The sequence below is a fragment of the Agrobacterium sp. MCAB5 genome, assembly GCF_052114365.1.
Classification (GTDB): domain Bacteria; phylum Pseudomonadota; class Alphaproteobacteria; order Rhizobiales; family Rhizobiaceae; genus Agrobacterium; species Agrobacterium tumefaciens.
The window spans coordinates 115,344-278,032 of record NZ_JBFREP010000009.1 but is presented as its reverse complement, the minus strand read 5'-3'; the positions used below and the strand labels follow the sequence as shown (position 1 = coordinate 278,032).

147 protein-coding genes and 1 pseudogene (1 of these 148 only partly in view) are annotated in these 162,689 nt (G+C 58.9%); 94 read left to right on the top strand and 54 right to left on the bottom strand.

Translation table 11 applies throughout. From position 1 onward, the window contains the following. A partial coding sequence (locus AB4Z23_RS20145; protein ID WP_441360676.1) for an ABC transporter ATP-binding protein occupies positions 1 to 816 on the bottom strand: 816 nt, incomplete at its 3' end. A gap of 272 nt (positions 817 to 1,088) precedes the next feature. On the opposite strand from AB4Z23_RS20145, the gene AB4Z23_RS20140 reads away from it, so the two are divergent. Continuing rightward, complete coding sequence (locus AB4Z23_RS20140; RefSeq protein ID WP_441360675.1) at positions 1,089 to 3,260, top strand: TonB-dependent siderophore receptor; 2,172 nt, start codon at positions 1,089 to 1,091, stop codon at positions 3,258 to 3,260. A gap of 298 nt (positions 3,261 to 3,558) precedes the next feature. Here AB4Z23_RS20140 and dinB read toward each other — a convergent pair whose 3' ends face one another. Both dinB and AB4Z23_RS20130 read right to left on the bottom strand, forming a co-directional pair. After that, the gene (gene dinB, locus AB4Z23_RS20135; RefSeq protein WP_004431141.1) at positions 3,559 to 4,638 is read right to left on the bottom strand and encodes a DNA polymerase IV; all 1,080 of its coding nucleotides are present in this window, start codon (positions 4,636 to 4,638) and stop codon (positions 3,559 to 3,561) included. 23 nt (positions 4,639 to 4,661) lie between these two features. Next, the gene (locus tag AB4Z23_RS20130) at positions 4,662 to 6,728 is read right to left on the bottom strand and encodes an ATP-dependent helicase (protein ID WP_441360674.1); all 2,067 of its coding nucleotides are present in this window, start codon (positions 6,726 to 6,728) and stop codon (positions 4,662 to 4,664) included. Between the two features lie 287 nt (positions 6,729 to 7,015). On the opposite strand from AB4Z23_RS20130, the gene AB4Z23_RS20125 reads away from it, so the two are divergent. From AB4Z23_RS20125 to AB4Z23_RS20095, 7 genes are all read left to right on the top strand, one after another. Continuing rightward, entirely contained in the window at positions 7,016 to 7,753 is a 738-nt protein-coding gene (locus AB4Z23_RS20125; protein WP_025594974.1) for a prolyl oligopeptidase family serine peptidase, read from the top strand. A gap of 211 nt (positions 7,754 to 7,964) precedes the next feature. Next, on the top strand, positions 7,965 to 9,035 hold the full coding sequence (locus tag AB4Z23_RS20120) for a substrate-binding domain-containing protein (RefSeq protein ID WP_111809819.1): 1,071 nt from the start codon (positions 7,965 to 7,967) through the stop codon (positions 9,033 to 9,035). 5 nt (positions 9,036 to 9,040) lie between these two features. Continuing rightward, a complete protein-coding gene (locus tag AB4Z23_RS20115) occupies positions 9,041 to 10,642 on the top strand; it encodes an FAD-dependent oxidoreductase (RefSeq protein WP_111809820.1) in 1,602 nt (533 codons plus the stop codon). A gap of 49 nt (positions 10,643 to 10,691) precedes the next feature. Next, positions 10,692 to 11,963 carry an ABC transporter substrate-binding protein gene (locus tag AB4Z23_RS20110; RefSeq protein WP_111809821.1) on the top strand — a complete coding sequence of 424 codons (1,272 nt, stop codon included), beginning with the start codon at positions 10,692 to 10,694 and terminating at the stop codon, positions 11,961 to 11,963. A gap of 10 nt (positions 11,964 to 11,973) precedes the next feature. Further along, entirely contained in the window at positions 11,974 to 12,906 is a 933-nt protein-coding gene (locus AB4Z23_RS20105; protein WP_004431155.1) for a carbohydrate ABC transporter permease, read from the top strand. After that, positions 12,896 to 13,738, top strand: a complete 843-nt coding sequence (locus AB4Z23_RS20100; protein ID WP_060642606.1) for a carbohydrate ABC transporter permease — start codon at positions 12,896 to 12,898, stop codon at positions 13,736 to 13,738. The genes AB4Z23_RS20105 and AB4Z23_RS20100 overlap by 11 nt, the downstream gene beginning before the upstream one ends. Before the next feature lie 18 nt (positions 13,739 to 13,756). Continuing rightward, positions 13,757 to 14,809 carry an ABC transporter ATP-binding protein gene (locus AB4Z23_RS20095; protein WP_111801930.1) on the top strand — a complete coding sequence of 351 codons (1,053 nt, stop codon included), beginning with the start codon at positions 13,757 to 13,759 and terminating at the stop codon, positions 14,807 to 14,809. 108 nt (positions 14,810 to 14,917) lie between these two features. Here the strand turns inward: AB4Z23_RS20095 and AB4Z23_RS20090 are convergent, their stop codons facing one another. The 4 genes from AB4Z23_RS20090 to AB4Z23_RS20075 are packed head-to-tail and all read right to left on the bottom strand — an operon-like array spanning position 14,918 to position 18,408. Further along, positions 14,918 to 15,655, bottom strand: coding sequence for an ABC transporter ATP-binding protein (locus AB4Z23_RS20090; protein ID WP_111800783.1), 738 nt, complete (start codon positions 15,653 to 15,655; stop codon positions 14,918 to 14,920). Next, positions 15,652 to 16,497: an ABC transporter ATP-binding protein gene (locus AB4Z23_RS20085; RefSeq protein ID WP_111801929.1), complete on the bottom strand. Its 846-nt coding sequence runs from the start codon at positions 16,495 to 16,497 to the stop codon at positions 15,652 to 15,654. The genes AB4Z23_RS20090 and AB4Z23_RS20085 overlap by 4 nt, the downstream gene beginning before the upstream one ends. Next, positions 16,484 to 17,383: an ABC transporter permease gene (locus AB4Z23_RS20080; protein WP_013761140.1), complete on the bottom strand. Its 900-nt coding sequence runs from the start codon at positions 17,381 to 17,383 to the stop codon at positions 16,484 to 16,486. Before AB4Z23_RS20080 ends, AB4Z23_RS20085 begins: the two co-directional genes overlap by 14 nt. After that, complete coding sequence (locus tag AB4Z23_RS20075) at positions 17,380 to 18,408, bottom strand: ABC transporter permease (protein WP_004431168.1); 1,029 nt, start codon at positions 18,406 to 18,408, stop codon at positions 17,380 to 17,382. Before AB4Z23_RS20075 ends, AB4Z23_RS20080 begins: the two co-directional genes overlap by 4 nt. 205 nt (positions 18,409 to 18,613) lie before the next feature. Here AB4Z23_RS20075 and AB4Z23_RS20070 point away from each other — a divergent pair, with 205 nt between their 5' ends. From AB4Z23_RS20070 to ligD, 9 genes are all read left to right on the top strand, one after another. Beyond that, the gene (locus AB4Z23_RS20070; protein WP_004431172.1) at positions 18,614 to 19,327 is read left to right on the top strand and encodes a FadR/GntR family transcriptional regulator; all 714 of its coding nucleotides are present in this window, start codon (positions 18,614 to 18,616) and stop codon (positions 19,325 to 19,327) included. Positions 19,328 to 19,394: 67 nt separating this feature from the next. Next, the gene (locus AB4Z23_RS20065; protein ID WP_441360673.1) at positions 19,395 to 20,375 is read left to right on the top strand and encodes a mannonate dehydratase; all 981 of its coding nucleotides are present in this window, start codon (positions 19,395 to 19,397) and stop codon (positions 20,373 to 20,375) included. A 114-nt stretch (positions 20,376 to 20,489) separates the two neighbouring features. Further along, a complete protein-coding gene (locus AB4Z23_RS20060) occupies positions 20,490 to 22,028 on the top strand; it encodes an ABC transporter substrate-binding protein (protein WP_370953851.1) in 1,539 nt (512 codons plus the stop codon). A gap of 245 nt (positions 22,029 to 22,273) precedes the next feature. Continuing rightward, positions 22,274 to 23,377: a hypothetical protein gene (locus tag AB4Z23_RS20055; RefSeq protein ID WP_441360672.1), complete on the top strand. Its 1,104-nt coding sequence runs from the start codon at positions 22,274 to 22,276 to the stop codon at positions 23,375 to 23,377. Between the two features lie 185 nt (positions 23,378 to 23,562). Next, positions 23,563 to 25,902, top strand: coding sequence for a bifunctional diguanylate cyclase/phosphodiesterase (locus tag AB4Z23_RS20050; RefSeq protein ID WP_441360671.1), 2,340 nt, complete (start codon positions 23,563 to 23,565; stop codon positions 25,900 to 25,902). A 207-nt stretch (positions 25,903 to 26,109) separates the two neighbouring features. Continuing rightward, complete coding sequence (locus AB4Z23_RS20045; RefSeq protein WP_013761134.1) at positions 26,110 to 27,003, top strand: SDR family oxidoreductase; 894 nt, start codon at positions 26,110 to 26,112, stop codon at positions 27,001 to 27,003. Positions 27,004 to 27,022: 19 nt separating this feature from the next. After that, on the top strand, positions 27,023 to 27,307 hold the full coding sequence (locus AB4Z23_RS20040; protein ID WP_112161252.1) for a hypothetical protein: 285 nt from the start codon (positions 27,023 to 27,025) through the stop codon (positions 27,305 to 27,307). Further along, positions 27,304 to 28,134: a non-homologous end joining protein Ku gene (gene ku / locus AB4Z23_RS20035; protein WP_112161251.1), complete on the top strand. Its 831-nt coding sequence runs from the start codon at positions 27,304 to 27,306 to the stop codon at positions 28,132 to 28,134. Before AB4Z23_RS20040 ends, ku (AB4Z23_RS20035) begins: the two co-directional genes overlap by 4 nt. Before the next feature lie 3 nt (positions 28,135 to 28,137). Further along, positions 28,138 to 30,630 carry a DNA ligase D gene (ligD, locus tag AB4Z23_RS20030; RefSeq protein WP_111796670.1) on the top strand — a complete coding sequence of 831 codons (2,493 nt, stop codon included), beginning with the start codon at positions 28,138 to 28,140 and terminating at the stop codon, positions 30,628 to 30,630. Positions 30,631 to 30,633: 3 nt separating this feature from the next. Here ligD and ku (AB4Z23_RS20025) read toward each other — a convergent pair whose 3' ends face one another. From ku (AB4Z23_RS20025) to AB4Z23_RS20015, 3 genes are all read right to left on the bottom strand, one after another. After that, the gene (gene ku, locus AB4Z23_RS20025) at positions 30,634 to 31,425 is read right to left on the bottom strand and encodes a non-homologous end joining protein Ku (protein WP_441360670.1); all 792 of its coding nucleotides are present in this window, start codon (positions 31,423 to 31,425) and stop codon (positions 30,634 to 30,636) included. 97 nt (positions 31,426 to 31,522) lie between these two features. Beyond that, on the bottom strand, positions 31,523 to 32,527 hold the full coding sequence (locus tag AB4Z23_RS20020) for an anion permease (RefSeq protein ID WP_441360669.1): 1,005 nt from the start codon (positions 32,525 to 32,527) through the stop codon (positions 31,523 to 31,525). Beyond that, positions 32,527 to 33,171 carry a DUF47 domain-containing protein gene (locus AB4Z23_RS20015; protein WP_111799961.1) on the bottom strand — a complete coding sequence of 215 codons (645 nt, stop codon included), beginning with the start codon at positions 33,169 to 33,171 and terminating at the stop codon, positions 32,527 to 32,529. Before AB4Z23_RS20015 ends, AB4Z23_RS20020 begins: the two co-directional genes overlap by 1 nt. 113 nt (positions 33,172 to 33,284) lie before the next feature. Between AB4Z23_RS20015 and AB4Z23_RS20010 the strand changes: the two genes are divergently transcribed. Continuing rightward, positions 33,285 to 33,827 carry an NUDIX hydrolase gene (locus AB4Z23_RS20010; protein WP_038495316.1) on the top strand — a complete coding sequence of 181 codons (543 nt, stop codon included), beginning with the start codon at positions 33,285 to 33,287 and terminating at the stop codon, positions 33,825 to 33,827. A 21-nt stretch (positions 33,828 to 33,848) separates the two neighbouring features. Here AB4Z23_RS20010 and AB4Z23_RS20005 read toward each other — a convergent pair whose 3' ends face one another. Together AB4Z23_RS20005 and AB4Z23_RS20000 are read right to left on the bottom strand one after the other, a co-directional pair. Continuing rightward, positions 33,849 to 36,995, bottom strand: coding sequence for an efflux RND transporter permease subunit (locus AB4Z23_RS20005; protein WP_441360668.1), 3,147 nt, complete (start codon positions 36,993 to 36,995; stop codon positions 33,849 to 33,851). 1 nt (position 36,996) lies between these two features. Beyond that, entirely contained in the window at positions 36,997 to 38,145 is a 1,149-nt protein-coding gene (locus tag AB4Z23_RS20000) for an efflux RND transporter periplasmic adaptor subunit (protein WP_111800068.1), read from the bottom strand. 189 nt (positions 38,146 to 38,334) lie between these two features. Between AB4Z23_RS20000 and AB4Z23_RS19995 the strand changes: the two genes are divergently transcribed. From AB4Z23_RS19995 to AB4Z23_RS19985, 3 genes are all read left to right on the top strand, one after another. Continuing rightward, positions 38,335 to 39,009, top strand: a complete 675-nt coding sequence (locus AB4Z23_RS19995; protein ID WP_004431205.1) for a response regulator transcription factor — start codon at positions 38,335 to 38,337, stop codon at positions 39,007 to 39,009. Beyond that, positions 39,006 to 40,340: a sensor histidine kinase gene (locus tag AB4Z23_RS19990; protein WP_441360667.1), complete on the top strand. Its 1,335-nt coding sequence runs from the start codon at positions 39,006 to 39,008 to the stop codon at positions 40,338 to 40,340. Before AB4Z23_RS19995 ends, AB4Z23_RS19990 begins: the two co-directional genes overlap by 4 nt. Before the next feature lie 326 nt (positions 40,341 to 40,666). After that, positions 40,667 to 41,647, top strand: coding sequence for a DUF535 family protein (locus tag AB4Z23_RS19985; RefSeq protein WP_112391509.1), 981 nt, complete (start codon positions 40,667 to 40,669; stop codon positions 41,645 to 41,647). Positions 41,648 to 41,678: 31 nt separating this feature from the next. Here the strand turns inward: AB4Z23_RS19985 and AB4Z23_RS19980 are convergent, their stop codons facing one another. Then, positions 41,679 to 42,599 (bottom strand): hydrogen peroxide-inducible genes activator, encoded by a 921-nt coding sequence (locus AB4Z23_RS19980; protein ID WP_025594953.1) that lies wholly within the window; start codon positions 42,597 to 42,599, stop codon positions 41,679 to 41,681. Between the two features lie 216 nt (positions 42,600 to 42,815). On the opposite strand from AB4Z23_RS19980, the gene katG reads away from it, so the two are divergent. Beyond that, positions 42,816 to 44,987 carry a catalase/peroxidase HPI gene (gene katG, locus AB4Z23_RS19975; RefSeq protein WP_004431213.1) on the top strand — a complete coding sequence of 724 codons (2,172 nt, stop codon included), beginning with the start codon at positions 42,816 to 42,818 and terminating at the stop codon, positions 44,985 to 44,987. A 57-nt stretch (positions 44,988 to 45,044) separates the two neighbouring features. Here katG and AB4Z23_RS19970 read toward each other — a convergent pair whose 3' ends face one another. Further along, positions 45,045 to 45,221, bottom strand: coding sequence for a hypothetical protein (locus AB4Z23_RS19970; RefSeq protein WP_019566673.1), 177 nt, complete (start codon positions 45,219 to 45,221; stop codon positions 45,045 to 45,047). Positions 45,222 to 45,465: 244 nt separating this feature from the next. On the opposite strand from AB4Z23_RS19970, the gene AB4Z23_RS19965 reads away from it, so the two are divergent. Next, entirely contained in the window at positions 45,466 to 46,359 is an 894-nt protein-coding gene (locus AB4Z23_RS19965) for a helix-turn-helix domain-containing protein (protein ID WP_198927936.1), read from the top strand. Positions 46,360 to 46,490: 131 nt separating this feature from the next. Here AB4Z23_RS19965 and AB4Z23_RS19960 read toward each other — a convergent pair whose 3' ends face one another. Beyond that, positions 46,491 to 48,611, bottom strand: a complete 2,121-nt coding sequence (locus AB4Z23_RS19960) for a TonB-dependent siderophore receptor (protein WP_441360666.1) — start codon at positions 48,609 to 48,611, stop codon at positions 46,491 to 46,493. Between the two features lie 222 nt (positions 48,612 to 48,833). Here AB4Z23_RS19960 and AB4Z23_RS19955 point away from each other — a divergent pair, with 222 nt between their 5' ends. Genes AB4Z23_RS19955 through AB4Z23_RS19940 form a run of 4 tightly spaced genes read left to right on the top strand, consistent with a single transcriptional unit; the run spans position 48,834 to position 52,730 of the window. After that, the gene (locus tag AB4Z23_RS19955) at positions 48,834 to 49,844 is read left to right on the top strand and encodes an iron-siderophore ABC transporter substrate-binding protein (RefSeq protein WP_441360665.1); all 1,011 of its coding nucleotides are present in this window, start codon (positions 48,834 to 48,836) and stop codon (positions 49,842 to 49,844) included. Continuing rightward, on the top strand, positions 49,841 to 50,884 hold the full coding sequence (locus AB4Z23_RS19950; RefSeq protein ID WP_441360664.1) for a FecCD family ABC transporter permease: 1,044 nt from the start codon (positions 49,841 to 49,843) through the stop codon (positions 50,882 to 50,884). Before AB4Z23_RS19955 ends, AB4Z23_RS19950 begins: the two co-directional genes overlap by 4 nt. 2 nt (positions 50,885 to 50,886) lie before the next feature. After that, a complete protein-coding gene (locus AB4Z23_RS19945; protein WP_441360663.1) occupies positions 50,887 to 51,921 on the top strand; it encodes a FecCD family ABC transporter permease in 1,035 nt (344 codons plus the stop codon). Continuing rightward, on the top strand, positions 51,918 to 52,730 hold the full coding sequence (locus AB4Z23_RS19940) for an ABC transporter ATP-binding protein (protein ID WP_112179400.1): 813 nt from the start codon (positions 51,918 to 51,920) through the stop codon (positions 52,728 to 52,730). The genes AB4Z23_RS19945 and AB4Z23_RS19940 overlap by 4 nt, the downstream gene beginning before the upstream one ends. Before the next feature lie 5 nt (positions 52,731 to 52,735). On the opposite strand, the gene AB4Z23_RS19935 is transcribed toward AB4Z23_RS19940, so the two are convergent. Next, positions 52,736 to 53,119, bottom strand: coding sequence for a winged helix-turn-helix transcriptional regulator (locus AB4Z23_RS19935; protein ID WP_026331004.1), 384 nt, complete (start codon positions 53,117 to 53,119; stop codon positions 52,736 to 52,738). Between the two features lie 153 nt (positions 53,120 to 53,272). Between AB4Z23_RS19935 and AB4Z23_RS19930 the strand changes: the two genes are divergently transcribed. Both AB4Z23_RS19930 and AB4Z23_RS19925 read left to right on the top strand, forming a co-directional pair. Continuing rightward, positions 53,273 to 53,662: a DoxX family protein gene (locus tag AB4Z23_RS19930; RefSeq protein ID WP_025594944.1), complete on the top strand. Its 390-nt coding sequence runs from the start codon at positions 53,273 to 53,275 to the stop codon at positions 53,660 to 53,662. Positions 53,663 to 53,688: 26 nt separating this feature from the next. Beyond that, positions 53,689 to 54,432: an SDR family NAD(P)-dependent oxidoreductase gene (locus AB4Z23_RS19925; protein WP_004431234.1), complete on the top strand. Its 744-nt coding sequence runs from the start codon at positions 53,689 to 53,691 to the stop codon at positions 54,430 to 54,432. 87 nt (positions 54,433 to 54,519) lie between these two features. Here the strand turns inward: AB4Z23_RS19925 and AB4Z23_RS19920 are convergent, their stop codons facing one another. Next, the gene (locus AB4Z23_RS19920; RefSeq protein WP_441360662.1) at positions 54,520 to 55,395 is read right to left on the bottom strand and encodes a helix-turn-helix transcriptional regulator; all 876 of its coding nucleotides are present in this window, start codon (positions 55,393 to 55,395) and stop codon (positions 54,520 to 54,522) included. A gap of 132 nt (positions 55,396 to 55,527) precedes the next feature. Between AB4Z23_RS19920 and AB4Z23_RS19915 the strand changes: the two genes are divergently transcribed. Beyond that, positions 55,528 to 55,725 (top strand): hypothetical protein, encoded by a 198-nt coding sequence (locus AB4Z23_RS19915; protein WP_112236124.1) that lies wholly within the window; start codon positions 55,528 to 55,530, stop codon positions 55,723 to 55,725. Between the two features lie 16 nt (positions 55,726 to 55,741). Next, positions 55,742 to 57,193 (top strand): aldehyde dehydrogenase, encoded by a 1,452-nt coding sequence (locus AB4Z23_RS19910; protein ID WP_038495366.1) that lies wholly within the window; start codon positions 55,742 to 55,744, stop codon positions 57,191 to 57,193. A 30-nt stretch (positions 57,194 to 57,223) separates the two neighbouring features. Here AB4Z23_RS19910 and AB4Z23_RS19905 read toward each other — a convergent pair whose 3' ends face one another. Continuing rightward, the gene (locus AB4Z23_RS19905; RefSeq protein ID WP_004431240.1) at positions 57,224 to 58,120 is read right to left on the bottom strand and encodes a choline sulfate utilization transcriptional regulator; all 897 of its coding nucleotides are present in this window, start codon (positions 58,118 to 58,120) and stop codon (positions 57,224 to 57,226) included. 94 nt (positions 58,121 to 58,214) lie between these two features. Here AB4Z23_RS19905 and choX point away from each other — a divergent pair, with 94 nt between their 5' ends. Both choX and betC read left to right on the top strand, forming a co-directional pair. Next, positions 58,215 to 59,168, top strand: coding sequence for a choline ABC transporter substrate-binding protein (choX, locus tag AB4Z23_RS19900; RefSeq protein WP_111809831.1), 954 nt, complete (start codon positions 58,215 to 58,217; stop codon positions 59,166 to 59,168). 14 nt (positions 59,169 to 59,182) lie between these two features. Then, positions 59,183 to 60,697, top strand: coding sequence for a choline-sulfatase (betC, locus tag AB4Z23_RS19895; RefSeq protein ID WP_112391501.1), 1,515 nt, complete (start codon positions 59,183 to 59,185; stop codon positions 60,695 to 60,697). Between the two features lie 12 nt (positions 60,698 to 60,709). Here betC and AB4Z23_RS19890 read toward each other — a convergent pair whose 3' ends face one another. From AB4Z23_RS19890 to AB4Z23_RS19865, 6 genes are read right to left on the bottom strand one after another with little or no spacing between them, the layout of a single operon-like run. After that, positions 60,710 to 61,609 carry a carbohydrate kinase family protein gene (locus AB4Z23_RS19890; protein WP_419459978.1) on the bottom strand — a complete coding sequence of 300 codons (900 nt, stop codon included), beginning with the start codon at positions 61,607 to 61,609 and terminating at the stop codon, positions 60,710 to 60,712. Next, complete coding sequence (locus AB4Z23_RS19885; protein WP_038495377.1) at positions 61,606 to 62,646, bottom strand: ABC transporter ATP-binding protein; 1,041 nt, start codon at positions 62,644 to 62,646, stop codon at positions 61,606 to 61,608. The genes AB4Z23_RS19890 and AB4Z23_RS19885 overlap by 4 nt, the downstream gene beginning before the upstream one ends. Then, positions 62,646 to 64,160, bottom strand: a complete 1,515-nt coding sequence (gene argH / locus AB4Z23_RS19880) for an argininosuccinate lyase (protein WP_013761104.1) — start codon at positions 64,158 to 64,160, stop codon at positions 62,646 to 62,648. Before argH ends, AB4Z23_RS19885 begins: the two co-directional genes overlap by 1 nt. 4 nt (positions 64,161 to 64,164) lie before the next feature. Further along, a complete protein-coding gene (locus AB4Z23_RS19875) occupies positions 64,165 to 65,007 on the bottom strand; it encodes a carbohydrate ABC transporter permease (RefSeq protein ID WP_013761103.1) in 843 nt (280 codons plus the stop codon). Further along, a complete protein-coding gene (locus AB4Z23_RS19870; RefSeq protein ID WP_004431252.1) occupies positions 65,004 to 65,945 on the bottom strand; it encodes a carbohydrate ABC transporter permease in 942 nt (313 codons plus the stop codon). Before AB4Z23_RS19870 ends, AB4Z23_RS19875 begins: the two co-directional genes overlap by 4 nt. Before the next feature lie 16 nt (positions 65,946 to 65,961). Beyond that, positions 65,962 to 67,227 (bottom strand): extracellular solute-binding protein, encoded by a 1,266-nt coding sequence (locus AB4Z23_RS19865; protein ID WP_112222447.1) that lies wholly within the window; start codon positions 67,225 to 67,227, stop codon positions 65,962 to 65,964. A gap of 244 nt (positions 67,228 to 67,471) precedes the next feature. Here AB4Z23_RS19865 and AB4Z23_RS19860 point away from each other — a divergent pair, with 244 nt between their 5' ends. From AB4Z23_RS19860 to AB4Z23_RS19850, 3 genes are read left to right on the top strand one after another with little or no spacing between them, the layout of a single operon-like run. After that, on the top strand, positions 67,472 to 68,698 hold the full coding sequence (locus AB4Z23_RS19860; RefSeq protein WP_111809836.1) for an ROK family transcriptional regulator: 1,227 nt from the start codon (positions 67,472 to 67,474) through the stop codon (positions 68,696 to 68,698). A 19-nt stretch (positions 68,699 to 68,717) separates the two neighbouring features. After that, entirely contained in the window at positions 68,718 to 71,120 is a 2,403-nt protein-coding gene (locus tag AB4Z23_RS19855; protein ID WP_441360661.1) for a PIG-L family deacetylase, read from the top strand. Continuing rightward, positions 71,117 to 72,028: a DMT family transporter gene (locus AB4Z23_RS19850; protein ID WP_111799977.1), complete on the top strand. Its 912-nt coding sequence runs from the start codon at positions 71,117 to 71,119 to the stop codon at positions 72,026 to 72,028. Before AB4Z23_RS19855 ends, AB4Z23_RS19850 begins: the two co-directional genes overlap by 4 nt. A gap of 12 nt (positions 72,029 to 72,040) precedes the next feature. Here the strand turns inward: AB4Z23_RS19850 and AB4Z23_RS19845 are convergent, their stop codons facing one another. Both AB4Z23_RS19845 and AB4Z23_RS19840 read right to left on the bottom strand, forming a co-directional pair. Next, positions 72,041 to 72,508, bottom strand: coding sequence for a hypothetical protein (locus AB4Z23_RS19845; protein WP_035200397.1), 468 nt, complete (start codon positions 72,506 to 72,508; stop codon positions 72,041 to 72,043). A gap of 73 nt (positions 72,509 to 72,581) precedes the next feature. Further along, positions 72,582 to 73,475 (bottom strand): AraC family transcriptional regulator, encoded by an 894-nt coding sequence (locus AB4Z23_RS19840; RefSeq protein WP_013761096.1) that lies wholly within the window; start codon positions 73,473 to 73,475, stop codon positions 72,582 to 72,584. A gap of 197 nt (positions 73,476 to 73,672) precedes the next feature. On the opposite strand from AB4Z23_RS19840, the gene AB4Z23_RS19835 reads away from it, so the two are divergent. The 8 genes from AB4Z23_RS19835 (at position 73,673) to AB4Z23_RS19800 (ending at position 83,817) form a co-directional block, all read left to right on the top strand. Then, a complete protein-coding gene (locus tag AB4Z23_RS19835) occupies positions 73,673 to 75,139 on the top strand; it encodes an alpha-glucosidase/alpha-galactosidase (RefSeq protein WP_013761095.1) in 1,467 nt (488 codons plus the stop codon). A gap of 108 nt (positions 75,140 to 75,247) precedes the next feature. Further along, complete coding sequence (locus AB4Z23_RS19830) at positions 75,248 to 77,335, top strand: ABC transporter substrate-binding protein (protein WP_441360660.1); 2,088 nt, start codon at positions 75,248 to 75,250, stop codon at positions 77,333 to 77,335. Between the two features lie 87 nt (positions 77,336 to 77,422). After that, positions 77,423 to 78,430 carry an ABC transporter permease gene (locus AB4Z23_RS19825; protein ID WP_004431273.1) on the top strand — a complete coding sequence of 336 codons (1,008 nt, stop codon included), beginning with the start codon at positions 77,423 to 77,425 and terminating at the stop codon, positions 78,428 to 78,430. Between the two features lies 1 nt (position 78,431). Next, complete coding sequence (locus AB4Z23_RS19820) at positions 78,432 to 79,568, top strand: ABC transporter permease (RefSeq protein ID WP_174066304.1); 1,137 nt, start codon at positions 78,432 to 78,434, stop codon at positions 79,566 to 79,568. A 12-nt stretch (positions 79,569 to 79,580) separates the two neighbouring features. Next, positions 79,581 to 81,245: an ABC transporter ATP-binding protein gene (locus AB4Z23_RS19815; protein ID WP_174066306.1), complete on the top strand. Its 1,665-nt coding sequence runs from the start codon at positions 79,581 to 79,583 to the stop codon at positions 81,243 to 81,245. A gap of 21 nt (positions 81,246 to 81,266) precedes the next feature. Continuing rightward, positions 81,267 to 82,640 (top strand): alpha-glucosidase/alpha-galactosidase, encoded by a 1,374-nt coding sequence (locus AB4Z23_RS19810; protein WP_441360659.1) that lies wholly within the window; start codon positions 81,267 to 81,269, stop codon positions 82,638 to 82,640. A gap of 213 nt (positions 82,641 to 82,853) precedes the next feature. Continuing rightward, positions 82,854 to 83,456 carry a hypothetical protein gene (locus AB4Z23_RS19805; protein ID WP_161986935.1) on the top strand — a complete coding sequence of 201 codons (603 nt, stop codon included), beginning with the start codon at positions 82,854 to 82,856 and terminating at the stop codon, positions 83,454 to 83,456. Positions 83,457 to 83,670: 214 nt separating this feature from the next. Continuing rightward, entirely contained in the window at positions 83,671 to 83,817 is a 147-nt protein-coding gene (locus AB4Z23_RS19800; protein WP_004431290.1) for a DUF1127 domain-containing protein, read from the top strand. A 442-nt stretch (positions 83,818 to 84,259) separates the two neighbouring features. Here AB4Z23_RS19800 and AB4Z23_RS19795 read toward each other — a convergent pair whose 3' ends face one another. After that, positions 84,260 to 84,703, bottom strand: coding sequence for a response regulator (locus AB4Z23_RS19795; protein WP_004431292.1), 444 nt, complete (start codon positions 84,701 to 84,703; stop codon positions 84,260 to 84,262). A 378-nt stretch (positions 84,704 to 85,081) separates the two neighbouring features. On the opposite strand from AB4Z23_RS19795, the gene ftsZ reads away from it, so the two are divergent. The 3 genes from ftsZ to AB4Z23_RS19780 all read left to right on the top strand — a co-directional run bounded on the left by ftsZ (position 85,082) and on the right by AB4Z23_RS19780 (position 88,019). Then, complete coding sequence (gene ftsZ / locus AB4Z23_RS19790) at positions 85,082 to 86,044, top strand: cell division protein FtsZ (protein ID WP_019566702.1); 963 nt, start codon at positions 85,082 to 85,084, stop codon at positions 86,042 to 86,044. 202 nt (positions 86,045 to 86,246) lie between these two features. Beyond that, a complete protein-coding gene (locus AB4Z23_RS19785; protein ID WP_004431295.1) occupies positions 86,247 to 86,945 on the top strand; it encodes a GntR family transcriptional regulator in 699 nt (232 codons plus the stop codon). Between the two features lie 108 nt (positions 86,946 to 87,053). Beyond that, entirely contained in the window at positions 87,054 to 88,019 is a 966-nt protein-coding gene (locus tag AB4Z23_RS19780) for a dihydrodipicolinate synthase family protein (protein ID WP_174066311.1), read from the top strand. A gap of 112 nt (positions 88,020 to 88,131) precedes the next feature. Here AB4Z23_RS19780 and AB4Z23_RS19775 read toward each other — a convergent pair whose 3' ends face one another. Further along, positions 88,132 to 89,169, bottom strand: a complete 1,038-nt coding sequence (locus AB4Z23_RS19775) for an Ldh family oxidoreductase (protein WP_111788460.1) — start codon at positions 89,167 to 89,169, stop codon at positions 88,132 to 88,134. Between the two features lie 326 nt (positions 89,170 to 89,495). On the opposite strand from AB4Z23_RS19775, the gene AB4Z23_RS19770 reads away from it, so the two are divergent. The 7 genes from AB4Z23_RS19770 to AB4Z23_RS19740 all read left to right on the top strand — a co-directional run bounded on the left by AB4Z23_RS19770 (position 89,496) and on the right by AB4Z23_RS19740 (position 96,521). Then, positions 89,496 to 90,302, top strand: a complete 807-nt coding sequence (locus AB4Z23_RS19770) for an ABC transporter substrate-binding protein (protein WP_013761084.1) — start codon at positions 89,496 to 89,498, stop codon at positions 90,300 to 90,302. Between the two features lie 71 nt (positions 90,303 to 90,373). Next, on the top strand, positions 90,374 to 91,039 hold the full coding sequence (locus AB4Z23_RS19765) for an amino acid ABC transporter permease (protein WP_019566704.1): 666 nt from the start codon (positions 90,374 to 90,376) through the stop codon (positions 91,037 to 91,039). Positions 91,040 to 91,051: 12 nt separating this feature from the next. Further along, on the top strand, positions 91,052 to 91,705 hold the full coding sequence (locus AB4Z23_RS19760; RefSeq protein WP_004431304.1) for an amino acid ABC transporter permease: 654 nt from the start codon (positions 91,052 to 91,054) through the stop codon (positions 91,703 to 91,705). Further along, positions 91,698 to 92,420, top strand: a complete 723-nt coding sequence (locus AB4Z23_RS19755; RefSeq protein WP_004431309.1) for an amino acid ABC transporter ATP-binding protein — start codon at positions 91,698 to 91,700, stop codon at positions 92,418 to 92,420. The genes AB4Z23_RS19760 and AB4Z23_RS19755 overlap by 8 nt, the downstream gene beginning before the upstream one ends. Then, positions 92,420 to 93,661, top strand: coding sequence for an FAD-dependent oxidoreductase (locus tag AB4Z23_RS19750; RefSeq protein ID WP_112152723.1), 1,242 nt, complete (start codon positions 92,420 to 92,422; stop codon positions 93,659 to 93,661). Before AB4Z23_RS19755 ends, AB4Z23_RS19750 begins: the two co-directional genes overlap by 1 nt. A 111-nt stretch (positions 93,662 to 93,772) precedes the next feature. Continuing rightward, the gene (gene lhpI / locus AB4Z23_RS19745) at positions 93,773 to 95,482 is read left to right on the top strand and encodes a cis-3-hydroxy-L-proline dehydratase (RefSeq protein WP_112152722.1); all 1,710 of its coding nucleotides are present in this window, start codon (positions 93,773 to 93,775) and stop codon (positions 95,480 to 95,482) included. 10 nt (positions 95,483 to 95,492) lie between these two features. Continuing rightward, a complete protein-coding gene (locus AB4Z23_RS19740) occupies positions 95,493 to 96,521 on the top strand; it encodes a trans-3-hydroxy-L-proline dehydratase (RefSeq protein ID WP_025594919.1) in 1,029 nt (342 codons plus the stop codon). Positions 96,522 to 96,582: 61 nt separating this feature from the next. On the opposite strand, the gene AB4Z23_RS19735 is transcribed toward AB4Z23_RS19740, so the two are convergent. Next, positions 96,583 to 97,605: a LacI family DNA-binding transcriptional regulator gene (locus AB4Z23_RS19735; RefSeq protein ID WP_025594918.1), complete on the bottom strand. Its 1,023-nt coding sequence runs from the start codon at positions 97,603 to 97,605 to the stop codon at positions 96,583 to 96,585. A gap of 157 nt (positions 97,606 to 97,762) precedes the next feature. Continuing rightward, a complete protein-coding gene (locus AB4Z23_RS19730; protein ID WP_004431319.1) occupies positions 97,763 to 98,083 on the bottom strand; it encodes a hypothetical protein in 321 nt (106 codons plus the stop codon). A 296-nt stretch (positions 98,084 to 98,379) separates the two neighbouring features. On the opposite strand from AB4Z23_RS19730, the gene AB4Z23_RS19725 reads away from it, so the two are divergent. The 7 genes from AB4Z23_RS19725 (at position 98,380) to AB4Z23_RS19695 (ending at position 106,349) form a co-directional block, all read left to right on the top strand. Beyond that, positions 98,380 to 99,183 (top strand): transporter substrate-binding domain-containing protein, encoded by an 804-nt coding sequence (locus tag AB4Z23_RS19725; protein ID WP_004431321.1) that lies wholly within the window; start codon positions 98,380 to 98,382, stop codon positions 99,181 to 99,183. A gap of 66 nt (positions 99,184 to 99,249) precedes the next feature. Beyond that, complete coding sequence (locus AB4Z23_RS19720) at positions 99,250 to 99,954, top strand: amino acid ABC transporter permease (protein WP_004431329.1); 705 nt, start codon at positions 99,250 to 99,252, stop codon at positions 99,952 to 99,954. After that, positions 99,951 to 100,610, top strand: a complete 660-nt coding sequence (locus AB4Z23_RS19715; protein ID WP_003505666.1) for an amino acid ABC transporter permease — start codon at positions 99,951 to 99,953, stop codon at positions 100,608 to 100,610. The genes AB4Z23_RS19720 and AB4Z23_RS19715 overlap by 4 nt, the downstream gene beginning before the upstream one ends. Beyond that, positions 100,591 to 101,322: an amino acid ABC transporter ATP-binding protein gene (locus AB4Z23_RS19710; protein ID WP_111801915.1), complete on the top strand. Its 732-nt coding sequence runs from the start codon at positions 100,591 to 100,593 to the stop codon at positions 101,320 to 101,322. Before AB4Z23_RS19715 ends, AB4Z23_RS19710 begins: the two co-directional genes overlap by 20 nt. A 24-nt stretch (positions 101,323 to 101,346) precedes the next feature. After that, positions 101,347 to 102,282, top strand: coding sequence for a 2-hydroxyacid dehydrogenase (locus tag AB4Z23_RS19705; RefSeq protein ID WP_174066317.1), 936 nt, complete (start codon positions 101,347 to 101,349; stop codon positions 102,280 to 102,282). 341 nt (positions 102,283 to 102,623) lie between these two features. Beyond that, a complete protein-coding gene (locus AB4Z23_RS19700; protein WP_174066405.1) occupies positions 102,624 to 104,774 on the top strand; it encodes a putative bifunctional diguanylate cyclase/phosphodiesterase in 2,151 nt (716 codons plus the stop codon). Between the two features lie 510 nt (positions 104,775 to 105,284). After that, on the top strand, positions 105,285 to 106,349 hold the full coding sequence (locus AB4Z23_RS19695) for a porin (RefSeq protein ID WP_441360658.1): 1,065 nt from the start codon (positions 105,285 to 105,287) through the stop codon (positions 106,347 to 106,349). Positions 106,350 to 106,593: 244 nt separating this feature from the next. On the opposite strand, the gene AB4Z23_RS19690 is transcribed toward AB4Z23_RS19695, so the two are convergent. Then, positions 106,594 to 108,084 (bottom strand): amidohydrolase family protein, encoded by a 1,491-nt coding sequence (locus tag AB4Z23_RS19690; RefSeq protein WP_112152719.1) that lies wholly within the window; start codon positions 108,082 to 108,084, stop codon positions 106,594 to 106,596. A 168-nt stretch (positions 108,085 to 108,252) separates the two neighbouring features. Here AB4Z23_RS19690 and AB4Z23_RS19685 point away from each other — a divergent pair, with 168 nt between their 5' ends. The 7 genes from AB4Z23_RS19685 to AB4Z23_RS19655 all read left to right on the top strand — a co-directional run bounded on the left by AB4Z23_RS19685 (position 108,253) and on the right by AB4Z23_RS19655 (position 116,602). Beyond that, the gene (locus tag AB4Z23_RS19685) at positions 108,253 to 109,818 is read left to right on the top strand and encodes an ABC transporter substrate-binding protein (RefSeq protein ID WP_112152718.1); all 1,566 of its coding nucleotides are present in this window, start codon (positions 108,253 to 108,255) and stop codon (positions 109,816 to 109,818) included. A gap of 171 nt (positions 109,819 to 109,989) precedes the next feature. Continuing rightward, positions 109,990 to 110,958, top strand: coding sequence for an ABC transporter permease (locus tag AB4Z23_RS19680; RefSeq protein WP_004431345.1), 969 nt, complete (start codon positions 109,990 to 109,992; stop codon positions 110,956 to 110,958). An 18-nt stretch (positions 110,959 to 110,976) separates the two neighbouring features. Beyond that, on the top strand, positions 110,977 to 111,927 hold the full coding sequence (locus AB4Z23_RS19675; protein ID WP_025594911.1) for an ABC transporter permease: 951 nt from the start codon (positions 110,977 to 110,979) through the stop codon (positions 111,925 to 111,927). A gap of 5 nt (positions 111,928 to 111,932) precedes the next feature. Beyond that, complete coding sequence (locus AB4Z23_RS19670; RefSeq protein ID WP_019566720.1) at positions 111,933 to 113,126, top strand: amidohydrolase family protein; 1,194 nt, start codon at positions 111,933 to 111,935, stop codon at positions 113,124 to 113,126. Continuing rightward, the gene (locus AB4Z23_RS19665) at positions 113,126 to 114,619 is read left to right on the top strand and encodes an amidohydrolase family protein (RefSeq protein WP_441360657.1); all 1,494 of its coding nucleotides are present in this window, start codon (positions 113,126 to 113,128) and stop codon (positions 114,617 to 114,619) included. Before AB4Z23_RS19670 ends, AB4Z23_RS19665 begins: the two co-directional genes overlap by 1 nt. Further along, on the top strand, positions 114,612 to 115,595 hold the full coding sequence (locus tag AB4Z23_RS19660; RefSeq protein ID WP_004431353.1) for an ABC transporter ATP-binding protein: 984 nt from the start codon (positions 114,612 to 114,614) through the stop codon (positions 115,593 to 115,595). The genes AB4Z23_RS19665 and AB4Z23_RS19660 overlap by 8 nt, the downstream gene beginning before the upstream one ends. Beyond that, positions 115,592 to 116,602: an ABC transporter ATP-binding protein gene (locus tag AB4Z23_RS19655; RefSeq protein ID WP_013761068.1), complete on the top strand. Its 1,011-nt coding sequence runs from the start codon at positions 115,592 to 115,594 to the stop codon at positions 116,600 to 116,602. The genes AB4Z23_RS19660 and AB4Z23_RS19655 overlap by 4 nt, the downstream gene beginning before the upstream one ends. An 8-nt stretch (positions 116,603 to 116,610) precedes the next feature. On the opposite strand, the gene AB4Z23_RS19650 is transcribed toward AB4Z23_RS19655, so the two are convergent. Beyond that, entirely contained in the window at positions 116,611 to 117,288 is a 678-nt protein-coding gene (locus AB4Z23_RS19650) for a GntR family transcriptional regulator (RefSeq protein ID WP_004431355.1), read from the bottom strand. A 129-nt stretch (positions 117,289 to 117,417) separates the two neighbouring features. Between AB4Z23_RS19650 and AB4Z23_RS19645 the strand changes: the two genes are divergently transcribed. The 8 genes from AB4Z23_RS19645 (at position 117,418) to AB4Z23_RS19610 (ending at position 127,062) form a co-directional block, all read left to right on the top strand. Further along, complete coding sequence (locus AB4Z23_RS19645) at positions 117,418 to 118,047, top strand: flavin reductase family protein (protein WP_441360656.1); 630 nt, start codon at positions 117,418 to 117,420, stop codon at positions 118,045 to 118,047. Between the two features lie 22 nt (positions 118,048 to 118,069). Next, complete coding sequence (locus AB4Z23_RS19640; protein WP_013761066.1) at positions 118,070 to 118,786, top strand: aspartate/glutamate racemase family protein; 717 nt, start codon at positions 118,070 to 118,072, stop codon at positions 118,784 to 118,786. A 115-nt stretch (positions 118,787 to 118,901) separates the two neighbouring features. Continuing rightward, a complete protein-coding gene (locus AB4Z23_RS19635; RefSeq protein WP_004431358.1) occupies positions 118,902 to 119,837 on the top strand; it encodes a LysR family transcriptional regulator in 936 nt (311 codons plus the stop codon). Between the two features lie 112 nt (positions 119,838 to 119,949). Beyond that, the gene (locus tag AB4Z23_RS19630) at positions 119,950 to 120,429 is read left to right on the top strand and encodes a formate dehydrogenase subunit gamma (protein WP_004431359.1); all 480 of its coding nucleotides are present in this window, start codon (positions 119,950 to 119,952) and stop codon (positions 120,427 to 120,429) included. Next, positions 120,426 to 121,982: a formate dehydrogenase beta subunit gene (locus AB4Z23_RS19625; RefSeq protein WP_441360655.1), complete on the top strand. Its 1,557-nt coding sequence runs from the start codon at positions 120,426 to 120,428 to the stop codon at positions 121,980 to 121,982. The genes AB4Z23_RS19630 and AB4Z23_RS19625 overlap by 4 nt, the downstream gene beginning before the upstream one ends. Before the next feature lie 4 nt (positions 121,983 to 121,986). Next, positions 121,987 to 124,869 (top strand): formate dehydrogenase subunit alpha, encoded by a 2,883-nt coding sequence (fdhF, locus tag AB4Z23_RS19620; protein WP_441360654.1) that lies wholly within the window; start codon positions 121,987 to 121,989, stop codon positions 124,867 to 124,869. Between the two features lie 70 nt (positions 124,870 to 124,939). Then, positions 124,940 to 125,278 carry a formate dehydrogenase subunit delta gene (locus tag AB4Z23_RS19615; protein WP_113291338.1) on the top strand — a complete coding sequence of 113 codons (339 nt, stop codon included), beginning with the start codon at positions 124,940 to 124,942 and terminating at the stop codon, positions 125,276 to 125,278. 131 nt (positions 125,279 to 125,409) lie between these two features. Next, on the top strand, positions 125,410 to 127,062 hold the full coding sequence (locus AB4Z23_RS19610) for an OFA family MFS transporter (RefSeq protein WP_441360653.1): 1,653 nt from the start codon (positions 125,410 to 125,412) through the stop codon (positions 127,060 to 127,062). Between the two features lie 53 nt (positions 127,063 to 127,115). Here the strand turns inward: AB4Z23_RS19610 and AB4Z23_RS19605 are convergent, their stop codons facing one another. From AB4Z23_RS19605 to AB4Z23_RS19595, 3 genes are all read right to left on the bottom strand, one after another. Next, positions 127,116 to 127,568, bottom strand: coding sequence for a GNAT family N-acetyltransferase (locus AB4Z23_RS19605; protein ID WP_441360652.1), 453 nt, complete (start codon positions 127,566 to 127,568; stop codon positions 127,116 to 127,118). 170 nt (positions 127,569 to 127,738) lie between these two features. After that, positions 127,739 to 129,097 carry a sensor histidine kinase gene (locus AB4Z23_RS19600; RefSeq protein WP_441360651.1) on the bottom strand — a complete coding sequence of 453 codons (1,359 nt, stop codon included), beginning with the start codon at positions 129,095 to 129,097 and terminating at the stop codon, positions 127,739 to 127,741. Further along, positions 129,094 to 129,756 carry a response regulator transcription factor gene (locus AB4Z23_RS19595; RefSeq protein WP_441360650.1) on the bottom strand — a complete coding sequence of 221 codons (663 nt, stop codon included), beginning with the start codon at positions 129,754 to 129,756 and terminating at the stop codon, positions 129,094 to 129,096. The genes AB4Z23_RS19600 and AB4Z23_RS19595 overlap by 4 nt, the downstream gene beginning before the upstream one ends. Before the next feature lie 135 nt (positions 129,757 to 129,891). Here AB4Z23_RS19595 and AB4Z23_RS19590 point away from each other — a divergent pair, with 135 nt between their 5' ends. Then, positions 129,892 to 130,440, top strand: coding sequence for a hypothetical protein (locus tag AB4Z23_RS19590; protein ID WP_441360649.1), 549 nt, complete (start codon positions 129,892 to 129,894; stop codon positions 130,438 to 130,440). A gap of 81 nt (positions 130,441 to 130,521) precedes the next feature. On the opposite strand, the gene AB4Z23_RS19585 is transcribed toward AB4Z23_RS19590, so the two are convergent. From AB4Z23_RS19585 to AB4Z23_RS19570, 4 genes are all read right to left on the bottom strand, one after another. Continuing rightward, complete coding sequence (locus AB4Z23_RS19585; RefSeq protein WP_004431368.1) at positions 130,522 to 131,028, bottom strand: DUF992 domain-containing protein; 507 nt, start codon at positions 131,026 to 131,028, stop codon at positions 130,522 to 130,524. Continuing rightward, positions 131,025 to 131,348, bottom strand: a complete 324-nt coding sequence (locus AB4Z23_RS19580) for a BON domain-containing protein (RefSeq protein ID WP_065661967.1) — start codon at positions 131,346 to 131,348, stop codon at positions 131,025 to 131,027. The genes AB4Z23_RS19585 and AB4Z23_RS19580 overlap by 4 nt, the downstream gene beginning before the upstream one ends. Before the next feature lie 31 nt (positions 131,349 to 131,379). Beyond that, positions 131,380 to 131,559 (bottom strand): CsbD family protein, encoded by a 180-nt coding sequence (locus AB4Z23_RS19575; RefSeq protein WP_004431371.1) that lies wholly within the window; start codon positions 131,557 to 131,559, stop codon positions 131,380 to 131,382. Positions 131,560 to 131,699: 140 nt separating this feature from the next. Further along, positions 131,700 to 133,178, bottom strand: a complete 1,479-nt coding sequence (locus AB4Z23_RS19570) for a PAS domain S-box protein (RefSeq protein WP_441360648.1) — start codon at positions 133,176 to 133,178, stop codon at positions 131,700 to 131,702. A gap of 176 nt (positions 133,179 to 133,354) precedes the next feature. On the opposite strand from AB4Z23_RS19570, the gene AB4Z23_RS19565 reads away from it, so the two are divergent. The 5 genes from AB4Z23_RS19565 (at position 133,355) to AB4Z23_RS19545 (ending at position 139,781) form a co-directional block, all read left to right on the top strand. Continuing rightward, positions 133,355 to 134,344 carry a Bug family tripartite tricarboxylate transporter substrate binding protein gene (locus AB4Z23_RS19565; RefSeq protein ID WP_025594897.1) on the top strand — a complete coding sequence of 330 codons (990 nt, stop codon included), beginning with the start codon at positions 133,355 to 133,357 and terminating at the stop codon, positions 134,342 to 134,344. Between the two features lie 448 nt (positions 134,345 to 134,792). Beyond that, complete coding sequence (locus AB4Z23_RS19560) at positions 134,793 to 136,583, top strand: ABC transporter ATP-binding protein (RefSeq protein ID WP_441360647.1); 1,791 nt, start codon at positions 134,793 to 134,795, stop codon at positions 136,581 to 136,583. Positions 136,584 to 136,715: 132 nt separating this feature from the next. Then, positions 136,716 to 137,057, top strand: coding sequence for an ArsR/SmtB family transcription factor (locus tag AB4Z23_RS19555; protein ID WP_025594895.1), 342 nt, complete (start codon positions 136,716 to 136,718; stop codon positions 137,055 to 137,057). Next, a complete protein-coding gene (locus tag AB4Z23_RS19550; RefSeq protein ID WP_441360646.1) occupies positions 137,054 to 137,977 on the top strand; it encodes an SRPBCC family protein in 924 nt (307 codons plus the stop codon). Before AB4Z23_RS19555 ends, AB4Z23_RS19550 begins: the two co-directional genes overlap by 4 nt. Positions 137,978 to 138,185: 208 nt before the next feature. After that, positions 138,186 to 139,781, top strand: coding sequence for an EAL domain-containing protein (locus AB4Z23_RS19545; protein WP_441360645.1), 1,596 nt, complete (start codon positions 138,186 to 138,188; stop codon positions 139,779 to 139,781). A gap of 37 nt (positions 139,782 to 139,818) precedes the next feature. Here the strand turns inward: AB4Z23_RS19545 and AB4Z23_RS19540 are convergent, their stop codons facing one another. The 3 genes and pseudogenes from AB4Z23_RS19540 to AB4Z23_RS19530 form a co-directional block, all read right to left on the bottom strand. Further along, on the bottom strand, positions 139,819 to 140,628 hold the full coding sequence (locus tag AB4Z23_RS19540; protein WP_441360644.1) for a transglutaminase-like domain-containing protein: 810 nt from the start codon (positions 140,626 to 140,628) through the stop codon (positions 139,819 to 139,821). 117 nt (positions 140,629 to 140,745) lie between these two features. Next, complete coding sequence (gene catE, locus AB4Z23_RS19535; RefSeq protein WP_441360643.1) at positions 140,746 to 142,890, bottom strand: catalase C; 2,145 nt, start codon at positions 142,888 to 142,890, stop codon at positions 140,746 to 140,748. Between the two features lie 85 nt (positions 142,891 to 142,975). Then, positions 142,976 to 143,077: pseudogene (locus AB4Z23_RS19530) on the bottom strand (DUF892 family protein); the annotation flags it as partial. Between the two features lie 289 nt (positions 143,078 to 143,366). Between AB4Z23_RS19530 and AB4Z23_RS19525 the strand changes: the two are divergent. From AB4Z23_RS19525 to AB4Z23_RS19515, 3 genes are all read left to right on the top strand, one after another. After that, positions 143,367 to 143,684, top strand: a complete 318-nt coding sequence (locus tag AB4Z23_RS19525; protein ID WP_111796632.1) for a PepSY domain-containing protein — start codon at positions 143,367 to 143,369, stop codon at positions 143,682 to 143,684. A gap of 21 nt (positions 143,685 to 143,705) precedes the next feature. After that, positions 143,706 to 144,299 carry a general stress protein gene (locus tag AB4Z23_RS19520; protein ID WP_019566741.1) on the top strand — a complete coding sequence of 198 codons (594 nt, stop codon included), beginning with the start codon at positions 143,706 to 143,708 and terminating at the stop codon, positions 144,297 to 144,299. 65 nt (positions 144,300 to 144,364) lie between these two features. Further along, positions 144,365 to 145,081: a DUF72 domain-containing protein gene (locus AB4Z23_RS19515; RefSeq protein WP_441360642.1), complete on the top strand. Its 717-nt coding sequence runs from the start codon at positions 144,365 to 144,367 to the stop codon at positions 145,079 to 145,081. Positions 145,082 to 145,126: 45 nt separating this feature from the next. Here the strand turns inward: AB4Z23_RS19515 and AB4Z23_RS19510 are convergent, their stop codons facing one another. The 7 genes from AB4Z23_RS19510 to AB4Z23_RS19480 form a co-directional block, all read right to left on the bottom strand. Then, positions 145,127 to 145,840, bottom strand: a complete 714-nt coding sequence (locus AB4Z23_RS19510) for an anti-sigma factor (protein ID WP_441360641.1) — start codon at positions 145,838 to 145,840, stop codon at positions 145,127 to 145,129. Further along, positions 145,837 to 146,379, bottom strand: coding sequence for a sigma-70 family RNA polymerase sigma factor (locus tag AB4Z23_RS19505; protein WP_004431393.1), 543 nt, complete (start codon positions 146,377 to 146,379; stop codon positions 145,837 to 145,839). Before AB4Z23_RS19505 ends, AB4Z23_RS19510 begins: the two co-directional genes overlap by 4 nt. Before the next feature lie 131 nt (positions 146,380 to 146,510). Then, the gene (locus tag AB4Z23_RS19500; RefSeq protein WP_004431395.1) at positions 146,511 to 146,942 is read right to left on the bottom strand and encodes a DUF2177 family protein; all 432 of its coding nucleotides are present in this window, start codon (positions 146,940 to 146,942) and stop codon (positions 146,511 to 146,513) included. 20 nt (positions 146,943 to 146,962) lie between these two features. Continuing rightward, complete coding sequence (locus AB4Z23_RS19495; protein ID WP_004431397.1) at positions 146,963 to 147,340, bottom strand: DUF2147 domain-containing protein; 378 nt, start codon at positions 147,338 to 147,340, stop codon at positions 146,963 to 146,965. A 30-nt stretch (positions 147,341 to 147,370) separates the two neighbouring features. Continuing rightward, positions 147,371 to 148,603 carry an SAM-dependent methyltransferase gene (locus AB4Z23_RS19490; protein WP_004431399.1) on the bottom strand — a complete coding sequence of 411 codons (1,233 nt, stop codon included), beginning with the start codon at positions 148,601 to 148,603 and terminating at the stop codon, positions 147,371 to 147,373. Continuing rightward, positions 148,590 to 149,408 carry a DUF1365 domain-containing protein gene (locus tag AB4Z23_RS19485; protein ID WP_004431400.1) on the bottom strand — a complete coding sequence of 273 codons (819 nt, stop codon included), beginning with the start codon at positions 149,406 to 149,408 and terminating at the stop codon, positions 148,590 to 148,592. Before AB4Z23_RS19485 ends, AB4Z23_RS19490 begins: the two co-directional genes overlap by 14 nt. Next, entirely contained in the window at positions 149,405 to 150,778 is a 1,374-nt protein-coding gene (locus AB4Z23_RS19480; RefSeq protein ID WP_111788438.1) for an NAD(P)/FAD-dependent oxidoreductase, read from the bottom strand. Before AB4Z23_RS19480 ends, AB4Z23_RS19485 begins: the two co-directional genes overlap by 4 nt. A gap of 192 nt (positions 150,779 to 150,970) precedes the next feature. Here AB4Z23_RS19480 and AB4Z23_RS19475 point away from each other — a divergent pair, with 192 nt between their 5' ends. Continuing rightward, complete coding sequence (locus AB4Z23_RS19475) at positions 150,971 to 151,759, top strand: DUF1295 domain-containing protein (protein WP_112391569.1); 789 nt, start codon at positions 150,971 to 150,973, stop codon at positions 151,757 to 151,759. Beyond that, the gene (locus AB4Z23_RS19470) at positions 151,756 to 152,781 is read left to right on the top strand and encodes an SAM-dependent methyltransferase (RefSeq protein WP_112391482.1); all 1,026 of its coding nucleotides are present in this window, start codon (positions 151,756 to 151,758) and stop codon (positions 152,779 to 152,781) included. Before AB4Z23_RS19475 ends, AB4Z23_RS19470 begins: the two co-directional genes overlap by 4 nt. On the opposite strand, the gene AB4Z23_RS19465 is transcribed toward AB4Z23_RS19470, so the two are convergent. Next, positions 152,778 to 152,921, bottom strand: a complete 144-nt coding sequence (locus AB4Z23_RS19465) for a hypothetical protein (protein ID WP_441360640.1) — start codon at positions 152,919 to 152,921, stop codon at positions 152,778 to 152,780. The genes AB4Z23_RS19470 and AB4Z23_RS19465 overlap by 4 nt on opposite strands. A 148-nt stretch (positions 152,922 to 153,069) precedes the next feature. On the opposite strand from AB4Z23_RS19465, the gene AB4Z23_RS19460 reads away from it, so the two are divergent. The 4 genes from AB4Z23_RS19460 to phrB all read left to right on the top strand — a co-directional run bounded on the left by AB4Z23_RS19460 (position 153,070) and on the right by phrB (position 157,772). After that, the gene (locus AB4Z23_RS19460) at positions 153,070 to 154,395 is read left to right on the top strand and encodes a putative bifunctional diguanylate cyclase/phosphodiesterase (protein ID WP_441360639.1); all 1,326 of its coding nucleotides are present in this window, start codon (positions 153,070 to 153,072) and stop codon (positions 154,393 to 154,395) included. Between the two features lie 150 nt (positions 154,396 to 154,545). Further along, a complete protein-coding gene (locus tag AB4Z23_RS19455; RefSeq protein WP_441360638.1) occupies positions 154,546 to 155,541 on the top strand; it encodes a hypothetical protein in 996 nt (331 codons plus the stop codon). Between the two features lie 102 nt (positions 155,542 to 155,643). Continuing rightward, positions 155,644 to 156,204 carry a GNAT family N-acetyltransferase gene (locus AB4Z23_RS19450; protein ID WP_441360637.1) on the top strand — a complete coding sequence of 187 codons (561 nt, stop codon included), beginning with the start codon at positions 155,644 to 155,646 and terminating at the stop codon, positions 156,202 to 156,204. A 44-nt stretch (positions 156,205 to 156,248) separates the two neighbouring features. Further along, positions 156,249 to 157,772, top strand: coding sequence for a (6-4)DNA photolyase (phrB, locus tag AB4Z23_RS19445; protein ID WP_441360636.1), 1,524 nt, complete (start codon positions 156,249 to 156,251; stop codon positions 157,770 to 157,772). A gap of 218 nt (positions 157,773 to 157,990) precedes the next feature. Here the strand turns inward: phrB and AB4Z23_RS19440 are convergent, their stop codons facing one another. From AB4Z23_RS19440 to AB4Z23_RS19430, 3 genes are all read right to left on the bottom strand, one after another. Next, positions 157,991 to 158,404: a curlin gene (locus AB4Z23_RS19440; protein ID WP_441360635.1), complete on the bottom strand. Its 414-nt coding sequence runs from the start codon at positions 158,402 to 158,404 to the stop codon at positions 157,991 to 157,993. Positions 158,405 to 158,572: 168 nt separating this feature from the next. Beyond that, positions 158,573 to 158,971 carry a curli-like amyloid fiber formation chaperone CsgH gene (gene csgH / locus AB4Z23_RS19435; protein ID WP_441360634.1) on the bottom strand — a complete coding sequence of 133 codons (399 nt, stop codon included), beginning with the start codon at positions 158,969 to 158,971 and terminating at the stop codon, positions 158,573 to 158,575. 65 nt (positions 158,972 to 159,036) lie between these two features. After that, a complete protein-coding gene (locus AB4Z23_RS19430) occupies positions 159,037 to 159,474 on the bottom strand; it encodes a curlin (protein WP_111804058.1) in 438 nt (145 codons plus the stop codon). Between the two features lie 245 nt (positions 159,475 to 159,719). Here AB4Z23_RS19430 and AB4Z23_RS19425 point away from each other — a divergent pair, with 245 nt between their 5' ends. The 3 genes from AB4Z23_RS19425 to AB4Z23_RS19415 are packed head-to-tail and all read left to right on the top strand — an operon-like array spanning position 159,720 to position 161,566. Further along, positions 159,720 to 160,283, top strand: a complete 564-nt coding sequence (locus AB4Z23_RS19425; protein ID WP_441360633.1) for a hypothetical protein — start codon at positions 159,720 to 159,722, stop codon at positions 160,281 to 160,283. A gap of 31 nt (positions 160,284 to 160,314) precedes the next feature. Beyond that, on the top strand, positions 160,315 to 160,845 hold the full coding sequence (locus AB4Z23_RS19420) for a lipocalin family protein (protein ID WP_441360679.1): 531 nt from the start codon (positions 160,315 to 160,317) through the stop codon (positions 160,843 to 160,845). A gap of 19 nt (positions 160,846 to 160,864) precedes the next feature. Next, positions 160,865 to 161,566, top strand: a complete 702-nt coding sequence (locus tag AB4Z23_RS19415) for an SDR family NAD(P)-dependent oxidoreductase (RefSeq protein WP_441360632.1) — start codon at positions 160,865 to 160,867, stop codon at positions 161,564 to 161,566. A 313-nt stretch (positions 161,567 to 161,879) separates the two neighbouring features. Here the strand turns inward: AB4Z23_RS19415 and AB4Z23_RS19410 are convergent, their stop codons facing one another. Next, a protein-coding gene (locus AB4Z23_RS19410) for a citrate/2-methylcitrate synthase (RefSeq protein WP_441360678.1) crosses the window boundary here: on the bottom strand, positions 161,880 to 162,689 show its 3' portion. Its footprint extends 429 nt past the window's final position; the window shows 810 of its 1,239 coding nt (coding positions 430–1,239); its start codon lies off the right edge, out of view — the gene reads right to left on this strand; the stop codon is at positions 161,880 to 161,882.

The following is a 162,689-nucleotide window of genomic DNA, read 5'->3' as shown; positions in this document are numbered from 1 at the left end:
GCCAGTCCGTCCGGGCAGGGGAAGAAATACCGGCCTCGCCGTGACCGGATGCGTGAGCTGGGCGACAGGCATGTCGAAAACGTCCGAGATGATTTGGGCATCGCACAGCGTCGCTGTTTCCAGCCGGTGCCGCAGCCGTCCATCCTTCAGAAAAATCAGGTGATCGGCATATTGCAGGGCGAGATTGATATCATGCAGCACGGCAACTATCGTGCGGTTGTGATGGGTGACGAGGCCAGCCAGCATATCCAGCACCTCTATCTGGTGATGCAGATCCAGAAATGTCGTCGGTTCGTCCAGCAGGATGATATCTGTCTGCTGCGCGAGCGCCATGGCGATCCACGCGCGCTGGCGCTGGCCGCCGGAGAGGCTGTCGATTGCTCTTTCAGCAAGGCCTGACATTCCGGTCACAGAAAGTGCCTCGTCCACTGCGTCCGCGTCTTCCTCGCTCCACTGCTTCAAAAATCCCTGATGCGGGTAGCGGCCACGGGAGACGAGATCGAAGACCGAAAGCCCTTCCGGCGTGTGGTTCTGCTGTGCCAGCATGCCCAGCCGCTTTGCCACCTCCCGTGTGGGATGATGAAATATGTCGCGGCCGTCGAGAAGGATATAGCCGCTTGCCGGGCGGTGCAGGCGGGCAAGTGCGGAGAGAAGCGTCGATTTTCCCGACCCGTTCGGACCGAGCAGAACGGTGAATCGGTTCGGGGCAACGTCTATGGACACGTCGGCAAGCACGGGCGTGTCGCCATAGGCAAACTCAATTGCCTTGGCCGCAAGACGTATGTCCGCGCGTCTATTGTTGCCACCGTCGTCCAAGATCTTCCCCGTTTGAATGAGCCGCCACCAGAATTATTGATGACTGTAGTAGTCAAGTATACAGCTTTCGAAAAGCCGGTTTTTACGCGGTGATTTGCACAAAAAGCGACGATCTGTGCCTCGAATCAGAACTGTGGAGGCATGAGGGAGCGCGCATTCGCCAGATGTTTCGCCGGTGACAAGCCGAATTAAAGTTGACTACTACATTCATCAATTGAAAGAGCGGTGCATCATCGTCGCGATGACGTAAGGGGCAGCCGGGGACAAGACAGATGCATGACGGTTCGATGATCATTCAGGTAGGCTCGCGAGCGCTGTTGGCGTTGCTTCTGGCCGGAGTTGCCCTGCCTGCTTTTGCGCAGGAGAATACGGCACCGAAGAAAAATGCCGACGAGACGACCGTGCTTGAGACGATAACCGTTAATGCCGACGTCAAAAAAGGCGCGCGCGGTTATCAGCCGATAACCACGGGCACTGCGACGCGCACCGAGACGCCGATCCTCGATATTCCGCAATCGGTTAACGTCGTGACCGATGAAGTGCTTCGCGACCAGCAGGCGCGCTCGCTGGATGATGCTCTCGCCAATGTCAGTGGCGTTACCCAGTCAAACACGCTGGGCGGCACGCAGGATGCCGTTATCCGCCGTGGTTTTGGTGACAACCGCGACGGCTCGATCCTCATCAACGGGCTAAAGACCGCATTGCCGCATTCCTTCAACGATATGGCGGAGCGAGTGGAAGTGCTGAAAGGGCCAGCCTCCACGCTCTACGGCATTCTCGATCCGGGCGGCATGGTGAATGTCGTGACGAAGGAGCCTGAAGATACTTTCTCCGCCGAAGCCTATTCGCGCTTCTCAGCCTTTGGGGCGGGCAAGTATGGTACATCCGGCGGTTTCGATGTGACCGGACCTATTGCGGGAACGGATTTTTCCTATCGCCTGATCGGTCAGGGGGAGAACAGCGACTACTGGCGCAATTTTGGTGAGAAAAAGAACTGGCTGATCGCACCCTCGCTAAAATGGAGCGGCGAGGATACCGACATTACGGTTTCCTATATGCATGAGGATTACAGCGTGCCCTTCGATCGCGGCACGATCTTCGATCCGGCGACAGGAAAGGCAATCAATGTCAGCCGACGTCTCAGGCTGGACGAGGCCTATAACATCACCGATGGCAAATCCGATCTGGCGAGTATCTCAATAGACCGCCAATTGTCCGAAGACTGGAAACTGTCGCTGAACTACGCCTATAGCCAAAACGAATATTCCGACAACCAGGCCCGCGTGATGGGTTACAATTCCCGCACGGGGCAGGTGACGCGGCGCGCTGACGCCACGCAATATTCCACCATCTACAACCACGCGGCCCGCGCTGACCTGACCGGTGAGGCTGATATTGGTGGCCTGCGCAACGATCTGCTGTTCGGCATGTCCTACGATTACAGCGACACGCTGCGCACCAACATGTTGCGATGCGCAAATTCCTCGAATTTCAACATTAACAATCCCGTTTACGGCAGGTTGCCGGCGTGCACGACGGTCAGGGCCGTCGACAGCGACCAGACGGAGGAGCTTTCCACTGCTTCGATCTATATGCAGGACGCCGTGCATCTGGGCGATCAATGGATCGCTGTCGGCGGTTTGCGCTACCAGTATTACGACATCTATGCCGGCAAAGGCCGCCCCTTCGTGGTCAACACCCAGAACAATGGCGGCGAACTCATCCCCAATGCCGGTCTCGTCTACAAGATCACGCCGGATGCATCCCTTTATGCCAATGTGGCGAAAACCTTCCGCCCGCAATCCTCGATCGGAGCCTATTATGGCGGGCTTGATCCGGAGGAGGGCATTTCCTATGAGGTGGGCGCCAAGTTCGACCTGTTCACCGGTTTGAATGCCAATATTGCTTTGTTTAATGCCCGCAAGCGCAATGTCGCCTATTCGGAGGATGTAGGCGGTGTGTCGACGGTGAAGGCCGCCGGTCTCGTTCGCTCGCGCGGGGTGGAGGTGGATATTGCCGGCAACCTTACCGATAGTCTCGATCTAATCGCAAGTTATGCCTATACGGACGCTCTCGTTCTCGAAGATTCCACCTATGCCGGCAAGCGACTGCCGAATGTCGCGCGTCACACCGGCTCGCTGTTTCTTGCCTATGATGTCGGTGAGGTCGGGCCGAACGGCAACACGCTGCGGATCGGCGGAGGAGTGCGGGCCGTCGGCCAGCGTGCCGGCATCAACGACAATTCCTATGACCTGCCGGGTTATGCCGTCTTCGACGCCTTTGCGACCTATACGCTTCAGCTGGAGAAACCGGTGACCCTACAGCTCAATCTGAAGAACATCTTCGACAAAAGCTATTATACCTCATCCATTGGCTCCACCAGCTACGCCAATGCTGTCGGCGAGCCCTTCAACGTCAGCCTCACGGCCAGCGTGAAATTCTAAGGGTACAGGCGGAGCAATCCATCTGGGTCTTGCCGCTGCTGATGAAAGCAGACTCGTGCGTTTCTTGCATGGCTGCGCTGCATTAAAGCCTATTTAATATGCGGCAAAACCGGGTATCTTGTTTTCATCGAAGCGATGCACCTCCTCCCGCAAAGCTTCGGATTGAGATGACCCTATCCTCCTCCCAAGGGTTGTCTTGTGAACAATGGCACTCCTCCTCCCAGCCGTTGTTCGAAATTTCGGAAAGCCTGCCGCACCTCCTCCCGCGGCGGGCTTTTTCGTTTTCGGGACAGGGGCATCACAAGCCAAGCGCGAGCTGCGCTTCCTCTTCACTCTCTTCGGTGCTCAGCGAGGAAAGGGTAATCCCCAACAGCCTTACCGGACGTTTGAATGGAAAGACGGAGGCAAGCAGGCTCTCTGACATCTCTTGGATCGTTGCGAGGTCAGACACGGCTCCCGACACTGTTTTGCTGCGTGTCGCCTGGCTGAAATCCGAATATTTGATTTTCACGGTCACCGTCTTTCCCGTGATGTCGTGGGCCTCGCAATAACGCCAGACTTTCTGAGCCAGAGGGCCAAGCTCTGCCTTCGCCAAGTCGAGATCGTCGATATCCTCGACGAATGTGTCTTCTGCGCCAACAGACTTACGGATGCGATCGGGCTTGACCTGCCGTTCATCGATACCGCGGGCGATGTTGTAGAAGTAAGGGCCGGACTTCCCGAAATGCTGTTGCAGAAAACCGAGTGATTTCGACTTGAGATCGAGCCCTGTTTCGATGCCGTGCCGTTTCATCCGCTCGGCCGTGGCGGGTCCCACGCCATGGAATTTCTTGACGGCCAGGGCTTCAACAAAGCCAGGCCCATTCTTCGGCGTAATGACGGCCTGGCCATTCGGTTTGTTCAGGTCGCTTGCCATCTTGGCTAGAAACTTGTTGTAGGAGATGCCGGCAGATGCATTGAGGCTGGTGACCGCCTTGATTTTTGCGCGGATCTCCAGCGCAATTTCGGTGGCGATCTCCATGCCTTTCAGGTTTTCGGTGACATCGAGATAGGCTTCGTCGAGCGATAGCGGCTCGATCAGAGGGGTATATTCGGCAAATATCTCGCGTATCTGTTGCGACACCTGCCGGTATACCTCGAAGCGTGGCGGTACGAAGATCAGATCCGGGCATTTCCGTTTGGCAGTGACGGACGGCATGGCGGAATGCACGCCGAAGGTTCTCGCCTCATAACTTGCCGCAGCCACCACGCCTCGTGCGGCCGATCCGCCGACGGCGACCGGCAGGCCGCGAAGTGCGGGGTTGTCGCGTTGCTCCACCGATGCATAAAAGGCATCCATGTCGATATGGATGATCTTTCGAACAGCCGTGTTATCCATCGTTCCAGCCTGTACGATCTTCCCTATTTCCACATCGCCCGCATCCGCGCGCCTACATCGATGCGGATCTGCTGCGCGCTGCGCTCGGAGGCTGCGGCCGAAACCAGGGGCCAGGTGGCGGTTTCAAAGAACTGCAGCAAAGTTGCCGGTATGAAGCGGGTTCTAGCGGCATAGACATGCCGGTCGCCCTGCGCGTTCTGGCCATGGGTGAAGAACCGTTGCGGGGTTATCAGTGACAGACTGTCCTTGGCGCGCGTCATGGCGACATAGAGCAGCCGACGTTCCTCCTCTACTTCATGCGTGGAGCCGACGCCCAGATCGGAGGGTATGCAGCCATCGACCACGTTCAGGATAAAGACGGAACGCCACTCCTGGCCTTTTGCCGAATGAATGGTTGAAAGCGTCAGATAATCCTCATCGAGCAGCGGCACGCCTGCCTGATCGCTGGTGGCATCCGGCGGATCGAGCGTCAGTTCGGTGAGGAAGCGTTCGCGGGAAGGATAGCCGCCGGCAATCTGCTCGAGTTGCAGCAAATCGGCCTTCCGCGTCTCGGCATCCTCATGGATGCGTTCGAGGTGGGGCTCGTACCAGAGCCGCGCCTGCTCGATATCTGATGGCCAGCCGCCGTGCAATTTTCGCATGTTCGCCAGCAACTGCACGAAGGATACCCAGTCATCACCGGTTTTGGGTGGCGGCGGAATTTCGGCTAGGGCGAGCAGAGGTTCAGGATCTGCCGCAATCGTATCGAGAATATTGCCGGCTTTCTTCGGCCCGATACCCGGCAGCATCTGAAGTAGCCTGAAACCGGCGACGCGGTCACGCGGGTTTTGCGCGAACCGCAATACCGCCAGCATGTCCTTTACATGGGCACTGTCGAGAAACTTCAGGCCGCCAAATTTGACGAAGGGAATATTGCGGCGTGTAAGTTCAACTTCAAGCGGCCCGCTGTGACTGGAGGTGCGAAACAGCACGGCCTGTTGCTTCAGCGTCATGCCGGTCTCACGATTGGCCAGCACCTGGTCAATAATGAAGTTCGCCTGCTCGGTTTCGCTTTTTACTGTCACGAGCTTTGGCCGCTCGAGCGACTGTCGTTCGGTCCAGAGGTTTTTGGTGAATCGCTCACGGGCAAGGTCGATGACACCATTGGCGGCAGCCAGTATCGGCTGTGTCGAGCGATAGTTGCGATCAAGGGTGATAATATCGGCAGCCGGGCTGAAAGATGCCGGAAAATCAAGGATATTGCGCACCGTTGCTGCCCGGAACGAATAGATCGACTGGGCATCGTCACCCACCACGGTCAACCCGCGACCGCCCGGCTTCAGTGCCATCAGCACCGCGGCCTGCAGCCGGTTGGTATCCTGATATTCGTCGACCATCACGTGGTCGAAACGATTGCCGATATCGCCTGCAAGGTCGGGATCGCTGACCATCTGGGCCCAGTAGAGCAGAAGATCGTCGTAATCGAGAACGTTCTGGGCCTGCTTGGCCTCGACATAGGCGGCGAATAGTTGCTTGAGCTCTTCTTCCCAGCTGGACACCCATGGATAGTGCTGGCGCAGGATTTCTTTCAGTGGCGTTTGTGAATTGACGGCGCGCGAATAGATCGCAAGGCAGGTGCCCTTTGTCGGAAAACGGCTCTCGGTCTTGGAGAAACCCAGTTCGTGTCGGGCAAGGTTCATCAGATCAGCGCTGTCTTCGCGGTCGTGGATCGTGAAATCCACGTCCAGTCCAATCTGTTCCGCATAGATTCGCAAGAGGCGCGCGCCGATCCCGTGAAACGTGCCGGACCAGGCCATCGCATCCGTGAGGGCTCCGGCGTTAGCGCCGATGACCTGCTTGCAGATACGCTCGACACGACGCGCCATTTCGGAAGCGGCACGCCGTGAAAACGTCATCAGCAGGATGCGGCGAGGATCGGCGCCATTGACGATCAGATGCGCCACCCGGTGCGCCAGCGTATTGGTCTTGCCGGAACCGGCACCGGCGATAATCAGCAACGGTCCAGCCGTGTATCCGCCTGAAGGCCCAACGCCATGTTCCACGGCCTTGCGTTGCTGCTCGTTCAGTTTGTCCAGATAGGCAACCGCCATGCCTGCATCCTTGATATTTGCCTATCCGCACGACGACGGCATTTTTCAAAAGCACTCTTGTTGCAATGATTAGCAAAAACTCAAACAGCAGGCCAGAACAAATAATGAACGCATGTCTCTGTCCTCCACACTGCGGTGGACAAACCTGGTTGATCGATATTCGCAGCCTCAATCGGGTTCCGCATGGCGTGTCGAGCGGCATGCTTTTCAAACCACTGAACCAACCCGGCGGCTGATGAGTTCACCAGTCGCGTCTTGGAAGACGTGTTTGTTGGGAGGACAAAAGCATGAAGCATCTGAAACTATGCCTGATCGCTGTTGCAGCACTGGCCACATCGACATTTGCGTTTGCCGAGCAGAAGGCCATGAGGTCTGACGCCACGATCGCGTCGGATATCAATTATCTGCTTTATACGCCCAAAGACTATGCCGGTTCGGACAAGACCTATCCTCTCGTGGTCTGGCTGCATGGCGGCGATCAGGGCGGGAGCGACGTCGAAAAGCTGCGCCGCAGCGGTCTGCCAAAATTGATCGAAGGGGGCCGTGATTTTCCTTTCATGGTGTTTTCGCCACAAAATCCGAGCGAGGAACTGCTTTATCCGATCGAACGTGTCGCAAGCGTCCTGGCTTCCGTTGTGGCGGATCATCGAGTGGACCGCAGCCGTATCTATCTGATCGGATATAGCCGGGGAGGGTTCGGCGCCTGGTCAATGGCCGAGCAGTTTCCGCAAACTTTTGCTGCGGTCGTCCCAATTGCCGGTGGCGGCATCCGCCATTACCTCAACCGCACCAATGAAAAGACAGCATTCTGGGCCTTTCACGGCTCAAGGGACGAGGTGATTCCTTTGTCCGATACTGTTGTCCTCGTTCAGCGTCTCCAGGAACTGAAACGTAATGTGCGGCTGACGGTTTTTGAAGATACGAACCATGAAGAGGTGGAGGCAAAAGTGCTCGGCGATGAGGCGATGTGGACCTGGCTTCTCCAGCAAAAGCTTGCAGACGCAAAGACGCCTTCGGTACCCTGAACCCGCAGCGGGCACCGTTTTACCGCTGGTATGGAAGCCCATAACCCAGCGCGGCCGTCATAAGGCCGGGCTGGCCGCCTCATAAGCTTTCGTCAAAACATCTCTCCGCAAGCGTGTCTTTCGCCTCTTGACACAGAGTAGAGAAGTCGTGCTAATACGCATTAACAGCTAATACGTATTAGCAGTCAACGACTGTCGGGGAGGGCATTGCGTGACCAGCCATAAACGCCTTACTCAGAACGATATTGCGAAGCTTGCCGGCGTCAGTCAGGCAACAGTATCGCTTGTTCTGAACGGCGCGCCGACCGCGATTGCGCGTATCCCGGCTGAAACACGCGAACGCGTACAGGCGGTCATTCGCAAGACGGGTTATGTCGCGGACCCGATCGCGCGCCGCATGGCCAAGGGGCTTAATCGCATCCTCGGCGTCTTCACCTACGAGCCTGCTTTTCCAAGCGCACAGGCGGACTTCTTCACGCCGTTCCTGTTGGGCATCGAGGAAGAGGCGCAACAGCAGGCGTACGATCTTCTGCTGCTGACCAGTGCCGGCGTCGGCAACAACCGCAAGATTTTTTCCGAGGGCAACAGGCTCCGGATCGCCGATGGCTGCCTGGTACTGGGCCGTGAATTCGACCGCAAGGAGCTTACCCGGCTGGTCTCGGAAGATTATCCATTCGTGGCGATCGGCCGACGCGACGATGCTGGCGGGCCCGTGCCCTATGTTGGCGGCGACTATGGCGCGGGCACACGGCAGCTTGTTGAAGATGCCATGATGCTCGGGCATTCCAAGCTCGCCTATATCGGCCCTGCGGGTCCGGCGGAATCGATTGCCGACCGCTGGCGAGGTTTCAGTGATGCGCTCGGCACGGCGGCGACGCTTGCCTTGCACATAAAGGCGGTAAACCGGCCTGCCGAAAAGATCCTCGACGCGATCATCGAAAGCGGCGCGACGGTGGCATTTTTCATAGAATTGGCGGATGCGGTGCGCGTCGAGACTTTGGCACGGGAGCGCGGAATTGGGGTGCCCGACGTGTTTTCGATGGTCGTGCTTGGCAGCCATATTCGTGCCGGCCGCAGCCCGGTGCGTTTCACATCCTATGAAATTCCCCGTGAAGAGATGGGCCGGCAGGCGACTGCAATGCTGGTGAACCGCATCGAGACCGGCAGCCCGGGAAGTCAAATTCTACTCAAGTGCCAACCCGTCAAGGGTGAAACATTGGGGCCGGCTCCAGTGGCCTCCCCAGATAAGTCCCCAGTCAACAAAACGGATGAGACGACGTGAAAGAGATGCAAGCAGACATTCTTGTGGTCGGTGGTGGCCTTGGCGGCGTGGCGGCGGCCCTCGGTGCCGCACGCGCCGGAAAGCGCGTGATCATGACCGAGGAATATGACTGGATCGGCGGTCAGTTGACCAGCCAGGCCGTGCCATCGGACGAACATAGCTGGGTCGAGCAGTTCGGCATCACCCGCTCTTATCGCGCACTACGCAACGGCGTGCGCCAATATTACCGCGACCATTATCCTTTGACGGAAGGCGCCCGCTCCTGGAGTGACCTCAATCCGGGTGGCGGCTGGGTCAGCCGCATCTGCGCCGAGCCGCGCGTCAGCCTTGCGGTGATGGAAAGCATGCTTATGCCCCATATCGGTGCCGACCGGCTGACGGTGCTCAAGCCCTATCGGCCGGTTGCTGCCGATGTGGACGGCGACCGGGTCCGCGCGGTCACCGTGCGCCATCGCGACAGCGGAGCGGAGATCGTCATTTCCGCCGACTACATTCTTGATGCCACCGAGCTTGGCGATCTGTTGCCGATGACGGGCACGGAATATGCCAAGGGGTTCGAGGCGCAATCGGACACGGGGGAGCCCAGCGCGCCGGCCAGCGCCCAGCCTGATAATGTGCAGGCCGTATCGATCTGCTTTGCCATCGACCATGTCGACGGCGATCAGACGATCGACAAGCCTGACAATTACGACTACTGGCGCAAGTACCAGCCGCATTTCTGGGGTGGGCCGATGCTCGGTTTCACCGCGCCGCATCCGCGCACGCTGGAACACACGACCCGCTCCTTCACGCCCAATCCGGACGACGATCCGTTGCTGGTTGATGCCGACCAGCGCAAGGGCGGTGGCGATGAAAACCTCTGGATTTTCCGTCGCATCGCGGCACGCAAGAACTTTGCGCCAGGTTTTTATAAATCCGACATCTGCCTCGTGAACTGGCCGATGATCGACTACATGGACGGCACCATCATCGATGTGTCGGAAGAAGAAAAGGCGCGGCATCTGAAGGCGGCGGCCGAACTTTCCTATTCGGTGTTTTACTGGTTGCAGACCGAAGCGCCGCGCCTTGATGGCGGACAGGGCTTTCGCGGCCTGCGTCTCAGAGGCGATATTACCGGCACCGAACACGGCCTTGCCATGGCGCCCTATATCCGGGAAAGCCGCCGCATCAAGCCGGTCACGCGCATCGTCGAACAGGATCTTTCCTACACGGTTCGCGGTGACAGGGGGGCTGTCCGCTATCGCGACAGCATCGGCATCGGCATGTACCGCATCGATCTGCACCCATCGACCGGTGGCGACAACTATATCGATGTGCCTTCCTGCCCGTTCGAGATCCCGCTTGGCGCACTCATACCCGAGCGCGTGAAGAACCTTATTCCGGCGGGCAAGAACATCGGCACGACGCATATCACCAATGGCTGCTACCGCCTGCATCCAGTCGAATGGAATATCGGCGAAGTGGCTGGAATGCTGGCGGCCTATTGCCTGGAAAAAGGTCTCACACCGCATCAGGTGCAGGAAGACGATGACCATCTTCATGTCTTCCAGACGGCGCTGACCCGCGAGGGCATCGAAATACGCTGGCCGGATATCGCGGCCTATTAGGACGGCGGACTGCCGTTCGATCTAACCCATCTTTGGAGGAGGACTGGGAATGAATAGTCATTGGAAAATGCAAACCACGGCCTGCGCGCTAGCCCTTATCGGCTCGGTTGCGCTGGCAGGGGCAGCGGCGGCGCAGGATGCGGTCAAGCTGCGCATGACGATCTGGAGTGCCAACGAGGCGCATCTAAAGCTGTTCAACGACATTGCAGCCGGCTTCAAAAAGGACCATCCAAATGTCAGCGTGACCTATGAGTCCCTGCCTTTCGACACCTATACCACTGCGTTGACGACCCAGATCGCCGGTGGCAACGCCCCTGACATGGCCTGGATTTTCGAGACCTCGGCCTATGATTTCGTCAAATCAGGCGCGCTCTATCCGCTCACCGACACGCTGAAGGCCGCGCAGGGTTACAATCTCGACGAAGTCAGCGCCGGGGCCACGGAACGCTGGTCGCAGGACGGAAAGCTCTTCGCCTATCCGTTCTCGACCTCGCCCTTTGCGGTCTTCGTCAACAATGATCTCATCAAGGCCGCAGGTGCAAAGACGCCGGCGGAGATGATCGCTGCCGGCGAATGGACCTGGGAAAACGCCATCGCGACCGCCTCGGCGGTCGCAAAATCCGGCAAGGGCGGGCTTGTCGTCCGCGACTTCAATTACCAGAGCTGGCAATATCTGACCTCCGTGTGGAACGGCTGGGGCGCATCGCCCTGGAGCGCGGATGGCGCAACGTGCACCATGGCGGAAAAGCCGATGGCGGATGCTCTATCGTTCATCCATGATGCCATCTTCAGCAAGAAGGCCATGCCCGGCCCCGGCGAGACGGTCGATTTCTTCGCCGGTAATGCCGCGATGACCATTACCCAGATCAGCCGGGCCTCGCTTTTGCCGAAGGACAAGCCTTTCGGCTGGGACCTCGTGCCGCTGCCGAAAGGACCGGCCGGTGAATACGCACTGATCGGGCAGGCCGGCATCGGCGTCATGCAGTCCGGAAAGAATGCGCAGACGGCGGCCGAATTCGTTGCTTACATGACCAATCCGGACAATTCGGCAAAGCTCAGCCAGTTCTTCCCCTCGGCACGCAAGTCGCTGTTGAATGCGGAGGTTTTGAAAAAAACCAATCCGCTGCTCAGCCAGGAACAGATCGAAAAGGTCGTCATATCAGGCATCGCCACGGGCAAGGTCATGCCCGGCCACACCGGCTTTGCGCAGATACAGCAGATCGTGCGCTCAAACCTCGATGCGGTCTGGCGGCCGGAGGCCGATGTCGCGGGAGCGCTTCAAAAAATCTGCGGCCAGATCGCGCCGCTCCTGAAGCGCTGAGGAGAAAGCCATGGCTGTCGCGCAGGAGATTACCCGTCCCCGGCATCGCCCTGCATCGGCGTTCTGGACCATCGCGCGGCGCGACAGTCTTGCTGGCTTTCTGTTCATCGCCCCGCAACTGATCGGGATCATCATCTTCGTGCTGATCCCGCTCGGGCTGGTGTTCTGGTATTCGCTGCATGAGTGGAACGTGCTCGCCAATACCTTCACCTATACCGGTGCGCAGAACTACCGGATGCTCATCGAAGACGGCAATCTTCTGGAGGTGCTGGGCGCGACCGGGATATTCTCCGCCGGCCTCGTCGTGTTCAACCTGTCGCTGGCGCTGCTGCTTGCCGTGCTGCTCAACCAGAAGCTTGCCGGCATAGCGATATTCAGAACGCTGTTCTTCTCGCCCGTCGTCGTGTCTCTGGTTGCCTGGACGATCGTCTGGGGTTTCCTGCTGCAGAAGAACGGCGGCATCAACGGCATGTTGCTGATGGTCGGCATCGAAGGCCCCAACTGGTTGCGCGAGGAGACGACAGCGATGATTTCGGTCATCGTCGTGCAGGTCTTCAAGAATGTCGGGCTCAACATGATCCTGTTTCTGGCGGCACTTCAGGGCGTGCCGAAGGAACTCTACGAGGCCGCCCGCATCGACGGCGCGCCAGCCTTCAAACAGTTCCGTCGCATCACCCTGCCGCTGATCAGCCCGACGATCCTGTTGACCTCGATCATCACCATTGTCGGCTCGTTACAGGTTTTTGCTCAGATTGCGGTTTTGACCCAGGGCGGGCCGGGTCTGTCGACCACGGTGCTGGTCTACTACCTCTATCAGCAGGCCTTCCAGTTCCATTTCTTCGGTTACGGCTCGACCCTGTCCATCCTGCTGTTTCTGATCGTTGCCGTGCTGACCTTTGCCCAGTGGCAGATGCGCAAGAGGATCGTCTTTTATGAAAGCTGACCTTTCCCCCCGCATGCAGGTGGCGCTCTACGGGTTGCTGTGCGTGCTGCTTATCCCCTTCGTCTTTCCGACCTGGTGGATGGTTACCTCCTCCATCAAGCCCATAAGCGACATCTTCGCCTTCCCACCGCAGCTCATCCCGCAGAGCCACGACTGGACGACCTATGCGAAGGTGTTCGAGTTGCAGCCCTTCGTGCGGCAATATTGGAACTCCGCCTACATTGCCGCTGTGGTGACGATCGGCACGATGATCATCTCCTCAATGGCAGGCTATGCCTTCGCACGGATCCGGTTTCCGGGCGCCAATGTGATCTTCATGATCGTGCTGCTTGGCCTGCTGATCCCGTCCGAAGTGACGATCGTGCCGCTCTTCCAGATGTTCCTGAAGGCAGGCATGGTCAACACCCACTGGCCGCTGATCCTCGTGCCGATTTTCGGGGCGCCAAGCGTGTTTGCCACCTTCGTCATGCGGCAGTTTTTTGTGACACTGCCGGGGGAGCTGGAGGAGGCCGCACGCGTCGACGGTCTTGGACGTTTCAAGATATTTCGCAAGATTGCCTTGCCCCTGGCAAAGCCGGCGCTTGCTTCGGTCGCGATCTTTACGTTCCTGCATTCCTGGAACCTGTTCCTCGAACCCATCGTCTTTCTCTCCAGCGCCGAGATGTTCACGCTGCCGCAGGCGCTGACGCAATATACCGACGCCTATGGCGGGCCGATGTGGAACATCCAGCTTGCCGCAGCGACGCTGACTGCGCTGCCCGTGCTCATCGTCTTCGTGATTGCCCAGAAGCAGTTTGTCGAAGGCCTCGCCCATACCGGCCTCAAGGGCTGAAGAACCGGAAACCGATTGATGGCTCACGTTACTCTCTCCGACATCCGCAAAAGCTATGGCGCGGTGAAAACCATTCACGGCATCGATCTCGCCATTAAGGACGGCGAGTTTGTTGTGCTTGTCGGGCCTTCCGGCTGCGGCAAGTCGACCCTGCTGCGGATGATAGCGGGGCTCGAAACGATTACCGGCGGAGAGCTCAGGATCGGCGAACGGGTCGTCAACGATCTCGATCCCAAGGATCGCGATATTGCCATGGTGTTCCAGTCTTATGCCCTATATCCGCATATGACGGTGGCCAGCAATATGGGCTTTTCGCTGGAGCATCGGGGCTCGAGCAAGCAGGAAATTGCTGAAAAGGTGAACTGGGCAGCGGATATTCTTGGCCTTGCGCAGCTGCTCGACCGTTATCCCCGCCAGCTCTCCGGCGGCCAGCGCCAGCGCGTCGCGATGGGCCGCGCCATTGTTCGCAATCCGCAGGTGTTCCTGTTCGATGAGCCCCTGTCAAACCTTGATGCGAAGTTGCGCGTCGTCATGCGCGGCGAGATCAAGGCACTGCACCAGAAGCTGAAGACCACCACGATCTATGTGACGCACGACCAGGTCGAGGCGATGACGATGGCCGACAGGGTCGTGGTTCTCAATGGCGGCAGGGTCGAGCAGATCGGCACGCCGCTCGAACTTTACGACCGCCCGGCAAATCAGTTCGTTGCAGGCTTCATCGGTTCGCCATCGATGAACTTCCTGAGCGGCGCGATAACTGAAAGAGGTTTTGAAACCGCAGGTATCGTGTTGCCCTTGCCAGTTTCCGCGGCCGGCTTTGCCGGCAAACAGGCCGTTTACGGCATCCGCCCGGAACACTTCCTGCTTGATGCCGGCGGCGTACCTGCCGAGATAATGCTGGTTGAACCATTAGGATCGGAAACGCAGGTCACCATGAAACTCGGCGATACCAAGGTACTCGGCGTCTTTCGGGAACGTATAGGGCAGGCAGTCGGCGACAGCATCATGGTCTCGCCGACGCTTAACTGCGTCCATCTGTTTTCGAGTGAAGACGGAGCAGGGCTGAACTGATCACGAGGCCATCTGCCTCTTGCGCCGGCCGAAGGCCTGATCAGATACTGGACTGCCAGGGAAAACCTCGCAGTCCAGCTGTTCCAATGGCTCACCCCATGACTGCTTTCAGAGGAAGCTGCTCTCGAATAGTTCGCCTGAATAGGCGGCGTGGGTGATGCCCGCTTCAAGATCGGCCTTGGTCAACTCATCGACAAAAACACCATTCTGCATGACCAGAACGCGGTCGCACATATGGGCTATAACCGACAGGTCGTGGCTGACGAGAACGAAGGTGAGGTTCTGCTCGTCGCGCTGATCGGCCAGCAGGTTCAGGATTTCCGCCTGAATGGAGACGTCGAGAGCGGATGTCGGCTCATCGAGAAGCAGGATCGGCGGCTCGAGGATAAGCGCGCGGGCGATCGCAACACGCTGACGCTGGCCTCCGGACAGTTCGTGCGGGAAGCGCTCGGCAAAATGCGCGGGCAGGCCAACCTGCTGCAGCGCGGCCGGAACCTTCGACCAGCCGTCACCAAGCCCCATGGAGCGGATCGGTTCGGCAAGAGCCCGGCCGATGCGGTGGCGTGGGTGCAGGGAACCATAGGGGTCCTGGAACACCATCTGCGCCAGCTTTAGCTCGTCGCGGCTACGCACTTTACCCACAGGCTTGCCTTCGAAAGAGATCGATCCGGTCCAGCCGGATTCCAGGCCGGCAAGCGACCGCAGCAATGTCGACTTGCCGCAACCGCTTTCGCCAACGATGCCGAGTGTCTCGCCTCGGTTGACCCGAAAGCTGACGTCGCGCACGACGTGATTGCGGGTTTCCTTCGTGCCGTAGACGACATCCAGCTTGTCTACCGTGATCATCGCGTCACCTCCGCATCGATTGCCTGGCGATCCAGCACCTTGAGGCGCCGGACCGGATTGCGGGGATCGGGCATGGCCGCGATCAGGCCCCGCGTATAGGGGTGTTGCGCATCTTCGAGCTTGGAAAGCGTCTCCACGACGCGTCCGCCATACATGACCAGCACGCGTTCGCAAAAGGCCGCAACCATGCGGATATCGTGACTGATGAGGATGAGGCCCGAATTGTTTTCGCGCACCATCTCGTCCAGAAGCAGAAGGACATCCTTGCGGACGCTGACATCGAGTGCTGAGGTCGGTTCGTCGGCGATGACCAGCTTGGGTTTGGCAAGCAGCATCATGGCGATCATCACGCGCTGTCCCATGCCGCCTGAAATCTGGTGGGGATAAAGCCCCATAACGCGGTCAGGATCGTTGATGCGCACGCGCAGCAGCATGTCGCGCGCGGCATTTCTGGCGGCCTTGCCCTTGAGGGCCAGATGCAGCTCGGCCGCTTCCGCCACCTGCTTTCCGATCGGCAGGACCGGATTGAGGGAATAACGCGGATCCTGCATGATGAGCGCCATCTCGCTGCCGCGGATCGCACCCATCTGGCGCTCGGATTTTTCAAGCAGGGGTTCGGAGAGGAAATCCATCCGTTCTGCCGTCACCGTGGCACTCTTGGGCAGAAGGCGCATGGCGGCACGGCCGGTCGTGGACTTTCCGGACCCGGATTCGCCGACGATACCGACACGCTCGCGTCCGACGTCGAAGTTGACATTGGAGACGGCGGGGATGGCGTTGCGGCCAAAGCGAACGTTAAGATCGCGGACCGAAAGAATGGGGGAGCTATCAGGAACGGGCATGACGCGGATCCAGTAGGTCGCGCAGCGTATCGCCAGCGATGTTGAAGGCAAGGCTCGTCAAAAGGATCGCGATGCCGGGCATGACGGCGACCCACCAGTAATCGAGCATGAATTTACGGCCGCTGGAAATCATCGCCCCCCATTCGGGAAGCGGCGGCTGCGCGCCAAGACCGAGGAAGCCAAGCGAGGCGGCCGTCAGGATGATGCCGGCCATATTCAATGTCAGCCTGACGATGACCGAAGGAATGCACATCGGCGCGATATAAAGAAACAGGATGCGCATCGGCGAGGCCCCATAGAGGCGTGCGGCCGCAACATAGTCGGTGTTGCGCACGACCAGCGCTTCGGCCCGCGCCAGACGCGCGATGGGCGGCCAGGCGGTCAGCGAGATCGCGATGATTGCGGTGCCGAGACCGGCTCCCATTGCAGCAGCAAAGGCAAGTGCCAGAACGAGCGAAGGGAAGGAAAGGACAATATCGGTCGCGCGCATCAGAATGGCGTCGGTTCTGCCGCCGAAGAAACCGGCCATGACACCGATTGCAAGGCCGATAGGGCCGACGATGACCGAGACCGACAAGACGGTCTGGATCGTGATGCGGGTGCCATAGACGAGGCGGCTGAAAATGTCTCGGCCAAATTCGTCGGTTCCCGCCAGATGCGCCCAGCTGGGAGGCTGGAGCGCATTGTCGAGCACCTGGCGCACCGGATCATATGGCGCAATCAGGGGAGCGAAAATGGCAACCACGACCAGAATGGCGAGAATGGCAAAACCGAACATTCCAAGCGGTTCGTCGCCAAGCTTCCGCAGCGTCCGCGCCGTCGTTGTGGATATCCGAGACAACGCGCTGCGGCTCCGCACGGGAGTGTTCTGAGTTATATCGGTCATCGAGCGACCTCCCGTGTCCGCGGGTCAAGCGTGGTGTAGGCCACGTCTGCGAGGAAGTTGAGCATCATGAAGATGAAGCCGATGACGATCGTGGCTGCGAGGATCGCATTCATGTCACCGATAAGCAGTGCGTTCGTCATGTATTGTCCGATGCCGGGCCAGGAAAAGACGATTTCGGTCACAACGGCGCCTTCCAGCAGATTGCCATAGGAGATGGCGAGAACAGTGATCAGCTGCACCGCGATATTCGGCAGTACATGGCGGGTTACGGTGCGCGCCGGGCTGACGCCTTTCGCACGCGCCGCAATCACGTAATCCTGGCTGAGCTGTTCGAGCGTGAAGGCGCGGGTCATGCGGGTAATGTAGGCCATTGCCATATAGGCAAGGATGATCGCCGGCAGCATGATATGCGCGAGCGCATTCCAGAAAATCTCTGTCTCACCTGCGAGAAGAGTGTCGACCAGCATCAGCCCTGTTCTCGGCTCCACGAGGCCTTCGTAAAAGACGTCCACGCGACCGGGCCCGGCGACAAGGTTGAGATTCGCATAAAAAATCACGAGCCCGACGATACCGAACCAGAATACGGGTATCGAATGCCCCACCAGCGCAAAGACACGTGCGAACTTGTCGATGAACGTGTCGCGAAACAGGGCCGCGGCGAGACCGAGCGGGACGCCGATGACGGTGGAGATGATGATGGCCAGCGTTGCAAGCTCAAGCGTCGCCGGGAAGGCTTGCGCCAGGTCCCGCGTTACCGGGTTTCCGGTCAGAATAGCTATACCGAAATCGCCGTGCAGCAGGCCGCGGAGATAGATGAAAAACTGCTGGTAGAGAGGGAGATCAAGCCCAAGCCGAGCCCGCATGGCTTCATAGGCCTTGGGATCTGCAAGCTCACCGACGATTGCCCCGACCGGATCGGTCGGCATCACCCGGCCAATGATGAAGGTGATGCAGAGCAGGATGAAGAGGCTAACGACAAGTTGCAGGAAGCGATGTCCAAGCCCGCGCAATGAAATTTCAGTCATCGCAAATCGCACTTCCACGAGAAAACGCTGTCAGCGATGCCACTTTTTGAACGGCTCGCCGCAGACGAGCAATTCTACCCTGCAAAAACTTTTGATGGTACTTCATCCCAACTCCTCCCTGAGCTAACATGAAAACATATGACGTAACGCCACGTCATCATATGAGTAACGAAGGGATTCGTTTTCTGCAAGAGGGAAGAGTGGCATGATGGGCGATAGGGAAAAGCCGCGGGAGCGGCGGGCACAACAGATCATCGATAATCTCAGTGCAGAAATTCGCAGTGGAAAACTGAAGAACGGCGATCAGCTTCCCACGGAACCGCAGCTTGAGCGCACCTACGGCGTGAGCCGCACAGTGGTTCGCGAGGCGATCGCGGATCTGCGCTCTTCCGGCTATGTCATTCCCATCCATGGCAAGGGCGTGTTCGTCAGCAATGTCAGCGAGTGGGCGGGTGTGAAGCTGACGCAATCCGAAGTTGGCACAATTGCAGAAACGCTGGAAATGCTTGAGTTTCGGCTCGCAACCGAAGGCGAAGCAGCGGCAATTGCCGCCTATCGCCGCACAGCCCAGCAGGAAGCGGCGATTTCCGCAGCCCATCGGAAAATGGGCCGGGCCATCGATGCGGGCGAAAGCACCGTCAGTGCCGATTACGAGTTTCACACGGCCATTGCGATAGCGACCAACAACCGGTTCTATCTCGAGGCACTGCGCCAGTTCGGGTCACGTTCGATACCGCGCGGTCAGTTTCCAACCCTGCCGGAGACGGGCGACGCGGATTATCTGCGCAAAGTGCAGGCCGAACATGAGGCAATCCTGCGCGCCATCGTAGAGCAGGATCCGGATGCCGCGCGGAAAGCCATGCGCGATCATATGCTTGCGAGCCAGCGTCGATACAGGTTGCTTTCCGAGGCGCAATAGCATCTCGACACTCATCTTATTTCGTGCGATGTCATATGATGACTAGCATGGAGTGAGGAGAGAATCGATGTATGTCGGCACCCAGGTGACAGCGCGCGATGACGAGGATTTCAAGGTTTGGGCGCAGCTTGGCGTCAAGAATATCAACGCAGATCCGCCTGGTGCACCCGCAAGCTGGACCTTTGAGGATTTTGAGCGCCACCGTGACAAGGTCGAGAGCTTTGGCCTCGTGCTCGACATGGTGCAATTGCCGTTGCCATCAAGGCCGATCGAACAGGCATCGTTTCCCGATATCCTGCTTGCCGGGCCAGGACGCGACCGGCAGATCGATGCCGTCTGCAGAATGATTGAGGATATCGCCAGGGCCGGCATCCCGGCGGCGAAATACAACCTCAATCTCATCGGCATCCCGCGCACTGAAATGGAGCGTGGGCGTGGTGGTTCGCTCAATGAAGCCTGGCGATGGGACAAGGCGGACCATGACGCGGCTCCGGGCCTTGCCGGTGTTCTATCCGAGGACGAAAATTGGGAACGCATCGACTATTTCCTCGAACGCGTGGTGCCGGTTGCCGAAAGCAACAAGGTGCGGCTTGCCTGCCATCCGCATGACCCCTACACCCCGCCCGGCTACAAGGGTGTCACCCGGGTGCTCGGTACCGTCGAGGGCCTGAAGAAATTCGTGCAAATGCGGGAAAGCCCCTATCACGGCCTGAACTTCTGCCAGGGATCGATCGGCGAGATGCTCGACAATCCGCGCGAGGAGATCGACGAGATCATCCGCTGGTTTGGCAGCCGCGACAAGATATTCAATGTCCATTTCCGCAACATCAGCGGCGGCAAGCTGTCGTTCATGGAAACGTTCCCCGACGAGGGTGACATGGACATGGTCCGTTCGCTGAAGCTCTACCATGAACTCGGCTACCGCTACATGATCATGCCCGATCATGTGCCGACGATTGCGGGCCGCGATCCCGTCGGTGTCGCCTTTGCGTTTTGCTACGGCTACATCGCCGCGCTCATCGAGGCGCTTAATAACAACCATCTTTGACTGTTTCAGGCCGGTTGGCGCGTGGTGCTGCCGGCTTGCAATTACCGATCTGTAGGAGGAGCAGGTATGAAAAAATCAATGATCCGTCTCGCATTCACCACCGTTCTGGGAGCCATGTTGGTGCAGGCGTCGCCGGTGGCGGCCAAGACCCCCAACGACCAGCTCGTCGTCGGGACATCGCTTGCCCAGGTGCTGTCGCTAGACCCGCATCAGGCCACCGAAGCGAAAGCCAACGAAATCATGGCCAATCTTTACGATCGGCTGATCTCGGTCGATGGCTCGGGGAAGGTTTCGCCGCAGCTGGCAGAGCGCTGGGAGACAGATGACAAGGGCATCACGTTTCATCTTCGCGCCGCCAACTTTGCGTCGGGCAATCCCGTTACCTCCGCAGATGTGGTTTATTCGTTCAGCCGCCTTTTGAAGATGAATCAGGCGGCGGCCGCCAACCTCAAGCGCGTCGGTTACAACGCGGAAAATGTCGACAAGCTGGTGAGCGCCCCGGACGAGAAGACGGTCCGTATCGAACTGTCAGGGCAAACGACCTCCGAGCTGCTGCTCTATCGTCTGGCGATGGTCATTGCCAGTGTCGTCGACAGCAAGGAGCTCAAGTCCCATGAAGTTGATGGCGACTGGGGCAATGCGTGGCTGAGAACAAATTCCGCCGGTTCAGGACCCTTCACCCTCAATCGCTGGTCGCCGAACGAAATCATCATTCTTGAGGCCAACAAGGACTATGTGGCTGGCAGCCCGAAAATGCGTCGCGTGATCGTCCGGCATGTACCGGAAAGCCAGGTGGAGCGCCTGATGCTGGAGCGAGGCGACATCGATATTGCCAGCGCGCTGACGGCATCCGACCTTGCGACCTTCAACAACAAGGAAGGTTTTCAGATCCAGCGCGTGCCGACGGGTGGTTTCTACGTCCTGTCCATGAATGCCGGCAAGGAGCCTCTTTCCAACCCCAAGGTTCGCGAAGCGATTGCTTACGGCATCGACTACAAGGGAATGGAAAAGACCATCATGGGCCCCTATGGCAGGGCGCGCACGGTGCCGGTTCCGGAGAATTTCGAATATGCCATTCCAAGCCCCGACTGGAAGCTTGATGTCGAGAAAGCGAAATCTCTTCTGAAGGAAGCCGGTTATGAGAATGGCTTCACGCTTAATCTGAAGACAATTGCCCAAACGCCGCGCATCGATCTTGCTACGGCCATCCAGGCATCGCTCAGCCAGGTCGGTATCAAGGTGAACATTCAGCAGGGTAACGGTTCGGACGTGATTGCCGCTCACCGTGCGCGGGACTTCGATCTGCTTATTCCGCAGACGGGCGCCTATATGCCCAACGTCCTCGGCTCGATGGAGCAGTTCTCCAGTAACCCCGACAACTCGCTTGCTGCCAACAATGCCGGCAATTTCGTCTGGCGCTCTGCCTGGGACATTCCGGAACTGACGGCTCTGACCGCAAAGGCTTCCCTTGAGCCCGATGCCAAGAAACGTGGGGAAATCTACACCCAGATGCAGGAAATGTTCGTCGCGCAGAAGCCAGCGGTTCTGCCTCTCTTCGAGAGATACGAGCCGATCGTTTTGACGTCGCGCGTCAAGGATTATGTCGGTCACCCAAGCCAGACGACGCGACTGGAAAACGTGACGAAGCAGTGACTGCAAACCACTAGACGGAAAACATGTGACGGGCGGTGACTTTACCGCCCGTTTTTTTGTGGGTCCCTCGACTGCTTGCTGGCCAATTAAGACAGGGCCGCCGTGCGAACTATTACGCCCGCATCCTTGAATTCTTGGGGTTTTCGCGATGGCTCTAGCGGGTTAGACCGTGCAGCGATCGACTCTTTCCCAGAGCGGGATTCCCAAACCCCGCTCGCTCACATTCCATTAAATGCGTTGGCACCATGAGCTTCCCACAGATAAAACTTCCCGCAAGGCCGCTCAGTTTGAAGCGCGGTGTCATTTCGGTACCGGCGGCCTATTATTTCTCCATTCCCGTGCTGCTGGTGATTACAGTCGTCCTGCTCGTGGCCGAAGGCCCGGGTGTGTTGCGCGACTATCAGATCAGCCGCGACCCGCTGGAGATCGAAAGCGGCGATATCAACGGCAGTTGCAAGACCCGCAAGGCGATCTTCACGAATTGCGAAGCTGAGCTTTCCTACGAGCATGGCGGTGTGAGCTACAAGAAGGATGTCGAGGTCATGTTCGTCGATTTCCATTCCGGCGACTATGAAACCGGTCTGGTCATTTCGGCGAAGAATCCAGAACTTGCAACGATTTCACTTGGCCTCGATATGCTCTGGAACCGGATCATAACCCTGGGCGTGTTCGTTGCCCTGCTCGGTTTCGGCTGTTTCGCACTGCTGCTTGCACTTATCCGCACCTTGCGGGCTCGTCTGCGTCTGCGGCACCCGGCGCCATTGACTGTTATTTCGGTGGCGCTGACGGCGGTCGCCGAAAAACGCAGCCGTCTTTTCGTGACCTATGCCGATACGGTTAGGGAAGGGAAGACGAAGAGGCAATCCTTTACCTACCTGGAGAGAGGGCGAATCCCGGTCGTCGTCGGCCACACCGGCAAACACGATGTCGCACTGGCGGTCTGGCACGATGAAACCCCGCTGCCTGTTCTGCTTGACGATCAGCTGGAGCGAATTGACCTATCGGAACAGGAAAGAGCGGAAGCACTTGCTTCGCTCGAACCGGTGCTTGCGAACCGTGGGCAGGAGGGTGTACCCGCCCCCGGCGCGGCGGTGACAAAAGCCCCGAGCCTTGCGCGACGGCTGGCAACGTTCGTTGCAATTGTCGCCTTTATCGTCGTTGCAACCTTGGGGTACTGGCTGTGGTACGTCACCAGCGCGCCTTCGCAATTCAACTCTCCGGGCATGGATCTCAACAACATGATGCCCGCGGCGCTCAACGAGTGGGGCTGCGCGCGTCTGCAGGAGCGTTTTGCTGATGGTCCGGCACCTTTCGGTTGTGCCGGGGACGATTTTCGAAGCTGGAAATAAAGGCTTTCTCTCTTGGCGTTTATTGGGCCGGTCGCAAGAGCTTTATGCCCTGGCGCGTCGGCCCGGCGTCTCCTGGCTCTTTGTCGATGAGATCGATCAATTATCCAAAGTTGCATTAGAGATTTATAAATAAACCAACTCCATAGTGCGATCGTGGGCGGTTCTCGAGGCTGGGAGAGTGCATCATGTTCACGGTTCTGGAATGCGTTGCGGTACAACACGATCATGCGATCGTACTGCTTGCAGCGGTTATTTGCCTGCTTGGCATGCATGCTTTTTTCCATTTGTTGTTGCGTGCGGAAGAAAGCCCGGCTGGCCGCAAGCCCTATTGGGTGCTGGTTGCCGCCTTTGCAGCGGGGCTCAGCGTCTGGGCCACGCATTTCGTTGCCATGCTTGCTTATAAGGGTTCAGTCCCGATCGGCTTTGATTTCCAGTTCACGGCGCTGTCGGCGGTTCTGGCCGTTCTGGGGTTCTGGCTGGCGCTCAGGGCGCGCTCGAAGGCGAGCTACAGTCCCGTTATCGTCGGAACGCTGGTTACCCTTTCGGTTGCCGTCATGCATTTCGTCGGCATGGCGGGCATGGATGTGGCCGCCACGATCAGCTATCGCTGGGCCCCCGTTTTGGGTGGCTTTGCCGTTGCCTGGGTATTTTTTCTGCTGGCCTTTTTCCTGTTCCTTCGCTCCGCCGCATGGAAACGCATCGTCATTCCGGCCGGATGTTCGATCTTGGCAATCTGCGCTTTGCATTTCACCGCCATGTCGGCCACGATCCTGTCGCCGGATCCGTCCGTTGCTGGCCCGGATCCCGACAATCTCGCCAGAGTGATCATGATTGCTGCCGTTTCGGGCGTGACTTTCCTGGTCCTCGCAGCCACTGCCACCGCCGCTCTCGTTGACCGTTACCTTGTCGATCTCAAGGGGCTTGTGGATGCGACGCTGGATGGTCTTGCCGTGGTCCGTGATGGCCGCATTGTTGAGCTGAATACCCGTTTTGCCGGGCTTGTCGGCAGCGATGAGGCATCGCTGATGGGTAAAAATCCAGATGATCTCTTCAAGGCCATGGACGGACAGCCCACCTATCTGCCGCGCCTCGCGCCGGTTGAGGCAATCCGCGAACGCACCGACCGGCCGCAGGTGTTCGAGCTTGCCGTGCGCACCATCGAGTATCGCGGCCATCCTTGCGAAGTGCTGGCCATCCGCGACCTGACGGAAAAGCGGGAGGCGCAAAGGGAGATCGAATATCTGGCCCGCCACGATGTGCTGACCGGCCTTTCGAACCGCACCATGTTCCAGACGCGGCTGCACCAGCAGATCGAACATTGCGACGCGGAGGATGAGTTTGCCTTGCTGGCGCTCGATCTCGACCGGTTCAAGGCGGTCAACGACATTTTCGGCCATGCCGAGGGCGACCGGGTGCTGAAAAAAGTTGCGACCATCCTCGATGAATGCGCAAGGCCGGGAGATATCGTCGCCCGTCTCGGCGGCGACGAATTCGTTATCCTGACTGCCCGGCACACCAAATCGGAGGAGGCACGTCTTCTTGCCGAGACAATCCTTGCCATGTTCGGGTTGAAAATGAATGCGGCCAACGACCCGACCGCTGTCGGCGTCAGCATCGGCATCGCCGTCTTTCCGCGGGACGGGAACAGCAACGAAAGCATCTTGCACGCCGCTGATCTGGCGCTTTACCGCGCCAAGATGGGTGGGCGCGGAATATTGTCCTTTTATGATCCCCTGATGGATCAGGAGGCCCGCGAGCGCCGCCAGCTCGAAACGGATCTGCGGCTCGCCATCAACCGCAACGAATTGGTGTTGAACTATCAACCTGTCCTTTCCGTCGAATGTGGTCAGGTCGTCGGTTATGAGGCGCTGGTACGCTGGCAGCATCCGACAAGGGGTGTCGTACCTCCGGATGTCTTCATTCCGATTGCAGAGGAAAGCGGGATCATCATCTCGCTCGGCGAATGGGTGCTGCGCGAGGCCTGCCGCCAGGCGAGCACCTGGGCGCCGCACCTGAAAATCGCTGTCAATGTTTCACCCTTGCAGTTTTCGCTCGCAAATCTCGGCCATGTCGTCTGCACGGTTCTCATGCAGTCCGGCCTTTCGCCGAACCGGCTGGAACTCGAGATCACCGAAGCCGCGTTGCTGAAGGACCGCAAGGCGACGCTGATCATCCTCAACCAGTTGAAGGCGCTGGGTGTGGCCATCGTCATGGATGATTTCGGCACCGGTTACTCATCGCTTAGCAACTTGCAGAGCTTCCCCTTCGACAAGATCAAGATCGACCGCAGCTTCATCGCCGCCATGAGCGAGGATGATAATGCCCGCGCCATCGTGCGCGCGGTGATCGGCCTCGGTCGCAGCCTCGATCTGCCAGTGACGGCGGAGGGTATCGAAACCGACGCGCAATATCGCATGGTTGTCGATGAAGGTTGCGCGCAGGCGCAGGGTTATCTCTTCGGCAGGCCGGATGTGGCTCCTGCCGCGGCGGCAAGCACTGGCAAGCGGAAGAAACATTCCGTCTGAAAGAGGAGTGCGGCGGCGTGATGCCGTCGTAATTCCATTCTCCTACGCCGATGGAACGAGAGCGAACGCAGATCGTTAGGATTGTGTGTGGTGCGTCCGTGTCGCCACCGCCGCAGCCGGCGGCATACGACAGCCCTGACCTTCCGATGATGAATTCGCTGGTCATGAGACGCACCAAGGATGGAATTCTATCTCTGGGAGAAACCAATGACAGACCGCCTTGAGCCGCAGGACCCGCGCAACCAGTATCCGCGCCCGCCCTTTTCAACGCCGACTCAGGAAATGCCGGGGCTGGTCACGAACATGATGCCTTTCCCTGATCATGGTGAAAAGACCTATCGCGGGAGCGGCAAGCTTGCCGGGCGCAAGGCGCTTATAACCGGCGGTGATTCCGGCATCGGTCGCGCCGTGGCAATCGCCTTTGCGCGAGAGGGTGCAGATATCGCGATATCCTATCTGCCGGAGGAAGAATCGGACGCCGAAGAGGTGGTAGCACTTATCGAAGCGGAAGGCCGCGTGGCGGTCGCCTTACCCGGAGATATTACCGACGAGGCATGGTGCCGCGAACTGGTTGAAAAAGCGGTAGGTGATCTCAACGGCCTCGATATTCTGGTGATCAATGCCGCAAGACAACAATATCGCGAGGGTATCGCCGAGCTGTCGACTGAAGATTTCGACCGCACGATGAAGACCAATCTCTACGCGCTGCACTGGATTGCGCAGGCCGCCGTTCCTTATCTAGAGCCCGGATCGTCGGTGATTACCACCGCATCTATACAGGCCTATGAGCCGTCTCCCATTCTTCTTGATTATGCAACTACGAAAGCCGGCATCGTTGCCTATACGAAAGCGCTCGCCAAACAGCTTATCGAAAAGGGCGTTCGGGCAAATGTCGTCGCGCCTGGTCCCTTCTGGACGGTTTTGCAGCCAAGCGGCGGGCAGCCGGACGAAAAGGTCAGGAATTTCGGTAAGGACAGCGATTTTGGCCGTCCAGGCCAGCCTGTGGAACTGGCGCCGGTCTATGTGCTGCTGGCTTCGCAGGATGGCAGCTTCATCAATGGCGAGGTCTATGGTGTGACCGGAGGCCGGGGCGTTGCCTGATCGGCTTTGAGGACTTGACATGAAACGACAGACAGAACGTTCAGACAGAGATGTGAAGCCCTTCGATGTCCGCGACCGGCTGATACTGGCGCTTTATGCGCAGCTGAAGGCCGAGCGACAAACGCGCGAGGCCATGGAATGGGTCATCCGCAATGGCGGGCTTTCGCCAGAGGTCCTGGAGGCAATGGCATCCGACCCTGTGCCGGTGTTGGCGGAGGCAGACGTTCCCGCTATCGAGCGCATCCTTGCTGCGGACCGGGGCAGAGGCCAATCCTCTCAAGACGACCGTGGGCGGCGATCATGAACCGGAGAGCGAGCTGGAAGGGTCATCTGACATTCGGCGATTTCACCTGTGAAATCGGTCTCTATTCCGCGCTCACTTCATCGGAAAAGATCTCCTTCAACATCGTCAACCGAAAGACCGGCCATCGCGTCGAAAGGCAATATGTCGATAGCGATACCGGCGACGCTGTCGACCGCGAGGATCAGGTCAAGGGATATGAACTCGACAATGGCGACCATATCGTCATCGAGGGAGATGAGATCGCAACGCTGATGCCGGAAAACGACAAGGTCATCCGCATCAGGCATTTTCTGAGCCACGACGAGATCGACAAGCTCTATTTCGATAAATCCTATTATCTGGCGCCGACGCAGGAAGGTGGCGAAGAGGCTTTGACGCTGCTGGCAAAAGCCATGGACGACGAAAAGGTTTCGGCACTTGGCGAAGCGGTACTCTTTCGCCGAAACCGCGTGCTGTTGATCCGTCCAAGCGGCAAGGCGCTCGTGGCGACGACCTTGAATTTCGGCTACGAGGTTCGCTCGCAAACCACCGTTTTCAAGTCCATTCCAGATATTCAGTTCGATGAAGAGATGCTTGAACTCGCCGGTCACATCATCGGGAAACGGGCAGGCACATTCGATCCGGCGGAATATACCGATCGTTACAATGATGCGCTGGCGGAACTGGTGAAGGCGAAGATCGAGGGCAGGGAAATCAGTAAACAGCCGCCGCGCAAGCAAGATAACATCATCGACTTGAAGGAGGCTTTGCGCCGCAGCGCCGGTGACGGCGAAAGCGGAAAATCTACCGCTGGTGCGGGGCGCAAATCCTCCCGGAAAGCGAGCTGATCCATGGGTTTGCAGAGCTATAACGCCAAGCGCAGTTTCGACAAGACGCCGGAGCCGAAGGGCGACAAGGTCGATGCGCAGGGATCCAGTTTCGTCATACAGAAGCACGATGCCCGCCGGCTGCATTACGATTTCCGGCTGGAGATGGACGGCGTCCTTAAAAGCTGGGCTGTAACCCGCGGGCCGAGCCTTGACCCTGAGGACAAGCGCCTTGCGGTCCACGTCGAGGACCACCCTCTAAGCTACGGCGACTTCGAAGGCGTAATCCCGAAAGGTCAATATGGCGGCGGCACTGTCATTCTTTGGGATCGTGGTGTCTGGCGCCCGATTGGCGACGCCAAGAAAGGCTACCGCAAAGGCCATCTCGAATTCGAACTGGAGGGCGAAAAGCTTAAAGGCCGCTGGCATCTTGTACGTATGCATGGAAAGCCCGGTGAAAGCCGTGAAAACTGGCTGCTGATCAAGGGCGACGACGAAGAGGCAAGGCATGATGGCGGCGCCGATATTCTGGAGGAGCGGCCGGAATCCGTGAAGACTGGCCGAAGTGTTGAAGAAGTTGCCGCCAAGCCGAAGGACACCTGGAATTCGAAGCCCGTGTCGAAAAAGACCGTTAGTTCTTCCTCGGGCAAAAAACAGGCGCATGCCCTGCCGAAAGGTGCCCGCAAACAGGCGCTGCCATCCTTCGTGCCGCCGGCACTTGCAACGTTGAAACCCAAGCCACCGGAAGGCTCCCGCTGGCTGCATGAGATCAAGTTCGACGGCTATCGCCTGCAGGTCCGTATCGACCACGGCAAACTCCAGCTTCTGACCCGTAGCGGACTGGACTGGACCGAAAAGTTCGGCGATGCCGTGGCGGGAGCGCTCAAGTCGCTGCCGGCCGAAACGCTGATGATCGACGGCGAAATCGTGGTGGAACGGGACAGCGGCGCCTCGGATTTCTCAGCCTTGCAACAGGACCTGAGCGAAGGGCGCAGCGACCGCTTCGTTTTTTATGCCTTCGATCTCCTGTATCTGGATGGCACGGATTTGCGCGGGGCGGCGCTGACGGACCGGAAGGCGCTACTGGAAAAGCTGCTGCCCGCCAGCAACCCGCATCTTCGCTACAGCGAACATTTCGAGGAAAGCGGCGGGCTTGTTCTCGATCATGCCTGCCGCCTCAGCCTCGAGGGCGTTATCTCCAAGGTCAAGGACAGCAAATACGTCTCTGGCCGCAAGGGTAACTGGGTGAAATCCAAGTGCTCGATGCGGCAGGAATTCGTCATCGGCGGCTATACGCTTTCCTCCGCGTCGGACAATGCCATTGGCTCGCTGGCGCTCGGCGTTTATGAGGAAGGCAAGCTGCGTCATGTCGGCCGCGTCGGCACCGGCTATACCGCTGACATTGCCGAAATGCTGCTTGGCCGCCTGAAGCCGCTGGGCATCGATGACAGCCCTTTCGGCGAAAAGCTCACGGCACTTGCGCGCCGCGACCTCTATTTCGTCAAGCCGGAACTGGTTGCAGAAGTGGAGTTTCGTGCCTGGTCCGGAGATGGCAATCTGCGCCATGCGTCATTCCGCGGCTTGCGGGAAGACAAGCCGGCGGGCGAAATCGAACGCGAGGATAAAGCCGTGTCGGAACAAGGGACGCCGCAGTCAAAGATCAAGTTCACCCATCCGGAACGACTTTATTGGCCGGACGATGGCGTGACCAAGGAAGGGCTTGCCGATTATTACGTCCAGGTCTGGCGCTATATGGCCCCCTTTGTCGTTAACCGGCCTCTGGCGCTGCTGCGTTGTCCGGAAGGGATCGATGGTCAGCGTTTCTTCCAGAAACACGCCTGGCGCGGTGTGAACAAGGCGATAGAACAGATCAAGGATCCGAAGGACAAGGGCGGCGAACCGCTTATCAGGATTACGGATTTCGATGGCATGATGGCCCTGGTCCAGTCCGCTGCGCTTGAAATTCACCCATGGGGGGCGACAACCGCGAACTGGGAAAAGCCTGACATGATCACCATGGATATAGACCCCGGCGAGGACGTGTCATGGCAGGAGGTAATCGATGCGGCACTGGAACTGAAGCGGCGTTTCGAAGATGCCGGTCTGGCCGCTTTCGTGAAAACCTCCGGCGGCAAGGGGTTGCATGTCGTGGCACCTTTGAAACCGGAAGCGGGATGGCCGGCCTTGAAGGCCTTTGCAAAGACCATGGCGGATGACATGGCCAAGGCGGAGCCGGAGAAATATCTTGCGGTGGCAACCAAAGCGAAACGCCAGGGCCGCATCTTCCTCGACTATCTGCGTAATGGCAGGGGCAATACGGCTGTTGCGCCCTATTCGACACGTGCCCGACCGGGAGCCGCCATTTCAGCGCCAATCGAATGGGCGGAACTCTCAGATGAGATAGGTCCGGCACACTTCACGGTCAGCAATATCGGCGCGCGCCTTTCTGCCCTGAAGAAGGATCCATGGGACGGCTTTTTCGCTGCCGCGCGACCCCTGCCGAAAAAGGCCCGATGAGCGTCAGCCTTTCTTGTCCGAGGCAAGGCTTTTCTTCAAGGCATCCATGATGTTGATGACGTTGCCGCCGGTCCGGGTTTTCGTGCCGGTCTTCTTTTCCGGGGAAGAGACGGTCTTGCTCTTGGTTTTCAGCAAAGCGCTGATCTTTTTCTGGATCGGATCCTGAACCAGCGCCGGTTTCCATCCCGTCATCTGTTTGCCGATGCGTTTTTCCATCGCGTCCAGCAGCGGCTTTTCGAATTTCATCTTCGGATCCAGCGCGTCGATGCTCTCGCGCACTTCCTCGCCATAGTGCAGGGTCCACAGAATGATGCCCTTGCCTGACGGTTCCAGCAGAACCGCTCTTTCGCGGCGATAGAGAACAAGCCGCGCAATGCCGACAACGCCGTTTGCCCGCATGGCTTCCCGGATCACGCTGAAGGCTTCCGTGCCAATCTTGTCTTCCGGGCGCAGGAAGTGCGGCCGGTCGTACCATATCCAGTCGATAGAGCCTGTGGGCACGAAGGTCTGGATGTCGATGGTGCGGGTGCTTTCGAGCGCGACCGCATCGATCTCGTCATCCTCCAGCAACACATAATTGTCTTCGGCGCGGGGAAACCCCTTCACCTGGTTCTTTGCGGCCACCGGCTTGTGGGTAACGCTGTCGACATAGCGGCTTTCGACGCGATTGCCGGTTTTGCGGTTGAGAACGTGGAAGCGGTATTTGTTGCTTTCGGTTGTGGCAGGCGTCAGCGAAACTGCGGCCGTCACCAGCGACAGCTTCAGATAGCCCTTCCAGAAAACCTGCCGTGCCATGATCCGCGATCCGCCTTGTCGCCTGTTGTCTCCCGGATCAACAACCACAGGGTGGCTTTTGTTCCGGGAGCTTTGGCAGAGAGGGCGGGACTCTGTCTCAGCCGAACAACGATGTAAGACCATAGACAGATGCGGATATCAGGGCAGCGGCCGGCATGGTCACGACCCAGGCAATGACGATATTGCCCGCAAGGCCCCAACGCACCGCCGAGACGCGACGCGCGGCACCGACGCCGATGATGGCGCCGGTGATCGTATGGGTGGTGGACACCGGAATGCCGAGCCACGTCGCGCCGAAAAGTGTCAGCGCACCGCCGGTTTCGGCGCAGAACCCCTGCATCGGGCTCAGCCTGGTGATTTTCGACCCCATGGTGTGCACGATGCGCCAGCCGCCGAACAGTGTGCCGAGCGCCATGGCCGACTGGCACGAGATCACCACCCAGAACGGCACGTAGAAGCTCTCTCCAAGATGCCCCTGGCTGAACAGCAGCACAGCGATGATGCCCATGGTCTTCTGTGCGTCATTGCCGCCGTGGCCGAGCGAATAGAGCGAGGCGGAAATGAACTGCATGATGCGGAAGGTACGATCCACGGCGAAGGGCGTCTGGCGGACGAACAGCCAGGAGACGGCAAGCACCAGCAGCAGTGCCAGGAAAAAGCCGATGGCCGGCGACATGAAGATCGCGCCCACGGTTTTCAGAAGACCCGACCAGACGATGGAATTGAAACCGACCTTCGCAAAGCCCGCGCCGACGAGACCGCCGATCAAGGCATGTGACGAGCTGGAGGGAATGCCGAAAATCCAGGTGACGATATTCCAGACGATGGCGCCCATCAATGCCGCGAAGACGACCTGCGGGGAGACGATGACAGGATCGATGATGCCGGTGCCGAGCGTTTCGGCCACATGCAGGCCGAAGAACAGGAAGGCGATGAAATTGAAGAAGGCCGCCCATGCCACCGCATATTGCGGGCGCAATACACGGGTGGAGACGATGGTGGCGATGGAATTTGCGGCGTCGTGGAGACCGTTCAGAAAATCGAAGAACAGCGCGATGGCGATAAGGCCGACAAGCAGCGGCAGTGCAAGCGCGACATCCATCAGACGTTCTCGATAACGATGCCGCTGATCTCGTTCGCCACGTCCTCGAAGCGGTCGACGACCTTTTCGAGTTCGCCGTAGATCTCGCTGCCGATCATATAGGCCATGGCATTGCCGGTCGCACCATGGCGCCGGAAGAGGTCCTTCAGGCCCTGGTCATGAAGCTCGTCGGAGCGCCCTTCGACGCGGGTAACCTCTTCGGCAATCACCGACAGGCGCTGGGCATTGGTGCCGACCTTTTCCAGAAGCGGGATGGCTTCGGCGATGAGGCTTGCCGCACGCACGATCTCGTGGCCCATCTCGCGCATCAGCGGGTCGAATTCGGTTTGCTCGAACAGCCGGATCGTCTTGACGGTCTTGTGCATCATGTCGATGGCGTCATCCATGGACTGGATGAGGTCCTTGATATCGCCACGATCAAAGGGCGTTATGAAGCTGCGGCGCACCGCAAGCAGAACGTCGCGGGTAATATCATCCGCCTGGTCTTCGAGGGCGACGATAAGGTCGCAGTTTTTCTCGACGTCGACGCCGCTGAGAAGTTGGTCCAGAGCTGCGGCGGCTTTGACGACCGTTTCCGAATGTTTGCTAAACATGTCGAAGAAACGGTCCTCGCGCGGCATCAGCTTGCGAAAAATGCTCATCATGCGAATTGGCCCTCAATGGCGCTTTATTAGTTGTGGGGGGTGATTGTCATAAAACTGTCATAAATGCACGCGGGGCATTGATGCAACCCGGAAAATCGGCAGTATCAACGGATATGAAATCCACGAAGAAAAGCCGGAAAGCCCGTCCGGCGCGTTCCCTGACATTGCTCCAGCAACTTGCTGCTGTTCCTGAAAAGCTGTTCACCGGCTCTTTCCGGCAGCAATATGCCGCCTTATGCTTCCGTTATACCGGAAGCGGCGAAGAGATCGAAATCCTCGTCGTCACCTCCCGCACCAGCGCACGCTGGATCATTCCGCGCGGCTGGCCGATGAAACGCAAGAAGCCGCATGAGGCTGCCGCGATCGAGGCGTGGGAGGAAGCGGGCGTTCGTGGCCGCGTGAGGAAGGACGCCGTTGGCCGCTACACCTATCTCAAGATGCTCGACAATGGCGATGTCGTTCCCTGCGTTGTCGATGTCTTCCAGATCGAGATCACAGGGGAGGAAACGAGTTTCAAGGAGCGCGGCGAACGCCTTCTGGAATGGGTTCGCCCGGACGAGGCAGCAAGGCGCGTCCGGGAAATCGAACTGAAATCGCTTCTGGTCGACTTCCGCCCGAGGGGGAAGAGGAAACGCCTGACCGAAGAAAAGTCCTGACGGCAGACGTCACCAGCGAACCTAGGATGGTGATGCTGTTCGTTCGACCGATCCGGTCTCCCCCATCTCGTCCGGTGCCTTCGGTAGCAGGCGGGCGAAACGCCGGGTGATGCTGTCGATGTAAGACAGGATTGTCGGCACGACGATCAGGGTGAGCAGGGTGGAGCTGATGAGGCCGCCGATTACTGCGTGCGCCATCGGCGCGCGCTGCGCCCCGCCACCGCCAACAGCCAGACCGAGCGGAATCATGCCGAAGATCATTGCAAGCGTCGTCATGATGATCGGGCGGAAGCGGATGATGCCGGCGCTCGCCAGCGCTTCGTTGAGCGAAAGTCCACGCTTCCTTTCGCGGTTGGCGAAATCGACAAGCAGGATGCCGTTCTTTGTAACGAGGCCCATCAGCATGATGAAGCCGATCAGCGAGAACATGTTGATCGTGCTGCCGGCAACCAAGAGCCCGACGAGGACGCCGATGAGAGATAGCGGCAGCGACGCCATGATGGCGAGCGGTTGCAGGAAACTGCCGAATTGCGAGGCGAGCACGATGTAGTTGAAGATGACCGCCATTGCGAGCGCGGTTACCATGTGGCCAACCGTCTCCTCCATGGTTTCGGCGTCGCCGCCGAAGCGGATACGGTAGCCGTCCGGCAGGTCGCGGGCGGCGGTAAGTGTTTTCAACACATCTGTCACTTCGCCAAGCGCTCGTCCGGATATGTTGGCCGAAACCAGCACCTCGCGGCGATTGTCGATGCGGCGGATTTCGGCGGGTGCTTCCACGGTGGTGATATCGGCGACCTGATCCAGACGTACCATCAGGGGCGAGCCGTTGGATGCCGTGCGGCTGGTGGCGATCATCAACTCGCTGATCCTCGTCGTGTCGGCACGCCGCTCGCCGGGCAGGCGCACGACGATGTCGTAGCTGTTACCACCCGCATCCGTCCATTTCGACACGTCCTCACCGGCGATGAGCGGCGAGAGCGCTGCGGCAAGATCGGATCGGGAAATGCCGAGATCGCTTGCCGCCTCGCGTTTCAGGCGTACCGAAAGGATGGAGGTCACGTCGCGGGTGCTTGAGGTCACATCCACGAGGCCGGGGATCTTTTTCATGTCTTCCATCAGGCCGTCGGCGATCTTTTCGAGGACCGCCCGGTCGTCGCCAAGAATGCTGAGCTGGACGGGGCTTTCGCCACCGCCGAGGCCGTTTTGCAGGATCGCGACCTCTATGCCCGATATGGCCGACAGGCGTTTGCGGATCGGATCGGCCAGCGTGACAGGAGTTCGGGTGCGCATCTCCAGCGGCACCAGTCCCACCAGAACGGCGGCGCGATGTTTACCGACGGTGCCGCCGGTATTGACGGTGGAATAGAGCATCTCGACTTCCGGGAATTCCTGGAGTGCCTTCTCGACCTGCCGAACCTTCGCCGTGGTGTAATCCAGCGAGGAGCCGACCGGTGCCGTGACGTTGATCTGGAAGCGGCCTTCATCCGTATTCGGGACGAATTCCGCACCGACCAACGGCACCATGAGCAGGCTGCCGACAAAAATGCCTGATGTGACGAGCAGGGTGACGAGCCGGTGGTGCAATGTCCAGCCGATCACGTGCCGATATTGATCGGCGAGCCATTCGAAGCCGTGATCGAAACGGGCGATCAGCCGGCCCACCGGCCCACGCCGGGCGTTGGGTTGCGCATCCGGATCGTACCAGACGCTCGACAGCATCGGATCGAGCGTGAACGCGACGAAAAGCGAGATCAGCACGGTAGCTGAAACGGTGATGCCGAATTCATAGAAGAACCGACCGACGATGCCGTCCATGAAAGCGACGGGCAGGAAAACCGCCACGATTGTCGCCGTTGTCGCGATAACCGCAAGTCCTATTTCGTTCGTGCCGTCGAGTGCTGCGCGGATATGGGATTTCCCCATGTGAAGGTGACGGGTGATGTTTTCGCGCACGACGATGGCGTCATCCACCAGAATGCCGATGGAAAGCGTCAGCGCCAGGAGGCTCAGTGTATTGAGCGTGAAGCCCATAACATCAATGACCGCCAGCGTGCCGATGATCGCAATCGGCAGTGTCAGTCCGGTGATGACGGTGCTGCGCCAGGAATTGAGGAACAGGAAGACGATGGCCACGGCAAGTGCCGCCCCTTCTATCAACGTCGTCTGCACTTGGGTGACGGATTCCCGGATGGGAATGGATGTGTCCGTAATGACTCGCAATTGCACGTTTTGCGGAACAAGGTCGGCATTGAGGGCGTCCAGGCGCTTTCTCACATCCGCGACAACCTGAACCGTGTTGGCATCCTGAACCTTGACGATGTCGATCGCCAGCGCAGTCTGGCCATTATAGAGGGCACGGTTTTCGGCGTCGGCAGCCCCTTCGGAGAGTGCGGCGATGTCGCGAAGATAAATGGCTGCGCCACCGCGTCGGGCGACGACCATGTCCAGCAGCGCCTGCGGTTCGGCGATGCGGCCCTGCACCTGGATCGTGCGTTCGGAAACGGTATCGACAAGGCTTCCAGCCGGGCTGTTGCTGTTGCCGGTGCGTAGCGCGCTTACCACCTCGTTGATGCCGATCCCAAGCGCGCGCATGCGGGTGTCGTCGATCGTGATGTCGATCTGCCGCTTGCGGGCGCCGACCAGCGTTGCCTGCCCCACGCCGGGAACAGTCGTCAGTTGCCGCAGCACCTTCTGGTCGGCAAGGGCGGTGAGTGCGGGTATGTCGAGCGACGTCGAGCTTATCGCCACCGACAGGATAGGCTCGGCGGCGGGATCGAACCGGGATATGACCGGCTTTTTGGCCTCTTGCGGGAAATTCGCGTCGATGGCGGCGATCTTGTCGCGCACGTCCTGTGCCGCGGTCGCGCTCTTAACCTCGAGCTTGAATTTTGCGACGACGACAGAGCGTCCCTCGTAGGAGGTTGACGTGATCTCGTCCAGACCGCCGATGGCGTTCAGCGCATCCTCGACCGGGCGCGTCAATTCTGTCTCCACCGTTTCCGGCGTGGCGCCCGGATAAGCTGTGGACACCACAACGACCGGAACGTCGACATTGGGGTAGAGGTCGAGCCCCAGCCGCTGCAACGAGAAAAGACCCATGACCAGAAGCGCCACCATCATCATGGTGGCGAAAACAGGGTGGGAGACGGATATGCGGGTCAGAAACATCTCAGCCTGCCTTGTCGACGGTAACGGCCATGTCGGGCTGCAATTCGGGAAGCGGTACGGTCAGGATCGTCTCACCGCCCTGTAGACCGGCGCCGATCTCGATCAGGCTGCCATCGTTCCAGCGCGATCCCACCGCCACCGTCTGGCGGCGAAGATGGCCGTTCAGGACTTTAAGGACATGGTAGCCGGTTTCGTCTTTGCGAAGCGCGATTGCAGGAACGACAAGCGCATCGTTTTTTTCGCGCACGAGGATGGACCCGCTGGCGAACATTCCTCCCCACAGCCGGCCGTCGCGGTTGGCAAGCCGCAGATAGACGGCGACAAAGCGCGTCCCGTCTTCGGCAACCGGGCTGATGCGCTCAACGGTGCTTCTGAGAGGCTGGCCGCCGATGCCGTCAATATCGAGTTCGGCGGTCTGGCCAACGGCGACACGTGGGATGTCGCGCGTGGCAACGAGAACCTTCGCCTCAAGCATACTTGTATCGACCAGCGTCATGAGTTCACCATCGGCACTGACGCGGGAGCCGGTTTCTGCCTGCCGGCGAGTAATGGTGCCATCAAAAGGCGCGCGGATTTCGGCATTGCGAAGGGCAAGGCGGGCGATATCCACCTGCGCCGAAAGGCTCTGAAGCCTTGCCGTTTTCACAACGACATCGCTCTTCGCCTTGTCGAGCTGTTCAGCCGATGCGATGTTTTTTGACGCTAGCTGTTCGGTTCGGGTGAGGGCCTGCATCGCCAGTGTCAGTTCGGCCTCGGCCGCATCCCGGTCGCTCTGCCGCAGCAGGAGAGTCGATTGCAGTTCCTCGGTTTCGAACCGTACCAGCAGGTCGCCCGCCCGCACCGCCTGTCCGTCCCGGACATTCATATCCAGAATTTTTCCAGCCTCGCGGGCGCGGATCACGACTCGGCTGACCGGCTGAAGTTCGCCACTGACGCTGAGCCGCTCCGCCATCGCTCGTGTGCCGATCCTTGCGATTTCCGCAGCCGTCAGTTCGAACGGGATACCGGCCGGGCTCATCGAGGTTGACGCCACGATCCCCTTCACGCGCTCGTTCGCATCGACGCTTCCGCGCGCCGGATCAAGAGCCGTGACGACGAGAGCGCAGCCCGCAAGCGCGATCCCCGCCTTGATCGTTCTTTTCACCCACATAACATAATCCTTCCAGGCAAAACTCATCCTGTGACCGCCGATCGAGCGGTCATGTCGCCTGTCTTCCAGGCTGATGGCTTCTGGATAAGTGTTGATAATTGCAGCAGCATTACCCGCCCGCATCTTCTGCGCCGCAATACTGCCGCAACCTTTCTGGCAGACAAGGAGGGGGCGAAGGGACGGTGGCAAATGAGACTTCTGTTGATTGAGGACGAAAAGGAAATGGCGGATGCGCTGTCGACGACGCTCGGCAAGCAGGGGATCGTCATCGATCATACGATGCGGCTCGGCGATGCGATGGAGCTGGCGCGCCAGCATGTCTATGATGCCATTCTGCTCGACCGTCGTCTGCCGGACGGGGAGGGACTTACCTTCATTCCAAAGCTGCGCCGCGCCGGTATCGATACGCCGATCATTTTATTGACGGCGATGAACGAACCGGAGGAGCGGATCGAGGGGCTGAATGGCGGCGCCGACGACTATCTCGGCAAGCCGTTTCTCGTCGGCGAACTGCTGGCGCGGCTGCGCGCGGTTTTGAGAAGGCCGGCAAGCATCGCTCCGTCGCAGATCGCTGCAGGCCGCATCGTGATCGATCCGCTTCATCTCAGCGTCACGATCAACTCGCTTCCCTTTGATCTGCCAAGGCGCGAGCTGATGGTCCTCATCACGCTGGCGAAACGAAAGGGCAAATCCGTGCTGCGCTCGACGCTTGAGGCCGCCGTCTACAATTACGAGGAGGAAATCCAGTCCAATGCGCTCGATGCGCATATATCGCGACTGCGCAAACGCCTGCTCGACGCTTCCGCCGGGGTCAGCGTGCATAATATTCGCGGCATCGGTTATCTGCTCAGGGAAGACACATGAAGGCGCAGGGCAAGTCCAATCCGTCCTTGTGGTGGCAATTGAGCTGGCAGCTCAGCATTGTCGTCTCCTCCATGATCGCTGTCGTCATCGTCGGGCTCTGCGTTTACGGGGTGATGAAGCTCTCGCCCAATATCGGGCTCTGGAACGATTTGTCGGCGACGCTTGACGAGTCGCTTTCGCTTGATCCGCAAAAGGGTCTGGTCGTTACCGAGGGGCCGGCATTACGCGCCTTGAAAGCGAAGAATGAGACGTTGTGGTTCGTGGTCTCGACGCCTGACGGTCACGCGGCGACCTTCGGAACCGTCCCGGCTGTCTACGCCGAACTGGCACGCTACGTTCATCTGATGACGGACGCCGATATTCGCGGCGGCAGCGGCATATCCGAGGTTGCTTCGGCTGAGAGTATCGAGACGACGTCGGGACCCGTCAGGATCATGTTCGGCGGAACCTCTAATGCACGAGCGTCGTTTCTGACGCTTCTTGCCGGCACCTATCCGATTTATGTCCCCCTGCTGGCGGTTCTTTTGCCTGCGGTATTTTTCTCCGTGCCACACATCGTGCGCCGGGCGCTTGCTGGCCTGAGTTCCGTCGTCAAAAAAGCACCGGAGATCGACCCGCGACGACCGGGTTCGAAGCTTCCCGTCGAAGATGTGCCGCGCGAAGTCGTTCCGTTGATCGTTTCCTTCAACAGCGTTCTCGAGCGGCTCGAAGAGCAGTTCCAGGCGCGGCAACGTTTTCTGATCGATGCCGCGCACGAATTGAGGACGCCGATTGCAATCATGCAGACCCGGATAGAGGGCCTGCCCGGACCGGACCAACAGCGCCTGATGGGGGATGTCGCGCGGCTCGGTGAAACCGCCGAACAGCTTCTGGCCTTTGAGCGAAACGATCAGGTAAACGACCGGCGCGAGGTGGTGGACCTGGTCGATATCGCCCGCACGGTGGTGGCAGAGCTAGCGCCGCTTGCGCTTTCGGCAGGTTACGACATCTCCTTCGAAACGCAGATCGAAAAATACGACATGCAAGGCAACCCCTTCGCCCTGCCGCGCGCCATCAGCAATATCGTGCGCAACGCCATCGACCATGGTGGAAACAAGGGGCTGATCCATGTCTCGGTTCTCGCAAACGGCGAAATCGCGATTTCCGACGAGGGGCAGGGCATACCCGAAGAGCAGCAGGAGCGGATATTTGAACCTTTCTATCGGGTCACGCCGAAAAGCACGGGTGCCGGACTTGGCCTCAGCCTCGTCAAGAAGATCGTCGCCAATCATAACGGCCGTATCGTGCTGGAAAGCAACCCCTCTGGAAGCACGTTCCGGGTTCGATTCTGATTGCGCTTTGCGCGCTGTAGACCGGTCGCGGCGATTGTAATGCTGCCGCAACGTTCGCGGTCATAATGTGTGGGCACGGGATCAACCGTGCCAACCGGAGTACACACAGTGACACACCCACCGGATCGTTTTCTTCCGGATTGCCGGCGAGAAGACGGCACGTAGAAAGCGCGTCGCCGGCCCGGAACCTCGGGCAATGCCGTAGCGCCAATGATCGCAGCAGAGCACCAATCCGATTTCATATTCGGTTCATCCTGGGCGCGCACAGTCCCGGCCAAATCACTCCACGCCCCAGTCCAAACAGTCATACTCCCCGGAATTTTACGATGTCGCATACTGAAATTGCCGCATTCGCTGCGGAAAAAAACTCGGCGAAACCCGAGCCGGTCATCGCTGCGCAAACCATGACTGGCGATGGGATGGAACTCCTCCGTTTTCCCCTGGCCTGGAGCGTTGTGACCTTCGTTATGCGCGCCCACTGGAAACGGGGTTTCCTTTTCTGGATGCGTTTTTTGGCTCATCCGCTTGTAACCCTGCGGTGGTGGCGGTTTCTGTCCCGATTCTCGGCGACGCAAAAACTGCCACCGCCGCATGACGAGCTTCTTCAGAAACCCCTGTCGAAATTCCTCGTCGGCAAAATCTCCTATGGAAGACGGCTGGATTTTCTCATGAAGAATTTCGTCATCGCCAGCGGTTGTTTTTCCAGAGAGGTTATGGCTGCGCTCTGGAGTGGAAAAACGATCGAAATCGGCACCATAGGCGGCCGTGCTGACGAATATCGCTGCACGCTTGCTCTTGCGGATTTATGTGGCGGCCGCCACGAAGGCGCTCTCGCGGTTCGGCTGATCAGAACCCGTGACGACGTCACCTTGTGGACGACGAAGTTTATCTTCGTGACGCAGGATGGGGGCGGGTACAGGACGATTGCCGTTGGCGGCATGCAGGGGCCACGCGCCGCGAAGCAGGAGATGGTGGCAGTAACGCGCGACCTTGCGGGTCTTCGCCCGAAGGATGCCGTTTTGATGCTGCTGCAAGGCCTAATCGAGACGGAAGCGGGTTCCTATTTCGCAGTCTCCCACGCCAGACATCCGATCAATTACCGGCGCGCGCGGCGGCAGAAAATGTTGCTTTCCGACATAGATGCATTCTGGCGGGAACGTTCCGCCGAGCCGGACGACGTGTTCGGTTTTCAGGTGCCGGTTTCAAGCCTCGAGGGCGCGGACAAACGCAGCAAGATGAAGCTTGCCTTCTTTGCCATGGCAGCCCGGCTTTGCGAGGGTAAAGCTGGGAGTGCTGCGAAGAGTTGAGGCCGCAGATCCGAGTTGGCCCTCGACACCGTCATGCCGCTGCATCAGCAACGCGGCCGAGTTTTTGCAGGCCGCATTCGCGGACGATCTCGGCAATGTGGGTAAACTGCGCCGAGAGCGGATTGCTCTTGCGCCACACCATGCCGATGGTGCGGGATGGTCTTGGCTCTGCCAGCCGAAATACTGAGACGGTGGATTGCCGCGTTTCCATATCGACAGCCATCTGCGGAATGAGCGTGACGCCGATGCCGGCGCCGACCATCTGGACCAGCGTCGAGAGCGAACTGCCCTCCATAAGCACGCGCGGCGGCGCGTTCGTTGTACTGCAGAAAGACAGTGCCTGATTGCGGAAACAATGGCCTTCCTCGAGCAGCAGCAGGCGCATTTCACCGAGCTTGCCAGCGCTCGGCACCGGCATCCCCGCATCCTCCATCGGCCGGACCAGAATGAATTCCTCGGAAAACAGCGGAACCTCTTCCAGCGACGCTTCAGACACCGGAAGCGCCACGATTGCCATGTCCAGCCGGGCTTCCAGGAGGTCCTCGATCAGTTTCTGTGTCACCGCTTCGCGCGGACGCGTTTCCAGTCCCGGATAATGCCGGGTGAGCGTCTTGATGACCTGCGGTAAAAGATAGGGCGCGACCGTTGGAATGACGCCGATGCGCAGGCGGCCGCTGAGCGGGCCGTGCCTTGCCCTCGCCAAATCCTGCAATTCATCCACTGAACGCAGGATCAGGCGGGTGCGTTCGGCGAATTCATCGCCGAGAGCGGTCAGCCTGATCTGGCGGCTGCCCCGTTCGACGAGCGGCGCGCCGATCAGCTCTTCCAGTTCCCTGATCTGTAGCGAAAGTGCTGGCTGGGAAATGGAGCACGCCTCCGCTGCCCGCCCGAAATGGCCGATCTTCGCCAAGGCGTCGAAATAACGCAGGTGTTTCATCGATAGTCCAATCATAAGCTGAGCATATCGCAGCCTTTAGAATATACAATTGGAAATTATGGAACCCGGCTGTTAGTCATCGTCATGACAGAAAGAGGATGTAGCTGTTCGGTATCACCAGCGTCACTGCGCGGTTTCCGTAAGAATGACCTGCTGTGGGCTGTGGTTCCAACATGCTGCGCATGTCGAATTGACTATGTCGTTTAATTACTAAACCCATCGGAGGGCGAAATGGACGCAACTTCAAAACCGGCTGGCAAGTGTCCCGTCATGCATGGAGGCAATACGGCCTCCGGTAAATCGGTTACCGAATGGTGGCCGAACGCGCTGAACCTCGATATCCTGCATCAGCACGACACCAAGACCAATCCGCTCGGCACCTCCTTCAATTACCGCGAAGCGCTAAAGACGCTCGACGTGGAAGCCCTGAAGGCCGATCTGCGCGCCCTGATGACGGAAAGCCAGGACTGGTGGCCGGCCGACTGGGGCAGCTATGTCGGCATGATGGCCCGCGTGACCTGGCATGCAGCCGGTTCCTACCGCGTAACGGACGGACGCGGCGGTGCCAACACCGGCAACCAGCGCTTTGCACCGCTCAATTCCTGGCCTGATAATGTGAACACCGACAAGGGCCGCCGCCTGCTGTGGCCGATCAAGAAGAAATACGGCAACAAGATTTCCTGGGCCGATCTCATCGCGCTTGCCGGAACGATCGCTTATGATGTCGCGGGTCTGAAGACGTTCGGTTTCGCCTTCGGCCGCGAGGATATCTGGGCTCCCGAAAAAGACACCTATTGGGGTGACGAAAAGGAATGGCTGGCACCGAGCGATGGTCGTTACGGTGACGTAACCAAGCCCGAGACGCTGGAAAATCCGCTTGCCGCCGTGCAGATGGGTCTCATCTACGTCAATCCAGAAGGCGTCAACGGCAAGTCCGATCCGCTTGCGACAGCCGCGCAGATGCGCGAAACCTTTGCCCGCATGGGCATGGATGACGAAGAAACCGTCGCGCTCACCGCAGGCGGCCACACCATCGGCAAGTCGCACGGCAATGGCAGCGCCGCCAACCTCAGCCCCGATCCGGAAGCAGCAGGCCCCGAATATCAGGGTCTCGGCTGGATCAACACCAAGGGTCGCGGCATCGGCCGTGACACCGTGGTGTCCGGTATTGAAGGTGCCTGGACAAGCGAACCGACCAAGTGGGACAACGGCTTCTTCGACATGCTGTTCAAGCATGAGTGGACATTGACGCACAGCCCGGCTGGCGCGTCCCAGTGGGCGCCGATCACCATTGCCGAAGAGGACAAGCCTGTTGACGTCGAGGATCCCTCGATCCGCACCATCCCGATGATGACCGATGCCGACATGGCCCTGAAGGTCGATCCGATCTACCGCGAGATTTCGCTGAAGTTCAAGGATGACCAGGACCACTTCTCCGAGGTCTTTGCCCGCGCATGGTTCAAGCTGACCCACCGCGACATGGGCCCGAAGTCCCGCTACTTCGGCCCGGATGTTCCCGCAGAAGACCTGATCTGGCAGGATCCCATCCCGGCAGGTTCCACGAGCTACGATGTCGCTGCCGTAAAGGCAAAGATCGCCGCTTCCGGTCTGGCGGTCGCCGATCTGGTCTCGACCGCATGGGACAGCGCCCGTACCTTCCGTGGTTCGGACAAGCGCGGCGGCGCCAATGGTGCGCGCATCCGCCTTGCGCCGCAGAAGGACTGGGAAGGCAACGAGCCCGCCCGTTTGGCCCATGTGCTTTCGGTGCTGGAGCCGATTGCCCGTGAGACTGGCGCCAGCATCGCTGATGTCATAGTTCTCGCCGGCAACTACGGTGTTGAGCAGGCGGCGAAATCAGCCGGCTTCGATGTCGCCGTGCCTTTTGCACCCGGTCGTGGCGATGCCTCAGCCGAGCAGACTGATGCAGACAGCTTTGCCCCACTCGAGCCGCTGGCGGATGGTTTCCGCAACTGGGTGAAGAAGGACTATGTCGTCAGCCCTGAAGAACTGCTGCTGGACCGCGCTCAGCTTCTGGGCCTCACGGCGCCGGAACTGACCGTTCTCATCGGTGGCCTGCGCGTCATTGGCGCCAATTACGGCGGCGCAGCGCATGGTGTGTTCACGCAGACTCCAGGTGCTCTGACCACAGATTTCTTCACAACGCTGACGGATATGGCCTATTCCTGGGTTCCGACCGGCGGCAATCTCTATGAGATTCGCGATCGCAAGTCCGGAGCAACCCGATATACGGCGACCCGCGTGGACCTCGTTATCGGCTCCAACTCCATCCTGCGTGCCTACGCGGAAGTTTATGCGCAGGACGACAACAAGGAAAAGTTCGTGCGTGATTTCGTCGCCGCCTGGACGAAGGTCATGAACGCCGACCGTTTCGACCTTGTCTGATAAGGCTGACTAGTCCAAAAAAAGCCACTCCCTGAGCGATCAGGGAGGGGCAATTTTCTATCTGCGGTCGGACGATGGAACCGGTTTTCCGGGCGATGGCTTTTCGCCACTATCCGCCGGCGCCTTGCCGCCCTTTTCATTCTCATGCGCATCCGGCCCAGCGACGATGACGCCGCGGCCCTGCTCTTCGCGCTTCTTGTCGGCGAAATCGCCGGGTTCCTTTTTGTCGTTCATAGTGATCTCCCTTCGTGATTTCATTTGTCTGGAGATCAAACGGCTGGTCGGGGCAGAGGTTCCAAGGCTCACATTGGAGCGGGATCGACTGGCAGCACAGCAATGTTTTGCATTACAACCATCTTTGCTATTAACATGAATTGATAAGTCATGTTATTGCGGCCTCATATGGTGGAGCGTGCGGCGCCGTTATCGTGACGCGCATGTCTTACAACCTCGGCTCGACAACTGAACGGTACCCGCATTGAGTTTCTGGCACTCCATGACCTGGCACACGGAAGGGATCAGCGTCACTGCGCCGGTCAAATGGCGCCAGCTGGACGGGCTCGTCAGCGCTTTCTGGGAGGCAGAGAGCCAGATGGGCGCGAAGGGTTATTACCTGGCCGCCGATCCGCGTATCATGATATTTTTCAACGATGTCTCGTCGCGCATCAGCATTTCCAACCGCGACGGCGAGTTCACGCAGCATTCCCGCCCCATGACGCGGGCGGTCTATGTGCCGGCCGGTGTTCCGATGTGGACGAGCAGCAATGCTACGCACAGGTTTTCGCATCTCAATCTGCATATCCACAAGGACCGCCTGCTGCGTTTCCTGTCGCCATCGGTCGGCAGTTCGGCGGCGATGACTGCCTTGCGCCGCCCGGTCGAGATACAGGATATCGGCTCTGTCGAAACACTGGCTGGACTGCTCGTCGATGAACTCGCCGAGCCTTCGAAACATGCGGTCTATGCGGAAAGCCTTGTTGGCAGCATCGTTGCCGGTCTTCTCGATATTCCCGGATCTTCGCCGGAACAGGTAAATGGCAGGCTGACGCAGGCGCAGATGAACAAGTTGCTTGCCCGTGTGGAAAGCCGCGGTGACGACCGCATGACGGTTGCAGAAATGGCCGACATCGTCGGGCTTTCGGAAAGCTGGTTCGCAACCGTGTTCCGCCAGACAACGGGCAAGACGCCGCTGCAATGGCAACTGGAGCGGCGGATAAGCCTTGCCCAGAAACTGTTGCTCGAAGGCGATCTGACGGTGGCCGATATTGCCGCCCAGCTAGGCTTTTCCGATCAGGCCCATTTGACCAAAGCCTTCCGCCAGTCCGTGGGCAATACGCCAGCCGCCTGGCGGCGCATGCACAGGCTGCTTTGAATGGTCGCCTTGCCGTGCGCGCGGAGCGGGTTCGGCGCATGCCTTGAGCTTCGTTCCACGTCACCCCAGGGGATGACGTGGAACGTTAGGATGGTTACGTAGTATGTTGAAAAGTATGGATATACTTATCCTCACCACGTCTTGCGCAGCGTAGCCGAGAACGCTAGGCCGGGGTTGTAGAAGTCTGCGCCGAAACCGCCGTAAGAGACGTGCTTCTCGTTGAAGAGGTTGGAAACATTCACCTCCAGCGAGGTGGTTTCCTGGATTTTGTAGCTGAACGCTGCGTCCATGGTCACGCTGCTGCCGGTCGAAACCTTGTTCGCATCATCAAAATAATACGCACCGGTGAAGCGTCCGCCGAGCCCGAAGGTCATGTCGCCGCGTTTGTCGTTGCCGGCCAGCGTGTAGTTTACCCAAAGCGAGGCCTGATGTTCAGGCACGAATTGCGGGCGGTTGCCGACATTGCCAGCGATGCCGTTTTCGGTGATTTCCGCGTTGAGATAGGAATAGGCCGCCGTCAGGCTCAGCTCGTCGGTAACCTCCGCCTTGGCCTCGAGGTCGAGACCACGCACGCGCACCTCGCCGATGGTGGTGGGCAGGCTGGTGATCGGGCTGGTGACGGTAATATTGTTTTTCTTGAGGTCGTAGATCGATGCCGTGAACAGGGCAGGGAAGGCATCCGGGCGATACTTCACGCCAAGCTCGATCTGCTCGCCGCGTTCGGGCTCGACGGTCAGGCCCGAGGCCGGCACTACGGATTCGGCGTAGCTGATATAGGGCGCGATCTCGTTCGTGACCTTGTAAGACACGCCGATGCGCTTTGTCAGTTCGCTGATATCGCCGCTTGCCGTCGTGCCGTTCAGCCTGTTGGTCTGGTCGGTGTCGATCCAGTCATTGCGCAGACCGGCGCTGACGGTAAGCCTGTCGAAGAAGGTCAGGTCCTGCTGGAGGTAGAGTGCCCTTGTCTTTTGATCGGTCAGCGAGCTGGCGTAGAGCGGCACTGAGGCTGGTGCACCGGTATAGACCGGGTTCAGCCAGTTGATGCCTGGCGCAGAACCGAAGTAGCTTTTGCTGCCGGACGAGTAGTCGTTATAAAAAACGCCGACAAGGCTGCGGCTTTCGACGCTTTCGAACGTCGTGTCATATTGCAGCCGTGTGTCGATCAGGAAATTCTCGGTTTCGGTCTCGTTGCCGAAATAGGAACGGTTGGCGATGGTCGAGCCATTGGTCGGTGTGGACGAGATATACGCGTAACCGAAATCGGTATTTGCCTTGCTGTAGCGCGCGTTCGAACTCAACGTCAGGCCAGAGCCGAAATCATGGTCGAACATCACGCTCAGCGAATTGCGGTTGGTGCCGCGGTAATTATAGTCCGGTTCACCGAAGAAACGGCTTCTGTCGAAATGCGAGCCGACCGGATGGCCGCCGCCGCCGGGAACGCCGTCCTTGTTGAGATGATCGTATACGACGGTGAGGCTGGTGGCATCGGTGGGCCGCCATGTCAGGCCGCCCATGAAGAATTTTTCATCGTCGCGGGAATAGTCATATTCCGCGTCGGCATTTCTGAGCTTGCCGGTCAGTCGGTATGACAGGGTGTCGTCGCTGGTGATGTTGTCGCCGAAATCGAAGCCGGTTTCAGCGCGGCTATAGGAACCGCCCGTCACATAGGCCTCACCAAAGCGGCTGCTTTTGGGAACCTTGGTCGAGTAGTTCACCGAACCGCCGGGATCGGATACGCCAAAGGTCGTGGAATTGCCGCCCTTCAGGACTTCCACGCGTTCATAGGCATAGGTCTCTTCGCGCAGCGCGCCGAAGGGACGGCCGAGCGTCAGCCCGTCGCGATAGGTGTAGGCGTCGAAACCGCGAATCTTGAAATAGTCGAAACGGTCGTCCGAGCCGTAGAAATCCGTGGTCACACCTGCCGTGTATTGCAAGGCTTCTTCCACGGTCTGCACGCCACGCTGCTGCATTTCCTTGGCGGTGATGACCGAAACGGCGGCCGGCGTATCGAGAATGTCGGTTGCCATCTTGCTTCCGATTGTGGTGCGGGTGGCGACGATCGACTTCTGGTCATTGTCACCGCTGTCGATGGTGATGCGCTCGAGAACCGTGCTACCGCCCGTATTGGCTGCCTCCTGCGCCAGCGAACGAGCGGGCAGTACCGTCACGAGCGCCGTGCAGGCAAGAAGGGCTGCCTGCCCGTAGCGCAGTCGCGCGGTCCTGCCGTTGACGCCAATTATTTCAGTGTTCATTGCTAAATTCCAGAAGTTGATGCCCCAATCGCCGCTTCCACGGCCCGCTCTCGAAGCGCCCAATAACTTGAGAAAGTTTGTCCGGTATTGTAACTTTTTGCGGTTTTGTACAAAACCCCGGAAATTTCACCCCTGTTGTGGCGGCATTTCCTCACCGGGGTTGACGGGGACATGTGAAGCTGAGAGTTCAAGTCCACTTTTGAACCGTTGAGAGCTTCGCCCATGCTTTTCCTGTTTCGCTGCCTCACGCCGGCATTCGTGTTTTTCCTGTCGATGATCGCGCCGACCATTGCCTCGGCGGAAGAGGCGACGCGCTATCCCGTCGTCATCAAACACGCCTTCGGTACGACCACGATTGCGAGGAAGCCTCAGCGTGTCGCGACCGTCGCCTGGGCAAACCACGAGGTGCCGCTGGCGCTCGGCATCGTGCCCGTCGGTTTTGCCGCTGCCAATTTCGGCGATGATGACGGTGATGGATTGCTGCCGTGGGTGGCGAAGCAGCTTTCTGAAATGGGTGCTGCAAAGCCTGTTCTGTTCGACGAGGGTGATGGTATCGATTTCGAGGCCGTGGCGGCAACGCAGCCGGATGTCATCCTCGCCGCCTATTCCGGCCTCAGCCAGTCCGACTACGATACGCTAAGCCAGATCGCACCGGTCGTTGCCTATCCCGTGTCACCGTGGGCAACCGACTGGCGCGAGATGATCCGGCTGAACAGTGCCGGGCTTGGCATGGCGGCGGAAGGTGAGGCGCTGATCAAACGCATCGAGGGTGAGATCGCGCAGGTGGTTGCCGGCCATCCGCAGCTGAAAGGCAAGTCTGCGATGTTCGTCACCCATCTCGACGCCACCAATCTCAGTGTCGTCAATTTTTATACCGCCAATGACAGCCGGGTGAAATTTTTCACCGATCTTGGGCTTACCTCGCCGAAGAGCGTGGCGGAGGCGACGAAACCGGGGCAATTTGCCGCCGGCGTCAGCGCCGAGCGAGTCGATGCCTTCGACGATGTCGATATCGTCGTGACCTATGGCAGCCAGCCATTGCTCAAGGCGATGCGGGCCGATCCGCTTCTTGCCCGCATGCCCGCCGTTGCCCATGACGCCATCGTCATGCTGGGGCGTGATCCGCTCGGCACCGCATCCAATCCCACACCGCTGTCGATTTCCTGGGTTTTGAAGGATTACGCCGATCTTCTGGCGAAAGCAGCGGATAAGTCCTCTGGTAAAGCGAAATGACAATGGAAGGGCCTGCCAAAGGTCCGGCCGTACTGCAAGGTGGCCGCTCCAACCGCATGCGGACCGCATGGCTCAGCGCCGTGCTGGCGCTTCTGGCGCTGCTATGTGCGCTTTCCGTGGCGATTGGCACCCGTGACGTCACGTTCGCTGACATCACGGCAGCGCTTGCCGGTCGCGTGGAGACGGTGGCGGAAGCGGCTGTGGCGGTTCGCCTGCCGCGAACGCTGCTTGCCCTGCTGTCCGGGGCAGCGCTCGGGCTCGCTGGCGCCATCATGCAGGGCGTTACGCGCAATCCGCTTGCCGATCCCGGTATTCTTGGCGTCAATATGGGCGCATCACTTGCCGTCGTTATCGCCATCGTCTGGTTCGGCATTGCCTCGGCGCAGGCCTTTATCATCACGGCGATTGTCGGGGCAGGTGCGGCTGCAGTTTTCGTTTATGTCGTCGGCTCGCTCGGACGGGGTGGGGCAACGCCGCTGAAACTCGCTCTGGCCGGTGCCGCCACCTCTGTCGCCTTCTCCTCACTCGTCATTGCCGTCGTGCTGCCGCGCAGCGATATTGCCGGCGGCATCCGTTCCTGGCAGATCGGCGGTGTCGGTGGTGCGACCTTTGACCGGATTGAGACCGTGCTGCCGTTTCTCGCCGCCGGTTTTGCCATCAGCCTTCTTTCGGCACGCAAGCTGAATTCTCTGGCGCTTGGTGATGAGTTGGCTGCCGGTCTTGGCGAGAATGTCGTGGTCGCGAGAGCCATCGCATCCTTTGGAGCTATCCTCCTCTGCGGTGCGGCGACTGCCATCTGCGGGCCAATCGGTTTCGTTGGGCTGGTCGTTCCGCACCTCTGCCGCCTGCTCGTTGGCGTCGACAATCGCTGGCTTCTGCCATTTTCCGCGCTCGGCGGCGCCTGTCTGCTGCTTGCGGCCGATATTGTCGGGCGCATCGTGGCGCGGCCGTCTGAACTCGATGTCGGTATCGTCACCGCCCTTGTCGGCGCACCTTTCTTCATCTGGATCGTCAGACGTCAGCGGGTACGCGAACTGTGAACATGCACACGTCCGTCATGGAAACATTGGTTTCCAACCGTCACGCCCGCCAGCGCCGGCGTCGCCTTGTCATTGCAGCCCTTTCAGCTCTTTTGATCGCGGTTTTCGCATTGACGCTGATGCTGGGACAATCCTTCACGCCGCCCGGTGACGTCCTGCGGGTGCTGCTCGGAGAGGACATTGCCGGGGTCACTTTCACGGTCGGGCAGTTGCGCCTGCCACGCGCGTTGCTCTCCGTTCTCGCGGGTCTGAGCTTCGGGCTGGGTGGTGTCGCCTTCCAGATCATGCTGCGCAACCCGCTTGCGAGCCCTGACATTATCGGCATCAGTTCCGGCGCAAGCGTGGCAGCGGTGTTTGCCATCGTCGTCCTGAATCTGAGTGGACCGCTTGTTTCTGTTTTCGCCGTCGTCGCCGGGCTTGGCGTCGCATTGCTGGTCTATCTGCTGTCCTTCCGCAACGGGGTTGCCGGAACGCGGCTGATCCTTGTCGGCATCGGCGTTTCGGCCATGCTCGAAAGTTTCATCGCCTATATCCTGTCCGTTGCACCGGCCTGGACGCTGCAGGAGGCGATGCGCTGGCTGACGGGCAGCGTCAACGGCGCAAAACTTGCCCAGACGCTGCCGCTCTTCGTCGCGCTCATCCTCTTTGGCGGCCTGCTGCTCAGTCGCGCGCGCGATCTCGAGGCATTGAGGCTTGGCGATGATACGGCCGCGGCGCTTGGGGTCCAGGTGGGGAGAACGCGCATCATCGTGATTATCGCCGCCGTCGGCATGATCTCCTTTGCCACGGCAGTGTCGGGGCCAATTGCTTTCGTCGCCTTTCTGTCCGGGCCGATTGCCGCGCGCATCGTTGGCAGCAATGGGTCGCTGCTCATTCCGGCTGCGCTCGTTGGGGCAGCCTTGGTGCTGGTGGGCGATTATTGCGGCCAGTTCCTGCTGCCGGGCCGTTACCCGGTCGGCGTCGTCACCGGCGCGCTCGGCGCGCCCTATCTGATCTACCTTATCGTGCGGGTAAACCGCAGCGGAGGCTCGTTATGACCAGCCACTCCCTTTCCGTGAACCGTCTTTCGGCCGGATACGGTGATAGCCTCATCATCGAAGGGCTGGATCTTGTCGTTCCGCGCGGCCAGATAACCGTCATCGTCGGCGCCAATGCCTGCGGCAAGTCCACGCTTCTTCGCAGCATGTCGCGGCTTATCTCTCCCCGCGCCGGTCAGGTCCTGCTCGACGGAAAGTCGATCCACCGTCTTCCCTCGCGCGAACTTGCAAGACGGATGGGTCTTTTGCCGCAGTCACCGATTGCGCCCGAGGGCATCGTCGTTGCCGATCTGGTCAGCCGCGGCCGGCATCCCCATCACGGCCTTTTCGCGCGGTGGTCGCGCCAGGATGATGAGGCCGTGGCCGCAGCCCTCGTCGCCACCGATACGGTCGAACTTGCCGAGCGGCCGGTGGACGAACTCTCTGGCGGGCAACGGCAACGCGTATGGATCGCCATGGCGCTCGCCCAGGAGACCGAGATATTGCTGCTCGACGAACCCACCACCTTCCTCGACATCAGCCATCAGGTGGAAGTGCTGGATCTTCTGACGGACCTCAACCATGCCCGTCAGACCACCATCGTCATGGTGCTGCACGATCTCAATCTCGCGGCGCGCTACGCTGATCATCTGGTCGCCATGACCGGTGGAAAGCTACATATCTGCGGCACGCCGGAGGAGGTGCTGACGGAAGAAAACGTGCGGCACGTCTTCGGCATAGAAAGCCGTGTCATCGAAGACCCGACGTCTGGCAAACCAATGATGCTGCCGATCGGGCGGCACAGGACGGCGGCGCAACGGCCGCAATAATCCATCTATTTTTGCGGTGACCGTCTGCGTCCACGGGTGGTGGTTTTAACCGGAACGCTCGCGCCGTACTCGTTCCACCATGCCATCAATGCCTCCATGGTCGGGCCAAGTCCTTTCGCCTTTGCCGTAATTTCATATTCCACGCGTGGCGGAACCTCTGCAAAGACGGTGCGAGAGACCAGTCCATCAGCCTCGAGCTCACGCAATTGAGAGGTCAACATGTGCTGTGTGATGCCGGGAATGGCTTTGCGCAGCTCGTTGAAACGATAGATCCGCTGGTTGAGAAGCCACATGATTTCGAGCTTCCACTTGCCGGAAAGCAGCGCGAAAGCGCGACGCATTTCCTCGTGCATGTTAATGGCTCCACCGCCATTAGTCTGGTTTTCCATACTTACCACGCCAAATTCATCCTACTTGCGCATATTCATTCAATATCACATTTTCCATGTGAACGCCGGATCATGAGCCCCAAGCTGTTCCGGAACAACGAAAATATTGAACAAATCAAGCTGCCGAAGACATTCGGCGGCAATGGATATCCCATGTCTTCATTCTACATCTACTGGGTCGCAACAACCCTTCTCGTCCTGCTCTATCTGGCGTCGGCAGTCACCTACGTCGTCAAATCCGACTGGGTGAGGGAGACGATAACCGGCTTCGGTTACCCTGCATACCTTGTGCCTCTTCTGACGGCGGTGAAGATCGCCGCCGTCATCGCCATCCTTGCGCGGTTCAACGTCGCCATCAGCGATCTGGCGTATGCGGGGGTACTGTTTCACCTGCTGCTGTCCGGCCTTGCACATATCGGCGTCCGCAAACCTGCCGGCGCACTGCCTGCCGCCATCGGGCTCGGGCTGCTCGTCGTTTCCTTCGCCATGCAGAACGCTGCACGCGAAGTCCCATCCCCCTATGCCCTTGCACGGCAGCTCTGACGCATTCATCACGAAAGGAAATCAAAATGGGAAAACTGACCGGAAAAGTAGCCATCGTGGCGGGCGCAGGCAGAGGGATTGGCCGTGCGACGGCAGAACTCTTTGCAAGGGAGGGCGCCAAGGTCGTGGTATTGTCCTTGACGCCTGCAAATGTGAACGCGGTCGTCAGTCAGATACAATCCAGTGGTGGCACCGCGCTCGGCATCGTCTGTGATCTTGGCGATGGCCAACAGATCACCCGGGCTGTGGCTGAGGCAGCGGAGGTATTTGGCGGCATCGACATTCTCGTGAATGTCGCGTTCGACCCGACTGTCGTCCACTCCCCGATCCTCGAGCTGACAGTCGAGCAACTGCAACGAAACCTCGACATGGGGCCGATCGCCTATCTTCGCATGATGCAGGCTTGTTATCCGTACTTGAAGGCCAGTGGCGAGGGCCGGATCATTAATTTCGCGTCGCTGGCCGGTATTCTCGGCATGTCGCCGTATGGACCTTACAACCTTGCAAAGGAGGCCGTGCGCGCCCTGACGAGATCTGCTGCGCGCGAATGGGGTCCTGACAATATCACCGTGAACAACCTGCTTCCCGTTGCCGACACCTGGGGTGCGGGCGTCGACGCTCCTGCTCCCACGAATGCCCTTGGTCGTTACGGTTCCCCTGAAGAGGATGTCGCTCCGGTCGCTCTTTTCCTCGCAAGCAGCGATTCGAGGTTCATTACAGGCTCGAGCCTGACCCCCGACGGCGGCCAGATTATCGACAGCGCCCGCTAACGCCCAGTTGGAGTGCCGGGCAAACAGGCCGGCACTTCGCTCCGTTGTCTCTTCTGCCGCTCCTGATTTGCACCTGCCGGGCAGAACTCAAGGCCATGCGGCATAGGACGGCGGTGCTACGTTCTGTATGCGCACCGCCATTCGCCGGAAACGGCCGGGAGACGTGCCTTCATTGCGGGTGAAGAAGCGGTTGAAATACCCAGGATCCTGAAATCCCAATCGAAACGCAATTTCAGCGACTTGCAGTGAAGAGTTAAGAAGAAGGTCACGCGCTTCGGAAAGCAGTTCGCGGTGAATATAGGCCTGTGGTGAAAGCCCCGTTGCCTTGCGCACCACAAATCCAAGACGTTCACGGTTGACGCCGAGTTGACCCGCATAGTCTTCCACGCCCCATTGGTCGCGTTTGTGCTGACTGACCAGTAGCACAAACCGCTCGGTAAGGCTGCCTGCGGTGGAAGCCGCGCCCGCGACGTCGGCCATGGCATGCTGGCAGATGCGGATAAGGGTGACGGATAACAGGCTGGCGATGATCGTATCCGATCCTGTCGATGACCGGAAATTCTCATCCGCGATGGTGTCGAGATAACCCGCCAGTTCCTGGCTGTCCTTTTCAGCCAGCGTCCGCGTCAGAACGCGCTGCAATGTGCTGCGCACCATGATTGCGCTCGTTCCGGTTGGCATGGCATGCGCAAGGCCGATTTCAGTCGTTTTCAGCAGTGATCCGCGGCTTCCGGCATTCAGCCGCAGGCGGCCGACGGGGCCGGAGGCAGGCAGCCAGGCCAGCCCCGGCGCGGTAACCACAAGTGTCTTTTCGCCCTGAATGATCTCCGCTTCACCGGCTGAGACGAGGACAAAATGGGCTGCGCCCTGTTCCAGCTTGAACTCCGACATGCGCAGGGACGACGTCAGCATGCGCGCCGTCGTTTCGATCCTGTTAGCAGCTATCTGGCCGTGATGCGGCATTCACCCTCCAAAAGTACAATAATGCACTACATTAGTGCATTTTATATGCGCCTGTCGTTGCTAAACTTCCATCAGCGCAGGGAAGCCTTGAGGAGAACGGCAATCCCGCTACTGCGCCGTTGGAGGAAAATCATGAATGGTATGAAACGCAGAACGCTGTTCTGCCTTGCGCTGGCGCAACAGGTTGTTCGCGGAAGCTCTGCCCTTGTCGATCGCGATTATCTGCTGGAAGCCGGAAGGATCGCAGGGGCGGGGACGGCAGCAGCCCTTTCCTCCCGTCCCACCGTGCAACGGGCGTTTTTCGGCGGTGCCGCCGCCACTATTTTCTGAATTCAGGAGGAAGACCATGCAGACTGTCAATCTTTTCATCGGTGGCGACCATTGCCCAGCCGCAAACGGCAAGCGTTTCGAGCGCAACAATCCAATTACCGGGGACCTGGCAACCAGTGCGGCGGCGGCAACGCCTGAGGATGCCACACGTGCGGCCGATGCCGCAGCCGCAGCCTTTCCCGTCTGGTCGGCAACGCCGCCCGGCGAACGCCGTCGCCTGCTTCTTGCCGCGGCGCAGGCGCTCCGCGATGCCGGGCCGCAGATTACGCTGGCGATGAAAGAGGAGATTGGCGCGACGGATGCCTGGGCCGGTTTCAACGTGATGCTGGCCAGCGACATGCTGGTCGAGGCGGCCAGCCTGACGACCCAGATAAAGGGCGAAATCATTCCCTCCAACCGCCCGGGAACCACGGCGATGGCACTTCGCCAGCCGGCAGGCGTGGTTCTGTCCATCGCGCCGTGGAATGCACCGGTCATTCTCGGCGTACGCTCCATCGCCACGCCACTTGCCTGTGGCAACACCGTGGTGATGAAGACCTCGGAGCTTTGCCCGCGCACCCATGCGCTGATCATCGAGGCCGTCGCTTCGGCAGGTCTGCCGAAAGGGGTGCTGAATGCCGTCTCCAATGCGCCGGAAGATGCGGCGAAAATCGTTGAAACACTGATCGCCCATCCGGCTGTCAGAAGGGTGAATTTCACCGGTTCGACCCGCGTCGGTCGTGTCATTGCGGAAACGGCGGGCCGTTACCTGAAGCCAGCGCTTCTGGAGCTTGGCGGCAAGGCACCCTTCATTGTGCTTGATGATGCCGATATCGATGCGGCAGTGGCTGCGGCCGCCTTTGGCGCTTACATGAACCAGGGCCAGATCTGCATGTCGACGGAACGCATCATCGTACTCGACAGCGTTGCCGACACCTTTGTCGAGGCCTTTGCCAAAAAAGCGGCGAGCCTGAAGGCTGGAGACCCTCGCGAGGGAAAAATGCCGCTTGGCTCCTTGGTCAGCGCCGAGGCCGCGTCCCGCATCCGGGCGCTGGTGGATGACGCCGTTGCCAAAGGCGCACGCCTCGTGGCCGGCGGAGGCGGCAATGGTACCATGCTGGATGCGCTTGCCGTCGATGGCGTGACCTCTGCGATGCGGCTCTATTCCGAAGAAAGCTTCGGCCCAGTCGTTTCCATCATTCGCGCCGGCAGCGTCGATGAGGCGGTCAGTATCGCCAACGAAACCGAGTTTGGTCTTTCCGCTGCTGTTTTCGGCAGGGATCAGGCAAAAGCACTCGCGGTAGCCGGACGCATCGAAAGCGGCATTTGCCACATCAACGGACCCACCGTTCACGACGAGGCGCAGATGCCGTTCGGTGGGGTGAAGGCCTCCGGTTACGGCCGTTTCGGCGGCACGGCGGGCATTGCGGAATTCACCGAACTGCGATGGGTTACGCTGCAGGACGGACCGTTGCATTACCCGATTTAAGCCGGAAGCATCACCGGCTGGCTGGTCACGTCAACGCTTCTCGTCGATCAGCCAGCCGGTGAGTTTTCTGACCGCACTGTCGCTGCTTTTCGGCCTCAGCAACCAGTAGCCGCGACCCGGCGCATCCAGACTCGGGCCTGCGGTCACCAGCACGCCTGCCTCGACCAGCGGATCGACCAGTCCCGCCCAACCGAGGGCAAAACCCTGTTCGCCGATCGTTGCCTGAACCACCATGGTGTAATTGTTGAAACTGATGTCTCCGCTTTCGTTTTCCGCGCCTCTCAGCACGCCGAAATGCTTGAAATAGGACGCCCAGTCGAACCAGTGCGCCTGTGAGGTATTTTCGAGGTGGATGAGTTTCAGCCGCGAAAAATCAGCCACGGTTTCTGGCGCCGACTGCTCCGCCAAAAGCGCCGGCGAGCAGACGGGCGTGACCTTCTCCGAAAGCAGCAGCACCGCGCCGTCGCCGGCATCCTGCCGCGTGCCGAAGATGATCATCACGTCGCTGTCGTGTTTGCCCTGTCCGAGCGGATCCTGCGTGGCGACGATCTGGATGTTGATGTCAGGATTGAGCGCGCGAAAACCATGCATGCGTGGGATGAGCCAGAGAGAGGAGAAGGCATAATCCGTGTGCAGGCGGATTGTCTGCCGCTCCTCCGTTCTGCGAAGTTGCTGGGCCAGAAGGTCGATGGCATCGACATTGCGCGAGACGATCTCGAACAGCTTTAGCCCCTCGGCCGTCAACTCGATGCCGCGATGTTTACGCCGCACCAGTGCAACGCCCAGATCGTCTTCCAGCCGGCGGATCTGATAGCTGACGGCTGGCTGGGTCAGCCGCAGGGACGCCGCCGCTGCCGTCAGGCTGCCGCGACGGGCGACCTCGGTAAAAATGCGCATCCATCCAAGATCGAGCGGCCGCTCTGTCATAGAAATTCCTTATATCAGTCATCGAAAAATACCCGCTTCACAGGCAAAAACAATGTGGTGTTCAATAAACTGGACTAATAAAAGGGGAGCCGCAATGAAAACCGTTTCTCGCATGCACCGCATCGCCGCCGGTCTGTTTTTGTCCGTGGCGGCCTTCTCCACCCCGCTTTATGCCGCCGATGATGCGGCCTGCAAGACCATTCGCCTCAGCGATCCCGGCTGGACCGACATCACCGCCACCAATGGCGTCGCCTCGGTTCTGCTCGACGCTTTAGGGTATGAGGCCGACGTCAAGACGTTGTCGGTGCCGATCGGTTATCAGGCCATGAAAAACGGCGAGATCGACGTCTTTCTCGGCAACTGGATGCCCGCCCAGAAATCCTTCGTTGACGACCTCAATGCCGCCAAGGCGGCCGACGTGATGACGAAAAACCTCGAAGGCGCCAAGTTCACCCTGGCAGTGCCTTCCTATATGGCCGAAAAGGGCGTGAAGGATTTTTCGGATCTTGCCAAACACGCTGACGAATTTGAAAGCAAGATTTACGGCATCGAGCCGGGCGCACCCGCCAACCAGAACATTCAGAAGATTATCGATGCCAATGATTTCGGCCTGAAGGGCTGGCAGCTTGTCGAATCCGGCGAGCAGGCGATGCTGGCGCAGGTGGAACGGGCCGGAAAAGACAAAAAGGCGGTCGTCTTCCTAGCATGGGCGCCGCACCCGATGAACGAGAAGATCGATATCGCCTATCTCTCCGGCGGTGACGCCTATTTCGGCCCGAATTTCGGTGGCGCCGAGGTCTATACGCTTGCCCGTACCGGCTGGCCGCAGCAATGCCCGAATGCGGCGACGCTTTTCAAGAACCTCAAATTCGATATCGGCATGGAAAATGCCCTGATGGGTTCCATTCTCGGTGGCGAGGATTCCAAGGCGGCGGCAGCGACGTGGCTGAAGGCCAATCCGACATCGCTGGATGGCTGGCTGCAGGGCGTTACCACGCTGGATGGCAAGCCGGGTGCGGATGCCGTCAAAGGCAAGCTTGGCCTCTGAGACTGTAGGGTGAAATGCCGCGTCCCAATATCCTTATCCTGATGGCCGACCAGTTCAACGGGACGTTTTTTCCCGATGGCCCGGCCGATTTTCTCCACGCGCCACATCTGAAAGCGTTGGCGGAGCGGTCTGTCCGTTTCGCTAATACCTATACGGCAAGCCCGCTTTGCGCGCCGGCCCGGGCTTCGTTCATGTCCGGTCAATTGCCCAGCCGGACGCGGGTTTACGATAATGCCGCCGAATTCGCGTCGGATATTCCGACCTATGCGCATCACCTGCGGGCAGCTGGTTATTACACCGGCCTTTCCGGAAAGATGCATTTTGTCGGACCGGACCAGCTGCACGGCTTCGAAGAGCGTCTGACGACGGATATTTATCCAGCGGATTTTGGCTGGACGCCTGATTATACCAAGCCGGGCGAGCGGATCGACTGGTGGTATCACAATCTCGGTTCGGTCACCGGCGCGGGCGTTGCCGAAATCACCAATCAGATGGAATATGACGATGAGGTTGCCTATCACGCAACCCGCAAGCTCTACGATCTGTCGCGCCGGCTCGATGACCGCCCATGGTGCCTGACCGTCAGCTTCACCCATCCGCATGACCCGTATGTGGCACGGCGGAAATTCTGGGATCTCTATGAGGATTGCCCGGCGCTCGATCCGCAGATAGGGGCGCTTCCCTTCCAGCAGCAGGATCCGCATTCAAAACGGTTGCTGGAAGCCTGTGATCATCAGGCCTTCGATATTTCACCCGACGAGATACGCCGGGCGCGGCGCGGTTATTTCGCCAATATCTCCTATATCGATGAGAAGGTCGGCGAAATTCTCGACGTATTGAAGGCGACGCGGATGGAGGAGGACACGATCATCCTGTTCCTCTCCGATCATGGCGACATGCTGGGCGAGCGCGGCCTGTGGTTCAAGATGTGCTTTTTCGAGGGCTCGGCCCGTGTGCCCTTGATGATCGCGGCACCCGGCTGGCGACCGGCGCTTATCGACGCGCCGGTTTCGACGCTGGATGTCACACCGACGCTATGCGGTCTGGCAGGCCTCGATATTACCTCACTGAAACGCTGGACGGATGGCGAAGACCTTGCGGCTTTGGCTGCGGGAACAGGCGAGCGCGGGCCGGTGCCGATGGAATATGCCGCCGAAGGTTCGATTGCGCCACTCGTCGCCATCAGGGATGGCCGTTACAAGCTCTCAGTCTGCGAAGCGGATCCGCCGTTGCTCTACGACCTCGAGACGGATCCTGAAGAGCAGATAAACCTTGCCGGCAATCCTGAATTCGCTGATGTGCTATCATCGCTTTCGGCTGAAATCGGCCGACGCTGGCAGCTGCCCGTTTTCGACGCATCGGTGCGGGAAAGTCAGGCGCGGCGCTGGGTGGTCTACAAGGCGCTGCGAAACGGCGCCTATTTCCCGTGGGATTATCAGCCGTTGCAGAAAGCCTCGGAACGCTACATGCGCAACCACATGGACTTGAACGTGCTGGAGGAAAACCAGCGTTTTCCACGCGGGGAATAACGCTGGCAGGGATTATGCGGCGGCGGTCGTTCTCGGCGCGCCGCCCGTGGCCTGCACGGCAAGGCTACCCGCCGCGACGCCTGCCTCAAGGCATAGCTTCTCGTCCGCCCGCCGAAGCCACGCATCGATGAAACCGGCATTGAAGGCATCACCCGCGCCTGTCGTGTCGACGACGGGTACCTTCTTCGCCGCCGCATGGTGTAGGCCTGTTTGCGAGGACACCCAGGCGCCCTCTGCGCCGCCTTTCAGGGCGACGACAGGAAACGACCCCGACAAGGCCCTGGCCGCCGCCTCAGGGTCAGAATGGCCTGTGATCGCCTCGGCTTCTTCGAGGTTGGGCAAAAACACGTCGACGCCATCACACGCCTTGAGCAGGCCCTTGTCGTAAATCAGCGAGGCATCCCAGCTGGGATCGAGCGAGACGGACAGTCCGCTGTCCCTGGCGCGGGCGACGAGATCGGGGATTTCGTGCAGCGTGGCGAATTCCGCGATGTGCAGATGGCAGGCCCCGTTCCACGAAAAGGCGGCATCAAGGGTCGATGGCCGGGCGATACCGGCGCGCCGCGTCAAAAACGCCCTGTCATGGCCAACCACCGTCGCGACGGTGACCTGCGGGCCCGCATCTGCCGAGTGTTCCAGAAATTGCAGGTCTACACCGCTTTGCTGCATTTTCTCGCCGATGGCACGTGAGAAGGTGTCGGTGCCGAGCCTTGCCAGCAGTGTGGCCGTGCGGCCGATATGGGCGAAATGCGCAGCCGCAATGAAAGCCCCGCCACCGGCGGCGATTTCCATGTCGCTGGCAAACAGCTCCCGTCCGAGCACCGGCAATTCGTCAAGCCCGGTGAAAATGAGGTCGCAATAGATTCGGCCGATACTGATGACCGCTGACTTTTCCGTGTCTGTCCTCATCATGCGCGGCCCAGAAGCTCTTCCGTCTTGGCATCGAAAAGATAGAGCGCGCCTGCCTGCGTCTCGCATTGCAAGCGGCTACCCACCTGGGGAATGGCCTTGCCCCTTGCTGTCGCGATGACCGAGGTCGTGGGCGTGTCCAGATGAACCAGCGTTTCCGGGCCGAGCGGCTCCACGGCTGTCACTGTTCCCTCCAGCGAGAAAGACCCTTGAGTTGCCTCGCCTTCTCCAACCAGCAGATCATGGGGGCGAATGCCAATCAGCAGATCGCCATCGGCAGACTGTGTAACGCTGTTCGTCGTTCTTTTGCCCCGCAGCAGGTTCATCGATGGGCTGCCGATGAAACGCGCAGTGAAGACGTCCACCGGCGTCTCGTAAAGTTCCGAGGGCGTGCCGACCTGGAGGATATGGCCGTCCTTCATCACGACAATCCGGTCGGCCATCGTCATGGCTTCCACCTGATCGTGAGTGACGTAGACGGTGGTTGTCTTAAGACGTTGGTGCAAGCGCTTGATTTCAATGCGCATCTGCGATCTCAACTGGGCGTCGAGATTGGACAGCGGCTCATCGAAAAGGAAGGCTGAGGGATCGCGCACCATGGCGCGGCCGATGGCGACGCGCTGCCTCTGTCCGCCTGACAGAGCCGCGGGCCGACGGTCGAGCAATGCCTCAAGTCCGAGCACCCGACCGGCCTCTTCGATACGCCGGTTCTTTTCCGCCTTGTCGAGCTTTGAGGTATAGAGCCCGAAGCCGATGTTCTGGCGAACCGTCATATGCGGGTAGATCGCATAGTTCTGGAAGACCATGGCGATGTTGCGCTGTTTCGGTTCTTTCTCGTTGACGACGTTTCCGGCAATTTTCAGCGTTCCGCCCGAAATCTCTTCCAGACCCGCGATCATTCTGAGTGTCGTGGATTTGCCGCAGCCGGAAGGGCCGACGAATACGACGAATTCGCCGTCTTCAATGGCAAGGTCGATGCCTTTGACTGCCTCCACCTTGCCGTAGCGCTTTACGAGTTGATTGAGTTCGATTGTCGCCATTATCGCGCTCCCGTCAGGGCGGTAAATTTCTCTGCAAGCTCAGCAGCTTTTGCCGCTTCGTAGTCGGTGGATCGCTGTGCTTCTGCTTCAAACGCAGCAAGTTTGTCGCGATAGGCCGCAATCGCCTCGCGCATCGGCTCCGGGGCAGGGCCGCCGAAGCGGCTGCGCACGGCGACAAAGTGCTCAGGCGAGACGATCTGCCTAAACTTTTCCTCATCGACACTGGTCTCGCGTCCTGCCAGTTCCTCGAACGCCCTGCGGAACGGCTGGTAACCGTCGTTCGGCAGGTCGCCCTTCAGCGCGACAACGCTTTTGGCGACGGTTGCGGCAATTTCATGGGCCTGGCGGAATGACAGGTCTTCGATGCGGACAAGAGAATCTGCCAGTTCCGTGATGGTGATGCAGGAACGGCGAATATTCTGGTCGACCCTTTCCGGATCGATACTGATCTTGCCGACGAGGCTGGCAAGGAGATCGAGCACCCGGCCGGCAGAGGCGAAGGCTTCGTAACCCATGCCCTGGGTTTCGCCCTCGCTGTCGTTCATGTCGGTGAAGGGCGTGTTGTGCATCACGTCGAGCATGGTCCGTGCCCGCCCGAATGTCTGGCTAGCGAGGTGGCGCAGATGTTCGATCGGGACCGGGTTTCGTTTCTGCGGCATGATCGACGAAATCTGCACCAGCGAATTCGGTACGTAGATCTGCCCGACTTCGAAGCTCGTCCAGAACTGGAAGTCCTGAATGAGCCTGCCGAGATGCAGGAACATCAATTCGATGGCGCCATAGGTCGCTGTTGTATAGTCGACGGCGGCGATGCAGGAATAGGAATTGCGCAAGGGTGCCGCAAAGCCGAGAAGTTCGGCGACACGTGCCCGGTCGATGGGAAAGCCAGACGTGGTGATGGCCGCAGCGCCCATGGGTGAGAGATCGACGATGCGCCGGGCCTCAGTGAAGCGGTCAATATCCCGGATCAGCACTTCGATGGCGGCGGAAAGATAGTGGCCGAAGGTGGTGGGCTGGGCCGGTTGTCCGTGCGTATAGGCGACGATCAACGTCTTCTCATTGCGCTCGGCGGCGTCGATCAGGGCGGCCAGCAGAAGCCGCGCCTTGGCAGTGAGCGTGTCGATCTTGTCTTTCAGGCCGATTTTGAAAAGCGTGTGATCGATGTCGTTGCGCGAGCGTGCCGTGTGCAGGCGGCCTGCCACATCGACACCGATGCGGGCTTTCAGCTCCTTTTCGATCAGGAAGAAGAAATCCTCGACCTCGCCGGTATAGACCAGCTCCGACGGATTGATGGTCCTGTCGATGTCATCAAGCGCTCCGGCGATTTTTGCTGCCGTGTCCGCATCGAGAATGCCGGTCTCGCGCAGCATGACCAGATGGGCGCGGTCGATGCGGCGGAAACCGTCGACATGGTGGTTCTTGGCGCCATCGAAAAGCGGACGCAGCACGGTTTCCTTGTAAACTGGGTCGGGAAACTTGCTGGTATCCGACAGGCGCGGGTTCATATCGGCCATGGTGTTATCCTTTCAGGCCTGCCAGCATCACACCGCGAACGATGTAGCGTTGCAGGACGATGAAGACGATAAGGGTTGGGATGGTCGCAATGGCAGCGCCGGTCATGATCATTTCCCACTGGATCTGCTGTTCCACCGCAAAGCTCGATAGGCCGACGGGCAGCGTGTACAGCTCCTTGCTGGTAGTCACGATCAGGGGCCAGAAGAATGCTGTCCAGTTGCCGAGGAAGGTGAAGATTGCAAGCGCCGAAAGGGCAGGCGTCACCAGCGGCAGGGCTACCTTCCACCAGATCTGGAATTCGTTCAGCCCGTCGACACGCGCTGCCTCCAGGAAGTCGTTCGGAACCGTCTCGAAGAACTGCTTCATCAGGAAGGTGCCGAAGGCCGTCATCATTCCCGGGAACATGATGCCCCAGTAGCTGTCGAGCCAGCCAAGCTGGCTGGACATCAGATACCAGGGGATAACAAGCATTTCGGTCGGAATCATCAGCGTGGAAAGGATCGCGAGGAAGATGAAGTAGCGACCGCGAAACTCGAATTTGGCCAGCGTATAACCGACCAGACTGTCGAAGAAGCAGTTGGAGACGGTGACGATGACCGCAACGAACATCGAGTTGAAGAACCAGCGGAGGAAACGGCCGTCGGCCAAGACAGTCATGTAATTCGCAAGCGTCGGTGCTGCGGGAATGAGCCTGAGATCATAGACCTGATCCGCGGTCTTGAACGAGGTCGAAAACATGAAGAGCAGTGGCGAAATCATGATCAGGCCGCCGATGAACAGCAGCGTCCAGGCAAGGATGCGGCCGGGGCGGACGCGGGCGTGGGAGAGTGGCAACGCTTCGCTCATTTCTTTTCCCTCAGAACCCAGAGCTGGACCAGCGACACGACAAGAAGAATGGTGAACAGGACAACGGTCTGCGCGGCGGCATAACCCATCGCATAGGAGTTGAACGCGGTCTGGTAGATCATCAGCACCAGCGGTTTGGTTGAGCCGAGCGGTCCGCCCGGATCGTTGGTGGTCATGTTGTAGACCTGATCGAAAATGCGCAGGAAGCCGATTGAGGAGAAGACGACCAGGAAAACGGTGGTTGGTTTCAGGAGCGGCAGCGTGATCTTTCGAAGGATCGCCCATTCGCCAAGTCCGTCGATGCGCGCGGCCTCATAAAATGTCGTCGGAATGGAGCGCAGGCCCGCCATGAAGATGATGATCTGGAAACCAAGCCCGGCCCAGATGGACGTCACCATGACCGAATAAAGCGCCTGATCGGTGGAACGGATGAATGGCTGCTGCGGAATTCCGATCATGCCAAGCACGTCGTTGATGATGCCGATCGGCGGCGGCTGATAGAACCAGCGCCAGACCCATGCCATTGCCGCTGCCGTTGTCAGATAGGGCAGGAAATAAAGCGCGCGGATGAAACCGTGCAGGATGCGCACCCGATCCAGATAAAAGGCGATGACGAAAGCCAGAACCAGACTGATGGGCGTGCCGACGATGAGATAGGTGAAGGTGTTCTTGAAAACCTTCCAGAATTGCGGATCCTTGAACAGCTTGACGTAATTGGCAACGCCGATGAACTTTGCCGGGCGCAGCAGGTCCCAGTTGGTGAAGGACAACCAGAAGGCCTGCAACGTCGGGTAAAAACGGATGATGCTGTAAAACAGGATCGGGATAGCCAGAAAGCTCCAGATCCACACAAGCCGCTTCGTGCGCATGGAAAAGCGATCCCCGAAGGAGCCGCCGGGGCGGCCGGATGCCGCCCCCTGTTGATCGATCGCTGTCATGATTGGACCTGCGGTTTTACGGTTTGGCCGCGTCGATGATTTCCTGCTCGGCGCTGGCGGCCTGCTTGATGGACTCCTCGACGGATTGACCCTCGAGCAAAATCCGGTTCGTCATGTCGATGGCGTTCTGCCGCTGGGCTGCCTCATCCATGAACCGTGTCGTATGGGCGTATTCGAGACCCTTCAGGAACGGTGCATAGATCGGGTCTTTCAGGTTCTCCTCGGTCAACGCCGCAGATCGCCGCGCCGGCAACTCGCCAACCGTCTTCAGCCAGATCGCCATGGCTTCCGGTGAGGAGATGTAGGCGAGGAATTTCTTCGAGGCTTCCAGTTCTTCACCGGTTGTCTTGGCGCTGATGCCATTGGCGAAATAGCTGGCATAGTTGGAGCGGATATTCTTGTCGTTGGTGGGAAGCTCGGTCACGCCCCACTCGAAGTCCTTGATGGTTCTGAAAGATCCAAGCCTGAACGTGCCGTCGATGGTCATGCCTGCCTTGCCCGCACGGAAGGCAGCCTGGCCTTCGTCCATGAAGCCCACCTGACCGATCTTCTTTTCAAGCTGCAGGCTCGTATAGAACTTCAGCGCCTGGATGCCCGCCTCGCTGTCATAGGTGACTTTCTGGTCGTTGTCGGTGTAGGGCTCGCCGCCATATTGGCGGATAAGAACTTCGCGCCACCATTGGTGGTCCTGACCGCCCATATCGAGCGTGGAGCCTGCAACGGTCAGGTTTCCAGCGGCATCGTGCTTGGCGATCTTTTCCGCCGCGGCAACAAATTCGTCCAGCGTCTTCGGCGGATTGGCGGCGTCAAGACCGGCTTCCGTGAAGAGCTTCTTGTTGTAGAAAAGTGCGAGCGAGCGAACCGCCGTCGGCAAGCCGTAATAATCGTCGCCTCGCTTCATGGCGCCGACGATGGGGAAAAATTCGCTTTCGATCTTGTCATGCGGGAAAGCGTCGGTCGGCAGCGGCTGCAAGATACCGCCGGCTGCAAACTTGTCGAGCCAGCCGTAGAAGAGCTGCATCACGTCAGGGCCTTTACCGGACATGTTGGCGGCAATCACTCGCGTCTGGTAGTCGGCATAAGGGAAGGTCACCTGTTTGATGGTGATATCCGGATTGGCCTTCTGAAACTCGGCGATAAGCTCGTCCATCGCTTTGACGCGTGTGTCGAAGACATATTGCCAATATTCGATTTCAACCGCCTGCGCGGCGTTGAATGCAAATGTGCTGAAACCGGCGACCAAGCCGGCGAACAAAGTTGCCCTGCGCATGTAAGCCTCCATTTTCTCCGCCCGGTCTTCCGGATGCGGAGTGATCGTTCCCTTTATCCGCGCTTTCGCGCGCGCTCATCGATTTGCCGGCAGCGGGATTTTACGCGTTCCGCCCCTTGCAATTCTGACCCCCGGTCGCTCTCTACGGTTCTCTGAAGGCGAGCATTTGTCAATAACATAATTTACTTGAATTATTATATTGCGCTTATCCTCGCTTCGACGCTATGAATTTTCTAACGGACGGGAAGTTGAAGAGATGACGGTGCACACGGTGGATACCTATCCCGTAGCAATCGGAAAAAATCCTGAGCGCAGCCGCGAACACAACAGGCGAGTCGTACTCGACATCGTCAGGCGGCACGGCTCGCTCGGTCGCGCCCAGTTAGCCAAGATCACGCATCTCACACCCCAGGCGGTCGCCAATATCGTCGATGAACTGGTGGGCGAGGGACTCCTGAAAGAGCTTGGTCGCCGGCGCACCGGCAGGGGGCAGCCGCCGATACAGTTTGCTGTCAACCCGGATGGTGGCGCAACGATCGGGGTTGAGATTGCCGCAGACCATATGGTCACCGTCGGTCTTGATCTGGCCGGCGTGTTGCGCACGCAGCGCGTTACCCCGCTCAAGGACACCACGCCGGACGCCATACTCAAAACCTTTGCGGCGGAACATGCAGCGATTGCGAAGAATGTCGGGTGCAGGCTGCTTGGCACCGGCGTCGTCATGCCCGGACCTTTCGAGATTGACGGCATGACCTCTGTCGGTCCGACGACGCTTTCCGGCTGGGTGGGTGTCGATGCCCGCCAGATGCTGAGCGATGCCTGCGGCCAACAGGTCGTGGTGGAAAACGATGCGACGGCCGCTGCTGTCGGCGAGCGCCTGTTCGGCGCAGGGCTGGCTATCCCGAATTTTTGCATGATCTATTTCGGCGTCGGCATCGGTCTCGGCATCATCCAGGATGGTTCGCCCTATCGCGGCGCTTTCGGCAACGCCGGCGAAATCGGCCATGTGACGGTCTCGCCCAAGGGAAGGCCTTGCCCGTCTTGCGGGCAAAGAGGTTGCCTGGAGGCCTATGCTTCCGTCTATGTGCTCAAGGAAAAGCTCGTCTGCGCCGGTGTTGCGGACACGGAGCTTGATGATCTTGAAGCCCTGTTCAGCGCGGGCAATCCGGTCGTGATGGAATGGATCGACGAGGCAGCCGTCCATCTGGCGCCCATGGTGGCGATGCTCGAGAACATTCTCGATCCGCAGACGGTCATTCTCGGCGGTGCGCTGCCTGAAAACATCATCAGCGAGATCATTGCGCGGATGGGGCATCTGCCGACTTCGGTTGCAAGCCGGCGGCAAAGAGAGTTGCCGCGCGTCATCCACGGCAAGTCCGGACAGTTGACGGCGGCGCTTGGTGCTGCCGCCTTGCCGCTGTTCGACATTGTCACACCAAAACTTGAGACGTCCCTGGGCGCCGCAGCGCAGGTGCCCGGCTGAATATTGGAGGAGACCGCCCATGCTTAACCCCCGGGAGCGCATCGAACGGCAGATGGCCGATCCATGGCTCGTGCGTCTGCACCGTAAACTGAGCGCACTGAAATCCACTGTCACCGTCATGCACACCGGTGCACATCCGGACGACGAGCAGAACGGTCTTCTTGCCTATTTCCGGATGGAACTGGGCATGCGGATCATCATCGCCTGCTCGACGCGCGGTGAAGGCGGGCAGAATGCGCTTGGGCCGGAGCGGCTGGGCGCGCTTGGTGTCATCCGGTCGCGGGAGCTGGAGGAGGCGGCCCGCATCATCGATGCGGACATAAGCTGGCTCGGCCATGGCCCGGCGGATATCATCCACGACTTCGGCTTCTCCAAGGATGGCGACCAGACCTTTGGTCGATGGGGGCAGCAGCGCATCGTCGAGCGGCTGGTGCGCGCCTATCGCAAGGAACGGCCCGATATCGTCATTCCGACATTTCTCGACGTGCCGGGACAACACGGGCACCACCGCGCCATGACGCGCGCGGCGAAAAGCGCAATCGCGCTGGCGGCTGATCCTGCCGCCTATCCCGAGCATTTCTCCGAGGGGCTGAAACCGTGGAAGGTGGCCAAATATTATCTTCCTGCATGGTCTGGTGGTGGTGACACCTATGATGACGAGGTGCCTCCGCCGGAAACGACGCTGACAGTCAATGCGGTGGGCAAGGAGCGGGCAACCGGCGCGCAATATGACCGCATCGGCGAATGGTCGCGTTATTATCATGCCTCACAGGGAATGGGACATTGGCCGAAGCGGGCGCAGGAAGCATGGCCACTGCATCTCGAGCTCTCCAACGTCGCGGGCGGTGAGGAAAGCTCGATCCTCGACAGCCTGCCGTCATCGCTGGCTGATCTCTCGGCTTTTCCGGGTCTTACCGCCGATTTGGCAAAGGCGCTGGTTGCAGCCGAACAGGCAATCACTGACGCAATCGATGCCTTTCCCGACACGCAGCGGATCACGGCCTCACTTCTGACGGCGGCAGCCCTTTTGCAAGAGGTCGACGAGGCCGCAGCGCCGGACTTCAGGGAGTTGCATGGGCACCGGATCGCGCGCAAACGGGCGCAGGTCGATGCCGCTATCCTGACGGCGCTCGATCTTTTCGAGCGGGCCTATGCCGAGCCGGCCGAGATCGTTCCGGGCGGGACGTCATCTTTCCATGTGGAACTCGCGGGAAAGGCGGCTGAATTTGACGTCGAGGTTACCCCGGTCCTTCCGGCTGGCGTATCGTCTTCGGTTCAGTCGCGTGGTCAGACAATGGTCTTCTCACTTGCCGCCGATCAGGACGCGGCCGTTTCCGGGCTTTACCAGCCCGACTGGAAAGCCTCAGGCGGTAATGGTCATGCCTCGGTGCGCCTGTCCGTAAGGATTGGAGGCAGGGAGGTTTCGGCCGCTTTCGATCTGGAGGAGCCGTTTTTCGTGACGCCGGCGCAGTCGCTGACGATTTCGCCCGATGCGCTTCTGGTTCCACTTGGACAGGGGCAGGATTCCCATGTTTTTCAGGCACACATAAAGGGTGCCGATGCACCGCTGTCGTTCAGGAGTACGGGTGGCTGGAACCTGCGCAAGACCGGCAATGACTGGATTGCCGAGCGTACCGGTGAGGCGGCGGTCGGCCTTGCCCAGATCGAAGCGCTTGTCGATTCGCAACCTGCCTTCCAGATCACGCCCATCGCATATCCGCATATAGGCCGGGCGCGGTTTCTGGCACCCTCCGCTCTGAAAATCCTCTCGCTCGATCTCAAGCTGCCCGAGGGCGCGAGCGTCGGTTATGTCGGCGGCGGTGCCGACCGGGTCGGGTCATGGCTTTCGCGCATGGGTCTTGATGTCACCGAACTCGATGCGCAGGCGCTTGGCGGTGATCTCTCGTCCTTCACGACGATTGTTGTCGGCATCTTTGCCTTCGGCATTCGCAAGGATCTAGCTGCGGCAACCGAAAGGCTTCACCGCTTCGTCGAAGAAGGCGGCCATCTTGTCACGCTCTATCACCGTCCAACCGACGGATGGAATCCCGAGACGACGCCCGTCAGGCGGCTTGAGATCGGTAAGCCTTCCCTGCGTTGGCGGGTGACGGACCCAAATGCGGAGGTGACGGTGCTATTGCCCGATCACCCATTGCTTGTCGGGCCCAACACGATCGGTGCTGCCGACTGGACGGGCTGGGACAAGGAGAGAGGGCTCTATTTCGCTGCGCGCTGGGATGATGCTTATGAACCCCTGCTCGCCATGCACGATGTCGATGAACAGCCTCTGAAAGGGGCGCTGGTCTCGGCAGCCATTGGCAAGGGCCGGCATACGCATACAAGCCTCGTGCTGCACCACCAGATGGACAAGCTGGTGCCGGGGGCATTCCGCCTCATGGCAAACCTTGTGCAACCCGCGTGAATGGCCAGGACCAGAGTGAAAAACAGGAAAACCCGCGCGAAAACGATGCTCGCGCGGGCATCGGCTGGCTGCTCATGGATATGGCCCTGGTTTCGGGTGGAATGACAGCCCTCGTCAAGGCGCAGGGTGTGACCTATCCGGCATTCCAGCTCGTCTTCATAAGGGCGATGATCGGCCTGATCTTCATCCTGCCGCTTATCTGGCGACACCGGGGGGAAATGGCGCGCGTCAAATATCCCTGGCGCAACCTTTTCCGAATCTGCTGCAACGCCATTGCACTCACCAGCAACTTCGTCGCCATCACCCTCTTGCCGCTCGCCACCGTCAATGCTGTCGGCTTCTCACGCCCGCTGGTGACGATGGCCATGGCGGTTGTCTTTCTCGGTGAAAAGGTGAGCCGATATCGCTGGGTCGGCGCTTGCCTCGCATTTGTTGGCGTTCTTGTAGTCATCGGGCCGGGCGACGCGGAGATTAACGCAGGCGTGCTCGTCGTCCTCGTTTCGGTGGTGTTCGGCGCGCTTGCGGTGATCCAGACCCGGGCGCTGCGGCAGGAAAACACCACTGTCATGATGGTGTTCTACACGGTGGGTCTTGCCGTCATTACCGCCGTTCCGGCGATCTGGACGTGGAAACCGGTCATGCCGCTCGACTGGGGGGCGCTGCTCGCCATCGGCCTGCTTGCGCAAATGGGGCAATATTGCTTCCTGCGGGCCTATCGCATCGCTGACGCCAGTGTTCTGGCGCCCGTCGGATATCTGTCGATATTGTTCGTGACCGCTGTGGGATACTTCCTGTTTGACGAGGTGCCCGAAGCCCGTGTTGTTCTTGGCATTGCCATCATTCTCGTCTCCTTGCAGGCAACCGCCTTTGCGGAATATCTTTTGAAGAAGTTGCGCGGCCGGCGGTGAAAGGTGCCGCTTTTATCTTTGACGCGCCAGAACGCTCAGCCGGATCCAGCCCAGTGTCGCGCGCTTGAAGCGATCGTAAAACGAACGGGCAAACCGCACATATCGCATGATCCATGCGAACCAGGCGTAGGTGAGGAGCTTCTCCCTACCGGCGTGGTAAATGCGCTCGACAATCAGGAATGTGGCGAGGTGAGCGAGGATCGTCAGCGCAATTCCCGTTTTGACGGTGCCGTGCGCGATGAGGAGCAGGCCGATGATTTTCATCGGTTCGGCGATGGCAAATGGCACAGCCAGCAAAAGAAGAATGGCAAGACGCGGTAATCCGCCAATCCGGCTTTCCAGTTTCCTGATGAATGTCAGTCTGGATATCGCCTTGATGATCGGCCGATAAAGCGGGCGAAAAATGCCGTCGAGGATCAGGGCAAACACGATGATTGCCCGAAGCGGAAAGATGAGGATCTTCCTGATTTTGTTGTTCACCTCATTCGGTCTCCAAAAGGGGCTGTATGGCCAATTCTTAATCGCCTGAAACGTGGCAAAACGAAGTTGTTTTTTACGATCTGCTCTGCTGAACGCTCGCATACATGCCGGTGGTGCGGAATTCGCTTGGATTGATGCCATATAGCCTGCGGAAGACCTTCGAGAAATAGTTCGGGTCTTCGAAGCCGCATAGCACGGATACCTCCTTGATGGGGATGTTTTCGGCTGTGGTGAGAAGCTTGGCTGCCCGCCTCAACCGTCGCTGCAATACAAATTCGGCCGGTGGCAGGCCTTCGCTTGCCGTGAAGATGCGGGAAAAATGCGCACGGCTGAGGCCGGCGACGGCGGCAAGATCGCTGACGGAAAGACGCTCTCCGAGATGCCCGTCTATATAGCTCAGCACCTGCTGCATGGTGCGATATTCACCGCCAAAGGAGGGATGCGAGCCGAACACGTCGTCATAAAGCGTCATCGCCGCTTCATAGGCGACGGCGGAGGCCGCCCCTGGTGTTTCCGCGCCGTTGACGAGGCGCGAGCAACAATGGGCGAGATGATCGACGGTTTCCTGTTGCAGCTTGAGGATAGGCCCGGTGACGGCAAGAATATTGCGGTGAATGCGCAAGGCCTCCTCGCCATTCATGGAGATCCAGAAGAACTCCCATTGCTTTCCCGCTTCCAGCCAGTAGCGATGATTGTGCGGGATGAGCAGCAGAAGGGTTTCGCCCGGCTTCACCACGTAATGACGGTTTTCGTAACGAAGGTTTCCCTGTCCGCCAATGCAATATTGCAGCACAGTGAATGGTGTCTGTCCGCGCTTTCGTCCGTCCCAGTCATAATTGCCACTGCTGCGGATTTCATAGCCGCTGCTGGTGGGCATTGTGTGCAGGGTCTGGCGGCCGCGGGGCAGCGAGACGGTCCGCATCCCCGGCCCCTGATCGATCAAATCGCGCAGCACAAAATTACCCATGAAAGCATAATCCTTCTCTGGTTCCGCTCGTCATTATACGCATAATCCCGAACCGAGGAGACAGCCAGCGCGATATTGTTGCGGAGAATTTTTCAGGAGTGCCGGTTTTCCGGGGTTCTTACAGGTATATTCTCGCATCGCCTTATTATGATCGTTTGGCCCGTTTCACCCGTTCGATTTGCAACAGAGGTGGCGTTATGAGTTTCAAAATCGCTATAATCGGCGCCGGAAGCGTCGGATTCACGAAAAAACTGTTCACCGATCTTTTGTGCGTGCCGGAGTTTCGCGACATCGAGGTCGCGCTGACGGATATCAGCCAGCACAATCTGGATATGATCAGGGCGATCCTCGACAAGGTCGTGGAGGCCAACGGTTTTCCGGTGAAAGTGACAGCGCATACCGATCGCCGTCGCGCGCTCGAGGGTGCGAAATACATCATAAGCTGTGTGCGGGTCGGCGGTCTGGAAGCCTATGCGGACGACATCCGTATTCCGCTGAAATACGGGATCGACCAGTGCGTCGGTGACACCATCTGCGCCGGCGGCATTCTCTATGGCCAGCGTAACATTCCGGTCATTCTGGATTTCTGCAAGGATATCCGCGAGGTCGCCGCACCCGGTGCCAAGTTCCTGAATTACGCCAACCCCATGGCCATGAATACATGGGCAGCCATCGAATACGGCAAGGTGGATACGGTTGGTCTTTGCCACGGTGTGCAGCACGGTGCGGAGCAGATCGCTGAAATTCTCGGCGCAAAATCCCCGTCCGAACTTGATTACATCTGCTCGGGCATCAACCACCAGACATGGTTCATCGATCTAAGGCTGAATGGCCGCAAGATCGGCAAAGAAGAGCTGGTCGCCGCTTTCGAGGCGCATCCGGTTTTCTCACAGCAGGAAAAGCTGCGCATCGACGTGCTTAAGCGCTTCGGTGTCTATTCGACGGAGAGCAACGGCCATCTGTCCGAATATCTGCCGTGGTACCGCAAGCGCCCGGATGAAATCGCCCGCTGGATCGATATGTCGGACTGGATTCACGGCGAAACCGGCGGTTATCTGCGCCACTCCACCGAGACGCGGAACTGGTTCGAAACGGAATTCCCGCAGTTCCTGGCGTCCGCCGCCAAGCCCATCGAACCGGAGAAGCGCTCCAACGAACATGCGAGCCACATTCTGGAAGCGCTTGAAACCGGGCGTGTCTATCGCGGCCACTTCAACGTCAAGAACAATGGCGTCATAACCAACCTTCCTTCTGATGCGATCATTGAGTCACCCGGTTTCGTGGATCGTTTCGGCATCAACATGGTCTCGGGTATCACGCTGCCGGAAGCCTGCGCGGCGACCTGCATGGCGTCTATCAACGTGCAGCGCATGTCGGTACATGCGGCGGTCAGCGGCGATATCGATCTTCTGAAGCTTGCCGTGCTGCATGACCCGCTAGTCGGCGCCGTCGCCACTCCGGAGGAGGTCTGGCAGATGGTGGACGAGATGGTTGTCGCACAGGCGCGCTGGCTGCCGCAATATGCGGATGCCGTGCCTGATGCCAAGGAGCGGCTTGCGAAATCCACCGTCAAGACCCGCGACTGGGCGGGTGCGGCGCGCCGCAATGTGCGCTCAATCGAGGAACTACGGGCCGAGAAATCGGCGCTGAAAAAGGCCGTTTGAAGGAAAAGGCATGGGAACAGGCCGGTGGTGAAAAGGGAGTTCGCCGCCGTGGCTATCGCGACAACAGAGGGTGGGCGGTCGAAGAGCTGCCATTTGGGAGGAATGACGATGCAACTTCAACGCAAGATCGGTATCATCTCGGCATTGGGTCTTGGTGTTTCGATGATCGCACTCAGTGCGAACGCCTTCGAAACCACCACGCCGCCGGAGCCGCCGCAGTTTCCGGCGGAAGGCAAGATCAATTATGTGGCGCGCGACTCGATCCTCGAATTCAAGGCCCTGCCTGATTACAGCGAGCCGGACTGGATCACCGAAAAATTCGAGAAGACAGGCAAGCTGCCGCCCTTGAAGGAACGCTTGCCTGAGGAGCCGCTGGTCTACAAGACCGGCAACATGGTGGATGGCATCGGCGTTTATGGCGATACGATGCGCCATGTGATCGGCGGACGGCCCGAGGGCTGGAACTACATTGCCGGCCAGAGCCAGGGCTGGGGCGGCATCGATATTGCGCTTTCCGAATGCCTGACGCGCACAGCGCCGCTGTTTCAGGTGAATGCCAAGGACACCGAACCGCTGCCCAATCTCGCCAAAGGCTGGGAATGGTCGCAGGATGGCCACAAGCTGACGATGCATCTGGTCGAGGGTGCCAAATGGTCTGACGGTGTGCCGTTCAACGCCGATGACGTCATGTTCTACTGGGAAGACGCGGTTCTCGATCCCAACGTGTCGCCGCTCGGCGGCGGCGCGTCGCCTGAAGCCTTCGGCGAAGGCACCACGCTCAAAAAGATCGATGACTATACGGTGGAGTGGACTTTCAAGACCGCTTTCCCGAAGCAATATCTCTATACCATGGCTTATCCGAGCTTCTGCCCCGGACCGGCGCATATTCTGAAACCACAGCACCCGAAATATTCCAAGAACACCTATAACCAGTTCAAGAACGCCTTTCCGCCGGAATATATGAACATGCCTGTCATGGGTGGTTGGGTGCCGGTGGAATATCGCCCCGACGACATCATCGTGCTCAGGCGCAATCCATACTACTGGAAGGTCGACGAGAAGGGCCAGCAGCTGCCTTATCTCAACGAGCTTCATTACAAGCTCTCCACCTGGGCCGATCGCGATGTGCAGGCTGTGGCGGGATCGGGCGATTTCTCCAATCTCGAACAGCCGGAAAATTTCGTCGCTTCGCTGAAACGCGCAGCTGACCCGAATGCGCCGGCTCGCCTTGCCTTCGGACCACGCCTGATCGGCTATAATCTGCAGATGAACTTTTCCGCCAATGGCTGGGGCAATCCGGACGAGCGCGGGCAGGCCATTCGCGAGCTGAACCGCAACGAGGTGTTCCGTCAGGCGGTGACCTCGGCCCTCGATCGCAAGGCAATCGGCGACTCGCTCGTCAAGGGCCCATTCACGGCGATCTATCCGGGTGGCATTTCCTCGGGCACCGGTTTTTACGATCGCAATTCCACGGTCTATTACCCCTTCAACCTTAAGGAAGCGAAAGCCGCCCTTGCATCAATCGGCCTGAAGGACACCGATGGCGACGGCTTCTTGAACTTCCCGAATGAGACACTGGGCGGACGAAACGTCGAGATCATTCTTCTGGTCAATAACGGCTACACAACGGACAAGAGCATCGCGGAAGGCCTTGTCGGGCAAATGGCGAAACTTGGCCTTCGCCTCGTCATCAACAGCCTTGATTCCAACCAGCGCGATGCGGCCCATTATGGCGGTCAGTTCGACTGGCTGGTGCGCCGCAACTCCACCGAGCTTTCGTCCGTGGTGCAGAATACCGAGCAGTTGGCACCCGTTGGCCCGCGCACCAGCTGGAACCATCGCGCACCTGAAGGCAAGGAACTGGATCTGATGCCGTTCGAAAAGGAGATGGCCGATATCGTGCGCAAATTCATCTCCTCGCAGGACAATGCCGAGCGGGCGGAACTGATGAAGCAATATCAGAAGGTCTACACGCAGAACCTCTACACGATAGGGCTTACCGAATATCCCGGCGCGCTCATCGTCAACAAGCGGTTCTCGAATGTGCCGCAGGGCACGCCGATCTTCATGTTCAACTGGGCTGAAGACGCCATCATCCGCGAACGCGTTTGGGTCGCGGCCGACAAGCAGGGCAAATACGAGCTTTTCCCCGAGCAGCTTCCCGGCAAGCCGGGTGAGGGCGGCCCGATCAACTAGAACTCCTCCCGGAGAAAACCCGGTACCGGTCGCGCGTGAAGCGCGGCCGGAGACACACGGACTAGCCAAGCGGAGGATACCCGTTCGATGCTGAGATTCCTGACAATACGCATAGGCTCCGCCATTCCGGTGCTGCTTATCCTGAGCGTGGTGACATTCGCCATCATTCAGGCGCCACCCGGCGACTATGCTGACTACATCCGCTCGCAATTGATGAACCAGGGCGGTGCGTCCTTCGAGCAGGCGGAAGCGCAGGCGCAGGCCTACCGCATCGAACACGGTCTCGATAAGCCGATCGTCGTGCAATATTTCAACTGGATCGGCGGTATCATCACACGCGGCGATTTCGGCTACAGCTTCTATTACAACAAGCCGGTTGCCGATGTGGTCGGCGAACGCCTGCCGCGCACCATCGCACTCGCCCTTGTCTGCCACATTCTTTCATCGCTTCTCGGCATCGGTTTCGGCATCTGGGCTGCCACCAGACAATATTCCTGGATCGATAATCTGCTTTCGACCGTCGCCTTCCTCGGCATGACCATTCCGCGCTTCCTGATGGCGCTGATCCTCGTCTACCTGATGGTGTTTCATTTCGACGTGTCGGAAATCGGCAGCTTCTTTTCGCCGCAATATGGCGGTGCGCCATGGTCATGGGGGAAGTTCGTCGATCTCGTCAGCCATGTCTGGCCGGTGGTTGCCATCGCCGTTTTCGGTGGACTTGCCTATAATATGCGGGTGATGCGCGGCAATCTGCTGGATACGCTGAACGCCCAATATGTGGAGACGGCGCGCGCCAAGGGCCTTTCGGAAGGCGCGGTCATCATGCGCCACGCCGTGCCGAACGCCGTGCATCCGCTCATTATGTATCAGGGCGTCGTGCTGCCCTATATGCTGAGCGGCGAAATCGAAACTGCGATCATCTTTGCGCTGCCGACCGTCGGTCCCGCCATCGTCGGGTCCATGGCGGTCGGCGATGTCTACGTTACCGCAACCTTCATGATGGTGCTGGCCGCCACGCTCATCATCGGCAACATCATCGCCGACATGCTGCTCGCCATGCTCGACCCGCGTGTGCGCGAATTCGGGAGGGCTTGAGATGGTGGCCGTTGACGAACTCAAGAATGAATCGGCTGCCGCAGCGAAGCCCGAGCGGGTTGTTCAGGGTAACGAGACCTATCTCGCTCTGGTGTGGCGGCGCCTCAGACGCTCTTTCACCGGCATGGTGGGGCTGGTGCTGGTGGTGCTGTTGATCACGATCTCAGTCTTCGCCGATTTCTTCGCGCCGATGAACCCGCTTGAAACCAATGACAGTTTCTCCCCGCCGCAGGTGGTGCGGTTCTCCGACAAGGACGGCAATATCAGCCTGTTCCCTCGGGTCTATGCTACCGCTGAAACGGATGAGCTCGATCCGGTGACCTTCCAGCCTATCGTCGGCCCGGATTACGACAATCCGCTTTATCTCGGCTTTTTCGTGAAAGGCGCGGAATATCGGCTGTTCGGCCTCATCCCGGCAAACCGGCACTTCTTCGGCACCACGGACGGGCAGCCGGTGCATTTTCTCGGAACCGACAAGTTCGGACGCGATGTGCTGTCACGCGCCATTTATGGCTCGCGCATCTCGCTTGCCATCGCGCTCAGTGTCGTCACCATCGTTACCGTCATCGGCACCAGCGTCGGGTTGATCTCAGGATATTTCGGCGGGCCGCTGGATGCCTGGGTGCAGCGTTTCGTGGAAGTGGTTCTGGCCTTTCCACAATTGCCGCTCTATCTCGCCTTGACGTCGCTTATCCCGGTCACTGCCCCGACGACTGTTTTCCTCCTCTTCGTGGTCGGCGTCATGTCAGCGCTCGGCTGGGCGCAGATGTCTCGCGAGGTGCGCGGCAAGACGCTGGCGCTGGCGCGTATCGATTATGTCCGCGCCGCGATTGCCGTCGGCGCCACCGACCGGCGCATTATCTTCCAGCACATCCTGCCGAATGTGATGAGCCATGTGATCGTTGCCGTCACGCTGCATATTCCAAGCGTCGTGCTGCTCGAATCCTTCCTTGGCTTTCTCGGTTTCGCGGTCAAGCCGCCGCTGATCTCCTGGGGGCTGATGCTTCAGGATACGGCCACCTATTCCGTCATTGGTTCCTATCCATGGATCCTTGCGCCGGTCGGCTTTGTGCTGGTCACCGTTTTTGCCTTCAACGCGCTGGGCGATGGCCTTCGCGATGCTGTCGATCCCTATTGAGAGGAGCGTAACATGGTTGCTGCACAGAACACCTACGCCCCTGCCATCCGCTTCGATGCTGATAATCGAAACGACCAGGCCATCATCGATGCACGCAATATTGCCGTGACTTTCAAGGTTGAGCACGGCACGGTGGAGGCAGTGAAGGACATTTCCTTCCAGCTTTACCGGGGGGAGACGATCGCCATCGTTGGCGAATCCGGATCGGGAAAATCGGTGACCGCCCGCACCATCATGGGGCTTTTGACGAAGCGGGCCTCGGTTTCGAAAACCGCGACCGTGCGCTTCAACGGCGACGACATCCTGAAATTTTCAAGCCGCCAGCGGCGGGCGTTGCGCGGCAATCGTATCTCGATGATCTTTCAGGAGCCGATGAGTTCGCTGAACCCGATCTATACGATCGGCAGTCAGATCGTCGAGGCGATCCGCGTCCACTCGAAGCTGAGCAGGAAGCAGGCCGAGGCAAGGGCGCTCGATCTTTTGCGGCAGGTGCAGATTCCGGAACCCGAGGCGCGGCTGAAGCAATATCCGCACCAGCTTTCCGGCGGTCAACGACAGCGTGTCATGATCGCCATGGCGCTCTCCAACGATCCGGATGTGCTGATCGCCGACGAACCCACCACTGCACTGGATGTGACAGTACAGGCGCAGATCCTCAACCTCATACGCGATCTGCAGAAGAAGCGCGGCATGGCCGTGGTGCTCATCACCCATGACCTGACGATCGTGAAGCAGTTTTCCGATTATGTCTACGTCATGCAGCATGGCGAGATGCGTGAGCACAACACCACTGAGCGGCTGTTTGCAGCGCCGAACCACCCCTATACCCGAAAGCTGCTTGCTTCCGAGCCGCATGGCACCGCCAAACCACTACCGGAAAATTCCGGCGTGCTGCTGACGGCGAATGGCGTGCGGGTGTCTTTCATGATGCGCTACGGTGGCCTGTTCAAGCCGGAATTGAAGGAACTGATTGCCGTCGACGATCTTGGTCTTACCCTCAAGCGCCATGAAACGCTGGGAATTGTCGGAGAATCCGGGTCCGGCAAGACGACCTTTGGCCAATCCCTGTTGCGGCTGAACGAGCCGGTGGCCGGAGAGGTGATTTTCGATGGCGAGAGGGTCGACGGCCGCTCCCGGTCTCAAATGCGGCCTCTGCGCTCTCGCATGCAGGTCGTCTTTCAGGACCCTTTCGCCTCGCTCAATCCACGCATGACCATCGGCCAGATCATCGAGGAAGGGCTGGTCATCAACGGGCTTGGTAAAACCAAGGCCGAAAGGCTGGAGCGGGTGCGCGACGCGCTGGAGGCGGCGGGCATGCCCGGCAACATCCTCTCGCGTTTCCCGCACGAGTTTTCCGGCGGCCAGCGCCAGCGCATCGCCATCGCGCGTGCAGTCGCGCTGGAGCCAGAATTCATCCTGCTCGATGAGCCAACCTCGGCGCTCGACCTTTCCGTTCAGGCGCAGATCATAGACCTGCTGCGCAAACTGCAGGACGAGCGGGGCTTGAGCTACCTGTTCATCTCGCACGACCTGAAGGTCGTTCGGGCTCTCTGCCACCGCGTCATCGTCATGCAGCGTGGCAGGATCGTGGAGGAAGGCCCCGTCGAGGAGGTGCTGAACCGTCCGAAAACCGAATACACCCAGCGGCTCGTCCGGGCCGCCTTTGAAATCGCATAGTTCAAGATGCCGGAGGCAAATATGGCACGAGATCCCAAGATCACATTTATCGGCGCAGGTTCCACGGTGTTCATGAAGAACATCATCGGCGACGTGCTGCAACGTCCAGCCCTTTCAGGCGCAACGATCGCGCTGATGGACATCAACCGGGAAAGGCTGGAAGAAAGCGCCATCGTCGTCAACAAGCTGATTTCGACGCTGGGGGCAAAGGCTAGAGCCGAGACTTTTACAGACCAGAAAAAGGCGCTCGCCGGTGCCGATTTCGTCGTCGTCGCCTTCCAGATCGGCGGATACGAGCCCTGCACAGTCACCGACTTCGAGGTCCCGCGTAAATATGGTCTGCGCCAGACCATTGCCGATACGCTTGGTGTCGGCGGCATCATGCGGGGCCTGCGCACCGTGCCGCATCTGTGGAAGATCTGCGAGGATATGCTCGCCGTCTGCCCCAATGCGATCATGCTGCAATATGTCAACCCGATGGCGATCAACACCTGGGCGATTGCGGAAAAATACCCGACCATCCGGCAGGTCGGCCTTTGCCATTCGGTGCAGGGCACGGCCATGGAGCTCGCCCATGACCTCGATATTCCCTATGAGGAAATCCGCTATCGTTCGGCCGGCATCAACCACATGGCGTTTTTCCTGGAATTCGAGCACCGCCAGCCTGATGGCAACTACAAGAACCTCTATCCCGATCTCGTGCGCGGCTATCGCGAAGGCCGTGCGCCGAAGCCCGGCTGGAACCCGCGCTGCCCCAACAAGGTGCGGTACGAGATGCTGACGCGTCTCGGCTACTTCGTCACCGAAAGCTCCGAGCATTTCGCCGAATACACACCCTATTTCATCAAGGAGGGGCGCGAGGATCTGATCGAGAAATTCGGTATTCCGCTCGATGAATATCCCAAGCGCTGCATCGAGCAGATCGAGCGCTGGAAGGGGCAGGCGGCGGCCTATCGCTCAGCCGAAAAGATCGAGGTCAAGCAATCCAAAGAATATGCCTCCTCCATCATCAACTCGGTCTGGACCGGCGAACCGTCTGTCATCTACGGCAACCAGCGCAACAATGGCTGCATCACCTCGCTGCCATCAGATTGCGCTGCGGAAGTGCCCTGCCTTGTCGATCATAACGGCGTGCAACCAACCTTCATCGGGGAATTGCCGCCGCAGCTGACCGCGCTGATGCGCACAAACATCAATGTGCAGGAGCTGACGGTGCGGGCGCTGATGAGCGAAAACCGCGAGCATATCTTCCACGCGGCGATGATGGACCCGCATACGGCAGCGGAACTCGATCTCGACCAGATCTGGTCGCTGGTGGACGATCTTCTTGTCGCGCACCGGGACTGGTTGCCGGAATGGACGCAGGTGGAGGTGAAGCGCGCTCGCGCGGTGTAAGCTCGCTTCGCCGAACCGCTGAATGCAAAAGGCCGTGGGTTTCATCCACGGCCTTTTTCTGTTTCACCTATGCCCCCACGACGGCAACGGTGGACGGCTTTTCTCGCCCATTTCCGAATGTGTTAAATTAATTGTGTTCGGTAAGGGTATGTTCGCCTTACGTGAATACCCTTATGAGGGCGGATAAAAGCGGCCATGTTCAGGAGTAGCAAAATGAATATCGCACCAAGTCTGTCACTGGCAGCCATGATTGCCCTGGTCGCGACACCGTCTCTTTCTTCGGAGGACATGGGCTCGGAGACAAGCGAAGCGATATTCGGTTTTGGCGGCGCCCTCACCACGGAAGACATGCTGAAAAGCGCAGCACTCATTCCGGTCGACTATGAGAAGAACGCCATTCTGGGTGGCGGTTATCAGTTCTATCCCTATCGCATCGGCAATGTGAAGCTGGGCGGTGAAATCGGCGTTGCCGTCAGGTTTGGCAAGGGTTTCACCGGTGAAGTCTGGGCGGGGCCGGTCGCGCGATATGACAAGATCAGGCTCGGGGAACGGTTGTTCGTTTCGCCGAGTTTCACGGCGGGTCTGAGCCTCGTCTCGGATGCGCAGCCGGGGCGGGAGCGGCAAGAAGAAATCAAGGACAACGGCAACGCCAATGTCCTGTTTTACCTCGGCCCGGAAATCAACGTTTCCTTCAGCGAAGAATCCTCGACGGAGTTCTTCTGGCGGCTTCACCACCGTTCCGGCGGCGGCAAGACGCTGGGCAATATGAAGGGCGCGACGAATGCCAATGTGTTTGGCGTTCGCTACAAGTTTTGACGACGTGGTGCCGGTAGCGGCCCCGGATATGACTGAATTTACGCCATACTTCTGTTTTTCCGCGCCCCTCGGAGGATAACCCTTGCATTCAGCGCATGGGTGGCCTGCCTTATTCTGTCTGTTCTTCGGTCCCGACAAGGCGCATATAAGGGACATCAAAGGACGCCGGAACGAAACGTTACTGACGTCGCCAACACCTTGAAAGGGTAATGTCATGAACGTAGCACGCAGCTTTAATAACTGGCGCAAGTATCGTCAGACCGTCAACGAACTGGGCCGCATGAGCAGCCGCGAACTGCACGACCTCGGTATCGACCGTAGCCAGATCAACAGCGTCGCCCGCGCCGCCGTCGGCAAGTAATCAGGCAGCTATTGCCGCTTTTGAATGACTAAACGCCCGCTTCGCGGGCGTTTTTGTTTTTGGCGAACCGTCGACGCTTGTGTCTCCCACGGGGCATGCCGTGCAAAGGCGAAAATCAGCCTGTTGCATTGATGTTTCGGGTTGGAAAAATCGCCATGCGTTTGATGCATGTCTGAGGTGCAAGCTTGTGTCTGTGAAATGCAGAAAAAAATGATATCTTCAAATCATCGAAACGGATGTACCTCCTCCCACATCCTTTCGGTAATGCGGGTGATCCTACTCCTCCTCCCAAGGATTGCCCCGGGGACAGCGGTTTCCTCCTCCCATATCGCTGTTCAATCTTTTAAAAAGCCTGCCGCACCTCCTCCCGCGGCAGGCTTTTTAGTTTTCAGCGCCGGGCGCCGTTTTCAGGCAACCCGCTTTTTATCTCCACAAGAATGGTTCAGTCGAAAGCCATCATGCCGATGGGCGTAACGGCACGCGTGCCCGCGCGCTTGGCAAGTGCGTAGGAAAGGCACTGTTCCACGGCGTCCTGCGGCACAGGTTTTACGATAACGCCTGCGCCGATACCGAGATTGACCACCACTTCCGGATTTGCCGTCATGAAGATCACCACGACGCCGTGGTCCTGCGAAAGCCGCCTCCCGATCTCCGGGCCGGTCTGGCCGTCGGCGAGATTGACGTCGACAAAGGCAATATCTGCGCGGCTGCCGAGTGCCACGGCCTGATCCAGCCGGTTGGCGATGCCGATGACGTCAGCTTCCTCTTCCGCCTGCATAATGGAATCTTCGATATCCATGGCGATGAGAAATTCGTCCTCCACGATCAGCACACGCGGTTGTTCCGTGCGGAAACCCGGTTCGTTTTGCAGGATGTATGCGGACATATGACTGCCTCCATTCCATGCGCTTTAGCGCGGTCGGAAGGCAAACACCTGCCGAAGCAACTCGTTCCAAAGTGAGATAAACATGGTGAATACAGTGTAAACGGACCGGCTTTTCGGCTATCACCTCTAGATAGCGAAGCAGTTGATTCGGTTTGGTTTTCATCCGGGGAAGGGGTCGGAGACAGTCGCCGTAGCGCATCTTTCGCCCCTGGAGCACAAGCCTTTAGCCGCAAGCGGGGCAAAGGCTTGCATGCAAATTCAAAGCGTTACAGCGTCCTTCACGCGCCAGGAAGGACATGCAGGAACGTTGCCGATCATTCGCGTGCCGCGGTTAAAAAACGGCGCGAGACCCTATGAGTTTAGAAAGAGAATAAGACGATGACCCAGTCTCCGCGCGCTCCAATCGCCCGCAATACGCCCAATATCGCTGTTATCGGCGTCGGTGGCGGTGGCGGAAACGCGATCAACAACATGATCGACGAGGGCATCGGCGGCGTTGATTTCATCGCCGCCAATACGGATGCGCAGGCGCTGAAGAAAACCAACGCGCCAAGGCTCGTGCAACTCAGCTCCGAACTTACAGGCGGGCTGGGTGCAGGGGCTGATCCGGAGGTTGGCCGGCAGGCGGCAATCGATTCGCTTGACGAGATCATGGATCACCTCAACGGTTACGACATGTGCTTCATCACCGCCGGTATGGGCGGCGGTACCGGCACCGGTGCTGCGCCCGTCATCGCGGAAGCGTGCCGTGCGAAGAATATCTTGACCGTCGGTGTCGTCACCCTGCCGTTCAGCTTCGAGGGCGCGCGCCGCATGCGTGCTGCCGAATATGGTTTCGCCAATCTGCTTAATACCGCCGATACCGTCATCGTCATTCCCAACCAGAACCTGCTGCGTATTGCGGATGCCGGCACGACCTTTGAAAGTGCCCTGAAGACGGCGGACAAGGTCCTGTCCCTCGGCGTGCGCTGCATTACCGATCTCATCCTGCGCGAAGGCCTGGTCAATCTCGACTTCGCCGATGTGCGTTACGTCATGAAGAATGGCGGACGCGCGCTTATGGGCACGGCGCAGGCCAAGGGTCCAAAACGCGCTTCGGAAGCGGCAGCAGCCGCCATCGCCAACCCGCTGCTCGGCGAACCGTCGCTGAAGGAGGCACGCGGCGCACTTGTGTCGATTTCCGGCGGCAACGACCTGACGCTTTACGAGATCGACGAGGCGATGACGCTTGTGCGCGAGGCAGTCAGCGAAGAGACCGATGTGGTGATGGGCGCGTCCTTCGATCCGACGCTGGACGGCGCTTTCAAGATTTCCGTCGTGGCCACCGGCCTGCGTAACTGAGGTCCCTACCTCGAAGCGGTGCTTTGTAAAAAAGCAGCGATGTCACAAATTGAATTATTGAAGCCGTCGCGGGTAATTTTCGTGACGGCTTTTTGTTGTTTTTGAACAATTATTCCGCCATTCGAAGGGCAGGTGCTGCAACGCGGCGTTGATATGGAAAAAATATAATAGTACTCTTTATGTCGACAAGAGGGATTTGGTTATGACGGATATAATTGCTTCTGCCGAGCGTAAGCGTGGCTCCGGCGTGAAGATGGTCTACGATCTGCTGCGCGACGAGATTCTCGATCTGGTTCTGCCGCCGGGTAGTCCAATCGATGAGGTGCAGCTTGCCGAGCGGTTCAAGATGTCGCGCACGCCCATTCGCGAAGCGCTGGTGCGGCTCTCGGGCGAGGGGCTGATCGATACGCTGCCGAACCGTTCGACCATGGTGTCGAACATCGATTTCCTCAATATGCATACCTATTTCGATGCGCTGGTGCTGATGTACCGGGTGACGACCCAGCTTGCTGCCCAATATCACCGTCCGGAAGATCTGGCCGGCATCCGCGCCCATAATGCGGAATTTGCCATTGCGGTGGAAGAGCAGGACGCGCTGGCGATGATTTCCACCAATGCCGCCCTGCACCTTTCCATCGCCGAAGCCGGGCGCAACCCCTATTTCACCAGTCTGTTCAAGCGTCTGCTGGATGAGGGACGGCGCATCTTGCGGCTGTATTACCAGTCCTATGATGATCGCCTGCCGAAACGTTTCGTCGACGATCACGATGCGATCATAGCGGCGATCGCCGCGCGCGACACCGTTCTGTCCGAGAAACTGGCCCGCGAGCATGCCGAACAGATCGTGCAGCAGGTGCAGAAACTACTGGTGCGCAATGAGCGGCTGGAAATAAATCTGTAGCTTGTCGATTTCTTGTCGACAAATAAAATACAAGATTGTAATGTCCTTGTTGAAAGGGTGGCGCGGAGGTGCGTCCATTCCCGAAAAACTGTCCCTTAGGAGCTAGTAATGACGGCCAGCATTTTTTCCGGCGTGATTCCCGCCTTGATGACCCCCTGCAAAGATGATCGCACCCCCGATTTCGACGCGCTTGTCCGCAAGGGCAAAGAGCTGATCGCCGATGGCATGTCTGCCGTCGTGTATTGCGGTTCCATGGGCGACTGGCCGCTTCTTTCCGATGAGCAGCGCATGGAAGGCGTGGAACGTCTGGTGAAAGCCGGCATTCCGGTCATCGTCGGCACCGGCGCGGTCAACACGGCATCTGCCGTTGCGCACGCCGCCCATGCCCAGAAGGTTGGCGCAAAGGGCCTGATGGTCATTCCGCGTGTTCTTTCGCGCGGCTCGGTCATCGCTGCCCAGAAGGCGCATTTCAAGGCCATCCTTGCGGCCGCTCCCGAAACGCCCGCTGTCATCTACAACAGCCCCTATTACGGTTTCGCCACCCGCGCCGATCTCTTCTTCGCGCTGCGTGCGGAACACAAGAACCTCGTGGGCTTCAAAGAATTCGGTGGTCCGGCGGATATGCGTTACGCTGCTGAAAACATCACCAGCCGCGATGATGAAGTCACCCTGATGATCGGCGTCGATACTGCCGTTGTCCACGGCTTCGTCAATTGCGGCGCAACCGGCGCGATCACGGGCATCGGCAATGTCCTGCCGAAGGAAGTCCTCCATCTCTGCAAGCTGTCGCAGGCCGCCGCCAAGGGCGATGCGGATGCCCGCGCCCGCGCGCTGGAACTGGAGCAGGCGCTCGCCGTCCTCTCCTCCTTCGATGAAGGCCCGGATCTGGTTCTCTACTTCAAGCACATGATGGTGCTGAAGGGCGACAAGGAATATACGCTGCACTTCAACGAGACCGATGCCCTCAGCGACAGCCAGCGCGGTTATGTCGAGGCGCAGTTCAAGCTGTTCAACAGCTGGTACGCCGACTGGAGCAAGCTTCCGGGTGCGGTGCAGGCCTGCAAGGCTGCCTGATTACTTTCTGCAGTGAAAAAGGCCCGCATTTGCGGGCCTTTTTTCGTTTTATGAGGTTCGATAGATATCCTTCGTCATGCCTGATTGGGTTCGGCATGACGAAGGACTGATGTCAGGAGACGGCGTCCATCCCCTGTTCCAGCAGCCGGTCGAGACCGGCGATTTCGGCGGCGGTCAAGGTGATGCCTTCGCTTTCCGATTTGGCGCGTGCAGTGAAGCGGCGGCCGGAGGGCAGGCGGGCACCCTGGCCGATAATGGCGTCGAACAGGATTTCCGCCCGCTGGAAAGGATCGCCCGGACGGCCCTTGGCGAAGGCTTCCGGGGAAAAGGCGACGATAAGCTCGCCATGGAAGGGCGCAAGCGTTGTGGTGCCGAGATACTCCAGTACTTCAGGACTGGTCAGGTCACCGATCATGATACCCGCGAGAAGCTCGATCATGGTGCCGATCGCCGAGCCCTTGTGGCCGCCGAACGGAAGCATGGCGCCGGCAAGCGCAGCCTCCGGGTCGGTCGTCGGGTTTCCGTCGGCATCCACGGCCCAGCCTTCAGGCAAAGATTTGCCCGCGCGACGGTGCAGTTCTATCTCGCCGCGCGCCGCAACAGATGTCGCGAAATCAAAGACATAGGGTGAAGTGTTCTTACGGGGCCAGCCGAAGGCGAAGGGGTTGGTGCCGAGCAGCGGCTTGGTTCCGCCAGTGGGGGCGACGGTGGAATAGCTCGGGCACATGACCAGACCCGCTAGACCGTTCGCTGTCAGCCCCTCGACTTCCGGCCAGAGCGCCGAGAAATGCGTACAATCATTGATGACGAGCGCGGCGATGCCGGTGCGTTTCGCCCGCTCCACCAGAACAGGCAGGCCAAGCTCGAAAGCGGGGTTGGCAAAACCGCCATTGGCGTTGACTTTCACGATCGCTGTGCCGTCGTCTTCGGCCACCTCCGGCATCGCATCGGGCTTAACCTTGCCTGCCTTGACGGTGCGCAGGGCGCCTTCGATGCGGTAGATACCGTGCGATTTGCAGGCGTCACGCTCACCGGCAACAATAACCCGCGCAAGCGCTCCCGCCTGCACGGCATTGAGCCCCGCCTTGCGGAAAATCGCTTCGACCCGCTGAAAAAGCCCGTCGATGGTCAATGTGGTGTTGTCGCTCATCATAATCCTCCGATATTGGGCTCGCACATTTTGAATACATAAAGTATACAACGGTCATTCTATTGCAACTTGTCTTTTCGGCATTCTGCGTCCGGTGCCGATTCCTGCCACAAGCGCCGGGATGAGAGTAGGGCGGAACTGCCCAACCAGGGCGTCATTTTCACGTGCTCTTCGGTCCCGAATTGCAAGCTCGCTGCCGTAGCACTGTTCGCTGCTGCAAAAATTCTTTTTGTATACTCATTGTATTTTTATGTTGATTTATCGCCTCCATGGGGAAATAGTGACCTCGCCTTCAATGGCAGAGCAATTCTGGGAGCAAATCAACAATGAAAAAATCGGTCATCGTCGCCGGCCTGCTGGCCGCCACTTTCGCTATTACTCCGGCCAAGGCCGACAAGCTTGACGACATCATTTCGTCCGGTACGCTGCGCTGCGCGGTCGTGCTCGACTTCCCGCCCATGGGCGCACGTGATGACGCCAACAACCCGATCGGCTTCGATGTCGATTATTGCAACGATCTCGCCAAGGCGCTCGGCGTCACGGCTGAAATCGTCGAGACGCCTTTCCCGGAACGTATTCCGGCGCTGATGTCCGGCCGCGTCGATGTTGGCGTTGCCTCCACGTCCGATACGCTTGAGCGCGCCAAGACGGTTGGCATGACCGTGCCTTACTTCGCCTTCGAAATGGCTGTCACCGCCAACGACAAGTCCGGCGTCAAATCCTTTGAGGACATGAAGGGCAAGACCGTCGGCGCGACTGCCGGTACGTTCGAAGCCATTGCGCTCGAAAAGACCGTCAAGGAATGGGGCGTAGGCGAGTTCCGTCCTTACCAGACGCAGGCCGATGTGTTCCTCGCGCTCAGCCAGGGCCAGATCGACGCCACCGTTTCGACCTCGACCGTTGCACAGGCCAACGTCAAGACCGGCAAATTTGCCGGCATCTCGGTGGTCGGCAAGGCACCCTATGACATCGATTATGTCGCTCTCTTCACCAACCGCGATGAATATGGCTTCATCAATTACCTGAACCTGTTCATCAACCAGCAGGTTCGCACCGGCCGTTACGCCGAACTCTACGGAAAATGGGTTGGCGGCGAAGTTCCTTCGCTCACCGTCAACGGCGTCTATCGCTGATCGGAACTTTTCCCAAACGGCGCGGTCGGATCGATCGCGCCGTTGATCGTTTCTGAAAAGGTGAGACGGTTATGTTCAATTATACATTCCACTGGAATCAGGCGCTGAAGGCTTTGCCGCAGCTGCTGGACGGTGCGGTGGTGACGCTGCAGATCGCGATCCTGTCGATGGTGATCGGTCTTTCCTGCGCCATCGTGCTGACCCTGTTCCGGCTTTCCGGTAACCGGATATTGGGTGCCATTGCCGCCGTCTGGGTGGAAATCGCCCGCAACACGCCGGCGCTGTTCCAGATTTACATGGCCCATTTCGGCCTTGGCAATTTCGGCATTCATCTCAGCCCCTATACGGCGCTTCTGGCCGGCATCGCCTTCAACAATGCGGGCTATCTTGCGGAGAACTTCCGTGGAGCGCTGAAGGCGATACCGGATACGCAAACGCGCTCCGGCCGTTCGCTCGGCATGACGTCGATGCAGACCTTCCGCCTCATCATCATGCCGCAGATGCTGCGCGTCGCCTTCCTGCCCGCCACCAACCAGATGGTCTGGGCAATCCTGATGACCTCGCTCGGTGTCACCGTCGGCATGAATACGGATCTTGCCGGTGTCACGCAGGCCTTGAACGCCCGTTCGTTCCGCACCTTCGAATTCTTCGCGCTTGCCGCGGTCATCTATTACGTGATCGCCAAGATCGTCACTCTTGCCGCCAGATTGCTGGCCGCTCGTCTGTTTCGTTACTGAGAGAGGTGCGCCATGTTTGAAACCGCTCTCACCTGGAGTGATCTCGCCTTCCTTGCCAAGGGCGCGGGGATGACGCTTGCCGTCACCGCCGTTGCCGTGACGGCTGGCACCCTCATGGGGATCATCTTCGGTGTCATCCGCTTCCAGCTCGGGGCCTATTGGTCGCTGCCGCTGACCTTCGTGCTGGATGTTTTCCGCTCCGTGCCGCTCCTCATCCAGCTGGTCCTTGGCAATGCCTTCCAGTCGATCGCCAAGCTCGGCTGGCCGCCATTTACCACCTCATGCGTGGTTCTGTCGCTTTATACGGCGGCCTACTGCACCGAGATCGTGCGTGGCGGCATCGAAGCGGTGCCGTCGAACACGCGCCGCGCCTGCCGTTCACTCGGCATGACCTGGTCGCAGGACATGCGCTACATCGTGCTGCCGCTTGCAACTCGCGTGTCGTTGCCCGCCTGGATCGGCCTGACACTCGGCGTCATGAAGGATTCGGCGCTCGTGCTGTGGCTCGGACTTATCGAGCTTCTGCGTGCCTCGCAGATCCTCGTCACCCGCCTGCAGGAACCGCTGACCATTCTCATGATCTGCGGCGCCATCTATTTCCTTATCAGCTTCCCCATCGCCCGTTTCGGCGGGTATCTCGAAAGACGGTGGTCCCCCAATGATTGAGATCGAAAACGTCCGCAAATCCTTCGGCCCGCTGGAGGTTCTGAAAGGGATCAACCTGACCGTCAACAACGGCGAGGTCGTCACTATCATCGGTGGTTCCGGCTCCGGCAAGTCGACACTGCTGACCTGCATCAACGGCCTGGAGCCGATCGATAGCGGCAAGATCGTCATCGACGGCACCGAGGTGCATGCCAAATCGACCGACCTCAACAAGCTGCGTCGCAAGGTCGGCATCGTCTTCCAGCAATGGAACGCCTTTCCGCATCTGACGGTGCTCGAAAACGTCATGCTGGCGCCGCGCAAGGTGCTTGGAATTTCGAAAGAGCAGGCCGAGGAAATCGCGGTCAAGCAACTGACCCATGTCGGTCTTGCCGAAAAGCTGAAGGTCTATCCGAACCGCATGTCTGGCGGTCAGCAGCAGCGTATGGCTATTGCCCGCGCTCTTGCCATGTCGCCGGAATATATGCTGTTCGACGAAGTCACCTCAGCGCTCGATCCGATGCTGGTGGGCGAAGTGCTCGATACGCTGAAAATGCTGGCCGACGAGGGCATGACGATGATCTGCGTCACCCATGAAATGGCCTTCGCCCGCGATGTGTCGAACCGTGTCGCCTTTTTCCACCAGGGCGTGATGGCGGAAATCGGCACGCCGGATCAGCTTTTCGGCGCGCCGCAGCACCCCGAGACGCAGAAATTCCTGTCGAGCGTGCGGTAATGTCTGCAAACAATGTCATCGTCATAGGGGCCGGCGTTGTCGGCCTCTCGGCAGCTATTGCCGCGCAGGGACGCGGCCTTTCGGTCACGGTTATCGATCGCGAAGGCCCGGCGGCCGGCGCTTCCGCCGGTAACGCCGGTGCCTTCGCCTTCACCGATATCCTGCCGCTCGCATCCCCCGGCATTCTCTGGAAAGCGCCGAAGTGGCTTCTCGACCCGCTCGGGCCGCTCAGCGTCCCGCCTGCCTATGCGCTGAAGATTGCACCATGGATGTTTCGGTTCTGGCGCGCCTGTGCCGCCTCGAAGGTTGAACATTCCACCGCCGCCCAGACGGCGCTGATGGACCTGTCGAAATCTGAACTTGAGCCGTTTCTCAGGAGAACCGACACGATTGCCATGCTGCGCAAGGAGGGCAATCTCCAGGTCTATGAAAGCGAAGCCGAATTCGAAGGCTCGCTTGCCGGCTGGAAGGCGCGCGAGCGTCATGGCATCGAGTTCCGGCACCTCAATGCCGAGCAGATGGCCGAGATACAGCCGGGCATCGCACCGCGTTTCACCTGCGGCACCTTCACGCCCGGCTGGCATTCCATTGCCGACCCGAAGCTCTATACGCTGGCTCTTGCCGAGCATTTCCGCAGCATCGGCGGTCGTATCGAACGTCTCGACATCGCAGCGCTCAGGCCGCTGGAAGACGGTGTGGAAGTGGTGAGCCATGATGGGCGCACCCGCAAGGCCGGCAAGGTGGTATTGGCGGCGGGCGCGTTTTCGCATCGCATTGCCCGTTCGCTTGGGGAAAAAATTCCGCTGGAAACGGAACGGGGGTATAATACCACCCTGCCTTCAGGCGCCTTCGATCTGCGCACGCAGGTGACCTTCGGTGGCCATGGTTTCGTCGTCACGCGGCTTTCGACCGGCATTCGCGTCGGCGGTGCAGTGGAGCTGGGCGGGCTCGAGCTTTCGGCCAATTTCGCCCGCTCCGAGGCGCTTCTCGCCAAGGCGGCAAGTTTTCTGCCAGGCCTGAAAACCGAAGGCGGCAAACAATGGATGGGTTTTCGCCCCTCGCTGCCCGACAGCCTGCCCGCGATTGGTGCGGCGCGCCACACGGCGCGGGTGGTCTATGCCTTCGGCCACGGCCATCTGGGGCTGACGCAATCGGCCGGCACGGCCCGCATCGTCGCCGATCTACTGACGGGGCAAAAAACCGCCATCGATACAAGGGCATTTTCGCCACAACGTTTCTAGAGGATTTTGGCTTTTCTCCGAAACGCAAAAATTCTCTAGTTTTTTTTACGCATTTTCCAGACGTAAAACCGCTACGCACTTTTACTGGAAATGCTTTTGGGGAGATTTTCGATGTCTTCTTCCGGTTCGACAACAGCCGTTCCTCAGGCGCGCAGCATCCTGCCGGGCGCGGCTGAAGGCGTGGTGATTGCCACGACTGAGGCGCTGAGTTTCTGGGGCGGTGTCGATCCCGCCACCGGCAAGGTGATTGACGTGCACCACCCGCTGCACGGCGTCTGTCTCACCGGCGGTGTGCTGTTCATGCCGTCAAGCCGTGGCTCCTGCACCGGTTCTGGCGTTTTGCTCGATCTCATCCTGACGGGCCGCGCACCCTCAGCGCTTGTCTTCTGCGAGGCCGAAGACGTGCTGACGCTCGGCGCGCTGATCGCTGCGGAAATGTTCGGCAAGCGTTTGCCGGTGCTGCGCCTGGACGCGGAGAATTTCGCGCGGTTCTCCCAAGCCTCTCATGTGCGTATCGATGAAAATACCATTGAGGCTGATGGCGTTTCCCTCGCGATCGCGCCGCCTGCGACGACGCATCTCGATCTCAAGAATGACGACAGGGCAATGGTCGAGGGCCGCGACGGCATTGCCGTGCAGCAGGCCATGCGCATCATTGTCGCCATGGCCGCCCAGCAGGGGGCGTCAGCGCTCGTCGATGTCACGCAGGGTCATATTGACGGCTGCATCTATGCCAGCCCCGCCAATCTCACCTTTGCAGAGAAGATGGCGGAGATGGGCGCAAGCGTGCGCGTGCCGACGACCATGAACGCCATCTCGGTGGACAAGGCGCATTGGCGCGCGCAGGGCGTGCCGGAGGATTTCGGCGATCCCGCTGCAAGGCTGGCAGATGCCTATGTACGCATGGGCTGTCGCCCCACCTTCACCTGTTCGCCATATCTGCTCGACAGCGCGCCGCAGGCCGGCGACATGATCGCCTGGGCCGAATCGAATGCCGTGATTTTCGCAAATACGGTTCTCGGCGCACGCACGGCTAAACATCCGGATTTTCTCGATCTCTGCATTGCCTTGACGGGCAGGGCGCCATTGTCCGGCGTCTATCTTGAGGAAAACCGCCGACCGCAACGCATTGTCGATGTCGCTTTGCCTGAGGATATCAATGACGCCTTCTGGCCGCTCATCGGTTATCTCGCTGGCAAGGCAGCCCCCGATTGCATTCCGCTTCTGCGCGGTCTTGGCGTAGCAAAGCCTTCGCGGGATGATCTGAAGGCGCTCTGCGCCGCTTTCGGCACCACGTCTGCGGCTCCCATGCTGCATATCGAGGGCGTCACCCCGGAAGCGGGACTGGAGCCGCTCGAGACGGCGGAAACCGTCACAGTTTCGCTTGCTGATATGGCCGCAGGCTGGTCGCTTCTGAATGAGGGACCAGAGGATGTGCAACTGGTTGCCATCGGCAGCCCGCATGCCTCGCTGGAGGAATGCCGCGCGCTGGCGTCCGCCTTCAACGGACGCAGGCGTCATGCAAATGTTGCCGTCATCGTCACTGCCGGACAGCAGGTCATCGACGCAGCAGAACGGGACGGCACCCTGCAAAGCCTGCAGGACAGTGGCGTCCAGGTACTGCCTGATCTGTGCTGGTGCTCGATTTCCGAACCGGTCTTTCCGACCAGGACGCGCGCGCTGATGACCAATTCGGGCAAGTACGCCCACTACGGTCCTGGCCTCAGCGGCCGCGCGGTGCGTTTCGGCAGCCTTGCCGACTGTGTTGAAAGCGCACTGACCGGCCGTGCTATTTCCCGTCTTCCATCCTGGCTTTCCTGAGGAGCACTAAATGCGCAGTATCAAGACAGTTCACGTCATCTCCGCCCATGCGGAAGGCGAGGTGGGTGATGTGATCGTGGGCGGCGTCAGGCCGCCGCCGGGCGAGACGATCTGGGAACAGAGCCGTTTCATCGCCCGCGATGAGACCCTGCGCAATTTCGTGCTCAACGAGCCGCGCGGTGGCGTGTTCCGCCACGTCAATCTTCTGGTGCCGCCAAAACATCCTGACGCGGATGCTGCCTTCATCATCATGGAGCCGGAAGATACCCCGCCCATGTCGGGCTCCAACTCCATCTGTGTTTCCACCGTGCTTCTGGATGGCGGTATCGTGCCAATGCAGGAGCCGGAAACCCATATGCTGCTTGAAGCGCCGGGCGGGCTTGTGAAGGTGCGTGCCGAATGCCGCAATGGCAAGGCCGAACGCATTTTTGTGCAGAACCTGCCGAGCTTTGCCGCGAAGCTCGATGTAGAACTCGAGGTCGAGGGTCTCGGTACGTTGAAGGTGGATACGGCCTATGGCGGCGACAGTTTCGTCATCGTCGACGCCGAGGCGATGGGCTTCAGCCTGAAGCCGGATGAAGCGCACGAGATTGCCCGTCTCGGCGTGCGCATCACCAATGCGGCCAACAAGGCTCTGGGTTTCGAGCATCCCGAAAACCCGGATTGGCGTCATTTTTCCTTCTGCCTGTTTGCGGGCAAGGTGGAGCGCACCGCTGAGGGCCTGCGGGCGGGTGCCGCCGTCGCCATCCAGCCTGGCAAGGTGGATCGCTCACCGACCGGTACGGCGCTTTCGGCGCGCATGGCGGTGCTGCATGCACGCGGTGAGATGAAAGAAGGCCAGACGCTGACGGCCGTGTCGCTCATCGGCTCCACCTTTACCGGTCGCATTCTGGGAACGACAACGGTGGGCGACCGCCCGGCCATCCTGCCGGAAATATCCGGCCGCGGCTGGATCACCGGCATTCACCAGCACATGCTTGATCCTTCCGATCCATGGCCGGAAGGATATCGTCTGACGGACACTTGGGGCGCTCGATAAGGACGATACACCGTACTTCCCTCATCCCTGTGACCAGCACAGGGATGAGGGAGGGAACGCCTCACCCTCCCACCCGCTTCGTCGTCTCGCGCACGATCAACTCGAACCCGACATCCACCCGCGCGCCTTCGGGAACGGCAGCGCCTTTTTCCGCTTCCAATATGGAAAGCAGCAATTCGCCCGCTTTGCGGCCGATCATCTGGGCGTCTACACGGATCGTTGAAATCGCTGGATAACATTGCCGGCCGATGTCGAAATCGCCGAAGCCGAGGATGGAAATCTGTTCGGGCACATGAATGCCGCGACGATGACACTCCATCAGTGCGCCGACGGCGGAAATATCGGAGACCGCGAAAATACCTTCGACATCCGGCGCCTTCGCCAGCAATGAGCCGAGCGTTTTGGCCCCATGGTCGTAGGAGACTGGGGCGCTGCCCTCGCGGATGATGAGGTCGTCGGCAATGCCGGCTTCGCGAAGTGCAGCACCAAAACCGAGCAGACGGCTTTCGCCGCGCCAGTCCTTCACATCGCCATCCGCACGCGATCCCAGTGCGCCAATTCTCTTAAATCCAAGCGATATTAAATATTTGGCGGCGTTTCTTCCCACTTCATAGTTGGAAAAGCCGACCGCGTGGTCGATGGGATGTTCGGGAACGTCCCAGATTTCCACAATTGGGATGCCGGCGCGCATCAAAACTTCGCTCGCCATCTTGGTATGCACCGTTCCGGCAACGACTATGGCGTCTGGCCGGCGCTCCATCATGGTGCGGATGACGCGCTCCTCCTCCTGGAGATCGTACATGGTATAGCCGATCAGCAGTTGATAGTCGGCGGCGCGCAGAGCATTGGCGAGCCCCTGTGCGCTGTCGGCGAAGTTGGAGTTGGTGAGCGTCGGCAGGATGGCTGTGATGAAATTGGTGCGCCGGGAAGACAGCGAACCGGCGATTCTATCTGGAACATAGCCCAGCTTCTCGATGGCCTTCATCACCTTCTGGCGCGTGTCCTCAGACACCAGCGCCGGATCGGCCAGCACCCGCGAAACGGTCATCTTGGAGACGCCCGCGAGTTTCGAGACGTCGCTCATGGTTGCTTTTTTTGACGTGACTAACGCTGCGGCCAAGGGCGTGCGCTCCACCAAAGCATGTCTCCCTGAATTAGAACCGGTTCAGGACAAGACATACACGAAGATATCAAGGGAAAGCACGCCGCATGATTGCAGATCGGTGCGGCGTGCACCGGATTTATGCGATGCGACGGTAGACGAGGTGATAGAAACGCCCGTCGCACATGCTCATCATCTCGTCCGTCAGCACCCGGCCTTCCAGTCTAACAGGCGAAACCAGCGCTTCTTCCACAGCCTCAATCGACGGATAGTCGATTTCCTGCACCATAATGATGGCCGCCGCGTCCGGGTCCGTACGCTCGGTGCGCATGACGCGCACGGCCTGCGCGTTCGGCATGCGTTTCCAGACCGGCAGAAGCTTTTCCTCGACAATGCGGAAAAACTCCTCCTCCCGACCGGCGTGGATCTTGCCTTCAAAAATTGCCGAGCGTGTATACATGGTTCCCTCCCGAATGAATGCCCGATGCAACAGTTCTGTAGATCGGACTTGCAATGATACCGATAACATGCATTATTGATCCTGCCAAGAACGCGAAATGGTGTCGACCAGAGGAAAATCGATAGCCAGCCAAAATCATTGAATTTCATAGGGAATTCTAACAGTTTTGGATCTTCGCGTATTCTTGGGAGGAGTTTTTTGCAAATCGGGTTGAAATGTTATCGAGAACATTTTTTGGTTTGCGCAAAGGCCGCTGTTCCCGTGCGGACGGCAAATAAAGGGTTGGAGGAGAAACCATGAGCATTTCCAGATTTTTGAAGAACATGACCGTCGCAGTCGGTGTTGCCGCAGCAACGCTAGCCGCCACCACCTCGGCCCATGCCGTCTCGCTCAGCGAGATCACCGCGCGCGGCAAGGTCAAAATCGGCGTTCTCACCGGCGCGCCGCCGATGGGTATGGTGGACGAGAAGGGCAATCCTTCCGGATACGACGTTGATGTCGCCAATCTGATCGGCTCTTACCTGTCGCTGCCGGTCGAGCTGGTGCCGCTGACGCCGCCGGCCCGCATTCCGGCGCTCCAGACCGGCAAGGTCGATTTCCTTGTCGCGACGCTCGCCCCGACCGGTGAACGCGCCAAGACCGTCATGTTCACGCAGCCCTACAGCGCCTTCAACATGGACATCATCTCCGGCAAGGACCAGAAATTCGAAAATCTCGACAGCCTCAAGGGCAAGCGCGTTTCGGTCAATCGCGGTTCCTCGCAGGAAACCGCGCTGCGCAAGGCCAATGTCGAAGGTCTCGAAATCGTCGTCTACGAAGACGATTCCACCAGCGCCCAGGCTCTGCTTGCCGGTCAGGTGGATGCCGTCGCCCTGCCGTCTACTGTTGGTGAGGCGATCATCAAACAGCGTCCGGAAGCCGGTCTGCAGGTCGGTTTCACCTTCTTCCAGCAGGGCAATTCCATGGCGACGAAGATTGAGGATTTCGAGCTGCGTCAGTGGCTGAACACCTCCATCTATCTCATGAAGATGTCGGGCGATCTCGACCGCATCTCGGTGAAGTGGACCGGCCGTCCGCTGCCGCAACTGCCTAGCTTCTGATTGAGCCATTCAACGCGCCCGCCGGGAGAAATTCCGGCGGGCCGGGAAATGTCCACGGAGTGACGCATGTCCTATACATTTCAATTCGGCGCGCTTGCCCAATATCAGAACGAATTGTTGAGCGGCATATGGCTGACGATCAAGCTATCGGTCCTCTCCATCGTGCTCGGTTGCGCTTTCGGCATTCTTTTAGCCTCGCTGCGTTCCATCAATGGCGGTATCGTCCGCATCATCGTGGACGGCTATGTTGAGGTGATCCGCAACACGCCATTTCTTGTGCAGCTTTTCATCGTCTATTTCGGTCTGCCGGGGCTCGGCTTTCGCGTTGGAGCCGATACGGCAGCTCTGATCGGCATGACGATCAATCTTGCCGCCTATTCCACGGAAATCATCCGCGCCGGCATCGAGGCGGTTCACAAGTCGCAGATCGAGGCGGGCGAGGCTCTGGGCTTCACCAAATATCAGATCTATCGTCACGTCATCATCGTGCCTGCCATCGCCAAGGTCTATCCTTCGCTGTGCAGCCAGTTCGTGCTGATGATGCTGGCATCGAGCATATGTTCGGCCATCTCCACCCATGAGCTTGCGGCCGCCGCTGCCTTCGTGGAATCGCAGACCTATCGCTCCTTCGAGGTCTATATCGTCGTCACGCTCATCTATCTTGCGCTGGCGCTCAGCCTGCGGCTCATCCTTGCCCTTGTCGGCATGTGGCTGTTCGGCCGCCGCGTGGCGCGCAAGACGATGACCGCCTTGCCGGAGGTGCAGTCATGACACTCAGAACTTTCGGCTGGAACGAATTCGGCTTCCTGCTCACCGCCCTGCAATGGACCGTGCTTCTGACGATCATTGCGCTCATCGGCGGCGGCCTCGTCGGTTTCTTCGTGGCGCTTGCCCGCACCTCGGATCTGAAGGCGCTGCGTATCGCTGCCGGCACCTATATCCAGGTCATCCAGGGCATTCCGGTGCTGATGATCCTGTTCCTGTCCTATTACGGCCTAAGCCTTGCCGGACTTGAACTGCCGCCACTGATTGCTGCCGGCGCATCGATGACGATCTATACGTCGGGTTATCTCGCCGAAATCTGGCGCGGCTGCATCCAGGCGGTGCCGAAGCAGCAATGGGAGGCGTCGGAGTCGCTGGCTCTCACCCGCGCCCAGCAATATCGCTACGTCATCCTGCCGCAGGCGATCCGCATTTCCCTGCCGCCGACCGTCGGTTTTGCCGTTCAGGTCGTCAAGAATACGTCCATCGCATCGATCATCGGTTTCGTCGAACTGGCGAGAGCGGGGCAGCTTATCAACAATGCCACGTTCCAGCCGTTCCGCGTCTTCGTCGCGGTGGCCGTGCTTTATTTCATCGTCTGCTACCCGTTGTCCCAGCTGTCTCGTTGGCTGGAAAGGAGGCTTCATGCCGGAAGTAATCGTTGAAAACGTTCACAAGAGCTTTGGCGCTCTGGAAGTCCTCAAAGGCGTGTCGCTGACGGTCGGCCGTGGTGAAGTTTTCGCCCTCATCGGCCGCTCCGGCTCGGGCAAGAGCACGCTGCTGCGCTGCATGAACGGGTTGGAGAAGATCAATTCGGGCCGCATCGAAATTGCCGGCCATGCGCTGGGCGGAGATGCCACAGCGCTGCGCAAGCTGCGCACCGATGTCGGCATCGTGTTCCAGAGCTACAATCTTTTCCCGCATCTGACGGTGGGCGAAAACATCATGCTCGCTCCGCGCATCGTAAAGGACGTGGCAAAGTCGGAAACGAAGGAAATTGCCCGCGAGGTTCTGCAACTCGTCGGCCTGTCGGAGAAATTCGATTCCTATCCCGACCAGCTTTCCGGCGGCCAGCAGCAGCGCGTGGCGATTGCCCGTTCGCTTGCCATGCGGCCGAAGGTGATGCTGTTCGACGAGGTTACCTCTGCACTCGATCCCGAACTGACGGAGGAAGTGCTGACGGTCATGGAAAACCTCGCCAAGGGTGGCATGACCATGATCCTTGTTACCCATGAAATGGCCTTTGCACGCCGTGTGGCGACCGAAACCATCTTCATGCACAAGGGTAAGATCTGGGAACAGGGCCGCTCGGCAGAACTCTTCGCCAATCCGCAAACACCGGAACTCCGGCAATTCGTCAAGGCCGATGTGAAATAGCGCCTGATCCACAAGGACATATCCATGACTACTGAAATCGTACAACTGTGCCCGCTGATCCCGGCACTGGAACAAGAACTCGCGCAGCGCTTCACTGTTCATCGCCTGTTTGAGGCGGCAGACAAGGCGGCGTTCCTTTCTGAAAAGGGTGCTGCAATCCGCGGCGTCGTCACCGGTGGCCATATCGGCCTGCCGGCGGATATTGGTGCCGCACTCCCCAATCTCGAGATCGTCGCCATCAACGGCGTCGGTTTCGACAAGGTGGATTTGGCGGAAGCCAAGCGACGCGGTTTCCGCGTTTCCAACACACCGGATGTTCTGACGGCGGATGTCGCTGACCTCGCGCTCGGTCTTGTTCTGGCGCAGGCGCGCAAGCTGCCGCAGGCTGACCAGCATGTGCGCACGGGGCAGTGGCTGAAGGGTGATATGGGTCTTTCCACCCGTGTGGCCGGCCGCCGCTACGGCATTTTTGGCCTTGGCCGCATCGGTCAGGCGATCGCCAAAAGGCTGGAAGGCTTTGATGCGCGTATTTCCTACACCGCCAGAAACCGTCGCGATGTTCCCTATGATTATCACGACAGCATCGAGGCGCTGGCCGCCAATTGCGACGTGCTGATCATCGCCGCCGCCGCCACCGCCGAAACGCGCCATATCGTCAATGCGGATGTGCTGAAGGCTCTCGGTCCCCAGGGTGTGCTCGTCAACGTGGCGCGTGGTTCGCTTGTGGATGAAAAGGCACTGGTCGAGGCGCTTTCGAGTGGCACGATCGGTGGCGCAGCGCTTGACGTCTTTGAGGATGAGCCACGTGTGCCGGAGGCGCTTTTCGCCTTCGAAAACGTCACGCTCGCGCCGCATATCGGCAGCGGCACGCACCAGACCCGGCGCGCCATGGCCGATCTGGTTCTCGCCAATCTCGACGCGCATTTTGCCGGTAAAGAGCTCCCCACACCTGTCGTGTGATGGATAAGCAATTGACGGTTGCAGTCAAGCGCTGCAGCCGTTGCAGTTGCATGAGATTGACTACGAAGTCCTGCAGCTCACGGTTCAGTGCTATGAAGTATTGAATGGGAAAAGCTTGTTTCACGGCGCAGATGCGCCGTGGCTCAATGCCGGCTCAAGGCCGGTATGTTGCAGGAGAGGTTTTGCCTTTGCCGACAATCTGATCGCGCGGTATTTGTCGCGCCATTTCGCTTCAATCCCCCGCCGCCGTTCATATTTATATAATATGTATAATCCTACTATTCTGCTTCCTTATACAGTAACGAGGCGGATAGTTGCGTTCCAAAGGCCCGAAGTCACGCTTGCAGAACCGGCCGCCGCGGACGAAGTCCGATGCGCCGCCATCCGACCGGCATGCGCTGCTTGAAGCGATGATCGATCATGTGCCGGATTTCATCTATGCCAAGGACCTGGAAGGCCGCTTTCTCTTCGCCAACCGTGCCATCGTCACCGAAAACGGCTTCGACACAGTCGAGGAACTGATCGGTCTCACCGATTACGATATTAACGGCGATGCGGCGCAGCGTGCCGGCATTCCAGAGACCGAGGCGCGGGTGATGCGCACGGGAGAGCCGGATCTCGGTTTTGAGGAACGCGCAATGCGCGGCGATATCGACCGCTGGCTGATGATGTCGCGCGTGCCGCTTAAGGACAAGAACGGCGCGATCATCGGTGTGGTCGGTGCATCCAGAGATATTACCCAGAAGAAGGCCTCGGAGCGACTGCTTCAGGCGCAGGCGCATATTCTCGAAATGATTGTTGGGGCGGCGCGTATCGAGGATTTTCTCGAAGAATTCGTGAAAGCCATCGAAAACCTCGCTACGGGTCTTGCCTGCGCTGTTCGCGTATTCGATGCCGCGGCCGGCGAACCCTCGGTCTATGCCTCACCGGCGCTTTCACAGCATGCGGGGGTGACAGCACTCATCTCCAGCGTCAGCGATCCCGAAAGCCTGACCTATCCCGCCGGTAATGTGGCCTTCAGTTTCGATATTCCCGCCAGCGAAGGCAATGCGCACGGTTTCGTCTGGTGCATGTTGGCGGGCCGGACACCGGATGCGGGGCTTTTGGAGTTCATCGCCGCCGCCGCGCGCATGGCGGGTCTTGCGATCGATCGCAAACGGGCGGCGGAACATATCGCGTTTCTTGCCGATCACGACATGCTGACACGACTGCCCAATCGCCGCTTTCTGGATACGAGATTGCCGGAGATACTGGCAGCATCGGCAAAAGCGAAGCGGCATGTCGGCATCGGCTTTCTCGATCTCGATAATTTCAAGCAGATCAACGATACGCTCGGCCACAGCGTTGGCGATGCTTTGTTGTCCAAAACGGCTGAGCGCATCTCGCGCAGTCTCGGTCGAAACGATCTGGTGCTGCGGGTGGGCGGGGATGAGTTCGTCATCATTCTGCATAAGCACAAGGACGATTTCGAAAGCCGCCTGCAACATATCCGGGCTGCGGTCTCGCAGCCGCTGCGCCTCGGCAACTACGATATCAAGGTCACATGCAGCATTGGCATGGCATTTTTCCCGGAGCACGGGGAAACCACGGCGGAAATTGTCGCTGCGGCCGATCTTGCGATGTATGAGGCCAAGCATAGCGGGCGAGATGGCATTGCAACCTTCACGCCGCGCATGGCGGATGATCTGAGGAAGAAGTTCACCCGCATCGAGGAATTGCGCAAGGCGGTGGAAAGGGACGAGTTCGTTCTACACTATCAGCCGCAGGTCGACCTTCTGACCGGTCGCATCAGCGGCGTGGAGGCGCTGGTGCGCTGGCAGCACCCGGTGGAAGGTCTGCTCGGCCCCGCGGAATTCATCGGCCTTGCGGAAGAAACCGGCCTCATCGTGGAACTTGGGGAAAGCGTTCTGAAGAAAGCCTGCCTTCAGGCGCAGGCATGGTGCAATGCCGGGCTGCCGCCCGTCAAAATGGCGGTCAATATTTCACCCAGGCAATTTCAGGGCGGCCTTGTGGAGCAGATCAGGTCTGCGCTCACGCAATCCGGCCTTGCACCGTCTCTCTTGGAAATTGAGATCACCGAAACCCTCATCATTCAGGATGTGGAAACATCCGTGCGGATCATGCGCGTCATCAAGGAGATGGGCGTCAGCCTGGCACTGGATGATTTCGGCATCGGTTATTCCTGTCTCGGCATGCTCAAGACCTTCCCCCTGTCGTGCATGAAGATAGATCGGTCGTTCCTCACCCATCTGCCGGAAAAAACCAAGGACAGCGCCATCGTCTCCATCATGATCCAGCTTGCGGGGTCTCTGGGCATCGATGTCATTGCCGAGGGCGTCGAGACCGGCGAGCAGGCAGCGTTTCTGCGCGCTGCCGGCTGCCCCTATGGGCAGGGTTATTACTTCAGCCGCCCGGTGCAGGCGGATGCGATCGAGGCAATGTTGGGGAATATGATGACTTTCCCCGCTGGTCTATCGAACGACATGCAATAATTCCCACCTCGGTGGCCGGCCTCTAACCGGATTCGCCGGGCGCGAATTGGCGGAAGGCACGTTGCGCTGTCTTTGCCGCATAGTGGCGTCGGGAGGGAGTGCGGCTATATCACCCTTCTTGCGACCCCACGCGGCATCAAAAGCCCGCATCCCCTCATCTTCATTCATGAAACTTGATGCCTTTCCCAAGCGATTGCGGGATTGGGCGCAAGTTTGTTCTAGTATTATAATTCAAAAATATTAGAACTAATTTGTGCTATAACTAAGTAATAAATATCGAAATCATCAAATAAAACATTCATATATTATATATTAAGCTATTAATTTGTTGTAATTTTACTACGTGATTTGAATGTATGCTCTAAGTGTATTTGTATTCTTTAGATTTGAATTGCGAGTCTCCCGTAATTTCTGCCATTTGCTGAATCAGCGCAGAGAAGCGGGCGGCAGGGAAAAGACCAGCCCTCAGTTTTGCGCATTTGTTGAAAAATTTTTGACTGGAGATTAAAAATGAACATCAAGAGCCTCCTCATCGGCTCCGCTGCCGCTCTCGCAGCAGTATCCGGCGCACAGGCCGCTGACGCTATCGTCGCTGCCGAGCCCGAGCCCATGGAATATATTCGCGTCTGCGACGCCTTCGGCACCGGCTTCTTCTACATCCCCGGCACCGAAACTTGCCTGAAGTTCGACGGTTACGTTCGTTTCCAGACCGACTTCGGTCGTAACCAGTCCGGCACTTCCGACTGGGATTCGTTCACGCGCGCCCAGTTTAACGTCGACACCCGCACCGACACCGAGCTCGGCGCTCTGCGCGGCTACATCGGTCTGCGCGGCCAGGCCGACAACGACACTGACCGTAACGTCGTTCTCGATCAGGCTTTCATCGAACTCAGCGGCCTGAAGGTCGGTTTCTACTACAACTGGTGGGATGACGGTCTCTCTGGTGAGTATGACCTGCTCAGCTCCAACCGCACCCGTCTGAACGCCATCCGTTACACCTACGACGCCGGCTCCTTCTACGTTGGTGCCGCGGCTGAAGAGCTGGAAGGCTCGCGCAAGGGCACGTCTGAGCTTGGCGTTTCAAAGGGCGGCAAGTTCAAGACCAACACGAACGATGTCGGCGTCAGCGCCATCATCGGCGGGAAGTTCGGCGGCGTTAAGGCCAACCTGCTCGGCGCTTACGACACCAACCAGGAAAACGGTGCAGTCCGTGCAATCGTCACGGCTGACATCGGTCCGGGCACCCTTGGCCTCTCCGGCGTATGGGCTTCCGGCGCCAACTACTACTACGAAGAATCCGAATGGTCCGTTGCCGCTGAATACGCAATCAAGGCAACTGACAAGCTGACCATCACCCCCGGCTTCCAGTACTTCGGTACGATCGATATCGGTGCTAACAACGACTTCGTTGGCAATCGTGACGCATGGCGCGCTGGCGTTGCTGCTGGCTACAAGATCACCTCCGGTCTTTCCACGCTGGCATCGGTTACCTATCAGGACGTCGACGGCACCAAGGGTGTTAATGGCGGCGGCGACAGCTGGACCGGTTTCGTTCGCCTGCAGCGCGCGTTCTAATAGCCATAAGAAAAAAGCCTAAACCGGGTTAGATGACTCAGATCCACCCCGCTCTTGAGCGGGTGAGTGCTAGCTCCAGTCAAAGTTCCTGACATGACGTCAGGTTTGCTCCCCGGACCCCTCCAGGCCGGGGAGATTTTGTTTTGAGAAAGGTTCCGGCAGATTTTTGTCAACAATGTCGTTGCGGGCATTTGCGGGCGGGTCGCTGGGTTGGCGGGTTGCCGGTCCTGGAGATCAGGTTGCGCTATCGCTCGCCAGACATTGGTACCGGCGGCTGGGGAGGGTGCACTGGCTCTTCGAAGGTTCGCAGCAAACGGCCCCAGCCCGGATCATGCATATGCGCTTCAAGACCCGCGCGGGCGGCAAGCGCCAGTGCCTCTTCCTGTCCAAAGGAGAGAGCCGCATCGACGTCGGTCGTCAGAACCCGGCTGTTTTCCATCAGCATCTTGCCATCAACGAAAACGGTATCGACGTCGCTTCCCAGAACCTGATGCACAAGACGGTGCACCGGCATCCACATTGGCATCAGATGCGGTTTACGCATATCGATGATGACGACATCCGCCTTTTTGCCAATTTCGAGCGAACCGATTTCATTTTCCATGCCGATGGCATGGGCGGCGTCGATGGTGATCATTTCGAATATCTTGCCCGGCGGCAAAAGGTAGCGATCGTGATTGTGCAGCAGGTGCTGCGTGAATTGCGCCAGACGGGCGGTCTGGAGCATATCGAAGTGACGGCTGGGTGCTGCGCCATCGGTGGTGATGGCGACTCGAATCCCCTTGGACATCATTTCCATGATCGGCGTTGAGCGGCCCGGCGGGGCGTGGGTCACGCGCGTGCCGGTTTCCGCCAGAATGTCGATCTCTTCGTGCGAGATGCCCCAGCAGTGCTGGAGGTGGATATCCGGGCCGAGAAGCGCATTTTCCTTATCCTGAAACGCCATGCGAATTTGTCCCGCAAATGCATCCGAATGCAGCCTGACGCCCATTTTCCGGGCCGTCTCGCGTATTCGGCGCGCCTGCATGCGGTCGTTTTCCGTCAGTTTCACCGCCTGGTCGGGGCTTGAAGCGTTGGAGGGTTCCACCGAGGGAACGATGGTAAAGGGTGTCAGAAAAACACTGATGCGTCCGTCTGCCGTTCCGTTCAGGGCGTCGATCGTGGCTTCGCTGCCTTCGATCATTTCCTCGAAGCTTACATTTCGGCGCTCCGGAGAGCCGCTTTCCCATCGGGTCACCGGGTGCGGCCAGGGCAGGCCGGAAGGTCCAACGCAGATGATTTCACGAAGCCCGATCTCGTCATAAGCGCGGGCGTGGTTGATGGCAAAGACGGGGTCGTCGGCGCGTGGCATCGAGGTGATGATGCTGGCACCTGTCGTCACGCCGGCGCGAAGCCGCTCGATGCCGGAGACCAGGCCGTCCGCATACCAGTAATCGCGTGTGACGTAGTGATAGTAGGTCGGCGTCACGACCTTCATCCACATGGCGTTGGTGTCGGCCGCAATGCTGCGGATCAGCGCGTGCCCAGCATGGCCATGGGCGTCAATGAGGCCGGGAATGATGAGTTTTCCCCGGCAATCTATGATCTGCTTGTCGGTGTGACGTGGCGCCAGTTCCGCTGCTGTACCGATGTCGACAATACGGTCGCCCTGAATGGCAAGGCCACAATCCTCGATGATGTGTCTTTCACGATCCACCGTCACCATCGTGCCGTGCAGCAGCAGAAAATTCCCCATTTCGTCCTCTCCCTCATTGAAGTGCAGCTTGTATCCAGAACCTCGCGATTTTGGATACGATAATTGTCAACAATATTATTGACAATACGGCTGTGCGAAACAATACTCCGCCTTGTCCGGCCGGTAGGTCTGCCGGCTATCCAATGATTTATAAAAAGGGGGGATCAAATGTCCCGAATTAGAAGTTTCGTTCTGGCCGCCATGGCCGCCGCCGCCATTGCCGTTCCCGCACACGCAGAAACCTTGCGTTGGGGCGGCCGCGCGGATCTTTACTCGCTTGATCCGTATTCGGTGCCTTCCACCTCCAACCTTGCCTTCCTAAATCATATCTATGAAGGGTTGGTGCGTTACGGGCCGGACTTCAAGATTGAGCCGGCGCTTGCGACGGAGTGGAAACTTGTTGATGAAAAAACATGGCGTTTTACCCTGCGCAAAGGTGTGAAGTTCCACGACGGTGCTGAGTTTACCGCTGACGATGTCGTTGCATCTTTCACGCGCGCTTCGGATGCCACCTCACCATTGCGCGGCAATATTCCGGTTTTCGCCGGTGTGAAGAAGGTCGATGATTACACCGTCGATCTGAACGTCACCGCGCCCACCTCGCTTTTCCTCAACGACATTACCAATATCTTCATCTTCAATGCCAAGTGGTTGAAAGATAACAACAGCGAAAAGCCGACCGACTTCGCTTCCAAGGTCGATGGCTACACGACGATGCACACCAACGGCACCGGCCCGTTCAAGCTTGAGAGCCGCGTTCCCGATAGCAAAACGGTTCTTGTCGCCAACGATTCCTGGTGGGATCAGAAAAAACACAACCTCGATCGCATCGAATTCGTGCCGATTGCCTCGGCCGCAACCCGCGTTGCAGCTTTGCTCTCCGGCGAAATCGACCTGATCGATTCCGCGCCGATCCAGGATCTGCCGCGTCTGGAATCCTCGCCGAACATCACGGTGAAGAAGCGCACCGAGCTGCGCACGCTGTTCATCGGCTTCAATCGCCGCGAAAAGCTGGAAGACGGCAAGCCCAACCCGTTCAACGATCTTCGCGTTCGCCAGGCATTCGAGGCGTCGATCGATCGTGATCTCATCAACAAGAAGGTCATGCGCGATCTTGCAAGACCGTCCGGCTCGCTTATTGCGCCTGAGATTGCGGGTTACGCCAAGTCGCTTGATACCTACCAGCCTGCCGATCCGGCAAAGGCGCAGAAGCTGCTTGCCGATGCGGGGATGAAGAACCTTGCATTCACCTATACCTGCATGAATGACGAAAGCATCAACGAGGAAGACATCTGCTCAGGCGTTGCCAACATGCTCAAACGCGGCGGTTTCCAGCCGACAATCGACATCGCCCCGCGTTCGGTGCAGTCTCCCAAGCGCAATGGTGGCAAGGCCGATGTCTTCAACCTTAGCTGGGCGAACGAGCCCACGCTCGATGCCTTCTCGTTCCTGTCGCAGATCCTGTCGACCCGCAAGGGCGCGATGGGCGTATCCAACTATGGCGGCTGGTCTAACCCCGAGATCGACAAGCTGGTGGATCAGGCAGCACACGAGCAGGACAATACCAAGCGTCTCGCGCTTGAAGAAGCTGCATTGAAAATCGCCAAGGACGAGACGATGCTTGTTCCGCTGCACCAGCAGCCCATCGCCTGGGCCATGCTCGGAAAGGTCAAGAGCGTTGATTTCCGCGCCGACAACAAGCCGCGCCACTGGCTGACGCAGGTCGGCAAGTAATCCGGACTATCAGGGAGGCATTGGGCATTTCGCTGAACGCCTCCCTGAATGCTCCGCTGCCGGTGCAATTGTTGACAATGTTACGGGCGCATGCGGCCCGTACCCCGTCTCTTGCAAAAATGGGCAAACCTGCCTGCCTTTTGGCCACGGGTTTGCATCCGAGAGGTTACAATGCTGGTTTTCATCATCAAGCGTATGGGAAATGCCATTCTGGTCATGCTTTCCGTCGCGCTTATTGCATTTCTCATTTTCAGGCTTGCCGGAGACCCCGTCGAGCTGATGGTGGGGGAGCAGACATCGCAGGAAGATCGCGCCGCCTTGCGTGAGCGTCTTGGTCTTAATGACAGTCTGCCAACGCAATATCTGCGGTTTGTCAAAGATGCCGCCCAGGGCAATTTCGGCGTTTCCTATCGCAACGGCCAGCAGGTGCTGCCGCTGATCGCGGAGCGGTTTCCTGCCACGCTGGAACTGGTTCTGGTGGCCACGATCATATCACTTGTCGTCGGCCTGCCGCTCGGGGTGCTGACGGCGATCAGGCGCGGAAAGTGGTATACGGAGGGCCTGCAATTCCTGTCGATTGTCGGCGTCTCGCTGCCAAGCTTCGTTGTCGGTATTCTGCTTATTCTTGTCTTTTCGGTCAGCCTCGGCTGGGCGCCGGCCTTTGGTCGCGGTGATGTCGTGCAGCTCGGCTGGTGGTCCACCGGCCTGCTCACCTCATCGGGGCGTGCCGCACTCATTCTGCCTGCCATCGCGCTCTCGCTTTACCAGATCACGCTCGTCATGCGTCTGGTCCGCGCTGAGATGCTGGAGGTGCTGCGGTCCGATTTCGTGAAGTTCGCCCGTGCACGCGGCATTCCCCGCTGGCGCATTTATTTCCGCCATGCGCTGCGCAACTGTCTTATGCCTGTTGTGACGCTGACGACGATGAATGTCGGTTCGCTCATCGCTTTTGCGCTCATCACCGAGACGGTGTTTCAGTGGCCGGGCATGGGCATGCTGTTCATACAGGCGGTGACGTTTCTCGATATCCCCGTCATGGCGGCCTATCTCTGCATCATTTCCTTCATCTTCGTTGTCCTCAACACGTTCGTCGACATTGCCTATGCGGTGATCGATCCGCGTCTGCGCACTGCGCGCTAACCGAAGGGAGCCGGTTTCATGGCCACAGACCTTCCGCAAACGGCAAAACCTGCCCGCCCGTCGCTCATCAAGCGCATACGCAACAGCGATCTCTACTGGTCGTTCAGCCACAGCAGATCGGCCAAGATCAGCGCGCTGATCCTTGCAGTCCTCATCCTCGCCGCCGTTTTCGCGCCCCTGATCGCACCGCAGAACCCTTATGACGGCGCTTCGCTCGACATGTGGAAGGCCGAACTGCCGCCGGTGTGGCAGGAGGGCGGCGAATGGCCCTTTCTGCTCGGCACGGATACGCAAGGGCGCGATATGCTCTCCGCTATCCTCTACGGCACGCGCATATCGATCGTCATCGGTGTCGCCTCGGTGGCGCTTTCCCTGGTCATCGGCATGACTGCCGGGCTTGTGGCCGGTTATTTTGGCGGTTTTGCCGATAATCTCCTGATGCGCATCGGCGATATCACGCTCTCCATTCCGACAATTCTGGTGGCAATTCTCGTCTCCACGGTCGTCAGACAGATGCTTCCGGACAATCTTCGCGAGGTCGGCGCGTCTGCCGTGCTCATTCTCGCCATCGCGCTTTCCGCCTGGGTGCAATATGCGCGCACCGTGCGTGCCCAGGCGATTGTCGAAACCGGCAAGGACTATGTGCAGGCGGCGAAGCTGATCGGCGTTCCCGCGCGCCGCATCATGGCAAACCATATTCTGCCCAATACGCTGACGCCGATCATGGTTGCCGCCACGCTCAACTTCGGCATGGCGATCCTGACTGAAGCGACGTTGTCGTTCCTCGGCATCGGCATGCCACCCAGCCAGCCGTCGCTCGGAACGCTGATCCGCATCGGCAACCAGTTCCTGTTTTCCGGTTCCTGGTGGATCGTGTTGTTTCCCGTTTTCCAGCTCTGCCTGCTCGTCGTCACCGTCAACCTTCTGGGTGACTGGCTGCGCGATGCGCTCAATCCGAAACTGAGGTGAGTTCCATGTACGATCTTCTGCTCCGCAACGTCAGGCCCATGGCGGGCGACACCTGCGATATTCTGGTAAGACAGGGAAAGATTGCCGGTTTTGGAAAATTCGAAGCCGAACCCGGCATGGCGGTCGAGGATGGCAACGGTGCAATCGTCGCGCCCGGTCTCATCGATGCACACACCCATCTCGACAAGACGACATGGGGCATGCCCTGGCATGAGAACAACCGTGCCGCCATCCTGCGCGGACGGATCGATTTCGAGCGCGAGAACCGCAGCCAGATCGGTATCGATCCGCACCGCCAGTCCATGCGCCACGCCATCGGCCTTGCTGCAAACGGCGGCACGCATATCCGCAGCCATGTGGATATCGATCCGACCCACGGCCTGAAGCTTGTCGAAGGCATATGGGAAACACGTGAGAAGCTGAAAGGTATCATCGACATCGAGGTTGTCGCCTTTCCGCAGTCCGGCGTCATGGTCATGCCCGGCACGGTGGAGTTGCTGGACGAGGCCCTGAAACAGGGTTGCGAAGTCCTTGGCGGCATCGATCCCTGCGGCATCGATCGCGATCCCAAAGGCCAGCTCGATATTCTCTTTCAACTCGCGGTCAGGCACGGCGTGCCGATCGACATTCATCTGCATGAGGCTGCCGATCTCGGCGCCTTCACGATGGAGCTGATCTTCGAGCGTATTCGTGCCAATGGCATGGAAGGCAAGGTCGCAATCAGCCACGCCTTTGCGCTGGGCATGAATGATTACATCAGGGTCGGCAAGCTGATCGATGAAATCGCCCGGCTCGATGTGGCGATCCTGACGACAGGCGCGCCCTCGGCAACCGTGCCGTCGGTCATGCGGCTGAAGGAAGCCGGCGTTCGCGTTGGCGGCGGTTGTGACGGCATTCGCGATACCTGGGGACCTTGGGGCCAGCCGGATATGCTCGACCGGGCCAAGATCATCGGCATGAAGAACGGCTTGCGCTCGGATATCGAGCTTGCGCATGTCCTCCATGTCGTCTCGCAGGGCGGTGCCGATGTCATGGGCCTCAAGGATTACGGTCTTGAGGTTGGCTGTGCCGCAGACTTCACGCTGCTGACGGGCGAAACATTGGCCCATGCCGTTGTCGATGTCGCGCCGCGGCCGCTGGTCGTAAAGGGCGGACGCGTGACCGCCAGAGGCGGCAAGGCGGTGGTGGAGGCGCCATGATGAACAATCCGCTACAGTCTATCGCTCTCGGTGAACGCCCCTCCGGTCGCACGCTGCTCACCGCGAGCTGGGTGGTCGGTCATAAGGACGGGTCTCACCGGCTGTTGAAAAACGGCGAAGTGGTTTTCGAGAACGGCGAAATCCTTTTTGTCGGCCATGGCTTTCCGGGCGAGGTCGCGCGCCGCGTCGATTTCGGCAATGCCCTGATCAGCCCCGGCCTGATCGACCTCGATGCGCTTTCCGATTTCGATACGACTATTTTGGGGATCGACAATCACCCCGGCTGGGCGAAGGGCCGTGTCTGGCCGCGCTCCTATGTCGAGGCCGGTCCTTACGAGATGTATTCCGAGGATGAGCTTGCCTTCCAGAAACATTTCGCCTTTGGCCAGCTTCTCCTCAACGGCATCACCACGGCGGCACCCATTGCCTCGCTGTTTTATCGTGAATGGGGAGAAACGGTCGCTGAATTCGAAGCTGCGGCCGATGCTGCCGGCGAACTTGGTCTCCGGGTCTATCTCAGCCCCGCCTTCCGCTCCGGCGGCATGGTGCTGGAAGAGCCGGGACGCATGGTGCCCGTGTTCGATGAGGAACGAGGTCTTCAGGGGCTGAAGGAAGCAGTGTCGTTCATCGAACGGCAGACCGGAAGACACGGCGACCTCGTCCGCGGCCTTCTCGCACCTGATAGGGTTGAAACATCGACGCTCACCCTGCTCGAAAGAACCGATGCGGCCGCCCGTGATCTCGGCTGCAAATTCCGGCTGCATATGGCGCAGGGCACCATGGAAGTTGACACGGTTCGCAAGCTGCATGGCTCAACCGCGCCGGTATGGCTCGCCAAGGCAGGCCTGCTAAGCGACCGCCTTATCGCGCCGCACGCCACCAATGCGACGCAGGAAGATCTGGCGCTCTATGCGGAAAACGGCGTGTCCATCGTCCACTGTCCGCTGGTGTCGGCCAGAAGCGGCAGTACGCTGTCGTCCTTCTCCGCGTGCCGGCAGCTTGGAATAAGCATTGCGATGGGCACCGATACGGCGCCCGCCGACATGCTGATGAACCTGCTTGTCGGTCTCATCACCTGCCGCATCAATGACGGTGCTCCAGATAAGATCCGCTCGGCCGATCTGTTCGACGCCGCCACACTCGGCGGCGCACGGGCGCTGGGTCGCTCCGATCTCGGGCATCTTTCCAGGGGTGCGCGCGCCGATATCGCGGTCTTCGGTCTGGATGACACGGTCATGGCACCGAGCCTCGATCCGATCACGACGATTGTCACCGGCGGTTCGGGCAAAATCACGCGCGCCGTGTTTGTCGATGGCCGTCTCTCCATGCGGGAAAGACAGGTCGCGAACATCGACATGGCGAGCGCCCGCATTCAGGCGCAGGCACAGTTCGATGGGCTGATCGCGAAATATCCCGAGCGAAGCTGGGCCAATCCGCCCGTTTCGGAAATCTTCCCCCCGAGCTACCCGGTGGAGGTGAATACCAATGGATGACATGAACCAGTCGGTTATCGATGTCCGCAATTTGAAAGTCGAGTTCCCTGGCCGCCGGGGAACGGTGACGGCACTTTCGGATATCAGCCTTTCCATCCGCCCCGGCGAAATCCTCGGTGTGGTCGGGGAGTCCGGTGCCGGAAAATCCATGACCGGCCTTGCGATACAGGGCCTGCTCGAAAAACCGGGCCGCATCGCGGATGGCGAAATATGGCTTGGGTCGCGTCGTATCGATCAACTCGATGACAGGGCTATGGAAAGCATCCGTGGCCGAGAAATCGGCGCGATCTTTCAGGATCCGCTCACCTCACTCAATCCGCTGTTCACGGTTGGCGCGCAGCTTGTGGAGACAATCCGCCAACATCTGCCGCTTTCGAAAAGGGATGCAAAGGCACGCGCAGTCCAGCTTTTGCGTGATGTCGGTATTCCATCTCCGGAAGAGCGCGTCGATCACCATCCGCATCAATTCTCCGGTGGTATGCGCCAGCGCGTCGTCATAGCGCTCGCACTTGCTGCGTCGCCGAAACTGATCATCGCCGATGAACCGACGACGGCGCTTGACGTGTCGATCCAGGCGCAGATCATCTCGCTGCTGCGCAAGCTCTGCAAGGAAAAGCAGACGGCTGTCATGCTGGTTACGCATGATATGGGCGTCATTGCCGAGGCAGCCGACCGCGTTGCCGTGCTTTATGCCGGCAGGTTGATAGAGGTGGGGCCGGTTGAGCAGGTTCTCCATGCGCCTAGGCACCCCTATACGCAGGGCCTGATGGCCTCCATTCCTTCGCTCGGCGCGCGAGTGGAACGGCTCAACCAGATCGACGGGGCCATGCCGCGTCTCGACGCCATCCCGCCCGGATGCGCCTTCAATCCGCGCTGCGGGTTCTCAGGACCGCGCTGTCTTCGCGAGCGGCCGGAACTGGAAGCGGTGGGTGATGGCGCCAGCGCTTGCTGGATGAATGCAGGAGGTACAGCATGAACACGCCCGTTCAAAGAACACCCGCATTGACGGTCAAGGGCCTCACCAAGACCTTCGATGTCTCTGCCCCATGGCTCAACCGGATCATTGAGCGCAAGCCCCGGCAATTCGTCCAGGCCGTAAACGACATCGATTTTACGGTTCCGGCGGGCGGCTGTCTCAGCATCGTAGGGGAAAGCGGCTGCGGCAAGTCCACGGTTGCCCGTCTGGTGACCGGGCTGTTCCGGCCAAGCGCGGGTGATTTCCACTTCGCCAAGGGTCGCAAGGATACACCGCTTTCGGCGCAGATGATCTTTCAGGATCCCTATGCCTCGCTCAATCCGCGCTGGCGGGTGAAGAATATAATTGCCGAACCCATCCGCGAACTGAAACTTCGTGCGACCCGGGCCGAGACCATGGAACGGGTGGAGGAACTGTTGCTGACGGTTGGTCTGTCTGCTTCGGACGGCGAAAAGTTTCCGCATGAATTTTCAGGCGGCCAGCGTCAGCGCATCTCCATTGCTCGCGCTTTGGCAAGTGAGCCCGAGTTTCTGGTCTGTGACGAGCCGACATCGGCACTCGATGTATCGGTGCAGGCGCAGGTGCTGAACCTGATGCGACGCCTCCAGGACGAGTTGGGGCTGACCTACCTGTTCATCAGCCATGACATGAGCGTGGTTCGCCACATGTCGGATCGCATCGCGGTCATGTATCTTGGCCGCATCGTGGAGGAGGGCGACACGGAGGAGCTGTTCGCCCGCCCGCGTCACCCCTATACCCAGCTTCTGCTGCAGACCATTCCCAATATCGACGCGCCGCGCCGTGACCGGGAACTGGTTGCCGGTGAAGTTCCAAGCCCGCTCAAACCGCCATCGGGATGCACGTTTCATCCGCGTTGCCCGCTTGCAACGGCGCGCTGTTCGGCGGAGGTGCCAAAGGTGCGCACGCTTGTCGGCGGCACACGTGTCGCCTGCCATCTGGTGGCGGACGAAGAAGAGCGGGTTGTGAAGGAAAGAGAACTCGTCTGACCGTCGGGTCAGGCGAGTGCGGCGCGCAGATCGTGGGAAAGGTCGCGGATTTCGCTAAGATCGAGTTCCGCTTCCACATGTTCCAGATGGTGGGTCATCAGATGCGTGGCTTTCGCCGGGTCGTTATTGGCAATCGCATCGACGATTTCCGCATGCTCGTCCGGTCCGCAATTGAAGCGGTCGGTGTTGCGGTAAACGGCGGTGATGAGGGAGGAACGCGAAATGAGGTCGCGCATGGTGGTGAACAGGAAATCGGAACCGGCCGTTTCCGCAAGCAGCAGATGGAACCCGCCGGAGAGCTTGATGATATCGGTGGTGATGTTGTGAGCATTGGCCACACGCTCCTTGGCGACATGGTCGCGAAGCCGTTTCAGATCGGCCTTGGTGGCCGATTTGCACAGACGTTCAACGACACATTGCTCCACGGTGCGACGCACGAAAAACACGTCTCTGGCTTCTTCGACCGATGGTTTCGAAACGAAGGCGCCGCGATTGGGAACGATGGTGACGAGACCGTCGCGCTCCAGAACGGACAGGGCCTGACGGATACGTGCACGGCTGACACTGAAAATTGTCGCCAGTTGTTCTTCCTTCAGCTGCACGCCGGGACGCAGCCGCCGCTCAGCGATGGACAGCCAGACTTTCTCGACAATTTGCTGTGTGGACTGGCCGTTCTGCTCGGTCATTTTGTTCGCTCTCCATTAGGGTTAGAAAAGCGTGATGCCGCCGAAAAAGTCAACTGTTTCAACAGGGTTTTGGTTGCATAATTGTCAACAATATGAAACAATATTGTATACTATAAACGGGGCAACGTCATGGAATTCGACTTCACCGCGCTTGAGCCACAGAGCCGCTATCGGTTGCTGACGAATTTTATTGGTCCACGGCCGATAGCGCTTGTCACGACCCGCTCGGAAGCGGGCCATAACAATGCAGCGCCGATGAGCTTTTTCAACGTCTTTTCCCATGATCCGCCTATCGTTGTTCTCGGAATCCAGCCGCGTCTGAATGGCGAGGAGAAGGACACGATGGCCAATATTCGCCGCACCGGCGAGTTCGTCGTCAATATGGTCGATATGACTATTTCCGAACATATGCTTGTCTGCGGCCTCGGTTTCGACAGCGAGGTCGACGAACTTTCCATGGCGCAGCTGACGCCGACGCCCTGCAACAAGATCGATGCAAGCTTTGCAGCGGAATCGCCCTGCGCCTTCGAGTGCCGGGTGGAGCGTCTGATCGATTATCCGCGCCGGACGCTGGTGCTGGGGGAGGTCGTGCACATGCATGTCCACAGGGACTGCCTCGACAAGGAGGGGCATTATGTCGATCCGGACCGATACCAACCGATCGCACGCCTCCATGCCGACAACTACATTACCTCGGATCGCCAGTTCGTCTTGAAGGCGCCCCCGATTACCGACTTCATCAAGCCAGATGGCAAGTGACAGTCCCGAAAGGCTGACCTGAATGCATATTCGTCTGATCAACCCGAACTCAACCGCCTCGATGACGGCGCAGGCGCTCGAGAGCGCCTTGCGCGTCAGGCAGGCGGATACGAAGATTTCCGCTGCAAATCCTGTCGATACGCCGGTCAGTATCGAAGGCGGGGCCGATGAGGCGCTGGCTGTTCCCGGCATGCTGGAGGAAATCCGCAAGGGCGAGCGGCTGGGCGTCGATGCCTATGTCATTGCCTGCTTTGATGATCCGGGCCTGCATGCGGCGCGTGAAGTCGCGCGTGGTCCCGTGATCGGCATCTGCCAGGCCGGTATTCAGGTGGCGATGACGATCAGCCGCCGCTTTTCCATCATCACAACGCTGCCGCGCTCCATCCCCATTATCGAAGATCTCGTCGATAGCTACGGTGCACAGCGGCATTGCCGCAGGGTTCGTGCCATTAATCTGCCGGTGCTGGGTCTTGAAGAGGATCCGCTTGCAGCCGAGGCGATGTTGATCCGCGAAATCGAAGCGGCCAAGAAGGAAGATGCGGCAGAAGCCATCATCCTCGGTTGCGCCGGCATGTCCGCACTGTGCGACAGGCTGCGCGAGGCAACCGGCGTCCCTGTCATCGATGGTGTCACTGCCGCCGTCAAGCTGGCCGAAGCCCTGGTGGGCGCGGGTTACGTGACATCCAAGGTCAATGCCTATGATTATCCGCGGGTGAAGGAAACCAAGCTCGTCGCCTGACCGGGAAACGCGGGTGCGGCAAAGCGCCTCCACGGCGTTTGCGACAAAGCTCGCCTCGCTCTAGTGTCTGCTTTCGCGCCGGTCCGCAGAATGGCCGCGCGGGATGGGAGGCAGGATGATCGACAAGCTGGAGTTTTTCATTGCACTTGCGCGCGCGGAGCATTTCGGGCGGGCCGCGGAGGAGTGCGGCATCTCGCAGCCGACGCTGTCTGCGGCCATCCGGCAACTGGAAGATCAGCTCGGTGTCGTGCTCGTCGTGCGCGCGGCCCGATATCAGGGCCTGACGCCGGAGGGGCAGCGGGTGCTCGAATGGGCAAGGCGCATCGTTGCCGATACACGCACGATGCGGGAGGAAATGCGGGCTGCGCGTAAAGGTCTCGCCGGCCATATCCGGCTGGCCGTCATCCCCACCGCTCTTGCCATGGTGCCCAGGCTCACCGAACCCTTTCAGGCGCGTCACCCGGCAGTCACGTTTTCCGTCACCTCCCGCACGTCGTTGCAGGTTCTCAGCCAGATCGAAAATCTCGAAATCGACGCGGGAATCACCTATCTCGACAACGAACCTCTGGGCCGGGTGACGACGGTTCCGCTTTACTCGGAGCGATATCACCTGATTGCGGCTGCAGGCACGCCCCTTGCCGATCAAGAGAGCGTGACCTGGAAGCAGGTTTCGGGTCTTCGGCTTTGCCTATTGACTTCCGACATGCAAAACCGCCGCATTATCAACAAGCACATGGCCGAAGCGGGTGTTGAAGCGAAACCCACGCTCGAATCTAATTCGATGATTGTACTGTTTTCCCATATCCGAACCGGACAATGGGCTTCAATTATGCCGCGTAACATCGCGGAATCGTTTGGTTTTCCAAAACAGATTCGAATGATTCCCATTGTCGAGCCCGATGCCGAGCATCTTGTCGGCCTCATCGCCACCTATCGTGAACCGCATACGCCACTCGTTTCCGCACTGCTGCATGAGGCCCGATTGCGCGTCGCGGCCTCCGCTTTTGATAGAAATTTCCTATCGACTGACGGAAAGACGATATTGACCTGATCTTGCTCCGCTCGCCATTCTTTCGCCATCAGGCAGCGCGGCGCGCCGGACAAGGATGTGGAGGTCCTCCGGTTCAAATGCCCGCCACCTGTCGGTTTGGGAGGACTGGCTCATGAATATTCGTGCTGTCGCCGCAGATGAGGCGACGCGTGTGCAGGCTATCATTGACGACTGTCTGCATATGGAAGGGCCAATGCTGCCCATCCTGCACAGGGTGCAGGAAGAATTCGGCTATGTGCCTGATAGCGTCAAACAGGTGATCGCCCTGGCCCTCAACGTATCGCGTGCCGAAGTGCATGGTGTTGTGAGCTTCTATCCCGATTTTCGCGACCATCCCGGCGGGCGCCATGTGCTGAAGCTCTGTCGGGCCGAGGCTTGCCAGTCGATGGGCTGCGAGTCTCTTGCCGACACCATCAAGGGGAAACTTGGTCTCGACTGGCACCAGACGGCAAAGGATGGCTCGGTCACACTCGAGCCGGTCTTCTGTCTCGGGCTCTGCGCCCAGGCACCCGCGCTGATGCTGGATGGCGAGGTTCATGCCAGAGTGGATGAGCACTGTCTTGGCGACATTCTGGCGGAGGTGCGTCGATGAGCGTGACCGTTTTCGTGCCTTGCGATTCCGCAGCACTCGCCGTTGGTGCCGACCGCGTTGCCGATGCAATCCAGGGTGAGGCCGCGGCCCGCAATCTTGATATTCGCCTTGTCCGCAACGGTTCGCGCGGCCTGCTCTGGCTTGAAGTGCTGGTAGAGGTCGACACCCATCATGGCCGTGTTGCTTATGGTCCGGTCAAAGCTTCTGATGTTTCCGGGCTGTTCGATGCGGATTTTCTTGGTGGCGGCGATCATGCGCTCTGTCTTGGGCTGACCGAAGAAATTCCTTTCCTGAAGAATCAGACGCGCCTGACGTTTGCGCGCTGCGGCGTGACCGATCCGCTTTCGCTGGAAGACTACCGTGCCAACAAGGGCATGAAGGGGCTGGAGAGAGCCGTTGCACTCACCCCCTCGGAGATCGTCAAACAGGTCACCGACAGCGGCCTTCGCGGGCGGGGTGGCGCCGGTTTTCCGACCGGTATCAAGTGGAAAACCGTGGCGGATGCCACCGCCGATCAGAAATACATTGTCTGCAATGCGGATGAGGGCGACAGCGGCACCTTTGCCGACCGCATGATCATGGAAGGCGATCCCTTTGTCCTTATCGAGGGCATGGCCATTGCCGGCCTCGCGGTTGGTGCAACGAAGGGCTACATCTACACCCGCTCCGAATATCCCCATGCCGTTAGGACGATGGAAAAAGCCATCGACATTGCCCGGCGAGAAGGGGTGATCGGCGCGTCTGTGCTGGGTTCGGGTCGCGCGTTCGATCTCGAGGTGCGCATGGGCGCCGGAGCCTATGTATGCGGTGAGGAAACCTCGCTGCTCAACAGTCTCGAAGGCAAGCGCGGCACGGTGCGCGCCAAGCCGCCGCTTCCCGCCCTGCAGGGGCTGTTCGGCAAGCCGACGGTAGTCAACAATGTCATTTCTCTCGCTTCGATCCCTGTGATCATGGATCGCGGCGCGGCGTTCTACCGGGATTTCGGCATTGGTCGTTCGCACGGCACAATCCCGATCCAGCTTGCCGGAAACATCAGACATGGCGGGCTTTACGAGACCGCTTTCGGTCTGCCGCTCGGGCAATTGGTCAACGAAATCGGTGGCGGCACGATTACGGGCCGTCCCGTCAAAGCGGTTCAGGTTGGCGGCCCATTGGGCGCTTATTTCCCGGTGTCGCTGTTTGATACGCTGTTCGACTACGAGGCATTTACCGCCGCAGGCGGCCTGATCGGTCACGCCGGCATTGTCGTCTTTGACGACACCGCCGATATGCTGCGCCAGGCGCGTTTTGCCCTGGAATTCTGTGCCGTCGAAAGTTGCGGAAAGTGTACGCCATGCCGGATCGGTTCGACACGCGGTGTCGAGACGGTCGACAAGATTTCCCTTGGAATAGAAGCAGAGCGAAATACGGCGCTGCTTGAGGATCTCTGCGAAACCATGAAGTTCGGTTCGCTCTGCGCGCTAGGCGGTTTCACGCCTTATCCCGTGATGAGCGCGCTCAGGCACTTCCCGCAGGATTTTGCACCCATCCCACGTGTCGAAGCGGCGGAGTAAGACCATGGCCCTTATATCTGAAATCGACTACGGAACACCAAAATCCACCTCGACAGAGATGGTCACGCTAACGATAGACGGCCGCGAGATCACCGTGCCGGCGGGAACGTCCATCATGCGTGCTTCGAGAGAAGCGGGCATCGATGTTCCCAAACTCTGCGCCACCGATATGGTCGATGCCTTCGGTTCCTGTCGCCTCTGTCTCATCGAGGTGGAGGGCCGCAATGGCACCCCCGCCTCCTGCACCACGCCAGTGGCGGCCGGTCTTGTCGTCCACACCCAGACGGAACGCCTGAAGCAGATCCGCAAGGGCGTGATGGAGCTTTATATCTCCGACCACCCGCTCGACTGTCTCACCTGCGCCGCAAATGGCGACTGTGAATTGCAGGATATGGCCGGCGCCGTCGGCCTGCGTGACGTGCGTTACGGCTATGATGGCGACAACCATGTGAAAGCCCGTGCCGGCGATGGCGACCTCAACGCCAACTGGATGCCCAAGGACGAGAGCAACCCGTATTTCACCTACGATCCGTCGAAGTGCATCGTCTGTTCCCGCTGCGTGCGCGCCTGTGAGGAAGTGCAGGGAACGTTCGCGTTGACGATCGAAGGGCGCGGCTTTGAAAGCCGTGTTTCGCCCGGCGCGCACGAGGCATTTCTTGATTCCGAATGCGTTTCCTGCGGCGCCTGCGTGCAGGCCTGTCCGACGGCGACGCTGACTGAAAAATCGGTGATCGACATCGGCCAGCCCGAACATTCGCTGGTCACCACCTGCGCTTATTGCGGTGTCGGCTGTTCGTTCAAGGCGGAAATGCGTGGCGAAGAGCTGGTTCGCATGGTGCCGTGGAAGGACGGTCAGGCAAACCGTGGCCATTCCTGCGTCAAGGGTCGCTTTGCTTATGGTTATGCCAGCCACCGCGACCGTATTCTCAACCCGATGGTCCGTGAAAAGATCAGCGACCCGTGGCGCGAAGTGACGTGGGACGAGGCATTTGCCCATGTCGCCGCCGAATTCCAGCGCATTCAGGGCAAGTATGGCCGCGAATCCATCGGCGGCATCACTTCTTCCCGCTGCACCAATGAAGAGACCTTTCTGGTCCAGAAGCTCATCCGCGCCGGTTTCGGCAACAACAATGTCGATACCTGCGCCCGCGTCTGTCATTCGCCGACGGGGTACGGGTTGGGGCAGGCGTTCGGCACCTCTGCCGGAACGCAGAATTTCGATTCCGTCGAACATTCGGATGTTGTCCTCGTCATCGGCGCCAACCCGACGGACGGGCACCCGGTGTTCGGCTCACGCTTGAAGAAGCGGCTGCGCCAGGGCGCAAAGCTGATCGTCATCGATCCCCGCCGCATCGATCTCGTTCGCACGCCGCATGTGGAGGCGTCGTTCCATTTGCCGCTGAAGCCTGGAACGAATGTTGCGGTGCTGACAGCCCTTGCCCATGTCATCGTCACCGAAGGATTGTTCGACGAGGCCTTCATCCGCGAGCGTTGCGACTGGTCGGAATTCGAGGACTGGGCCGCGTTCGTGGCCGAACCTCAGCATGGTCCGGAGGAAACCGAAAGCTTTACCGGCGTTCCCGCCGAGGAGCTGCGCGGTGCCGCCAGGCTCTTCGCCAAGGGCGGCAATGGCGCAATCTATTACGGGCTTGGCGTTACCGAACACAGCCAGGGCTCCACGACCGTCATGGCGATTGCCAATCTGGCCATGGCGACCGGCAACATTGGTCGCCCCGGTGTCGGCGTCAATCCGTTGCGCGGCCAGAACAATGTGCAGGGGTCCTGCGACATGGGGTCTTTCCCGCATGAGCTTCCCGGTTATCGTCATATATCCGACGATGCCACCCGGGAAATATTCGAAAAGCTCTGGGGCGTTACCCTCAACAACGAGCCGGGGCTGCGCATCCCCAACATGCTGGATGCAGCCGTCGATGGTAGTTTCAAGGGCATCTACATTCAGGGCGAAGACATCCTCCAGTCGGACCCGGACACCAAGCATGTTTCAGCCGGTCTTGCCGCGATGGAATGTGTTGTCGTGCACGACCTGTTCCTGAACGAGACGGCGAACTACGCGCATGTCTTCCTGCCGGGTTCCACCTTCCTCGAAAAGGATGGCACGTTCACCAATGCCGAACGGCGCATCAATCGTGTGCGCAAGGTCATGTCGCCGAAAAACGGCTATTCGGATTGGGAGGTCACCCAGAAGCTGGCTCAGGCCATGGGGCTGAACTGGAGCTATACGCACCCGTCGCAGATCATGGATGAAATCGCGGCGACGACGCCTAGCTTTGCCGGCGTTTCCTATGACTATCTGGAGAGCAGAGGCTCGGTGCAGTGGCCGTGTAACGAAAAATTCCCGGAAGGCTCGCCGATCATGCATGTGGACGGGTTCGTGCGCGGCAAGGGCAAGTTCATCCGCACCGAATATGTGGCGACGGACGAGCGTACCGGCCCGCGCTTTCCGCTGCTGCTCACCACCGGCCGCATTCTGTCGCAGTACAATGTCGGCGCGCAGACACGGCGCACCGAAAACGTCGTCTGGCATGAGGAGGATCGTCTCGAAATCCATCCGCATGATGCCGAACAGCGTGGCGTCAAGGATGGTGACTGGATCAAGCTCGCCAGCCGCTCGGGCGATACGACGCTACGGGCGCTAATCACCGATCGCGTTGCGCCGGGGGTGGTCTATACCACCTTCCACCATCCGGGCACGCAGGCAAACGTCATCACCACCGACTACTCCGACTGGGCGACGAACTGTCCGGAATACAAGGTCACTGCAGTTCAGGTCTCGCCCTCGAACGGGCCGACCGAATGGCAGGAAGGATATGACGCGCTCAGCCGCCGTTCGCGGCGGATCGCAGGCAAGCTCGAGGCGGCCGAATAGTCGGGGCCGGGGCAATCCCGGCCTTTTGAAAACGTGAACGTCGTCCGTCAGGCGGCGCGGGGAAACAGCCATGTTGCTTAATCACACCGACGAAAAACTGGTGAGAATGGCGAACCAGATCGCGACTTTTTTCCTTTCCCAGCCGGAGGATATCCGCGTTGAGGGGGTCGCCACCCACATTAACAAATTCTGGGAACCCCGTATGCGCAAACGGTTTTTCGAGATGGTTGATGCCGGTGCCGGGGAGTTTTTGCCGCTGGTGCTCGCAGCAGCGCTCAAGATCAAGAGGCCCGGGGTGTCCGCCGCCGATGCGGTCGGGCTTGGCAAGGATGCCACGGGAACGCCGGAGGGCAAGGGCGTTGCTGCGGGCGAGTCCTTGTCCGAACCGAGCATTCCCGAAACCACGTAAAGCCAGGCGGTAACACGCCGCAAACAGGTATTGCCGGATGGGGGACATCCGGCGATCTCGGTAACGCCCGGTCAATGCGGCCATTGGGGCGTATTATTGTTGTCCAGACATTCACGAGGGAGGTAGTGTCGATGGCAGTAGCAGGCGTATCTGCGGGAGGGCCGGCGCAAGCCGGGCTTCTGGACCGCGAACGGATCATAGCAAAACCGGGCTTCAACCGCTGGCTGGTGCCGCCGGCGGCTTTGGCCATTCACTTGTGTATCGGCATGGCCTACGGCTTCAGCGTCTTCTGGCTGCCGCTGTCCAAGGCATTGCCGGCAACGGACCCCAGTTGCTCCAGCCTCACCCTTGTCGGGGCGCTGTTCACCACCGAGTGCAACTGGCGTGTGGCCGATCTTGGCTGGATCTATACGCTCTTCTTCGTACTGCTCGGATGCTCGGCGGCGATCTGGGGCGGTTGGTTGGAAAGGGTCGGGCCGCGCAAGGCCGGCTTCGTTTCCGCCTGCTGCTGGTGCGGCGGCATTCTGGTTGCAGCGCTTGGCGTGATGACGCACCAGCTCTGGCTGATGTGGGTCGGGGCAGGTGTCATCGGCGGCGTTGGTCTTGGTCTCGGTTACATCTCGCCGGTCTCGACATTGATCAAATGGTTTCCGGACCGGCGCGGCATGGCAACCGGCATGGCCATCATGGGCTTCGGCGGCGGTGCAATGATCGGCGCACCGCTTGCCAATCTGCTCATGAACACCTTCAAGACGGATACTTCAGTCGGTGTCTGGCAAACGTTCGTCGTCATGGCATTGATCTATTTCGTCTTCATGATGGCGGGTGCCTTCGGTTACCGCATTCCACCGGCGGGCTGGCGTCCGGAAGGCTGGACGGCCCCGGCGGCCAAAAGTGCCATGATCACCAATCGTCACGTTCATCTGCGTGATGCGCACAAGACGAAGCAGTTCTGGCTCATCTGGGCGGTTCTGTGCCTCAACGTGTCGGCGGGTATCGGCGTGATCGGCATGGCATCGCCAATGTTGCAGGAGATTTTCGCGGGTTCGTTGATCGGTCTGCCCGGCGTTGGTTTTGCGGACCTCAACATCGAGCAGAAAGCATCGATCGCCGCCATCGCGGCCGGGTTCACGGGCCTGCTGTCGCTGTTTAACATCGGTGGCCGCTTCTTCTGGGCTTCCATGTCCGACAAAATCGGCCGCAAGAACACTTACTTCTGCTTCTTCGTGCTTGGCATCATTCTTTATGCGCTGGCCCCGACGCTGGCAACGATGGGTTCCAAGGCGTTCTTCGTTCTTGCCCTCGGCATCATCCTGTCGATGTATGGCGGCGGCTTTGCAACCATTCCCGCCTATCTTGCCGACATCTTCGGCACGCAGTTCGTCGGCGCGATCCATGGCCGCCTGCTGACGGCATGGGCAACGGCGGGTATCGCCGGGCCTGTTGTCGTCAACTATATCCGCGAAGCACAGATTGCGGCCGGTGTCGCGCCGGGTCCCGCACTCTATACCAGCACCATGTACATCCTGGCGGGGATGCTCGCGATCGGCCTCATCGCCAACGCGTTTGTCCGGCCGTTGCCGGAGAAATGGTTCATGTCCGATGCGGAGGTCGCAGCACTTCAGGCCAAGACCGCCGCCGCCAATGCAGGGCCCACCGGTTCCTTCGGTATCGGCAGGGGTGGCTTGGACGCCAAGGCCGCACTGGCCTGGGCAGCCGTCGGCATACCGCTTCTCTGGGGCGTGTGGGTCACGGTCAAAAGCAGCCTTGTGCTGTTTGGCTGATTGCAACAAACATCAGATGGTCCGGGCAGCCCTGTGGCTGCCCGGATTTGTTTTCAGGCCTTGAGTGACAGGCGGGCATTCTCGAAGGGCAGGCCGTCATCGTCAGTCGACCTGCGCGAGAGTTCAAGGAAGCCGAGCGAACGGTAAAACCGCATCGCCTGCTCATTGGCGGTATAGACCTCAAGCGACAATTCACCCTTGAGATCAAGCGCGTGGGCGATGAGCCTGCGCCCGATACCCTTGCCCTGTTGTGCCGGTGCGACGAACAGGCCTCCGATGAAACTGTCGAGCAGGCTGATGAAGCCGACAGGGTCACCGGCCTGCGTTGCGACGAAAGTCTCCGATAGCGGCAGATAGGTATCTTCGATCAGTCTTTGCTGCTCGCGCAAACGCTGCGTGCCGATAAAGGGATGTGCCAGCAGCGAGGCATCGAGCCAGATGCGTGACAGGATTTGCGTATCCGCTGCCGCGTCAAACGGCCGGATGTCGATAGATTTGATATTCATGGAAATTCCGCAGAATTAGACATGCCAAAGGGTCAGCTCCGTTTTCAGAGCCGGCTGAAACCGCGATGGGCGGTCAGATTTTCAACCTCTGCGCATAAATCTCCCTGCTTCGAAACCTGTATTTAACGCTGCTGCGCATCAGGGTCAACAAAGGGAAAGGCGGGCTTTCCTCAAGCTCCTGCCGGCAGGGCCAGCGAACAGGTAAGCCCGCCATTTTCGCCGCGCTCCAGCCTGATGCTGCCGCCATGAAGCTCCACAAGTTCCTTGACGATGGTAAGACCGAAGCCGTCACCCGGAACGGTCTCGTCCATGCGTCTGCCCGGCTGGAAAGCCTCCGAAATCCGGTTGTCCTCGATGCCCTGTCCATCGTCCGAGATCACGATCCAGACGTCGCGTCCGGTCTTTTTCGCGGAAATACAAACCGCGCTTTTGGCCCATTTGAATGCGTTGTCGATGATATTGCCAACGATCTCGTCCAGATCCTCAGGCGTGACATGCAATAGCAACTCGGGGTCCACATCGACTGTTGCGACAATCCCCCGGTCGGCATGAATACGCGACATGATATCAACGATATCGTCTATTCTCGGTTTGAGCGCGGTCACCGTGGCCGTGCCGCCTGCTGCGGTCTTGCGGGCTCTTGCCAGATGGTGGCGGATGCGCTGGTCGATCCTGTCCACAAGCGCACGCATTTCGCGATCCGGGTCGTTGGTTTCGTTGAGCGCAAGGTAGAGGCTTGTCACGGGAGTTTTCAGACCATGGGCGAGATTTGCAAAGTGCAGACGTGTTTCCGCAAGCCTCTCGATATTCTGCTCCACGAGACGGTTGATTTCGCCCGAGGCTGGACGCAGTTCCTCGACATCCGCCTCCGGCAACCTGTCGAGTGTGCCTGCCGAAATCGAGGAAATATCGGCGGTGAGTTGCCGCAGTGGTCGCAGACCATATCTGACCTGCAGGAAAATACCGCCGACGAGGCTCGCGCCCAAGAGGGTCATGGCAGGTATCAACCACAGAAGCGCGCTGCGGGCGGGTGCAACCAGCGCGAATTGCGGCGCAGTGGCAGTGATTTCGACGAGGTGCTGTCCAACCATGGTTTGAATGGATCTGAGATAGAGCTTCTCGCCGTGAAAATCGGTATTCGCGCCGGGACGAGGGCCGTGGCCCATCATTTTGCGCCATTCGAACGGGGAGGGCGGGTTGGTTATGGTTTGCCCCGCGAGCGACCGAGAGACGATCGCTACACCCTCGCCGGTGATCTGCCAGTACCAGCCGGAGCCGCGCCTGTCGAATGGCGGGCCGTCCAGCGCGGCGTTGAGTGTCACGCCGCCGCTTGCGCTGCCGGAGAGCGCGCTCCGCAATCCCTCTATCTGCGTGTCGAGCCGTTGGTCGATCTGCTCACGCACCACGCCGGCAACAATGAGATAGAGTATGATGGAGGCGACGATCACGGTCGCGGTGACGAAAACCACGGAAAAAACCGTGAGTCGGCGCGAGATCGACGAACCCGGAATGGCCGAAAACTCCCTCATGGCTCTGCCTTCAGCATGTAACCGCGCCCGCGAACGGTCTCTATATGCCCGGCACCGATCTTGCGCCGCAGGCGGGCAAGGATCACTTCGATGGAATTGGAATCCACTTCCGCATCGCCCTCATAGACCCGTTCGATGAGTTCGCGGCGGTCGACCACCACTTCCTTGCGCAGGATGAGGCAGGAGAGGACCCGCCACTCCAGCGCGGTCAGCTTCAACGGCAAGCCGTCCTGTTCGAAGGTTCCGAGCTGCGCATCGAAGATGAGCGAACCGCAGGTGATGGCGGAGGCGGCGTGGCCGGTGGCGCGGCGAACGAGTGCACGCAGCCGCAGCACCAGTTCTTCTACCTTGAACGGCTTGGTGAGAAAATCGTCTGCTCCCGCTTTGAAACTCGCCACCTTGTCCGGCCATCCGTCACGCGCGGTCAAAACGAGCACGGGCAGGTTCCGCTGCGCCGACCGCCATGATTTCAGAACCGATACGCCATCGATTTTCGGTAATCCCAGATCGAGAACGGCCACGTCGTAAAGTTCGGTAAGCCCGGCATGTTCGGCATCCTCGCCATTCTGCGCGATGTCGACGACAAAATTTTCCGCCCGCAGGCTGGTTGCGATGCGCCGGGAAAGATCGGTATCGTCTTCAACGAGAAGTATGCGCATGGTCCTGCCGTTTCGGTTTCGTGGGCGGTGTTTTAACTAGGCCCGGAAGGCTTAACTCAACCTGAACCACAAGGTTCAGGCTGCTGGTGGTGCCTGGCAGGTAAAAAGGCCCTGTCAATCAAACAGGAGACCACCATGTCCCACTCTGAAGAGAATAACGAAATCGCAGCACCGAAGGCCACTTCTGACACTCCCGTGCCGCCGCACCGGAAACATCGCCGTAAAACCGGAGCTTTCGCCTTTGCGGCCGTTGCCATGCTGGCCGTTGGGGCAGCTGCCGGAGCCGGTGCGGTGAAGCTGACACGCCCGACACCCGAGATGGCGCCGATGACGCCCGTTGCCATTTCCACCGTCAAGGAAGGGAATCTCGTGACCCTGAAGGGCAAGGTCGCCGAGATTTTCGGCAACAAGTTCATTGTTCAGGATGATAGCGGCCGCGCACTCATCGATACCGGCCCCGAGGGCGACAATGGGAAGGTCGTGACTGTCGATGAAGCGGTCAGCGTTCAGGGCCGTTTCGACAGGGGTGTCCTGCGGGCAAGCTATGTCGTCCGTCAGGATGGCAGTATCGAGGCACTAGGACCGGCAGGCCGTCCGCCGCATCATGGTCCTAAAGAGGATATGATGCGCGGGCCAAAAGGCGACGGCCCGATGGGTGAGATGATGCCTAACCCCAAACCCTGATATCGGGGCCTGATCTGCGCCAGACGGCGCGGGCTCGAAGACGATAACCGTCCCGAGCCCGCACCGCCGGTTTTTTAAGGTTTAGCCTGCACGCTTCAACTGCAGACGCGAGACACCCGCAGCGATGTTAACGCCGGTGCCGACTTCGGCGCTGAGCGGCTGAAGCGCGAAGTTCTTCGCATTGCCGCCGATCAGTGCATTGGCGCCCAAGCCTACGCCGACCGATGCGGCAGCGGAGGCGCCAACATAGTTGCCGCTCAACGCACCATCACCCACGCGGCTGGCTGCGGTGTTCAGCACGATCCAGCTCATATAGGTCTTGCCGGTTACGCCGATATCGAGACCGAGCTTGCCGATCGTGCCGGTATAACGCTCGGTCTTGCCGGAGCGCTGGCGAAACTCGCAGGCCACGCTCTTGCTGGAGCCGACCACAAGGCCGACGCCGCCGGCAATTTCGCACGACAGGGTGCCGACGCGTTCCTTCTGCGCGGTTTCCATGGGGCGCTTTGCATTGTGCTTCGTTTCGGCTGAAGCAATCGGGGCAAGGGCCAGGGTTGCAATCGCGGTTGCGAGAACGAATGTCTTCATTGTTTTTCACTCCTGTTGTTATTCGCTAGATGGACGCGCCGGGACGGCGTCTCCAGATAGGTGCAAGGCCGCTGCCGTATCGCCAGATCGGCGATGATGGGCCGCGACGCGAAACATTCTGCGATGATGACCGCATGTTCGAAGGCAGAGAGTGTTTCCACCTCTCCGGAGAGCACGATACGGCCCTCCACGGAGGTGACGGAGATCGAGCTTTTTTCCTGCCCGTCCGCATAGGCGATCACGGCTTGCAACGCGGCGCACAGGCTGATCTCCTGGGGATCGCAGCTTGACACCTGGTTTGCATCGCACGAGAGCATCATCGTGAAACCTCCTGCCTTGAACATAGATGGTTCACTTGAGAACTTTGTTGACGGCGTCCTTTGCCTGTCCGAGCTTCTCCTGCGCCTGGCCAGCCAGTTTCTCGGCCTTGCCTTCTGCCTGAAGCTTGTCGTTGCCGGTGATCTTGCCGGCTGCTTCCTTGATGGTGCCCTTGGCTTGACGGGCGATACCTTCGATACGGTTATTGTCCATGACGAACTCCTTCCATCGTTAGAGGGTGCCGCTGTTGGTAGCGGCATGATGGTAAGGTAGTTCGGGAAAATCACAGTTTGCAGAGCAATAGCTACTAGTTGAACTGGTACAAACTGACCTATTTTCGCGTTCGGCTGCGGTTATTTTTCCCTATGGCCGGTAAAACCGCGCTCGCGTGCCCAGATCACGGCGGCGGTGCGGCGGTTGACGCCGATCTTGCCGTAGAGTGAGGCGATATGGTTGCGGATCGTATGCTTGGACAGGTTCAGCCTGTCGCTCATTTCCTTGTCGCTGCATCCATCGCAGATCAGTGACAGGATTTGCTCCTCGCGCTCGGTGAGATCCTTGAGGGAGGCTGAAGACGTTGTGCCGCGGGAGTTCTGTCGCAGCCCCGCCAGCCGCTCGACAACCGTCCGGCTGAACCAGGATGTATCGGTCATGACGCTTTCGATCGCTTCAATCAGTTCGTTCTCGGTTCTACGCCGCTCAGTCACGTCCTGTATCGCCCAGATGACACAGAGCTGATCGTTGATCTCGGCGCGTTCGGCGGAAACGATGCATTCGGCCAAACCGCCACCGGAAAGATTCATGCGCATGTTCTCATCGCGGATGGGGATGTTGTCCTTCAGCCGCTTTTCGAGATCGCGGCGCGCGCCCGCGTCCTCCCACAGCCGCAATTCGCTGGCCGTCTTGCCCACGACTTCGGCCTCGTTGCGTCCGCACAGCACCAGAAACGCGTCATTGACTTCCATCAGCACGAAGTCGTCCAGCCTCGAAATCGCTGCCGGGACAGGCGACAGGCGAAAGGACTTGAAGAAGCGCTCCTCGCTCTGTCGCAGAGCGTTCTGGGCTTTGCGGCGGCCGTCCAGATCGGCGAAGGTGAACAGCATGCACGGTTCTTCGGCAACGGCGATCGTTTCGCCGGCCACGATGACCAGCCTGTCGCCGCCGGGGATGGGAATGAGCGCCTCGCGCTGACGGATGAGCCGGCCATCCTCCAGCTTTTTCAGGGCGTCCTCGCCTGTATCGCACTCGGAAAACAGTCCGAGTTCCTCGACATTGATGCCGATGATCTCTTCACGGCTGAACCCGGTCATCTCAAGGAAACCCTGATTGACGCGGATGAAACGCTTGTCCTCGAGCCGGCATATCAGTCCCGGCGCCGGATTTGCATTGAAGGCGCTCTCGAAGCGCGCCTCCGCCTCAAAACGCGGCGTTTCGTCCCGGATGATCAAGACCAGAACATCCGGTTTTGCGCCAGCATCTTCAAGAACGAGCCCGCGCACCGTGTGGACCCAGCATTCCGCTTCATCGCCGCTTGGCGATATCTCTACCGTCACATCTTCGAAGGTCTCGCCCGCCAGAAGCCGTTCAAGCGGATATTGCCCCTCGTCGAGCAGGTGGTTGTTGCGGTATCGAAGCGTGAAATTTCGCCGATAGGCAGCGGCATCCTCCCCAAGCTCAGGCATCGCTTCTATACGGTGCATCTGAAGGGCGGCCTTGTTGGCCCAGGCTATCGTTCCGTCGTTTTCGAGCAGGATCAACCCGTCGCTGAGGCCAGCTATGAGGTTTTGCAACACGAGCCGGTTGATCTTGGGAATGTTTACGCTGTCGTCCATGTTGCCCCCGGTATTTCAATGCTTTGTGCCCGATATAACGCGCGGTTCCGCCAAGCGTTGCAGGGCAGGCGTGTCGCTTGGCCTTCCCGCATGGTTTGCGATGCCGGTTGCTTGCTCTCAGGTCCATTTGAGCTACTATGCGCTGATGGCGGGGAGGCCATTCTACAGGAGGGTTCATGAATTACCGGTCTTTGAAACGGCGTATGGTTTTGAAACTTGCGGCTACGGCTGCTTCGTTTTGCATGATGGGACTGACGGCGAGCGCGCAGGGTTTTCCTGATCGAACGATTACGCTGGTCGTTCCCTTCGCGGCAGGTGGCTCAACCGACGTGGTTGCGCGTGTCATCGCACAGAAAATGGGTGATGAGCTTGGTCACCAGATCGTCGTTGAAAATGTTGCCGGTGCAGGCGGTAATCTCGGTGCCGACCGTGTCGCACGCGCAGAGCCTGACGGTTACACGATCCTGATGGGCACCGTTGCTACCCATGCCTTGAACCCGCTCATTCTCAAGACAAAGCCTTACGATCCGCAAAAGGATTTCGCCCCGGTCTCGCTTCTGGTCGTGGTTCCCAATGTGCTTGTTGTCAATCCGAAGCTGAACGTCAACAGCGTTGCGGAATTGATCGCGCTTCTGAAAGCCGAACCGGACAAATATGCCTATGCCTCGTCCGGCAATGGCACGCCGCTGCATCTTTCAGGGGAATTGTTCAAGAGCATGACCGGTGTGAGCATGCAGCACGTTCCCTATAAAGGTGCCGGCCCCGCGCTCAACGATCTTCTCGGCAACCAGATTTCGATCATGTTCGACAATCTGCCGTCGTCGTCCGGCCACATAAAATCCGGCACATTGCGGGCGCTTGGCGTAACGACTGCCGAGCGGGCGTCATCATTCCCGGATCTGCCGACCATTGCCGAAACAGTACCCGGTTATGAAACCTACACGTGGAACGCGCTGTTTGCGCCTGCCGGCACACCGGCCGATGTGGTGGACACACTGAATGCGGCGGCCAAGAAAGCGCTTGCCGATCCGGGTGTGGCGGCCCGCATGGCCGAATTCAGCGCCAAGATCGTCGGCTCTTCGCCCGATGAGCTGAAAAGCCACGTTGCAGCCGAAATCGCCAAGTGGGAACCGGTCGTCAAGAACGCAAACGTCCAGATGGATTGACCAGATATGTTCTCGCCGCGCACCCGAGCCTGGGTGCGGCGGGAAGCGCCACCACGCAAAAAAAAGTGGCCGAAGCTTTCATTGGCATCGGCCACGTTCGTTGCCGTCACACCAGCTGATGTGTCGTTTTCGCATCACTTGCCATAAGGTTGCAATTACCCGGTTGGCAACGGCGAACAGCTCAGGTACAAATTTCTCACCGCGTCAGATCGAACATAGGGAGGCGTTGCATGACATCATCATTCATCAAGTTCCTCCCGCGTGGAATGAACCGACACTAGGTCATTTCCATTCGTGGCCCGCCCCGAGCGCGCCCCACATGCGGTTTTGTTTTCCTTCATAGCCCGATTGATCTGACGGGATCATTTTTGTTTTCCGCCCGGGCTGTGCCATCCAACTTCCGTTTTTGAGGACCGGTTGCCGAACGCATGGCGCCGTGCTGGTTAAAATGTCTCGCAAGAAGCTCGATTTCCGCGCCGATGCCTATCGCCATGTGCTCGGCTTTGTTTTCCACCATTGGAGCCACCGGCGGGCATTGGTGGGCTTTATTGTTGTGCTGGTGATTGCCAGCACGCTGGCCGAAGTCATGGTGCCGGTTTTCTCCGGCCAGATCGTCGATGCCATTGCCGGCGGCAACGGGGCTGACCGGGCGCTGCGCGCCTTCGTCGTCGTCGTGGCGCTGGGCTTGACCAGCGTGGTCCTGCGCTGGTTCGTGTTTAACGGCATCATCAGGCTGACGCTGAAAACCATGGCGGATGTGGCGAATAACGGTTTCTACCGGGTGCAGCGGTTCTCAACCGACTGGCACGCCAACAGCTTTGCCGGTTCCACGGTTCGCAAGATCACGCGTGGCATGTGGGCGCTTGATTCACTCAATGACGTGCTTCTTATCGCCCTGTTGCCCTCCATCGTCATGCTGGTGGGCGCAACCGTCGTGCTGGGTAGTTACTGGCCGATCATGGGCTTGATCGTGGGCACGGGGTCGCTGATCTATGTCGGCGTCACCGTGTTGCTCTCCATGGGCTTCGTATCGCCGGCGGCAAGACTTGCAAACGCCTGGGATACCAAGCTTGGTGGCGCGCTGGCAGATGCCGTCAGCTGCAATTCGGTGGTCAAGGCTTTTGGCGCCGAGACCCGCGAAGAGGCGCGGTTGCGCCATGTGCTGGCCAAATGGGACAACCGTACGCGAAGGACATGGAAACGCGGCACGCTGAACGGCACGATCCAGGGCTTCATGATGGTGTCCATGCAGGCCGGTATTCTGGGAACAGGCCTTGTCATGTGGCAGCAGGGGCTGGCGACGCCGGGCGACATCACCTTCGTGCTGGCGATGTTCTTCGTCCTGCAGGGCTATCTGCGTGATGTCGGTCAACACATCCGTAACCTGCAACGTGCCGTCAACGACATGGAAGAGTTGGTGTTGCTCGACAAGATGCCTTTGGGTGTCGAAGACAGGCCGGATGCCCGGCCGATCAGGATAGAGAAGGGCGAAATCGTTTTTGACAACGTCACTTTTCAATATGGCGCGCATCCCAGCCCGCTCTATGAGGACTTTTCAGTCATCATCAGGTCGGGTGAGCGTGTGGGGCTGGTCGGGCATTCGGGGTCGGGAAAGACGACATTCGTCAAGCTTATCCAGCGGCTTTACGATGTGAATTCCGGCTCGATCCGCATTGACGGCCAGGACATCGCCAAGGCCAGGCAGGCAAACCTGCGCAGCCAGATCGCCATCGTGCAGCAGGAACCCATCCTGTTCCACCGCACGCTGGCGGAAAACATCGCCTATGGCCGGCCGAGCGCCTCGCGGCGTGAGATCGAGCAGGCGGCGAGGCAGGCAAGCGCCCATGACTTCATCATGTCCCTTCCCAAGGGCTATGAGACGATGGTGGGTGAGCGCGGCGTTAAATTGTCTGGCGGGGAGCGGCAGCGTGTCGCCATTGCCCGTGCCTTCCTCGCGGATGCGCCGGTGCTGATTCTGGACGAGGCGACATCGAGCCTCGACAGCGAAAGCGAAGTGCAGATCCAGGAGGCCATGGAACGCCTGATGGATGGCCGCACCACGCTGGTGATTGCGCACCGGCTTTCCACCGTGCGGGCGCTTGACCGTCTGCTGGTGTTCGACAAGGGCAAGATTGTCGAAGAGGGCGACCACCAGGCGCTGATCCGTCTGAACGACGGCATCTATCGCCGGCTGTTCGAGCGGCAGGCGCTGGAACTGACCAAGGGTCTGGTGGCTTAAAAAATGAAACGCCGGGGCAATGCTCCGGCGTTTTTCTTTTGCGCGACGGCCAACAAATGCTCGCGGTCAAACACTTAGCTAATCGACGAAGTTTTCCTTGCGTTAGAGCCGTGCTGCATGATAGTTAGCATTATGACTAAGCATTCGCCCGAACTATCGCTGATCTTTCAGGCTCTGGCCGATCCGACACGCCGGTCTATTCTAACGAAGCTCGCGCAAGGGCCTGCCCGCGTCATGGAATTGTCCGCTCCCACGGGGCTGCGCCTGCCGACCGTGATGCGGCATCTGTCGGTACTGGAGGAGGCGGGACTTATCCGCACCTCCAAGGATGGGCGGGTGCGCACCTGCGCTATCGTGCCCGAGGCTCTGGAGCCGGTGCGGACATGGCTTGATGAACAGCGGGCCATTTGGGAGAGCCGGCTCGACCGGTTGGAGGCATTTGCAATGCAGGCTGCGAAGGAGCGCACGGAATGATGTCGAAACTCAATCAGGACGGCACCCGTGCTGAACCCCATCTTGGCGATGGCCGCTTTGCAACACTGAGCTTCGAAAGGGTGGTCGCTGTTCCATTGTCGGTCCTCTGGCAAGTGTGGACGTCGCCTGCCGCGCGGGCTGTCTGGGCAGCGCCCACGCCCGCCGTGACCGTGGAGTTTCTGGAAGCCGATACCAGAGTTGGCGGACGCGAAGTTTCGCTCTGCAAGGTCGATGGGCAGCCTGATATTCGCTGCGAATGCGGGTGGCTGGAATTGCAGCCAGCGTTGCGCAGCGTCAATTACGAGGTGGTGTCGTCCGGCGACGTGACGCAGTCCGCGGCGCTGGTGACCGCTGATTTTTCGGCGACGGAGCAGGGCAGTCGCGTTGTCGTAACCGTGCAGCTTTCCTCCTTGGCTGCGGATATGCAGGCGGGTTACCGGCAGGGCTTCGGTGCCGGTCTTAACAATCTGGCCGAGGTGGCCAGACGAACAATGGTGCTGGAGCGAACGATAAGGGCGCCGCGCAACATCGTCTGGAAGGCCTGGATGAATTCCGAGACGCTGCCGCAATGGTGGGGACCGGAAGGGTTTTCGTGTCGCACGAAGAGAATCGATCTGCGAACCGGCGGCGAGTGGGTGTTCGACATGATCGGACCTGACGGCACTGTCTTCCCGAACCATCATCGATATATCGAGGTCAGGCCTGAGGAGAGGATCGGCTACACGCTGCTCTGGGGCGAAAACGGGCCGAAACATGCCGACGCCTGGGCTTCGTTCGAGGATCAGGACGGCGCGACGAAGGTCGTGCTCGGTATGGTGTTCAGCACGGAAGCCGAGTTCCAGGACGCGAAGGATTTTGGCGCTATCGAACTGGGTCAGCAGACGCTCGGTAAACTGGAACGCTTTGTTTTCGCATCGTAATCGCACCGGGACTGAACTTCAACAGGGGCGTGATGCCCTCTCGGGGTAACTGGATTATCGGCCCCGCGTTCCTGCCGTCACGGTGATTTTCAGATTGCGTTGACGGCAGAAATCATAATTTGCATCACCCGGTTTTCACCGTTCCGCACACAGCAAAAATTAAGGAGATTGCGACACTGATGTCTCGACTACCTTTTGGAGAGTGATGATGCAGTCACGACGTTGGCGTGTGATAGCCGTGGGGATATTTCTGGCCATAGTTGGCGCCGCGCTGCCCATTGCCGCCATGGCCTGGACGTCCTGGCGTATCGCCATTCAAAAAGAACTCTTCATTCTCGACCTCGTCGCCGAAAGATCGCTTGTTCGTGCCGGAAATACATTCAGGCAAGCGCAAGGGGCATTGGAAGCAATTGAAACGGCGCACCCTCCCGCATGTTCGGATCAGCATATTGCACAAATGCGGATGGTGACGATCAACGTCCCCTCAATCGAGGAGATTGGCTATTTCGAAAACGGCTTCATCAAATGCACCTCCTGGGGCCGCGCCGCTGGCGACGTAGCCAAATCCCATGTCGACTACGTCACACCGGACGGCCTTGAAGTGACGTTGCGTATCCAACCCGGCATCAGCCACGGCGACCAGATGACGAGCCTGCATCTCGGCCACCACAACGCGCTCGTCGCACCTTCCAGATTTGCTGATATTGTGCTGCGGGACGGGATGTCTCTCGCGATCCTCAACGATAAAGCTGCGGTCATCAGCACGCAGAACCTTCCCGATACAGGGGTTCTGGCCACGTTGCCGACAAAAGAGGGACAGGGCACGACGGACGCATGGCTTTATTCGGTGGTAAAGGAGAATGCGCTGACGGCGGTGGTTCTCGAGCCAAGGGCGGCGTTGCGAACGAGGCTGGTGCGGGAGTTGACTATCCTTTTGCCCATTGGCGCATTCATTGCGCTCTTTATCGTCGGCATCGTCATCTGGATGTCGCGCAAGCGGTTGTCGCCGGAAACGGAACTGGAAATCGCAGTCCAGAACCGTGAATTCATCGTCCACTATCAACCGATCATCGAACTCAAGACCAATATATGCGTGGGCGCCGAAGCGCTTGTCCGCTGGCGGCGGCCTGATGGCACGCTGGTGAGGCCAGACCTCTTCATTCCGCTGGCGGAAGAAACAGGGCTGATAGAGCCCATCACCGATCAGGTCGTTGAAGCCATTATTGCAGATCTTGGTACCATGCTCGTTGGGGATCGCAGCGCACATATCGCCATCAATCTCTGCGCCGAAGATGTAAAATCAGGCCGGATACTAGACTTCATCGATCAACGCCTTGTCCGCGCGGATATACGCAAGGAGCAGATATGGCTTGAAGCGACGGAGCGCGGTTTCATCGACATTGAAGCGGCGCGCGTGACGCTGGACAGAGCTCGCAAGGCCGGGCATTCCGTGGCAATTGACGATTTCGGAACCGGCTATTCCAGCCTTCAGTATTTGCAGGGACTGCCGTTGGACGCCCTGAAAATCGACAAGTCCTTCGTTGATACGATCGGCAGGAACACGGCAACGAGCACCGTGACACTCCATATTATCGAGATGGCGCGTGAGCTTGGACTGTTTTCGGTTGCGGAAGGTATCGAGAGGCCGGAGCAGGCGGCCTATCTGCGGGAACATGGTGTGGATTTTGGTCAGGGCTGGCTGTTTTCCAAGCCGCTTCCGGCCGAGGAATTCATCGCCTTTCACCGTCGGAACAAGTCGACATACGGCTCCGCTCCCGAGGTCATTCAGGTCGCGTCGGTCTAGGTCGAGCGAGACCTGAGCGTCTTGATGCTACCCGTCGCTATCCGGCCAGTTCTTCCGTAATGACTTCGAACCGCTTCAGGATAGCCGGACCGAAGGCGGTGGACAGGGCGACGTCCGTCGCATCTCGTCCTGTCGCCATCAAGATGCGTCCGATGCGGGGCCTGTTGTGACGGGCATCGACCGTGTACCAACGGCCGCTGAGATAGACTTCGAACCAGGCGCTGAAATCCATCGGATTGGGGTCCTTCGGCACGCCGATATCACCGAGATAGCCGGTGCAATAGCGAGCGGGGATATTCATGCAACGGCAGAGGGTGATCGCAAGATGTGCGAAATCGCGGCAAACCCCGGTCCGGTCGATGAAGCCGCCATATGCCGTCCTGAGCGGATCGGCTTTCTCGTAGTTGAAGACAATATGGGAATGCACAAAATCGAGGATCGCCTGCACACGGGGCCAGCCGAGCGGTGTTGCCGAGAAATTTTTCCAGGCGAAGTCCGCTAGGCGGTCGGTATCGCAGTAACGGCTGCCTAGCAGGAACACTAGAACATCGTCTGGTAAATCCTTGATATCGTGCTGGAAAGCGTTTTCAGGAACCGGATCTGGCAGGCCGCCGTCATATATGTCGAACCGCGTCGAGATCGTCGTCGCGCCTGGCGGTGCGGTTATGCGGCTGCAGGCGTTCCCGAAGATATCCATGTAACCCCAGGCCTCGATCGGCCTGTCGAAGGTCAGCACCTGTTCGGTGAGCAGATCTGCGCGCCGGCTGGGGTGGAGATTGAGAACAAGCAGCATTGCCGTCTCATTCTCGCATTCATAAGCAATATCGAACCCGGCGCGAATCTTCATTCAGTACATCCTTTATGAGCCATCTTGATGTTGTTCACGCTGAAACGCTTTCACGCCCTCGGGCGGGCGATCGTGCGTCATCAAGGCGCGGCATTGTAGCCGCGCCCGCCTTTGATTTCACTTTACTGGCGGTGAAGCCTTGCCGAGTTTTACGGAAGGTTCCCGTCCCCAGACACGCAGCTTGCCAAGGTTCGCCACGAAGCCAGCGAGGCCTTCCTCACCTGGGAGGATAATCGTGCCCTCGTCAAGATCGCCTGCGATACCGGCCTTTTCCAGCAATGGCAGCGCCGACTGGTCGTAACCCATGAACTTGCAGTGCTGGAAAGCATCGGCCACGAAGTCACGCGCCGTCGCCTCGTTGACCAGATCGTCTATCCCCTCGGCAGAAGTCAACAGTGCAACTGCATCGAAGAGAACCGATGGCCCGCCGTCGATCATGTGATGGGCCGCAATCCAGCTCCCGTCTGAGGCGGTGACGCCACCTACCTTCGGGGCTATCAATTCGCAGACGGCTTTTTCCTTGGTAATCGCCGACATCAGGCCGTTCAGCAATTTGGCGTCGACACCATCGGTGACGAGTATACCAAGCTTGCGGCCTTCGAAGCGTTTCGGACCACGCTCGACGATGCTGAGCGCCGGCGAGGGTTCCAGATCCTGACGTGTCGGCATAGCCGCATCCGCCGGCTTCGGCATGGACTTGAAACCCAGCTTCTGCGCGACGGTGTTTGCCAGCGTCTCGTCGATGTTCATGAGATGCGACACCATGCGTTCGCGGATCACGGCTGTTTCCACCTTGCTTAGTTCAAATGTCAGGGCTGCCGCAATATGACGCTGTTCTGGCGGGGTCTGGCTGATGTAGAATTGCCGTGCCTGGCTGTAGTGGTCGGCAAAGCTCTCGGGGCGCAGCCGCGCCTTGATCCCCTGTTCTTCTGCCGGAAAATGACGATAGCCCCGGCTCGGCGACTCTCTCGGGCCTTCACCGAACGAGTTCGGCTGGTAATTCACCCTGCCAACAGGATTGCGCATGGCCATGTGGCCATCCTGCTGGAAATGCGCGAAGGGACACTTCGGTGCATTGATCGGCAGGTGGGTGAAGTTTGGCCCGCCAAGGCGTTTCAGCTGGGTGTCGAGATAGGAAAAGTTGCGACCCTGCAACAACGGATCATTGCTGAAGTCGATACCCGGCGGCACGTTCTGCGTCATGAACGCAACCTGCTCGGTCTCGGCAAAGAAGTTGTCGGGCATACGGTCGAGTACCAGTCGTCCGACCGGCTGCGGCTTCAGGATTTCCTCGGGGATGATCTTTGTCGGATCGAGCACGTCGAAATCGAAGCTGTCGGCAAACTTCTGATCGAAGAGCTGCACCTGCAATTCCCATTCCGGGAAGTTGCCGGACTGGATCGCCTGCCACAGATCGCGGCGATGGAAATCGGGATCGGCGCCATTGATCTTGACCGCCTCGTTCCAGGCGACCGATTGAAGCCCGAGCTTCGGCTTCCAGTGGAACTTGACGAAGGTTGATTCATCCTTGGCATTGACCAGACGGAAGGTATGAACGCCGAAACCCTCCATAAAGCGGAAAGACCGCGGTATCGTACGATCCGACATGGCCCACATGACCATGTGCATGCTTTCCGGCGTCAGGCTGATGAAGTCCCAGAAATTATCATGGGCCGTCTGCGCCTGCGGAAAAGCCCGGTCAGGTTCCTGCTTGGCGGCGTGGATCAGATCGGGAAACTTGATGGCGTCCTGAATGAAGAAGACAGGAATATTATTGCCGACGAGATCCCAGTTGCCTTCCTGTGTATAGAGCTTCACTGCGAAACCGCGCACGTCGCGCGCAAGGTCAGCTGAGCCCTTGTTGCCCGCAACCGTCGAGAAACGGACGAAGGCTGGTGTCTTTTCGCCGGCGCGCTGCAGGAAATCCGCCTTTGTGTATGCGGAGAAGGACTCGTAGGTCTCGAAGAAGCCATGCGCGCCGTAACCGCGAGCATGCACGACGCGCTCGGGAATGCGCTCATGGTCGAAATGGAAGATCTTTTCACGGAAATGGAAATCATCAACGACGAGCGGACCACGCGGCCCGACCCTTAGAGAATTCTGGTCGTCCGCGACCGGCCCCCCTTGAGCGGTCGTCAGCACCGGCGCGTCGTTTTCGGCTGTCTGATGCAGCTCGCCGCCAGCACCGCGCTCCAGCTTCTGGTCATGGATCGTCACGGTTTCGGTCTTGTCGCTTGGTGATGTGGAGGTGGTCTTGGCCATGGTGTGGCTCCTGAATTGGAAGGGGCCTATCCGACCCGGAAATGAAAAAGCCGCCCTAAAAAGCGGCCTAAGCTTGGAAGGGTCCCCGCACGGTCCTCGGCAGAGCCTTCAGCACTTGTTGTTCGGCGAGACAGATGTCCTTGAGCGTATCGAGGAACAGGTCATGCAATGTAGTTTCCGCAGGCATGTGGGAATCCGATCAACTTTGAATGATGTAACTGGACAACCCCTGAGTGGAGACGATGTTCCTGCTCCCGGAAAAGAATTCACACTCCGGTCTGCGGTGGCATCGCAGCGATGCCAGTAACCGGTTGAATAGGCGGACGTTCCTCATCCGGCAGAGATAGTTCTGTGGCGTTTCGACGATGATGGAACTGCAAGGTCTGCAAATTCTATTTTCAGATTGGCGGAACCATGAGGCCCGACATGTTGTTTCCCTGTCGAGCCTGCACTGAAGGCTACAACGAGGAAAAATCATGAAAAAGCTTCTTTTAGCCGCCGCGCTTCTCGGCGCGTCGACCCTTGGCGCCTTCGCTCAGACGTCCACCGCTCCAGCCACCGATGGCAGCAAGCCTGCCGTCGCTACGCCAGACACCAAGAATGCGACTGCGCCTGTGGAAGGCGCAAACAGCTTTACCGAGGAACAGGCGAATAAACGCCTTATGGACGCCGGATATGCCGAAGTGACCGGTCTTACGCTCAACGACAAGGGCGTGTGGCAGGCCAAGGCCTCGAAGGACGGCAAGTCTGTAAACGTGGCGCTCGACTATCAGGGCAATATTGTCGCTAACTAATTCAATCTTTGGGAGAATCCTATGAAGACCGTTACCGGACTTTTCGACGACTACTCCGATGCCAGCGCCGCCGTTACTGCACTGGAACAACGCGGCGTCCCGTCTAAAGATATCAGCATTGTTTCCAACAATGCAGACGAACGCCATGGCAATGATTCAAAAGCTGCTGAAGGCGCAGGCACGGGTGCCGGCATCGGCGCTGCTGTCGGTGGTGTTGGCGGCCTGTTGACAGGCCTTGGCATCATGGCAATTCCCGGCGTCGGACCGGTGGTTGCGGCAGGCTGGCTTGCCGCGACGGCGGCAGGCGCTGTTGCCGGTGCCGTCGCAGGCGGCGCCGCCGGCGGCCTTATCGGCGCGCTGACGGACGCCGGCGTTTCCGAAGACCATGCCCATGTTTACGCAGAAGGCGTTCGCCGGGGTGGCACGCTCGTGACCGCGAAGGTCGAGGACAGCCTTTACACGGACGCCGAAGAAGTCCTGCGCCAGTCCAACTGGGTTGATCCGGACAAGCGGCGCGCGGCCTATGCCGAAGACGGTTGGTCACGGTTTGACGACACGCTCGATCCTTATGAGCCCACTGAAATCGAACAGGAACGTCTGCGTTACAGACGCTAAGCGTTAGAAACAGGGAAGGTCGGCATGTGCCGGCCTTCTCTTTGATAGCCTCGGGGCAGGTGAAAGTGCCGGTCATTGCAACAGCTGGATGGTCGATCCCCAAGACTGTGGCGCACCGTTTTCCCGAAACGGGAAGTGGGCTTAGCCGATATGCTGCCGTATTCAACGGCGTCGAGATCAACTCCACCTTTTATCGCCACCACCGGCCAACGACGTTCGAGCGTTGGGCAAATTCGGTGCCCGATGACTTCCGCTTCGCCGTGAAGCTGCCGCGCGAGATCACGCATGAGCGCCGGTTGCGGGAAATCGGACAAGTCTTCAAGGCATTTGTTGGGGAACTTGCGGCGCTGGATGGCAAGCTTGGACCCTTATTGTGCCAGTTGCCACCCAATCTCGCATTTGATGTCTCCGACGCGGAGGCCGCGTTTGATACTATGCGTCAGACCTTTCCCGGCATGCTGGTACTCGAACCGCGTCACACAAGTTGGGCTACGCATTCAGCGCAAGAGGTTCTGCAACGCTATGCCATTGATCGTGTGCTGGCCGATCCTGCACCGGTCTGGCCGGCCAGTGATTTCTCCGAGCCGCCCAAATATGTCCGGCTCCACGGCGCTCCCCGGATTTATTATTCCGACTACAGCGCCGCCGAAATCCTCTCGTTTAGAAAACGCCTTTCCGCCGAATCCTGGTGCGTTTTCGACAATACCGCCTCCGGTGCCGCAATAAAGAACGCGCTTGCAATGCTCGATGATTGCGCAACCACTAAACGGTGCGCAGACTGAAATCATGTTTCAGCAGTTGGCAAAAGCGCATGAAGGCGTGACGCCTTAAAGCTGCCTTCTTGCGGTACCGATTGCGATAACAGGGCCGGTTGCCTGACCAGTTGGTGATCCACCGAAGGGTTCCACGCTGATCGCGAAGGTCGTGCCTTCCGAAATGTTGTTACGCATATCCGCCGGGATAATGAGATCGCCATTCGTTCCGGGCTGGAAGACACCGAGCGAGCGGGTCTTGCCGCCATCCATCACAAGCCACAGTTCCAGTGATTTCTCATCGGCCTTGCCGGTCGCAACCGGTATAATGTGCATCCTGCCGGTCTCTGCATCATAGGATGCAAGCAGGTTGACCTGACTGTCCGTTGTCGAAAGTTCGGCTACCAGCGGAGCTGTGCCCTGCCATTTTTCGGGAAATGCGGCGTAAACGATCGCTGCCACGGCAGCCGCGCTCGTGGCGACAGATATCCATCGCCAGAAGGATGCGGAACTCCACAGGCTGCCATTGGCGATGCTGGTCTTGCTGCCGAACAGGCGTTCTTCAATGCGGGCGAGAATGGCCGCACTCGGCGCCTGTTCTTCGTAATCCACGTTGAAGTCTGAAAATTCGCTTTCCCAACGGTGGACCAGCTGCGCGAAGACCCTGTCGTCCTGCATGCGCCGCTCGACCTCACGACGCTTTTCAAACGGCAGCACGCCGAGCACATATTCGCCAGCGAGGATTTCGTCGCGCGAATGCATGCCCTCGCTGTTTTCGCTCGTTGTCATCGCTGCATGCACTCTCTGAGTTTGAGAAGGCTTCGCCGCAGCCAGGTTCTGACCGTGTTGAGTGGCACCCGCAATTCTTTGGCGAGTTCGATATAGCTCAGCCCTTCGATATAGGCACGACGCACCGCCTGCGCATGAACCGTTTCAAGTTCCTGCATGCAATTGTCGATCCTGCGACCCTCATCGGCCAGAACGACCTGCTGCTCCGGATTGCGGATGCTGTCATCGGCAAGGTCATAGGCTTCGTCAATGTCGTCGCCCACGGGTTTGCGCGCCCTGATCGTATCGATCGCATGGTTGCGGGCGATTGCGGCGAGCCACGTCGACGGTGTGCCGGCGCTTGCTGCAAATGTGAGGGCTCTTTGCCAGATCTTGATATAGACTTCCTGAAGCGCTTCTTCGGCTTCGGTCCTGTCACGCAGGATTTTCAGGCAGATGGCATAAAGCTTCGGGCTGGTGGCTTGATAGAGGGAAACGAATGCCGAGCGATCGCCCATGCCGACGCGGTTTATGAGCGTTGCTATCTCTGTACCCTGCATTCGAACATCCCTTCTTGCGCCTCCTATATAGGGTTGTCCTTTGTGGGAAGGCAAGGCATGCGCGAAATGAAGTTCACGTCTTCCCGGCCAAAAATTGGCCGGGTGGAAGCAGGCGGCAGGGATGGTCGCTGTCATAACACACCTGCCGGATTTTGCAGTGGACCGACCAGCCGTACGGTGACGAGGTAACCGATGATGGCAGCGGCTGCGGAGACGAAGGTGCCCCACAGAAGATCTGCGATGGTCAATGTCGTGGACCAGCTTTTCAACGTTGCCTGATTGGTGAGATCATATGTGGCATAGGCCATGAAGCCGACGGCTGCACCATAAAGCAACGCGGTCGTCCACTGGCCTGATATGAGGGCCGGACGAACCGCAAGAAAGGTCAGTCCGGCCGCGTAGATGAGATAAAAGATGATCGCCGGGGCCAGCCGGAAGTTCTCAGCCAGAAGATCGCCGATCGCCGGGCGATAAAGCCGCGACGCCATGGTGCTTAGCCAGATGAAGTCGATCACCAGAAAGGCGATGAGGGTGAAGAAGTAGGCTGAGATATAGGTCTTCATCGGTTTGTCCTTTCCAGAGTCTAGTTGATGCGGGCCCAGGTAATGCCTTTGCATAGGAGACCAGCGACGATGCAGCCCTTGGTGGTCATGCTGTTGCCATCAACCGTCACTGTTATCTTGTAGGATTTGTCGCGTTGCGGATCGAAGGCGGTGCCCGAATAGACGCCTGTTTCATCGGGCTTTATGGTCATGATCAGCCGGTCACCGGTCTTTTCCTCGGGCGTGCCCGGTTTGATCCAGGTATTGGTGGCGCAAATATTGTCGCCGCAGGGCGCGATCAGCACTTTCGCGTTGCCGTCGCCGCGCGCCCAGTTTCCGTCGATGTCTGCTGCTCCGGCAGCAGAGGCCGCAAGCATCGGACCCAGGACGGATGCGATTATCAAAGGATTGATTTTCATCGTCTTTCTCCGCAGTTGTTGCCCCGCCTCTTATTTGTGCTCGATCGTGTAGAAGCCAACATTGATGGTGCCCTCGGTAAAGCCGGCTTCGCAGTAGCAAAGGTAATAATCCCAGAGCCGCCTGAAGCGGTCATCGAAACCCAGCAGCGAGATTGTCTGCCAGCGCGCATGGAAACGCTGCCGCCATTCCGCCAGCGTGCGGGCATAGGACTGACCGAAAAGCTCGGTATCGGTGAGGCTCAGACCCGCCCTGCCGATTGCTCTTTCAAGGGCTTCGTCAGATGGCAGGAAGCCGCCCGGAAAGATGTATTTCTGGATGAAGTCCGCGTTTCGCCGGTAATTGTCGAACCGGGCAGGTTCAATGGAGATGATTTGCAGCACCGCGCGCCCGCCGGGTTTCAGGCAGCGTTTCAGTGTTTCGAAATAGCTCGGCCAATAGGCCTCGCCGACCGCTTCGAACATCTCGACGGAAACGATGCGGTCGAACTTGCCTTCGACATCGCGGTAGTCCTCGAGCCTGAGATCGATATGCTCAGCCTTGTCGGTTTTCTCCGCTGCCGCCTTTGCCCAATTCAACTGAGATGGCGAAAGGGTAAGGCCGGTAACGTTGGCATCCGCCTGGGTCGCGAGGTGGATTGCAAGCGCGCCCCAGCCGCAGCCAATCTCCAATACGCTCTCCCCGCCGCTCAATTGCAGCTTGTCGACGATGCGGTTGAGTTTTTTGAGTTGGGCCGCCTCAAGCGTTGGCGTCGTATCGTCGAAAATCGCCGACGAATAGAGCATCGAGGAATCGAGCCATTGCCGGTAGAATTCGTTGCCGAGATCGTAATGGGCCTCGATGTTGCGGCGGCTGCCGCGCTTTGTATTGGCGTTCAGCCGGTGGCCAAGGCGATTGATGAGGCGCATGGGCAGGCTACCGCGCGTCGATCCCCCGAAAGCGTCGTTGTTCTGTGCCGCAAAACGGATCAGGGCGGTCAGATCCGGTGTGGACCAGTCGTCTTCGATGTAACCCTCGGCAAAACCGATGTCGCCATTGAGGATGAGCCGCCGTAGCGCGCGCCAGCGATGGAGAACAAGCGTCGCCTCGGTGCCCTCATGTTCCCCGGATTTCTCAATCACGCCGCCACCGGGCAGCATGACGCGCAGTCTGCCTTTGGAGACGTTGTTCAAGAGCTTGGCCATGAGCCAGCCTTCGGGACCGGTGCGTTGCCGCATCTGCGTGTTTTCCAGCGATAGTTCGTTGAGATTGTCAAACGGGGTCATGAAGTTTGGCCTCGATTTGCGATGGTGATGGGTGAATGAAGGAGACAGGGGCAGACGGTGGACGCGGTCGTTTTCTCAACCGCACACCCTTGAGCCATATTTTAAGTGCTTCCCAATGGATGCCTGCAACAACCTTGAGGGTAAGAAAGGGAATGGTGACAAAAGCCTTCAGCAGCGCGGCATCGGTCAGCTCGACACGCCGCGCCAGATGCCTTGCAGTCAGGACTGGCCCCTCGTCGTCAAATGTATCGATAACGATCTTCAGCTTGTCGCCGGGTGGAATGACACGGAATACATAACGGAGATCCATGTCCATGAAGGGCGAGACATAGAAGGCCTTGTCGCAGCGCTGGACGATCTCGGCCGCACCTTCTGTCTCCACCGGGATCAGATAGGAATGCCGCTCGCCGAACGTGTTGTCGACTTCCCAGAGAATGGCTTTGAGAGACCCGTTCCGGCCGTGGCAGAAAAAAACGCTGAGTGGATTGAAGGCCCAGCCAAGGAGGCGTGGCATGGTGAGCAGACGGATCGGACCACCATCGACGGTCATGCCTGCGGCCGTCATGGCGTTTTCGATCTGGTTGCGCAATTCCATCTTGCTCCCGTCGCCGCGGTCCCGGCGGTGAAAGGAAAACAGGTTGAAACGATCGACGGAGAACAGCCGCAGCTTACGGTCAAGCGCATCGAGTTCATCAAGGTCGAGAAGCAGCGAGTAAATGCGATAGGCGAGCCGGTGCGCTTTCGGCTTGAAGCGCGCATGCATGACATGTCCGGGAAAAAGGGCGGAGGAGAAATGAGACGTCATGGGATCGCCTCAACGAGTTTGATCGTTCTTTTCCGCGAAGCCAAATTCAGACGGACGATCCGGCCGCTATCATCGTTAACCTTCCAGGGCCTCGACAGGCCGCCCAGATCCTCGGCGACGGCAAGGCCTGCCTGAATGCCGTCTTCATGAAAACCCGACCCAAAATAGGCGCCGCAGAACCAGGTGTTTCTCAAACCCTGCAAGGCCCAAAGTTCCTGCCTCATCTGCTCGGTGCCGGCATCAAAAACAGGATGGTGGTAGGTTTCCTCGGTGATGATTTTTCCCTTTTCCGGTTCGCGCGTCGGGTTCAGCGTTACGAAGGTGTCAGGGATTGCACCCAGAGGCTGAAGCTTGTTCATCCAGTAGGTGATGCTCGGCTGCCCCGTTTCAATGCGTGTATCGGCCACATAGTTCCAGCTTGACCAGGCGGTGCGCCTGCGGGGCATGAAACTGCTGTCCGTGTGCAGTACCGCCCTGTTTTTCGTATAGCCAAACGCGCCGAGAATGCGCCGTTCGGCTTGCGTCGCGTCCGTCAGCATCTCCAGCGCCTGATCTGCGTGTGTGGCAATCACCACATCGTCGAACCGTTCGAATTCGCCGTTAGTGTTGGCGATCTCGACCCCGTCCGCCAGGCGGTGGATGCGCGTCACAGGTGTCGAGAGCCGAATGCGATCGGCGAATGGCGCAGTGAGTCGTTTCACATATTCCCGGCTGCCGCCGACAACGGTGCGCCAGACGGGCCGGTTGCGGAGCAACAGCAGGCCGTGATTGCTGCAGAACTTCACGAAATGTGCTGCCGGGTAACGGCCGACTTCCATGGCCGGGGTAGACCAGATGGCTGCTGCCATCGGGTAAAGATGATCGTTGCGAAAGGCGTCGCCATAGTTGTTTTGAGAAAGATACTCATCGAGCGACATGTCGCCCATCATCGGCAGATCGCGCGGGGCATTGCGATAAAAGCGCAAGAGGTCGGCAAGCATTGCCCAGAAGCGCGGTCTAACGGCATTTCTCTTTTGCGCCAAAAGGCCAAAGCCAGAGCCGCCGGAATATTCGAAACCGCCATCATCCAGTGAAACGGCAAAGGACATGTCGGATGCCGCGGTCGTCACTCCCAGCGTTTTGAAAAGTGCCGTCAGATTGGGATACGTCACCTCATTATAGACGATGAACCCCGTATCGACAGACACCACACCCTGTTCAGTTTTGAACGTCACGGTGTTGCTGTGGCCGCCGACGCGGTCCGCAGCCTCGAAAACCGTGACATCATGCCGTTTCGATAAAAGCCAGGCCGCAGACAGACCGGAAATGCCTGTTCCGATCACGGCGATGTTTCGCCGGCTGTCTTTTCTTTTGGCTTCGGTATCGAACATGGTTCCTCGCTATTGCATTCACAATTCAGTTTTACGGCCTGCGACAGATACGAAGGAGCGGATCGATAAGTTTCAGCGGCGCGCAAATTTTTCAGAATTTTGTCAGGCGCTTGAAACTCTTTTGCCGTCTCGCCCGTAGTTGCCACTGGAAACTTGGTCTGAAGTCCTTCGAATACAGTGAGCGGAATGGTGATGATGTCTGTTGTTTTGGCCCTTGCCGTGCTGATGTCGCTTCTGATGGCGGCGGCCTGGGCGTTGCAGCGTTACACAGGATCGAGTGGCTGGATCGACACCGTCTGGTCTGCGAGTGTCGGGGTCGGCGGCGTGGTTGCCGTCTTGTTTTCCGATGGAGATAGCTGGCGCCGGGGAGCGGTTCTCTTTCTCGTATTGGTGTGGTCGCTGCGGCTCGCGGGACACATCGGCATGCGGACGAGGGGAGGTGGCGAAGATCCACGTTACGCGAAGCTTATAGAAGAATGGGGCAGCAATGCCTCGTTGCGGCTATTCGCCTTTCTTCAGATTCAGGCCGTTGCCGCCTTTGTGCTGGTTCTCGCCGTCTATCTTGCCGCCAGCAATCCTCTGCCACTTCCAAGCATTATCGATGTGATAGCGTTGATCGTCGCGGCTGGTGCGCTTGTTGGAGAAGCGACCTCCGATGCACAGCTTTCACAGTTCAGAAAAACCCCGGAGGCCAAAACCGGCGTCTGCGAGGCTGGTCTGTGGCGTTATTCGCGTCATCCCAACTACTTTTTCGAGTGGCTTTTCTGGTGCGGCTTTCCGTTGTTGGCCATCCATGCGCAGCCGTGGTCATGGTTGTCGCTTGCTGCGCCAGCCATGATGTACTGGCTGCTCGCCCACGTCTCCGGCATTCCCCCGCTCGAAGAACACATGCTGAAATCACGCGGAGAGAAATTCCGCGCCCTGCAAAACCGCGTCAACGCCTTCTTTCCGGGGCCACGCAAGAATGAGGACACGCCATGAACATGCTCGCATTCGCCATCAATGCTGCCGAACGCGCACCGCTGAGTGACAATATGACGCTTGCCGGCATCGACATGCTCTGCGCGCGCACCAAACGGCGACTTGCTGGCGTTCCGGCGGCGGAAGAAAACGCTTTTGTGACTGATATGGCGAAATTTCCCGTCGCCACGCACACCGACGAGGCGAACAGGCAGCACTACGAGGTGCCGGCTGAATTCTTTGCACTCGTCCTTGGCGCGCAAAGAAAATATTCCTGCTGCTTTTATCCCAATGCTCAGACAACTCTGGATGAGGCTGAAACATTGGCGCTGGAAGAGACCGTTTCCCATGCCCGATTGCAGGACGGGATGAATATTCTCGAACTCGGCTGTGGCTGGGGTTCGCTCTCCCTTTATATGGCCGGCCGGTTTCCCAATGCGCGGATTACGTCCGTTTCAAATTCGGCTTCGCAGCGCGAATATATAATCGAACGTGCAAATGAGCGTGGGCTGTCGAACCTCTCGGTGGTGACGGCCGATATGAATGATTTCACCACTGACGAGCGTTTCGACCGTGTCGTATCGGTGGAAATGTTCGAGCACATGTCGAACTGGCAGGCATTGTTCGAGCGCGTCCGCTCGTGGCTGACGCTCGAGGGCAAGTTCTTCCTTCATGTCTTCAATCACCGTGATCGATCCTATCGTTTCGACCATGGCAACCGGGCAGACTGGATCGCGCAGCATTTCTTCACCGGCGGAATTATGCCTGCCTTCGATCTTCCTCACCGTTTCCCGGCGCAGTTCACCGTGGAACAGGAGTGGCGCTGGTCGGGATCACATTATCGCCAGACGGCCCTCGACTGGCTTGAAAATTTCGACCGGGAGATCGACCGTATCCGACCGATCCTGCAGCGGGTCTATGGCAACGATGCGCGCTTGTGGGAACGTCGTTGGAGACTGTTCTTCCTCGCGACGGCAGGTCTTTTCGGGCACGAAGACGGCAAGGTCTGGGGCGTTGGACACTACCTCATGGCGCGCGTCTAGATCGCTGCAAACACGCGCATGCGAACCCAATCCGGCGCCGCTTCGCCCTTCGTCGCGATGCGGCGAAGGTGTGTCTTCGGTTGGCGCAGGCCGCTGAGGCCGGCGAAGTGGGAAAAATGGATATGCGATTGATTGTGCATGATTTGATCGTGCAAAATTTGTGTATTTCATTCCTGTTTGCTTAACCCCGTTTTTTGAAATCTGCGAAGTTCGGCGACCTCGTCTAGCTTCCGTTCGGCTTTTGCATCAAGGAGCGGGCTCGCCCCGTAGTCCAAGCCAAGGGTCAGCATGCCTTTTCAGAAAACAAAAGACCGAGAGGAATATTCGCAGCATCTTCTTCTCCTGTGTCGAGTTGCAGCCTGGATGGGCGTGGCGCTGGCGACTGGCTGGTTTGTGTTTTTCATCCTCACGGAAAGATGGGGCATTGCGCTCAGCCTCCTCATTCTGGGGGTTGCGATCGTGCCGTGCTGGCTGACTTGCCTGATGGGCCACTTTTCCCTCGGACTCATTCTGGCTCAGAGCGCCTGTATCCTGTTCGTCTGCTGGTATTCCGTCGCTATCGATGTCTCAGACGATACCATACCGAGGACGACGCATCTCTACCTGCTCGTCATCATCTTCGTCGGCTACATGAATTTTCAACGCCAGCGTTCCGCCACCCAGTTTCTGGTCATCGCGGCAAGTCTCGCGGCCTTTGTTTATTTCTGCGCGTCCGCCCCGCGGTTTTCGTTCAGTAGCCCCATGCCGCAGGATGTGCGCAGCATCAGCGCCTGGTTCAACAGCGTTTTCGCAGCGTTGATGCTGTGTGGGGGTGTCGCCGCCATGCAGGCGCAGTTTCGCAGTCATACGAAAAAAGCCCTGGAACTGCGCTCCGCGCTTTCGAATGGCCAGTTTGAACTTTTCTACCAGGCGCAGGTTCGCGCGGATGGCACGCTGCTTGGCGCAGAGGCGCTGTTGCGGTGGAACCACCCGAAACGGGGATACATCCCGCCAGCCGATTTCATCGCGCTTGCGCAGCAAACCGGTTTCATGCCGACAATCGGCGCTTGGGTCATTGCGGAAGCCTGTAAGACACTTGCGAGATGGCAGGAGAACCCGGCAACCCAGAATCTCACCTTGTCGATCAACATCACTGCCGATCATTTCGTCGACGCGGGATTTTCCGGGCAGCTTCTTGATGCCGCCTCGTCTCAGGGCATCAAGCCACAGCTTCTCAAGCTGGAGCTGACCGAGAGCGTTTTCCTATTCGACATAGAGGCAGCAATCGCGAAAATGAAGCTCCTTGATCGTTCCGGCTTTACGATTTCACTCGACGATTTCGGCACTGGCTACTCCTCACTAAGCTACCTGCGGCAATTGCCGCTCAAACAGATCAAGATTGATCGCAGCTTCGTGACGGGAGTGACCGAAAGCGGGCGTATGGCGACAATCACGCGAAATATCGTCCAGATGGGGCACGATCTTTCGCTGGAAGTTCTGGCCGAAGGCGTGGAGACCGAGGCGGAGCTGCGGATGATGCTGTCCTACGGCTGCCGATTGTTTCAGGGTTATCTTTTTGCGAGGCCGACGAGCCTCGTCGAATTCGAGCAATATGCCGCCCGTCCATCGTCCTGACCGGACGTTTTGCGATAGGCTGAGGCATCCGGATCGAATTCAGTGGCGTGCCGACTGGCAGATCAGGCCGTTGAACAATGCACCATTCGTCGGATAGAGCTATCTTGCCTGTCAGGATCGCAATCGATCCACATCATTTCGTTGGTTCGCATGATCCCAGTTGCACTACCCTCCGTCGAAACGCTGCTTTTGCTTGCCTTCCTTCTTGCCACGACACTTGTATGGGGTATCTGGACAATGGTTTTGATTGCACGATACGCAGGAGGCCGCTGGGCGCGCCCGATGATGCTGCCCTATGGCCTGGCGACCGCCATTGCGATTTTTACACTTTGGCAGTTCGGTAATTTCTATCTCCAGATGCGTGCCTATGACAGGGAAATGGCGTCTAGCTATCGCCCGGAGCTTGGGGAGCCGGTGCGCCTTGGCCAGATCGACATGCCCGAAGGCACGAAACTTGAACTGGCCGTGGCCGACACCAGGGAATCCTTCAACCGCGCGGTCTTCCCCCATCCCGTGCGGGTCGCGAATGTCGATGCCGTCGAGATCGCCCGCTATATCGCGATAAAAACCAACGGAAATTATGAGACCGTCGGCTTTGTTCCAGAGACGATGCGGGTGACGGGCACAGGCGTGACCCTGCAGAGCGGCTGGCGCTGCGATGCGGCACAACCGGTGGAGTTCGACCTGAAGGCTGACGGGGATGTATCCGCTTTCAGCCGATGTGTCCTTGCCGACGGGAACATCGTCGACGGCATTGTCTTGCCGAAGGGCACATTTCTGCGTGCCTCCACCGGCAATGTCTATACCGACGGTTTCATCGATTCCGACAGGTTGGTTCTCGACACGCCCACGGGCCAGGCTATCCGCATTGATGATTTCGCTCTTGAGGATGTCACGCTCGCCCTTGATGGCGAAAGAAAACTCTATGAAATCCGAAGCGCGGTTTTGTCGAAGGAAGCAACGGCGGGCGCGCTCCACTTCGCAGCCGGCAGTGGAATTCGCCTCAATTCCCGGCACATCCGGACTGATTATCCCGGTGCATGGTTGATAACACCATCTTCTAAGTCCACCGGTTCTGAACCGGTGTCGCCTCGGTCAAGTGTGCTGAACAGAGGCGGGGAGCTTCTGACCACCCTTTCCGACTAGCGCACTGGTGGATCAGATACTCTGAACGATCTCGATGGAGGTCTCTCTTGCGATCAGGTGCGCGCGACCCCAGATATCGCGCATTATTGAAAGTGCGCATAAATGAACCCTGAGACCTACCTACCGATAAAGACCGACCGGCTGATCCTTCGTAAATTCCAGGCCGCTGATCTCGCCTCATACGCCGATTACCACACGCGCGATGACGTCCACCGTTTCCTCTATGCCGCACCGCCTTCGGATGATGCGGTGAAAACGCAATTCGCAGCGCTGCTCGAGGCTCCGTTTGAAGAGGACGGCGATACGTTGCGACTTGCCGTTACGCGCAGTGACGATGACACGTTGACCGGCGAAGTCCTGCTTAAAATTGCGAGCAAGGCAGCTTTGCAGGCGGAAGTCGGTTATGTCTTCAATCCTGATTTTTCAGGTAAGGGATATGCGACGGAAGCCGTCCGGGCCATGATAAGCCTCGGCTTCGAGACGCTCGGATATCACCGGATTTTCGCGCGGCTGGATGCCCTGAACCACGGATCGATCGGCGTTGTTGAACGCCTTGGCCTGCGGAAAGAAGCGCATTTGATCGAGAATGACCGGTTTGGCGGCACCTGGGGGGACGAATTCATCTATGCCACCCTGAAGAGGGAGTGGGCGTCTAGCCCGTGATCTTGCGCAGGTGATGATTATGTCGGGTTTGAAGGAAATTGTCGGTGTCTCAACTGGTCTTGATCCTCGGCGATCAATTATCTTTCTCCCTATCTTCGCTGGATGGCGTCGACAAGACGCGCGACACGATCCTGCTTTGCGAGGTAATGGCGGAGGCTACCTATGTCGGCCATCACAAAAAGAAGATCGCCTTCCTCTTTTCCGCCATGCGCCACTTCGCCGAGGAACTGCGTGGCGAAGGATACCGGGTTCGCTACACGCGGATTGATGATCGCGACAATGCCGGCTCCTTCTCCGGCGAGGTGCAGCGGGCGTTAAACGACCTGACCCCTTCCAGGATTTGCGTCACCGAAGCTGGAGAATGGCGCGTCAAGTCAGAGATCGAGCGCTTCGCCAGTGCCTTCAACATCGAGGTCGATATCCGCCCTGATCGGCGATTTCTTGCCAGCCACGACGAGTTCCAGCGCTGGGCGGCCGGGCGCAAAAGCCTGACGATGGAATATTTCTACCGGGAAATGCGTCGCAAGACTGGCCTGTTGATGAATGGCGAAGAGCCGGTCGGTGGACGCTGGAATTTTGACTCGGAAAACCGCAGTCCCGCCAAGCCGGACCTGCTTAGGCCAAGACACCCGGTCTTCGCACCGGACAGGATAACAAGGGACGTCATCGACACCGTCGAGCGCCTGTTTCCCGACAATTTCGGCAAGCTTGAAAACTTTGGTTTCGCCGTCACCCGCGCCGATGCCGAGCGGGCGCTCAGTGCCTTCATAAACGATTTCCTGATGAATTTCGGCGCCACGCAGGATGCAATGCTGCAGGATGACCCGTATCTCAACCACTCGCTTCTGTCTTTTTACATCAATTGCGGGCTGCTGGATGCGCTGGAGGTCTGCAGGGCGGCGGAGTGCTCATACTACGAGGGCGCGGCACCGCTCAATGCCGTCGAGGGTTTCATTCGCCAGATCATCGGCTGGCGGGAATATATGCGTGGCATCTACTGGTTTGCCGGGCCTGACTATGTCGACAGCAATTTCTTCCAAAACGACAGGCCGCTGCCGGGCTTTTACTGGACGGGCAAAACCCACATGAACTGCATGGCGACCGTAATTACGGAAACCATCGAAAATGCCTATGCTCACCATATCCAGCGCCTGATGATCACGGGAAACTTTGCCCTTCTCGCCGGCATTGATCCGAAGGCCGTTCATCAATGGTATCTCGAGGTCTATGCGGATGCCTATGAATGGGTTGAGCTGCCGAATGTGATCGGCATGAGCCAGTTCGCCGATGGCGGCTTTCTCGGAACAAAGCCCTATGCCGCAAGTGGCAACTACATCAATCGCATGTCGGACTATTGTAGTAATTGCCGCTATGATCCCAAGGAGCGTCTCGGTGAAAAGGCCTGTCCATTCAACGCGCTATACTGGGATTTTCTGGCCCGAAACCGTGAAAGGCTGAAATCCAACCATCGTCTGGCGCAGCCCTATGCCACATGGTCCCGGATGACCGAAGACGTCCGCCATGACATCAGGGCAAAGGCAGCTCTGTTTTTGAATCGTCTGAGCTGACGCGGCTCTTTCTCTGTTTTTGCCGACGGCGGGATACCCGATCAGAGCTGTCGCTGCGCATGTCTCCGTCATGACGCGGCTCGTAAACCCGGCTCCGCGTGTTGCCGACAGCGCCGCCGATCCATGCGGCAATGGCGCAAATGATGAGAGCGACGAAGGCGAACTATCGGGAGCGACGTGAAGCCTACCGCGTTTCTCTGCTTACTTTGAACTATCACTTACCAGCCGTAGCTGAATGTCAGGCCGCTGCCGTTGTCTCCGTTCTGCTCCACGTTGGTTTCGGTGTTCCGCCCATACTGGAAAATGCCATAGGCATTATTATTGCCGTTTTGCTGCAGTGTTGCGGAATGCCCGTTGCCCCGCTGCCGGATAAAGCCGAGATTGCCGCGACCGTTCTGGGCGATGCCCGCCGCATTACCCCGGCCCAGTTGCCGGATGTCTGCGTCTTTCAGACCGCGATAAAGCGAGTAGGCGCGCAGCCCGGTTGAGAACAGATCCCCATCCCCGGAATTGCCGGGCGCGAGGTCAAAGGAAATGCGGCCACCGGCATGGGCGGGAGCCGTAAATCCGAGCGGCGCAAGGCCTCCGACAAGCAGAGTAACGGTGAGAAGTTTCAACACGTTGCGGGTCATTCTGATCTCCATTCTGTCAGTGCCTTTGCCGATGATCCACTCTCGCATCCTGCAACTGAACCCGAACGGAATTGCCCATTCACATGTCGTTCAGTCGCTGCACGAGGATCAAAGAAAAGGGCGCTCAACTGGCGCCCTCTCTGGTGGAAATGTATAGTTGAAGTCAGCCTAGTCGCCGCCAACCTGTTTCGTGCAGCTGAAGTGTCTGCCATCGATTTCGAGATCGAGCACGGCCTTGTACTGCGCTCCCTTCGCGCCAAGCGTTACCGAACTCAGAAGTTGCGAACGCCCGGCAGCGGCATCAAAGCCGCCGCCCTGGTTGATGACGGAACTCCCGCTGCCTCCTGAATTTTCGACGTGAAAGGCATAGGTACCTCCAGCACCGGTGTTGCCCTTTGCGAAGGCCTCCAACCTGACCATGCCCGCCTGTGGTGTTGCCTTTATCTCGCAAACCTTGCCTTCGCTCAGGTCATTTGCGGTCGACATGGCTGCAATGGCGCCGAAGGGAAGGAGTGCAACGGCAAGGATAGCCGCCAGGCGGCGTGGATGTGTGACGCTATGGGGCATGGCTAGTCTCCTTGATGATCTGTTGACTTGATCTCGACCAGTTGCACGTCAAGGCCTGCGGCGCCTTAAGGGCAGGCCTGCACAAAGGCCGCTACATTGTCATTGCCGCCCTGGTTGACATTGGCGCTGCAGCCACGACCAACCTGAACACCAGCCGCGATGTTGCCGTTGCCGTCCTGGGTCAGGATGGTGGTGTGGTTGGAGCCGAACTGGCCGATGCCCGCCACGTTGCGGTTGCCGTTCTGATAGGTGGAGCCGTAATTGTCATGCCCCTCCTGACCGACAGCCGAAAGGTTGTGACGACCATATTGATGGCCGACGATCCGGTTATAGCCGCCGTTCTGGTAGGTGCGGATCCGGTTGCCATAACCTTCCTGTGCACCACCGGCAGAGTTCGACCAGCCATATTGTTCGATGCGCACATCGTTGGCCATGGCGGGGGCCGTGGCGGTGAAGCCAACGAGAGCGGAGAGTGCAATTGCTACGAAAGACGTACGGATCATGACTATCTCCTCAGGCGGATAAGACCGCGGTTGAACGTCTTTGTTGTAGACGGTCTCGTTGGAACGGAAGCTGAAGAGATTATTCAGTCGCGGTTCATTGGTGGGGTATGGTCCCAGCGCCGCAACAATGGTGACCAACATGACGACTAAAGTTTTCTTGGCAGGATGAAACCAAATTGGCTCGCCTTTCGTACATGGCTTGCGCCTTCAATGTTCAGGCGAAAAGGGAGACGAATCTGGGTCCGATGGAGCTTCAAAGCCGCGCTAGCCAGCCCGCAAATGCAGGGTCTGCTGCAAGAGATGATCTGACACGAGCAACCATAACCGTTGCCTGGGTCATCATCCTCAACAAGCCATTTTATCCGCTTTACGTGTGGTATCTGGTCGATGACGGAGGCATGGCATCGCTTGTCACCCTATTGTCGGTGCCATTCTTTCTCGCGATACCATTCCTGGCGAAAAACTCCCCGTTGGCCGCGCGCCTCGCTCTCCCCTTGGTGGGAACAATCGACACGCTGTTTGAAACCAAAATATTCGGCCAGGCTTCGGGCACCGAATTTTTCTTCGCAGCCTGCATCATGCTTGCAGCCATGTCGTTCCGCGCAGACGAGAAGCTCTGGCAATATGCGATGGCAATCCTCGTCTTCATCGCTTTCTTTTTCTCGCGGACGTTTCTGGGCGCGCCGCTGCAATCCTGGTCGGCAGATGATCTTGCAACGCTTCTCAATCTGAATGCGTTCTCTGCCGGCAGCCTCATGGTCTTTATCGCCCTTGGATATGCCGGCATTTCACGGCGAACCGAAATCTGAACAAGAGCCTTGCCATCGACAGGAGGAGTTTATGCTTAGATATTGTAACCGCGTGATTGGTGCCCTGACATTTTCGTTGTTTGTGTTTGCCGGTTCTGTGGTTTCCGCAGCCCCCAAACCAGTTGCCGTGGGTCTCGATCATTACCGCGGTACCTGGCTTGAAATCGGCCGTACACCCATGTTGCTGACAGACGGATGTGTTGCAGGATATTCCACCTATCGGCAGGGAGCATCGGCAGATGAAGTGCTGATAGAGGATGGCTGTCGAGCAGGAAATCCGAATGGTCGCCTCAAGACGGTGAACGGCGTCGGCAAGATCGAGGATTTTGGATCAACCAATGCGAAGATGCGCGTTCGCTACCCTCTTTTCATCACATTCAATTATTGGGTTTTCTACAAATCGCCTGATAAGTCCTGGTTCATCAGCGCCAACCCGTCGACCGGCGATGTGTGGATCTACGCCCGCAACATCCCGTCCAAAACGAAGCTCAATAAAATGATCACGAAAGCACGTGAGCTTGGCTACGACGTCAGCAAGCTCGAGTTTCCGGTCCAGAAATAACAGCTGATGGAGCGCATGGATGATGCAGTCGCTTGAAAATGGCTACAGGGCGATCGTCTTGGGCGCATCCGGCGGCATTGGTGGAGCCCTGTTGTCGTACTTCGAGGCCGACCCTCGTTGCGCGCTCGCCTTGCCGCTCTCGCGAAGCGTCGACGGTCTCGACATAACGAATGAAACCAGAGTGCGCGAAGTTGCCGCTCGTCTGGAGGCTCAGCGCGGCTCCTTCGACCTGATCTTCAATGCAACCGGTGCCTTGACGGTCGATGGTGCCGGTCCCGAAAAGTCGATAAGGGCGATCGACGAAGTTCACATGGCGAGGCAGTTTGCGGTCAATGCCATAGGCCCTGCTTTGCTCTTGAAGTATTTCACCCCGCTTCTGCGTAGAGACAGGCGAACCATTTTTGCCTCCCTGTCCGCTCGCGTTGGCTCGATTGGCGACAACAGATTGGGCGGATGGATCTCCTACAGAGCATCCAAGGCCGCTCAAAATCAGATCATCCGAACCGCAGCCATCGAAATCGCCCGCACAAACCCACAGGCCATCATCGTGGCACTTCATCCCGGAACAGTCGAAACAGAGCTGTCCCAGCAATTTTCGGAGGGCAAAGACTTGTTCACCCCGCAGCAGTCTGCCGCGCGCCTGATGGAAACAATCGATGGTCTCACACCGGTACAAACAGGGCAGTTTTTTGCCTATGACGGTTCAAGGATCGAATGGTGAGTGCCGGCATTCGTTGACGCCGGCGAATTTGAAGTGAGCGAATGATGGGCCATCATACCGCTGAAACTCTTTCCTGGTTGTCTCGTGATTTGCTCACTCCCATAACGGAGTGTCCGGCTGAGGAGGCGCGCAATTAGCGTCGGGGCTATTGAACAAGAGTAATTTACGATGCAAAGGCGCCCTTGTTGGAACGACCAAATAAGGTTTTGTTGAAAAGAATCGCGACGCTCGCAATCCCGAATCGACTTTGCCCCTCCAGCTGCTACGACCTTGATTCTCAACTGCTCTTAGGCAACATATCAAGTCGGCCTACCTAATGCCCCAAGTACCGGGCTCGAGGTCTTATTAGCTTGCCATCGAGCTTTTGCTCCAGAGCATGCGCGACCCAGCCCACAGTTCGAGCAATCGCGAAAAGGGCCAGAGCTGAACCGCGGGGAAGATTTAAGCTACGGCGCAGGCTGACAAGAGCGACATCACAGGTCGGTAATTGTCCGGCGGTCTCGTTCATGACTTGCAACAGTTCGTCCCGCAGTGCTCTAGGCGGCAGATGTGGAAGCAAACCGCTCGCTCTTGGATCCCCTTCCGGATAAAGCGGATGGTGAAAGCCAGGAATTGTTTCACCTCGCCGGAGACGTTGATCGATCACTCGCTCAGCATCCCCATACTGCTCCAGCTCATCGAAAAGCAATTCGACAAGGCTGGTCATTCCACCGTGCAAGGGCCCACTCAGGGCGGACAGTCCGGCGTTCAGACAAGCGCCGAGGGACGCGCCTGTGGACGCAACGACGCGTACGGCAAATGTCGAGGCATTGAGTTCATGGTCGGCCTGCAGAACGAGGGCGCGACGGATAAGATCTGCGCCTATACTGTCCGTCTGCCAGGCATCAGCAAGAAACAGGTGAACTGGCTGCTTGTCCGGCTGACGTGAGGCGCAGGCGGCAGCTGTGGCTCGCAACATGTTAGCGGCGCCAGGCCATAGACGGCGATTGTCGCGCTGCCAGGCGGTGAGGCGGCCAGCTTCAACCAAAGGAAGGAGCGTCTGACACCGCTCCGTGAGCGGCAGCTCCCGGGCGTGGTCGAGGACAGCGTGTGGCCATGGCGATGGAGCGGCCTTTATGTCAGC

Bases quoted from the DNA above. Each gene is read 5' to 3' on its own strand.
- AB4Z23_RS20140 (WP_441360675.1), top strand. From the start codon at position 1,089: ATGCATGACGGTTCGATGATCATTCAGGTAGGCTCGCGAGCGCTGTTG.
- dinB (WP_004431141.1), bottom strand. From the start codon at position 4,638: ATGGATAACACGGCTGTTCGAAAGATCATCCATATCGACATGGATGCC.
- AB4Z23_RS20130 (WP_441360674.1), bottom strand. From the start codon at position 6,728: ATGGCGGTTGCCTATCTGGACAAACTGAACGAGCAGCAACGCAAGGCC.
- AB4Z23_RS20125 (WP_025594974.1), top strand. From the start codon at position 7,016: ATGAAGCATCTGAAACTATGCCTGATCGCTGTTGCAGCACTGGCCACA.
- AB4Z23_RS20115 (WP_111809820.1), top strand. From the start codon at position 9,041: ATGCAAGCAGACATTCTTGTGGTCGGTGGTGGCCTTGGCGGCGTGGCG.
- AB4Z23_RS20110 (WP_111809821.1), top strand. From the start codon at position 10,692: ATGAATAGTCATTGGAAAATGCAAACCACGGCCTGCGCGCTAGCCCTT.
- AB4Z23_RS20105 (WP_004431155.1), top strand. From the start codon at position 11,974: ATGGCTGTCGCGCAGGAGATTACCCGTCCCCGGCATCGCCCTGCATCG.
- AB4Z23_RS20100 (WP_060642606.1), top strand. From the start codon at position 12,896: ATGAAAGCTGACCTTTCCCCCCGCATGCAGGTGGCGCTCTACGGGTTG.
- AB4Z23_RS20095 (WP_111801930.1), top strand. From the start codon at position 13,757: ATGGCTCACGTTACTCTCTCCGACATCCGCAAAAGCTATGGCGCGGTG.
- AB4Z23_RS20090 (WP_111800783.1), bottom strand. From the start codon at position 15,655: ATGATCACGGTAGACAAGCTGGATGTCGTCTACGGCACGAAGGAAACC.
- AB4Z23_RS20085 (WP_111801929.1), bottom strand. From the start codon at position 16,497: ATGCCCGTTCCTGATAGCTCCCCCATTCTTTCGGTCCGCGATCTTAAC.
- AB4Z23_RS20080 (WP_013761140.1), bottom strand. From the start codon at position 17,383: ATGACCGATATAACTCAGAACACTCCCGTGCGGAGCCGCAGCGCGTTG.
- AB4Z23_RS20075 (WP_004431168.1), bottom strand. From the start codon at position 18,408: ATGACTGAAATTTCATTGCGCGGGCTTGGACATCGCTTCCTGCAACTT.
- AB4Z23_RS20070 (WP_004431172.1), top strand. From the start codon at position 18,614: ATGATGGGCGATAGGGAAAAGCCGCGGGAGCGGCGGGCACAACAGATC.
- AB4Z23_RS20065 (WP_441360673.1), top strand. From the start codon at position 19,395: ATGTATGTCGGCACCCAGGTGACAGCGCGCGATGACGAGGATTTCAAG.
- AB4Z23_RS20060 (WP_370953851.1), top strand. From the start codon at position 20,490: ATGTTGGTGCAGGCGTCGCCGGTGGCGGCCAAGACCCCCAACGACCAG.
- AB4Z23_RS20055 (WP_441360672.1), top strand. From the start codon at position 22,274: ATGAGCTTCCCACAGATAAAACTTCCCGCAAGGCCGCTCAGTTTGAAG.
- AB4Z23_RS20050 (WP_441360671.1), top strand. From the start codon at position 23,563: ATGTTCACGGTTCTGGAATGCGTTGCGGTACAACACGATCATGCGATC.
- AB4Z23_RS20045 (WP_013761134.1), top strand. From the start codon at position 26,110: ATGACAGACCGCCTTGAGCCGCAGGACCCGCGCAACCAGTATCCGCGC.
- AB4Z23_RS20040 (WP_112161252.1), top strand. From the start codon at position 27,023: ATGAAACGACAGACAGAACGTTCAGACAGAGATGTGAAGCCCTTCGAT.
- ku (WP_112161251.1), top strand. From the start codon at position 27,304: ATGAACCGGAGAGCGAGCTGGAAGGGTCATCTGACATTCGGCGATTTC.
- ligD (WP_111796670.1), top strand. From the start codon at position 28,138: ATGGGTTTGCAGAGCTATAACGCCAAGCGCAGTTTCGACAAGACGCCG.
- ku (WP_441360670.1), bottom strand. From the start codon at position 31,425: ATGGCACGGCAGGTTTTCTGGAAGGGCTATCTGAAGCTGTCGCTGGTG.
- AB4Z23_RS20020 (WP_441360669.1), bottom strand. From the start codon at position 32,527: ATGGATGTCGCGCTTGCACTGCCGCTGCTTGTCGGCCTTATCGCCATC.
- AB4Z23_RS20015 (WP_111799961.1), bottom strand. From the start codon at position 33,171: ATGATGAGCATTTTTCGCAAGCTGATGCCGCGCGAGGACCGTTTCTTC.
- AB4Z23_RS20010 (WP_038495316.1), top strand. From the start codon at position 33,285: ATGAAATCCACGAAGAAAAGCCGGAAAGCCCGTCCGGCGCGTTCCCTG.
- AB4Z23_RS20005 (WP_441360668.1), bottom strand. From the start codon at position 36,995: ATGTTTCTGACCCGCATATCCGTCTCCCACCCTGTTTTCGCCACCATG.
- AB4Z23_RS20000 (WP_111800068.1), bottom strand. From the start codon at position 38,145: ATGTGGGTGAAAAGAACGATCAAGGCGGGGATCGCGCTTGCGGGCTGC.
- AB4Z23_RS19995 (WP_004431205.1), top strand. From the start codon at position 38,335: ATGAGACTTCTGTTGATTGAGGACGAAAAGGAAATGGCGGATGCGCTG.
- AB4Z23_RS19990 (WP_441360667.1), top strand. From the start codon at position 39,006: ATGAAGGCGCAGGGCAAGTCCAATCCGTCCTTGTGGTGGCAATTGAGC.
- AB4Z23_RS19985 (WP_112391509.1), top strand. From the start codon at position 40,667: ATGTCGCATACTGAAATTGCCGCATTCGCTGCGGAAAAAAACTCGGCG.
- AB4Z23_RS19980 (WP_025594953.1), bottom strand. From the start codon at position 42,599: ATGATTGGACTATCGATGAAACACCTGCGTTATTTCGACGCCTTGGCG.
- katG (WP_004431213.1), top strand. From the start codon at position 42,816: ATGGACGCAACTTCAAAACCGGCTGGCAAGTGTCCCGTCATGCATGGA.
- AB4Z23_RS19970 (WP_019566673.1), bottom strand. From the start codon at position 45,221: ATGAACGACAAAAAGGAACCCGGCGATTTCGCCGACAAGAAGCGCGAA.
- AB4Z23_RS19960 (WP_441360666.1), bottom strand. From the start codon at position 48,611: ATGAACACTGAAATAATTGGCGTCAACGGCAGGACCGCGCGACTGCGC.
- AB4Z23_RS19955 (WP_441360665.1), top strand. From the start codon at position 48,834: ATGCTTTTCCTGTTTCGCTGCCTCACGCCGGCATTCGTGTTTTTCCTG.
- AB4Z23_RS19950 (WP_441360664.1), top strand. From the start codon at position 49,841: ATGACAATGGAAGGGCCTGCCAAAGGTCCGGCCGTACTGCAAGGTGGC.
- AB4Z23_RS19945 (WP_441360663.1), top strand. From the start codon at position 50,887: ATGCACACGTCCGTCATGGAAACATTGGTTTCCAACCGTCACGCCCGC.
- AB4Z23_RS19940 (WP_112179400.1), top strand. From the start codon at position 51,918: ATGACCAGCCACTCCCTTTCCGTGAACCGTCTTTCGGCCGGATACGGT.
- AB4Z23_RS19935 (WP_026331004.1), bottom strand. From the start codon at position 53,119: ATGGAAAACCAGACTAATGGCGGTGGAGCCATTAACATGCACGAGGAA.
- AB4Z23_RS19930 (WP_025594944.1), top strand. From the start codon at position 53,273: ATGTCTTCATTCTACATCTACTGGGTCGCAACAACCCTTCTCGTCCTG.
- AB4Z23_RS19925 (WP_004431234.1), top strand. From the start codon at position 53,689: ATGGGAAAACTGACCGGAAAAGTAGCCATCGTGGCGGGCGCAGGCAGA.
- AB4Z23_RS19920 (WP_441360662.1), bottom strand. From the start codon at position 55,395: ATGCCGCATCACGGCCAGATAGCTGCTAACAGGATCGAAACGACGGCG.
- AB4Z23_RS19915 (WP_112236124.1), top strand. From the start codon at position 55,528: ATGAATGGTATGAAACGCAGAACGCTGTTCTGCCTTGCGCTGGCGCAA.
- AB4Z23_RS19910 (WP_038495366.1), top strand. From the start codon at position 55,742: ATGCAGACTGTCAATCTTTTCATCGGTGGCGACCATTGCCCAGCCGCA.
- AB4Z23_RS19905 (WP_004431240.1), bottom strand. From the start codon at position 58,120: ATGACAGAGCGGCCGCTCGATCTTGGATGGATGCGCATTTTTACCGAG.
- choX (WP_111809831.1), top strand. From the start codon at position 58,215: ATGAAAACCGTTTCTCGCATGCACCGCATCGCCGCCGGTCTGTTTTTG.
- betC (WP_112391501.1), top strand. From the start codon at position 59,183: ATGCCGCGTCCCAATATCCTTATCCTGATGGCCGACCAGTTCAACGGG.
- AB4Z23_RS19890 (WP_419459978.1), bottom strand. From the start codon at position 61,609: ATGATGAGGACAGACACGGAAAAGTCAGCGGTCATCAGTATCGGCCGA.
- AB4Z23_RS19885 (WP_038495377.1), bottom strand. From the start codon at position 62,646: ATGGCGACAATCGAACTCAATCAACTCGTAAAGCGCTACGGCAAGGTG.
- argH (WP_013761104.1), bottom strand. From the start codon at position 64,160: ATGGCCGATATGAACCCGCGCCTGTCGGATACCAGCAAGTTTCCCGAC.
- AB4Z23_RS19875 (WP_013761103.1), bottom strand. From the start codon at position 65,007: ATGAGCGAAGCGTTGCCACTCTCCCACGCCCGCGTCCGCCCCGGCCGC.
- AB4Z23_RS19870 (WP_004431252.1), bottom strand. From the start codon at position 65,945: ATGACAGCGATCGATCAACAGGGGGCGGCATCCGGCCGCCCCGGCGGC.
- AB4Z23_RS19865 (WP_112222447.1), bottom strand. From the start codon at position 67,227: ATGGAGGCTTACATGCGCAGGGCAACTTTGTTCGCCGGCTTGGTCGCC.
- AB4Z23_RS19860 (WP_111809836.1), top strand. From the start codon at position 67,472: ATGACGGTGCACACGGTGGATACCTATCCCGTAGCAATCGGAAAAAAT.
- AB4Z23_RS19855 (WP_441360661.1), top strand. From the start codon at position 68,718: ATGCTTAACCCCCGGGAGCGCATCGAACGGCAGATGGCCGATCCATGG.
- AB4Z23_RS19840 (WP_013761096.1), bottom strand. From the start codon at position 73,475: ATGGGTAATTTTGTGCTGCGCGATTTGATCGATCAGGGGCCGGGGATG.
- AB4Z23_RS19835 (WP_013761095.1), top strand. From the start codon at position 73,673: ATGAGTTTCAAAATCGCTATAATCGGCGCCGGAAGCGTCGGATTCACG.
- AB4Z23_RS19830 (WP_441360660.1), top strand. From the start codon at position 75,248: ATGCAACTTCAACGCAAGATCGGTATCATCTCGGCATTGGGTCTTGGT.
- AB4Z23_RS19825 (WP_004431273.1), top strand. From the start codon at position 77,423: ATGCTGAGATTCCTGACAATACGCATAGGCTCCGCCATTCCGGTGCTG.
- AB4Z23_RS19820 (WP_174066304.1), top strand. From the start codon at position 78,432: ATGGTGGCCGTTGACGAACTCAAGAATGAATCGGCTGCCGCAGCGAAG.
- AB4Z23_RS19815 (WP_174066306.1), top strand. From the start codon at position 79,581: ATGGTTGCTGCACAGAACACCTACGCCCCTGCCATCCGCTTCGATGCT.
- AB4Z23_RS19810 (WP_441360659.1), top strand. From the start codon at position 81,267: ATGGCACGAGATCCCAAGATCACATTTATCGGCGCAGGTTCCACGGTG.
- AB4Z23_RS19805 (WP_161986935.1), top strand. From the start codon at position 82,854: ATGAATATCGCACCAAGTCTGTCACTGGCAGCCATGATTGCCCTGGTC.
- AB4Z23_RS19800 (WP_004431290.1), top strand. From the start codon at position 83,671: ATGAACGTAGCACGCAGCTTTAATAACTGGCGCAAGTATCGTCAGACC.
- AB4Z23_RS19795 (WP_004431292.1), bottom strand. From the start codon at position 84,703: ATGTCCGCATACATCCTGCAAAACGAACCGGGTTTCCGCACGGAACAA.
- ftsZ (WP_019566702.1), top strand. From the start codon at position 85,082: ATGACCCAGTCTCCGCGCGCTCCAATCGCCCGCAATACGCCCAATATC.
- AB4Z23_RS19785 (WP_004431295.1), top strand. From the start codon at position 86,247: ATGACGGATATAATTGCTTCTGCCGAGCGTAAGCGTGGCTCCGGCGTG.
- AB4Z23_RS19780 (WP_174066311.1), top strand. From the start codon at position 87,054: ATGACGGCCAGCATTTTTTCCGGCGTGATTCCCGCCTTGATGACCCCC.
- AB4Z23_RS19775 (WP_111788460.1), bottom strand. From the start codon at position 89,169: ATGAGCGACAACACCACATTGACCATCGACGGGCTTTTTCAGCGGGTC.
- AB4Z23_RS19770 (WP_013761084.1), top strand. From the start codon at position 89,496: ATGAAAAAATCGGTCATCGTCGCCGGCCTGCTGGCCGCCACTTTCGCT.
- AB4Z23_RS19765 (WP_019566704.1), top strand. From the start codon at position 90,374: ATGTTCAATTATACATTCCACTGGAATCAGGCGCTGAAGGCTTTGCCG.
- AB4Z23_RS19760 (WP_004431304.1), top strand. From the start codon at position 91,052: ATGTTTGAAACCGCTCTCACCTGGAGTGATCTCGCCTTCCTTGCCAAG.
- AB4Z23_RS19755 (WP_004431309.1), top strand. From the start codon at position 91,698: ATGATTGAGATCGAAAACGTCCGCAAATCCTTCGGCCCGCTGGAGGTT.
- AB4Z23_RS19750 (WP_112152723.1), top strand. From the start codon at position 92,420: ATGTCTGCAAACAATGTCATCGTCATAGGGGCCGGCGTTGTCGGCCTC.
- lhpI (WP_112152722.1), top strand. From the start codon at position 93,773: ATGTCTTCTTCCGGTTCGACAACAGCCGTTCCTCAGGCGCGCAGCATC.
- AB4Z23_RS19740 (WP_025594919.1), top strand. From the start codon at position 95,493: ATGCGCAGTATCAAGACAGTTCACGTCATCTCCGCCCATGCGGAAGGC.
- AB4Z23_RS19735 (WP_025594918.1), bottom strand. From the start codon at position 97,605: ATGAGCGACGTCTCGAAACTCGCGGGCGTCTCCAAGATGACCGTTTCG.
- AB4Z23_RS19730 (WP_004431319.1), bottom strand. From the start codon at position 98,083: ATGTATACACGCTCGGCAATTTTTGAAGGCAAGATCCACGCCGGTCGG.
- AB4Z23_RS19725 (WP_004431321.1), top strand. From the start codon at position 98,380: ATGAGCATTTCCAGATTTTTGAAGAACATGACCGTCGCAGTCGGTGTT.
- AB4Z23_RS19720 (WP_004431329.1), top strand. From the start codon at position 99,250: ATGTCCTATACATTTCAATTCGGCGCGCTTGCCCAATATCAGAACGAA.
- AB4Z23_RS19715 (WP_003505666.1), top strand. From the start codon at position 99,951: ATGACACTCAGAACTTTCGGCTGGAACGAATTCGGCTTCCTGCTCACC.
- AB4Z23_RS19710 (WP_111801915.1), top strand. From the start codon at position 100,591: ATGCCGGAAGTAATCGTTGAAAACGTTCACAAGAGCTTTGGCGCTCTG.
- AB4Z23_RS19705 (WP_174066317.1), top strand. From the start codon at position 101,347: ATGACTACTGAAATCGTACAACTGTGCCCGCTGATCCCGGCACTGGAA.
- AB4Z23_RS19695 (WP_441360658.1), top strand. From the start codon at position 105,285: ATGAACATCAAGAGCCTCCTCATCGGCTCCGCTGCCGCTCTCGCAGCA.
- AB4Z23_RS19690 (WP_112152719.1), bottom strand. From the start codon at position 108,084: ATGGGGAATTTTCTGCTGCTGCACGGCACGATGGTGACGGTGGATCGT.
- AB4Z23_RS19685 (WP_112152718.1), top strand. From the start codon at position 108,253: ATGTCCCGAATTAGAAGTTTCGTTCTGGCCGCCATGGCCGCCGCCGCC.
- AB4Z23_RS19680 (WP_004431345.1), top strand. From the start codon at position 109,990: ATGCTGGTTTTCATCATCAAGCGTATGGGAAATGCCATTCTGGTCATG.
- AB4Z23_RS19675 (WP_025594911.1), top strand. From the start codon at position 110,977: ATGGCCACAGACCTTCCGCAAACGGCAAAACCTGCCCGCCCGTCGCTC.
- AB4Z23_RS19670 (WP_019566720.1), top strand. From the start codon at position 111,933: ATGTACGATCTTCTGCTCCGCAACGTCAGGCCCATGGCGGGCGACACC.
- AB4Z23_RS19665 (WP_441360657.1), top strand. From the start codon at position 113,126: ATGAACAATCCGCTACAGTCTATCGCTCTCGGTGAACGCCCCTCCGGT.
- AB4Z23_RS19660 (WP_004431353.1), top strand. From the start codon at position 114,612: ATGGATGACATGAACCAGTCGGTTATCGATGTCCGCAATTTGAAAGTC.
- AB4Z23_RS19655 (WP_013761068.1), top strand. From the start codon at position 115,592: ATGAACACGCCCGTTCAAAGAACACCCGCATTGACGGTCAAGGGCCTC.
- AB4Z23_RS19650 (WP_004431355.1), bottom strand. From the start codon at position 117,288: ATGACCGAGCAGAACGGCCAGTCCACACAGCAAATTGTCGAGAAAGTC.
- AB4Z23_RS19645 (WP_441360656.1), top strand. From the start codon at position 117,418: ATGGAATTCGACTTCACCGCGCTTGAGCCACAGAGCCGCTATCGGTTG.
- AB4Z23_RS19640 (WP_013761066.1), top strand. From the start codon at position 118,070: ATGCATATTCGTCTGATCAACCCGAACTCAACCGCCTCGATGACGGCG.
- AB4Z23_RS19635 (WP_004431358.1), top strand. From the start codon at position 118,902: ATGATCGACAAGCTGGAGTTTTTCATTGCACTTGCGCGCGCGGAGCAT.
- AB4Z23_RS19630 (WP_004431359.1), top strand. From the start codon at position 119,950: ATGAATATTCGTGCTGTCGCCGCAGATGAGGCGACGCGTGTGCAGGCT.
- AB4Z23_RS19625 (WP_441360655.1), top strand. From the start codon at position 120,426: ATGAGCGTGACCGTTTTCGTGCCTTGCGATTCCGCAGCACTCGCCGTT.
- fdhF (WP_441360654.1), top strand. From the start codon at position 121,987: ATGGCCCTTATATCTGAAATCGACTACGGAACACCAAAATCCACCTCG.
- AB4Z23_RS19615 (WP_113291338.1), top strand. From the start codon at position 124,940: ATGTTGCTTAATCACACCGACGAAAAACTGGTGAGAATGGCGAACCAG.
- AB4Z23_RS19610 (WP_441360653.1), top strand. From the start codon at position 125,410: ATGGCAGTAGCAGGCGTATCTGCGGGAGGGCCGGCGCAAGCCGGGCTT.
- AB4Z23_RS19605 (WP_441360652.1), bottom strand. From the start codon at position 127,568: ATGAATATCAAATCTATCGACATCCGGCCGTTTGACGCGGCAGCGGAT.
- AB4Z23_RS19600 (WP_441360651.1), bottom strand. From the start codon at position 129,097: ATGAGGGAGTTTTCGGCCATTCCGGGTTCGTCGATCTCGCGCCGACTC.
- AB4Z23_RS19595 (WP_441360650.1), bottom strand. From the start codon at position 129,756: ATGCGCATACTTCTCGTTGAAGACGATACCGATCTTTCCCGGCGCATC.
- AB4Z23_RS19590 (WP_441360649.1), top strand. From the start codon at position 129,892: ATGTCCCACTCTGAAGAGAATAACGAAATCGCAGCACCGAAGGCCACT.
- AB4Z23_RS19585 (WP_004431368.1), bottom strand. From the start codon at position 131,028: ATGAAGACATTCGTTCTCGCAACCGCGATTGCAACCCTGGCCCTTGCC.
- AB4Z23_RS19580 (WP_065661967.1), bottom strand. From the start codon at position 131,348: ATGATGCTCTCGTGCGATGCAAACCAGGTGTCAAGCTGCGATCCCCAG.
- AB4Z23_RS19575 (WP_004431371.1), bottom strand. From the start codon at position 131,559: ATGGACAATAACCGTATCGAAGGTATCGCCCGTCAAGCCAAGGGCACC.
- AB4Z23_RS19570 (WP_441360648.1), bottom strand. From the start codon at position 133,178: ATGGACGACAGCGTAAACATTCCCAAGATCAACCGGCTCGTGTTGCAA.
- AB4Z23_RS19565 (WP_025594897.1), top strand. From the start codon at position 133,355: ATGAATTACCGGTCTTTGAAACGGCGTATGGTTTTGAAACTTGCGGCT.
- AB4Z23_RS19560 (WP_441360647.1), top strand. From the start codon at position 134,793: ATGTCTCGCAAGAAGCTCGATTTCCGCGCCGATGCCTATCGCCATGTG.
- AB4Z23_RS19555 (WP_025594895.1), top strand. From the start codon at position 136,716: ATGACTAAGCATTCGCCCGAACTATCGCTGATCTTTCAGGCTCTGGCC.
- AB4Z23_RS19550 (WP_441360646.1), top strand. From the start codon at position 137,054: ATGATGTCGAAACTCAATCAGGACGGCACCCGTGCTGAACCCCATCTT.
- AB4Z23_RS19545 (WP_441360645.1), top strand. From the start codon at position 138,186: ATGCAGTCACGACGTTGGCGTGTGATAGCCGTGGGGATATTTCTGGCC.
- AB4Z23_RS19540 (WP_441360644.1), bottom strand. From the start codon at position 140,628: ATGAAGATTCGCGCCGGGTTCGATATTGCTTATGAATGCGAGAATGAG.
- catE (WP_441360643.1), bottom strand. From the start codon at position 142,890: ATGGCCAAGACCACCTCCACATCACCAAGCGACAAGACCGAAACCGTG.
- AB4Z23_RS19525 (WP_111796632.1), top strand. From the start codon at position 143,367: ATGAAAAAGCTTCTTTTAGCCGCCGCGCTTCTCGGCGCGTCGACCCTT.
- AB4Z23_RS19520 (WP_019566741.1), top strand. From the start codon at position 143,706: ATGAAGACCGTTACCGGACTTTTCGACGACTACTCCGATGCCAGCGCC.
- AB4Z23_RS19510 (WP_441360641.1), bottom strand. From the start codon at position 145,840: ATGACAACGAGCGAAAACAGCGAGGGCATGCATTCGCGCGACGAAATC.
- AB4Z23_RS19505 (WP_004431393.1), bottom strand. From the start codon at position 146,379: ATGCAGGGTACAGAGATAGCAACGCTCATAAACCGCGTCGGCATGGGC.
- AB4Z23_RS19500 (WP_004431395.1), bottom strand. From the start codon at position 146,942: ATGAAGACCTATATCTCAGCCTACTTCTTCACCCTCATCGCCTTTCTG.
- AB4Z23_RS19495 (WP_004431397.1), bottom strand. From the start codon at position 147,340: ATGAAAATCAATCCTTTGATAATCGCATCCGTCCTGGGTCCGATGCTT.
- AB4Z23_RS19490 (WP_004431399.1), bottom strand. From the start codon at position 148,603: ATGACCCCGTTTGACAATCTCAACGAACTATCGCTGGAAAACACGCAG.
- AB4Z23_RS19485 (WP_004431400.1), bottom strand. From the start codon at position 149,408: ATGACGTCTCATTTCTCCTCCGCCCTTTTTCCCGGACATGTCATGCAT.
- AB4Z23_RS19480 (WP_111788438.1), bottom strand. From the start codon at position 150,778: ATGTTCGATACCGAAGCCAAAAGAAAAGACAGCCGGCGAAACATCGCC.
- AB4Z23_RS19475 (WP_112391569.1), top strand. From the start codon at position 150,971: ATGATGTCTGTTGTTTTGGCCCTTGCCGTGCTGATGTCGCTTCTGATG.
- AB4Z23_RS19470 (WP_112391482.1), top strand. From the start codon at position 151,756: ATGAACATGCTCGCATTCGCCATCAATGCTGCCGAACGCGCACCGCTG.
- AB4Z23_RS19465 (WP_441360640.1), bottom strand. From the start codon at position 152,921: ATGCACAATCAATCGCATATCCATTTTTCCCACTTCGCCGGCCTCAGC.
- AB4Z23_RS19460 (WP_441360639.1), top strand. From the start codon at position 153,070: ATGCCTTTTCAGAAAACAAAAGACCGAGAGGAATATTCGCAGCATCTT.
- AB4Z23_RS19455 (WP_441360638.1), top strand. From the start codon at position 154,546: ATGATCCCAGTTGCACTACCCTCCGTCGAAACGCTGCTTTTGCTTGCC.
- AB4Z23_RS19450 (WP_441360637.1), top strand. From the start codon at position 155,644: ATGAACCCTGAGACCTACCTACCGATAAAGACCGACCGGCTGATCCTT.
- AB4Z23_RS19440 (WP_441360635.1), bottom strand. From the start codon at position 158,404: ATGACCCGCAACGTGTTGAAACTTCTCACCGTTACTCTGCTTGTCGGA.
- csgH (WP_441360634.1), bottom strand. From the start codon at position 158,971: ATGCCCCATAGCGTCACACATCCACGCCGCCTGGCGGCTATCCTTGCC.
- AB4Z23_RS19430 (WP_111804058.1), bottom strand. From the start codon at position 159,474: ATGATCCGTACGTCTTTCGTAGCAATTGCACTCTCCGCTCTCGTTGGC.
- AB4Z23_RS19425 (WP_441360633.1), top strand. From the start codon at position 159,720: ATGGAGCTTCAAAGCCGCGCTAGCCAGCCCGCAAATGCAGGGTCTGCT.
- AB4Z23_RS19420 (WP_441360679.1), top strand. From the start codon at position 160,315: ATGCTTAGATATTGTAACCGCGTGATTGGTGCCCTGACATTTTCGTTG.
- AB4Z23_RS19415 (WP_441360632.1), top strand. From the start codon at position 160,865: ATGATGCAGTCGCTTGAAAATGGCTACAGGGCGATCGTCTTGGGCGCA.